Source organism: Paenibacillus sp. PastF-3, assembly GCF_029893135.1.
Taxonomy (GTDB): domain Bacteria; phylum Bacillota; class Bacilli; order Paenibacillales; family Paenibacillaceae; genus Paenibacillus_AQ; species Paenibacillus_AQ nitricinens.
This window is the reverse complement of record NZ_JARXWM010000001.1, coordinates 288,358-519,043: the sequence shown is the minus strand read 5'-3', so window position 1 is coordinate 519,043 and position 230,686 is coordinate 288,358. Positions and strand designations below refer to the sequence as shown.

Here is a 230,686-nt window from a genome sequence, read left to right as displayed (position 1 = left end):
GAATAGTGAGACCGATTAATCCGGAGATTGTCCCTTGTTTTTCCTGAGATACTTGGTCTGGAATAAGCGCTGTATAGGCTGCCATCCCTACATTGAAGAAAAATTGTGCGACTGCCCAGCTAATCATGATCTGCCAAGGCTCGTTGGCGAAACCAGTACATACCAGCGCTGTACAGCCAACTAGTGGACCAAGGATAATCCACGTGCGCCGCCGTCCGAACGAAAGATGGGTTCGGTCACTGAGTGCACCGCCAATCGGATTTCCGATAAGTGCAAAGATTGCGCCAATTCCTGCAACCAGTCCATAGGAAGAGGTGTAACCATTCGGATCCACTTCAATCATTTTAAAGGTCAGCAGCAAGGTGGCAGGTGTCATCAGTGCCAGCATCATCATGCCGTAACCAAGCAGAATACCAAAGGTCAATCTACGAAAAGGGGTGAGAACCTGCCCTTTAATCGATGCTCCAGTCATTGTAATTCCTCCTCATCCTTTTAGAAAACGTTTACAATTAGATTATAAAATAAACCACCTCTTACAGGAGAGGTAGTCAATTACACACTTTTAGGTTTATTTTTAATCTAAATGAAAGCGTTTCAAAAATCTTTATCAAAATGAAGCTTAAAAATTGACTCATTTTCTCAAAACAATGGAGTCAGCTCAATGAGTTCTACGCTATGAGGTTCCATTCTAATGACAACAGAAAGCTCTTCACCTACTTCAAGAAGCTGAATCTGTCTGCCTGGAATAGAGGCAGCTTTTAGATAAGCAGTGTCCTCTGCAGTCAGAACGGTTGGAGCCCCCATCTCTACCCACTTGTCAAAGCTGCTGCCATGTGCCCTGCTGATCGTATGGTTTACTTGCTTATATCTGCCAGATGGTAATCCAGTTAATGTGAGCTCAACTTTAAGAAGCCTCTCGTTTTTGAAGCCACTATAACGGCTAGTAGGTGTAATGAATGAAGTATCACCAAGCGCGTACAAATCATCAAAGTGACAGTAATTATAAGCCAGAATCTGATAACCGCCTCTACCAGCCGTCACGATATAACCCTCTTCGTGTGCGACTAGCCGATTCCCCAGCTTAGCGAGCATTTCATAGGCATGCATAGCTGCTTTTGGAATTCCATACTGAGTCATAAGTCCAAGCCCACCATGAAACATCCGGGATGAAGCCGCTGTTTCTTCAATATTGTCACTCAGTACCCAATATCCGAACCCACTGATGCTGTCGAGATTTTCGATGATATTCTTTACGATATATGCAGCTTTATATAATGTGTCATTGGTCAATTCACGATGAAATGCTGTTGAATTCCATTCGGTTAAATATAGCTCTAGTCCGCTAAGTCCTAACTCAGCGAGCAGCCCGATTTCACGCTCCAGTGATTCCTTCAAATAGTCAGGGTTTGGGGACACTTTGTTGAACCCCTCTACTGTCAGGGGAGACATTTCTTTTTCACTTGATAGTTCTTTTTGCCCCCAATTGTTACTAAGCAGATCATCCATGTCCTCATGCGGATAAAAATGTAACGGGATAAAATCAGGAAGACAACCCCGTTCTTTGCAGAATGCGAAAAACTGTTCACAAAACGCATTGGAGTTCAGCGTAATAATTCTACCAGGAGCACCAATCTGTAGGTTCAGAGAGATGACTTTGAGGGTGTCGAACGTTCGGGCATACAATTCGTTGTACGCTTCTTCCGTCGCAGGCCAGAACAATCCATATTCCGGTTCATTCCAGAATTCAAACCTCCAGCTTTCCACCTCTTCTAGACCGTACCGACTGAGACAATGGCGAATAAAGCGATCAACCAATTCACACCAACGGTCCATGGATTTAGGTGGACTCACGTAACTCTTTTCATAAAATACATGTTTACTGCTGTCTACTGCGAGATCAAAAGGCATAAAGCCCAGTTCTATAAAAGGTTTCAAGCCGATCGATAACAAAAAATCAAACAACTGATCTACAAAGCGAAAATTATAATGTGCCTGCCCTTCGTGATCCTCCCGGTACACCATCATTGAATCATCAAAAATTCCATGAAAACGTAAATAGCGAAACGGACACCGCTCTTGTACATATTTCAAATGAGCTTGTACATCACTTTGAAGTCCTTCATTTGCTTTACTGATTGTAATAATATTTTTCCAGCTATGCTGAATTTGCCGCTGAATCCTGTCTAACGAAATGCTCGCAGACAGCTGAACAACCGGATGCACGGGTTCAAGCTGGTGCGACTGACTACGCCGGAGGAATTGCCGAATAATGCCCAGTGCGCTGGATTGATTAAACGCTAAGTATCCGGAAGTAGAACCTTCCTGTTTCGAGTGAGTTTGCGGCCGATATTTTTTGCGATATTCATGTGGTGTGATATGATATCGGCTTTTGAATGCAGCGTAAAAAGATTTCGCGTTTGGAAAGCCCTGCTCAAGTGCCAGTTCAGCAAGGGAATGCTCTTGATCTCTTAAAAGGGCTTCTACGGTATTTTTTAAACGAATGCTGGTTAAGTACGTCTGGAAGTTGACCCCAATATTCTCGCTAAAAAATTTGGATAAATACGGCACCGACAAATACTCTCGTTCCGCGATTATCTGCAGCGACACCGGGTCTTTATAATGTTCATCTATATAAGTGATGATGCTCATCATTCGTTCCATATATTTTATATTCATCGCTTCGCCGGAATTTGGCAGCTTGAACTGTTTGACCAAAACAGAGAATAACCCAAGCATACGTGCTTCCATCTCCAGTTCATAGGCTTCCCCACCTTTGTATTTCAGCTGTACCATTTCAGCCATGAGCTGACGCATGTTATCTAAGCCATTTTGCTTCTCAGGACCGGCTTCTGCAGAATAACATTCAAAGCTGATCTTCTCCACATTGTGGATGTGCTGCTTAAGATAGGTTGTAGGGATTTGAAAGGTAGCGATGATATTCTCATCTAATCCGATAACCTCATGCACGTAACACTGGTTAATGAGTAGCATATCCCCTTCTTTAAGCCTATATTGACGGTTTCCGGTAGAAACCTCTAGATTACCAGACAGCACAAAAATCAGCTCCACACTCGTATGCCAATGATTCGGCACAAAGCTGACGCTATGTAAAGAAACATCAAACGGTAGTTTGCCTTCTGTCTCAAGCTGCTCATAGCTGGAATGGCTCACATAATCACTTCCTTGTTTACATTATCTTGTTGTAGCATACAATGTCGCGTTTCGGCGGTCAATTCGATGGTCTCTGGTCACCTCTCTAACAAAAAAACACTGATCCAAGTCAGTGTTTTTTCAACAGCCATATAAATATTTCTTTAAATCGCTCGTTTGAACTGGGTATTGTATAACTCGTAATAGGCGCCTTGCATTGCAAGAAGCTCCTCATGATTTCCTTGCTCAGCAATTCCTCCACCCTGGATCACGAGTATACGATCTGCGTCCTGAATCGTACTAAGCCTGTGGGCAATTACAAAGCTTGTTCGACCCTTCATCAAATTCTTCATTGCCTGTTGAATGTGCATTTCCGTACGTGTGTCTACGCTACTGGTTGCTTCATCAAGAATTAATATGGCAGGATCAGCTAAAATTGCGCGAGCGATTGTTAACAGTTGGCGCTGTCCATGACTAAGATTACTACCTTCTGCATTAAGAAGGGTCTCGTAATCATGCGGCAATCTTTTGATAAAAGCATCCGCATTGGCTAGCCGCGCAGCTTGCTCAATCTCTTGATCGGTCGCATCAAGTCGGCCAAACCGAATATTCTCACGAATGGTTCCCGAGAATACATGCGCATCTTGCAGCACCATCCCTAGCTGACTACGAAGTGAATTTTTATCTACCTCTTGGATGTCACGGCCATCAATCCGTATGGCACCTCCGTTCAAATCATAGAAACGACTCAGCAGGTTAACAATAGTTGTTTTACCTGCTCCTGTTGGACCAACAAGCGCAATTTTCTCCCCAGGTTTGGCTTCAAACGTAACTCCAGACAGAATCGGTGTATCCAATTTGTAAGCAAAGGAAACGTCCTGGAAAACAACCTCCCCTTTTAGCCTTGGCAGATTCTCACTTTCTTCATCCCCATATTCGGACGGCATCTCCAAAACTTCAAACACACGCTCCGCTCCGGCAATTGCAGATTGGATTAAATTGTACTGGTTAGCAAGATCAGAAATGGGTCTACCGAACTGTTTGGAATAGGTAAGGAAGCTAACGATTATACCTACTGTAGCCATGTTATGGAAGGCCATCCAGCCCCCAACCCCGGCTATGATCGCAAATCCAAGATTATTAATCATGTTCATCACGGGTCCCACTAGTCCAGATACGATTTGTGCCTTAATGCTGACCTTGTTCAGCTCTCCGCTGATTTTTCGGAATCGCTTAACTTCCGCTTCTTCTCTATTGTATTGTTTGACCACTTTTTGTCCGCTGATGGTTTCTTCGATAAACGCGCCCAGTTCACCTAAATGCCGCTGCTGATTTCGAAAATAAGTTCGGCTTAAACCTATAATTTTACGACTAGCCAGTAGTACGAGCGGAATTGTGATTAGTGAAACTACGGTCAAAGGAACGTTCAGCATGAACATTATAACGAGTGAACCGCTTAGCGTAATCAAACTATTTAACAACTGGGTTACACTCTGATTGAGTGTGCTGGATACGCTCTCTATATCGTTCGTTGCCCGGCTCATCAGCTCTCCATTAGCTCGTGTGTCAAAAAACTTAATAGGTAGCTGCTGATACTTGCTGAACAGATCACGACGCAGCTCAAATACGGTATTCTGTGAAACAGATGTCATGACGTATGCTTGCACCCAAGCAACTACACTACCTAACCCATAAATGCCAATAAGGAGAATACAAAACTGCACAAGACCATGATAATCATGCGGAATAACCGCAGTATCAATCGCTTTACCGATGAGATACGGTCCGATCAATGAAAGAAGTGCATTCAACACCGTAAATACATACACAATAATTAACCCGAACCGTTGGCGATTCAAGTAAGTCCAGATGCGTTTAAGCGTACTTGCTTGATTCTTGGCGCGGACGATTGGTACAGCGCCGCCGCGTCCGGGGCCTGATCCCGGTCCTGGACCGAATCCGCCTGGTCGATTGAAAGGAGTGGTGTTCATGCCGTTATTAGACTTTGACATAAGGCATCTCCTCCCCCTTTATCTGCGACTTCCAGATATCTCTGTATATTTCACTGCTGCTCATAAGTCCATCATGTGTACCTTGTACAGCGATTCGACCGTTTTCTAGAATTAAAATACGGTCCGCATCAATCACAGAGGTGACACGTTGAGCTATTAAAATATTTGTACTTCTATGTAGCCGTGTTTTTAACATTTGTCGAATTCGCGACTCTGTTGCCGCATCGAGGGCGCTAGTACTGTCGTCCATGATTAGGATTGTTGGCTGTATTAACAACGCCCTTGCAATCGAAAGCCGCTGCTTCTGCCCACCAGACAAGTTAATCCCTCTTTGACCAAGCACTGTATCATAGCCTTCTGGAAGTTCTATAATAAAAAGATGCGCTTCAGCGGCAATTGCTGCTTGTTCCACTTCTTCATCTGTAGCCTCCGGTCTGCCATAGCGGATATTATCCCGGACTGTTCCACTGAACAGAATAGCCTGCTGCATAACATAACCGATCCTGCGACGCAATTGTTTCAAAGAAATTTGCCGAGTGTCGGAACCATCAATCGTAATAGATCCAGAGGATACATCATAAAGACGAGGAATGAGGCTAACCAAGGTTGATTTACCAGCACCAGTGGCTCCAAGGATGGCTACGGTTTCACCTGGCTCAGCAGTGAAATTGATGCCATCTAACACAAGGTTCTCATCCGCAGGGTCATAGGCAAAGGAAACGTTGTCAAATACAATTCGACCGTTAGATATAGCATCTTTCTTAGCATCGGTTACTTCTGTAATCTCGCTGATTGTGGACAACACTTCATTCTCCCGATCTGCGGAGACTTTTGCACGCGAGAAGAATATGAGCATATTACTCAGCATTAACATGGACATCAATAGTTGGGTGATGTAGTTAATAAAGGCGATCAACTGACCTACCGGAAGCGTGCCATTCCAGCTCTGCGCCCCTCCAAACCAAAGGACAGCTACAATACTTGCATTGAGCACTAGCATCATGAGTGGCATATTTAATGACATCAGGCGTACCGCTTTTATCGCAGTCTCTGTGTAATCCTTGTTGGCTGTATTAAACCGTTTCTCTTCATGTTTGCCACGAACAAATGCTTTGACTACACGGATGCCCGATAAATTCTCCTGCAATACGGTATTGACTCCGTCTAATTTAGTTTGCATTTTCTCGAACAAAGGAAAAGAAAGTCGAATTAACCCATACAATATGGCAACCAGCAATGGCACGGCAACGACAAGAATGAGCGTCAACGTAGGACTAATCCGGATGGCCATCACCAAACTACCAATCAATAGCAATGGAGATCGGATATTCCGCAAAATCATCTGTACAAAGGTTTGTAGCTGCACCACATCATTTGTTAAACGAGTAATTAACGAACCTGTCTTCAATTGATCCAGATTCTTATTTGAGAATTTCTGAATATGTTCAAACAGATTGATCCGTAAATCATTACCGAAATTTTGAGAGGCGATACTTGAAAAAACGGTACAGCCCACCCCACCCAATAGACCGATCAATGCCACTCCAAGCATGATCAATCCAGTCGAATATATATGTGATACATCCTTCGTCATAATCCCATGATCCACAATGCTCGCCATTAATGTAGGTTGAAGCAAATCCATAGACACTTCGATCATCATCATAAGTGGTGCTAACACAGACCACACCCAATATGGCCTTAAGTAACTCTTAAGTTTCCACATTCCATCACCTTTTAAGATAAATATGTGATTTTTGATTTCATCGGTGTTCTTGGCTTAGCATTTGGAACTTCCTCTGGATATCCAATACCAAATAGTCCAATCACATCGTAATCTTGCGGAACACCTAGAATTTCACGATTATGAGGCAAAGCACCTAAAGAAGCCCAATAGGCACCAACCCCCACTTCATGTGCTGCTAATAAAAAGTTCTGTGCGAAACAAGCGGCAGCCATAACATTCTCGTCACGTTCAAACGCTGTTGCACCAGGTTTAGATAAGATAGCAAGAACGACAGGAGCGCTTCCAAAATTCGTCTTATGCTTTAATTTAGCTCTCGTATCAGGCCCGATAAATAGGAGTTCCCAAGGTTCATTCATACGATGGTTTGGAGCATAACTAGCTGCTTCCAGCCATTTCAATAAATCATCCTCATGAATGGAATCTGCCTTAAATTGCTTAATACTTCTACGCGTTTTAATAAGATCAATGGTTTTCATTTTCAGGATCAATCTCCTCTTTTTTAGTATCGCTAACCGTCTTCTCTTCAGTTGTTACTTCGTGAATCTGAAAAATATGAATAAACTCTTCAATGATCGCTTCTGTTGCCTTCAGTTCACCGCTAATCACTTGCTTGATCGAATCCAGCTCCGGTGTTTGCAGCTGCCGCTGTAAAGTGGCTCGATTCACATTAAGCTTTTCCAAAAATGCTAGAGCTCTGCCGCGACGAAAAGTTTGAGCACTTTTTGGGGGACCATCCATGGAATCCATCCCATGTCTGCCCATATGCTCACGATCTCTATGCTCTCCACGGTCTTTGTGTTCCCCATGTTCTCGATGGCCGCGTTTTCCGAAATGTCCATCACGCATATTAACCCCTCCTTTGTTGTATACATATGTATACGAATTGCCTATGTATACAAATGTATACGCACAAATGAAATCTGTCAAGTTATCATTTTTATTGGATTGATCCTCAAAGAAAAGACCGCACAAAGTGCGGTTAGCTGGCGAGAAACTATTTTTTTCAGACCAAGGATTCTTTGCTATGTAGCAACTAATGATCAACCTTCTTTAATAATTGCGGTTCCTTTGGATCTAGTTGCGTCCAGTCTGAAGCATCCCTGTCTGTGAAAATATAATCAGTTTCTGGATCATCAGCAAATCTAACATATACCTAGAACGAGCAGAGTAATAAATATTGTGGAGATAGCCATAAACTTTCTCATTCCAGAAATGCCTCCTTAGTAAGGATAAATTTTGGGACAGCTATGGCTATAAAAATCGAGCAAGATGAAATTCAAGATCATCCACGCTAAATGTAGGATGGCTGCGACGACGACAGGTAGCTCCACATCCCTAACTTCTTCAGCCCAGCTACCTCCTTGAAAAATACGATAGGAACCATATACTTGTTCATCATATAAATCCCAGCACCATTGCCAAACATTCCCTAACATATCATAAAGCCCCCATGCATTTGGTTCTTTCGTCCCTACGGCATGGAGTTGACCATCTGAATTTTCATTATACCAAGCAATTTTATTTAGCTCTCCGTATTGATAGCAAGTAGTTCCTGCTTTACAAGCATATTGCCACTCTGCTTCCGTTGGAAGTCGATAGCCACCCGATTCCCTTTCCCAAGTAATATGTTCAACATCATTGCTTATAACATAAGCTTCTTTCAATCCAGCCTTCTGGGAAAGTAGATTACAAAAGGAAATAGCATCTTCAACTCATTATGATGTACGAATCCAATAAAACTAATCAAGTATTGACAGGGTATAAAGAAACGAACTATAATCTAAACAATTCCTAGAAAAATACTATGAATTAAATAATATTCCAAGTATCTACTCATAATTGGTTTCCCAGAAGAAGGAGTGTAGACAAATGCCAAATGTTCAAACTTTCAAAGCAACCGCCCATTTACAAGATGGAGTTAAGGTTATTACTAAAGCAAGACAATTCGAGCTTGTCATCGACGAACCACAAAATCTTGGGGGTACCGATACAGGAATGAATCCTGTTGAAGCTTTACTTGCTTCTTTAGGGGCCTGCCAATCTATTGTGGCTCGAGTTTATGCCTCTAAATTTGAGGTAGAGCTTGAAGACTTCAGAGTAGATGTTGAAGGCGATTTGGATCTTGATGGATTTTTTAACCGATCTGAAGTACGGCCTGGCTACTCCGATATTCGCTATACATTCTACATAAAGACCCCATCGCCTGCCGAGAAGGTGAAAGCATTCGTACAATTTCTAGAGAGCAAATGCCCTGTGGGTGACACAATTGCCGCTCCGGTGAATCTCAAGCTGAATCGTATCGTGATTGAAAATTAATCAAACTATTGATTAGCTAACATAATTTATAGGGCTGTGAGGTTGCATAAGCAACTTTACAGTCCTTTTTCATTTCACCTTCTCTTCCATCATATAATACTAAAAATGAAGGACTGCGGAGGTACCTAAGGAATGAATCCTATACTGAGCACAGTAGATAATGAGATCGAGCGTTTAACGACTTTCCTGATTGATCAACAGATGCAAGATGGATCTTGGCATTTTTGTTTTGAGAATGGGATCGTTATCGATGCGTATATCATCATCCTCTTTCGGATATTGAATGTGCAGAATGAAGATCTGATCCGTGAGCTACATGATCGTATTCTTGCTGAGCAACAGTCGGCTGGATTCTGGCAATTGTATAGCGATGAAGAAGATGGAAACTTATCCACCTCGGTTGAAGCCTACTATGCCCTTCTCTACTCTGGGTACAGCAAGGTAACAGATGGGCCGATATTGCGCGCTAAGCATTATATTCAATCCAAAGGTGGGATTGGAAAAGTTACTAGCATCTTAACTAGAGTCATTCTTGCAGCTACAGGACAGAGCAAATGGCCTTTGGCTATTTCCTCGATCCCATTAGAGGTGCTATTGTTCCCATCCTACTTTCCTATTAACTATTTTGAGTTCTCCGGCTACTCTAGGGTACACCTCACTCCAATGCTCATTATGGCCGATCGGCGTTTCTCGATCTCAGCCGCTAATGCTCCTGATCTGTCTGATCTCATAGACACACGCATTGAAGAAGATGAACCCGCTTCCCGTGGATTTCAAGAGCTGCAGGACGGTTTGCAATCTGGCCTAAAAAGACTTCTTGGAAGTCCTCGTCATATTCACGAAGTCTCGCGAGCCAAAGCAGAGCAGTTCATGCTCCGGCGGATTGAATCCGACGGGACTCTATACAGTTACGCAACTAGTACAATTCTTATGGTATTTGCACTGCTAGCCCTCGATTATGATCAGCAGCATCCACTAATTAAGAATGCTATAGATGGGCTTACCGCCATGCAATGCCGCTCTGAAGACCAAACAACAATTCAAAACTCTCCGTCTACGATATGGGATACGGCTCTAATTGCCTATGCTTTGCAGGAGGCACAACTTCCCGATCATCATCTTACGATGAAACGTGCTACTTCATATCTGCTGACCAGACAACATGAAAAAACTGCAGATTGGAGCATTCATAATCCGAATACGGCTTCCGGGGGATGGGGATTCTCAGAATCTAATACAATAAATCCGGATGTGGATGATACGACCGCTGCTTTACGAGCCATTCGAAGTTTATCAATAACTCAGCCATCATATCTAGAATCATGGAATCGAGGACTGAACTGGGTCATATCGATGCAGAATAAAGACGGTGGCTGGCCAGCCTTTGAAAAAAACACCAATAAAGAAATGCTTACATGGCTCGCAATCGATGGCGCTAAATCTGCTGCTATTGATCCCTCGGAGGCAGATCTTACCGGGCGAACTTTGGAGTATCTCGGAAACTTTGCCGGACTTGATACGCGGAATGAATTCATCGAACGAGGTGTGAAATGGTTGATTCAGCATCAGGAGCGCGATGGCTCATGGTACGGAAGATGGGGTGTTTGTTATATTTATGGGACTTGGGCTGCTTTAACAGGAATGCGGGCCGTTGGTCTGCCTCCAGAACATGAAGCATTGCAAAAAGGAGCGAATTGGCTCCTTAGCATTCAAAACTCGGATGGGGGTTGGGGGGAATCTTGTCATAGTGATCGACTTTTGAAGTATGTGCCATTAGGTGAAAGTACGCCTTCCCAAACCTCCTGGGCGCTTGACGCACTCATCGCTGTTCAGCCAGAACCAACACCTGCAGTAAATCGAGGCATTGAAAAGCTTATCGCATCTATGCACGAAGACGATTGGAAGTGCTCCTATCCGACAGGCGCTGGTCTCCCCGGCAATTTCTATTCTAATTATCACAGTTATCGGTATATCTGGCCGTTACTCACACTAAGTCATTACAGAACGAAATACGGTCAAGAATAACACAGAGTTCTATGACTAGTGTTGATCTGCTCCACTTCTTAACTGCCTTATTATTGCTTGAATCATACCCATATGTAACCCTTCATGAAAAATCGTTCTAATCAACACCTGCTCAATAGTATACATCCCCATTTCAATCGGAGCGAACTCTTTCTCCAATCGATCTTGATACAACACCTAAATGACCTGTGGCTGTTGCTGTAAAATCCGAATGAGCTCAGAGAATGACGGTGTCTCATTCGTGAACAGAGAAGGACTTGTACCGTAACCAAACCATTCATAGAATCCTATTGAAACTGGGATATCTTCTTTGGTCAGTGTTTGTATCCTTAAATATTGATCTACATAGATATGACCTAATTCCACCGGATGGTATTATTAAAACCTTGAGGGATAACATCAGCCTCTCCCTCAGCTAGCTCAGCCACCATTTCTAGTAACTCAATCCGGTAAGTATTCAACTGTTCAAATAAAACTTCATGTCTTCTTTTCAAATAGGCCGGCCTCCTTTTTCTTTTTATAAAAGAATTAGATGAAAATCCAGAAATTCCTTCTAGGTAGGAATTAATACGATTCGTAAAAAACAGCAGAGCAATGATCCTCGGTTATAGGGGATTATGTTTTCTTTGAAAATTAACGGAATAGCGTAATTTAAATAATAGATGAACAGGCAGCGACACTCCGGTTATGGAGAATCACTGCCTGTTACTTTGAATTTGCGGCGGCTTACCGCAGGATATTACGAACAAGTGTTTTTTTGAAAACCTCGTTACATAGAATCTTTGATCTTCTCTTACTTCATTGCTTTAGTCAGCGTAATCGACCCATCTGCTTTTTGGAAATCAACATGCCAGCCAAGCAGTTCAGTAATAAAACGTAGTGGGACGGCGGTCCGGCCATCTTTTATAATCACTGGTGTACCAATTTCTTTTTTCACATTGTTAACCATCATATAATCTTTGCCGATCCAGAAAGTTAACGTATCATCCCCTGCTTTGACCGTTATCGTATCATTACTTGCATCCCAGCCTACTTGCGCTCCAATTCCTTCACTCAGATACCGAAGAGGGATAAACGTCCAGTTGTTCCACAGGAATGGAGTTGTATCCATTTGTGTGGTCTTATCATTGATGATCAGCTGCTTACTTCCAATCTTCATCCAGATTGTTGTCATGTTGTTAGAGGAAGCTGGTTGTGACGGAGTTACCTGGGAAGTGAACTTTTCTGGCATTTGTTGAACGATGGCATCAGCCAGTGCTGTGCCAATAACATACATTCTTTTATCGCCAGCAGCGAAAACATTATAGGCTTTCTCATAGTCGCCTTTAATGTAATTGTAGAAATAGTCCTGCACATCTTGTTCATGTGCTTTCAGTACTTGTGTTGCAGTCGCAGCAGGTAGATTATCACCCGTAGCCGTACCAAGGAAATTACCAAGCACAGTTGGGAAGTTTTGCAGAAGCTCCATTTTCACTTTTCCTTCTTGGGTCATGTCGTTGTTTTTCACGGCTATGCCCAAGTCAGCGCTGTTGCTGTATTGCGATGAGAAGATTTGTGTGAATTGATCGGCACCCGCTTGACCGTATAATGATTTAACAGCAGCGCTCATTTCATTCGCATTTTTTTCGAGCTGTTCTCTAACGGTTTCCGCGTCTGGCGCACCTTTATACTGCTCAAGTGTGGTCATAGATTGATAGAAGAAATGAATAGCTAACAGTTGATCGAGCACCGCTCTTAAATCATTTGCGGGCGTTACTACAACTGTATTGTCGAACTTTTCTGGGAATTGCTTCACGATGGCTCCGGCAAGTGCCGTGCCAATATCGGACATCCTCTTGAATCCAACAGTGAAATGTTCGTATGCAGCATCATAATCCCCTTTAATGTAGCTGTAGAAGAAATCTTGTACGTCCTTCTCATGAGCGCTCAACACTTGTGTTGCCGTAGCCGCTGGCAGATTACCAGCAGTTGCCGTACCTAGAAAATTACCTAGCTCAGTCGGAAACTCCTGTAACAAATCCTTTTTCACTTCTGCTTCTTGTGTGGCATTGCCATTCTTCACAGCTGATCCCAAATCGGCACTGTCATTATACTGAGAAGAAAATATTTCTGCGAATTGATCGGCACCCGCTTGACCGTAGATCGATTTCACAGCTGCCTTCATTTCATCCGCATTTTTTTCCAGCATATTCTTTGCTGTTTCTGCATCCATTACACCTTGATATTCTTTTAACGTGGTCAGCGCCTGGTATTCAAAATGAGTCGAGAGCAGCTGACTAAGAGTCGCTCTCAGATCTGAAGCTGGCGTTCTAACATTTGGATTTACTGCCCCATTATTCGCTGCCATCGCCATGGACGGAACCAGTAGTACTGTGACTATTGCTGTTGCAACAATTTTCTTCAACTTCATTCTTTTCCATCTCCCTTATTTGTTATGGTATGACCAAAGTATTATTGCTTTCATACAGTTACACGCCGGTCAGTAGGATCTGGATCACTATTTTAGAAAAATATTTTAAAAATAAAAAAAACGAATGCCCCGGATAGAAATCTCAGGACATTCGTTGTGAATCGTTTTCTTACATTTTAACCTTTAGATTTCCGCAGCTAGCACTATGTTTCCACGAGGTTCCTTACCGTTCGCGTCCGGCTCTTGCGTGATCGCAATGGTATCATAATCATCAGGTGAGAACGTATAATAAAGTGCTCCTGTTCCATCCCGAGTGTGAAATGTGCCCGCATTAACCGGTTTTCCACCTTTGAGCAGCCATACCTGAAAAGCTTCATCATCCTTCAGCTCAGGCAGCTTCTCCGCCTGCACAATCAGATGCGTTCCTTTGCTGTCGATCACAATCATCGCTGTCCCTTGGGCAACCAAATCCTTGACCGTTGGTTTTAATGACACCACATTATGGACTTGAAGACCGGTCGCGGGTTCATTACTTAACGCAAGTTGACCTCGCAGCTTCTCTACCTCAGCAAGCAGATTGCTTTTATCCTCATTTAGCACATTTAACCTTACAGCTAGTACACTTGTTGTGATTAAAAGAACGATAGAAGCCACGCTTAATATGGTGTATATTCTCCCTTTACGTTGACGAACGCTTCTCTCAGGTTCATGATTTACCACAAGGCCAGAGACTTCTGTTTCATTCGCTTCCTGTTTCGGCTCTATAGAGGATTGGATAACATGAGTAAGGATCCGGGATTTCATTCCCGTGGGAGGCTCAACCTCTTCTGTGGTAAGAGGAAAATAGTTCACAAGTTCCGTCATTTCAGCAGCCTCCTGTTGGCATTCAGGACAAAGCTTCAAATGCTCTTCAAAGGCTTCGCGTTCCTTTTTGTCCAATCCCCCTAGCACATACATGCTCAATTCCTCACACAGCTCCTTACGATCTGCGCTCATACTGTACCTCCTCCTTCCACAACTCGAATCGCCCTCGCAACGCTTTAAGCGCTAATCTTACTCTGCTCTTTACGGTTCCTAACGGAATTTTATGCTGATCGGCAACCTCCTGCTGTGTGTATCCCATATAATAAATCCATTCCAGCACTTGTTTTTGGTCCGATTGTAAACCCTCTATTTCTTTCTTCAGCTGCTGTCCTAGCAGATTATGTTCAACTGTGAGTTCGGTTGAATCCTCATTACTCCGGAGCCGCTCCCATACAACGTCTTCCACGGAATCTTCTGGTTGCCTCCCTTGCTTGCGAAGCCGGTCAATTGCCAAGTTGCGAGTAATTGCAAACATCCATGTACTTATTTTTCCTTTATTGCTCTCTATTTCGATTCGACTGGCCGCATTCCAAATCCGCACGAATAACTCTTGCACAATTTCTTCCGCTTCCATCGCATCTTTTACAATACGTAGTGCAAACGAATAAATAGGCCTCTCGTATCTATCATATAATTGCTCCAGTGCATCCGTGTCGCGATTGGCAATCTTCTGCAGCAATATCTCATCAGATAACGACTCCTGCAAGGTGGCTCCCCCTCTCATAAAATCTGCTTTTATCTAACACATCATAAAGGTATGTTCTAAATAGAGCAAGATGATTCGGTTCCTACTACAAAAGGTTTGGGTGAATGTAGAGGTTTAATGATTCATCACAAAAAAAGCCACATCAGATTTAATCTAATGTGACTCTCTATAAATAACGTTATTCCCTAATTATATCTCATTCAAGAAACAGGTGTAATCGTTGGAGGCTTCGCTGCTCTTTCCCAAGCATGGGTGACTTGCAATGTTGCTGCGTAGGTGATCAACGAAACGAATAGCGCTCCGGATAGTTCAAGGAACTGCCCCAGAGCCATTCGTTCCAGAATACCGTGAGCCGTCAACCCGCAGATCGTCATGACAATCCCTCCTGCACCCACCTTGAATACAATGCGAAAATCAAAATAAAATCCGATCGTTCCTGCCACAGACAAAAAATTCAACAGTGTCAGCAGCATGAGTCCCAGTCCGAACCCTATAGCAACCCCTTGGATTCCAATATTAGAACCGAGAACAAAGATCGTAATCACTTCAAAAACATTCGTAAGAATATGGTTCCACATGACGGTTGAGGCTTTCCCCAAACCAAGCAGAATCGCTTGCAATGGCGCTCCAAAATAATAAAGTAAAAACAAGGGTGCAATCAGCCTTAGCAGCTCACCCGCTTCTGGCGAATGATAGATCATAGTAGTTAATGGTACAGCCCATAAGTACAGGATGATTGTACATGGGAGACCTACAATAAGCGCCGATCGCATAGCCATATCCATCCGACTATGCATAAGCTTACTATTATTGCTCACACTCGCTTCGCTTATTGCCGGTATTAATGCAGTGGACAACGATTGTGTGAAGAAGCTGGGAAGAAACAACATCGGGAGAGCATATCCCGCCAGAAGTCCGAATTGCTTGGTCGCCATCTCAACACCTACACCAAACAGGACTAGACTTTTCGTAATCAGCAGTGGGAGAAACGCATGATAGAGGGAATGAATAAAACCGCTGCCTGTCATCGGTAAGCCGATGCGCAGCAGATCTCTCAACGTACTGTCTCCTTTGGGTGAAAGACTTGATGGAGGCGGTGGGGAGGTTTTGATCTTCCCTCGATTTGCCCATTTGAAGACAGAAAATAAATAGAGCAAACCAAAACCTTCGCCGATCACGGAAGCCGCCATAGCGCCCGCAGCTGCATAGACAATCCCATAAGGCAGCAAAACGTTGACAACACCGATAATGACAATGATTTGCGCCAAATTCTCAATAATATCCGAAAAGGCCAGCGGGTTCATGTTCTGTTTCCCACGAAAATAACCTTTCAGTACAGCTGACATCGCAATAATTGGAATGATCGGCGTTATAGCGACCATAGCATAATACGCCCGCTGATCGGCTAGAAAAACCGACGCGATCCATTTGGAACCCAATAGAGCCACTAAAGTTAGAATAATACTCAATGTACCCGTAATGCTTAAGGATACTGTGAGAATACGCTTCACTCGCGCTTCATCCTGCTTAACCTCAGCTTCTGAGACAAGCTTTGAAATCGCAACAGGAAGCCCCAGCTCTGTCAGCGTAATAAACAAGGGAAGCAGTGGATGAGCAATCATAAGCAGCCCTACCCCCTCGGCTCCCAAGAAACGTGCCAGCAAGACGCCATTTAAAAATCCGAGCCCTTTTGTAAAAAATGCCGACACGGTTAAAATGAACGTTCCACGAATAAAGCTTTGTTTACGCATCGCCATTTCTACGCATCTCCACCTATGGTTTGTCCTGTCCTACTTTCTAACTTATTCGAACAAAGGCTAGGACATGCAAACAAGTATTTGTAAAGTAATTTAAACTACAAGAAGCCCGCACATCATTGATGATGTACCGAGAAATTCTTTCCTCTTAACGGATTTGAGAGTCTTCCCACCTTTAACCGCGTGTTCAAAAATCACAAAAAATGCACGCCAACAGAATACAAAGGTCTTTACGGAAATCATTCACAGCATTAATGACGTGACCTACTCCTCAGAAGTGGTTACTAGCGGTTCCATGCAACAATAGGTACAACAAAAAAACCGCGAAAAATATCGCGGTTTTTAGAAATAAACGGTATTAACGATCTATCTAATAATAAAACACGTGATACCTAGTCGACTTTATTGAATTCAATCCAATCGATCTGCAAACCTGGTTTGATGAACTCTAATTTCATATCATAAAGACCTGCTTCAAGCTCAACTTTCACAAGCTTTTGTCTAATCCATTGACCTTCAGTACCATTCGTTTGAATGGTTGTCATCAATTGATCATTCACAGACACATTGCATGCACTTTGAGCCAGTTCAGGTTCGGTTGACATGATATGCACCAGGATACGGTATTGACCAGCCTGTTCTACTTTAAAGCTAGTCGATCCTTCTACGACAGGTTTAACCTGTGGATTTTGAGATAACGATTGAGCTTGTTGTCCAGAAAGTGAAGGATTAGCTTTGAAGGACTCCACTGTTTCTACGATTTCCTGTTTCCTAGAGAATACAGGTGCATTCATGATAAACTCACAAATGTTTTTAGCAGAACGTTGCAGCTCTCCACGGGTTAACGTACCATTTTCCAAGGACTCAATGGTGTTATCATTCCATCCGTTAATTTCCGCACCATAGTTAGGTACAACCATATAGAGGTCGTTTTGTGCACGAATCATCCAGTTTGTAAATTTACGATCTGCTGGTCCGCCATTAACGACATCATTCATGATCGCCCACCAGTCTGTCATTACAATCCCTTTAAAGCCCCACTCCCCGCGAAGGATTGTGGTGTTCAAATCATAATTAGAAGCCGCCCAATGTCCGTTAACTGGATTATAGGAAGTCATGATAGAATTCGAACCGCCCTGCTTCACCGCGATTTCAAAACCTTTTAAATAAATCTCACGAAGCGCACGTTCAGACACTACGGCGTTTACCTTACTGCGGTGCTTCTCCTGATTATTACAAGCGAAATGCTTCATCGTAGCGGTAGAGCCGCCTTTCAGAATACCGCGAGTACATGCAGCAGCAAACACTCCAGAGATCAACGGATCTTCTGAAAAATACTCAAAGTTACGCCCATTAAGCGGACTGCGTCGGATATTAAGGCCAGGTCCAAGCAAGGAATCAACGTTATTTCTTAACAATTCTTGTCCTTCCAGAACATAAAGCTCTTCGACCAAATCCGCATTCCATGTAGCTGCAAGAAGTGTTCCGATGGCAACTTGAGTCGCCTTAGCACCGCTATCCATACGAATCCCTGAAGGACCATCAGCTGTAGCTGCAACCGGAATTCCGAGATTAAATAAACTGTCACTTACGCCTCCAAATGCAGAGGCCGTTCCCGGTGTAACTAAAGGACTGCTCATGCCTTCGCCCCGTACAATTGCAGCCAAATCCTCATCGCTGAGCTGGGCAATAAAAGCTTCCATACTAACCTTCTGTTCATATACGTCTCTTAATTTATATCCTTTATTACCTGTTTGTGAGATCGTCTCTGGAAGATTAGTTTCAATTCGCTCAGCTAACGAAATCTTACGTTTAGGAACTTCAACATAAACAATTTCGTACGAACCGTCCGACTTCTGAGTGCCTGGCATCATTCTCGTGAAGCTTTCTGTAGGCGCAAGAGCTTCTTGCAGTTGCTCCACAACTTGAAGAGTTTCTACAACGTAGCCATCTTTACCCTCAACGCCGACTGCTACCACTTGTTTAACACTAGTTCCCACATACAAGCGGTATGTACCTTCTTCGAGAACATAGGCAGAAGCATGCCCTGTCACGCCTGCGTCATCATAAGATGCCATCGACTGAGCTGAGAAACTCACGGTAAGGCGCTGAGCTTCACCTGGTTCAAGGACTTTTGTCTTACCGAATGACACCAGAGCTTTAACTGGTTTACCGAGCTTACCTTGCGGAGCTTCATAATAGACCTGAACAACCTCTTTACCAGCAAAGGTAGTTCCTGTATTGGTAACGGTTACGCCGATTTCAATGTAAGACTCGCCTTCTTTGGTCATCAATTTAGCTTCTTCTGGCTCGATACTAAAAGTTGTATAAGATAAACCATAACCAAATTCAAATTGAACCTTATCTGGGCAAAATGTCTCGAAGTAACGATATCCTACATAGATATCTTCCTGATACAAGTTCATAAATTCGTTTCCGTAATTCTGTGTTGACGGGTAATCATTGATGGAATATGCGATTGTATCCGTCAGTTTACCACTAGGAGTTACCTCTCCAGACAGCACATCTGCAATCGCATTTCCGCCTTCCATACCACCCTGCCATGAATAAATCACAGTTGAAATCGGATATTTATAGCTTTCATCGTTCATCCAGTTCATATCAATAATGTTGGAAACATTCAGAACAACGATCGTTTGCTCAAAATATGTAGTTACTTGCTTCAGCATTGCCTTTTCATCATTCGTTAGTTGATAACTACCCGGAGCGTCGGCATTATCCTGATCTTCTCCTGCTGTACGTCCGATTACAATGACAGCCTTGTTGGATTTGTTTCTAGCCTCGGATACCAATACATCGTTCAAAGACATTTCCTTCTGATGCCAAGGTTCTGCAGCCCATGCGCCTCCACCGTTGTCAAATGGATTCTGCTCAATCCACTTTTCATAAACCGCTGCCAGTTCTTCGTTAACTGTAAAGTTCTTCTTAGTGCGAAGACCATCCAATAAATTGGTCGTATAAGTAACATGGACACTACCGCCGGAACCTGTACCACTTCGATAATAATTCACTTGGGATCTGCCAAAAATCGCAACATTATCGCCTGCGCCAAGCGGTAAAACCTGATTGTCATTCTTCAGCAGCACTGCACCTTCTGCGGCTACTGTCCGGCTAAATTCTGCAAAACCTTCTAATGGAATTCCCACATTCTGTGTGCTCAACTTATTTCCTCCTGTTGTTCAATTCTATAGGTTGTTTCTTGAAATCTTCATTCCTTTAATAACATGCTAACAATGCATCTATATCATTATAGTACATTGGAAAACTGGAATATATATAATAATTAACTTTATTAATATAATAATTTTAGTTTAGACCATTCACTAATTTAATAACGAGTAATTCACAAAGCAAAAATTAGTTGACTATATATCTCAAAGTCCAAAGTCCGTAAAAGGTTTAGTTAAAAATGCGCAAATGACGGTTGCTAATGTTTCGCAGTATTTACAGACACTACACAACGCAAAGCTAGTAAGTTTCAAGAAGCAAGGAAATTTTGTTTTTTATGAATTAGCTGACTCTTCGATAATTGATTTCATACGCACGTTGCATAGTTTATCTGAGAAACAATTAGTTCAAGTACAACTAATTCAAAAAGAATTTCAAAACAAGCATTTTCAGATGGATGGATTGTTTTTGATCGAATTGAAAAACCGTATGGATAATGGTGAAGTTTTGCTGCTGGATGTAAGACCGAAGGAAGAATATGATGAGGAACATATTCCAGGGGCTATATCTATTCCTATTGAAGAATTAAAAGAGAAGCTTGTATCCTTACCTTCAAATTGTGATGCAGTCGCTTATTGTAGAGGACCTTACTGTTTAATATCCGTGGAGGCAATCGAATTATTAACAACAAAAGGGGGTTAATGCTTTTCGCTTGGAACAAAGGTCCAAGATTAGAACGAATTCATACAGCTTCTATCAATAAAAAGAGCGTTATTATTAGAGCCACTGTAATGGTCTTAACACAAATTATTATGATCGCAATTATGACAATGACTGGTGGTGGCCTCCTTGCTTTATTCCTGATTCCGGTCGTTCTGTCGTCCCGAAATTTAAATAATAACAAAGGGTGATCTCAAGCACGCTGTGAGATCACCCTTTGTTAATTTAGTGGTCCTGCATTTTTGAATAGCGTTCATTTTATCCCAAAAGTGGGCTAACCGTAATTTGTTTTAGACTTATTTCACCACAGCCGCCCGTAATTTTGAGCGTATTGATGGCGCCCGGCAATAAATTCACGGTAATATTCGTATTTCTACTAAATTCCTGAGAACCACCTGTGGATAGGGCATTCAGGAGGGAATAATCCTTATCATTGACGTATAATCTCACTTTTGCCAAGCGTTCACGCGTATCATATTGAAGTTCAATAGACGCTCTTCCCCCTTCACCTCCATCTACATTATTGATGAGAACGTAAGAACCTTCTGTTTGTAAGTGGCTCACCACCTGCTGACCCGATGCCAGTGTCTGTATTTCTGCTCCTCCAAAAACGATTCCCTCGGCTGCTGGATACGTCTTAAGATAAGGATTTGCTTCCGGTGCAGCTCCAATCGAAGAGACGCCCTCTTTGGTCTGGATAACCGTCTTGATCGTACCGTCTTCGTTAAATTCTAGGTAATCTATACACACACTGCGCAGATTGCCTTCTCCAGAAATGGCTTGATTATGATAGAACAAATACCATTGCCCCTTGAACTCCACTACAGATCCATGCGTTGTTGAACAACCGGTCGGCTCCAGAAAGATTCCTCTGTACGTCCACGGACCTAGCGGATTCTCACTGGTTGCGTATCTCATTCGATTATTGTCTTCTAAGTTATCGGCATAGGTGAGGTAGTACAGATTCTTTCTTTTAAATACCCAGGCTGCTTCATGAAAATCTTCTAGTCCTTCCATTTCGGACATTCCATTCTTCAGAGACAACATATCCTCACTCAATTCCCCACCTAGACATACACTGCCCCCGCCGTAATACATATAGGCGCTATCCTCTTCGTCCACTAACACACATGGATCAATCAAGGCGAACCCGCCAAGCCCCGGAATATACCCCTGATCCGTAAAATCACTGGCTGGCTTCTTGCTGGTCGCTACTCCAATTTTCCACGAATCATTCCAATTCGAGTCGTTCGGATGGGGATAATAGAAATAGTAGGTTCCGTTCTTGTACGCACAGTCTGGAGCCCACATGAAACCGCCTTCAGGTCTGCCCCAAGAGACATCCTCCGAACTAAGAATTTCGCCTTCATCCAGCCAATTAACCATGTCCTGAGAGGAGAAAACATGATATCTGTCCATAAGATCACAACCTCTGGCTGGATCCATATCATGAGATGCGTAAATATAAATCTTGCCATCCTTCCAGACATGGGCTGATGGATCTGCTGTATAGATAGACGTAATTACAGGGTTCAAGGATGTTTTCTGATTCGTTTCGACATATAGTTCTTGCTTGTTGTAAGTCACGCCAAATACCTCCTGAAATTTGTTTTTTGATTGGATGTTACTCTAACTCTGTATTAGACCATGAGTATTTTGGTTGCCAAGACAGGAGCTGTTTAGCTAAAGCATTACTAACGATAGCCTCTCTATCTAGGAATGGCTTACGCAAATCTACGACTTCAGGGTAGAAGCTCTTCAGCAGCTCTTCCGTTGTCCGGTCACTTAATGTATCATCTCCAGTGATATTCAGATGAATGGCTCCATTAAGCTTCGCATCTAAAGCGGCCATACAAGCGCTAACTGCATCGCGAATATCAATATAACTCCATAAAATATGTTTGAATGTCTCCGGTTTGGCTAACGCTAAATGTCGATAATCTCCTGGGCCAGTGATCATTGAGAATCGGAGTGAGGTCACCTGCATACCATTTCTCCGGTGAAACATTTCGGAGGTCAGTTCGTTGACAACCTTGGAGAGACCATAACATTCCTGCGGGAGCTGGGGATGCTCTTCATCTACTGGAAAATAGTGCGGAGAGAATGGTTGTGGAGCCCAGGCAAACCCGTAAGAGGACTCACTAGAGCCCATAACTACTTTTCGAATACCCAAGAGTGAAGCCGCTTCCAGCACATGATATCCAGCCACCGTATTATTCGCATAAATATAAGCGTGTGGATAATGAATCGGAGCAGGTATAGCTGCCAAATGAACGATAGCGTCGACGCCTTCTAGCGATCCCACCACTTGCCCGAAATCATTTAGATCGACTTTAACCTGCTTACAACGGATTCGATCTGACAGATGATTATCTAATGACACGACATTATAATGCTGCTCTTGGAGCATCCCGATCACTTGAGAGCCGAGTTTGCCCCCTCCACCCGTAACTGCAATAGTGTTCATTTCAATATACCTCCTTTATCAGCTTTTTTTCTCTGAATCTAAGGGCGAACCAACGTTCCGTCCGCTTTGCGGTCCAGAGGATAAGGCCGATGATATGAACTAGAATTCCATTGTTCTCTGAGAAGAGATTTAGCCATCACTTCATCGATATCAATACCGAGTCCCGGTTTGTCAGAGGGGTACAGATACCCACGATGTCTGATGATATGACCTGGAAAAGCCTCTAACTCCTTCTCCTTGAAATGATTGATTTCCTGAATGCCGAAATTCCAGACTGCCATATCCAGATGCACTGCAGCGGCCTGGTTCACCGGATCATTCTCGCCACCTTCTTGCCAGGCTGTACGGACGCCGTAGATTTCACCCAGTGCAGCTATTTTACGACATGCGCTGATGCCACCTGCCTTGGAGACTCGTACCCGAATAAAATCAATCAGCTTCTCTTGCATAAGTCCTGTCCATTCCTGCGGATTCACGAACAACTCCCCTACCGCCTGCGGTGTGGCGCTCTGTTGTCGAAGCTGACGGTACCAGCCCATCTGCTCGGGTGCAAGTGCATCCTCTAAATAGAAAAGACTATATGGCTCTAAACGTTTTGAAAGTTGGATCGCATGGATAGGTGAAAGATGCTCATGAACATCATGCGTAAACTGAACCCCTGAACCAAATTCCACACGGAGCTTCTCGAACATGTCAGGAATGGTAGTCAGATAAGCATGCTCGTCAAATACAGGACCACTGCTCCAAGGATAGACTGGGAGGTTCGCTTCCTTTCCGCTAACAAAACCACCGCCTCCGTATCCTCCCATCTGGACGCGGATCACGGTGTATCCTTCTTCTATAAATTTATGAACCTCTTCCTTAAGCTCTGTGATATCGGCACCACCCGCATGGCCATAACAAGGCACCGCCGAACGACAGGCACCGCCCAGTAACTGATAGACTGGCAGCTTCGCTTCCTTGCCTTTGATATCCCACAAGGCCATATCAATGCCACCGGTAGCCGTGTTCATAATCGCACCATTTCTCCAATAGCCGCTCATATGCATGAGATGCCAAAGATCTTCAATATTTGCCGGGTCACGACCCACAAGTAGTGGTGCAAGCAGTTGTTCGACCACTTGAACTACAGCCTCGGGATTGTACAAATCTGATGCGGAACCAACTCCGTACAAACCGTCCTGATCCGTCGTTACTTTCACAATAGTCCAGCTTCCATCGTGTCTGGTGCGGATGCATTTTATTCCTGTTATTTTTGCCATGATTTCACCATCCCCTTATGTGTCGCTTCTATTTTAATGCAATCATCGACACTTCCAAACGGGGCGTTATTAAACTTTCCATCCCATTTCTATCCTCTTATTTAATTGTAGAATGGCAGAAAGCAAAAAGCGTCCCAGACTGTCGTTAAACAACAGCTCAGGACGCCTTTTTAATTATCAGAAGCTTTATAATTACTCGGCTTCCTTTGCTATGGCAAATACTGACTTCACTTTAAGTTATAAATCCGATACAGAAGGACTGCGGTTTCCGCACGGGTTAGCTTACCTGAAGGATTCAGATGACTACCACTTCCTTGTAACAAACCTGCCTCTACTAACATGTTCATACTGGTATGCGCGTAACCGGAAATGTGACTCTCATCTTTAAAGCTGCTCAGTTTGACTTCCCCTAGTGGTGTCAGGAGTAACTCTTTGAGTTTCAAAGCTCGAACAATGAAGACGGCTGCATCTTCCCGACTAATGATCGCATCTGGCATAAATCTTCCGGTACCGACTCCGGTTGCAATACCCAGCGCTTTAGCCGTTTCAACTGCCTCGGCATAGTAAGCACTTGGGTCCACATCACTGAACGGTGTTGCTTCTGAGACGCTTAGACCCAATGTATCCACAAGCAGCTTCACAAAGTCGGCCCGTTTTATAGGTGCTGCCGGTTGAAAGGCTGTGTTTGAAACCCCTTGTATAATCCCTTTAGCTGCTAATTGCTCTATAGCATCCTGTGCCCACGGTACATTCTCTAAATCTGTGAAGGATAGAGCATTGAACGATACCACATATTGCCCCAGATCCTGCACCTTAAAGACTACAGCACCCTCTTTATATTTTGCACCGGGTACAACCTTTGTCTTCATATCCTGAAGAATTTGTAAGATGCCTAGACTGGAAGATTTATTGACCTCGCTCGCTGGGAGGTTATAGGGAATCGCCAATGTAAGCAAAGAATTCTTATCACTCCAAGAAACGATTTTGCCACCTGAAACAATTGTAAGTTCTACTGCTGGAAGTTTACCCAAATTATCCTGAATGTCTTTACTCCATTTCATACGGTCTGCATTTCGCAGATAGAAAGTAACCGTCGAATCGAGATCTTTTCGGATAGATGCCAGTAAGTTGCCCGGCAGGTAAAGAGTACCTGTTGGCAGTACAAGCTCGAGTGTTTGCTCTGCAGTACCACTCGCTACGAATGTTGAAGGCAATTCAATACCATATCCTACAGCCCCATTAACTGCTGTTACCTGAACCGCTACCTGCTTTACTCCATTTTTATCAGTTCTTGCTTGTGCGAATGCTCTGGCAAGCTCTTCCGCTGTGACTACAGCGTTAGCACTTTTCGATAAGGGATCAAGAACTGGTAAGATCTTCACTTCAACAATACCATCGGCTCGTAGAGTGATTGATACGTTATTACTAGGCTTAGGGGTAGCGGATGGCACTGGTACTGGTGTTTCTGTGCCAGGTCCTGGTGTTGGCTTCACGGGATCTGGATCTGGATTTGGTTTACCCGGCACTCCGATAGCTGCCAATCTGGCAATCAAAGCCGTCTTCACCATTCCTGCAGGTAGCAGGCTTACAAAATTAGCAGCCGAATCTTGTCGTGTGGTATCCTTGTGAATCTCCGCTTGAGCAACCTGTGCCGTAGCAGACTGGATAAGTAAATCTGAATAATCACGATTCAACAGGATCAGTTCTCCATACAACGCAGCATCCTTACTAGAGCCAATCCCCTGATTGTACTCCATGAACCCCGAACGCCCTGCTCCATCGTTTTCATTGATCAATACCGTAAAACCAATTACATCTGAGGGTGAGAACGTATAACCAGCTTTGTGTAGTTCACTAAACGGAAGCGTCAGTTTATAAGTCGTCTGATGATTCGCCTCGTCACGAGTGATATCCGCCTGAACGTTATTCAGCGCTCCAGTCTGTACGCCCTCTGGTGCTCTCCATCTCCATTTGCTGACATTACCTTGGTTGTTCAAGGCAAAGCCTAATTCACTCACATTTTTACTGGATGAACCGTCCTTCTTGGACAGGTCTATACCAAGCTGTAAACTATCACCTTGCCAAATATCTCCGCCATTCCAGGTCTGTGCATGCACATCATCCTGAACTACAATAGTTGTGTACAAATTCTGTGCATCCCAATTTACATTGGCTTGTGCGCTGAGATCGTCTATGCCCTTCCATTGCCCGCCGACACTGGAATATTGGTCGATGCTCGACAATGTTATGGTCGGAGCAACCGCCGATTCCACTCCATGATGCTCGGCAAATGATTGCGCCAATCGGACAGAGGTTGTGTAAGTATAGCCATCATCCAGTGTAACGCGGTATTTCAGCGTATCACTCGACAAGTAAGGGAGCTCCATTTCCAAAGACTGCCCTAAAGCAATTTCTTTGAAGCGGACAGGTTTGAACCTGCCGGCATAAACGGAAGGCTGTAGCAACTCAATGCGCCCACTCAGCGCCAGTTCACTGGTCACATTAGTCACGGTTAGCACGTTTTTTGCTTTTTCCGGTTCGCCAGCATGAAATGGAGTTCTCTTAAGACTTAGTGCAACCGGAACCAGATTGGTGCCAAACACTTTATTTACGGCTTCGTTAACAAATTGCATGCCACCCTTAAAAATATTGTTCGTAATTACAAGTTTATCAATATCAGGTCCAGCATAAACATGCGTAGTACGTGGCTGCTGGAAGTAAGAATTATACAGCGTAGTATCACCACCTAGAGCATTAATCCCCCGCTCTCCGACAGTCGTGAAGTTCGCTTGTTGAATTCGAACCTTTCCAGCATGAACATCGATCGAACGAGTGGTGTCTCCCCACATAGAGGTGTTGAATAACGTCACTTTGGAATCGAAATCTTCGCCGATTACCACATAAACTTTATCAGAGGTGCTCATGGATACGAGCTCGGTATTGATTAGAGACAGTCCCGCAGGCCCAGCACTGTCAATCACCGCCCCTTTTTTACTTCCATCCGTTCCGTGACCGATAACAATTGCTTCAGGACCAAAGCTATTCTGCTCCTCGAAATGAATACCATACATAGAGCCGTACACAAATGTGTTAAAGATGGTTTCCTGCTTCACATGTCCGACACGAAATGCATCCAGATTATCCTTCTGATAGTTCCAGACTTTGTTGAAGTCAGCATCATTGGCCGGGTGATTCGGGTAATTGTTTCTTCCGTAATAATGCGGGTTGAATTGGACATTGCGAACCATGCCCCCCTCTGCTCCACCACCGATGTATATCCCTTCTTTTAGAGGAGAACCGGCAACATAATCAATATAATGTCCACTCGTATCATAGCTGCCAAAGTCGATGCCTTGATAGGAGTTGATCAAGGTAGTATTGATGGCGTACACGCCATGACCTTTCCCTTGGATCGTCCAAGAATAAGGCTTTACAGTGTTCCAATCCTGCTGGTCATAATATACTGACAAGCCTCTGACCCCGGAGGAAGCCTCCAATGTGATCAGTGGTGTTCCTTGCGGATCATTCTCCCCATAATTGGTGAACAGTACCGTTCCGCCACCAATCGTGTGGTGAGGCACATCCCAAGAACCCCGCAGCTCCACTCCACTTGGTATCGTAATTGCCGAATTCACGCGATAGATCCCAGCTGGTAAGTAAACCGTACCTCCTCCAGCTAGTTTCGCATCATTTAAAGCTTGCTGCAGAATCGACGAGACATCGTTTTGTCCGCTTTTATCTGCTCCATAAGGCTGATCTGTTATATTGTACATTTCCACAGTTGTAGGTTTCGGTTGTTGAGCCAAATCGAGAGAGGCTACTTCAGGCAACGTCTCCAGATTGTATTTCTCATCCCAATGAATATTCAATTGCGCGGCGTCGCTCTCATTTTGCACCTGCAGCTTACCTTGATACCCAGAATTGATTGCATTCAGTTCTGCTGCAGTTCCTTGTAACAAAACATGATGTGTTGGTTTGGCAAAAGTAGATTGACCAAGGATAAGTGAACCGGCCTTTGCTGTAATCGCGTATCCACCAGATTGGTCATCCCAATTCTCAAAACTGCTGTTCTCGAAAGAAAGTACACCTGTTCCATCGTTAAGAACTGCTTGATGGGGATTACCACCTACGGTTACTTTATTGAATTGAACGATAGATCGAAAGCCGGTTGTAGCGTGAATTGCTACCGGGTTCTCTCCCGCATCCGCCTTGAAGCTGCTATCAGAGATCAGCAAGCCATAATCATTGACACCTTCAATTTTGAGTGCGGTCTCACTGTTCTCAATATTGATTTTGTAGAGCTGCGCATTTGCAGTTTCTAGACTGTCGGTTCGAGTTGTCATGCGCAGACCTGTCTTGAAGCCGGACAAGAATACATCTGACATGTATTCCCAGTCGGAGCGTCCCATAACAATCCCTTCGGCATGAGCAACAAGATATTCTGTTAACGTATTCTTTTGAGGAGATCCCGCCAGTCCTGAACCAGACCAATAATCTGGAGCTAGACGAAGATGTTCTATGCGTCCGATATCCGTTGTGAAATCAAGGAAAACCCCTGTATTTAAAACAGTGCCATATACATTTTTAATATAATGAAGCTCATTCCAGATCGGTCCGATCTTGATACCCTTATAAGCGTTAACTAAGGTCACGTTCTGAATCGTTGCACTATCGCCCGAAAGCTGTTCAAACGTCCACGGATATCCTGACGGATTTATAGCTGATTGTTCCGGATACCAAACCGATAGGTTAGTTACTCCACTGGAAGGAGAAAGCTGAATGAAGCTAGGTGCTTCCTCTTCTCCCTTGCCGCCATAGGCGTCAAGAATGGTCCCCTTCACTTCCTTGTTAACATCATCGGGGCTTATCCAATCCCCGCGGAGCGTAACTCCAGTAGGAATGATTAGACTCCCATTCATCCTGTAATGTCCTTCCGGTGCAAAAACAACGCCACCTCCACGATTGCCTGCTGCATTCAGTGCATCTTGAAAGGCCTGCGTATCATCTTTTATCCCATCCCCTTTAGCGCCAAAATCCTTCACATTACTATCAGCAATAACGACATCCTGTGTTGTATAATTAGTAGAATATACTTTAGTCTGCGCATCTATTGCTGTTCTCAATGTTTTATTGACTGTCACTGAGGAGAGATAGAGCTCAGGATTATTGGCTGGAGCCCCTGCTCCACTTACACCAATTCGAAAGTCTGCACCATTCGTGCCATTCGCAAAGTACGCATCGTTTAACTTAAACGTATAGCTTTTCCAGCTATTCGTATTCTTGTAAGTGTACAATGGAGCATCTTTGAATGGGGCTGATTCCGCGTCATACTGCAGCACCATGCTTCCATTGCCGCGATCATAATAATCTACGGTAACGAATACATCTTGCGTTTTGTTCTGAAATAAATAGTCATCATTTACATTGAAATAGAAATAGAGAATATTTTGCCCCGGATCACTGGCACTCACGGACTGGTTGGTCTGCCAATAGTCTTTACCATCCAGAATTCCCGTTTGTAATCCCGAAGCAGGCCCATCACCGGGTAATGCCGCAATTCCGTCGGATACCACTTGATTTCCCAGCTTGATGCTAACGCCATTTCGTGAATCCGCTTTCAGCTTCTTTGTAACTGTGACCGCAGCAACCTTTAAATCTCGGTTTGAGGCTGCATCTATCCCTCCACCTTCAACACTAAGCCGCATATCCGTACCGTTAGTTCCATTTGCGAACCGGATATCTTTTAAGGTAAACGTTTTGCTCTTCCAGGTCTTGGAGTCGCCATACTGAAATACTTCTCCATCCTTGAACGCCGCAGTCTGTGCATCGTACTGCAGTAGGAACTTTCCATTGCCTTCATCATAATAATCAACGGTAACATCAACATCATAATCATCACTGTTGTACAAGAATTCATCAGCTACATCTAGATAGATGTAGCTAGTTGCCAGATCTTTTCCTGTCTCCCAATAAGTGACCCCAGAAACTGTTCCGGTCTTCAGACCAGCTGGCGAGTCCCCAGCTCTAGCAGTAATACCATTCTCCATAGGTATTTCTCCTAAGCTGATATGCACGGATTCGGATTCGGCCTTCGCTGAGTTTAGCGGAAATTGAATACAGGACACAAAGAGCAGAATCGCTAATATTCGGGATAGCTGTACGCTGAGCTTTGACCGGGATTGATGTATACGCAAGTAACGCACCTCCAAGGATTATTAGTTGTTCATTTCAAAAAAAGAGGAAGCCCGCCGATGAAGGCGGCTTCCCCTTTGCCCTAAACCTTATTTTTTGGCAGCAAGATAAGCGTCTATTTGTTTCTGAGTTTCGGTAATAATTTTATCTAGTCCGTTTTTCTTTTGAGTCTCCACATAATCGGCTACAGCTTTATTAACGTCTTTCACCATCCCGTATTCAATCGGTCTGCTGAGCTCATCGGTGGCTTGATCGCGTTTAGCTATTTCATTCTTCATAGCGTCTTCGGCAATAAACAATCCATCGATAGGCGAATTCACATTGTTAGGCTGATTAGCAAAATCGGCTTCCTTTACCCAGAAATCTTTAGCATAGGTTGTAGTTGGGCGCATGAATTGTGGTTTCCAGAATGCCCATTGTCCACCCCACTCCATGTAATTGCTCGTAGAAGACTGCATGCCTTCTGGATAATCCGCTGCTTCACCGTTCAGCTCATAGGTTTTGCCTTCGATACCATATTGCAACAAATCATACAGCGTCTGATCGGTCTCCACCATATCGAGGAAACGCAGAACCCGGTCTGGATGTTTGGAGTTCACATTGATGGCAACAACATTGGCGAGCGCTGTTCGGTTAACATATTTCTTGTCTGGATACATAAGTGACATTCCTTGTTTATAGTTGGCATCGGAAAAGCCTGGATCTGCGTAAGCCCATTCATGAGAGGTTACCGTAAAGAGCAATTTACCATTTCTCCATTGATCCTCCGCACCTTCTTTATCGATCATAGCGTCTCTGTTGATCAGTTTGTCGTCATACCATTTTTTCGCCAAAAGTGAAGCTTCGAGGAAGAACGGCTGTTGTTCAACAGATTGAATAGTAATTTTCGGATCACTCAGATAGAAGCCTAACCCATGGAAGTTGAGATCAACCCATTCATCGCGGATATAATACAAAGATAGTGGTGTAGTACGGGAAAGCTTCTCGTTCGGGTAAGCCTTTTTCAGCTCACGAAGCAGATTGTCGACATCTTCAATCGTTTGAATCGAATCCGGAGCGATGTTAATGCCAGCTTTTTCAGCCAGATCTGAACGCCAACCGGCAAATTTACGTTCATTCATTTTCATTGTCCATGGAAGTCCTACGATTTGTCCGTTAACCGTTGCAGCTCCTAATGTTCCTTGTTCTACATATTTCTTCTCAAGATTAGGCGCATATTTCGGGAGCAGATCATTTAAGGCCATGTAGGAGCCTTTCGCCGCCATTTGCTTATAGGAGAGCCAATCTCCATCAAAGTTCATATCCCAGTTGTCCCCGGATGCGGCCATGACTAGCATTTTTTCCTTAAAGTCTCCAAACGGAATGAAATTCACAGAGAACTTTACGTTTAGACCTTTGGATTTCACATAATCGCTGATCTTGGACCAAACCTCGTCTGTGGCTGCTTTTTTATCCCCACCAAAATAGAATTTGAGTGTAACCTCATCTTCACCTTTCGCGGTTTCTGTGTTAGTGCTAGTGTTGTTGTCTTTACTTTGATTTCCATCATTGGACGACGTATTTCCACCACTTGAGCTACATGCGGACATAATCAGTCCTAGCAATAGCGTTGCTATCAGGACGATCTGAAATCTACCCATGCGTTTGCGCATCCTAATCTCCCCTTATACCTTTAATTTATACTATACGACATTCGTCGACATAGTTAACCTTTAACTGCTCCAACCATAAGTCCTTTAACAAAATAACGCTGCAGAAATGGATACAAGAAAATGATAGGTCCGATAGTTATGACCGTCAGCGCCATTTTGATAGACTCGGAAGGAATCTGAGCAGAAATTCGCTGCATCGCAGCCGCATTTCCGGAGTTCTTCAAGAAATCGACATTGGAGATCAGTGTGCGTAGCAGCAATTGTAGTGGCTGAAGTTCCTGTTTATCTACGAACATTAACCCGAGGAACCAGTCGTTCCAATATCCGAGAGCTACGAACAGCCCAACGGTCGCTAGAACGGGTAGAGCAAGTGGCATGATCAGCCTGGAGTAGATTCGGAATTCACCCGCACCGTCCATTTTTGCCGATTCATGCAAATCCTCAGGAATGGAGAGCATAAAGTTTCGAATAAGAAACATGTTGAAGGCATTGCCCAGCGAAGGAAGAATAAGTGCCCATATCGTATCTTTCAAATGCAGATATCTGACAATGACGATATACCAAGGCACTAACCCCCCACTGAAGAGCATGGTGATGATGACAAAGATGGATAGAATATTCCTATATTTAAAAGAACGTCTTGCCATTACGTAAGCACCCATGCTAGTCAAGAAGAGTGACAAAGCAGTTCCGACAACAGTGACGAATGTGCTGACTCCGTACGCCTCAAAAATCCGATTGGAGCCAAGAAGCAAAATACGATAGGAATCAAACGTTATCGTCTTGGGCCAAATAGAATAGCCGTACTGCATAATATCTTTTTCTGTGCTCAGTGAGCCTGCGATGACCATGAGGAACGGAAACAGGCAGGCCAGACTGAATAGACCGATTACCAGAGCAATTAAAAACTGGCTGAGAGAAAATTTTCTTGCTAACATTGTGTCGGATGACCTCCTTAGAATTGAATGTGTCTATACTTCGGGACAACTGACCTTTAGAATATCGCTGAGTCTTTGTCTATCTTCCGTGCGGCATAGTTACTGCTAAGTACTAAGAAGAAAGCAACAAAGGACTGTAGGAAGCCCGCAGCGGAAGCCATTCCAATATCACCCGATTTCCGTAAGCTCCGATAGACGAAGGTGTCAATAACATCTGTGGTTGGGAAGAGCAGCGAAGCGTCTCCTACCATGGCATAGAACATCCCGAAATCTGCATTCATAATTCTTCCAACCGCCAGTAATGTCAGGATAATAATTGTTGGTCGCAGCATCGGAATACTAATGTATCTAATTTGCTGCCATCTCGACGCTCCATCAATGGAAGCAGCTTCATAATAGGAACTGTCAATAGAGGTTAACGCGGCCAAATAGATAATTGTGCCATAACCAGTGATTTTCCAGCGGGCAGCAATGGTTAAGATCGCCGGCCATAATTCATCCCGACTATAGAAGTCAATCGGTTGTAGATGTAGGTACTCCAGGAAGCGATTAATTGCTCCAGTCTCATAATTCATCAGATTATAAGCGAATACACCTACGACAATCCATGAGATAAAGAAAGGTAAAAAGGTTAAGGATTGCGTAATTCTTTTGAAATACTTATTGCGCATTTCATTCAGCAGTAGTGCAAACCCTACTTCAAATACGAGCCCTACTACTATGAAAAGAGCATTCAGGAGAATCGTGTTTCGAATGGCTCGAAAAGCCACCGGAGAAGAGAATACATAGTCAAAGTTGCTGAATAGCGGGTCCATCCAATCACTTCCGAAAATTCCTTTGGAGAAATCAAAATTTTTGAAGGCGATTACAAGACCAGCCAGCGGTAGATAGTTAAAGAGCAAGAACAGTACCCCGACGGGTAAGAACATGAGCAGCAAGGTGCGATTTTTGTACAGTTCCTTGAACACTCCGTTTAGTTTCATATCGATTTCCCTTTCGCTGTTTGGATAATTTAATTGTAAAAGAGTGGATATGCACTTACTATGAGTCAATCTTGCACTTTGTTGATTCATTTTTATCCTGATCACCGAGATACGTGATCAACAGTCTAAAAATAAAAGTAGCGATTCTCCGAGAAGGGAGAATCGCTACTTTATAAGATTTTAACGATTTAATAGGTCTAGCTACTCGATTAATGGGTATCATCTGTTTTGGACAGTTCTTCGCCTACCTTCATGGGATGGCGCAACAAAATACGGGTTCCCCCTTCTGTACCGATCTGAATCTGGAGCTTATACTCAGACCCAAAATACAGCTTCAAACGGTCATTCACATTTCTTAACCCTACACCTCGACGAGTTGTTGTATACATTTCCTCCTCCGCATCATCATGATCCAATTCATCAATGATACTCTGTGGAATGCCCTTTCCGTTATCTGCAATCTCGATGATCATATCTTCCTCTTCACGCCTAGCAGACACAATGATCTTCCCCTTCTCAAAGTCACTCCGCACACTATGTTGGATCGCATTCTCTACAAGTGGTTGTAGCAGCAAGCGAAGGAATGGAAAATCTAGCAAATCTTCATCTAAGGAATATAATATACGGATCGTTTTGCACATACGGCCCTGCTCGATGAGCACATAAGCTTTCACTTGCTCTATCTCACGCCGCAGTGAAGTGATCTCCTTCCCTTGATTCAAACTCAACCGCAGGAGATTCCCAAGTGCAGATACCATTTCACTAATATCGCTGCGCCCGTGGTTCTCTGCCTTCCAGCGAATTGATTCAAGTGTATTATAGAGAAAATGTGGGTTGATCTGATGGCTCAGAACCTGAAACTCCAGTGCCTTTTTCTTTCGCTCGGAACGCCAAGCTTCTTGGATCAATACATCAATTCGTTGAACAAGGCTGCCAACCCCTCGATATAACCAGCCTACTTCATCTCTTCTTGGCGAAGTTAACGCTTCTGTTTGGAAATTCCCCTCCTCCATTCTCCGCATCAGCCTTACCAGACGTGCGATAGGTTGAGTGAAATACACTGTAATGTAGAAGACAACGGCAAAACAGCAGATGAGATAAATAATCAAGAAGATGATCAGCAAACGAGTCATTTCGTCACTTGATCCAGACAGTTCTTTCAATAACGTCAGACTAACAATCGCCCAAGGCTCACTGTCCAAGCTGACATAAGTAGTAAGATACTTGTGCCCGTCAATCTTAAGCGTCTGTGAGCCCTGCGAGTTCTGTTGAAGATGGGAGACGAATGAATTCGAAGGGAATTGCTTGCCTGCCCATTCATTGGAGGAGGAGTCATAATAAATGGTGCCATCCCGATTCATCAGCAGCAGCTTCTGATTTTTCAATTGCTCGGTGGGTGAGAAATAACGCTTCAAATGATCCTCTGAAATTTCTGTCACGACCATACCTCTGGGCTTCCGATCAAAGAGACCTGTAAAGCGCTTGATATACCCTAATAAAGGACGACCATATTTGCCTTGCTGTGGCATAAATAATTCCCACATTGGACCTACAGTTCCTTGTGACCGTTTAAACCATTCCTCTGACGTAATATTCGCCGCTTCTCCCAATGTATTCATATAAGAAGGATAAAGCGAAGGATTTATCGGATAGACCCGCACTCGGAAGGCATCGATTTGTGGAGTAGCCTGATAGAGTACAGTAAGCAGATTAACAGTGAAGTCCTCTTCTTCAGCAGGATTAGCTGGTGGATCAATCAGTAGATCTTGTACTCGTTTGTTGCCGATTAGAGTATTGACCTGATCATTAAGTGTATTCAGATAAATCTCAAAATTGTTGGTTGCTTGCTGGAGATAGCTCAGTGAAATCTTCGTATTCGTGTTTGTGATACCCTCAATAGACTTGATATGTGCAAAGTAAGCGAAAATAAGAAACGGCACAATAATGATCATTAAAAATACCAATATTATACGGTTCCTTAACGATGCGCCCAAACGCAGAGTGAACCGATTCATAACATTTCCTCCTTCCAGGCATATCGACAATAATCCCCGCGAAAATTTGCAATTCACTCATTGTGGTAAAAAATGCATTTACTATAATTAGGCTGTAGCGTTCATCATCTAATGGAAAAGAGGAAACGTATTGACTGGAGCTAGCAAAACCGTTGTACATGTCATTTCTCACACTCACTGGGATAGGGAATGGTATATGCCCTATGAAGCCCATCACGTTAAGCTTATTGAAACTATAGATTCCTTGATCGACACATTTGAATCCGACCCGGATTTTAAAAGCTTCTATTTAGATGGACAAACCATTGTAGTGGAGGATTATTTGCAGGTTTATCCGGAGAAGCGTGAAATGATCCAAAAACTGTGCGATGATGGCAAGCTCTCCCTCGGGCCATGGTACATTCTTCAAGACGAATTCCTAACGAGCGGTGAAGCGAATGTTCGCAACCTGCAAATCGGACATCGTGATGCAAGGACATTCGGTCCCATCTCTAAGATCGGCTACTTCCCGGATTCTTTTGGCAATATGGGTCAAGCTGCGCAGATTCTTCAGCAAGCTGGTATCGATACGGCCGTCTTCGGCAGAGGGGTAAAAGCCACGGGTTTCAACAATCGTGTGGAAGAAACCTCTGACCAAGAATCTCCTTACTCTGAACTGATCTGGCAATCCCCTGATGGCTCCAAAGTGCTTGGTATTCTCTTTGCGAATTGGTACAACAACGGCATGGAAATTCCTGTAGATCCTGACACAGCTAAAAGCTACTGGAATCATCGTCTTGCACGTGCCAGACAATACGCCTCCACCCGGCACTTACTGCTCATGAACGGCTGTGATCACCAGCCCATCCAAACCGATCTTTCTGAAGCTTTACGGGTTGCGCGTGATTTATATCCAGACTGCGAATTCATTCATTCTAATTATGATGATTATGTAAAAGCCATTAAAGAGGAGCTTCCCGATGACTTAACCCTAACTACAGGAGAGCTTCGCGGGCAACATACAGATGGCTGGTACTCCCTAGTGAATACTGCTTCAGCGAGGATATACATCAAGCAGCTTAACCAACAGAACCAGACGTTGCTTGAAAAAATATCTGAGCCACTAGCCGCACTCGCACACGGATTAGGCAAACCTTATCCCCATGGTCTACTGCAATATGCCTGGAAGACTCTCATGCAGAACCATCCGCATGACAGCATTTGCGGCTGCAGCGTAGATGAGGTCTACCATGAGATGAAGACTCGGTTTGCAAAAAGCATGGAGGTCGGTTCAGCTCTCATAACTGACAGCACCAGATTCATTAGTGCTAAGGTCGACACCTCTATCTTCGCATCATTTGGAGAAGACGCCATTCCGTTCGTAGTTTATAATACTAGCGGCTATTCTAGCAGCAGTGTAGTGACCTTGGAAATTGAGTGGTCTCACCGTTTCTTCAATCAAAGTGAAGACCCATGTGCCATATTCAAGCAAGTCAGGGACAGAACGCATGGCGAGGGCTACCTGGTCAACTCCCAAGGTGATCGATTAGACTGCACTGTTGAAGATCTGGGAGTACGCTTCGGTTACGAGCTGCCAAAAGATAAATTCAGACAGCCTTATATGGCCCGTGCATTACGGCTAACCTTTGAGACAAAATCGCTTCCTGCCCTAGGACTGGCAACTTTTTCTTGGATTCCCACAAAGGATTCAGCGATACCAAAGACTTTATCAGGTACTATGATCACCGAAGACTTCACTATAGAGAATGAATATCTTCGAATCCGCGTGGCAGAAGATGGAAACTTCTCTATGTTCGATAAAACCAGTGAACAGCTATACAGCGGTCTGGGTGTATACGAGGATGTCGGTGACATAGGTAATGAATACATTTTCAAACAACCCGAAGGTGATGTGGCCATAACTACACGCGACATCCCTGCGGAGATTCACCTATCGGAGAATACCCCTTACAGAGCTGCTTTTGAAATCAGACATACCCTAGAAGTTCCGGTCTCAGCCGATGAACAGCTTCAGCAGGAAGTAGAAACCATGGTTGAGTTCCGGCAGCGGAAGTCAGTCCGGTCACAGCAGCTTGTCACTCTGAATATTGTGACCTGCATCAGTCTGGAGCGTGAAGGTCATTCCTTGCAAGTGCATACTCGTATCGACAATACTGCAAAGGATCATCGTCTCCGTGTTCTGCTACCATCTGGGGTTAAGGCCGCGCACCATTATGCCGATTCTGTCTTTGAAGTCGCCGAGCGCAAGACTGTACCTGCACCTGAATGGGAGAATCCAAGCAACTGCCAGCATATGCAGTCGTTTGTGGATGTACACGCTAATGAACGCGGCTTGACTGCAGCTGGTAAAGGTCTGAACGAGTATGAAGTGTTGCAGGATGAGATGGGTACTATAGCACTAACACTCCTTCGTTCGATAGGAGAGCTTGGCGACTGGGGCGTCTTCCATACTCCTGACGCTCAGTGCCTTGGCGTTAATGTAGCAGAGTGGAGCCTTATCCCGCATAGCGGAGGTGACAACCGCTTCGCGGCCTACCGTGAAGCCTACCGTTTTGCTGTTCCCGTCGCTACTGCTCAGACAGGGATTCATGAAGGAACACTTCCTCCTGTGCACAGTTTTCTTGCATGGGAAGGTAAAGAAATAGCTTTTTCCAGCTTAAAAATCAATTAAGATAATGGAGATCTAATGGCACGCTGGTACAATCTCGCTGACACACCCTCCGATCTAAGTATTCATTCCCATGTGAATGCCAATCTGTACCTCAGCAACATTCTGGAGGAGAAAACATCCGTCGTTCAGTCACAACCACTTCCGGTAAGTAAGGCAGGGATTGTAACCATAGGAATCACGACTTCTTAAGTCTTAACACTCGTAAATATCCAGGCAACCCGATTCTACTGAACCGAGTCGCCTGGATTCTTTATTCTTCAGCAATTCCAAGCTGTCTTCTGAAATCCTTAGGTGTGCAGCCTACCTGTTTCTTGAAAAGCTTTGAGAAATGCACCGGGTCTTTGTAGCCGACCTGATAGGAAATTTGATAAATTTTAAACTGCACATCGTATAGCATTTCTTTTGCCTTTTTAATACGAATATCTGTTAAGTATTCGAGAAAGGTCATATGCAGTTCTTTCTTAAATAACTTACTAAGCCAAACCGGAGTTACGTGAACCGCAGAAGCTACAATTTGCAGCGTTAGGCTTTCAGCATAATCACGGTGTAAAATCTTCTCAGCTTCGCTAACAATTTGGCTGGGTGTATGCGAAAGCTTTCGAAAGTCGGCAGCAATCTCATGCAGAAAGATCTCTGTTTGTTCACGAAGCGCCTGCAGAGTATCGTATTGCTCCAACAGCTCCCAAACTGCGATAGGATTATTTTTCCAACTCTTAAGAACGGTTCCCTCCGCTCCCCGCCGGAACACTTCGAACAGCCATTCGAAAATTTTCTGCTGGATATCCCTTAGTTGTGTAAGATGCCAAGACTGTATCATCTCTATGAAGTTATCCATCGCTTTTGTTATATCATCATCCGAACCATATCGAACCAAATCAAGCATTTCTTCCGGGTTCTGAAGTGACAAGTTATCACTCTCGCCGTCGTAAAATAGTCCTTGCTCAGTGAATAATCTGTTACCCCCATAAACCGCCTTTTGCTCCATTACACTTACAGCCTCAATATACATATGGTGCAAGTTTCTTGTATTGCCCGGTTTAGTCAGCATTCCTGCACTAGCAGTGATTTTGACAAAATCATTGATTCTTTGAATGAAGAGCTGTGCCATGCCCTGTGCGATATCCGAATGCTCCTGCGAAAGGCTCCCCAGCACAATAATCCAGCGGTTATAACGGTCCTTATAGAGAGCAGAAGGATGGGCGTATTCCTCTTCAAGCGTCTGATGTAACACATTACTAATCCCGAATAGAATCAGTTCCTTCTCATGCGGATTTTTATTCTCTATCGCTTTTAAATTATCAGCCTCAACGACAATCAACATCGTGGGCTCCTTTAGCATCCATTCAAGCTCCAATGTTTGAAGACGGTGGTATCTACGCATTTCAAGATTAGGGTCATAAACCTGCTCAATCATTTCCTTTAATAATTCCTCGCGCATTGTGGAGATGGCGAAGACCGCCTGATTCTTAAGCATTTGCCGGTTCCGATGATCCATCTCTTTTTTATTGATGTTCTCTATCGATTTATCTACCATTTTACCTAGTTCATCCAAATTAATTGGTTTCAAAATATAATCGCATACCCCTATTTTCATGGCCTGCTTGACCAGTTCAAAATCATCATAACCACTTACAATAATCTTCTCAGGCTTATACTCCTCTTCGGCAGATAAGGCGCTAAGGAATTCCAGACCAGACATGCGGTTCATCTTGATATCTGTAATAATCAGAGCGGGCCTGATCTCAAGTGCCGTACGTAAAGCCACATCACCATCATCCGCAACAAGAACCTCTGTAATATTGTAATTTCCCCAATGAAAGCGATTCCGTAATCCTTCACGAATCTCATATTCATCATCCACTATAAGTACACTAAGCATCTGATCTCCCTCCTGACTCACTTGGATATACAACAATTTCTTTTGGAAATTATAGTCTTTAGTTTCATAGTACTCGACACGAGTTAGGATTGCACGGAGGTAATCCATAACTTTTATAGGGGGATATTAACTTGCTTTTTTAAATGCGCAGCGTTTGTAAAATAATACAAAAAAGCCGACAGATAAACTCTATCGACTTCCCCTTCATTTCTTCATTTGTATTAAAGTTCAACGATCTTCGTAGCAACATTGTTGCAAAATTCCCGATCATGCTCCACAAAAACAAGAGTCGGCGTGTATTCAAGCAACAGTTCTTCAATTTGCATCCGTGAAATGACATCAATAAAATTAAGCGGTTCATCCCAAATGTACAAATGAGCTTTCTCACTAAGACTTTTGGCAATCAGTACTTTTTTCTTTTGACCACCGCTGTAAGTGGATATGTCTTTATCAAATTGGATTCTAGAAAAATCAAGCTTTCGTAGAATAGATTTAAACAGACTTTCATCGATTCCATTCTCTCTGGCATAATCCGTTAAATCCCCCTGAAGATTAGAAGTGTCTTGGGATACGTAAGAAATGGTAAGCTGATTATCCTTTATGAGAGTGCCTGTGAAATCTATATCCTCGTCACACATCAATTTGATGATACTTGATTTTCCTGAGCCGTTTTTACCCGAAAGCGCAATCCGCTCACCCTGCTCGATAGTGAAGCTTACATCTGAACATACCCTTTTTCCACCGTAAAAAATCGAAATATGGTCTAGCTCAGCAAGTTGACGTTTATGATAGGCAAGCTGTGTAATCTCTAAATTCTCAGAATTTTCGATATTTTTAAGAAGCTTAGACTTTTCATTGATCGCAGAATTTTGTCTTTGCTCAATGGCTTTAGAGCGTTTCATCATTTTAGCGGCCTTGTGTCCAATGTAGCCTTTATCTACCTTTGAGCCGGAATTTCTCGTTCCGTTTTTTGTTTTTTCCACTTCATGTGACCAGTTGCCTGTCCGTTTAGAAGAAGCAGACAAGCGTTTAATATCTCTTCTGAGTTTCTCGTCCTCTGCTAGCTCAAAGTTATCTTGTCTGACTTTATTATCCCACCAGCTTGAAAAATTTCCTTTTTGGATCTCAATATTAGTCTTATTTATGGATAAAATATGGTCTACACAATTATCAAGAAAAGATCTGTCGTGAGAGACCAGAATATATCCACTTTTCGTATTGAGATAATCACTGACCAGTTTTCTAGCCGTCATATCTAAATGATTGGTAGGTTCATCGATCAACAGGAAGCTATTTTCTTTAATGAAGAGAGTGGCTAACAGCACTTTCGTCTGCTCTCCGTTAGACAATGAGTCAAAGGGCCGATATAACACATCTTCAGACACCTTTAATAATGAAAGTTCACGCAGTAATTTCCAATGAACATATTCCGGGAAAATCCCGCAGATCACATCCAGAGTATTAAGCTCCTTGTTATCCACTTGAAAAGGGAAATATTCAAAACTGACATGCGCAGAGATATTTCCGCTGTATTCATATTTTCCTAGTAATAAACTCAAAAAGGTAGTCTTTCCTCTACCGTTTCTTCCGGTAAATCCTAATTTCCAATCCGTATCGATTTGAAAGTTAACATTCTCAAAGATGTTATCGTAGCTGCCTTCATAGGCAAAGGTTAGATTGGTAACATTTATTAATGACATATAAGTATCCTCCTGTATAAAAAAATAAAAGCCACCAGAAAGTTACTTTCTTGTGACTCAAATAAATACAGCAAATCTAGCCCCTAATGGAGTTAGATAAGGATATATTGTTCGAGTGAAAAGAAGTAGTAACTTTCTTGCATACAAAAAATAAAACAAACGAAATAAACCGTTTTTTTGTTTTATTCATCATGTGTCGCAAGAATAATTACTACACTATACTTTTCAACTCCGATCATTAATTTGTATCCATGTTATCATGCCGATTTGTTTTTTTCAACTTTCCGATCCTTAACGCATTAAGAAATTCATTCGTTAGGCGTTCGCTAATTCATCTGCCGAGGGGCCGTAAAGGCCCGGAACTGGTATATTTAGAAGTCGGAAATATACCCCAAGCTGTGCCCGGTGGTGAATCATGTGATTCAATCCGATGGTACGAAGCGCGACTGCCCGTGTCTGACGGCGGATAACCGCTGTGCCATTACGCAGTGTCCACTCCTCACCAAGTGTCTCTACATTGCTATCAGCTATTAATTTTTCGATCTCGTGAGCTCTCATGTCGAACTCTTGCAGAACTGCGGCTGGGCTCTCCAGCGCTTCTCGACGATATGATACAGATGCTAAATCAAACTCCGAGTGAAGAAGAATGGCTGATTGCCAGTTTAGCAGATTGACGAGATGTGTGGATAGCCCACCGAGACTCATTGACTTTTCGTGTGGTTTCCATGTCATATGCTCCTGCGTCAGCTTCTCCAGCATACGACGCGTACCTGCTAACTCCTGCAAGACATCCCCAATGATCAGATCTTTATCCATTCCTCTATCTCCTCTCAAAAATGAAGTACCCACTAAGTTTATCATAGAGCATCACCCTTGAGTTTTTCGACGATACCCTTCTTCAAGGATTTCTCGTAAGCCTTGAGTTCTTTTTTGAATGAATGTATTCCAAAATACTTTACCTTTATCAGCTAATTCTTCGTTAGTATAATTTCCTTCTTCAAACTTTCCCCAACAACCATCCTGTGTTAACTTTTCCCATCCTAAATAATCTGCATACATCCGGTTTTCTGAAGGGATATCTGAGCCCATTGAATTGATCTTAACCAACTCAGGACAGAGCCACATAGCAGTACAAACGGATAATAATCCTCCATGCATCTCATTTAAATTTTCTAAGCCTGCCGCTTCAACGGCCTCTTCCCATGCATTATGATTATTATGATTTGCGGTAATTAAAATAATCTGAGGGTACTTATAGTTGATTTGTTTAACAAATGCTCCCTCCCAATAGGATCCACCATGTCCTGTACATACCAAGAACTTTCTAAAGCCTTGTCTTATTAAATTACAAATAATTTCTTCTAACATGGTTGTTAAAATAATTGGACTTACTGTAACCGTTCCTTTGAAATTCGCATGTTCTTCAGAGGTATTGAACGGTAAAGTAGGTAACACGTAAGCATTTAATTCTCTCCCGTAAGCATCTGCATATAACTCTGCAATAAGCGTATCCAAATGCATAGGTAAACTGGGTCCAAATTGCTCCGTTGCCCCTACTGATAGAACAACTGTATCAATCCCACTATTAGATAATTCCAATGTTGTATTCTTAAAACTAAGCATAATAGCACTCCCTATAAAAGCTCGAATCTTGATATCCATCAGATTATACCATTTCCAAGACGTGGAAAATAACTATAAATAAACTATACCTGAAAACCTATATATTCTTGCAGAAGCATAAAAAAAACTCCCATAAATTGAACCTATTAGATCAAGGTTTCATGAAATGGAAGGATTATAAATGGCAGGCCTGATATGGAATTTTTAGAGAAAGTAGCGACTTCGCTGTCTCTGGTGCTTAGATACTCTCTACTAATTGCATGGTCGTTACACATGTATTATCACTCTTAAAAGTGGAAAGTGCGGCTTTCGCTTTTACACCATCCTGTTCAATCGTTACATTATATTTCTTATCGCGAGGTAACCAAAGATCAATGAAGCCGTTAGATTGAGACTGTATAGTTTGATCCACAATCACGTTGCCCTCAGTGTCCTCGACATATACATTAAACGCTTGTTCTGTTAATTCCCCTTGGCATCCAGTCAAGCTATGTGTTGCACACGGGTGTGTATTCTTAACATATGGTGCGATGGAAACAAAAAACTCATCTTTGGGCAAGTCATATTTGGTTGATTTATTGTTGCTGTCGGTCACAATGAGCTGCTCTGAAGTGATGGAAGCAGAGAGGTCTTTCATGCTGCTTGAGCTATATTGCTGCACCAATTGCTTAACGTTAGCTGTATCGGTTGCTGCAGGAGATTTATTATCGTTTCCCCCCATAAATAAAACTGCCCCTAAAACAACTACAACTACTGCACCAGAAGCTATCCAGATTTTTGTTCTCATTAATATTCAACCCCTTCTCTTCGATTCAATCATTCTCATAACACCAATAGTTCACATATGTTTCCTATTATATCATTATTACATTAACATGAGATCTGACAGAAGCCACGTTATAATAGTGAATTTTCACGAAACCTTTATCATTGATATTAACGATGCACAAAAAAGGCCTCTTCTGGTTATTCACCAAGAAGAGGCCTTTAATCTTGATATATTATTTAAGCTTGCAGACTATTTACTAAATCACGAATGACATCCGCTAACGGAGTGACAGGACGACTCAATACTTTCTCCAGATCGTCACTTACAATATCCAGCCATCCTTCACGAATACCACGCTGAATCGCAACAACAATTGGCAGTGCAGCTTCTGGTACACCGACCTCAGCCATAATTTTCGCATAAGCTTCGTCATCAACTTGCATCACTTTGATTTCTTTACCGATTACGTCACCTATAATCTTTGTCAACTCATCTTGTGTTAAAGGCTTGCCAGACAATTCATAGACCGTATTCTCATGTCCTTCCCCTGTCAGAACATTTGCGGCAGCTTCTGCATAATCGCCTCGTGCAGCCCAGCCAACCTTACCACTCCCAGCAGAAGTTACCCATGGAGCACCTGCTACTGCACCTTGAATCGATCCAACCTCATTTTCCATATACCAGTTGTTACGAAGGAAACTGAAAGGAATTCCTGTAGCTCGAATGGTTTCTTCAGTTACACGATGTACTTCAGCAAGGAACAGCTCGCTCTTCTCTGCATCTCCTACGCTTGTGTAGGCAATAAACCCAACCCCGGCTTTAACAGCTGCATTAACAGCTGCTTTATGTTGGCGAATCCGAGTCTCGTTATCCCCATCTGCAGAAACTATTAACAATCGATCCACACCGGCAAATGCTGTAGCCAGCGTCTCCGGCTGATCAAAGTCACCATGACGGACTTCCACTCCACGCGTTTTAAGATCACTTGCTTTATCTGGATTCCGAACACTAACTACAAGATCTCCAGCGGGTACAGTTTTAAGTAGAGATTCTATTACTAAGGATCCGAATTGACCTGTTGCTCCTGTTATAGCTATTTTCATTTAAATTTCCTCCTCAAATATGAATGATATGATTCCTCTTAATTAACACTAACCTGTAACTATTGTAGTTACATTCTAAAAGGATGTCAACTCCTTTATATTCCTGAACTTATCTCAACCTAATAAATACAAATAACCCTCGCGGTTTCCGGTTGGAATACAGCGAGGGCTTGAATGGAGAGATCAGCTCCATATTAACTTAATAACCGTTCCTTTACCTACATGACTCTCTACAGCAATCTGACCACCCATGCATTCGATCAATCCTTTGGAGATTGCCATACCGAGTCCAGAGCCGTTGGAGGTAGATGCTGTATCCGTTCCTCGATAATATCGCTCAAATAGCCGAATCATTGTTTCTTCATCCATTCCATCGCCGTCGTCAGCAAATTGAATGATAAATCCGCTGTCCGTCTGATGATGAATAAGCGAGACGGTTAACTTCGTATCCGGCGGGTTATGGAGCAACGCATTCGCAGTTAAATTGTTGACAACTCTTTCCAGCCAAGGTGTGTACAATTGAGCTTTAACTTCGGTTTGTGCAGGCAGAAATACAATTCGCTGTTTCCCATAGGCAGGATTAGCAGCAGCTTGTTCTAGAGCTTGTTGCATCCAAGTGTTCAATTCAACTTCCATGGTCTCCGGTGGTTTAATTCCTGTCTTTAAACGATAGGTCATCGCAAGATCACTGATCAACATGTCCATATGGGCCGATTTATCTAACATCGTTGTTGTAAACTTACGAACTTCCTCTTTCGACCAATCATATGACGGTTCGGCCAGTAAATGAGCATATCCTGTGATAGAGGATAATGGAGTTTTCAAATCATGGGTAACACCCGCGATCCATTCCTCTCGTAAGCTTTCCGTCTCCTCACGCAACACTTGATCTCTCTTCAAGGTTGCTGATAATTTCTCAATGGAATCCATCACATCAGCAAAAACACGATATCTTCGCCTCCATTTACCGATGGGTGTTCGACTGCGACGAAGTCCTTTACGATCCGTTGGTTCTGTATAAATGGCATTTCCAATGGAATCGAGCCATACGAGCATATGCAGCATTGGCGCACCAAAACGATGGGCTTGCCATAACGAGAGTAGTATAAACGCGATTAATAAAGCGATAAGCATAGCAACCGAGCCGATGATCACGACCTTAACCTCTTCAGGAACCCGCATTGTTTTTCCTGAATCTGCTCCCTTGATATTAGGTTCTCCGATGATCCAAGTACGACCTGACTCCTTATCAAAAGAAGATAGAACATGGTAGCCATATCGATCACTGTACATGGTTCTAAGCGCAAGCTCTTGAACGGAATACTCCGTGGGAATCATATTAGGTCTGTTATACGAAAGTAATTCCTTGCCTGATGAATCTATAAGCTGGACATAAGCTTGAGCAGATTTAATCTCTTTTTTTAGATCATCAGGAATTTCCGGCAACTCTTTCGCATCGACGGATGAATCTTCCTTTATTTTCTTTAATAAAGGATCTAATACATTAGGTGCACCATATACCAGTGTGTACTGTTTACCATTCTTTTCTTGAATCCATAAAGCGAGCTGATAAGGAAATGGCTGAGCCCCCATCCAGTAAGAAACTATTTCACCAGGACCATATTGTGTAGGTACATCTTTGGGTGTATTATAGGCACTCTCAACCTGCCCATCTTCATTAAGACTTTGAAGCCAGCCTTTATTTTTCTTCACTTGCTCCAGTAAGCTTGGGGAAAATTGAATACCGTTCTCATCAATCTTAGAAGATTCAACCAATTGCTCTAGACCCACATTAGCAAAATCACGCGTCAGACTGATATCAAGAAACCGCAGCAAGATCCAAGTTAGCGTCACAGCAGATATAGCGAGAACCACCACGCCAGTAATTGCAAGCTGAAGTACAAATTTTAACGTTAGTCGGCGTTTGATATTCATGGCATAGACAACCCTTGGCGTTCCACTTTAACCAGCTTGTAGCCAAGGCCTCTAACATTAACGATAAATTTCGGGTCAGACGGGTCTGCTTCTATACGTTCTCTAATGCGGTGAATATGCACCATGACCGTGTTATCGTCACTTAACGCTTCTTCCCCCCAAACCCTTTCATATAATTCGCTTTTACTGAAGATTTGATTGGGATGTTTACATAAGAACAAAAGCAGTTGAAATACAAGTGCCGGACAAGAGACCGACTCCCCCTCAACGAGTAGCTCTCCTGCTGTCTCATCGAGTTTAAACCTCCCATAATCGTAAACGGCCGCAGATTTATTGTGAACGGTCTCTGCTTTCTTTTCAGCACTGAAATGGGCGGGCGAGCTTAAATATCTCCGCAGTTGTGCTCTAATGCGAGCTACCACTTCAAGTGGATTAAAGGGTTTGGTGATATAATCATCGCCACCTATAGCAAATCCAGTCAGCTTATCAAAATCAGAGGTTCGAGCTGTAAGAAATAGGATGGGTGCGTCCGTCGTCTGCCGGATAAATGGACAGATTTCGATTCCGCTGCGTCCTGGCAACATCACATCCAATACAATCAAATCATATTTATGGGCTTCGCAGGCACTCAAAGCCTCTTCACCCGTCACCGCTGTATCAATATTTAGAAAACCTTCCTTGCGCAGCACTGTCTCCATAATCTCCAAAAGCGATTGCTCATCATCCACAAGTAAAATCGAAGCTTCATTCATTGTGTAATTCCCTTTCCAAATAACCGATGTTTTTATCATCATAGCATGATTTTTCTCGCGATCAATCGCACTTTCCTTAACGGAAGCTTAATTCGTGTTCGTAGATTTCCAAAAAAGTTAAGAACGAATTCATACAAAGTTTCAGAAGCGCTAAGACTGGGTTGCTACAATTTCACTATGGGAGGCGATAAACATAGATAAACGCGCTAAGAAAATTACAAATAAACCTGGGGTGTCAGCAAAAACAATCATGGCGATAGGATCACTTACCTTACTATTAACAGCATGTGGAGGAGGAAAAGGGGATATTAATAATGCAAAAATGGAGCAAACATCCAGTTCAGCCGTAACATCAAACGAAACCGTATTCCTGCCAGATGATCTTCCTAAGTTACTGCTTAAAGGGAACTATAAAGAAATGTACGCTCAATTTAGCCAGTCTTTGAAAGATGAAGTAAGTGAAACGGACTTAGCTGAGACTGCTAAGGAATTTACTAAGGATATCCAGTCACTGAATCAAGCTTCTGACATGCAGCTTAATGGATTTGATCGTCGCACATGGGTGAGCGATGCAGGCAATAAGGGACTTATCGGAATGTTTGATCCGGATGGAACCATTTCATTAATCCAGATTCAAGAGCTTACATCCTCCCCTGAAACCGATACAAAGCTTAGTAAGCATGAATACGCATTGCCCTTCCAAGGTGACTGGTATGTATTTTGGGGTGGAGAGAATGTCCTCGTAAATTATCATTATGAAGTAGAGATCCAGCGTTACGCCTATGATTTCATCCAAGCCAAGGATCACTATTCTTATAAAGGGGACCCGCTGAAAAACAAAAGCTATTATGCCTTTGGAAAAAATATTGTTGCACCAGCGGATGGTACAGTTGTATCGGTAGTGAATGATATTAAAGATAATGAACCCGTCGGTGTCATGAACCCTAATCAGGCAACCGGAAATAACGTGGTCATCGATCACGGTGGCGAATACAGCCATTTAGCCCATCTTAAGAAAGGATCGATTACAGTAAAGCCAGGCGATAAAGTCAAAAAAGGTGATGTCATTGGGCTAACAGGTAACTCAGGCAACACTAGTGAGCCCCATTTGCATTTTCAAATCTCTGACGGAGTGAATTTGTTCACCTCTCATTCTATCCCTGTTAGGTGGGAGAACGGATTGAAACCAATACAAGGTGAGACGATTGCCGCTACTGAATAGCGATCTTTCGTATAAGCCAATCGCTTCTGCGGCTTCTTGCACAGTTCTCATGCTTTCAGGCAGCTCAATAACTTGGTTAGCATGAACCAATAGAGACAACATTGCGGAGCCATTAAATTATAAAACCTCGTCAGCATTTTCCCTGACGAGGCATATTTTCACCAAGCTTATTATTCGGCCAACTTCTTTTTGATTTTTCTCCAGAAGCCGTCATTTCTCTGATTAACATGTTTCTCATTATAGATCAGCAGACTATAAGAGGACCACAGTGTAGATGTTCGAATAATTACATATGCGCCCATAGCGATCAAAATGACGCAAATTGGATAATAAGGGACTAAAACGCCTTCAGAGATCCCCTTTTTCTCCAGCAAAAAGCCCATTCCGCCTACCGCTAACATACCAGCACCCACAATGCTCATAGTTACATACCTACTCTTTAATCTATTCAAACGTTCCGTCAATTGTTTCACATAACCTTGATCCAACATCAGCGCCTCTTTATCCAGCACATGGTACCTTTCGTCGTTCTTCAATATGGCGGACACAAGAATAACAATACCCCCTGCCGCCAACAAAATGATAATAAGAAAGGAATAAATGACTGGTTCCTTTCTAAGCATGAAATACGGCAAAAAAACCATAATTAATAGGCACACGCCTGTCGCAATGCGATTGGATGACTTTTGCTGATGAATCAAATACCCTTCCGCCATCTCTTGACTGACATAGTACCCACGCTCTTCAACACCGCCCTTCACCTCGCCCTCCTTTAGCAAATAATCGATGGACACATCGAATAAGTTACCAATCATAAGCAGCTTTTCGGTTTCAGGGAACCCTTGTCCGTTTTCCCACTTGCTGACTGCCTGTCTAGACGTGCACAGCTTTTCAGCCAGCATTTCCTGGGAATAACCTTTTTCTTTTCTAAGTTGCAACAATTTTTCGCTAAAAGACATTGGCTTACTCTCCTTTGCTAAATATTACCTTTATTATAGAAAAACAATGGAGTAAAGACTATATGATTGAGGTTGCGTTTGCGCCACTTGCAGTTGCAATTGCGTAATTAGCTACAATACATAACATTAGGGCATTTTACAAATGTTAATAGATATATAATGACATCAATTAATGACTAAAATCAATCTACTTCTCTATAGAAAGGAAGGTTTAAATCTGATGTCTTTACTCCTTGGGTCACATGTATCCATGACTGGACCAAAGATGCTCCTTCGGGCTAGCGAAGAGGCATCATCTTATGGAGCGACCACCTTCCTGATATATACCGGAGCACCTCATAATACACGTCGCAAACCCATTGAAGCCTTGAATATTGAAGCTGGCCAAGCTCACATGAGCGCTAACGGCATTTCAAATATTGTGGTACATGCTCCGTTTATTGTGAACTTAGGGAATACGATATCGTCTCAGGTCTTCGAGCACAGTATAGAGTTTCTTCAATCCGAAATTATAAGAACGGAAGCTTTAGGCTCTACGCAAATTGTCCTACATCCCGGTTCCCATGTTGGTGCGGGTTCAGAGGCTGGAATCTCGCGGATCATAGAAGGCTTGAATGAAGTGTTAGCCGATAAACGAAATGTTCAGGTTTCATTAGAGACGATGGCGGGAAAAGGCAGCGAGTGCGGAGTTACTTTTGAGGAACTTGCAGCTATTATTGATGGAGTGACTCACAATGAGCGATTATCGATTTGTTTGGATACTTGCCATATCCACGACGCTGGTTATAATGTGAAGGAGGATTTTGATGGCATCTTAGATCAATTTGATCGCGTAATTGGAATAGAGCGCCTGAAGGTCATTCACGTAAATGATTCTAAGAATATTATGGGCTCGCGAAAAGACAGGCACGAAAATATTGGACACGGATATATTGGCCTTCGGGCATTACGATATGTAGTCCACCATCCTCAACTATCGACCATTCCCAAACTTCTAGAGACCCCCTCCATCGGTGAAAAGAAGTATGTCAACGCACCCTATAAGCATGAAATCTCATTGTTAAGAGGGGAGACTGATGAGCCGATAAAAAAATAAAAACCGCATACAAAATGCAGTTTTTATATCCTTATTTATTCTTCTATAGAATTATTCACAACAGATGTGGTTTCGTTCGCTTGAACCTTTTTTAGAGAGTTTTTCTTAGCGGTTAACTCTTTTGAAAGATCAGATTGTGTACGGTTTAAGTTCTTTACCTCATCGTTCAACTTTTTGATTCGCGACATTTTACTGCTCAAATCCGTGTGAGACTTACTAAATTTCATATCCTGTTCTAATTGATTAATTTTGAATTTTGATTTTTCTTTTTTGTTCTGCGTGTTTTTGATCTTGCTTTCAAGCTCCGTAATTTCTTGCTGTAATTTAGTGATCATTGGTTTATTAAAATTAATTGCCATTCTTACACCTCATATCATATTGTGTTGCTGAGAGATTATTCTACTATAAAAAGAACAAAAAAGCACACTCCTTAGAGTATGCTTCAAAGGTTCGTGCCCTTTTAAAAATAATCAGAGAAATATGGATGCTCTGGTCTAATCAGTCCTTCAAGTAAATGGATCGTGACTTCATCCGTCTGAATACGGCCGATTCGAGCCAGGTAGGTTGGCCGCTTATAGCCCATTAACATGGTTGTTAAGGTAGGAATATCAAGCGTAAGCGAAGGATTTAACCCTCCTTCTTGCAGGCTCCCCTTCCCTTCTCTATCTACGGATAACGTAAATGTCCCTCGATTCCATTCAAGCATCGGATCACTCAGATTAAAAACAAGCTCACAGTCCTTATCCTGTCGTTTAAAAGGATACTGTTCAATAAATAAACGAACATCCACAATTCGCGCCATAAAATAGGGAGCAATCGTCTCCTTGATATCCCCATCATCTAATAGGAATGACAACGGTTCACCTTTATAAATATCCCCTTTAACCAGCTTAATCATCGAAAAATGCGCACTAATAAAATTCCACAAACCCGTTCGAGCCTCTTCAACAATGTATACCATCTCTTTGATATAAAATATTTCTTCGGCGACCCAATATAACAAGTACCCCATGGGTTCATCGTTGTTATTGTAATAAATACCAACCGTCATATCATCCAAATCCCACCGCAGATATTCTTCCCATGCTAGCTCATTACGAATCATCGCCCCATGATGCTGTACGGCAAACTGATCATAAATCACTTTGATGTCTGGATGCTCAATGGTTACGCGTTCCACATTTCCTGGGACGTTCCTCATTTTTGGCAACTGGGTATCCGGTACTTCAAATGAGATTTTATCGGTAATGATTTCCCAGCCTTTTCTTCTATAATAAGGGATTGAATACGGAAAAAGATAAGATATCGATTGTTTACGATCCCGCATTTTAGTTAAAGCATGAAGCATTAGCTTATTCATTAGACCCAAATTGGCATATTCGGGATAGGTTCCAACACCCGTTAGCCCACCCATCTCATAGATATGCCCAAAAATATTCACCTGAAATGGGTATACAGCTAACTGAGAAATGAGCTTGTCTCCATCAAACCAACCTACAACATCAGCATACTTAAGAACTGGCAACTTTGCCTGAGTGATTTCACGGTTCTCCCAGCCAAAGATTTGCAGATCGCGATTGGTCACCTGAAATACATAACGTAGTAGATTATTAAATTGCTCTGCGTGCTTGGTTTCGACATTGGCTAATCTGATTCGATCTTGTAACTTACTGCGACTCACTGTTATTACCTCCGATAAATAGTCCACTTTTTCAGCTTAGAACACTAGCTTGATCACATTGACTCAACGCATAGTATTCTTTATATACGTTGAATCAATGCATATGGTGTCCATTATCTTGAGATTTCTTTATCCACACCCAGTGAGTTCTTTTGCAGTTTAGGGATCAAAGCATAAGCAAATGTGATGAATGGACTTAACCATAAGAAGGTTGCATAAGGTGCATATTCTATAACAGGTACACCCAGAGTCACTGCGAAGAAGGCGCCACTAACACCCCATGGAATCAATGGATTAACTAATGTTCCACAATCCTCTAGCGTCCGGGACAGTGTTCTCGCTGGAATGCCTCGGCGATTATATTCATCTTTGAACATTTGCCCCGGCAATAGGATCGAAAGATACTGTTCACCCGTCATGCCGTTTACCGCAATGGAGGATGCTCCGCTCATAAGAACAATGCTGCTTTTACGCTTAAGGGGTTGAATGAGTTTACGGAAAAAAGCCTCGATCACACCGCAATGCTGAATCAAACCACCTAAAGATAAGGCAATTAAGATTAAGGATACAGACCACATCATCGATTGCATCCCTCCGCGATTGACAATGGAAGCAACCATTTCATTCGCGATATTACTGTTATATCCGTTCTGCATCACACTAAACCAGACATCGATTTCTGTCTGCTGCTGAACGAAAGCCGTCACAAGAAGACCACTTATTATTCCGACAATTAACGTAGGCAGGATCGGCACCCGCTTGATCGAACAAGCAATGACAGCTATAGGAGATAGCAGCGTTAACCAATGAATATGGAAACCATCTTGTAAAGCAAGTTTAATGTCCGTAATCGAGGTTAAGTCGATTGAGTTGCCCTTTGGTGCGAACAAGAAAAAGATTGTAGTTATAACAAGCGCTGGTAACGTTGTGTAGACCATGTTACGAATATGTGTAAATAAAGGGATGCCGGCTACTGCGGGAGCAAAATTCGTGGTATCGGAAAGTGGCGACATTTTATCACCAAAACAAGCCCCACTGATAATCGCTCCAGCAGCCAAAGTTGGGGAAATCCCCGTAGTTACTGCAATACCCATTAAAGCAACACCGATCGTGCTTACTGTCGTAAATGAGCTTCCAGTGAACATCGAGACGATGATCGTGACATATAATGCGCTCACCGCAAAATAATTCGGATTAATATAATCCATACCATAATATAAAAGCGAAGGCACTGTCCCGCTCATCATCCATACCGCAATCAGAATTCCGATCAGCATGAGGATTAGAATTGGCATGATGGCCGTTTGTATCCCTTGAATAATGGCAGATTCGATCTTTTTCCAAGAGAACCCAAACATCCCTAATAAGACGGCCGTGCCTATTGTAGTTACGAGAAGCGGCAGATGCGGCTCCGCTTTCAATAGAAAGATGGATACAAATAGAAGTGCGAGAATAAAAATGATGATGATCATGCTTTTTGAGAAACTAAGCTGACGTTCCATGACAATAATGCTCCTTAACATTGTATTGGGATAATAATAATGATTAATTGCTTCCTCACTTTCAAGCTTTTTTGCTTTTTGGCATTGAAGCGCAGAGGTAATCTTAACGAAAAGAATGAGGACAGTCAATGTAAAGAACATACATTGAAGGAATTTCCATAAAAAGTTCATAAAAATATAAAAAAGTGCTGGCTATTATGCCAACACTTTTGACTTTTTTCTTAACCCAGCTTCCTACAATTTTAATTGCCTGAGCTACCATTACTATTAGAGTTTTTCGGTTCTGCTGAAATGTAAGTTAACGGATAGGACTGACCCCCTAGTAACATCCTATGACCCTGGAATTCATCATATAGATTGATACGAATGCTTCCTCCCCTTAATATTTTGTGGAAGTTACTATTAAATGAGGCTAAGTATGATTTATTCTTACCCATTGGCAAATCTGCCCCCAGTTCCAAAGTCTTTTCCATGGATTGTCCGTAAGGGTCAATGAGTTCTAAGACTAACTTATGTTCATAGTGACCTGCTTCAAAATCTTCTTTCTCGGATAAGCTATAGTTTACAACTACATCTAATGTGCCTTTCTCTTCAGTAATCGTCCCCGCTGCATTGGCAACCGATAAGTTGTAAGGGAATAGATCGACACTTGTTAGATTATTGTGTGGGATTACTGTATTAGGAGTAAGTGCTAATTTAACACTATTAATAAATCCAGTGGATGTCCCCCCTAAATCTGTAAGCTTGCCGTCAGCAATCCCTTCCCCAATATAAAGCATAAGATCGGATGTACTCACTCCTTGCGGAAGTTTACTCCAGATCGTAACCAAATTTTTACCATTTGGGCTTGTTGGAGTTATCGATTGGCTAACCACCGCCTTGAAAAATTGGTTATCAGGTGTCTTGTAATAAGCCACAAGCTGTGCCTGTTTCGACTGGCGCGGCTCTTCGTTAATCATTTCCAGTTCCGTATAGATCAAGTTAGAACTATTTTCATTATAAGTGGTTGTCCGGCGCTCGCTAACTTTTGCTTTTTTGCTTAACGAGTTCATTTGATGAGTTTCACCTACAGCAATTGTATGAATTACATTATTTAGCGAACTTGTATTCATAGAGAGAAACTTCGTAACTTCATCTCCTGAGGTGGCCTGCAGTACAATCTTTAGCTGATTGAAACTATAAGTATATGGAACTTTCGCTATCACATAGATCTCTGTTGCTTCATTAGGAGCAAGCGACGTTTGCGTATTTGTGGTCACGATCTGGGCTGAGCTGCTCTGATCACTCATTCCTGCTTTGACTATAGCTTTGAGAGAAGGTAACTGTACTGAGGTTAAGCCGGTGTTACGGATGCTTATATTAGTTACGATTTGATCCGTATCATCCCATGGTAACCGCTGATAGGAGACCAGCTTCACCATAAATTTTCCGTACCTGTTCTGGACCGTATACTCTTGACCCATCAGATTATTGTTCTCCAGAGAATAAGGGATGTTAAACTGCGCAGTTGGAAAAATAACCTTGTCATCAACAGAGGGCTCCGTCCATTGCAACTGCAGCTTACCTTGATTAAGTTCTAATGGCACGTCCGCATTAAGATTGATAATTTTCTCTTCAAGCGGTTTCAATGTTACATTTTCAAGTGCTTTTGAATCTACCGGAATACTAAATCCTTCAGCAGCTTTAACCGTAAGCTCGTATGCAGGTAGCGTGATAGCTTTATTTCCAAGATTCTTAAGACGGAACTCAAGATTCCATTTCGCGGAATCATTTTCCGAATATACAGAAGCACTCTTCAATTGCATTTCAACGGTGTTATTCTTAATAGAAATCTTCTTAACAGCATAATTAGCCACAGCCAAGTCAGAAGTTGTTACTGCAGGAAGCTTGAAAGATTTAACTGGAAGCATTATTTTCAAAGTTTCATCTTCTTGCGCGAATTGCAATATCATTTGTTCAGTCTTCATATAAGAAGGAACTTCCGTTAAATAGTAAACCGTCTTCTTCTCTTGAGACTGTACATTGAAACTGCCACTGACGTTCTCCAGCTTAAGATCGAACACCGAACCACCGGCCGATTTCAGGTATGCTTTATAAGCGGTGTCGCTGAGCACTTTTTTACCCAAATTCGTAAAACTAACGCCTACTCTCATATAGATTTTCCCATTCATCTTAAGCCTTTGCAGACTTTCTGCTCTGATGTTTACTAGCAGATTTTCCATAGTGATTTCCTTGCTCTGACCTTGAGGAACGACAGCTGAATAACTAGCTGGAATGGTAAATACACCTAGCTTTTTCTGATAATCCTGGCTACTGAAATCCCAAGTAAATAGGGTTACTTTAGTACCGTTTAATCGTGTGGACTTTCCAATATTCACGTAATACGTGACGATTTGGCTACTATTAGGAGGTATGATTTTTTTGGTGACCTCTCTCGTGATAGGTTTGCCTTGAATGACTGATCCACCATTTGTAGTAACCCTAGAGAAATAATCAACGTGAGCTACACTATTGCTGCTACCATTGCTATAACTAAGTGTATATATAAGTATATTACCGCTCGGTTGCTCTAAAATATCCATATCTATCAGCTTCACGTTGACATTACTTTTCAAAGCTATTGAACCAAGTTTGTCAAAAATGAATACCGCTGCGTCTGAAACTCCTGTCGATGCTGCGTATGTGCCGTTTGCAAGAGATTGGCTAAACATCATTGCACTGAGCAGAACTACAGCATATGACTTTAATCGTTTGTACATGAGTTCCCCCTCCCTTAAACCGTTACTCGTTCAAATACGTCGTCGCCCGGTTTTGAATCAGCTTGGCGACCTCATCGGCTGACTTCTGACCGCTGAAGAAGGCGGGCGATTCATCTCCGATCATTCGCACGACTTTTCCGTCAATCCGCGTGAAATACCCCGCAGACCGCATGAACTGTTCGTACTGGGCGAACTGCTCAGCGGAAACTTGCGGCTTTTTTCCGCTTGGAAGCTTATAGGTACCAGCGTTCACCTGCTTCTGAACGTCCCTAAGTTCGTTCTCGTTTACCGAGTCCAACATCGAGAATCCGTAATCTTCCCTTTCCTTCATCGATTGCACTTCCTCAGACAACAGGAATGAGATGAATATCCAAGCCTCATCCTTCACCGGAGAATTGTCCCTAATCGCAAGCTGAACGCTAGGGGCGAGCCTCGTACCCACCGTTCCGGCTTGCGGCTTCCCGATCAGCTTCGGATTCGCGAAATAATAGTGAATTTCATCGATCAAATTGCCTGGTGAACTCAACACGGTAGAGTAAAACAACTGGCGGCCGACTTCGGCCGGCTCGGCGGTCGCGATGCCGTCGTCGTACATCTTCTTGACCTGCTGCATGGCAGCGACGAATTTTGGGGAGTCGAAGGAAGCTTTTTTCCCCGAGACGTCCACAAAATTGGCATAGCCGTCGACGACGATTTCCCACAGTATCAAATCCGGCGGTTCGTTAGCCAAAGCGTAGCGTCGGTCCATGCCGCTTTCGCTCTCTTTACACATCAAGCCCTTCGCGACCTCGGCGAATTCGGCCCACGTCCACCGGCTGTCGTCGATACTCTCGTCGGCCAGTAGATTTCCGTCGCCAATAAACCCTCTCATGAAGTACCCGAGCGGTATGGCGTATAAGTTACCGTCCGTCTTGAATACTTCGAGCTTCGCTTGCAGGTCGACACCACTCAGCGACGTGTCTTGTTTCAACAACTCGTTCATATTTGCGATAAGCTTTTTGCTTGCATATGATTCGAACGGCAGCTCTGCCACTTCGAGAATGTCCGCTCCCTTGCCCGATAACAGCTCCGTATTCGTCGTTTTCGTATACTTCTCGTAATCTCCGGGCTTCCAGTCTTCTTCCGCTTTTTTCACGGCTTGAATTTGCAGGTCGATGTCCGGGTACTTCTCTTCGAATCTTTTTTCCGCCGCTTCAAAGAAGGAACTCGACTCCCGTACCGAAAAATTCACGACGGTTTTTCCTTCTGCCGAGACGGGTTTTCCCTGATCGTTCGTCCCGGACTCGCTTCCCGAATTACTACAGGCGGCCGTCGCAAGCATAGCCATCCCCATCGCCAACATCCCCAGCTTGTTACTCTTCATTTTGATCATTTGATTTTTTCCTCCTATTTTCTCGATTATATGATTTCTTATTGCAGTCGAACTCGGTTCCCGTCTTCAAGAGGTTCACTACTTTCCAGAATAATTGAATCCTCCACATAGAGGACATCTGATTGAATCATCGTTTCTTTTTCGTTCTTTTCACTGGAATGAATACGAACTTTCTTAGCGACAAAAACATTGCCTAATGCCCCCCGCTGCTCGTCAACTTTATAGACAAACAAACCTTCGCGATCCTCATGAATAGCTTCTTTGGATAGGAGTAATCCCTCTTGGAGTGATCGTTTCTCGAATTTGACCCGAGCCTGTTCACCCCCTTTAAGTTCTAGATCAACGACTTTGATTCTCAAAGCCTTTTGAGGAACGGTTTGTGTCTTCCCCGAATCATTACTAGAAGAGCTATCAATACGTGACTCTGAATTCACAATTTCTTCGATGGAGCCACTTATGGTCTGGGCTTCTTGTCCATGGCTCATATCGACATCGACCTCTACCTTTTCTCCAGCAGAAATCCCTAAACTAGATAAATGTGCAGAATCCATAATAATATCCAATCTGTAACCCTGACTGCTGTTCGATACAATAACTTCCGGTTCTCCCAATGAAGTTAATCCTTCAACGGCATTCAGTTTTGAAATTAATCCATCAAACGGAGAAAACAGTTGTTTTTCGCTTGTTAGACGATTTTTTAATCCGCTGATCTTATTTTCCTGGGCTAAGATATCTAACTTACCTTTTTCGATATCACGTCTTGCATTTCGAATTTTGAATTCATCCTCTTCCAGCGCGGACTGGATGTACTGGTCTTGTCTATTCTGTTGATCAATTTTCAGCTTTTCCAAATTAGTTATTTCATCTTTCAATTCTTGCTCAGCCGTTTTGCTCTCATAGATAATAAGCTTTTGTCCCTTTTCTACACGCTGACCTTCTTTCACAAGAATTTGTTGCACCTTCAGTCCGGTTGTATTCGAAAGCTTAGCTTCAGCGAGTGAATGCAATATCCCACTAGCTTCAATCGTAAGTAACAGATTACCCTTTGTTGGTTTTTCAGTTCTCACTTTCGGCAACGTCAAAGACTGTATGGTGTTACTGAATACTGTGAAAAACAATAACAAACCCATAAAAACCATGAAGACGACTTGAATATTTCGTTTACGTCTACGATCAGTCGGCTCTATACCTAACTCCATATCCCGTCATTCTCCTCCAATCAACCTTTGATACCAGACAATTGAATGCCTTCAATAAAATACGATTCCGCATACAAAAATAGCATCACCATTGGAGCCATGTATAGTATGGATGCAGCAAAAGCAATGCCCCGCTCTTCTTCATTGATCCTCGATAAAAATACTGACAAGGGCTGCTTAAACGGATCTTCTAGAAAGATTAGCGGCTGCTCCACCATATTCCAATAATCAACGAACAATAATATAACGAGTGCTGCCAGACCTGGCTTAATCATCGGAATAATAATCTTGTAAAAAATCAAAAAATGTCCTGCACCATCCATTTTGCTCGCTTCGATATACGCGTAAGGTATATCCAGCATGAATTGTCTGAGCATAAAAACACCAAACGCTGCGAAAATTCCTGGTAATATAATCGCATATGAACTATCTAATATGCCTAGCTTATCCGCCATAATATAGTTCGGTACCAGCGTTACTTGGAAAGGCATAAGCATCGTTAGGACATAGATAAGAAACAAAGGATCTCGCCCCCGGAATTTCAGCTTAGAGAAAGCATAGGCAGCGAGTGCTGCTACCAATGTTTGTCCTGCAATGATGGGTACAACCAAGAATACTGAGTTCCAGAACATCGTCAGATATTTAGGGTTGTCTAGGAAAACCTTAGCATACTGCTCCAAGGACACTTGATCCGGCAGTAATTTTAAATTCACAAAGATAGCTTCTCTCCCTTCAATTACTTCGTTCATCTGCCCGATAGATCCATAATTGATCTCAATTTCTTTCTCTGTCATAAGCGAATTTGTGAATGTGATCACAATCGGGAATAATAATATGATAGCAATAACAGCCATGACGAGTGTTAATGCCCCTTTTCGTAACACTTTGACAACTGGCACAACCTTTTCACCCCTATTCCATGAATTGTCGATGCCTCCGCTCAAATGCAAACAATCCCAACACGATCAATAAAATACAACCAAACATCAAAGTTGCCGCGGCAGTCAGCTTCTGTACATCGAGTGTCATGAACATATTGTTCATATAATGCTGCAGTATGTAAATGCTGTCATGCGGATAATCACCTGCGATCAAATACGTTTCACGAAACACTTTAAATGAATTTATGATCGACATGATGACCACAAAAAACATCGAAGAGGTTAGATAGACCAGTGTAATACTGCGAAACTGGCGTAAGGATCCGGCACCTTCAATTTGAGCCGTTTCATAATAATCCTTAGGAATTTGCTGCAATCCCGCTAAGAATAAAATCACGTTATAGCCTATGTTCTTCCATAAATAAACAACAATGATTACATTTCTAGCTGCATCCGTCTTCATCCAATCCACACGTTCGATACCGAAGTTGTTCAGCCAGGCGTTAAGCGAGCCATTCCAATCGAAAAGTATCTGCCAGATCAGAATGATAGAGACGACAGGTACGACAAGCGGCAACACGTATCCAGTCCTAAGCCAATTCCGAAAATATGTATTTTTATTCAATAACATCGCTAATCCTAACGAGAGTACAAGAATTAGCGGAACACTTATCGCGCTAAAATAAAATGTATTGGACGCTGCTTTACGGAAGGAATCGCTCTTTAATAACTCTCGGTAATTATCAAACCCTACAAAATGGCCCTCTATCGTGCTGTCCATAAAAGAATAGAATACGCCCATTACAAACGGTATAAGGTAAAACATCGCAAATCCGATACCGCTTGGTGCCAGGAACATCATTGCCGCTGAGATATCCTTACGGAGCCATTTCTTTATACTTGGGTTTATCATCCTTTCAGTAACCTCCTTCATGCACTTAGAATAAGAAAAACTTCTTAAAAACAAGTACGGTATATATTAAGTATTTCTTAAATTTCAAAGTGTGAAGTCTCTGTGATCACAAAAAAAACCGTTGATAGATTATCAACGGATGATTCATTGCTTCCTAATTCTTCGAGTATAACTCCACAGCCTGCGTATCCTTAATTGGATTTGAATATTTCTCTATCGTTATCGTTAATGGCTGAGGATAGTCCTTCGCTTCCGCGCCAAAATTATATCCAAACTCGTTCACGGCTGACCCATCCTTAGAAGTGGTATAGCTGCTGAAGCTGTTTGTGGAAGGTTCTCTATGATGCACCTTCCCTTTTGCATCAGTAAAAGTCTCAGCAAGTCTAGTAGAGCGTTCTAAATATTGAGCATTCTCAATATTACGTCTTAGGAGGATTTCTCCTTCCTCTACGTTATTCTCTGGAGTTGGCGTGACTAACTCAAGTCCAGTTCCGGGCGCTTGAATAAGCTGATACTTGTTTAGATCCACGACAATTTTCATCTGGTCCTTTTCGACTGCCGAAATCCCAAAAGTCTTCAACGACACTGAATCTGGCTGACTGCCCTTACTATGTTTGAACACTAACGTGAACTTGGAGTTGTCCGAATAGATTTCGGAATTGTCAGCGTTGATGGTATCCGGGTAATACAACTTATCAGTGATGTCCCCTTTTTTACTAATCAGCACAGGATTAATCAATTGGAAAATCTGTTTATCATTATTCTGATCATACTCCAGATCTACATAGGTGCTTAGCGGAGTATACTGAACTCCAGTGACTTTAATCTTTTGTCCATCCACGATCAGCGCTCCTTCTGTATTCAGAATCCGTTCTTGTGCTTTGAGCATGTCAGGATCAAGCTCGAAAGCAACATCAAGGCTAGTCCGATACTTATTACTACTGGATAGGAGTGCCTTATCTGAAGTTTCGGTAAGAATTATATTATAGTTTACTTTCTTTGGATATTTAATTGCTGGTGAAAGATTAGTGGAGTATATAAAATCCATAGACTGTCCAGGTTGAATTCGGCTTTCACTAGCGAGCATACTTAATGATGCACCTTTGTGAAGTGACGACTCCTTTATCCCTTCAAATTGAAGTCCAAAATCAGCGTGTATAACTACTTCGTCTGTATTGTTCTGAACACTGTATAGGACATACACCTTCCGTCCATCGGTAACGGCACCTGTCACATCTATTCGGTATCCCTTGTTTACCGCACTCTGACCTACAGGCATCACGAGATTCTGTTCAAGAGCACTGGCAAGTGCAGAATCTAATCTGGAGAATGTGCGATAAGCTTTGAAATCATTCGTAAGCTTAGTGCTAGCCGATTGTACTGAAGGTTGCAGCATTTCCTTATCCGGTAATCCGATTGTTGAATATGTAAATAGAAATGCAACTGCTGCAGCTGCAATCACGCCCATTCCTGTAGTATAGATCCGTCGCTTTTCTCGTTTTTTCCCCTCCGTAATTCCCTTTCTCATAGCGTTGTAGATTTTCATCTCCTGCATCGTTTCGACATTCTGTTGTACTTCATCAATGTTCTTACGAAGCATCCATTCTTCTTTTTCTGTCATTCCGTTCACCTCCAATATTACTATAGATAGCTCCGAAGCTGTTTGAGTCCCTCTCGCAGCCAAGTCTTAATGGTACCTTCTGGTCGTTTTAGCACTTTGGCAATTTCGATAGTGGTCATGTCATGATAATATTTAAGCGTTACGACATGCCGATACTTAGGCTTTATCCGATTCATCGCACGCTCTAGATCAATTCGATCATTACTTTTCATTTCCCGAGCCGCTTTCTCAATTATCTTTTCCGTAGGCACCACACGTTTTTTACGCCGAAGCTCATCCATACAGCAATTGATCGTTATTCGAATAAGCCAAGGTGTGAAGGACTGCTCATCCTTTAATTTTTTGCGTTTCATCCATGCTCTGCATGACGCTTCTTGGATCACTTCCAGCGTATCAGCCTCTGTTCGCAGATAACTATAGGCTATGGCATACATTTTTCGATGCTCCACATATAAACGACTAAAAAAAGCCTCTTCATCCATTTGCGCAAAATCTACCATTCTGATCTCATCCATTGTGTTTTCCACCTTCCACCACCCCCTCTGTCTTTATTCAGGAAGGAACATCCCCCTCATATCATATAAGTAAGACGGAGTTGACCGTAAAAACGATTGATTTTTTTCAAATTTATTTGTTATGTTGTAAAATAGTAACGTTATGTATATCCTTGAAAGCATTTTTGTGAAAGAAGGTGAATCGGTGCTAAAAGCTGACAGACAGGCATACATCCTGAAAAAAGTAGAGACGGAAGGCCGCGTTGTTGTCCAAGAATTAACACAAGAATTAAATGTAACCGAAGATACCATTCGAAAAGACTTACAAAGCCTGTCGAAGATGGGACTTCTCAAGCGAATTCATGGGGGAGCCCATAGCCTTATCAGCGACATGAAGGATTTCAATTCACGTGTAGAATTAAATAGCCAGACCAAAACGGAGTTAGCGAAACGAGCTTGCACTCTTATTGAGAATTCTAAGGTTATCTTTATTGATGGCGGATCTACGAATCTAAAAGTAGCTGAGAACATCACAGAGTTTTTTGATGGAAGAATTATTACCAATTCCCCTTCGATTGCGTTATCGCTGTGCCGGTTGTCAAAAGCAAGTGTAACCTTGTTAGGCGGCGATCTTGATAAAAAGAACCAAGTTTTATTCGGAGCCTCAACACTTAGAGCGATTCAGCAAATTCATTTGGATTTAACCATCCTTGGCGTATCCACGCTGGATTCCAAAGTGGGAATAACCGTTCCCTCTTATGAAGAATCCATTATTAAGAATCAACTTTTTGAACAGTCCTCTATGGTTATCGCTATAGCTACGAAAGAGAAGCTGGAGAAAATATCAACTTTTTTTGTAGCCAATGTATCCTCATTAGACTATTTAATCACTGAAAATACAGTAGATCGTAAGATTATTGATACCTATCAAAGACTTGGCGTTAACGTGGTTACAGTATAGACTATTCCTAATAATGCACAAAAAAAAGATGAACACCATTGAAGATTGTGCTCATCTTTTACAAATAACCAGAAACGTCACTCAGGTAAATTGTATTACCAGTCTTAACCGATTCTTCAACCGCCAGCATCGCTCGCAGGGTAGCCAACCCATCCTCAATCGTCGCCCCTACACCGGGCTTATGATGCAAAACAGAATCTGCGAAACCTTCAATCTGTAATCTATAAAAATGACCATCTGCTCCGAGCAGTCTGTGATAGCTGTTATCACTAGCTTTAAAAATTTCTACATCACTTGATTTTAGAGTCCAAGGATTATAAGTCTTGCCCATTACAGATCCAAACTCCCCATAAATTTGAAATCCTTCATGCCAATCCATCCGAACCGCAATGGTCAAATCCAATTGGGCTACAAAGCCACTTTCGAACTCCGCTGTAATAAACCAGCAATAAGCACCGAACTTTTGTGTATTCCACGCCTTAACACTTACAATATTCCCACCTAGATATCTTGCGGTATCTAACAAATGGCTTCCATGACCTAACATATAATAACGTTCCTTATTCGCTTTTGGATCTCCAGCCGGTCTCTTCATTTTGTTACCGGAGATGATTACTGGCTGAACATTCTCGGTGACCGTATATCGATAGGTGGAATCACAATACCAAGCTTTTAGGCCAATAATCTCACCCATTTCATGATCAACAAATTCTTTTGCAGCCACTATACCAGGGTCAAATCTCTTCATATTTCCCACTTGCACTCTGAGATCCGTACGATCCACAAGTTCTTTTAATTCCTCCGCTTCTTCGATCGATACACCCAAAGGTTTTTCTACCAAGACATGTTTCCCTGCTCGCACGGCTTGTTTTACAGCCTCCACATGAAATTGATCCGCTATTCCGATAACTACAGCATCAACGTTAGGGTCTGCCAGCATTTGCTCATAGTCCGTATAAACCTTATCCGGTTCATAGATAGCATTCATTCTTTGGAGTAAATATTCATCCACATCACAGATCGCATATAGATTAGCATTACGTGATCTTTTAATGGAATCAAAATGAGCCGCCTGAGAAATCTGACCACAGCCTAGCACCCCAATATTCAACAATTTCGTTTCCTTATTCATATATTTAGTCCCCCTATTCTACCTAAGGTAATTCAAAGCATGCATTACGTCATCTTCCTCTAACCCATGCATAATAACGGGCCCATCATAAGTCTTACTTAATTCATTCAGATATTCTCTTAAAGGCAAGTTCCCTTTCCCCACAGCTGCAAAAATGATCTTCTCTTCGGTGACTAAAGCATCTTTGCAATGGGCAATGGCTATGTAATCCTTCAGCGCGGTTAACGTTTTTTCGATTTTACCAAGGATATCTTTATGATCCTTTGGAGTTACAAGATTTGCCGCATCGTACAGAAGCTTAAGATAAGGTGTATCCAGATTTCTCAGTAGTCTTAAAGCATCCTCTGCCGTACTCACCACATTGGCTTGTTCAGGTTCAAATACTAAAGTCACTTGATTGGCTTCGGCAATTTCAAGCATCCAGGCAAGACTATCATGCAATAGTGACCATGCTCTCTCTGTATGATTCTCCGGATGAGGACTCCAAAAATCTTCTTGATTCAAACTTCCTGTAGAAATAGAAACAAACGGCACCGCTAATGCTGCTGCAGCTTCAACTACATTGTTAAAACATTGCTGGTTCTCGGCTTTCTTCCCTTCATTCAGCTCCAGCGCATTAAAAGTCCCTGAGATCACAGCAATGCTAACCCCACTGTTCATGTTAGCTTCTTTGATTTGAAGGATGATCTCCTGAGTAATTTCTTTAGGTAAGCTCGCCAACCCTACGTTAGCAAAATTGAATTGAACCGTACTCATCCCTTGGGCTTTGATTTTGTGTAAGGCGGTCTCCAGATCATCGTTCAAATATATTTTCGAGAAAATTCCCAGCTTCACAAGTTACACCTCCTTCACCCCTTCTTCAATCTATCATACACTCGAAAACAATTACAAACAATAAAAATCAATTAGTTTTATTAAATGAAAAATAACAAAAAAATTAAAAAAGTGCTGGCAATCAAGCCAACACTTCATAATCAATTATCGATTTCGATTAATCATATAATTCAATAAATGCTTTAGAAAAGCAATATTACGAGGAATCTCCTTCAATGCTTCCATGGCGAGACAGTAGTGCTCCCACATCTCTTTTCGCGCACCATCTGCCCCAAGGATCGATACAAATGTCGAATTGTTATTCTCCACATCCTGACCGATCGGCTTGCCTAATAAATGATGATCCCCTTCCAAATCAAGCAAATCATCTTTAATCTGAAAAGCAATTCCCGCATGGTAGGCAAATTTTTTCAGAGACTGAATTTCTGACCCCTGCACCTGAGCAAGAATGGCTGGCATCACTAGTGAAGCTTCAAAAGCAATTCCAGTCTTATAGAAACAAATCATATTTAATTGCTCTAGTGTCAGCGTTTGTCCCTTAGAATTCAAATCCATCGCCTGCCCCATACAAGTATCTCCTGCTTTTTGGGCTGAATATTGCATTAAGGCAAGCACAGCTTTTGCATCAAAAGAATGAAGTGACGCCTGTTCCTCGATCGACTTCTGAATCAAAAACAGACCGGTTAATTCCGCCGTGGAGCTATTGTACACTTCGTGCAGCGTTGCACGACCTCTTCGGGTTGAGGCATTATCCTGGGACGGAAGATCATCGAAGATTAGGGAAGCCGTATGCATATATTCCAAAGATCGAAGAAGCGGTACAATTGCCGATTCATCAAGACCATATTCGTTAACGCCCATGACCCATGTTAATATAGGCCTTATGCGCTTGCCATCTCCTTCTAGACTATAGTTAGCCGCATCAATAAGCAGTTCTTTCATGGCTGGTGTCTCGTCTGGCTTGAATATCAGCAATTGGTTATTGACTTGATCACGGACCTTTTGAATCGTTTCTCGAAACTCCACTTTTTCCTTCTTACTGTTTTTTAAATTCAAAAGCAACTGGTCCCGAAGTAGTTTATCGAAAAAATCCACATCGTCCGCTTTCTGCACCAACTGCTGTACAAGTCGATTAAATTCTGGTTGACCCGAAGCGAAGATCTCCATGATCTCTTTATACTTTTCAATACCTACACGTTCTTTACAGCGCTTGAGACCATTGATGGCTCGATCTAATATGACCTCACGGGTTTTAGGATCAGATTGATACACCGTGTGTATTAAATGGGAGATGACCGTCCAGTATAGTTCAAAAGGGTTGATCAGATCTGAACGTTGACCACGGTATTTTAAATAATATGTATAGGGAGTTACCGCTCCCATTTCCATATCATCAAACATATCCGCAAAATCATCCGCGAGCTGATTGTAAAGCCCATAGAAGAAAGTACGTTGATCAAATCCGTCATCGGTTGGAGCACTAATTACGGATCGGACAATTAAACGGGAAGAAGAGGATTTTAAAATAATGGGTATAAAAAGTTCTTCATTACTGTATTCAGGGTTAGATAGATTCTTCATACGATCCAACTCCTGGGAATGAAAAAACACAAAGGACTGCTCGAAGAATGTATTCTGCATTTCTGGCCGCTGATATCCCCTAATGTACTCAAAAGCCTCCTTGAGCTCCGAATGTACAAATCGAAGGAACGGTATATTCTCTCCGGACCATTCACCCAATTCCGGCACAACTCTATTAAGGATCGCCATGCGTATCATTTGAGAATATTGTTCTTTCTCAGGGTCGGTTAAGACACTGGAATCAAGAAGATCATCAATAAATGGATAAGTTAAGCCATACGAATAACCAAGCCTAATTGCTTCACCAATTCTTGCGGCACGCTCCACAGGCGATACTTTATCATCCATCTCTTCCATCACATGAAGAATTACTCCTATGATGATCTTTATCAATTTGCGCTGCGCTTGCTCAGGATTCATTTCCTTCGGAAGATGTGCTGACACCTGCTTAAGTTTGTCTATCACCCAAATCGTAGCAGTTTCAACGCCTTCCTTCTGAGCCCAACGATAAATCCCCGTAAAACTCATAAAATCTGACTGATCCCCCGAATTGGACGAACCCGGATGAATCATCTGATTTCTAATGTCGGCAACCATACGCTTAATTCGGATTTGTGTGTTCGGTGCATCCAAAGCTTGCCCCAGATCTCTCATATAAAGATAAGAAACGCTTCGATCCAAATAATCTTCCAATTTACCGGTTTGATTAAGCCATCCTAGATATCTATGGTAATCCTTTGAATCAGGTTTCCTTTTTCCTCTAGATAAAAAGGACAACCATGAACGACGATGAATGTGATTCTTCTTCCACAACCGAAAATCTTCAGTTAAGGTAGTCACGTAAGTTTTTTCTTTGAACTGTTCACGAAGAGATGTAAAATACTGAGCTGCCTTCCGCTCAGCGCTCGGGTATGCTGTATCCGCGTGATCTGTAAATTCTTCATTCATAGGTGATGACCTCAACTTCTCTTTTTGTTAACATGACCCATTAGGAAATCAGAATTTCTTCCTGAATGAAATGTTCATCAGTTAATACGGTCAAAACGCTCTTCGGTTACGAAAAAGAAGCCTGACTCATCAAGCTTCTTTCAATTTTTCTATACACAAATTATTCTATTTTGATTTATCTGTATTATGCTCCTTTACTTGGATGTCCAGCGATAGAGCTGCTCCTAATTCCTTTTGAACATAAGCTAGATCTGTGATCTGCTCAATATGATATATACCTCCCGGAAATGGTGAATCATACAGTAGCTTTGAGACTGCTGCAGTCACTTTTGCCGTAACGATGGATTGATTTTTCCCTTGCAGCAAAAGATCAGCAAACATGGGCTTCCCCTCACGATTTGTTCCACGAGCCTCAACCTTGATCGCGAACCGGTCACTACCTAAATGGAACCTCTCCATGGCGCGAACAATTGACCTATTCACCCCGCCTGTCTTCAGTAAACGAACGGCTTTTGTTATTTTAACTAATGCCAGTATTTTGGTAACAACGGCCGAATCTAGACAGAAACGTGTGGAGATGGACGATGCTTTGAGCGTTCGGGCAAGTGTCTGTTGATCTGAGAAGGGGAAACGATACGCATAATGGCTCTTTAAATTATCGCCAAAATGATACGATTTGCGGTCAGTGAAACTCTCCACCTCTACTAGACGATTATCCTGCTTCACTTCGAACGTTTCTCCTAAACTATTCACCGTCCATTCGATCGCTGCCTTCCCATGAGAATCACCAAGTCCGAGCATAATTGCGATTTCGATTTCTTCCGTTTGTTCTATCTGTCTTTCAGCTTCAAGTGCCATAAGATTGGTAATACCGGGTGCAAGCCCTACACTAAGAACAGCACTAGACCCATGTTGTCCAGCCAGCTCACGATATGCCTCAATTTGAGATAAAAACGGACCGCTCGCTGATACATCTACATAATGCGTTCCACTGCGAAAGCAAGCTTTTACAAAATCCGTATTCGTTTGATCCAAACACATAATAACTAGTTTCACTCGATCTAGTAAATGTGCAGGTAACGGCTTATTGATATCTAACTGCAACGGCTTAACTTTACCGTGTGTTGATTGACTGAACTGCTCTGCTTTTTCAAGACTTCTCCCGGCAGTGAATACTTTACCTGGGTACTTCTTCTCTAATATTTCACATATCGTACGCCCTACATGTCCATAACCACCAACGACAACAATATCTTCTTTATCCTGCATTTTATCACCGCATCCTATATAATAGAGTTAATTAATAATCATTCTCAATTATACGGATTTCGCTTCCGTTCACTATCCCACAAATGTGGGGGTTCGTTATACTACATTCATGACTAGAGGTCTACCCAATGAACACTAATAAACATTTCAGTCAAATAAAGAAACAAATCATTAAGCTAGGAATGGTTACTGATTCATCACATCACTACCGTACTTCCTTGCTGTCTCTTTTACGTGAAGCTGTTCCTTTTGATGCTGCTTGCTGTACTCATGTTGATCCACAGACATTGCTTTCTACGGGTGCAGTTACTGAAGATCATGTGGAGTCCATTCATCCCTACTTGTTCCAGAATGAATATGGGGAGGAGGATGTGAACAGCTATGAGCAGTTGGTTCATAGTAGAATTCTTGTCGCTACATTATACGAAGCAACCGAGCAGCAACCCGAGCGAAGCGCTAGATATCGAAAGGTTTTGAATCCAGCAGGTTTTGGGGATGAACTACGTGCAGTGCTAATTCTTGGAGAAGCATGTTGGGGGTATTTGACGTTGTACAGGAAAGCGGAGCAATCAAAGTTCTTACCAGAAGAATATGACTGGATCGCCTCGCTCATCCCTCTCATTGCCACCAGAATACGTGCTTTCAGTCTTGAGCTTCCTGAGCGGGATGAGACTTGGCTTGATAATCATTATGGTTCCGGCATTGCTGTTCTATCTGATCAACTTACTCTTCTCTCCTCCAATCCCGCAGCGGATCGCTGGTTAGATAAACTTCGATCATTGGAAAAGATCGATGCTCATATCCTGCCACGGCCAATCCGTGCGGTTAGCACGCAAGCGCTCAACAGCCCCTCCGAATCTACGGGAACTCCTAAGGTATGCATCCGTATGAATGAGGGGCCGTATTTAGTCATTCGGGCAAGCCGTCTTCACGCTTCCGACGGTCAGTTCCAGTGTGCTATTTCATTCGAACCCGCACGTCCAGCTGACATGCTTCCAATCATTGCTGAAGCATATCGTTTGACGGAACGCGAGCAGCAGCTATTACACGGTGTAATTCGCGGATTATCCACTAAAGAATTGGCTTCTGCTCTACATATTTCCGCATACACCGTTCAGGATCATTTAAAGTCTATTTTCAACAAGTCAGGAGTTAGTAGCCGTAGAGAACTTATTTGGTATTTGCATTCACGCTACAATATTATAGAAGCCTAGGCTGCTAAACTTTAGTCCAATGGCTGACTGACAAGCATATGATATAAACCATAGATACTACAGCTATTTAACACTTGAGATGAACATTATTTTTCAGAGAGCAAAATAAAAAAGTACCCTCTCTATCCGTTTAGATGAACGACCGGAGTGGGAACTTTTAAATGAAAACCTTATGCTCTGATCAAGTTACATAACGTTATTACTTCGTATCTATAGATATAGATAACGTCCCATTAGATTCAACTAAAGAAATTTTGGCGTTATCCGTCTGCCATACCTTACGAAAGTTTGTATCTTCGCCATCTTTTTCCGTATCTGTGGTGTTCTCTTCACTGTTAGTGGCAGGCTCTCCAAGCTGTTGCGTAATCTCTTCTGTTAATTCTTCCCTGCTAGCTTGTTCAAAATGAATAGTCTCTCCAATCACTTTTCCAGAGTCATCGTAGGAGACCTGAAGAGTTGCCTCGTGTTTCACAATCTTCTCATCATATTCCCGTGATATAAGGGTAGCCTTCGTACCTTCATTATTAGGTGCTCCTTCGCCGAGTAATTGGACAACTTCAGCATCCTCTTTTCCAATCAGTGTGGCTAATGAGTCAAGCTTATAGCTGCTCTCAGCTCCACTTGGTGCAGTAGTTGGAGGTGGAAGCTGAGATTTATCTGGTACTGGTTTTGAGCATGCACTAAGGGCAAAGGCCATAAGCAGTAACAAACAAGTTTGCTTTAATTTCTTCATGGGTTTCATTCCCTTCCTTGCTAGCTATTGATGTATTTTTCACAATTTATTCAACGATTATGTATGGATGGAGCAAATTCCACACAAAAAAAGACGATATCCCATGAAGTCAACTGACTTTGAGACACCGTCCTACATCATGAAACTATTCATTAAAGAGAAACTGAGGCTTGGCCGACCCAATTCACTAATTGAGCTATGTCCACGGTATCCCCTTTACGCAGTTTCAGTGTTTTTCTCTCCGGGGGGCCTTCAAATATCCCTTCTGGAAACACGAGCTCATTCGTATTAAAAATAACAAAGCTTACCGCATCTTTCGAAGTTGAGATCGCTGCTGCGTATTTACCATTTTTCAAAAAATGAGGCTTCTTATACTGAATTCGTTCCTGCACATCCGGAATGGCTTGATGAACCACCTCACGAAGAGTAGTGGATAACTCCACCTGCCATGCTTCTTTTAACCCTTCAATAAAATCGATGACTTCCTGATTCATTATTCATCTCTCCTTTATGTACATAACAGTTAAAATTTCAGCATGTTTTCTACTACTATTTATTTCTTGCTCATTAAGTCAAAACCCTTCTGCGTGATTGTTAATTTCCACTAGCTACAAAATAAGAAAAAAAGGGAAAAGTTCCGAAGAACTCTTCCCTCAGGCTATCATTAATGGATCGTTAGATTAAAACCACTCTGAATATAATTCAGGTTCGGGTTAGCAATATTCGTTGTTGTTAGGTTGTTAAACGTTGCTGAACCATTCCCTGTGTAGGTGTAGATGGCCGAACCCTGATGTGGCCCGGAAAAACGTGAAGTGGTAATTCCATCCAAGCCGGTACCATTAATATTGATGTTGTTGAATACGATATTCTCAAATCCACCACCATAACCGAACTGGATCGCATCGCGTTGTGTATTGATGATATCGATGTTGGTGAAGGTCACGTTCTTGATGGCATCATTTGAAGCTTCCAAATCAATAGCTCCACGCTCTCCACCATACAGATCTTTACTTGTACCACTTGTAATAATCGTAGTATCGGAGAAAACAATGCCCGCATTATTCTGGAAATGGTAGCCAGGGAACACGGTGTTCATCCGTATACCAGAACCACCTACAGTGTCAATGATGTAGTTGTGATCAGCCTTATGACCACCGCCTCCAAAGAATGCTATAGCTGCTGCACGCCAGTTATTCTCAATGGTGTTATACGAGAACGTATTATTCACACCTGCCGGAGCACCATTCGTATTACTGGTCCATACTGCAAGACCATCGTCACCATTATTACGTACATTGGTGTTTCGAACAATGGAATTGCTAGTGCCTTGGGAGTAGTTGATGCCATCGGCTAGATTGTTCCGAATCCGGCTGTTTTCAACCACAAGCCCACTGGCATAGATAGCAGGCGTATGTGCATAATCGCCTACCCACATACCACATTCAAAGTGTTCTACCCAGACATCATGGATGATTGAATTGGTTCCGAAGTTATCCATAAATCCTTTGTAAATCGCATTTTGCCCATACCGGGATCGCAAATTCGAATTCATATACACATTACTAAAATCTAGCTTGCCGCTAATACGGAGTGAAATACCGCCACCTGCCGCATTAGGGTTGGTAAACTGGATGTTCGTATGCCAGATACCAGCACCCGTAACCGTAAAGTTGTTGATCATATTGCTGGCAGAACCGATTTCCCACATGCTGCTAAGATTGAATGTTCCGGCAGGAATATACATGCTCTTCCCGCTAGCAACTGCTGCATTCACCGTTGCTTTAAAGGCTGCAAGATCGTCTTGACCATCATTAGGTACTGCACCATAATCTGTCACCGACACGGAGTTAGCCGGACGAGCGACTGCCGTAGGAACGGGTTCGATTTCGAGGAAATCAACACCATATTCCAGGCTATCACCATTGTTCTTCTGTATCCGTATGTTATCTCCAGGTTGCAGAGGGGTATCTAATTTCCAGTGTACTTCATCAAATCGGAAGAGTGGACGCCCAGCACTAGGAGCATCACCAGGCATATCGCCTGAGAAATACTGCCAGCTGTAATAGGATGTTAACGATACCGTTTTGACTTTTACTCCATTAACATATACGTCAAGTGAACCATTCAATCCCATACCATCCGATGAGTCAGGCATCGTAAATCTCATAGTCACACCCGCGCCGCCTTGCCCCTGTCTGACCGTCCATCCTATGTTCGATCCATTCGAAGGAAGGGCTACATAACGCTGACCAGACGCTTCTGAAGCAGTTAGGGCTTGATCAAACGTAGGTGCAGTTTTTAGTATAGCCCCCCCGCCGAGAGTAGCATCTTCAGTATCATACCGACTATAAGGCATGCTTGCACCACGTAAAGCATACACAACCAGATTAGTCGTGCTTACATTGTTTGCTTGCTTAGCTGTTACTTCATTCGCATCCACTTCCAAGGTAGTGGTTACAGTGTAATTGCCGTTGACAGCTGTCCATGTCCCTGGAATCGTGACGTTAATGGAAGCACCTGAAGCTAGGGTCCCGGTATAAGATCCATTAAAGGTTTGGATCGTGGAGCCTGCTGAGTTCTTAAGGGCTACTGTAATACCATGAGCACCGCTTGCAGATGCAATGGTCCCTTGATTCTTAAGATTTACATTAAAAGCTACTGTACTATTAGCAACTGGATTACTTGGGGTCCATGAAACTACACCCACTAAGTCAGAGCTGGATACTGGTGCGATAACAAGCGATGTGGGATTCGAATAGCTGTTATTCCCTTCGTTCTGCTCGAAAATCAATTTGCTCTCATCTACTTTAGCGCTCAGAGCATAGGTCGCTGCGGCTTTGGCTCCAGCATTTAATGTCATTGAGGCTGTTGTCGAAGCGCCTGCAGCTAGTAAACCTACTGGAGCAGAACCGACTAGCTCATTGTTTAAGTAGAAATTTACAGTTGTTGCTCCGGAGCTAGCATTTCCATTATTCTTAACCACTGCATTTAAAGTAATTGCACTTGTCTCGACCGGAGATGCAGGTGACCAAGACATTCCCGTTATCATTAGATCAGGATTTGCCCCAGGTGATCCGAATACTTGAAACTCCGCAATTTGCCCCGCTGGAGCGCCAGAGTTCGAAGTAATATTCAACTGCAGACGTTTAACCGTTGCCGTAACCGGTATAGTTACTGTATTGCCTGAAGCTGGATTAAATGTATACGATTGAGCCGATACCAAATTACCGAAGGTAGTCGTGTCTTGATTGTGACCGAGTACTTGAATCGTTTGCGTGCGAGTGCTCCAAGCAGAAGATGGATTCAGCTTCAATACGATTGACGTAATGTTGTGGTTCGCGCCTAAGTCGAGCGTAAGCGAGCTTGGATTGCTGCCACCTTCCCAGTACGTACTTGTGTCGTTATCATTCGCATTTGTTGCTACGAACGTTTGTGTACTGGAAGAAGCGTTAATCGTCTTGCCGACAGCAATATTACTCCCAGGAGCAGGTGTCGGTGTGACCGCCGGTGTTGGTGTCGGCGTTGCTGTTGGTGTGACTGTTGGCGTTGGTGTTGGCGTTGGCGTTGGTGTTGGCGTTGGTGTTGCCGACGGTGTTGGTGTGGCTGTCGGTGTCGGAGTAGGTGTTGCAGGAGGTGTTGTTGTCGTCGACGCTACTGTGATTTGGTCAAGATTAACGTTACCAGAATCACCAGCATCATATTTATATGCGATGGTGTTGTTACCCGCATTCAGATTAAGAACTTCCACTTTAGTGCTCCATGAATCCCAATTTGCCAGGTTAGATAGGGAGGTCTGACTAGTTTTGGTACCATTGACATAAATGCTGATTGTCTTTGCACTGCCACTTGCATTAGCGTATTTCAATGTCACCTCACGACTACCTGCTGCTGGCACGTTAACCGTGAATGTCGTTGTTGCACCTTGTGTCAAATATCCATCCACGAAGCCCGTACCGGAGTATCCGGCATGATCTGTGTTCACTTTAGCTCCTCCAGATAGTGAAGCAGATTCAGCTTCATAAGTGCCGGAAGGCGTTGGAGTTGGAGTAGGACCACTAGTGCCGTAAATCTCGAATTCGGACAGCTGCGCTGCCGGCCAGACGGTGTTGTTCGTTACATTCAGACGAACGTAACGCGTACTGGTTGAGGCAAAGTCGATTGTAACACTGTTACCTGCCACTGAGGGGTTAAATTCATAACTCGCAGACCCTACAATGTTAGTAAACGTTGAACCGTTGGTGCTACCTTGAACGGCCAGTGTTTGCGTCCGTGTCTCCCAACCCTCAGGGAGCTTAAGAACGATTTGATCAATATTCGTATTTGTCCCTAAATCGACCTGAATCCATTGCGGAAATGCATTATTTGTACTTTCCCAATACGTGCTTTGATTACTGTCTTTAACATTATCAGGACTATACGTTTGAGATTGACCGCTCGCTGTTACATTTTTGCCGAGTGCCAGGTTTGGTCCTCCGGAGGCAGAAACAAAATTAAACGGACCCGCAGCCAAGAATATACTTGAAATCAGCATGGATACTACTAGGGACCATACAACATACTTGTTACGCATTTTAATGTTAATCCTCCTCAAATATGTTAGATTCTCAGTAATACACGAACCTATCAGAGTGCCCGAATGATAGCGTTTACAAATAAAGTCATCTCAGAGCACATTAAACAGAACCACACCCTCCCTTCGCTTTCAGACACTTTCATTATAGAGAAGTGAGCCTACAGCTATAAGATGTAATTCTACGGAAAAGGTAAGTGATACCATTATCACAAAACTATGCGATTTACGGAATCTATGACATCGCAATTGGTTTCTTGATTCACTCAAAATCAAGAATGCGATATGTAAAAAATACTTATACTTAGGGCTACGAAAATCTGCCTTCGTCTACCGTATCGTCATAGAATTGGCTCTTTGTTTTACTATTCTTTTTAAACTTTCGGAAATGATAACCACATGAGCCGATTTCATTTTGTTTTTTCGTGAAAGATTCGCCAACTACATTAAAATCCTCAACATTACAGACGTTGTCATGATAGTAATCGCCTGCCCCTTTTTCAAAAAGTCTGAACCCGCTTTTTTGAGCGGTTCTGAATGAAGCTGGATTATCAAGCGCTACACTTGCGGTAATGTATTCCAGTGATAATGCTTCAAGTAAATAATCTGACGCTGCCGCGCCCGCTTCCGATGCATATCCCATTTTGGTGTATAGACTTTTCATATACCACCCCATATGCACTTCATAGGAGATCTTTGATGGGTGAACTGAGATGACACCGATTACGTCGCCAGAATATTTTAAGCATATAGCAAATAAATTGCCACGTTCAGGATGTTGATCATCGATAATAAGGCCTTTGTCTTTCACACTTTGAAAGAATGCTAACATTATTTTAATAAAATCAATCGATACGTCACCTTGAAAAAATGGGTGTTTCATGACCTGCTCGTCGTTTTTCATTTCAAATAGCGCCTCTGTATCTTGTTCTATAAGGTCGCGGAGAATCAGCCTTTTGGTTTCAATGTACATTTCATCACCTTTATTCATCATTATTCTGTATATAAATTTTCATCATGAACATCCGATTAATGCAAGTTAAATCATACTTAAAACAAAAATTAAATTAAATAAAAAGACTATCGACAAGTAGAATGTCGACAGCCTGAGCCTATTTTATCAGGCTACTTCTTTTTTTGCAGAAGGTGCATTTAATAAAACTACCCCTCCTACGATTAAAACGATTCCGGCAAACATAAGAATACCAAATGGATCTCCCCACACGACAATACCCACAATCGCAGTTAGAACAGTACCTACACCCGACCAAATCGCATAAGCTAAGCTTAACGGTAATTCTCTAAGACTTATGGATAAACTATAAAAAGCTATGACAAAGCCAATAATAACCCCGATAGAAGGCAGTAATTGCGTAAAGCCTTCAGACAGTTTCAACATAGTTGTCCCTACGACTTCGCTAGCAATTGCTATACTTAGAGCTATATATCCTACATTTTTTTTCATGCTGCACCCTCCAAATTCTAATGAGCCCCACCAGAGAGCTTCATAACAATTACGCCACCAATGATGAGTAGTAAACCTAATAATTTCTTACGGTTAAAGCTCTCTTTATAAATGAGTACGCCAATTAAGGCTGTCAAAGCTGTACCTACCCCTGACCAAATCGCATAAGCTGTCCCTAATGGAATGGTTTTAAGCGCTAAAGAAAGACTATAAAAAGCGAAACCCATTCCAAGGATGACTCCAATGGAAGGAAGTACCTTTTTAAATCCGTTAGATACTTTTAGCATGGAGCTACCAAATACCTCAAAGATGATCGCTGCTGCAAGCAATACATATGAATTCAAAGATAACCTCTCCTTACTCTGTCATATTTATTAATTTTCGAATGACTTTCTCGCGTAATTCATCATCCAACGCCCCTAATCCGAACATTTCAGAATACCATAAGCCATCTGCTGCCAACCTAACAATAGTAGAAACTACAGGATCAATGCCGTCGTTCTCTATGTTTTGTTGCCATTTGGCATATTGATTTTGAAATTTCTGAAGGATATCCGGATTTGTAAAAAGAGCAGCTGTAAGCGCTGTGCTTATCTCTCCGCCTTCCATACTATCTTCACTCATTACCTCCGTAAATGCTCGGCTCCACTTCCCTTTTTCAACCGTTGCATTCATAGCCCTGTCTTGCAGAGTGGTAAAAAAATCATTCGTTAACTCTTCCACCATCCCTGTTATCAAAGCTTCTTTATTGGGAAAATGGTGCAGTAATCCGCCTTTACTGACTCCAGCTTCTTTAGCCACAGCTTCAAGCGTAAGCTTCTCCACTCCGTTATTTTTCACAATCGTGGATGCAGCGATTAAAATAGTTTTACGTTTAGAATTACTGTTCACGTTGATCACCTCTGTTATTTACTATACCGTCTGGACGGTTTTGTGTCAAATTAAAAATAGCCTGATCATTCAGGCTTATTTCACAAGTATTAGATTAAATCTTTAATATACCAAGCATCACAGGCGAAATGCTCCGAGCCTGCTAAGGGGGCGGGTAAAAGCTTGAATCCATTTTTCGTATAAAAACGGTTAGCTCCATGCATGTTCTGTAATGTCTCTAAATAACATTTGCTATAATGAAGCTTAGCAAAATCCAGAGCCGTATGTAAGAGTTCGGAAGATATCCCACTACCTCTAACGGACTGAGATAGGTACATTTTTTGCAACTCACATATGTTCCCCTCATTCCCGAAAGGTGCAATTCCGCAGCCTCCTAATACTTCCCCGTCCTTTTCAACAATCCAATAAGCCCGATTCTCGCTTTGATTGTAATATTCATATAAATGACTTAAGCTGTCATCTTCCCACGCAAGCCCTGCTCTGTTCCCGCCAAACTCAATTAGGCAGTTCCTAATGATCTGTTCAATTGTGCGATTATCGTTCATATGTATGCGTCTGATGTTCATCTTTAAATTTCCTCCAAGCCGTTCTGATTCATTCGTGATTATACATTATTCTGATTCTAACACATTTAAAAGAAGATCCAATAATTCTGATGTTTGGACACCTTCCACATTGCTAAGTATAATAACTGCTGTTCCCTTAGAAATATCCCTATAGATAAACGATGAAAATCCATTGATCGCTCCGCCATGTGCGTAAATCAAGCCTTCTGCATCATTTATTCCCCATCCCTAAAGGCGACATGATATGATCCTCGATAAACTGACTATAAGATTGGCCACTTACATTTTCAATAACAGCCCCCAGTAGTATATATCCTGAATTACTATAAGCGAATTGGCTTCCGGGTTCGAATTCCAATGGTTTATTTAAGAATTTAGCGATATTCTCTGAGACACTTACCGGGATATCCATCGTGCTTATGAAATCTGGAAATGCTGTTAAGTTCGGAATTCCTGCGGTATGGGTTAATAATTGGTAGAGCGTAACATTTTCATAAGGATAATCTTCAATATACTTTTGAACTGAATCATTAATATTAAGTTTACCCATTTCTTGTAATTGCATGATCGCTGCAGCGGTAAATGCTTTTGTCAAAGAGCCGATTTGGAATACTGTATCTGGTCCGTTTAATTGCATGGTCTCTGAGTTGGCCATATTATATCCTTTTGCAATCTTAACCTTGTTATCCTCGACGAGTAATATAGAACCTGAGAACATATTTTCTTCCATAATTTTATCAACTTTTTGTTCAAAGCCTAAACTCTGCACCACAGGTTCTTCTTGAATCACTACCATATTTTCATCTGGATGAAGAATATAATAGGCTTTCTATTTCGGTTTTAGTGTTATTGTTTTCGGATATGTGAAGTTATGTTTTTTACATGCCTCTCAACAAACTAAAGACCAATGGTAAAAATAACGTGAGACCGGCTAGAATCGCCGCTCCAACCGCACCTCGGTAGTTTTTTTGCTTCCACAGTGTGGGGGTTAGGCTGCCAATGTAAATGCTTCCCCACAAAGAAATGATCCCGAGTATAACGATCTTCATGACTTGAATAATCATTTTACCATTTCATCTCCTTCCACAGCGGGACCCACTTGGTCACCATGTTTTGTCATCGTAAAGTCGATATCTACTTTGTATTTGGTATCCTTGATATGATCACGCCATTTATATCCATACCATTCCTGTAGTGTCGGAAAAGTTGCCCTTAATCGGTTACCAATATGAAAACAATCAACATTCCATTCATACAATGTTTTATCTAGAAGCTTTGAAGCCTGCTGGATCAGCTGCTCTTCCACCGCTTCCTCCAAAATTATTGTGTTTTTGGGTGTAGTGTAATCAACATTTGACATAGAACCTGATAACTCCCCCTCCATATGAGCAATAAATGTAACGTTAATCTGATCGTCTTTCCGCTTTAATTTAAGCTTCGTTTTTTTCTCCGCATTCATATTAAGGGTTACATTGTATTTAGAATCTAATGGATCGTGAAATTCCATGACTGTTTTTTCGAAATCACCACGTAGAATGTTAAGCAATTTCGTTTCCTGAGCGGTGAGATAACCTATCATTTTTTGACCTTTATACACGGCACTGCCAAAAAAATCGATAGGTGTTTCTCCAGTTCTATGAAGATCACCTGCATATATATCGCTAGCAATCGTTTGACGGTCTTTCGACTCTGGTGATGCCTCACCCATCTCATGGTTATTGGTATTTTTATCAACACTAGGATGTACTGCGGACAAAATCGTTGTGCCTCCAGTTCCTGGTTGCTCGATATCCATAATAAAATCGTGAAACCGTGAGTTCTTAGGTGTAATTGCTCCAATATTATGGGGGTCCATTTCTAACTCAAACCATAAATCAATATCGTTTTCCATCTTAGGTTTAATATTATTAATGTAAGTTTCTGCGCTCCCTCTTGCCGTAATTACATTGACGGTTCTGCGGAATTCTTCATTTCTTACTACCTCACCTAAAATGGGCATGATCCCTTGCCGAGTGACTCCATCTCCCAGAATAAAAGCTTTAGAATGAATCAAGGTTAATCTTCGCGCTATAAAGCTTTGGCTAGTAAGGAGGGCTGCGGAAAGACTAGCACCCTCTTCTGAAAAAATACTAACGATACGATTCTGCCCCGAAGGGCTGTTACCTCCACTATTCATGCCACCGTTCGATTTGGGCATCGCGAGTGCAAACGTATAGATGTAATCATTGTTAGGACCTGGATCAACGCCTATAGCCATAATAAAAGCCATATTTTCGGGATCGAGTCTATCCCAGCAGCCTGATAACATAGGAACAACTAGCAGAAGAAGAACGTACCTGTTTATGATCCGTTTAAATCCTCTCATGTCTTTTGTCTCCCCATTTTAGTTCTGACTAGACCGACAAACCAAGTGAGCAATGGTAAACCTATAGATAAGATTGAACCATACGTTCGCAAAATTTCACCGTCCCAAGCTACGGCAGCCATCTCGCTTCTAGGTAGTAAAGCAAAAGTATATACAAGGATAGCCAAAGGAAAAATTAATGGTTTAACCTTTGTCAATCGCAATATTTGAGACATTGTTGCTGCAGCACAATATAACCCTATGGCCAATTTAATGACCGCACAAATCAACCAAGCGATAAGAAATACACTTTCTAATCGTTGAATCCACCGACCAAAAATGATCAGACGGCTTACTTCATACATAGGAACGTTAAGTCTAATGGCCGTTGGGTACGGAAACACAAAGAGGTACACGACTGTGGTGCTGAAAAGTATGATCGAGGAGATTGCAATACACCACCAAGCTGCTTTACTACAATCCTTAGCTTTTCGCATTCTGGGGAGCAAAAAACCGAATACAAGCATTTCTGAAAACAAAGAGCTTTTTATGATGCCTAACTTTAGCACATGTGAACGCCCTGTTCCCCAGAAGGGAGACAACGCGTTTACTTCTGAATGCGTAAATAACCCACCTAATAGGATAAGCAGAACACTTCCGATGATTAACCCAATCGTGATCCAGCATAAACGTCCAACAGCCTCAATCCCGGAATGCGCAATGAAAGCAATGGGAATGAGCAATGAGATTTGAATAATGTTCATTGGCGTGTGAGGTAAAATATCAGAGGCCAATAGCTCCGAGAACTCACGCAGGACCAAAAACGTGATCATAAAGAAAAAGAAAAAATATATAAAATTCAAAAAAGTACCGATCCACGCGCCCCAAATCTCTTCCGTTGCTTCAATTAAGGTGGCACCTTGAGAAGCATTGTTAAGCACACCTTTGATGGCCCACCAAGTCAGAGGACAAAGCGCTGAAGCAATGAGAACAATAATCCAGGCAGCAGTACCCCCAAGTTCAGCAAGTGATCTTTGAAAGGGTAAGAATATTTTTGTAATTATAAATATGATCCCAATGGAAGCAGCTTCTTGAATCCCTATATGATTTTTTTTCATGAGTAAGCACCATCACCCTCTTGATCAGGTGTAGTGGGAACGTCCGTATTTTGAGCATCTGGTTGTTTAAGTCTCTTGCGAGGTCGCACTGATATCGGTCGCTTATTTTGTTTGTACATAGGACTACGTAATAGTGAATTTTCACCAGGATGATGAGGCGTAATCGGAGCAAAACTAGGCACACCAAAATGATTGGATGAAATCCAATCCGTCCACAAAATCATCGACAATAAAACAATCCCAATTAAGCCCATAAACGAAGCGCAGGCCAAAAAAACAAACCGGAGAATACGGGTTGTGAATTGCATGTTATAGTTAGGAATCGTATAGGATGCTAGAGCTGTAGCAGATGTAATGATTACCATGATGGGACTAACGATATTAGCTTGCACCGCCGCTTGTCCCAATATTAAGGCACCCACTATCCCGATCGTTGGACCAATAACGCTTGGAATCCGGACACCAGCTTCGCGAATCAATTCAAACATCGATTCTAACAGGAATGCTTCTGCTGCTACGGGAAGTGGGACAGATTCTCTTGTACTTGCAATCGCCAGAACTAGAGTTGTCGGAATCATCTCCTGATGATAATTTGCAACTGCAACAAATAGAGCAGGCAAATACATGGATAAAAAGAAACCCACCGTCCGAATAATTCTAAGAAAAGAACTATATTGCCAACGAAGATAACTGTCTTCAGCTGTCTGTAAGAACAAGGGAAACTGGCTGGGAACAATTAAAGCGAACGGTGAATTATTCACCATAATACACACATAACCATCTACAATTTGTGTAGTTGCCCGATCCGGCCGCTCTGTACTGAGCAGTCCTGGATAAATGGAGTTTGGTCGATCGTCGATCAGCTGTTCAATCATTCCACTATCACCGATATAATCGATTTTTATAGCAGCGATTCGTCTACGCACCTCGTTTACAAGCTCCTTGTTAGCAATTGATTTCAGATAAATAACCGAAATTTCTGTTCGTGAAATCGTCCCAACAACTCCTGTTTCGACCATTAGATCAGGAGTGTTAAGACGTCTACGAATCAGCGAAAGATTTGTGTGCAGATTTTCCGTAAAACCTACTTGCGATCCTAGAATTACATTTTCAGTTTTAGGGCTCTCCAAGCCTCTTTCTTCCCCACCCTTAACATCAATAGATACTGCTTCTTTTAAGCCATTTACGATTAACACCGCTGCACCGTTTAGTATCTCCTGTACAAGCTCCTCCAGAGATGAGATTGATCTTATTTGACCATTTCTAAGAATTTCATCCTTGAACATATCAGATTTAAGGGGGAGATCCTCTGGAAACTTGGCTGTTAACAATGGATTAATAACAGTTTCGTATAATAATTGGGCATTTACTTGATCATCCAGATAAACAACTGTCCCTTTTGTTAATTTGGAACCTAGCAGAAGGGAGCGTATAATCAGCCCCTTACTCTTAGGATAGGAGAATTTTGTTTTCAGCCAATCCACGTTCCTATCCATATCACAAGACATATTAAAATGGTTATTTTCTCCTCCAAGAGGTCTTTCTTGAGGCAAATTCACCTGAGTCTCTTTCGTTGACTTATTGTTTTGGTTATTGTTTGATGTGTCATCTACATCCCAATGGCCAAGTGAAAAAGAATCACGGGTGTGAGTATCCTGCGATATATCCGCTAGCACGTATTTTTTTAATTTACTCCAGCCATTCATCAATCTCATCTCCTACAGCGATTCTTCGATATGGATGAAAGTAGTATTTCTTCCAACCTGTTTAATTATGCGGTTTGAAATGCTGCCGGCAGCTAATTTACATTGTTTATCCATAAAAAAAAAAGCGATTCATTCATCTATAAAATCCCGATGAGAATCGCTTTTAACCTTATATATATACCTTCAATGCGCTACATTCTTCTTCCATTTCACGTTGAATATTAATAATTTGTTCCAGCCGGGCAACTCGATCCTGAAGCTTTAAGTAATCAGAGTCAGCACACATCTGAGTGGATAATAAAAAGTATTGTGGTACTTCCCAGACACTACGTAAAGCAGTGCTTAAACAATAACCATATCTTGCAAGGGATTCGTCCCCCTGCCATCCGCTTGCCTTTAATCCCTTGATATACGAATGGAATAAAGACTCTTTGAATTCCTCGTAACGATCGATAGGAATCACACCAAGACTCATATTTACGCCAAACATTTTACCAAGATCTTCCCCTAAGCCTGATAAGCTCATAAATTGCCAGTCTATCAAGACTAACTCTCCGGTTTGAGTTAGCAGCATATTCATTTGACTAAGATCCTGATGAGCTAATACTCGCGGCAAGCGATGGAGAGCATTCAAATTATTGTCTATCCGCTTCATGAAGCCTTGGAACCAAGCCCAAAGGCTTTGGTCGTTGTCTCTATATAAATGATGAATATATTCTTCAGGGTTAGGTGCATACATAATACTCGAAGTAGTCCAGGATCTAAGCCAACTTCTACATATCCATTGGTCATTAGGAGTGTTCTTTCCTGAAAGATAAGCTCCATTAAACCGGCCTAACCGTTCAGCGATAATATCAAACTGCTCCTTCGTATGTGCAAATTCCCCTTCAATTCGTTCCATCCATAACCATACAGTACCATCTACTTGCTCCTCAACAAGATAACACTTAGGAGCTTGGATTGAGCCCGGAAGCTCATCCAGAATCTTAGATTCAAAGACTAAGGCTTCTCGTCGCCAGTAATTGTGATGTGCTGGATCCTCTTTTTCTGCACTATCAGACTTAATGATTTTTAATATGATTGACCATGGAAGCTGCTCGTGATTAATTAATGCGATACCCTGAAGATGAAAGATACCCGCTGTTGTAAAGTTAGGTGTTTTATAATCTAAATCCTCGCATGTGAAATTAACTATTTCTACTTCTTGTTCTCCAAAAATTTGTTGAACACTGATGTTAAGCTGATCCATTTTATTCTCTAACACATAGCCCCTCCCATTATCCATAAAAAAGCCTATAAAGCGTAACTGATTCGTTAACACCTCATAGGCTTGTTCAATAAAGAATTGTCTTATTAGAATACTTTTGTTGTCCAGTCTTCGCAATTCCAGATATCCGTCACAATGTCTTGATAAAAATCTGGTTCGTGAGAGATCATGAGAATGCTTCCCTTATATGCTTTCAGCGCACGTTTCAGTTCATCTTTGGCATCGATATCCAAGTGGTTCGTCGGCTCATCCAATACGAGAATGTTGGTCTCACTGTTAATGAGTTTACAAAGACGCACTTTAGCTTTTTCTCCACCACTTAGAACAGCAATCTTACTTTCGATATGTTTCGTGGTCAGTCCACATTTGGCAAGGGCAGCACGTACTTCGAATTGTGACAGGGATGGGAATGTATCCCAAATCTCCTCGATACAAGTCTTGTAATTACCTTCCTTCATCTCTTGCTCAAAATAACCAATCTCCTGATGGTATCCACGTTCTACGGAACCGGATAATGCTTGGATTTCGCCTAAGATGCTGCGTAGCAAGGTGGTTTTACCAATCCCGTTCGCACCGACCAACGCAATCTTTTGTCCACGCTCCATTAATAAATTAAGCGGTCTGGACAACGGGGTGTCATATCCGATAACCAATTCTTTAGCTTCGAAAATCATCTTGCCCGCAGTTTTACCTTCTTTAAAGTTAAACTGTGGTTTTGGCTTCTCTTTTGCAATCTCGATGATCTCCATCTTGTCGAGCTTTTTCTGTCTGGACATTGCCATGTTACGAGTAGCCACGCTGGCTTTGTTACGCGCAACGAAGTCTTTCAGCTCTGCAATTTCTTGTTTCTGGCGGTTATAAGCAGATTCAAGCTGTTGTTTTCTCATTTCGTAGACCTGTTGAAATTGCTCATAATCACCCACATAACGGGTCAGCTTTTGATTTTCCATATGGTAGATCAGGTTGATAACGCTGTTTAAGAATGGCATATCATGTGAAATCAGAATAAATGCATTATCATACTCTTGAAGATAACGTCTCAGCCATTCAATATGCTGCTCATCCAGATAGTTCGTAGGCTCATCTAGAAGCAAAATATCTGGTTTTTCAAGCAACAGCTTCGCAAGCAAGATTTTGGTACGCTGACCACCACTAAGATCAGCTACGTCACGATCCAAACCAATATCTGTGATTCCTAGACCGCGCGCGGTTTCTTGTATCTTCGCATCGATCATGTAGAAATCTTGATTTGTAAGCGTATCTTGGATCGTACCAACTTCTTCAAGCAGCTTTTCCAACTCTTCAGGCGACACGTCACCCATTCTGCCGTACATATCATTCATCTCTTGCTCAAGATCAAAGAGGTATTGAAAAGCGCCTCTGAGTACATCTTGAATGGTCATGCCTTTGGTCAACACTGCATGCTGATCGAGGTAGCCAACACGCACCCGCTTGGACCATTCAACTTTACCTTCATCCGGTTGCAGCTTTCCTGTAACAATATTCATAAAAGTGGATTTACCTTCGCCGTTAGCGCCGAATAATCCGATATGCTCGCCTTTTAGAAGACGGAATGAAACATCCTTGAAGATCGCACGATCTCCAAAACCATGACTTAATCCTTCTACATTTAATATGCTCATTTATGGACACCTTTTTCTTATTTTTCTCGCTATATTATAAGCAGGATTACACAAAAACTCAATGGAGAAGCAAAAAAATATCATATTTTGGCCTATAATACGAAATATCTCAGGTAGTCTGTTCCTATCGTGTGATGGAGATATTGCAGTGGCGATTGCTCACTATCTTTTATATGATAGTATGCAGAGATACATTATGGAGTTGAATTGAGGTTCTAAGGAGAGACAACGATGAACAAACTTGTATTTTTTTTAGGGCCAGCTGGGGCAGGCAAAACGACATTAGCTAAAGCGATCGCTTCCCGGCGTAAAGTACCCTTCTTTGATATGGATATCCTCTTAAGACCAGCGGCAGATGCCATCATGACCTTTCACGGATTGGACCCGGCAGACAGAGACTCCGCCGACTACAAAAGATTATGCCGTGATTTAGGCTACCGGATTACGATGGACGCCGCACTAGACAATATTAGCCTAAATGTAGATGCATTTGTAGTTGGACCATTTACCAAAGAAGCTGCCAATCCTGACTGGATCTGCAGTGAGTTATCTCATATCGGACGTTCTCTGCAAGATGTTGAGGTCAAAGTTGTTTTGGTCGAACTAGCTGATGAGGAATTGTACCGGAAGCGGATTCATGATAGACAATCGCCATTAGATGAATGGAAGTTCCAGCATTGGGATGAATTTCGTAAAGCATTTGGAAACCGTAGTGTGAAGTGGCCGCTTCCAAGTTCCAATGTGAAGGTGGTCGATAATTCTAATCCAGACATAACGAAGACTGTGGCTGTGGTGGAGCATTTTATCTACGACTAGGAATGAATTAGCTCTTCAATAATCATTCGTTTACGAGCAAGCATAAACGGCTTCGGCGTCCTTATAAGGACAGTAGTGTTTAAGCGAGAAATATAAGGATAAATTATAGTGTACACTTATACTTTCTTATATTTGAATAAAGACCGGCAAAGAGAGAACTCTCCAGCCGGTCTTTTATTATTACTGAATATACTTCTGACTTACCAGATCCCCTGCTATGACTTCAGTTGGGATCACGAATTCAACAGAACCCATAGAACCTGGAGCTATATCATATTTATTAAACACAATCACAAGCTTGCCATCATCATTGATATAGAAGCTCTGATCTTTTGAAATAGAAGTAAACATATCAGTTGACACTTCATCCCCGTTCTCCGGGATCCAATACACAATATCGGGGTCAGCCTTCATTTGTGCAATCATCTGCTCTTTAATATTTTGGCTAATCCGCTCAATGTATTGCTCATCCTTAAATAACATTGGTAATGTAATAAGGATTTGGTTCACTTTGTCTATCGTATCAAAAGCAACTTCCTCAGAAGAAGAACCTGACGTTTCTACAACATATCTTCCAATGGAGAAAATACGATCATTGTCTGTTTTGACTTCATAATTCGTGTCCAGACCCAAATGACCTCCGCCCTGCTTCTTCAACTGTTCAATCTCAGATTGGAACTTTTCGTAGAGTGCCTTATTCTCGCTCAAATACTTCTGGTTTAATCCAAGCTCGAGATCCTTGTTCTCCATATTCGTAACGGCAGGAACTTTGATATTGGCATCGTAGCTATCCTCCGCTACTATATATTCTTTAATGGTTAGCACTTTAATGAGTCGATCGACACCTGGAATGGCAGATAATGCACTCGCCACGGTTATACTAGTGTTAATCGCAATCAAAAAGACAATAGCAGCAACACTCACACTGGCAAACCATTTATATTTCAACCGTTTTTTTCTTCTTTCTTTAAGTGATTGCTTCAGAGAGCGATTCACTATTAAATCTAATTGTTCTGGAATAGGAACCTCGCTATATTCCTTATGTAAATCTTTTAAATGGTCTACCATCTTACATAATCTCCTTTGAGGCTTCATCCTTCAGTTTCACCCGCAATAACTGAAGTGCCTGATACAGTCTTGTTTTTATCGTATTGTTGTTCTCGTTTAGAACTTCCGCCACTTCACTAATCTTCATATCTTCAAAGTATCTCAATACGATCACGCTTCGGTATTTCGCCGGCAGATCTTCAAGGGTTCTTTTCAAATCTATATCCGAGTAAACATCCTCTGCACCAGGACAATAGACATCTATCATCTCTGGCTCCATCGTCTGGACCTTTTTATTTCTGCGCAGAAAGTCTAGCGAAGTATTCACGACAATACGGTAAAACCAGCTTTTCACGGCATCAGGATTCTTCAACAACTCAAGATTATCCATCGCTTTATAAATGGAATCCTGAACAATATCAAGAGCATCCTCTTTGTTTTTGACATAGCTGTAGGCGAGTCTGTAGACATTCTCTTTGTTTTCGATGATACAATTGGTTAGTATTTTTTCGGTTTTCCTATTCAACTTCAACATTGTAGATTATCCTTCTCTGTTTGTTATCTAGTGTTGTAATAGGTGTAAGACGTTTAGCGAGTTCAAAAAGTTTGGAGAATTAATTATTTTTATTCACTATCCAAAGCTTTCGCGAGAAGTGAGGCGTAATACTTAGAACCCTCAGGCTTCAGATGCACGCCGTCTTCGTAGAAATAATCGTCTTTCCCTTCACTAGCAGAGTACCAGTCTACTACGGTCGTATTACTATATTCACTGGAAACTTTTGAAATGTTGTGATTCACATTATTTTCCCACTTCCTTGGGACACGTGTATTGACCAAAAGAATCTGCTCAGCATCACTTAGTGAATCCAGGAGATTACGTAACTGCTTTGAACTAAAAGATCCGTTAGTCCCCAGCTCAATGATCACCTTTTTACCTAACCGGCCTTGAGCTTTAAGCTGATCCACTACCTCCTGAGCTTTCGCCATCTGACGACCAATTTCGCCCTCGATGACAATGCCAGGTACTTTCTTTGAGAGGTATGGTGCTACGTCCAAAATGACAGAATCTCCAATGGCCGTAACGTCATTCCCAGCTTGACTCTTCACAGCCACAGGTTTTTTTTCTTCGGGAACAGTTTTGTTCACATCTGATTCAGGCTTAGACACTTCTTTATTAATAGTTCCCACTTTAGGATCAGGTTTGTTCACTTCAGGATCAGGTTTGTTCACTTCAGGTTCGGATGTAGCTGTTGTCATGGCTGGTAAGGATGGTTTATCAGTTTCACTCTTGTCTATCGTTTTGCGATCTATGGGATCATCCTTTATTCCCGAATCTTGTTGTTCTTGCTGTTGCAGCTGTTGTTGTTCATACTGCATATCTGCCGATTCGATCGCAGATGTATCCGATCCAGCATTTAACAAATAGCCTTTACATGCAATAGGGATAAGAATCACAGCAATAATAGCCATTAAGAAGCCTGGACGAAGACCACCCCGTCGTTTTACACTGATGTTCTTCCAAGTTTCCTTAAGTGAACCTCGACGAATAGGCTCCTCTACATACTTATATGATAATGCTGCTAGAAGAAAACTTACTCCTACCTGAACGATAATACGAAGTATGCCGCTTTCTTCAGTACTCACATTCGGACTGCTAAGGATAATAACTGGAAAATGCCATATGTACAAGCTATATGATCGCAACCCGATCCAACGCAAAGGTTTACAGCCTACGATCGATCCCAGGCGGCTAGCAGGATGAGCGAGTACAGCAATAACTACTGCAGCAATCAAAGAAATCACTAGAAACCCACCACGGTAAAGCAAATCATCAAACTCATTAACCTGATTAAAAAGGACTAACAATAGTATGAGTCCTAATCCCCCAACAATATCAAGCATACGCCGAGCCGGTTCTGAGACCTTATCATTAAGTTTCTGACTTGGCCAAGCAACTGCAAGTGCTGCTCCAATGAGAAGCGCAAATACGCGAGTATCCGTTCCATAATACACTCTACTTGGGTCTGTGCCCGGTACGTAGATCAATGCCATCGCTAAGGCCGAGACTGCAGCGCAAGCCATAATCCATGCAATAAGCTTACCTCGCCGACGAGCGATTTTCATCACGATGATGAGAGCTATTGGCCATAGAATATAAAACTGCCCTTCAATAGAAAGCGACCATAAATGTCCAATCGGAGATGGAGGGCCAAAGCTTTCAAAATAGGACATATTATGAAATATTAGCCACCAGTTGTTGAAGTAAAATAAGGAAGACATAAAGTCACCCTTGAGCCCATACAATCTTGATGGTTCTATAATTAAAAGCCATATGGCAACCACAAAAAGCATGACGACCATCGCAGGCAACAGCCTCCGCGCCCTACGAACCCAAAAGTCTAAAAGGTTCAGTCTTCGGTGCCGCTCCCACTGGGTAATGATTTGGTCAGTTATGAGATATCCTGAGATAACAAAAAATATTCCAACGCCGAGAAGTCCACCCTCAGCCCATTTCAGATTCAAATGATATGCGATTACAGCGAGTACTGATAAAGCCCTTAGACCATCAATTCCTGGCACATAACGCCTGCCGCCTACAGATTGTATAGAAGACTGGCTCCTCATATTATTTCTGAAAAGCTTCGTGTTGTCTTTCATTATGTTTCAGTCCTTACCGTCGATTTATCGTTCCATTAGTAAGACGCTGTAAACGCATGAAAAGTTCTGTAAACAAGTGAAAATGTTATTAATTTAAAAAAGATATCTGGCAGAGAAATCTGCCAGATATCTTTTCTATTAAATGCCTTGCACTTCAATCTGTAGAATATCTGTTACAAATTGGACAGGGACATACGTTTTATTGTCTTGAAGCACTGGAGCAGTGCCTAATGCTTTAGGAGCCATTTTTGCTATAAAATAAGAATCTTTGTTAATAGAAACACTCGTCCACTGTGCTCCCTTCATTAACTCAGATGTTTTGGTAGATGGATTCCACTTCAATTGAAAGTTTAATTGATTGGCTAAATCACGTAATGATAGCATCAGCACACCTTGCTTGTTAGTGAAATTGGGGATTTTTTTCAAATCAAGCTTAGCTGCGTCCGTGGAATTACTATTCAAGCTGAAACGAAACTCTGGTGATCCTACATATCCAGGTGCAATACTATATTTAGGGAAGACAACCACTAATTCACCTTTATCGATATAAAATGACTGCTCGACTGAAGTTCCTTTGTACTCTTCCAAAAAATACTTGTCAGTGTCTTTTTTAATCTCCGCAAGAATATCTGCATCGAGCTTCTCTTTGTAGTTAGCACCGAGCAGATCTGAAAGAGTAACCAGTTGTGCCTCAGCTACATTTCTCACATTATAAGTATCAATCCGCGGCATGCTGGTTCCACCTTCAGAGCCTTCAGTAATAACCGTCAAGGAAATAACACCTGCTGGATTACCTGTTCCATCTGACTTCAGTTCATAAGCGATATTAAGAGTGTAGGGATGGTAGTCTTTATTATCTGCTTGTGCTTTTTTACCCATTTCAGCGGCGTCATGCTCCCATTGTGCCAAATCCTTTTCAGCATGAGACAAAATAATATCATTCAGCTCATCTTGGTATTGCTTGTCCAGCATGCCTGTTAGTTGTGGCACTTTAATATCAGCAATTAGATATTTACTTGTTGTGCTAAGAACTTTTTCTTGGATCTTAACACCAGCAAGCGCTGGGGACGGAGATTGCACCATTGAAGAAACACTAGCTGCTACTGATGTGGATGCCATCACATGAACCGGTAAGGAAGCTAAGCTCACCCCCATAATTGCCGCACATCCAACTGCACTCATTTTAAATAGATTTTTTGTTGTTTTGTTCATATCTCGTCATCCTCCATCTCTATTTATAAGTGCCTTCCGATGACACTCATTAGCTAGGACGCAGGGGGACCTCTAAAAAGTTTGCTGATTTTCTAATTTAAATAAAATTTCTTCTACTTCTGTACCCTGAAACTCTACGTAAAAAGGCTGGACAGCATCATTTAGACAATACTCTAGCCGCAGTCTGAGGTTTTTCCATGTGAGCATATTCATTGCTTGTTCTATGGAGAAAAAGCCCACTTCCAAGCTTCGAAATATACTTTGGAGGTGTCATATCGGTTACCTCCGTCATTAAAGCTCTAAACAAGCTTTGTCATTTAAAGCATCGTGGATATTGCGGGCAAGCCACACTCTATTCTCCTCACGTTGTGACTCCGAAAACTCTTGAAATAACAATAGCACTAATTCCAGTCGACGCTTCTCAATAAAGAGCGGGAGCTCTTCTAGCCACTTATTGTCGAGCGCATACTCTCGATTATACCCCTTCATAAAGGACTTCAACATGGCTGCCGCAAGACCAGAAGTTCTACTCTGCTCTACTTCCAGTTTGCTCCAATCCCCAAAGATAGTCGAATAATAAACGGCAATGGCAATATCATGCACCATATAGTCGTATCCGCAATCATCAAAGTCAAACACGGTGATCTGCCCCTCATGCACAAAAAAATTACCCGGATGCAAATCACGGTGACATAGTCCATAACCTTCTCGATGCCGCGGCAACTGGTTAATCTGATCATTTATTTGAAGCAACTTTTCAAAAAGCTGCTGTTCAACAATACCAAAGTTAGCAAAGTCAAACTCTAGCTTACCCTGATGTGGTCTTGCCAGAACACTCTCCGGACGCTCGTATTGCAGAGCTAAAGCATGCATTCTTCCTGTTACCTCACCCCATTGCTCAAAAAGATTTGTTCCCCAATAGGGGTCGGAAGCATTAACATGACCACCAGGAGCTTTCTCCATTACACAGATCATAAATCTTTCCCCATCTTTGACTAGCGTTTGTACCAAACTACCATCCTGAAAGGGAATGGGGGGAGCCAGTTGCACTCCATGCTTTGCAAGATGATCCATAAAGTCAAGTTCAGAGATAACCATCTCCTGCTCCTGATGAGAATGATGAGTTACACGTAAAATAAATTCATGAGCATCTTTTGGAAAGCTATAAACAACATTTTCAAACCCACCAATATACTTTATCGTTGTCCAATCTACTTGAATCTGTTGTGCAGCTTGCTTAAGCATCTCTTCATCGAATTTCACCTGCCAGTTAGGCATTTAATCACCCTCCTACCTTCTAAAGAAAATACCATTTAAATGGAATGTATTACAAAGTTGTGTTTTATAAAGATATTTTAACACTTCACTACCCATAAAAGAACAATCAAAAAGGTAGGAGCAGCCTAGACCTTTAACAAAGTCTATGACTGTTCCTACCTTATTTTTTTCATTACTTATGGACTTAAATTTATTTTGGTTACTTTTTAGCCGAAAGCTCGTCTTCCGTTACCCATTTATGATTTTTCACTTTATCTCCACCCGTAGTCGGTGTGTAGTCAATCATATATACCGTAGTGTGTTCAGCCGCGTTAATTTGAGCGGTTGCACCTTTCATATCTTTCATATGGTCAGCTTCCATTACAACTTCTGAGCCGGATTCATAGGGTTTGTCGGCTGCTTTTTTGATTTCTTCATGAATAATCCACTTGTGGTTTGTAACTGGCATTCCACCTGTTGTAGGTCTGTAAGAAATCATATAGGCTGTAGTATCATAAGCTCCAACTATCGTTGCTGTTGCCCCTTTCATACCTTCCATATGATCCGTTTGGATAATCGCTTTACTTCCTATTTTAAAAGCAGGATGCTCTGCCACTTTCAAATTATCGGGTACTTCACTTGAACTAGAGTGTGCGGTATGTTCCATTTTTCTATCGTTTGAAGACATTTTATTGCCATAGCTATTGTCATTACCACATGCGCTTAGAGTAAGTGCAGCTGCGATTATGAATAGAAATATTTGCTTTTTCATATATAAAACCTCCGAAGTTGATGTGCCTCTGATTATTCATTTACCCATTTCATAAGATCACAAACCGAATGAAGTATTTTTAAAAATATAAAGTGATTATTAGATTACCAATAAATGAGTGTTGTCTCAGTTATTGAAGGTTATTTATAATGTTTTCTGAAAGGAGGCTACTACAATGAAGACTAAAATATTCACTTTGTTGCTTCTTTTGGGTCTGGTAAGCATGGCTACGATCGGTACGGCTAGTGCTGCTCCGGTATTAACCGTAGGGAATTCTTCTGGAGATGTGTGGGATCTTCAGTATCGGTTAAAAACTCTGGATTTCTATACTCAGCCTTTAGATGGTGTATATGGATCACAAACGAAGGCTGCCGTTGCTAAATTTCAAATGGCCTACGGATTAAATGCCGATGGAGTTACTGGTACAAAAACTTGGAATACTCTTAAAAAATATACGCTTAATATTGAGGAAATGGATATTCTGGCGAAAGTCATTTACAGTGAATCCCGCGGTGAGCCTTATAAAGGTCAAGTCGCAGTTGGCTCTGTAGTTATGAATCGCATACAATCAAGTCAATTCCCAGACAATATTAAAGACGTTGTATTTCAAAAAGGCGCATTTACAGCCGTATCTGACGGTCAATACTGGCTTACTCCAAACCGGACCGCCTATTTAGCTGCTCTTGATGCTGTCCGAGGTTGGGACCCAACAAACCATTCAATCTATTATTTCAATCCAGATACAGCTACTAGTGCATGGATCTGGACTCGTCCTCAGAACTTAAAAATTGGTAAGCATATATTTGCGAGTTAACGCTTCAAATAAATGTAATAGCCGGTCAACCACTACGGTTGACCGGCTATTTTTTACTATAAACGATTTTCTTAATACTATCCTTAGAAAGACAGTATTCACCTGAGAGCTGGTCGACGGTTGCACCAGCAGCAAACCTCAGGCAGATCTCAATATTTCTTGATTTCAAATATTTTCTACTCCGTGACTTCTCGCCCCATTTTATATGTAATTCTTCAGGCTTTGAAACGTAGACCATACCACCGTTTATAATCAATTTGATTAGCTTTATCCATTACAAAAATTAAAAATCATCTTTAATTCATCATCAAAAGACTTCTTACATGCTTCCTGAAAGCTATTACCAGTATATTCTTTTAGTGTCTTTCTCCAAAAATGCTGGGCTCTTCTATTTGTAGCTGTGGGATTGGTTTGCAGCTCCCATTTTCCAGTATGAAGATTAAAAACTTCCTTAGCCGCAAGTTCAGCGATTCCCTTACCACGGAAGGGCCTCAGGATAAAGAATTCGTTTAAATAAAATTCACAACCTGGTGGTGTATGAGGTGGTGTGGCTACTAATGCAAAGCCAGCAGGAATTCCATCTTCTTTTATTAAATAAGGATATAAAATCCCCGGCTTCTCCCACCATATGTCGAAGACTTTGTTCTGTTCATTCAGCGTTTGTGTTTCATTATCCTCGTATACCCCGTATTGATTAGGAAGGTTCCCCCATATCTCTGATAGATCGTGTAAGTATAGTGGGTATAGATTGTTAATCATAAACTTCGTTGTGCTATCAGTTAATGTTAGGGTGATGTTCATTTCCTTCTCCCCTTTCTATCGAATGCTTGAATATATTTTTGGAGATCGCTCTCTAATTTCACTTCTATACTCAGTATAATTACGACCACACTCCAGTAATATGCCATGTTCAATTAGAATTAAATTTTATATAAAGTCTATATCTTCTAAAATAAAAAGAGTTCACCTGAGTTTTACACTCAAATGAACTCCAATATCATTAACTGATGGTTAAGTAAGATCTACAATAACCTTGATCGTTTCTTTTGCTGCAATCGCTTTATCGAAGGCGGCTTGAATATCCTCTAATTTATAAGTCTGTGTCACCATAGTAGAGATATTCGTTTTCTTGTCGTTAATATGTTCAATTACCTTTACAATATCTTCATGTGTGTATCCACTAGCTCCAACTATGTTAACTTCTTTACTCATCACTTGAGCAAGGCTTATAGGTACTTCATTTTTATAAACGGCAATGATTGCAATTCTTACTTGTGGCTTTACAATCTGCATCACTTGTTCAAATAATATTGGAGCGCCCGCTGCGTCCACAAAAGCATCTACATTGGGTACACTAACACCGTATACGTTCACTTCGCCGAAGTGTTTGATTAAACCCTCTGCTAATGTTTCAGTCGACGTATTAAATGTTAATGCGCCTAATTCTTTTGCTTTATCCAAACGCCAGTTGTCAATATCCACTACGCAAACATCTTTAATGCCTTCACCAATTAATCCTGCAGCTGCAGATAAGCCAATAGGACCCGCACCTAGAACTACGATTTTTTCACCTAGTTTGGGCAGTACGCTAAAAGCGCCATGGAAGCCTACGCTCATGGGTTCCATTAATACAGCCTCTGTTGCCGAAACGGAATCATCAAATTCATAAAGATTATAATTTAGTGCTGCATCTTCAATTAAGACATATTGTGAAAAGGCTCCTACCTCCAACGAATAACGGCGACCTGCACGTTTTGCAGTAATTGGATTCACACCTACACGCATGCCAACTTTCAAATCGCTTTCCGCATCAGAACCTAATTCAACGATTTCACCAAACATTTCATGTCCAAACTCTGAGCCGAAACGAATACCCATTTCAGAGCCTGCTTTCACTATATTAATATCTGTACCACAAATTCCACCCGCTAAAATACGAATCAACGCATCTTTTGCTCCAACTTGAGGTATTGGACGCTCTTCTATCCCCACACTATTTTGACCGTGATAAATGCCGACTTTCATCATTCATTAACACTCCTTATTACTATCTATTACTTTCAATACTTTCATGGTAGTAGTTATTAAGGAGTTAAGCAATCTACAAAAATACTGAAAGCGTTAATAAAGCAACAGTTGATTCAAACAGATGTACTTGCCATAATTCAGTTGTCAGATGAGTGGCTCTGCGTAGTAAAAAAACTGGATAAATTGTTAATTTAACCCCTATAGTCACTAAAATCGATTATAATAAAATTTATGTTCAAGTCGATTACCTATCCTAAGTTAATAGGATAATCATACGAAAAAAAGGCATAGTGATGAATCGCCTATGCTATAAGGGTTATAGAGTTTTCAAATACACACTTATGTATAAGTGGAGGCGAACGATATGACGATAATGCCTGTTATAGTAATGATCTTTGTATTTGTACCTGCCATTGTACTCATGGTAAGCATGCCTTATTTATCAAGAGAGACGATTAGTTTTGGGGTCACCGTCAGCGCTGTACAATTCCACAGTGAGCCTCTGCGCCAGATGCGAAAGTCATATGCTAGGATTAGTGCTACCTTGCATCCCATCCTATTCATTATTTGTATCATCTGCCTACTATACGGTGATGAACATTCCAAGCAACAAAGTTGGATCACTGTCACTTACTCACTCGCCATGGTCGTAATCTCCCTAGTCATAAACATTAGCTATCGTTTCAAAATGAAAAGTTTACTACCTATGCTGCCTGCTGCTCCGGAACCATCGATCATGGCAGTGGACACTGGATTTCGGAAAAGAAACATTGGCTTGTCTAGTATTTGGTTCCTCATACATGTTTTAATTATTGTTGTTACTATTGTAACTGTGCTACGCAACTACGATCTGATTCCTGATCAGATTCCGATCCATTACAACAGTAGTTGGAACGTAGACGGCTATGCAGCTAAATCTTATAGTACTGTATTTATGCCTACGATAATGCAAGTGTTGATAACACTTTTGTTCATATTTGAGAATTGGAGTATTCGCAGAGTGAAGCAGCAGGTTCAACCCACTGATCCTAATCGTTCCATCAGACAAGACGTAACTTACCGCCGTACTTGGTCATATTTTATGATTACAGCAAGCTTCTTAATAGTTATCCTGTTTTCCGTCGTGCAACTAAACATGATATCTCTGCTTAATATGAATTTCGCTATCCCTATTATCCTAATCATAATAGCCCTTATCATCCTATACGCCTTCGCCTTAACGTTCTGGGCTGGTCAGGGCGAAAGCCGCTTGGAGCGATCTGCCGATCACTCCAATGTCAGACCTGTCCATGATGATGATGATAAATGGCGATTAGGTATGATTTATTTCAATCGCAAAGATCCAAACCTAATCGTCAAGAAAAGGCTCGGAGTCGGCTGGGGATTAAATTTCGGTCACCCAGTAAGCTGGCTGTTTTGGCTCGGAATTGTTGTACTGTTAGTTGTGGTGCGGTGAGAAGAAACGCTTGATAGCAAAACTTAAGAGGAATCAGGAATATTATGGAATACAAGATTACTTCGAGTGACTACTAAATCAAATGATAAGGATGATTGCTAATGAAAAGGTTTAGTCAATGTTTTATTCTTTGTACTATGGTTTTTGCTTTATTAATGCCATCCACTGTGTTTGCTGCTGATAAGAAATTACTCAATGAGGCAAGTATTACTTTGTCTAGCGATGTTATTCCTGTGGGTGGAACTACAAAAATAAAAGTTCGCTTACTAGCTGAAATGACCAGTCTTACATATGCAAAATTGACACCGGAAGTTTCTGATGAATCCATACTTACCGTTGAATTGGATGGATATTCCGAGGTTGGACTGAAGAAAGATATCCAATTACCGTTCTATCCAAGGTTGCTTACGAACAAAAGATGAAAACACCTCAAGAAGTGTTAGATTTCACAACCTATTCTAATCAGATAGGAGCTTTTACAGCAGCAAATAAAAAGATGGATGAAGGCGTGAAATATGAAGGACAGTTTGTAGACTGGATCGATAAATATCGGAAAAAGTATGGTATTTAAGATTGAATGATAATTAAATCCTAAAAATCCACGTCAGAGCTTCCTCTAACGTGGATTTTTAGGATTACAGCTATTTTTTTGTGTAAACAATCTTCTTAATACTGTCCCTTGATAGGCAATATTCATCCGAAAGCTGGTCAACCGTTGCTCCAACGGCAAACCTTAAACAAATCTCAATATTTCTAGATCTTAAGTATTTTCTGCTCCCTGACTTCTCGCCCCATTTTACATGTGCTTCTTCAGGCTTAGGGATATATACCAAACCACCGTTAATATACTTCTGAATTTCCTCTAATAATTCCTTTGGAAAAATCGTATCTGCATTTACATATTTCATAGTCACTCTGCTCCTTAAACTTTTTTTGAGTTTGAAGGTAGCAAAGTCTATTCTAAAAACAACCCTGCACAGTGCACTGGCGGTAAATCAATTTTTATTCGCTCTATACAAACAACCGCCGTTGTTTATAGTCTAGACTTTGCATAGAGCTTATCGCTAATTTTAATTTTCTCACTATTGTCCGCCCTCCTTTGTTTAATGTGTAATTACTTGTTCCAAAATACGTTCCGCTGTCTTCTCTCCATTTGCAATACAATCGGGAATACCCACACCATAATAAGAACATCCAGCAAGGATTACATTCGGATAATGATCTGCAATCTTCTTCTCTAAGGATACTACAATCTCATGATGGCGTTTGTGGTAATTTGGCATAACATCATGCCATTTGGTCACATCGTGGGTAACTGGTTGTCCAGTAATTCCAAGACTGGTCTGTATATCATTCAACGCCACCTTTAATAATTCCTCTTCTGAAAGCTTAATCAAGGACTCATAATGCGGTCCTGAGCTTTTATAAAAGAGTCTGACAAGCAGACGTTGTTGACCAGACGTGTGCTCCCACTTGCGACTTGTCCACGTACAAGCATTACAAAGAACATCGTCACTGTTGGCTGTTATGAACCCTGTACCGTTCGCTGGCAGTTGACTGTCAGGGATATCAAATCCTAGATACACACTAATCATAGAGCTGTTAAACAACTGTTTGAAATCTTCATTCAGCGCTTCGTCTTGAAGTAAATCTTGTGCAGTAGAATGCATCGTTCCTAGTACGGCAAAATCGCTGTCCAAGATTCGCCCATCGGCCAGTGTTACTCGGTACTGTTCTCCATCCTTTGCAATGCGCTCGGCCCGAATCCCTTTGATGATCTCTACATCGGACAGCTGTTCTTCCATAGCATCAATCAGAGCAGACACACCACCCTTAAAAGACATAAACTTCTTATCGCCTTTCCCCTGGAATTTAGCCTTATTCGCGGACAATCCCTGAATAATACTTCCATATTCATTTTTATAATCAATCAAATAGGGAAGGGTCGAGGCAATGGTAAGTTCACTCAATTTCCCGGAATATACACCTGATAGGACAGGTGATATTTGCTTCTCGACAAGTTCTTTTCCAAAGAAAGCTTCCAGAAAATCACCTACAGAATCGTTTTTCGTAAAACGATCATTCGGAGTATAGAAATCTTTAAGTGCTTCAACTTTACCTTCAGCAGAGATCAAATCTGTAGTAGCAAGCGATTCAATACTGAGAGGGATGCCAAAGACTGCATCTTTAGGTATTTGCTTCAGCTTACCTTCTGTGTAGATGTATGATATTCCTGTCGCGTTATATACAACCTCATCCTGAATGCCTAATTCTTCAACCAATGGGGCTACATTTGTCTTGCGAGTGACAATTGAATCAGCACCAGATTCCATGATGAAGTCCTCATGCTGAAGTGTTCTGATTTTTCCGCCTAGTCTATCGCTGGCTTCAACCAAAATGATTTTTACATCCAACTTATTATACTGTATAGATTTCTGTAGATAGTAAGCGGTAGACAATCCAGTAATCCCCCCGCCAATCACGACGACCGTTCTCAAGCGTTGACACCTGCCTCTAAAGTTATAATCTGTTAAATTCAATTGAATACATTATATCATAGGGATTTATATGTAATAACATACTGTTCGTGTCATATATGACACAAAATACCCCCAAAAATATATACCTTCAAATAAGTCTAAAAAAGCCGCGATGATCGCGGCTAAACTTTATATATTCTCCTGTTTTAAAGCATCAATAATATTTTCCTTCTTCACTTTTGAACTGGAGTACAGCATAGCTGAGCTAACGATGATAAATACAGCGACTATGACATACAAGATACTCATCCACGGAAGTGCGAATCCATAGGAGAAACTACTCATCATGGATCTATAGATCAAGTACATCACGACTATGCTAATCGGAAGCCCGTAAAGTAGTGATTTTATCCCATAGAAGATACTTTCATAATTAATCATTTTATTAAAACCGTTTGGCGTCATCCCTACAGACTTCAACATCGCAAACTCTCTTTTACGAAGTGATATGCTGGTTGATATCGTATTGAAAATATTCGCAATCGATATTAAGGTAATCAAAGCAATAAAACCATAGGTAAAAATAGACATTAACATGATCATCTGCTCACTATTTTGTCTATTTTGAAACACATTTTGAACATAGACATTCCGCTCTTTCATTTCCTCAATGGCCTGTTGTGTCGCTAACGGATCAGAGCTGTTCAGGTTTAGTCGGCTCTGTATATCGTTACTCATCGTATCATTTGTTAATTGATCGAAGACTTGGTCAGAGACAATGATGTTTAATCCACCAACTAGTGCTGAATGAACACCCATAGGACGTTTATCAGTTAATGCGACAATTTCTACTGGTGGTAATTTCGTCTCTTTCTCTGTGTTCCAATCCGTATAAATTAAATCAAGCTTCTGACCGATTTCCGAATGAAGAGCTTTGGTCTCAATAATCTTTTTGACGTTCTCATCCTCAAAGGTGACGGTATCATTCACAATAGCTGACATCTGATTGAGATTCGTTAATTGTTCATAACTTACACCGACGGATTCTGCATAGGTTCTCAAACTCTGTTCATTTAGGGCATGGATCTGAATGTAGTAAGGATATTTCCCATTCTTTAAAATACTGCTATCCTTCTCCACGATCTCTTGCAATTCTTTTGCCATATCTTTTTCATCAATCCATGAACTCAAGCTTAGTTCCCTGACCACATTATATTCCGTTATATTGGGTAAGGCAGATATCGATTTCGTCAGCCGATCTACTTTTTGAGCGTCCTCTGTCCCCATATAAACTTGAATATCATAGTTCAAACCATCCTGTGAGAGTTCTACCGACTTTTTCATATTTGTAGTGAATGATGATACGGTTAAAAATAGAACAATACTAATGACAAGGGAGAACACAGTTGCTTGATACCTGCGTTTATTTCTCTTTAAATTCTTCAAACCAATTTCCGCTTCAATTCCAAATAACTTGCGAACGAACTTAGATGTTTTCACCGCTTTACCAGAGAGCTTAACATCGGTTGTTTGTCTGATTGCATCAATCGCCGAAATCTTTGAAGCTTTTCTAGCTGGAAGAAAGGTGGATATAAAAATCGTCAGTATCGATACTATACAAGCGGTGAATAGGGACAGAGGGGTAACAACCATTGTTAATTTTTCAGTTATCCCTAGTACATCTTGAATCATCGTATTGATGAACATAAAAGTGATCCCGATTCCTGCAATTCCGCAAAGGATCCCAATAGGGATACTAATTAAACCGATGATCATTCCTTCAAAAAACACCGAATTCTTCTTCTGCCTCTTTGTAGCACCTACGCTGGAGAGCATTCCTAAATGACGTGCACGTTCCGAGACAGAAATCGCGAATGCATTATAGATTAAAGAAACAGAGCCAATGATAATCACAGTCATAACGATGACCGACAATGAAAGAAGTGCATTACGTAAGCCATCGTTATTCGTCACACCATAATAGCGCAGCAGACTATTATTATAAGAAATCGACTCTATTTTGTTTTCTTTTGCCAATTCCTCTGCATGTTTGTATATGGAGCTATCCACCTTGTTTAATACAACTGTCGCTGTAGCTTTTTCGGCTGCTCCAATCAAACTTTCATCCACATAACTTAGGGCAGTATAACCCGGAGACCATGTTGGTTCCCAAGTGGGTCGCTTTATCACTCCCACAATCGTGTAGTTCATTGGTTTTTTATGAATGATCTCTTCATTCAGGGTATCCTCTTCAGTCCGTAATCGTTCGTTCTGAGATAAGGGCTGACCACTATTTTCATCATCCCTAGTGACTCGCTCTCCGACATCGAGCGCTAAAGTTTCACCAATCTTGTAGGTTACTTTAGCATTTTTTGCAATTTCTTCAGAAATGACTACTTCATAGTTAGTTTTCGGGAGTCTTCCTTCCAGAAGTTTAATCGGAAATTGTTTAAAACCAGCTGCATTATATTCCTTGATATACCAATAGGGCTTGTTCTCATTCTGTCCCCCCACTAAAGGGGCATAGCCACGATCATTTGAGATGACAAGTGTTTTCGTTGCATCATCATCTTCTATCGCTTTGAGCTGAGCTTTAGTAACATTTCTATATTGGACATGCCATTCTCCATTAGTCGAGATACTCTGCTTCCTCATTAATTCCATAAATGAAAAACCAAGCGTTGCCACAGCCGTCACCATAGCCACAGAAATGATGACTCCAATGATGGTAACCATGGTTCTTCGCTTATTCTGCTTCAAATGTCTAAGTGTTAATTTATTTACGATATTCACGGACGAATCACCTCATCTTTAGCGATCCTTCCATCTTCAATGGTAATGACTCGATCTGCTTGCAGTGCAATCCGTTCATCATGAGTAATGACAATCAGCGTTTGATTATAGGTTTTATTAAACATTTTTAATAAATCTATAATTTCACCACTGTTCTTACTATCCAGATTACCCGTTGGCTCATCTGCCAGCATGATTGCGGGATTACTAATTAACGCTCTACCAATAGAGACCCGCTGTTGTTGCCCGCCTGAGAGCTGATTCGGAAGATGGTTTAAGCGATTTTCCAAATTCAACGCCTTTACAGTATCCGCAAATTGTTTCTTATCTACCTTGTGCTGATCAAGAAGTAAAGGGAGAGTGATGTTCTCTTCGACCGTTAGGACTGGTATAAGATTATAGAATTGATAAATCAGCCCAATTTGTCTGCGTCTAAAGATCGCCAGCTGTGTTTCATTCAATTCATATATATCCGTGTTATCTACGAATACTTTGCCGCTTGTCGGTCTATCCACTCCGCCTAATAAGTGCAGAATGGTCGATTTCCCGGAGCCAGATGGCCCGATAATCGCTACGAATTCCCCTTTTTTAATCGAAAAAGATACATCATCCAATGCCTTTACCGCTGTTTCGCCTTTTCCATATGTTTTAGACAGATGTTCAATCTTTAAAATGTCCATTGTTAGACCTCCATTTGTTGATGAGATCAGTATATCTGTCTACAATGACTATCCAGTGACTCTAAAGTGACATTCTAGTCACTAAGCCATATGTGCTAAAAGACTTGTTTATAAAATTTGATCTGAAATTGTGAACCCTTCCCCACTTCACTCTTCACATCGATCGTTCCGGTTTGTCCTGTGATAATGCTTTGTGCCAAGGCAAGTCCAATCCCTACACTATCTTCGCTTGCATTCTTACCTTTATAGAATCGTTTGAAGATATAGGGGATCTCTGCCTTTGGGATTCCTTTGCCGTTATCTGTAATGATAATTTCCGTAAACAGTGTATTTTCTGCAAAAGAAATCGAAATCTCTCCCCCAGCAGGTGTGTGCTCTACACAGTTTTTCAGAATATTAATGATCGCCTCAGTTGTCCAATTGAGATCGCCCGCAAATGTGGTGCTCTCATCTCCATCAATCAAGATGCGTTGTTCTTTAATATCCATTGGAATTAACATGGGCTCCAACGATTTTTGAACAAGCTTGGTCACCGCAACAAGATCTTTTTTAAAATGAATGGTTCCAGCATCGATCTTGGAGAACTTTAATAAAGAGGAGACTAGCCAACCAATTCGTTCGAGTTGGATCGTAATTTTCCGGGTAAACTCCATTCTCTTCTCAGTGTGCAGCTCAGGATCACTTAATAAATCTGCCATCACGGTCATGGAAGTAAGCGGGGTTTTGAGCTGATGAGAGATATCTGAAATCGCATTGGTGAGCTTCATTTTATCTTCTTGTAATTGCGCACTCTGCTCGGATAACATCAGCGTCACTTTATAAATGTCATTCTTCAGGATACTAAGCTCACCTTCCTGATTATCACGAACATCGAGCGAATAATTTCCACTGCTGATTTGACGTAGATATCCTGAGAGCTTTTCAATTTCACCATATCTCCAGCGGGTAAACAATACACTACAAGCTATAAGCAAAGCTGAAGTCCCAGCTGTGAGCCCTACCGCCTCTAACGATATAAATGTCGCCACCGCTGTAGCCACAAGACTGATCAAGCACATCGTAAACAATAACCATCTAAATTCTCTATTACGAAGCATCCTAATCACCTACCTTGTAACCCAACCCTCGAACTGTTTTGATCAGTGTTGGTTCTTGGGGGTTATCTTCTAACTTTTCCCTAAGTCTTTTTATGTAAACCGATAATGTATTGTCGTTCACGAATTCACCTGCCACATCCCAAATCCGTTCTAACAATTGATTTCTTGAGAGAACCTGACCAACATGGTTAGCAAAGATCAGTAATAATCGATATTCTAATGCGGTCAATAGCACTTCATCGCCGTTCTTATAAACCTTTCCTTCAAGCGTGTTAATCCGTATATTCTCTAATTCGATAATGGATTGGGTCTGAGCCTGCTTGTTATATCTCCTTAAGACGGATTTAATCCGCGATAGCAGCTCCCGAATCCGAAAAGGCTTGGTTATGTAATCATCTGCCCCCATATCGAGTCCCATCACCACGTTGACCTCATCATCAATCGCCGTTAAAAAAATTACCGGTATATCACTTTGCGCTTTCACGATCTTGCACAATTCATAACCGCTGCCATCTGGAAGTGAGAGGTCAAAGATGCATAAGGTGAGCTCTGATAACTGCTCTGATAACACCGCCTTGGCTGAGGAGGCGTCATAACATAGAAGGGTTTCAAAATGATCCTGCTGTAATGAATATTCAAGTCCTGATGCTATCGTTCTATCGTCCTCGACAAGAAAAATTTTCATGGATGATCATCCTAACCTTATAATATATTCAATCGTTCCATTCGTTCCGATGATCATTCTCTCATAATTATAGAGTTATACCAAATTACTATTCATATTAAAGTATTTACAACTCCACGGTAAATATAATAAAAACGTCTACTCCATGGAATAGACGTCTCTAAAAGGATTATATTGCAAAAGCACCACACTTATATTGATGTATCTGTTGAAACCCTAGCCGTAGTGCCAATTTTTTCGAAGCTTCATTATCAGTAGAACAATCCCAGTAAGGAATAAAGCCATTGGCAAGCACATCTTCAACTACTAGCGTTGCTAAATGTGCCCCTACTCCTTGTTTCTGATATTTAGGAAGGGTTTCAATTCCGATTGCGTGTGTATCCTGTGTAACAAAACTAGAATAACACACACCCATAACCTCAGATCCCTCAACAGCAGCATATCCGTAGCCTTTTTCGGCAAAGTCTTCTTTCGATGACCAGAATAAATCAATATTTTCATGTACAAATTCTATATTCTTTAGATCTGAGTTCTCCCAATCCAGCATTTTAAGATTTATAGTTCTAATCCCATTAGTCTGCGTCGCAGGCGGCTTGTGAAGTAACTTGAACACCATCTGTTCAAAAGGATATAGCTTCCTAGAAGGAAACATCAATTCCAGATTCCATTCATCATGTTGACCAGAAACTTCGAAATGTTCCATCCCCAGTTCCTTCATTCTAGGTACAATATGATCTGTTACATAACTGTCCAGTGCATGGATAAAGGCTTGATTGGTGTGATTACCGATAAGATAAAACCCTTCAATCCCCTGACTCCACACTAACGCACTCTTTGGTGCTGTAAGTTGATCGACAAAGATCCAACCTGGATTATTGCCTTCAATTAAAGAGAGAATTTCGGGATGGATATGCTCTCCTTGAAGTAGTGGCTTCACTTTATAATAATCCTCATGAGGTATTTCATGCATACAAACACTCCCCTTAATTTCCTTGCAGATGCTGTATACATAAGTATAAAGTAATCGTCCTTAATCGGTTGGTAAAATTAATTCATAACTGAAAATTACTGTCCATGCATAATTGTTTTCCTAGCCTTAATTAATATGAATGAAGGTCTCCTTCTTTCATTTATTAATTTGGGCATCTTCTCAAGACCCTCAAGGTTGGATTCAGGTTCAACAATTTCTTCAATAGCGAGTCCATTTTGGATCAAAGTATTAAGTAATGTTGAAAGCTTTCTATGGTATTTAATAACTCCATCGATTCCCCAAAACTGTGATCTGAGACCTTCTTCGCCATAATTATCAATAGGCCAATGAAGAATATTTTGATCGGGATCTTTAACCCACCCACTTTGGCTCTTATTCGATAGAACAACCGGATGCTCTGTTGAAAATACCAGGTGCCCATTGGGTTTAATCCAATCTGAAATCCTACTAATGAGGGTTTTATAATCCTCGACATAATGAAAAGCTAACGAACTTACTACCAAATCAAATTCATTGCTATTAAAATCGATTTCCGCCATAGAGCCCTGTACATAACGGATCTGAGATCGTTTCCCTGCCATAGCTAACATTTTCTCAGATATATCTACTCCTGTTACGTGTGAAGCATTGTTATCAATCATATAGTTTGCCATTTCACCAAAACCACAACCCAGGTCGAGAACATTCAAATCTTGTAGAGTTGGAAGCAAACCTCTTATTGCAGGTTGTTCAATAAAGTCATTGTATGTAATTCTTGATTCCCTTAAGTTCTTATACATTTGAAAAAACTCAGAGTTGTCATAAATGTTCTGTTGCATGATCCACCTCCACGATATTATTGATGATGTTTACGAAGCCGGTTGTAATATAGCCAAGTTCGACTAACATATGAGCCAAACATTAGAATTAAGATGGCGTACAAGATCAAATTCATGAGCTGCAGTCGATCCAAATTCGAGTAAGTCGATAATTTTATGTTTAATATTATGATATACACATATAAAATAGTGAGGGGTAAGAACATGGCTGTATACGTTAAAGCTATACGTCTAGCCAGTTTCAATTGATTTAACTTATCGCTATAAATTCGAGGTTTTACTTCGCCTGGCACATATTCTTGGCCCCATAAGACCCATTTCTGACTCCATGAACTCGAATGATACAGACATACCCAGCCAGAATCCGTGTGAATGTTGAAATAATTGGTATCAGCAGTATTTTGTAAGTCCGCACAATAACAGATCTTACGAGGCTTCCCTTTTTTAAAATAAAAGGCAGTTCCTGTTTTGCCAACTCTGTACAGATTATATCCCTTTTCTTCCATTTCCTCTAGCCACGCCTCAAGACGATCCGGCGCATACATCCATCCAAGCTTCCACTTCATAACAAGTTGACCTGAACTTTTCAGACGTTTCTCTTCATTCTTACTTAACCTGTCTTTCAGAAAGGATGTCCCTTGGCCATTTTTCTTGTTTGGTTGTATGAATTCCCCTGTTAATCTCTTGTTAGTCTTGTTTAATGTGATCAGCGAATATACGGTGAAAATACATAAGATCATGCTAAGTCCTAATGCAGTAGCAGGAATAAAACCATACGGTCCGTTAAAGACATTAAAATGGCCAAACTCGGAAACACTCATGGCTATTGCACTTATCAAAATTACATTGAGGAATGCAACCATTAAATAAATCAATATCCCCATAAAAATATACATGATCTTCTTGTTATGCTTTACGATCCCTTCTCGATCAGGAAATGTTCTTATTTGTTCTAAAGGCAGCCTGTTCATCGTCACAACCCATTTGCCGCTCTGTAACACCTTCGTCCATCCAAAATTTGATAATCCTTTTGAAAGGGACTGATTTGGAACTTTATCAAATACGATCTGATAGGTAGCTGCTTTCGGTTCGCCCTGCTCAAAGTAAAAATATCTAGTTAAACGGTTGAGTCGGATAAGTGCATAGCCTTTTTCCGCCATAGAAGCCAACCAGTCTTCGGTTTTCTGAACATCATAAGTCCAAAAGGGTCTACATACTTTGATGATCATCTACGTCACCTCCATATTTTATAGCATTCTCGTGTAGCTCTTTAAGTCTATTAATCTCCGTAGCAAGAATTAGCATCCCTATGTCTGTTCTTTCGTAAACCGTTTTTCTCTCTTCATCCGCAAAAACAGTAATCATCCCATCTTTTTGCATCTTCGTTAACGTGCCATATACTGTACCAGAGCCTAACAAAAGACGGGCTTTCGTAATTTTCTCCACATGCTTCACTATTCCATATCCATGTCGTGGCTCATCTAAGGATAAAAGAATATAGAATGCCGTTTCGGTCATGGGTACATATTTCTTCAATACTTTCTCAGGGTTCAACATGCCCAGCTCCCTTTATGAATACGTCGAATTTAAATATGTCTTAACGTGACTATATCACGACGTGACATAGTCTGCAATATTATTTCTCGAAAAATAAAAAAAGTGTGTAGAATCGCTTCATCAGCTATTCTACACACTCTACATTCAACTGCTCCAACCTGCCTAACGAATATCTTTTAGACGAATATTACTTCCTAACAAACTCGAATCACTACTTAATCGGAATGACGGGTAATTCTCATCTGCTTCAAGTCGCATCTGTTCATCAAATAAAGACTCCTGTTGCCGGTCAACCAAAAAAGTAAAAGGCTCTTTCTGCACTTGGATATCTGTGTGATGAGGTTCACTAATGATTTGAATTACGATTACGCCATTGCAACCACAGCCCTCTGTATCGAAGAATAATTTAAAATATCCTGGTCGTTCATCAAGGCTTTTTTCTAACTTTTCAATAGTTTGGGAGTTCAATTGTATGAACATAGGATGATCTACTCCTTATTTATAATTGAGCTATTACTTTCCCAAGTATAATTTCATTTACTTCCATCCTCGTGTGACTGCCATCACTTCTATTTTGACAGACATGCGACTGAGGGGAAGACTAAGCCGCCTTCTGCGTTTCCCGTTCGCCACCTAGCTTAAACACGAGAATACCTCCAACAATAACAATCACTCCGACCAACTGCTTCCAAGTAAAAGGAACCTTTTCAAGCCCTAACCAGCCTAGTGAATCCCAGAGCAGTGCAAACCCAAGCTGAGAGATTAATACGATCGAAATCGCATACGTTGGGCCGAGCCGTTTTGTACCTTGCACAAGGCATATTACTACCCCAACCCCGATCAAACCACTGATCCAATACCAAGGCTCCATATTTCTCAAAGTAAATATGCGGTTTCCTTCAACGATAAGACTCATGATAAATGAAGCTAGGAATCCCATCCCTAACACTAAAGTTGTCGTGGCCCAAGATCCAACCTTTTCATTAACTTTTGTATTAAATATATTTTGCAGACTCACGAATGATCCCGCGATAAGTGCTAATATCAAACCAATAATCATAACTTAACTCCTCCATTTATCGAGTTTGCACAAGGCCATTAGAATTTCAGTATCACTACGCCAACGATCATCACCCCGATGCCGATGAATTGCGGCAGTCTCATTTTTCTCTTTTCCATTCCAAACCAGCCTTTAATATCGATTAAGAACGTCAGACATAGCTGAGCAATCAATAACGAGGATATTGTAAACGTAACACCGATTTGCTGAATGGCCGTTACTTCACTGAAAATAATTACAGCTGCAAAAGCGCCGCCGATCAAATATAAGCGTTTTACTTGCTTAAATCCTCCCCATTTCCCATCTCTAACGAACAAAAGAATTAGGAAGGACATGATGAACCCTGTTAACTGTGTAATTGTCGCTGCCTGCCAAGTCCCGATATCCTGGCTAATTCGAGCATTTGATACGCCCTGTAGTGTAATACAAGCCCCCGCTAAAAACGCAAATATAATTCCTCTCATTTCTCTCTCTCCTCAACTTCGATCTCTTACATATTAAATAGCAATTCAAGGGTTTAAAAAAGGACATCTGTCCTTAATGAGAAGAAACGTTGCTATGGTCCAACGAACGAGCGTTACACGTAGAAATAAAAAGACCGTCTCAAGCCAACTTGCTGGCTTAAAACGGACTTCAAATACTATATATGGTTGATTATGAGAGCAAATTCTTCTCATGCAATTGATCAAAAATAATTTGGGTAACAACAGACACACGATCCCGATCCTTATAACTTAGCCAAGACAATTCCTCGATTTCGGACGCTGGCTTTAATGTCCCTTCATAATCCGCAATATAACAGGTCATTTTAACTATAACACCTTCTGCTTTACCATGAGCTTCTGCCTCAAACGTTCCAAAATAAGAGACCGTCTCTGTCTTGATCTGAACAGAAATCTCTTCCTCGATTTCGCGCACGAGTGTCTCTTCGTCTGTTTCTCCGGCTTCTCTTTTTCCTCCAGGTAAATAATACATATCTTTCCCTTTGGAACGCGCACATAAGACTTGTCCATTCTCGATATGAATCCAGGCGATTTTATCAATGATTGTAGTCATATTGTTCTCCCCATGCTTTTTTTTCAACAATTATATCATACAGCTGAACGTTTACATTTATGCAACGTCAGCTTTAGATTTTTGAACGCGAAGCTTAGATTGAGGTAGGTGATGAAGCAAATAGTATACAGCAACTGAGATAAGCGTCACGAACCCTGCAACTTCGTACATCATACGGTAATCTGTATAAGAAGCAACTACACCCATAATATAAGAACCCGCTCCATACCCCAAATCAAATAACAAGAAAAAGGTTCCATTTGCGCTTCCTCTACGTTCTTTATCGGCTAATTTTAGTGCAAGCGTCTGAAAGCATGGCATAAGTGCGCCATACCCAACCCCCATAATGATGCCTGAGAACATCAGCATGAATCCGGATTTAGCTTGACTTAAGCTAAGCAGACCTACAGCAAAGATCAGAATTCCGGGATAAATGAGAATATGTTCATTATATTTATCGAATACTTTACCGATTAGCGGTCGAAACAGCACAATCATAATCGCAAAGGCCACAAAAAAATAACCGGTAAGCTGTGATTGGTTAATTTCTTTTGTAAAAGAAGCGATAAAACCAGATAAAGAACTATAGGAGAACGCAAGCGTAAATCCGACAAGCGAGATGGGCAGTGCTTTGGGTTCAATGACATCACTCCAGCGAAGACCCTTTCGCATCTTCACAGGTTCCCTAATGGCCTCTTTAACCGTATCCTTCGCTTCTTTGGGCATACGAACGCCTAATGTGAATAACAGCGAAAGCGCAGCAATCACACATACACCTAACAGCAATACATGAATGTTCTCATCTTTCCATAGAAAAAGACCCAAAGCTGGTCCAATGACCATCGCAATGCTCATAAACATACTAAAATAACCGATGCCTTCACCCTGGCGTGAGTACGGGATTAGTGTGGAAGCTATTGTACTTGTCGCTGTCGAAGCAACCGCATAACTCATACCGTGAATGAAACGAATCACCAGAAACAATACAATTCCATTAGCTCCGAAGTATCCTATACAGGCGAGTAGGAATAAGACCAGCCCAATAACCGCCATTTTCTTTTTACCGAATTTATCAACCCATTGTCCTGAAAAAGGACGGATCAATACACCTCCGAGGACATAGATGGTAATGGCTAACCCCATTTGCTGCTGATTCCCGTGCAAGCTTTCCTTCACGTATAACGGGAATGCAGTCGCCAGAATGTAAAAGGTCAGAAACATAAAAAAACTACTCAAACAAACAACAATAAAATTCCGGGTCCAAATTTTCTCTCTAATCACAGCAGACTCTCTCCATCCTACCTATATCTTTTTATATGTTACAATAGTATAGGACCGAAAATTAATTAAGTAAAATACATATTATATGATGGATATATCACATTAGAGTTATGAATAAAGAGAGGTCAATGTTATGGAATTCCTTCAGCTTCAATATTTCCGTGTAGTTGCTCGTCTTGAGCACATGACTAATGCCGCCAAAGAATTAAATGTATCTCAACCCTCACTTAGCAATTCCATCCAACGTTTGGAGAAAAGCTTAGGTGTTCCCTTATTTGAACGCCAAGGCAGAAATTTAAAATTGAACGAATTCGGAAAAATATATCTTCGTCGTGTGGAGCAAGCATTTCTGGAACTGGATGAAGGTCAGCATCAGCTCACGGATATGGCCGGACTTGAACATGGAGTAATATCTATAGCAGTAACACTACCGTATGTATTGCCCACTTTACTAAAAGAGTTTCTTACCCTTCACCCGCACGTTCGGATCATTCAGCGTCAGCTTGGCTCAGCATTAGAAATGAGAAACGATCTGGAGAGTGCAGTGATTGATTTTTGTATATCTTCGACACCTGTTACCGGACCAGACATCGAATGGTTTACCTTAGCAGAAGAGGAATTATGTTTAAGTGTGCCGAAGAATCATCGTTTTGCCAATCGCGAAAGTATTTCTTTGATTGAAGCTGCAGGTGAGAATTTCATTTCTTTGTCTTCTAGATCTAATTTCCGTGAAATTACAGATGCATTTTGCCGTCAAGCTGGATTCGAACCACTAATTGCTTTCGAGCTCGAAGAAGTAAGTGCCGTTCAAACCTTAGTTGAGATGGGGCTGGGTATCACCTTTACTCTCCCTTTAGCCTTAAGCAGGAGAAGTAAAAACACAGAAATCGTTCAATTGAAAATAACCGATCCGTTTTGTCAGCGCACTTTTGGCATCGCCTGGAGCAGAAAACACTTTTTATCGCAAGCGGCTATACAATTCCAGAAATTTGTTGTGGATTTTTTTAGTAAACCTCATGAGTATAGTTAAGGAGAATATGCCATCTTATATCAACCGCAATCACATCTAATAAGCTACTTATACCAAGAGGATTGTAAAGCGTACATGTTTGCATAAATCCCATTGTGATGTACTAAGTCTTGATGATCTCCTACTTCAGCAATTTCTCCATGATACATAACATAGATCGTATCAACATTCTTCGCCCAACCCAAGCGATGTGAAATAAAAATAGCTGCTTTATCTTGGCAGATTTCTAATAATTTCGTATAGATCTCCATCTCGGCATTCGGGTCAATCGCAGAAGTAGGTTCATCGAATACTATAAGCTCCGCATCATTGTATAACGCGCGGGCAATCGCCAGCTTTTGCCATTGTCCACCTGATAGCTGCCTGCTTCCTTCTACTAATTGCCCCAAATTCACATCTAATCCGCCTAATTCATGGAGCAAATCTATCAGCTCACATTGTTCTAGAACCCTTAGTATTTTAGCATCATCTGAAGGTGTATTCGCATCGCCCAATAGGATATTTTCTCTTAGTGTCAGTTCAAACTTTACAGCATTCTGGAATACGACGGACACCTTTCCGTGAGGTTCTAAATGACCCTTCCAGCAAATCGTTCCGGAGCTTGGTCTATATTGAGCTAACAACATTTTAATCAACGTAGATTTCCCTGCTCCATTTTCACCGACGATGGCTATTTTCTCACCTGGCTTTATGGTCATATTGATGTTAGATAAGACATTCTTGTTCGATTTGGCGTATTTAAAATAGACATTTGAAACGCTAATTGGGAGCATAGCATCAGTTGAATTATTGATGTTATTTTTGCGAAAATCCCTGTTCTTATATGTAAGTACTTCATTTAAGTCATATAATTTGCTACTGCTGATGTAAAGCTTGCTTAATGGCCAGGTCAAACTCATAATCTTACCACCACTCGATAACAGCGCTAGAAATAACACCGAAATTGTTCCAATTGTAACTGTATTAGAATCCCCCATTTTGTTTAACAGGTACACTAGAACTACAAAGATAGCACTCGTCTGGACCATACCCACGACCATCCCTGTTTTGATCTCGAATTTTCTGGCGCTAAATCTTTTATTATGCTGCTTCTTCATAATCATTGCCCAGAGATTTGTAAAATAAGAGATGGAGTTATACATTCGCATTTCTCTAATCGCATTAGGGTCTTCCAAAGTGTTAGCAAGATAGTCACCCATTCTTCCATCAAAGGTGAGCTCTCTTCCTGTTCTTCTCACTTTAATTTCCGTAAATAATCGAATGGATAAGGTAGTCACGATCATTAGTGTTACTACGAATGTGACCAAGAAATAACCACTTGTCGCCGACAACCAGATGATGCTTATTAATCCTGAGATAATTCCTACACTCGATACCAAAAAACCTGTAATCCCCTCTAAATCTTCTCCAACTACCTTTTTAGCTCTTTGCAGTTTATTTCCAAACTCTTCATCATCAAAATCCTCAAAATCAACCCGGTTTGCAATATCTATCAATTCGGATTGAAAAGCTAGGGTTAGTTCCGCATTCATTCGATTCTTCATCATGTTGGTTATGCTTAATGAACAAGCTTGTACGCCATGAATCACAACAAACCATAGAATAGGGAGCAGGGTCATAACACCGCGAGCCACACCGTTGATGATATTCACTTGGACAGCGTAAGAATAAAAAGTTAATAATCCACTGATTATAGGGACTATGATAGTGATCGTTGAGGTCATCGGACTTTTTTTAACCATTCTCATGAGTATTATTACAAAATTAGATATGTCAGACTTCAGCATGAATCGCTCCTTTCTCATACATATAAAGAGGACTGGCGATTAAACATCTTTTTGTATTTACCATCCACCCTCATTAATTCATCATGTGTTCCACTTTCCACGATTTCTCCATGCTCAAACAGAAAAATTCTATCGACGAATTTGGACATATACAGCCGATGAGTCACAATTATGGAAGTCTGCTGTTCTCCTAATTTCATAAAAGTATCAAACGCCTGTTGTTCTGCATAAGGATCCAAGGCAGCAGTCGGCTCATCAAAAATCATTAGAGCACCGTCATTGAGATAGGCTCGCGCAATTGCAAGTCTTTGCCACTGCCCCCCAGATAAATCTATCCCTCCAAACTGAGGACCTACTAAGGAGTCCAACGCAACACCATAATGATCAGCCTCTGCTGTTCTCATCGCGGATAATAGTCTTGAATCGTCATGAATAGTAGCCATATTACCTAACGCAATGTTTTCTCTAATTGGTCTTTGTAACTTAATGAAATCCTGAAAAACAACTCTGGTATCCTGTGTCACATTATGCGCTAAGACTTCATGCGCACCTTTAAACCACTGGATGTTTCCAGCTGTTGCAGGATACAACCCTAAGATCAACTTAACAAGCGTAGATTTACCCGAGCCATTCTCACCTACAAAAGCAATTCGTTCACCTGGATGAATAGTCATGTTTATATTACTAAGGGTGTTATTGGCGTTGGTCGGATATCTAAAAAACAACTGGTGAACTTGGACCTTCATCGGATCCGTGTTTCTATTTGAGTTCACCTCCTGATCTCTAAGTACCTGCTCTTCCAAATCTAAATAAGACGTATAATCCTCGTACCGTAAACGACTCTTCACCAAATCAGCGTAAACTCTTGTGAATGCAGGAATAACGATGAATAATTGACTGGATATCTGAAGTAATAACACAAACAGTCCAGCGCTCTGTCCGCTACTTCCAATCGTGATCGCCAAAATGGCAATCGTTGTCCCATTTAATAAGATCATGATTAAGCTTTGGGAGAAGTTGAGGCTTTCAGAATAAATAACCTTACGGTGCATTTGTTTGAAGTTACTCTTAAAGCTCTCTTTCATTGAGGAAAACAAATAGGAGGACATTCTATACATTCTTACTTCTGGAATCGTATTTCTATTAACTAACAAATCAACTAAATAGTTGATCATACGTATAGAGGAGGTTTGATCCGCTGAAATGGACTCTACTTTCTGTGACATTCGCTTCATAAGATAAAGCTGTAGAATCTGCACCCCTAAAATAATCAAAGCCAGAATATAGAAGCCATAAACAGATAAGACAACCATTAACGCAACTAATGTTATTAGGTGAACTGTTACGCTAGTCCATTGGTCTAACAGATCAATCAAAGAAAGTCGTTTCGCTTTTTCTCTTTTAGTTTTTGTAGTGGGGTCTTCCAAAAGTGCCGTAGATAATTTAGAAGTCTTTTCCAAAATACTATGTTCCAGTTCATAGATACAAGTGGATGTTAAATTGGTGATAGAAATGGCTCGAAGAGAACTATTAAAGCCCGCGAGATATAACATTAGGATAAGCAAACTCACTAATAACAAAATATGTTGGTAGGCGTTAGGATTGAAGTTCTGAATGAGGTCGATCACATATTTCGTTGTGAACAATTCTGCAAAAAGGATTGGGGCACTCAGTAAGTTAGTGATAAAATATAAAAGTGAGTTTCTTCTGTCTTTCACATATAATAGTTTTACAACATAGAGAAAGTCAGGCAGGCAGCATCTCTCCTTATAAGTGTATTCCATTCTGTAAACACTTTCATTGTTTAGATGTGGAAACCGATTATAACGTTTAATGTTTATAATTGGAAGAGGTAATTTTCGAAATAACCAAATGAACAGGAGTGTACATTCATGAAACTTCAATTTAACTTATTCCCGGGCGGATTGCCCAAGGCGCTCACCATGAGCTATGATGACGGACAGAAACACGATATTCGCTTGGCGGAGATTTTTGATCAATATGGGATTAAAGGAACTTTTCATTTAAATAGCGCTATGATAAACGCACCCGGGTTCTTATCTTCTGCTGATGTTAAACATTCGCTCAAAAACCATGAAGTATCTGCCCATTCCGTTACCCATCCACATCTAGAGCGTCTACCTTTACCTATGGTAATCGATGAGCTGTTCGAAGATCGTAAGCGACTGGAGAAACTAGTAGATTATCCGGTACGAGGCATGTCCTATCCCTACGGTACATATTCTCAGGAAATCATTGCTCCTCTACAGTCTGTTGGGATTGAATATAGCCGAACTGTCCATTCTACCAAACAGTTTGATATGCCTTTGAATTTCATGGAGTGGCATCCAACATGTCATCATATAGAAGATCTGCATCACGTATGGGAGCGATTTACAATGGAAGGGCCATCCCAGAAATTGAGACTCTGTTATGTTTGGGGTCATAGTTATGAATTTGCACAGCAAAACAATTGGGAGCTTATCGAATCCTTTTGCCAACAAGCAGGTGGACATTCGGATATTTGGTACGCTACCAATATAGAGATTTTTGATTACGTTGCTGCGCTATATTCACTGAAAATGAGTGCTGACAAAACGGTCATCCGGAACAACTCGGCTATAGATGTCTGGGTATCCGTAAATGATCAACCTGTTCAGATTAAGGGTGGAAGTACGATGATGATGAAATAATTCAAAATACAAAAGAGAGCGATTTTAAACATCGCTCTCTTTTTACTTATTACATAAAAGTGATTGAAATTAATTTGTTTGAAGTGTAAATGTCACTGTTTTTGCTTTTTCCTCAAGGATTGGAGTATAGGTGAATGTCATTACATTCCCTTTGCGACTCTTCAACACTAACATTCTGGTCAATACATATGGATCTCTGCCATCATTTACTCTATCCCATTCTTTACGATCCTCACTGGTAATGAGTTGTTCGCTGAGATTGATGATTTTCCCACTGCTGCTATAAACCAAATATAAGTGTGTCGTATCTAATAAACGTATGAGCGCCACATCTTCCGCAGCATACTCCACTATGAAATCTCCAGTTGCTCCTGTTAACTTTTCCATCTCAAATAACTTGCCCAAACCGCCATCCTTAGAAATATATTGCATATTCTTCCCATCGGTCATATACAGCTGAGTGGAAGGCACTTGTGGTGCATGGATATAAGCCGAGTTGTTGTAATGATAGTCCATTTGCTTGAGAATAGTGCCCGCTTTGACCAATACTTGATAACTGCTATTGAAATCCGTGAACATGGCATAATGATTGTCCGTCAACTGGAGTAGGTCCGTACCATTGGCCATTTTTTTAATCTCAAAAGCGTAGTTGTACGCAGATTCCTTAAAAGGTAGTTGCCCAATAATTACTGGTTTTCCAGCTGACGTAGCACGGTAATACAAATTTCCGTTTTTCTGAGATATCCAATAGGATCTTCCATCTACAGAAGCAGAAACCAATTTAGCTTCATCTACAATTTGGATAACGCCATCCGTTTTATTAAGCCCCGCTTTACCTCCAAGTACACTGACCGCTGAGACCAATGGCACATACACCGTGCCTTTTATAATACGCGGGGATTTTGTTAAGGTCATTACCGCCCCGTTCACTTTTGACTTTACAGTACCGGCTGTGAAGATAACCTCACGTTCAGGACGAACAAGCTTGGCCGTTTGGGATGATTGATCCCAAGATAATGTATACCCCATAGCATCTGCGAGTGATTTCAGGGGCACAAAAGTTGTATTCTCCGTGATCACCTGTTTACTGCTGATTCCGATTTCTTTATAGTTGAATTGAATTTGCTTTTCTGCTTGGGCGGATACCGATCCATACCCCGTACTTAAAATCAAAACAGTCAAGATTCCTAACGTTACCTTCCATTTATTCATTTCTTTTCGTCTCCCTCGGCTCTATAATTATATGTAATTAGACGGTATATTTTGGAAAAAGTTTCTTGTTTTCGCTTTAGGCATAAAAAAGACCTGATCCACAGTAGTTTACCGTAGTCAGGTCTTCTGTCTTTTATAAAGCAATCTTAACTCCTAGCAAACTCATAAAACGCCAAAGCGTCTCCCCATGTCGGGAATCCAGCTTGTGCTAATTTATCACTGCCTCCACCTTTTCCATTGTAGGAACTGAGATGCTCTTTGAAAAAGGCTCCACAGGAGACCTTCGCGCTGCCATTCTGTGCAAATACAACTTTATTCTCTGCAGAAGTAGCCAACAATACCGGAACATCACTTTTTGCAGTCAGCTTATTCGCTAAGTTTTGTAAATCTTTCAGCGATTTATCCTCGAACACTTTAGCGATCTGCTTTCCTTCTTGTTGTGTTAAAAGTTCCAGTACGACATAATCATCATTTTTCTCTTTAAGAAGGTTATTTTCAGCCTGCAGCTGCTTTTGTTCATTCTCCCATTTTTCAATGCGATCGATGATTTCATCTTTTCCCGTCTTCAATTTGGAAGATAATGTTCCTAGAATGTGCTGTGTGTTATTAAATTCCGCTAGAGCACGGTATCCACATTTAAAATAAATCCGTGTATTCCCTTTTATTTTCTCTGTTTTCAGTAGCTTAATCATACCAATCTCACCTGTTGCAGATACATGTGTACCACCGCAAGCGTTATATTCAACATCTTTGATCTCTACAATCCGGATATTCTCCGTCACCGTTGGCTGTTTGACCAGTTTAAGCTGTGAAGCCTCATCCCCTGTTACAAAATAGCTAAGGATGTTATGGTTCTGGTAAATCTGCCGATTAACCTCCCACTCTATGGAATGAAGTTGTTTAGGCGACAGTTCTGGCGCTTCAATATCAATAGTGCAATAATCCTCACCCAAATGAAAGCTTAGAGTCATAAACTGGTACAAGTCGAGACAGGTGGCTGAGAGCAAGTGTTGTCCACTATGCTGCTGCATATGATCAAATCTTCTCTTCCAATCGATTTGACAAGTGACGGATAAATCATCAGGCAGACGTTCCAGCTTATGCAGGACAAGATCTTCCTCACTGATTACATCAAGTACCGGGATATCCCCAATAGTCCCTAAATCACAAGGTTGCCCACCGCCATGCGGATAAAAAGCCGTCTCCTCCAAAATAACATAGAGTCCATCTTCTCGTTCTATGGTTTCAGCGATACAAGTCTCCCAATCAGTAAGGTATGTAGAATTGTAGTATAGCTTGTTGGTCATATATGTATCCCTCTCTTTTATACGTTTTCAGCACATTAAGCTTATAGTATCATATCGGATTTCAAAGACAAACTGCACAATGAAAAACGCCTTACGGCGCTTTTGGAAGGAATTCACTCTTTTGTTCTACTTTCAGTTGTCTTCTACCTTGTACATCAGTAATCCTGATCTCTCATCCAAGAATTCCGCTATCATACTCTAGAACCATTACCCTTGTTCAAGGAAAATAATGCCCTAGACTGCTGCTTATTTATTAAAGTATCGTTTTTCGTCAGCTCAAAGACTTGTCTGAGATCGGAATAAAATGCTGCCAACGACGACACAAATTTCAAAATAGGTGGACTCCGCCTCTACCGGAAATTTTCTACCACTCATGCAGAAAAGCATTTAGCGTAGGGGCTCTCTGCCGAGCAAGCGCTTCACAGTGTCATTTGGACTTTCTGGCACCACCGTAGACATGGTTTGAATTTCCACAACGTGGTTCGCGAGCCAAGGACCCACCTGTGGGGGTATGGTTGGTTTAGTGCGAATGATATTGAACTGCTCTTATTAATCAGGACGAGTGGGATCAATTATGGAATAGTGATGATTATCTATGAAAGCAGTTCATCAATCAAGAGGGCTTATCATCCATTCATTCTCAATAGGTTTTCCAGTTTTCCGAATGGAATTAGATCTTCATCGTTCGCGGCCTGCCATTTCAGTAATTGAAAGGGTAAATCTCTCCAATTCAGAAGTTATTAATCTCTTTTCGATGAATCGTGCTTCATGACTGCTTCTTGAGCTTTAAGGACAATATCATCTACTTCGGAAAGCTGATGCTCAATAGAGGCTAGAGCCTTTAGTAAAAACGGAGAACTGATATTTTAAAGCGATTAATCCAGATCTCTAGCCCAGCTAACTAACTCTTCATCGTCAAAATTATATGGATATTCGTAAATATTAGAGTAATAGTACTCCGATTCTAATAAATCTCTAATTACATTGAAAACCTTATTGGTGGCATGAAATCCATTCCTGATGGGCGCGGTGAAAGCAAGCGAGCCATTATGAAATCCATCTAAAGAACCGGAAAGCTCTCGTTTGACTATAGACTCAGCTGTCTCTATCTTTTCTTTAACAAGCTCCTCTTTGTAAATTTGAATGCAGAAGTTTCCACCATGTTTTATTAATTCAAACTCTCCATTGGGATGGAGTTTTATTGTATCTCCTTTCGCAAGCCCTAGAGCCAGCCCAGGAGATGCACATAATTTGAATATTTTATCGCTTATGCATTCTGCAGGAAGCTCTTCAAAGACTGCTTCCTCTGAATTTATGCCGGCAAAAACATTAATTAAGGTTAATTTATGTTCCATACGAATACTCCTCAAAACTGTCTCTTTTAATGTATGAGATTTGAGATTACATCCTCCATGTATCCGCTATCGCTTGTAATTCAACGGGTCGATAATAAAGGAGGTACCTCTTTTTTTGAAAGGGATGACTTCAGGTATTCAAGAAATCATAGCAGGTACTAAAACGCCTCGTCAAGTGTTAGAAGCGGTAGACAAGAAAGCAGTTGAGTATAGTTTAATTCTTCTTGTGTTATTCGTAACTCTACTTTCCGCTGTACCAAACAATATACGCTATACGCATTTTACCAATAAAGCGAACGAACAAAATGCTTATTTTCGGATCGAGGCATTATATCGGTGAGTATATACTAACCATGTTATGCTTGCTGTTAATAATGCCGACGAAATCAGAGCTGTAAGAATACTATATGTTTGCCAAATAAGTATCGTTGGCCAATCTAATACACAGCACATTATACATAGGGCAATCGTAGCAATCAGCAAAATAGCTGTTACGATTTTTCGCTTTTTTGTCATTGGCTGCCGCTCATTCGTTTTCCTTCTATGTAATCCTAAGAGAAAGAACAGAACGGCCAATAAGCAAAGAATAATTGTGGTAGACGATAAAATGATGTCCAAAAGCTGTATGCCGCTTATTTCATATGACTGCGTTAGATTGCCGTCTAATATATCTTTAACTTTTAGTACCATGCTTCTATTGATATTTGCGCCGTTGGTCAGCAAGCAGACGGCTGTTCGTTCATTTGGCAGTATGATCACTTCGGTTCCAAAATTGGGATTGCCCCCTGGGTGCTCTATAATCGTTTGGTTGGCGTTTACCGACCAGCCCGCCGCATAATACATTTCGTTTACAGCCGGAACAGACATATCCCCCTGATGTGACTTTTCGATAACCGTATGGAATATTTCGGGTATGTCCTGCACAATACCCATCTGTATGCCCATCCAACGCGCCATATCTTTTGTACAAGAAATGATGTAGCCTGCGGGTTTATTCCCGGAATAATCCGGCGCGTTATATGGAGTTGTCATAAAAAAGGAGGAACGGTAGCCCTGTGCCATCTGTCCGGTGGCTTGAGCATCTTCTTTATAAACATACGTCTGGTGAAGACCTAACGGCTGAAATACCTGTTCCCTCATAAAGTCTTCATATCTTTGTCCCGACACAATCTCAATAACCAAACCCAATACGTCATAATTAACGGTCCCATAGCTATACTGTTCACCGGGAGGGAACGCCAACTCAGCATCTACCAGCATTTCCACAGTCTTTTGCAGCAAATCTGGTGTATTGCCTTGTGGAATATTTTGAGAATGCCTAACATTTGTTAGGCCGCTAGTATGGTGAAGAAAGTTATTGAGTGTAAGGCTTTGCATATCAACAGGTTCCCCTTGATACTTTAACGTAAACCAAGGTAAATATTTTTGGACAGTGTCAGTCATTGACAGTAGCCCTTGTTCCTCCAACAGCAGAATACCCATGCCGGTAAAGGCTTTACTGACCGAGGCCAACTCATATAGTGTATTTTCACTTGCAGACACCCCACTTTCACGGTCTGCATACCCGGAAGAAAAGTAGAACACTTCATCATCAGCAAGTATAGAGATTGACATTCCCGGCACACCTGATATACGACTGGCATCATCCAGCAACGCTTGTATTGCCCCGGATTGCGTATCTGACAACGACGCATAACTTTGTGTTGCGAATCCTGAGAATAATATAAGTATCGTTAATACAAAAACAATAGACTTTTTCATAAACTCTCCATTTCGAAAAAATTATGCGAGGATAATATAAACAACCCGCAGTACGCCTTATCTGCCTAATTCGTCGTTCCATTATACTTAATGCTAGACGTTCAATGATTAGTTTACTATTGTAAACTTCACAGACCCATGTATATATTTCTTGTTTCGCAAAAAAGGCCCCTCTGTCCCATCTTCCATATCCTTTATAGTATTTATTTGGTATAGGGGTTAAACCCTATTTATGATACGTTTTCCCGCGTTTGAACTTCAACTATCCTGCCCGTTTGCTGAATAAAGGCAGCCGATCACATTGACTGACCGGCTGCCTTATCGTGTTTATTGAGCTATCGTTACCCGTCAGATCAATAAGAAAGAAAAACAGTATCCTCCTAATGTGACAAGAAAAAGCTTTACTTTGATCGTTGATACAAGGATCAGAAGGTTCAGAAGTTCAACGAATTAACAAGCACAAGTAACGTCTTTTAAATTTCTTATAGCTATAGCATTCAGTCGAAGCGCTTCTACGATTGAATCTCTTACTGCTAATAATTCAAATCTTTCACGACTACCCATAGGTAATCTGCAAAGCAATGCTTCAATTCTTTTAAGACTTTCCTTCAGAACCACTCTTTGCTTACGCAAAGCATTCAAAGCTCTTTGAATTCTTCTCTTCTCTGCTGCAGTCATATACTACCACCTCTTTTCGATTGTGATAGTATAAGAGATGCGACAGAGCTTCTATCTGCTTGTACAATCCGGAAGGTAAATAATTGATTTCACTGCTTTTTGCTAGCTTCCATGATAGGAACGGACCAGTCTACATTGGTATACAACCGGTTGACTATTGTACGTATTAATTGAAGCCGATCAGGGATCTTTGTTAGTCCTTCGGCACGGAATTCAAAATATTTCTTTTGGTTATTTGATTGAGATTGAACAATTACAATATAACCATCCTTCCATCCAGAGCCTTTAATAGAAAATGCTCCTTGTTTAGTAAGTTTGTATTCCTTGTCGTCCGTTGTCTTGATTACCCATTCATCATTCATAAACTCATTTCTCATTCTTCCACTAAAATGTAATGCCCCTTCCTTCGCTGATACATTCGCATCAGGAGACGACTCCACCGTAAAATCATTTAACATCAGCTCATCCCCATCAAATGCAAAGGGTATTGGATGTTCTTTCAGTTTCGCTGGCTCAAATTGCACACTAGAACCATCCACCTCTGGAATAGAATACCCATCGAAAACAAAAGTATATGGCATATCCTGCGGTAAATATTTAAACATATAGCTCCAATGTATTTGTCCTGGTTTTTCTCCTGGGGTACTTGAGAAAGCCATCACACTGTCCTTATTTGGTAATTTCCTAGCATTTACACTATGAATCTCTTCCCCTTGCTCATCCTCGAAATGAAATTTCAGCCCTTGCTGCTTCCATAGTTCACCCGGAGAACGGTTTAGCGCCTCTTCACTCAACTCCGTATCAAATTCAAAACGGACACCTTGTACCATATGAGTTAATCTTTTCAAGGTCAATGTCAAACCATCCGGAGAAGTGTAGCTACCTGATAGTGGCATAGAGGACGTTTGTTTATTGGCTTCTGTCATATCCATTGAAAAATTGAAGTTCCAATCTCCTTTAAGAAGAGGGATGTTATTTCGTACATTTCCCAATTCAGTAATATGACCATCGACCGTAATTCGATCGGTTTGCAAAGGTTCAGAAAAATTAACAATCAAATAGTAAAAGTCATTGGTAAATCCAATATCAGATAACTTCCCTAAAATCCTCCCTTGATCATCTTTAATCGCAATACTGTTTCCTTCATTTAGGACTAACCTCTTTTTCTCATGCTTCCCATCAGGTCCGAACAACTGTAGAGCAACAATTACCCGCGTAGGATCTGCCACTGCTTCATCTATTTTGACCGTATAGCCTTTATCCTTCACCTTAATATTAGGATGTTCTACCAACCCAAATTCTTGTGCTCGTAAAAGGCCAATGTCCACATTATCTTTTACAAAAAGAGAACGTAACGTATCTGCCAGTGTGGGTACAGAATATAAAATCGCGGCACTTAGTACAACCAGTAATAATGCCGCACCCATGGTTAATCTCAGTAACCTCTTAAGCTTCGGGTTCTTTCGCTTCCTGTCAGGAACCTTTACTTTCTCTAGTTCAACAAATTCTATTGAAGCCATAACTTGAGCCGTGAAGGAATCTGGTAACTTCTCCTCAAACAAAGCTTGCGACCACTCCCCTTGTTCTTCCAATAGCGTATGATAGATTAAATTGCAATGCGCACAAGCAGCAACGTGGTCAGTGACCTCCAAAGACCGTAAGGTGGGTGTATTTAGGATGTATTGCTCGATCTCAAATGGACTTAAGCACTTCATCGCTCTTCACCTCCTGGTGTGTCATGATTTGCTTCAATCGCTGTTTTGCACGATAAAGATCATTTTGGATCTTACTTAAAGGAACCTCTAAGAGCGTACACATTTCTTCATAGCTTAAATCATTGGTGTAACGAAGCAGCAAAGTCGTACGATAATTAGGCGGTAGCTTCTGCATTAACTGATGCAGCTCTGTGCGATGCTCCGATCGAATGAATTCTTCTTCTGGATTATCTGAAAGAGAAGATTCAATAAGATCATCCGGCAAGCTCGCTGTAGGCCGGTCTTTTTTCCACATATCCTTTAGTAAATTAGTCGCGATCGTATACAACCAAGCCGCAAAGTTTTTATTCAAATCATGTGAGGCTAGCTTACGATAAGCTTTTATAAAAGTTTCCTGAGTGATGTCTTGCGCGTCTAGGTGATCAGCCCCCATTCCTCTCAAAAGGCCATAGATTTTATTCTTATATCGATTCACGAGGTATGAATAGTCTTCCTTATGGCCATCCAGAACGTTTAGGATCCATTGCCTTTCTTCCTTTTTTTCAACTTTCGGTACATGTCCTTTCACCTTAAAGCCTCCTTGAAGCACGATACTGTATAGACGATCCCTATCAGAAAAACTCTCACTTTTATCCAAAAAAAGTAGATCTTCAATTATATTGAAGACCTACCCTGTTATTTAACCATATCGTTTAAGTACTAACTATACGAATTGATCACCGCAGTACTGTAAATTTTTCTGGTTTCATCTCCTATGTTAAGCACACGATCAACCCACCCCTGGTAAAACTGTTCTTCATGAGAAACAAGAATCACAGTTCCACCAAATTGGATTAGAGCTATCTGTAAAGCATCTTTCGTTTCAGCATCTAAGTGATTGGTCGGCTCATCCATAATTAGAAAGTTATATTCTGAAAGCAGTAATAGGCACAACTTAACTTTAGATTGCTCCCCGCCGCTGAGTGTACGTATTGACTGTATTACAAGGTTATCTTTAACAACACACTGTGCTAGATAGCGACGTATCTCCTTTACAGTCAGTTTGGGATCATAAGCTGAAATCACCTGAATAGGGGTCATTTTATCGTCTTCCCAAGTTAGATCTTGTTCAAAATAACCCACTTTAATTTGTTCTGCGAACTGAAACCTACCGCTAATCCCTTGGATCTCTCCAACCAACGTCTTTAGCAATGTTGATTTCCCAATTCCGTTGAACCCGGTAATCACCAGCTTTTGACCACCGCGAATGGAGAACTTCAATTTAGGCAACAAAGGCTTATCGTAACCTACGACTAAGTGATCCACTTTAAGCGCCACTTGTGACATGCATGGAAGCTCCTTAAAGCGAATAGACGCTTTGGAGACAAATGTCGGAGCAGCGATTCGTTCCATCCTATCGAGCTGTTTCTGGCGGCCACGGGCAATTTTGGAATTAACACCTGCACCGTTTTTTCGAATGAATTGCTCAGTGGTTTCTATTTTTTTCTGCTGTGCATGATATTGCCGGATATGACTCTCTCGTAAATGTTCCTTCTGCTTCACAAAATCTGAGTATTTCCCGTGGTATTTTTTAATCGTTTCACCCTCAATGTCGAAAATACTAGTGGATATTTTATCGAGAAAGGCATAGTTATGAGATACCACAATGAACGCTTGATTGAATGCAATCAGATACTCAGCGAGCCAGTTAACATGTTCCTTATCCAGATAATTGGTTGGTTCATCGAGCAATAGCACATCAGGTTGTTGAAGTAAAAGCTTGGCCAGTATAACTTTCGTCCGTTGGCCCCCACTTAATTGCTCGATGGGACGGTCAATTCCAATTGCGTTAATCCCAAGACCCGTAACCAGCTTACTGACGTTGCTCTCCATCGAATAATAGTCTAGCGCTTCTAAGCGTTCCTGGTAGTCTGCTGCCTTTTGTAATAACGTTTCGTCGCCAGTTACAGCGCACGTTTCATAAAGCTCATTCATTTTTCGTTCTAGCTCATATAATTCTGAGAAAGCCTGTCTTAAATAATTATGAACCGTACGGTTTCCGTCCATGACAGCGTATTGATCGAGATGACCGATTGTAATATTGGGCTGCCACTTTATCACTCCATCATCCGGGATCACTTCGCCCGTCAAAATGCTAATTAACGTACTCTTCCCCGTTCCGTTCTGCCCAACAACGCCTACATGCTCACCCTTGTACAGTTCCAAAGAAACATTCTTGTATAGAACCTTATCTCCAAAGGCATGTGATAAATTAGAAACCTCAAGTAAACTCATTTTCTGTTCCTCTTTTCTGGAATTAATTAAGAACGCAAAAAAGCAGAAGACATTGCACCTTTAGGTGCAAGCCTTCTGCTTGTCAGTACACGATTGAACGGCACAAACATACAAATGTCAGTGTAGAAACTGAGCACTATAACACAAAAGGCTGTAGACGAAAATTGTCTACAGCCTCTTAATCATTAACACCGGAAGATAGCATAACCAAATAAGCATGAAATTTCACACTATATTAGACCACTATCCTTCGATGATATAAAAGCATTACGCTTTTGATTAAGCTCCGGACAACGTTTCATCGTTTGTATCCGTTTGTTCGGAGCAGCCTCTTGTACATAACTTTTCAGTTTCTACATGAATCATGTTAAACCATCCCTTCGTTTGGTAACAGTTTAAAACGCATGCCGTTACTTGTCAACTTAGCGCGGGAAATCATACTTGATTTTGGTCTCTAACAGTTGAATAACTTTTTTTGCTTTATCTATCGCTTCTTCTAGAGAATAAATTAAACGATCCGTTACCGTGACAATATCTTCGAACTCTCCAGGCGTATCTAGTATTTCTTTGATGCTTAGTTCCTTTGATTGTTCAGCTGTATTTATTAGTCGAAGAATAGCATTCATTGAATAGTGCGCTGCTCGCAATGTACGAATAATCTTCATTCTGTTTAATTCTCGTTCAGTATAAATGCGATAACCATTCGGTAGTCTAGGAACCGTTAATAAACCATTTCTTTCCCAGTTGCGTAGGATCTCAGGCGATAAATTCAATAACTGAGTGACTTCACTCCGAGTATAGGTTTGATTAGACGATGATTCCTTGCCACTGAGCCACTGTTCAACCAATTGAATCGCTTCTAAAGCTAATTGATATTCTTGTTTAAGATGAGCCAAATAGACATGAGCAAGTTTAAAAGCCAGCTTGAAATCGCTTTTACCACTGCCTTCTGCAATTGCACGTGCTTTTGCTCGACTATGACCTTGAATAATCTCACAATGAAAAGCTGTTCTTGCTACTTGAAGCTGAAATAAATGGAGCTCTGAAAATACTCGATATCCATTCTCTGCACGAGGAACTGGAGAAATATACTTCCACTCTTCATAAATGCGAACGGTATTCGGATGTACGTTAACAAGATTCGCGATTTCTTTGGTGCTATACATCCGTGTCCCACCTTCACTTCCATTTAAAGAATTTGATAGCGCCGCCTATACCAATCAATATACATAAACCAAGAATTATAATGCTAATGAATAAGTGCTGAATAGGTTCTCCAATTGAAACTTGTTTTAGTAAATGAATGCCATGTGAAAGTGGTAAAATATCCATTACCCATTGAAAAAATCGTGGCATAATCTCATACGGAATCGTCGCACCCGAAAATAGAAGCATTGTGAAGTAGGCAACTGAGCTCCATAAATTTGCAGACTTTTGATCAGGAACGACACTGCCGATAAGAATCCCAATACTGTACATCGCACACACTACAAATGCATATGTGAGGAGAAAGACTGTCCATGAACCGCCCATTTCATAATCAAATAATAAAGTATATACAGCAGTTACGCCAATAAACGAAACAAGTGCTGAAGATAACTGAATAATAACTTGTGCAAATAAAATGTGTAAAGGGGACACGGGTGTTACTTGGAATCTTTTTAAAATCCCCCGGTGGCGATAGTCAGCAATGGTAAGGGGTACACCCATCACTCCTGTCGCAAGTACCCCTATACAAATGACAGCAGGGTAGGAGATTTCAAACATGGATGTTCCGCTGGCTGGCACTTCTTTACTCATGACATATCCAAAAAGAGTCGCCAATATGATCGGGAGTATGATCCCGAATATAAGTATATCCATGCCTTTCCAAACAAGCTTACCCTCTATTTTTAGTAGTGTCCAAAATAATTTCATTCCCATTCCTCCTCACCTGAAAAATATAAATAAGCATCCTCTAACGTTACTTGTCCACTAAGCTTTATAATTTCTTGAACAGAACCAGACGCGACTGTTTTCCCATCTCTTAAAATGATTAAATGATCGCAGAGAGCTTCTACTTCGTCCATGTAATGAGAGGTGAGTACAATCGATAGTCCTTTTTCTTTCATAGCTAAAAGCTGTTTCCACAGCAATTTACGCGCCTTAGTATCAAGACCCGTTGTTAATTCATCTAAAAAGACGAGCTGAGGATTGGGCAAGAGGGCCAACAAAACGGCTAACCGCTGCTTTTCACCACCAGAAAGCGACTTCACAACCTGCTTTTTCTTTTCATGTAATCCAAAGGTATGGAGTAAGGGATCGATAGCTTGTGGTTTTTTGTACAAAGCACGCCATTGAATACAAGCTTCTTCAAGGGTTAGGCGATCTTGAAAATTCGTATCTTGAAATTGCACCCCAACTTTTTGAAATACTTCCTTTCGTTCTGTGATCGGTGATTTCCGAAGTAATACAAGCTCTTGGAATTCGCTTTTTTCAATGCCTAGAATTGCAGCAATACTCGAAGACTTCCCAGCACCATTCGCTCCTAGTAAACCAATTACTTCTCCTACACCTAAATGAAAGCTTAAATCCTGGACAGCCATTTTATCTCCGTATCGTACAGAGAGATCTTTTACGGATAAAACCATATTCCCACCTCATTTCAGATATTAGGTTTACACTATATCAAATGAAGTAAAGGCTGGTGTTTTATTGGAGGGTTTGTTTTTTGAAACAAAAAAGAGGAGGTCAGCTCGTATTACGAACTAACCATCCTCTGTCAGGTGCTTATATTTTCAAAAATCCAACAAATTTATTTTCTTTTTTTAACATTACTTATTCTAGTCCCTTGAGGAACTGAAATGAACTGGCTCTTCGATACACCAATAAGCTGTGAAGTATAAATACTACTATGTCCGGAGAATAAATAACTCACCACACAAGCGATGAACATGTATACAGCACCCTCTGAACCAAATAGCTCAATACCCATTAAAAAGCAAGCGATAGGCGTACTGGTAGCTCCACAGAAGACAGCAATGAATCCGAGAGCAGCCAGAAACGGTCCATATACATGTAAAATTCCAGCCAAAGCATTGCCTAATGTGGCTCCAATCGCAAATAGCGGAGTAACTTCACCACCTTGAAATCCTGTTCCTAAGGTAAAAGCGGTAAAGATCAGCTTCCATAAAAAAGCAAACGGCGAGACATCTCCCTCAAAAGAATCCTTGATTAATGGAATTCCAAGGCCTAAGTAATCACGGGACCCTATAAGGAAAACTAAGGCAATGATAATCAAACCACCCAGTGCACCCTTTATCATTGGATTGCTTATCATGGCGGTAAAGGTTCTTTTTAGAAAATGAGTCAGTTCACTGAAAAGCATACTCACGAGACCAAAAATCACAGAGGCCAATACCACTTTTAGAATAATCAATAAATTTAAGGCTGGAAATTCATTCACTACATAGTGAGTATGATGAACGCCCCACAATCGAGTGGTGACCAGATCACCAACAAAGCTAGCCACAAAACATGGAAGTAATGCCTGTTGGCTAATAAGTCCAATGGTTACTACCTCTAGACCAAATAAGGTTCCAGCCAGCGGTGTTCCGAAAATAGAACCAAAGCCTCCGCTAATCCCGCACATTAACAGTATTTTACGATCCAACGGGCTGATTTTGATTAATTTTCCAAACCACTCCGCGAGGCTTCCTCCCATTTGTACAGCTGTTCCCTCCCGTCCGGCAGATCCACCGAATAAGTGAGTGACCAGTGTTCCTAACAATACTAAGGGTGCCATGCGTAAAGGAATGGTCTCTGTCCCATCCTGAATTTGTTCTATAATAAGGTTATTTCCTTTAGCGCTGTTTTTTCCGTAACGCATATATAAGAAACTAACAAATACTCCCCCAAGAGGCAGCAAATAAAGTAGCCACGGATGCTCTAAACGTACATCTGTTACATAGTCTAAGCTTTTCAGAAAGAAAGCCGAGGCAGTTCCTGATAAGAGTCCAACCACACTTCCGAGTACAATCCATTTGATAAATGTACTCCAAAGTGCAAAATGACTCCTTTTCTTCACGAATTCATGCCATGGTGCAGACCATTGATTCATAACAGCAACTCCTAAAGTCAGTATAAATGAGTCTCTACAACAAAACAGACTCCTACCAGTGAAGCACACTCTGGTAGGAGTCATTAGTCTGAAGAGACGGTTGTGGCGAACTCCATCGCCTTGTTATATGTTATTCTTAGTCCTCAGAATCTACGTTATGATACACTTGTTGAACATCTTCTAAATCTTCTAAGGCATCAATCAATTTCTCGAATTGAGCTTGTGCATCTTCAGGAAGTGTTACATAGTTCTGTGGTAGCATGTTAAGCTCAGCAACAGTAAACTCAGTGATTCCTGCATTTCTGAATACTTCTTGTACAGCATGGAACTGATCAGGTTCAGCGTACACGATAACCGCCTCATCCTCTTCTAGAACATCACGTACATCAAGTTCTGCATCGAACATCATCTCAATCACTTCATCGGCAGTTTTACCTTCTACACCGATAACAGCCGTTGAATCAAACATGTAGGCTACAGATCCGCTGACACCCATATTCCCGCCATTCTTACTGAATGTAGAACGGATCAAAGGCGCTGTACGGTTAACGTTATTCGTAAGTGCATCGACGATGATCATCGAACCGTTAGGTCCAAATCCTTCGTAACGAAGCTCCTCATAGTTCTCATCACCGCTGCCTTTGGCTTTATCCATCGCGCGGTCAATAATGGCTTTTGGTACATTGTAAGTTTTTGCACGTTCTAAAACAACCTTTAAGGCCCGGTTTGCTTCTGGATCGGGTTCACCTTTCTTGGCTGCTACATAAATCTCAACACCAAACTTTGCATAGACGCGACTTGTGTTGGCGTCTTTGGAGGCTTTCTTTTCCTTAATATTATTCCACTTACGACCCATATTGTTCCCGCTCTCTTTCAACATGAATTAAAAACAATTGTTACTTATTATACCCTTGATTAATAGCTCTAGTAAAGTGCGCTGGTAGGTTAATCCTCTAAGCTGACACAATACACGCATAAAAAAGGCCCCTAAATCAAACAGGAGCCTTCTAAAAACTTATTTTATTTATAACCAAACCTCTTGGGCTGTTTCAATTACGAGACGTATTTTATCCCACTGTTCTTCTTCGGTTAGGATATTTCCTTCCTCGGTGGAAGCAAACCCACATTGAGGACTTAAGCAAAGCTTCTCAATATCTACATATTGTGCCGCTTCTTCAATACGTGCTTTGAGCTGCTCTTTGCTCTCAAGACCACCATGTTTCGTAGTTACTAGTCCCAATACCACAAATTGATCTTTAATAAAACGCAAGGGTTCAAAATCGCCCGCCCGCTCATTATCATACTCCAAGAAGAAAGCATCCACTTTAGTATTCGAAAAAAGCTCTTCGGCCACAGGCTCATAACCACCAGCTGCGAACCATGTGGAGCGGAAATTACCTCGGCATACGTGAAGCGCGATCGTCATATCATCTGGACAACTGGCAATGCTCTCGTTAATCAGCCTAACGTAATCCTTAGCCAATTGATCTGGATCTGTACCTCTACTTCGTAAATGGGCCCTATGTCTGCCACTACACAGCGTTCCCCAAGTTGTATCGTCTAACTGGAGGTAACGGCAGCCAGCATCATAGAACGCTTGGATTGCAGTTCGGTAAACAGCAATAATATCTTGGAATAGGGTTTCTTGATCCGGGTAAACTTCATTCCCGTTAAAATCCTCCACAAAGTGAAATAAAGCGGGTGAAGGGATCGTCATTTTCGGAATTCGGTCTCCGGCCATTTGTTTCAAAGCGATAAATTGGTCGATCATTGGATGATCTTCAAAGGCAATTCGGTCCACGATTCGAAAAGATTCCGCGCGCTGAGCGGCTTCCGCTCTTCCTTGATTTAAGTTAATCTTCTCAGTTCCTTTAATCCCTACAAAGAAATCGAGATGCCACCAGGAACGGCGAAATTCCCCGTCTGTGACCGCCAATAAACCCACTTCTTTTTGCAGTTCCAGTAGTTTGGCGATTTCAATATTCTCTATTTCATGAAGCAGACTGCCCGTGATTTCACCATTGTCATATTGGAGGCGGGCCGCTTTAATCTCATCCGTTCGTAAGAAGCTGCCAACGATATCGTATCGAAAGGGTGGAGCATTTCTCTGGGTGCCAATTACGGGTCTAATCATACCGATCCTCCTACTGCTATAGTAAAAAATGATTTAGATCAAAATAACTTCCAGAAACCAGGTCATTCAAAATCTCGATATACTTAGATGCCATTACACTCGGTCTGCGATCTTTATGCGCTATCCAGCCAACCGTAAATACTTCATTGCTCTCAAAAGGAATCGTCTTCAGTCCATCACCATTTAGATCGGATGCCAGAATTCCTGTGCCTACCGTATAGCAATCCGTACCCATTAATAAATTGGTCAGTGTCGCCCGGTCATTCACCTTAATATTCTTCTCAATTTGTGAAAAGCTTAACATTTCCTCTGAGAAGTGCAGTGAATTGTTCTCACCCTGTTCAAAAGTGATATAAGGGAACGGCACAATATCATCCTGAGTAATAACTTCCTTACGAGCCAGCGGATGTCCGGTTCGAACATAAAGATGCGGATCGGTATTAAAAAGTGGTGTGAATTTCAGATTGCCATCACTAAACAGTTTATTCATATGCTTATAGTTACTCTCGTTAATATAAAGAATTCCTAAATCACTGCGCAAGGTACGTACATCTTCGATAATCTCGTAGGTTTGCGTCTCTCTCAAGCTAAAGTTGTATTCTGAGACGTCATTGTGCTTCATGAGATTTACAAAGGCGTCAACCACAAAGGCGTAGTGCTGCGTAGAGATGGAAAAATAGATCGGACTACGCTTTTTCCCCGTATAACGATTCTCCATAAGCTCCGTCTGTTCAATAATTTGGCGGGCATAACCCAAGAATTCCATTCCCTCAACGGAAATACTGATTCCACGGTTAGTCCGCTCAAAAATCGTTATCCCCAGTTCACTTTCTAACTCTTTAATGGCATTGGACAGGCTCGGTTGAGAAACAAAGAGCTTCTTTGCCGCCTCATTCATGGAGCCACTATTTGCAATTTCGATAGCGTAGCGGAGTTGTTGCAACGTCACTCCTATTCCCCCTGTTCCAGACCTGTTAGTTCTGTATTCTGTTCTTGCTAGGTGATATCGTAGCATATTTTCATATGGCAATCCAAGATAATCCTTATCTTATTTACGTATTAAGAGTGCTTTAGCGTGTACGCTTCTTAGCAGCATCAATTTTGGAGGGGTCAAGTCCCTTCCAAATATTCGGCATATCGACTTGCTCAGGGTGCTCAAATACAAGAAAAGCCGTAGGTAAATATCGTTCCCCATATTGAGAAGATGGCTTGTTCATAATCTCGTTGTCTTTTACCAGAACGGTAGAAGAACCTCCATCCAAGTTTGCCGCAATCACAGCCCCATGCTTAAGAAGGATTTGTTGCACATCGTATAGATTTGCCCCAATACTATAAGTAGGTTGTCTTCCATCAATAACAACAAATATAATCGCTCCGTCAGCACGCTGACCCATCGCTGTTCGAGGAGCAATACCCCAGCCTTCTGCCGCGTTCTTAATTAATCCTTTTCCATTGACGATCAGACGAGGGCTAAAAGTAACCGCCTCCTGAACACCCATATTGTTAATCTCATCTAAAGTATAATTTCCAGCAACCATCTTCCCTTGTTTATCAAGACCTACGATTTGCGTGGATTTCTTGCCACCGAGACCGTTGTAATATAACTTACCTTGTGAAATCACAATACCGATAGGTTTAAAGCCGTTACCTTTCCAGTTGGGGTCAGCGAATCCACCACCGTTAACTCCAGCGATAGCACCTGTGCGCTTCACCATACTGGTTACTTTCTCACCTGACCCTACTTTATCCGGAATTCCCAAACGGACTTTAGTAGGATCATTAACGATCATGACATATCCTGAATATCCAGTACCTGAGACATTTTCTATCTCGACCAGTGGTTTCTCTTTTACTTCAGGTTCAGAAGTAATGGTATGTGTATCCTTTTCGACCCCCATCTCTTCAAATTGGGCGCTATATTCAGTCACTCTGTTCTTTAATCCGTCCTCACCAATAATATATTTAGCCATGTAGCGGTGCTGCGTTGTAATCAGTGTATCAGCGATTGAATAGCGCAGATTTTTAGCCGAAGGTGCAAAGTAAAACCAACCGCCTCCAGCAATCAACAAAATTAAGCAGAATAAAAACACTTTGGATAGTGTTCGGAAGAAGCTCCGTTTCTTACGTTTTTTTGATGGCTTCTTTTTGCGTACGGTGGAACGTTGAGGTAATGATGAAGTGCTCACTTCTTTTTCCTCCCTGACTATTTCGGAATTTGAAAATAAATGTCTAACTTTATCATAGACGATAATTTCCATGAAAAGTTTCTGTTATAGGAATAATTTTCCTTTAAAAAACAAAACAAGCAGATTTCCAATAACTTGGAAATCCGCTCATCCTCAACCTTTTTAGTGTCTTCCCGCTCCGCCACCACTGCTGGCGCTACCTCCGCCACCTGATGAGCCACCGCCGCCGGAAGAGCCTCCTCCACCTGATGAGCCTCTATCATCATTAGAGTAACTGCTGCTGGAAGAACTTGAAGAATGTCTCCCTGCGCCTCCGCCACTGCTGGAACCTCCTCCACCACGGTTCTCGTTGCTTGAGGAATAACGTCCTGCTCCCCCACCTCTAGTAGATCCGCCTCCGCCACTGTTTCCCCAGAAGCTTGACTGTGAGTTATTGGATGGTGTGTTTCTATGATTATGATGGTGATTATTATAACGTCTGTGCCAACGTCTACCATAACCGTAATCCGCTTGACCGTACCAAATCCCATACCGACGAATATTTCTTGGGCTATACGGATTAAATGGCAAACCGTACATTTCAATATATTTATTGCGTCGTGAAAAACCATATCCGAACAGTATGAGCGGAGCAAATATCAATAAGTAAATTAGAAGACCTTTGCCTACACTAACACTAGTCTCCTTTGATGAAGTGGTTGTTGAGGAAGAATTGGCGGCTGTAGTACCTCCACTATTTCCCGTCGCTCCAACGGATTGATCCGCTCTAGCCAATAAGAAGCTGTACAAAGCATTAGAAGTTGCCGTAGCTCCCGTTCCGTAATCTTTTTTCACAAATTGGGGCTCAAGTACAGTATCCAAAATATTGCTGATTGCATCATTAGTTAGAACCTTGTCGATGTCCTTCCCTTGCAGAACATGATAGTTGTCTCCACCTATGTCTAGCACGAGCATAACATCCTTAGGGCCAGCAGCAACGGAGGCAAACTTCATGTAGGTATAATCCTGAAGTGTTTTATCTCCTGCATTCTTTACAGTAACCACATAAATTCCGCTGCCAGTTGTAGTTTTATATCTGTTGCTAGATTCGTTCAAATAATCCTTTGTTACTTTTTTGAGTACACCGGCATTATCGGATACATAGTTTTTGGTGCCGACATTCTCCACCCAGGTCCCACCCATGGCTTGGATAAAAGCGCCATAAGTTTTACGTGCACCGTTACTATAAGTTTTAGCTGCAAAATCCGGTTCAAGATATTGAGAGAGAATATCTTTAATCTTACTGTTAGGCAACGTGTCCTCAATACCCTTACCTTGTACCGCCCAGTAGTCATCATCTTTTATAGAAAGCAGTAGCAAAAGCCCGTTATTCTTATCCGCAGAGCCTACGCCCCAGCTATTGAATAGCGAAGTTGCATACTCTTCCATCGAAACTCCATTTGTAGAATCGACTGTCACAACTACGACTTGAGCGCCCGTATCCTGATGTAATCGAATCCCATAGTTCACCATGTAATTCTCAGCTTTCTCGTCGATCACATTTGCAAAATCATTCACATAAAATGACCCGGTATGCTTAGGTACAGCTGTCTTGGCTGAAGTTAAAACCGGAAGAAGCAAAACACTTAACATCAGGGTGGCAAGTGTGGTAAGAAGCATTTTTCTGAAAATTCTGTAGTTCATATGTACCTCCTGCTCTATCATAATCTCTTTTATTTATCGGTTACGCATGGCTTAAGCAATAGTTCCATTTTATTCTATTCAATAAACCACACAGTAATATGTTATATTAAGCCCCGGCCGCCTGATTCACATAAAAAAATTAGCGCTTTCAGATTTAGATATAGCTATAATAATAAAAATAATAATCATCAGGTTAATCAATATGCTTATGAAAACTCTGATAATTTATTTTGATCTCTACGAAAAACTAATCGATTTAACTGAAACCCTCATGATATTCCCTCACCAATTAAATTAATAGGCAACAATATTAAAGGAAAAAGGGCTATTACATAGAGTAATTCCCAAAGCAGCGCTCCAACAATAAATGAGAGAATTACAAGACCAATATGTATCAACGGCCACATTAAAATGATTGTACTGAACACGGATGTCCCTTCAATTAAAAACCCAAGCATTATTCCAACACTAATCAACAAACAAATAAAACTCAAAGAGGACCCTACGGGTACAGCCGCGTGGCTCAATAACTTTCCATCGAATTGATCAAATACTTCAGTACCATATATAATTTACTTCTCAATTCAGCTAAACGATATGTACTTATTTCACTATCATGAAATCTTTCTCTCCCTCATGAATAGGCAGATCGCTCATCGTCACTTTTTTTACTGATGCCCGTTTCAATGATTGCATGCAATCAACTAAAAAAGAGATTTGCTGCTCTTCTCCTTGTACCTCTACCTCTACACTTCCGTCGTTTAAATTTTTTACCCTACCCGTTAATCTCATTCTTACTGCAATCGTATATATTTCTAACCGAAATCCCACATTTTGAACTCTACCTGAGAAAATCACTTGTTTTCTAACGACAGGGCTTGAAGGAAAATCCAGTAACTGAATACGATTGGCATGCCAAATCACATAATTATTTCTAACTTTTTTGAACACATTCACACGTTTCATACTCCTTTTTTAGAACTTCTACGATTTATGCTATATTGTACCATAGCCATTGGGAAAATAAGGGGCTGAATTGATCACTCTTCAATCACTAAATACACAAAAAGACTCAGCATTCCGCTGAGCCTCCAAATTTGTATCAACTTCAAGTCATAGGTTGGTTCAAGCTATTCATTAAAATCAAACAGAGTAGTTGTTAAGTAACGTTCACCCGTATCCGGCAAAATCACCACAATCGTCTTCCCTTTATTTTCTGGACGTTTAGCAATTTCTGTGGCTGTGTATACCGCGGCACCAGAAGAGATCCCTACAAGCAATCCCTCGGTTTTGGCAATTTCACGCGCTACATTAAATGCGTCTTTATTCTTCACCTGAAAAATCTCATCAACAACCTCTTTATTGTAAATCTCCGGAATGAAGTTAGCCCCAATCCCCTGAATCCCATGCGCACTAGGCTTGCCCCCAGATAGGACTGGTGAATCAAATGGCTCGATTGCGACAATATGCACCGAAGGATTCTTAGCCTTCAAAGCTTCCCCAACCCCTGATACGGTGCCGCCAGAACCAACACCCGCAATAAAAATATCAACATTCCCATCCGTATCCCGCCATATTTCCTCTGCAGTTGTTGTTCTATGAATTTCAGGGTTAGCTGGATTGCTGAATTGTTGTGGAATGTATGCATGTGGGGTTTCAGCAGCCAATTCCTCCGCCTTTCTCAAAGCACCGCTCATCCCTTCAGCTCCAGGTGTTAATACAAGCTTAGCACCAAGTGCAGCCATTACCTTACGGCGTTCAATACTAAACGTATCCGGAAGAACGATAATCAGCGAGTAGCCAAGACTGGTCGCTGCCATGGCAAGGCCGATGCCGGTATTGCCACTTGTTGGCTCAATAATTACAGAATCTTTATGAATTAAACCTTTATCTTCAGCATCTTTGATCATCGCATAACCTATACGATCCTTAACGCTACCTCCAGGATTAAAAGACTCTAGCTTGGCAAGAATTTTCGCTTCAACATTCTGAGATTTACTATATTTCGAAATTTCCAATAACGGTGTGTTGCCAATCAAATCAGTTATGCTTTTGTATATATTAGCCATAATATTCTCCTCATTTCTTATTACCCCATCAGCTTACTTTGTATTAAGTCTAACAGGGTTTAGAGTATATTATCAACTTGTTGTATTCCGTCTAACAGAAACGCTGGACTCTCGCACGATTAAACGCGGATCAAGCTGCACCCTCTGATACTCTCCAGTAATATTATCCTGTATCCGTTGTAAAAGAAGCTGCGTAGCTAATCGAGCCACTTCATTCCCCATGATAGAAACGGAACTAATTTGAGGCGTTGTGATGGTTGTCCAAGAGTTATTATCTACCCCAACCACAGCTACATCTTCTGGAACACACACACCCAGTTCTTTAAAACGGTTTACAATCCCTATAGCGACCATATCATTTACAGCATATATTGCATCTGGCATATGGGTCAGGCTGTAGAAATAATCTGCGGCTTGTACCCCCGTTTGAAGGGAGAAATCCTCTCCAAAATAAACCAAAGCAACATCCACTTGATTCAAAGCCTGCTGATAAGCAAGATATCGATCCTCAATGAGATCTTTCTGAGCACCCGCATAAGCAATTCTAGTTCGACCAATACTATTTAGATGCTCCATGATTAGCTGACCTTCAAAACGTGACAGGCTAACGATATCTGCTTTCACATTCTCCGTAATACGCTTACCGTAGTTAATGATGGAGACCGGAACACTAGATTTATTAATTAGCTCTACCATCGTCTTTGGATAAGCAAGAGGCATGATAATGAGTCCATCGACATGTAATTTCTTGATCTCACGAATCGTTTCGAGCTCTGTCCGCGGATTTCCGGAAGTATTAATCTGAATGACTCGATAACCGTCCTGTTTAGCGGCTTGCTCCACGGACCAGGCGATATCTGGAATGATAGCATTTCGAATATCAGGAACAGCCAAGGCAATTTGCTTCGTTTGGCGAATCTTTAGGCTTTGTGCAGAGGTGTTTGGGGTAAATCCCATCTCCTCGATCACTTGAAGAACCAATGCCTTTGTCTTGGAACTGATTCCCTCGGAATTATTTATTGCTCTGGAGACAGTAGCAATCCCTACTCCCGCTTTTTTTGCTACATCCTCTATGGTTACTTTGTTTTTATTAGCCAAGTTGATAGTCCCCTCATTTTCGGAATCGTTTCCGTTATCATTGCTATTATTAAATCTGCCCGTCTCCTTTAAGCCGTTTTTCCAATATATTTATTATAACATACATGTGCTTATAAAAGCACTTGTAGCAAGTACAATACAGTCTATATATGCCTGATATCGCTGAGTTTAGGTGAAAACTTTCACTAATTTTCGATATTAATATTTTAGTATTTAAATTTGACAATATGAAAATTATGTGACATATTTGATTCGGAAACGTTTCCTCTTTTCCGGAATAAACACACTATTTATTATCAATTTATGAATCTAGGAGATGAATGATATGCAAGCATTAAGATGGCATAACGTCAAAGATCTACGTTTAGAAACGATTGATGAACCCGCTGCGCTTGAAGGAAAAGTGAAAATTAAAGTGGAATGGTGCGGAATTTGTGGCAGTGATCTTCACGAATATGTTGCCGGTCCAATTTTCATTCCTGAAGGCACGCCTCATCCCCTCACAGGCGAAAAAGCTCCAATCGTGATGGGCCATGAATTTTCCGGACAAATCGTTGAAGTAGGCCAAGGGGTTAGCAAGTTTAATGTTGGTGATCGAGTCGTCGTCGAACCTGTATATGCATGTGGAGAATGTGTGGCGTGCAGACAAGGCAAATACAATCTTTGCGAGAAAATGGGCTTCCTAGGTCTCGCCGGTGGTGGCGGTGGATTCTCAGAATACGTTGCAGCAGACCAACATATGGTCCACAAAATTCCTGACAGCTTATCCTATGAGCAAGGTGCTCTGGTAGAACCTTCTGCAGTGGCTCTGCATGCTGTTCGTTCCAGTCAATTGAAGGTTGGAGATAAAGCTGTAGTATTCGGTGCGGGTCCAATCGGTTTGCTTGTAATTGAAGCTTTGAAAGCATCTGGCGCGGCTGAGATCTATGTTGTAGAGCTTTCTGAGGAACGTAAGAGTAAGGCTGAGGAGCTTGGGGGTATCGTAATCGATCCTAAGCAATATGATGTGGTTGAGGAAATTCAAAAACGTACAGATGGTGGCGTGGATGTTGCTTTTGAAGTCACAGGTGTCCCTCCCGTTCTAACACAAGCTATCAATTCCACTAAATTAAGTGGTCAAATTATGATCGTTAGTATTTTCGAGAAAGATGCTACGATTACACCTAACAACATCGTACTTAAAGAACGTAATTTAACGGGTATTATCGGATACCGTGATGTATTCCCAGCAGTAATTAGCCTGATGGAACAAGGTTACTTCCCTGCGGACAAATTAGTGACTAAAAGAATCAAATTGAACGAAGTGATTGAACATGGGTTCGAGGCGCTTTTAAAAGAAAAAAATCAAGTGAAGATTCTTGTAAGCCCTAAACAATAACCATAAGCAGCCAAGTGGCTGATCTATAGAAGAAGAGTCCTTCTCAATATGAGAGGGACTCTTTGCTTCTTTTATCAAATCACGCGTACTTCTCATTTAATAAATAGTGCAGATTCTCTTTGACCGATGGCCATTCTTTATCCAAAATACTAAAGACAACATTATCATGAATCGAACCGTCAGATCTGATTCTATGTTGGCGCAGAACCCCTTCTCTTACAGCCCCTAATCGTTCTACTGCTCTTTGCGACCTCAAGTTAGTCTTCACCACTGTAAATTCTACACGTATGAGCCTTAGGTCTTCAAAGCAATAGTGAAGCAGTAATGACTTAGCCTCGGTGTTCACACTAGTTCTCCAATATTCAGGCGAGATCCAAGTACATCCGATTTCAGCATTACGATGAACCAAATCCGGATGCATGATTCGAGTGGTACCGACGATTTGTCCAGTAGCTTTATCAATGATGACGAATGGAATTTGCGATTCATTGTTTTGATTTGCAAATGCGGTTGTGATTAAATCCTGCACCTGCTCGTCCGACGTTATTTTTCGCCAGGTAAATTCCCAGATGTTTGGATTTCTTAATACTCTCGCTAGCCCTTCTACATGGCTGTCATCCATTGGAACCAGCTTGACTGTGTTGCCCTCCAAAATTGAATTACGAGGTTGGATCATTTCGCACACCGCTCTCTTAATGATATATGTTGGATGATAGCCGCAATTTCTTCTACTCGATAAGCGATATGATCTACTCCAGCATGCTCTAGTTCTCCTTTAGGACCGTAGCCAAACGTCACACCGATAGATTCTACTCCACAACCAATAGCTCCGATGATATCATGTTCGCGGTCTCCAATCATCACAGCTTCTTCTGGAAGAATGGCATTCTGATCGAGGACGTACTGTATCACATCTTTCTTTTTAGAACGGGTGCCGTCTAGATTACTACCACCAATATGATCAAAATAATGATCTAGTTTGTAACGCTCAAGAATTTGTTCTGCAAAAACAGTAGGCTTAGAGGTAGCTACATACAACGAATATCCGTTATTCTTAAGACCTTCCAGCAATTGCGGTATACCATCAATCACCCTATTCTCATACAGTCCAACGACGCTGTAACGCTCACGGTAGAAGATAACCGCTTGACGCGCTTGTTCCTCTGAGAACTGATGTAGCTCAATAAAAGAATCGTAAAGAGGTGGGCCTATATAAGGAAGAAGCATATCTAAATGCTCGATTTGAATATCAAATTTGTTTAATGCGTATTCGACGCTTTTTGTAATCCCTTCTTTAGGGTCCGTTAATGTCCCATCCAAATCAAATAAAATACTTCGTAGTCCTCTTCCCACGCTGTCTTGCTCCCCTCGATTGTAATTAATGGATGTATTTATAATACATTCGTTTCTACATACTTTCCACATACTTCTTTAATACGATCAGTGCGAAAGTTATTTTTATATATCGGAGGAGTATTTTATGAATATGACCCATTATATGTCTTTGCTAGCAGATAATCAGCCTTGGAACTTGATTTTATTCATGGCGATCCCTGTGATTTTTGCTGAGACGATCACCGTTACAGAGTTTATTATCTTGTTCACCAAAAATCTAAAGAGCTCTTTACGAACCTTTAACAAAATCTGTAGCATTCTGGCTGGGTTGTACTTCACAGGCGTATTCCTCTACTTGTTTCCTACCGCATTCATCCCTTTGACAGTGAATGGTGAGTGGCACACATGGGTTGACGTAGTAGCCGTAGGCTTCTATTTGAGCGGAGTGCTTTTCTTATTACCGCTAGCTTTGTTAGATCTTGGTCTGATCGCTCGTAAACGAACAGATGAACAGAAAATGAAGCTTCATTTTATATTCATCAGTGGATTCTTGATTGTAGCGCATATCGCGATGATCTTCGGGATGATCAATCCGGAAATTGTAGGCAGCATGGGTGGAATGGGCGACATGACGCACTAACTAAGGGTATAAAACATAAAAAAGCAGATCAAGGTTTAGCCCTTGGTCTGCTTTTCTAATGTGAAGCGAAGGTTATCCCGCACTCTGAACAGAAATCACACTACGCTTCTTGCGCAATAAAAACATAAGTGGTAATCCAAGCAACACGATGATTGAGCCGACTACGAATACATCATTCACACCCATGGTAAACGATAATAATCTTATCGTATCTGCATTATCTGCACCTGAATTGATCAATTCTTTAGAGTGCAGTATGGATCTTGTGGACAAAATAGAAGTGAACACCGCAATCCCAAGTGAGCTTAACACATTCCGAACCCAGTTGTTGATCGATGTGGCATGACCTGACCATTCGACTGGAATTTCCTCCATAGACGCAGTGCTGCTCGGGACGTTAGCTAATCCAATCCCTAAATTGCGAACGACCATCGCCCACATCACAAAGCTGTAAGAAACGTTCGTATGCAGCCGGCTCATCATGAATAAACCGATGAAAATAAATAAAATACCAGCAGAAATTAACTTCACAGGTCCGAACTTCGGATACAGCTTACCCACAATTGGGCTTAACAATGCAAGGAGGATCGAAGATGGTAATAAGATAAGCCCGGTCTTTAGTGTTGTTGCTCCTTCTACCGTCTGTAAGAACAATGGTGTTAAATAGGTTCCAGCATACATCGCTATCGTCACCAGACTATAGATACTTAGCATGGCAGTAAAGCGGCGATTTCGGAAGACACGTAAATTCAGCAACGGTACTTCCGTCTTGAGCTCGTGCAAGACAAAGTAAACTAGAAGAGCTATCCCCACAAGTATTAATAAAATAGTCTTCCATGAACCCCATCCCCAGCTGTTACCTTGGCTAAATGCGGTTAGCAATGATAAACTCCCCAGTACAACGGTAAGGAATCCGGGAATATCAAATGACTTCGGAACATTCATTCGATAGTAAGGAATTAACGTTACGGTCAGAATAATAGCAATGATCCCAATGGGAATGTTAATTAAAAATAACCAGTGCCAGCTTGCATACTGAAGTAACCATCCGCTAAATGTCGGCCCTATAGCTGGGGCAACCATCGCGGACAGTGACCACAAGCTCACGGCAAAAGGTCTGCGTTCAGCTGGAATCACTTGGAATATAATCGTCATCGTACAGGCCATAATCAGCCCGCTGCAAGAGCCTTGAAGCATCCGAAATACAATCAAAGTTGTAGGATTCCAGGCTATTGCACAGAGTAAGGAGAATATGGTGAATCCCGTCAAGGCGAATAAATAAAGTCGCTTATAGCTGAATCTGCCTCCAAGATAACCGGCAAGCGGTGCAGTTACACCCGTAGCTAGCATAAAACCTGTGACCATCCATTGCATAGTGTTCAGGCTCGAATGGAAATGATTCATTAAAAGAGGAACAGCAATGTTGATAGTTGTTGTACTTAAAACAGAGACGAAATTTCCGAAGAATATGGCAATCATTATAGGCCAAAAGAGAATTTTACTTTCTTGTTTAACGTCCACGCTAACCCTCCTATATCTTTTCATATGTCTACTTTTACATATATCAATTAACTTAAATAATGTTATAATTGTATGGATAATATGTCAATCTTGACATATCCCCAAAATTCACAATATAAACGGATTTATAATAACTGGAGGGTATCAGAGTAATGAATACACTGTCTTACGGACTTCTAGCTTTACTTACTGCTAACCCGTTGTCTGGATATGAATTAACTCAGAATATCAAACCGTTATGGCGGGCCGGACATAGTCAAATCTACCCTCTTCTAATGAGCATGGAGCAGCAAGGATACATTTCATATCAGCTTATTGAGCAATCCGATAAGCCGGACAAGAAGGAGTACTCCATTACAGAGGCAGGACTAGAGCAATTACGTAATTGGGTGGAAACCCCAGCTGAACCTCCAGTTCTACGGGACGAGCTACATTTTAAGCTGTATAGTTTATGGCTCTCCAAACCAGAGGAAGCAAAGGCCCTTCTGCAGCAACGTGCGGCGTTTTGTAAAAGCGAGCTAGAACGTTACAAGATCTTGCTGAAAGCCAACGATGTCTTACGTGATGAACGAAGGGAGACTCGTGAGTTAAAAGCTTCGACTTTTGGACGTTATTTACTCATCCGTAAACGAGTGCTTGATATGGAGAGTTCTATACAATTTTGTGAGTGGGCACTTGAAGAGCTTGAGCCAGCAAAATAGTTTAGTAGATTGCACATAAAAAGAGACTTCGCGTAAATACGCGAAGTCTTTTTCGGCTCTTACTTTTCGACGAATGGTAATCTAGGCAGCTGCACCTCGCAACGAGTTCCAATGCCAGGCTGACTTGTAATTCGAATCTTACCGCCGTGTAATTCCACAAGCTTTTTAACAATGGATAGTCCAAGTCCTGTTCCACCATATTGCCTGGATCGTGATTTCTCAACTCTGTAGAATCGTTCAAAGACATAGGGTAGTTCTACCTCAGGAATACCTATACCGGTATCTTCCACAATAAATAAAACGGAGTCCCCATCGACATCCTCATCTACATGGACAGTAATCTCACCTGCATCCGTATAGCGGATCGCATTCTCCAGAAGATTCATCATAATCTGTTCCATACGCTTTTCATCTCCACGAACCCTACACGAATCTCCATGATACGTAATATTCAGCAGAAGTCCCTTTTCTTTAGCCTTCAATTCCACTCTTCGTACCGCTTGTTCTGTCATGTACTTAAGATCTATCCAGTCCAGCGTAAGTGTGATTTTACCTTCTTCCATCTTTGCCAGTTCAAATAAATCTTCTACCAGATGCTCAAGCCGATGCGCTTCCTGGTGGATAATATCCAAATACAGATCTCGTTCCCCTTCGGTCTCATAAAGTCCATCCTTTACAACCTTGGTATACCCCTTCAAATAAGTGATGGGTGTTCGTAGTTCATGAGAAATGTTGGCTAAGAATTCCTGACGCGTATCCCTGTATCTTTGCAGATCTACAGCAAGGTCGTTAATAGCTCCTGCCAAAAACCCGATTTCATCGTTACTCCGTATGGAAAGTCTCGTTTCCAATTCACCGGCAGCAATTTTTCTAGTCGCCTTCTGCATCTTGATCAGCGGCCTGGATAACAATAAACTAATGATTCCCGTGATCCCTAGTGCCAATATAAAGGCCCCAATTCCTGCGAGCAACAGCAGATTACGGATAGAAGCCAAGGATTGCTTCATGTTCTCTGTAGAGGACATTACATATAGTGCAGACTGGATAGTTTGACCATTTGAAATTGGTTTTCCAGTGATGAAATATCTGTGTCCGGTAGGATCTGTATACTCAAAATTCACACTTTTTCCGGCAAATATCCGACTAATATCCGAAGCATTGATGAATGAACGATCTGCGCGGTCATGAACACCCGAATGGAGAATGACACTACCGTCTTTTGAAATATTAAATATACTCACGTCCGAAAATTCTGCAAAAGCACTCATCATCTGCTCGTTTGAACTATCCGGTGATTCAGCCATTCCGATAAAATGCGAGGTTAACTCCTCAGTTTCTTTTTGCATCTCGTTATAATAAAAGCTGGTAAACATTCGGTCTATCGTTATCCCAAGAATTAGCAAAACAACTAAAAAAACAGACATAATAACCGACCCGAGCTTCAGTCCGATCATATTATTCTTCATAGATGATTACCTGGGATCTCAAATTTATAACCTAACCCCCATACCGTTTGAACAGGATTATAAGAGAGACCCGCCTTATGTAATTTCTCGCGGATATTCTTAATATGCGTGTCGATGACACGGTTCTCACCCTCATAATCGTTGCCCCATAAACGCTCCACTAGTTCTTCTCTCGTAAAGACACGGTGCGTATTTTGCGCCAAGGCCGTTAGCAGATCAAATTCCTTGAGTGTAAATTCAACCGCTGTATCCAGAATATACACCTCACGAGCATCCGGGTAAATCGCTAGCTCAGGGTAGCTCAGAACCTTTTTCTGAGGTTGTTGGGTCGATGTAAGCATTGAACGCCGTACCAAAGAATAAATTCTTGCCACTAATTCCTCTGACTCGAACGGTTTGGTGAGATAATCATCCGCTCCTATGCCGAGACCACGAACCTTGTCCTTAGTTTCCGAACGAGCTGTCAGCATTAGAACGGGGACAGAGCTTACCTCTCTAACGGTTTTACAGACTTGCCAGCCATCCATATCTGGCATCATCACATCCAGCAGGATTAGATCAAAGTTATGTTGTTTCAGCAAAGTGAGTGCCTCATGCCCCGTTGACGCTTCTCTAGTCGTTATTCCTTCTTTTGTTAAATAAATCCGAATTAAATTTCGCATATTCCATTCATCATCAACGATCAGTACCTGGAGCTTATTCAAGTCATTCACCCTCTTCATTGCCTAGTGACTGGAATGGGAATTGCCGCCTGCAGCCGGAGAGATTTCCAGCATATCATCGATTTCGCTTTGGGCACTCTCTTTGATGGTATTGATGTCCCCTGTTAACCAAGTATGGTTATAAGGACCTTCTGCTGGCGAATCTTGAAATTTAGGTTGAAGGGTCATCATATATTCCATCACGGAATCTGGCAACCCGTCTTTTTCAGTAAAGATAAGCGGTGCATGTTTCCCTAAATGAGAAAAAGGTGCAGCGGCGATCGCCAGCATCGTTGAGTCGGTAGTCAACAAAGACAAATTATGGCCAGGCGTCGTTATGCCCCAGCCGAAACCGTTGCTGGCGTCCTTAAAAGTAGCAAAAGCAATGGCATTCTCATAAATGTCTTTTCCAGCTATACGGGTTACTGTGCCGAATTCCTGTAATTGCTTTTCTACTGCTGTAGATACAACTTTTTCAGGTCCTAAGATATAAATCGTAGCCGAACCTCCACGCTCTTTCAAAGCATTAACCGTAGGGCCTGGAATTTCATCTTTTGTTACATAGAGAAGCGGCTCTGGCATATGGGCGATCCAATTCACTGCAGGCAGTGTGTACTCAGGACTATCCATAGAACCTACAATGACTGCCTTTGGAAGTTCACCGGAAGCTTTTGCATAATAAGTATCAATGGCTTGTGCTATAGCTGCCGGCTCGTCCCCTTCAATTCGGTCTACTTTCAGATCCAGTGTCTTTAATTGTTCTTCGACATTGGAAGCCATGGGTCCGACGAGCACTACTTGTACACCATTATTACCTTCTGCGCCTAAAGGATTCAATCGCTTAAGCTCTGCTATCGTTGCCTCAGGAACACCCTCTTTAGTTGTAAAAAGAATAGGGCCATTATTCGGATGATGGATCAAATCCGCACTAACTGCGGCAATCTGCCAATGGCTTACATCCGTTAATACTACACTTGAAGGTCTGTTGTTCTTCGTCTGTGCAGTCCAAAGGGTTTGTGAAACAATAATTGCTGCCTCAGTAGGGTCAGATGTATTTATACGAGTCGTGTTTTTTGTTGCGATCCACGGTTGATCCACTGACGATATAGAAGCTTTCTTATCTGATCCAGATGGGGAGTTATTGCTCGATTGACAGCCAGCTAACACTGCACTTAAAAGCAATGTAACAGCAACTATGGGTATGATTTTTTTCATCCTAAACCCTCCATTTTGAATTTCTCGCTTGATTTAGAGTAGTTTAGTCTATAAATGTGTAGAAAGTATGTAGAATTTAAAATATATAAAATTTGTATATGATGCAAAAAGAGCACCTGTAAGCCACGAAAGACTTAGGATGCTCCATGCTCTTTTTCTTTAGAAATTCCGTTTCTACGATTACCAGTGTTTCGCGATAAAGGTATCCCGTCCGGATTGCTCACGATCCTCTTTATAATGCTTGGGATTCTTGTGATGATAGTCCTGATGATATTCTTCCGCCCGATAAAAGGTTGGCGCTGGAAGGATTTCCGTCACGACAGGACCTGAGAATCTGCCACTCACAGCAACCTGCTCCTTCGTGGCAAGGGCTGCTAAACGTTGTTCTTCATTATAGTAAAAGATGGCTGTCCGGTATTGTGTCCCTCTATCCTGAAATTGTCCATCGTCATCCGTGGGATCAATCTGAGGCCAATATAATTCAAGCAGCTTCTCGTATGAAAAAAGCGCTGGATCAAACGTAATTTGTACCACCTCGTAATGTCCTGTTGTTCCTGTTTTGACTTCTTCGTACGTTGGGTTCTCGGTTAGTCCTCCAGCATATCCCGATACAATCCCTTGGATACCTGGTAACTCCTCGAACGGTGTAACCATGCACCAAAAGCAACCACCTGCAAACATTGCTTGTTCCATATGTTCAAGTCTCTCCCTATCCATCATCATCTAGTAAATAACATATGCTATGACGATAATGCTTCTAGGTTATAATGTCAAAGGAAATCATTCTTTTACATTCGAATTCGATGCTTTAAGGCGTTATAATATAACAAACAACGGAATTAGAAAGGAACACCCTATGAATAAAAATCGCTTGGGCCAGTCTGATTTATATGTAAGTGAAGTAGGACTCGGATGCATGTCCTTAGGTACGGATGAGGCAAAAGCCATTTCCATCGTCCATGAAGCGCTCGATCAAGGCATTAACTTTTTAGATACAGCCGATCTGTATGATGAGGGTCGTAATGAAGAGATCATTGGTAAGGCGATTCGCCACCGCCGCGGTGAGGTGATATTGAGCACAAAAGTGGGTAACCGCAGAATTCCAGGTCAAGAAGGCTGGAGCTGGGATCCATCAAAATCCTATATTAAATCCGCAGTCAAAGACAGCCTAAGACGCCTCCAAACGGATTATATCGATCTGTATCAGCTGCATGGCGGAACAATTGATGATCCGATGGATGAGACTATTGAAGCCTTTGAAGAACTTAAGCAAGAGGGGCTAATCCGATATTATGGGATCTCTTCTATTCGACCTAATGTGATTAGAGAATATGTAAAAAAATCAAATATAGTCAGTGTAATGAGTCAATACAGCATTTTAGATCGACGTCCTGAGGAAGAAATTCTCCCTCTGCTGGCCGAGCATGGGATCAGTCTTATTGCCCGGGGTCCTTTGGCGGGTGGCATCCTTTCGGAGAATGGCCGCAGCAAGGCAGAGAAGAAGTACTTAGATTACAGTAGTGAGGAGCTTCTGAAGTTGCATAATCAGCTTGTGCAGGAAACGAGTCACTCACGCCCCCTAGCACAAACGGCGCTTCATTATCCGCTTGGTCATCCGTCTGTGGCGGTTATTATCCCTGGAGCGAGTAGTATGGAGCAATTGAAGAATAATGTAACGGCTGCTAAGTCAGCCCCACTGTCTTCAGAGGAAATCGAAATGATCCGCGGGTTGAGTAAAGCGAACCGCTACACACTACATCTGTAAGGTAATCAGTCATTTATAAAATTTAGAGCGCCAGTTAAGAAACTGACGCTCTTTTTTATTTTCTTTTACCGATGTATAACAAGTGTGATGAGATGCCCAAGATTGAAGGATCATTTGCTTTGTATATGAGAAAGTTAATCAAGCTCTCTTCCCCCTCTTGGTGAGTCCAATACTGTTGCTGCTCTGCAGATAACATGGCTGCAATGCTTGATGAACCAATTAAATCTATCGACTCAAATCCATTCCTTTCCATGAAAGGCTGAATCTCATCAATGTTAAAATAATAAGCACCTGTAAACCGGCCCTTGTCACTATGATTAAAGATTCCACTCTCATAGAATTCATTGATGGTGTTCATATTATCGTTCGGTTTCCATTGCTGCGGGGATTGTAACGAATTAATGGTCATTCTCATTCGACTTTGAAAAGCCACAAATACTAAGCCATCTTGCTTGGTCACGCGATGCAACTCTTTTACTGCTAAAATTCGTTCCTCTTCCTTCTGCAAATGATACAAAGGACCAAGCATCAATGAAACATCATAATTCTCATTAGGTATTCCTTCTAAATCTATAGCATTTAAGTTATAAAACCCGTCAAATTGCTCAGTTAATTCTAGTTCAGCTGCCTTTTTCGTTGCTACTTCAACTAATTTAGGTGTGATATCTGAAAGGGTTACTGTATATCCGAGCTTAGCCAGTTCCATTGCGTATTTACCGGGTCCTGCGCCATTATCCAGCACCTTCCCAGCTGATGGCATATATTTCTTGATATAATGGAGATTAATTATGAACTCTAAAGGTTCTCTATCCAGCCTGCCCCACTCGTCAAAGCTAGAGTAATAATCAATAATATTGCTCATCTTCATAACACCTGCTTTCTTTTGAGATATATTATCTTCGATACGTCCAAATTTTTCTATAGTTCTTTCTTACATTTTATCATTAAAAAGTTTATCGACGGTTTATTGATCATGTCCTTGTGGGGCTCGTCAATTTCAGAGAACTCAACTAGTCCATAGGTTTCAAACTCTTGTGTAATGGATTCAGCCTCATAAAAAAATATTTTTACGCCATAATCTGTCTCGTAATAATTTTTATCCAATAGAGTACCTTTTCCAAACATAGGCGCTTTTTTCGAAACTGTTGTAAAAATCATATAACCACCTGGCTTTAACTGGTTGTAGCAATCCTTAATGAACTTTTCTCTTTCATTTTTATTCAACAAATGAATAAGGCCATGGCAAAATATTCCTTCATAGAGGTTATTATCATAAGGCATGTCATTCACTGAACCATGAAAAATGCTAATATCAAGTCCATTTTCTCTCGCCAAATCAATCGCTGTTTGAGAAATCTCAATACCCGTTACATTTATCCCACTCTCAATAAAAACCTTTGCATTTCTGCCATATCCAATCCCTGGTACCAATATGTCTTTAACATTCCTCTCAAGGAAAAAGTCCTTAGTGGCGATCGCAGAGTCTGTAGGTTCAAATCCCCACATTGTTTGTTTTTCTATAAAGCTTGATTCCCAGAATTCCGTCATATTTCATTCCCCTTTATATTAAAGTCATTACGGATTTATATTATCTTTAATTGTTTCCAAAAAAGAACGGATCTTTACTCCGTCTTCATTGTTTTCGCCAAATCTGCAATTTTCTTGTTCTCCAAGTACTGCTCCATCTGTCTTTCAGCGTCAATCACAACCTGTTGAATCAAGCACTCGCTACCGTGATCCAGGCTACATTCGAACAAAGATGCAGTCCCTTCGATCGCATGGATAATATCCAGAAAAGAGATCTCTTCGGACTTCCGTCGGAGACGATACCCACCGTTTGCACCGGGTGCAGATTGAATCAATCCAGCCTTGACTAGCTTGGTCATCATTTTGGACAGATAGGTTTGCGAAACACCCAGCTTCTCAGCAAGTAATTGAACGCCTACAGGCTTATCGGACGCCGCCGTCACCAGATAAAGCATTGCATGAAGCGCATAGTCTGTCGCTTGGGAATATTTCATTCAGCACCTCCATTAACGACTTTGAAAATCCATAATAACTCTAATCGTTAAAAAAGACAAGCATATCAATGTGCACCATCGGCTTTTTAAGCTGCATTTGAAAGATATTCAAATCTATTTCATTTCCTTTACAACTGGTTCCGATGTTGAAATAATATCAACGACATGGTCAATACAACAGATCCCATAGTGCTTATATGGTTTTGGAAAATCCTTTGATGCGAATATTCTATTAGAAATAAAATCAAGATACCTTGATTTCTTATAAATCCTAAATGTATTTCCGTCAAATTCCTCGTAATCATCCCAAGAAGTAAAGAATTCATTTTTAATCGAATATGCAATATAGGAGTGAAAATCAACTTGTATTATGGGAGAGTTTTTCTCACCATCCATAAGTGGCTCAGCTATATCACTAACTTTGCTTTTACAAAAAGATAACCTTAGTTGATTTACCTCTGGCTCTATTAGACCAAAGAAAAATACATCCTGCAATTCTTTCAAATCTGTATATTCCATCTCATCTCCTCCTCAACACTAATTTGTTCTTACTCCATGTACTACTATTTCCTTTGAAGCCAATACTCTACTCTTTCGCTTTACGGTTAGCTTTAACATGTTTAAGCTGAGCAACTATAATGACACTAATAATGACCAGAAGGAACCATGAACTGATCTTACTAACACTAACCACATGCCATACCTGATTCTGATCAGGATATTTCCAAGCATTAAAGAATGTAGCGATATTCTCAGCTAACCAGATAAAGAAACCTACTAAGAAAAAAGCCAGTGTCAAGGGCATCCGATAAGTAGTGTTTCGTACCCGATAAATGATCCAAGTTTTCCAAAAAACAATGAGTACAAGCCCCTTTAGCCACCAGCGAAAATCAGGAATGAAGTGATGCGTGAAAAAGTTAAGATAGATAGCTGCTCCGAGCGATCCCGCAGCAGCAAGTCCCGGCCAACCCGTCATATCCATTTTCAGTCTACGCCAAATTTGACACATATAGCTCGCGACGCTCGCATACATAAACCCGCTATACAGTGGCACTCCAAACACCTTGGTTAGCCCGGGTTCAGGGTATGACCATGACCCCATTCTTATCTTATAAATTTCCAGAAGCAAACCTATAATGTGAAATACACAGATGACTTTAATTTCATCTAGCGTCTCTAATCCAGTACGGTACATAAGATATTGAACGATAAGCAATATAATAAGAATGGCATCATATCGGTATATGTAAGGCAGATCTATTAAGTTAGAAAGAGCTAAAGTCCCAAAGATCGCAATAGGAAATATGCAACTCATCGCCTGATGATAGCCAAAATGCAAAAGCTGCGTTATTGATTTCAAATGATTCTCTCTCCTTTCCAGGCAATGCTGATCTTTTTAATCTGCGGAGTCGATTACTCATTACGATTTAAGCATCTTCGTCCATTAGGTATTCTAAAATATCTCCAGGCTGACATTCTAAAGCTTTACAAATCGCATCAAACGTCGATAAACGAATCGCTTTTGCTTTTCCATTTTTCAATATAGAAAGATTGGCCATTGTTATTCCAACCCTTTCTGTAAGCTCTGTAACGCTCATTTTTCTTTTAGCTAACATCACGTCAATATTCACAATAATCGCCATTACATTCACCTCAGACTGTTAAGTCATTTTCTGATTTTATTTCTATGGCATTTTTCAAGAGCTTTTGAAGAACAGCAGCAAAGACCGCAATCACAATTGGAGCACAAGTCATGACAAGTCCGAGTACAATTAGACCTGGTGCATCAGCTTCCTGTGCCATTTCGTAAATAAGTGGCATACCCGCCGCATATAAGATACTGATGATGATTGCACAGTAAATTATATTTTTTAAAGCCTTAATAGATAGTTCAGAGAACGCTTTGTTCTTGTCAATGTAGCTTAGAAGTCTTAATGCCTGATATAAAGCTACGAAATAGGCTATCACCGTTACATAAACTCCTATAAGAAGGGGATAAACTAAATATACGGGATAATCTCCAGCTGCCTTATTAGGAATCGTAGGTAACCAAAAAATACACAAAGCAAGAACCGGGAGTCCAATAAGAATTACAACTATCTTCAAAAAGAGTGTTTCTCGTTTCATAAACTGCACCTCACAAAGTTAATATTCTGGATTCAATCTAGCACATAATATATCGTTTTACAATATATTTTAATTGTATTACAATTATTTTTTATCTTTAATATATCACCCCCTTTTATTTCCCACCTCCAATCATTGCACATCAAAAAGGCCCCCTCCTCATAAAGATTGAGAAAAGAGCCCTGCCTCTACCGTTCATTTATTTCTTAAGTCTCCTCGTCACTTTTGTATTCTAAAATATCGCCAGGCTGACAATCCAAAGCCTTGCAGATCGCCTCTAATGTTGATAATCGAACCGCTTTCGCCTTTCCATTTTTCAATATAGACAGGTTAGCCATTGTTATTCCAACCCGCTCCGAAAGCTCGGTCACGCTCATTTTTCTTTTAGCCAGCATCACGTCAATATTAATAATAATCGCCATTGTTTTCTCCTCAGACTGTTAAGTCATTTTCTGATTTTATATCAATAGCTTCCTTCAAAAGCTTTTGGAGCACTGCAGCAAACACTGCAATCACCATGGAAGCAAAAATCACAACCATCCCAATGACAAAGAACCCCGGGGCATCATCTCTCTCCGCGACGAGATAGAAAAGCGGCAATCCTACTACATAAATTCCACTGATTAAGATTGCACAGTTCCTGATGTTTTTTAATATCTTTACAGATAATTCTGAGAACGCATTGTTGTTGTCAATATACCCTAACAGTTTAAATGCTTGATATAATGCAAAATAAAAAGGTATCGCCGATGCATACAAAACAATGTACAAGAGATATTTAATATAGGTTTGATCGGGATATAATTCTGCCGCATAATTCGAAATCGCAGGCACAAAAATTATACACAAGGCAAGAACTGGAAGCCCAATAAGAACAACAGCGATCCTTAAAAAAAGCGTTGATCCAAGTTTCATAAAACACACCTCACAAAGTTATTTTCAAAATTGAATCTAACATATAGTTTATCGTTTTACAATATATTTTAATCGAAATATAGTGTTTAATGACTGTTTTATATTTCACGACTAAAAGGCCGAGGAAATTGACTATTAGAAGTCATTAGCTCGGCCTTTGTCCTTTTTATATCTCTTTCTGTTTCTTTATGTCTCTTTATATCTAATTTTCTATTCTAAAAATTATGCTAGAACTGACCGAGATCGATAAAATTCAAATCCATGTTAGCTTCATCTTCAGCCTGATTTGCGGCCTCTGTTGATATTGCTTTTCCTTCGTACTCAAGGTTACCGCTTGTCAAATTAAATACATATAGACGATTACCTTTGAAATTCTTATAACCTATAATATAGAGATGGTCTTGTTTAAAAGCATAGGTAATGTTTTCACTTAAATCTATATTTGTATTCTTCAGAGTAGTCTCATATTCTTTACTCACAAGATCGTAAGAAATAACTGTGAATCCTATATTTTCCTTACTCGATACAGCTTTTTGCAGGAAATAAATTTTCTGTCCATAGGCATTCATAATATTATTCAATAACATTTCATGCCCTTGGAATGCGAGCGGCGAGATTTGTCCTGTCTTAACATCCACTTGATATACCTTTCTATGATTATCTCTACTAATCCTTAAAATCCATTGCTCAGTGTGCTCCAGATTTTGATTGGCTAACCATGCGTATTGAGTATCCCCGTCTGCTGCTACAGATTTACCGCCTGGTAACGCGAGCGGCTCATTCTTAATCTCTTTTGTTGTTAAATTGACACGGAGGATCTGCGGTTCAGATACATAACCTTTGGCACTGTGATTCATAAACACCATAGCAACAAGCTGCTGATCAATAAGCTGTACATTTTGTACATACATATCTGAAATATCACGATCTACATTGATATCGGATGTGATTTCAAACGTATTGTTCTTCTGCTTGTTGAGTACAGAAATACTAAGCTTTGCATTTCTCTTCGCTGATGAATCATTTGATCGTTTCGTATCTACTGTCGCATTAACATAAGCAAGCATTTCCTCATTCTCATAGAAACCAGATGTGTTTGTCTTACCGCGCATGAACTGACGATGCTCTTCAATCCACTGATCCAATTGCGTTTTCATTGGTCTTCGATTTAAGCTTTGGCTTGTCGCAGACTTTTCATCTGGATAATCTGTACCTTTTGTAGTGATATAAGCTCGTTTGATACCAAAAACACTATCCTTACTCATGTAATTTCCGTATACTGCTATACCTTCAACGAGGGAAGCATCCCCTTGAACCGTCGTCAGCTTATAAATAGGTGGTGTCTCTTGTGAAGCCTGTACATAATACGTCCCGATTGTAACAACCGTGAACACTACAAGAACAGCGGTAAGCATATATTTTCTCATTCCTTAACCTCCATACCCCTTCTATTATACCGATATTTTCTTACGCAATAGATACAAGCTGTACCAAAGCGAACCTCCAACAATGATCACTATTAGTCCGAGACAAACGCCTATAATTTCTCTTGGATAGAAGTAGCTATCGTATCTGCTATAACCCATGCGATAGGGTATTGAGGCCAATCCAGCCAGAATCGCTAAGTATAGTACGATAAAGCCCATCCCTTTCAGTCTGTAGCTTCGCTCCATTAGAATCGCTGTGAACAAGACGATCAAGCCCGTAATGCCCAGTCCATAGTATAGTAAAAACTCAGAAAAGTAGGGCGGAACCAGAACTTTAAGTATAGTAGGATACTTCAAATAATCAAATATCGAGATGTTCCGATATAATTCAGCAGGAAGGATCGACTGTGCTATCAAACGCTCCAGTGGAACAAGGATAATTTGCAGGGCGACAAGTCCAAATGCGAATAGCAAGATCGTAACCAGTTTGGCAAAATATAAATTCGCCCGATTGGATGGCAACGTGAGCAGACGATATACTACCGTATTTTTACCTCTCCAGTCACGGTACCAGATGAAGCAGCTATATATTAGCAACACTGTTATGCTCAAAAATATGGGTCCGAAATATAGCAATCCATTATAGCGAGCATACATCATACTGTTTAGCTGAATATATCCTTTCACATTGTGATATTGCTCAAGCGTCCATTGATTCACTCTTATTGTTTCATTGGCAGAATCAAGCCAATGATTAGCACCAATGGTGACGGCTACAAGTTGCAAGGCGACTGTCAGCACCATGAGTCCAATATATATTTTGGCAAATCGGTTCATTTCAAAATTCAATAGCTTCACAAAAGCTCTCATTTCATGTACACCTCTCTCATTACGTCCGTAATGGACTTACCTTCCTGCTCGCGAACTTCTTCACAGTAGAATTCACGTTCTACCTTCCCATATTGCAGTAAGACTACTTTATCAATTAAATGCTCAATATCGTTAATTTCATGAGTTGTGATAATCACACCACGATTCTCTATCAATTCGCTCGTGAATACATCAGTTATTTGCTCGCGGCTGAACATATCAATCCCCGAGAACGGTTCGTCCATTAGGATGTAATCACATTCCAAGGCAAGTCCGAGCAACAAATTTAACTTCGCAGCCATCCCCTTAGACAATGAGGATACGCGATCTGAAGAGCTCAGTTGGAAGAACTTAAGCATTTCCTCTGCACGTTCAGCGTTCCAATTCCGATAAAAGTCAGCCATAAAGCTCAAGCAGTCAGCAATTCGCATATTGGAGGGCATCGTTAACGAATCTGGAATGAAGGTGATTTTCTCATACATCGCAGGGGTTAGTGACGCATTATCGATTAAGACTTCACCTTTGTATGGTGTCAGTCCCATGATGGACTTCAGCACCGTTGACTTCCCGGCACCATTGATTCCGATCAGGCAGGTAATCTCTCCCTTGGCAGCTGTGAAGCTAACGCCATTTAGGACCTTCTTGAATCCATAATTCTTCACCATCTGATTCACTTGGATCATCTTGTGTCACCACCCTCTGGAGATAACTTTCGCTCCGATGTATATTTTGTCTTTATGATCTCTACCAGTTCTTCAACTGGAATTTGAATATTCTGAATGGAACCGATGAATATATCCACTGCACTTTCGATTAATTCAGCACGAATCGAGCTTAGGATCTGCTGATCCTGTGTAATTCGGCTCGGGGAATTTCCTTCTGTTACGATCAAACCCTGTTCCTCCATTTCCTTATACGCCTTCTGCGCCGTGTTCGCATTAATCTTCATTACGGATGCCAGTTCACGCCGTGAAGGAATCTTATCTCCTGCTCCGATTTGCCCTGTAGCAATCTGTTCTTTAAAGTAACGGACAACTTGAATATATACCGGCTCTCGAATATTAAAGCTGACACCTGATTTTTGTTCTTTTGTCATACAACCAACTCCATATACTAAGTGTGTGTACTAAGTGGTTCATACATCTTATTTATGTACTATACGTGTAATACACTTTTCTGTCAATCGTTCAGATTTGAGCATAGGCTTCTAAGATTATCGTTCTTAGCCATTGTATTTTGTGCAACAGAACTTATTTAAATCGAGCTGAATGATACTTCTGTTGTATTTTGTACAATCGATCCAATGAAAATTGCCCATTATAGCACATTTCCCGTAGTTTGATTGCACAAAGTACAGTATATGGTAGTTAATGAGCGAGAATAGTGATTTCTATTGTACAATCTGCAATGGGAACGTAAAGTTGAGTTGTATCCACTAGTTTAAGTATTGATAATTCCATAAACCGCAAAAAAAGCTGCCGTGTGGCAGCTTTTTGCTTAAAAAGTATAGCATCTCAGAAAAGATATCGAGGGTAATAAACAATTATAATTAAACATGCGGGTGATGGCGGACTTTTATCCCCATCTCTCTAATTTTAAAAAACGATAGTTATTTCTTATGTAGTTAAATCCTGAATAGATAGTTATGACTAGTGAAAAATAGATTAGGATTTGATCGATAGGTATATTCGTAATAAAAGCGAATGGATGATTGTCTAACATAACAGCAGTAATTGCAATCACTTGAGACACCATTTTAATTTTTCCGTATCGATCAGCTTGCAACACTATTTTCTGAGAGACAGCGACAAGCCTAATCCCTGTAATGATCACTTCCCTTGCTACTATAATTAATGCTACCCATGCGTATAATCTATGCTGACTGACTAGCAAGACCAACGCAGCAGATATGAGCAACTTATCCGCTAATGGATCAAGTAACTTTCCAAGGTTCGTAACCTGATTATACTTTCTAGCAATATACCCATCTAGTTTGTCAGTGGCAGAAGCCAGTAAAAAAACAATGGCTGCATAATAAATCCCCTCTGGCCAATCAGGATATTTTGTGAAAATCACTATAAAGATAGGGATTAATAATATTCTGGCGATTGTTACTTTATTTGCAAGATTCATAATTCCCTCCTGAATTCATTTTCAAGAATATAGCCTTCTTTGGAATTTTTTATAACGATATCAAAGTTTCGATGAAATGGATGCATGAATAACTCATATTGAATTCTACGGTCTTCATGAGATTTTCTTAAATATTTGATGTCTGTTCCTCTTTCAGAGACATCACGTATACTCCTTCTCATCAATTCAGTGTCTCCATCCGTATATAAGTAAACCTTCAGATCAAATAAATTTGGGTCTGCAAAAGCAACGCTCATGCCCTCTACAATATTCACTCTGTTTTGTGAAGCTATCATTGTACTCTTTACATAATTCGTGTCTATTGTATAAAAATCTAAACCATCACACATCATTCGGATGTCTCTCTCTAGAGCAGATATATTATGAGCAGAAGGATGACAAGCTGTCATTTTATTACTATGACGTTCATTGTTATATTCATAATCGATTATTGTGTACTTTCTAAGATGAGAGCCGATAATATAGGGATCAGTATTCATATAATTCACATTCTCATGACCCAGAAGCTTTAAAAGATTATGGGCAAAAGTTGTCTTTCCAGATGCACCATGACCCGAAATCCCAATAGTAACTCTTTTTTCCTCACTGCTTATCAAAATGGCTATTTCATTTAATATTTTATCCATAGTTTCCTCCATCTTGTCCTTATATGTATGCTCTTCTATTCTAGAGGCTTGTTATACCAAAAATAATCTTAAACGCGTTATAACTTTTCTTACTTTTTTTAAAACCTTCCTTTAAGTCTAAGATTACTACAGTTTTGCCAATCCAAATCCTGAGATATAACGAACGGAAGCTTACCGGTTTCACAATTCCTTTTTCTTCAAATTCACTTCCATCCTCTAACTCCGTTTCAGTTCTAATAAACCATGTATTGCCGAGACCAAATTCAATATATTTCAGAATCTATCTCCCCCCATGAAAGAGTAGGCCTTACGCCCATTCATATTATCATACTAATTAGGATTAATATGGTAAATAACAATATTATCAAACTACCTTATCTGATAAAAGAACAGGCTGCCGAATAATTGTGGCAGCCTGTTGTGATTGTGTTATGATGTTATTTCCCTTAGATAAAACTCATATAATTGATCAATCGATGAACTTGAAAAGATAGATGTAGCTTGTTCGATTTTCTCACGTTTCCAATCGAACCAACGCATTTCCTTTAACTTTTCGATTTCACGATCTGCAAATCGTTTCCTAATCTCTTTAGCAGGGTTGCCACCAACTATTGTATATGGTGCAACATCTTTTACAACAACCGAACCTGCCGCAACAATAGCACCTTCACCTATTTTCACACCTGGCATTATCATTGCATTCATCCCAATCCAAGCATCACTTTCTATGATCGTATCCCCTTTGGGTTCATAAGAGGTTTCAATCTGGTCTAAAAAGGGATACACGGTAATCCATTCAGGATGATGATTGTGATTTCCACCCATTAAAATAATTACACCACTTGCAATACAAACATAATTTCCTATAATCAATTTATCTAAATGCCACCCAAAATCTTCGATCGGGTTAAATAACTTTCTTGACGGTTCATCTCCCCAAAGATATCTGACGCACCCGTCTTCAAAAGGATGACTATCGTAATAACCAGAGTAATACGAGTAATCCCCTACCTCAATCATTGGGTTGGTGACAATATCCTTCAAATACTTCGTTTCTGACCAGTGGTTAAACAATTGCTGTTTCATTCTTTCCCCTCGCTTCTAAGTAATTTATAGCATTTATACTTAGAAGCTTGATACAGTAGCGACATTCTTAAACCGTTTCAAATGACGAACCATCGTCCTCATCCTTTTCCTAATTGATGGGGCCATTGTAACAAACGAATGATTTGTTCGTCAAATCCCCTACGATCTAACAGAACTTTTATTTTTCTACCTTACTGACAATCTTGTTCTGAAGTCATTTTCATACGTAATGTACTGAACATCTTCATATCCATTTGCAATCGCATTATGGTACAGCGCTTCAAGCTTTCCTTGGTCTTTACAATAAACTGTAGCATATTCACAATCAACGACTAAAAGTACAAGCTGGCAATCACTATTTAAGAACTCCTCATAGGTCTGAACATCAGTTACGTCCTTCTCTTGCGGAAAAGCCTTGAAGTTCGCAAAGATGATATAGTATTCGTTATTCTCCAAAAGTTCTTTCAGAACTCAACAAAAAACCTATGAATTAAATCCATAGGCTTTCTCGAAGAAAATCTCTGTCAATTATCAGACTTTCGAGCGATTGATCATTTTTTAACTATTCACTCGCTCTTTTCCACCTAGACCCAAAGTAGTTGCCGTTAATGTGTGCACTTCATGCAAAAGCTCTGGATTGTCCAGTAGTGACAGGCCATAAGAAGGAATCATTTCTTTTATTTTCGGTTCCCACTCTTTTATATGCTGAGGGAAACATTTATTAAGTACTTCAAGCATCACGTGAACAGCCGTAGAAGCACCTGGGGAAGCCCCAAGCAATGCTGCAATCGAACCATCTGCGGCGCTAATAACCTCTGTACCGAATTGAAGAATACCTTTGCCGTCCTCTGTATCTTTGATTACCTGCACGCGTTGGCCTGCTACGACTAGATCCCAATCCTCTATTTTGGCATTCGGGATAAACTCTCGTAATTCCTCCATGCGTTTTTCCTTCGATAACAACACTTGCTCGATTAGGTATTTGGTCAAAGACATGTTTTTTGCACCTGCAGACAACATCGTTAGGAGATTATCCGGTTTTACGGAAGTGATCAAATCAAACATTGAACCGGTTTTTAAAAATTTTGGTGAGAAACCAGCAAACGGTCCAAATAGCAACGATTTTTTGTTGTCAATAAATCTAGTGTCCAGATGCGGAACAGACATTGGAGGTGCTCCAACCTTAGCTTTACCGTATACTTTTGCATGATGCTGGGCTATAACTTCTGGTTTATTACACACCATAAATATTCCACTTACCGGGAATCCACCAATATGCTTCCCTTCAGGAATACCTGATTTTTGCAGGATATGCAAGCTTCCTCCCCCGCCACCAACAAAGACAAATTTTGCAGTATGATGTTCAATAGTACCGCTGTCGTTCTTCACTCTCAAGTCCCATGACCCATCGCTTGTACGTTTGATTCCATCCACACAATGTTTATAATGGAGTTCTACATTTTTACTCTTTAAGTGATCAAATAATATACGCGTTAAAGCACCAAAGTTAACATCTGTGCCAGAGTCTATTTTTGTTGCTGCTATAGGTTCATTCGATGGACGATTTTGTATAATAAGCGGTATCCATTCCATTAATTTGCTAGAGTCATCGGAAAATTCCATACCTTGAAACAATGGATTTTTTGAGAGCGCTTCAAATCTTCTCTTCAAAAAAGCTACATTCTTCTCCCCTAGTACCAAACTCATATGGGGCAAGGGCATAATAAAGTCCTGCGGATTATGTATCAGCTTACGATTTACCAAATAAGACCAAAATTGCATTGAAAGTTGAAACTGTTCATTAATTTGGATGGCTTTACTTATATCCACAGTTCCGTCGGATTTTTCGACAGTGTAGTTAAGCTCGCAGAGCGCCGCATGTCCAGTTCCTGCATTATTCCATTCATTAGAGCTTTCCTCACCTGCATTTTCGAGCTTTTCAAACACTTTAATCTTCCAATCCGGCACTAATTCTTTTAAAAGTGTTCCTAAAGTCGCACTCATGATTCCAGCACCAATTAAAATGACGTCTGTTTCAGTTGCACTTTTGCCCATTATTACCATCCTTATCCCCTGAATTTTGCAGAAAGGATGTGGGCGCTCCTTCTTAGGCGTCACACCTTTTCTGTCTCAATTATACCCTTATCCGAGTGTATTACAATTATTTATAAATTTAATATCTACTATTATATGAAAAAAATAAATTATTTAAAAGCTTGCAAAAAAGAGAGAAATAAGTCCTCTACGGTAAGGAACTTAAGCTACAGCCATAAACCCGCTTCATGCAAGGATTAATAACACCTAAGCATTATTAATAAAATAAATAAACATGCTGCCCGCCGCAGCAAGATCAACGATTACCCATAAGAAGCTTTTTCGAATTAACATGAGTAAAGCCGCAATTAAGCTAACGAAACAAGCAATGAGCATAATAAAAAAGGTGGTGAATAATCCGCCAGAAAGAAACATCAGTACGTATAATATGACAAAGGTAAAAACAATAGTCTGCACAATGGAAATTAGCTTGGTGTTCGTTCTAATGTTCTGTAATATTTTCTCCATATTGTATGCGCCCTCCAGATATCTTGCTGTATATAACCTATACTTACTTTAGATTATTCCACTAAGGAGAATTAATCAAATCTATCCTCGGCAAGTCGTAGTCTTCTTAGTGTTTAACCCAATGCGGGAAGTCCCTAAACACGAAAAAGCTGCTTCATTTGTAGATAAATCTACATATGAACAGCCTTCGCTATATTTATGACTTATTTGTTCCTCTGCGATGAGCTATAAATATGCTTCACCAGTTCCAGCGCTTTTATCCCCTCAGGACCATCCAGCCAAAACTTTGATCCACTGAAAATGTGATCATAGAAGTCCTCGATTAGTCTCTTATGCCCAGTCCCCCAATACGATTTGCCTTCCGTAGGACTGAATATAGGCTCACAAACCAAGGTTTCCTTCCCATCTTTCCAAAGATACAAATGCTCTCGACGGAGGTTAAGAGTCCCCTCTTCAAAAACTAGCTCCAACTCCACGGGAGTGTTCTCGAGATAGGTATTTGTGCCATAAAATAGCCCGCGAACATTATTGGCGAAGTCAATACAAGCATGGGCAGTATCTTCTACTTCAATGACGCCATCCAGCACATCTGTGGTAATACTGCCTTTCACGGATTTAATTTCACCCCCATACCACTGAAGTAAATCCAAGGTATGAATAGTCTGATTAATTAGAACACCTCCGCCTTCCGTGGACCATCGTCCCCTCCAATTGCTATCTTTGTAGTAACTTTCATTTCGATGCCAGGTTACGACACCTTTCATACAAAGCAGTTTCCCTAATGCGCCAGAATCAATCGTCTTCTTCATATAAATGGAAGCATCATTATAACGGTTCTGGAACACCACACCAAGCTGGCCGGAGCTCTCTTCCGCTGCTTCCAGCATACGCTTGGCTGAAGGAAGATCGACGGCGATTGGCTTTTCTGTTAACACATGCTTCCCTGCACGTAATAGCTCTACAGCCATTTCTGCATGCAGATAATGAGGTGTACAGAGATGTACAACATCAATACGATTATCATTTAGTATTTCTCTATAATCATCTGTGGCATCGCAGGCATATTCTTTTCCTGCTCGTGTAGCTTTATCAGCATCAATATCTACAACTGTAAGTAGGTTCACCTCTTTTATAGCTGATATTACTTTAGCATGGAGAGGAGATATCGCCCCGCAGCCAATAATCGCTACTCCAAGTTTGTTCACCTTTACCACCTCCATTCATTATTCCATTCGCTATTTAAGTTGATTAGGGGTTAGATTCATCGCCTGGGCTTGAGCCTTCAAACATAGTTCAGCAGCTTTGAAGACATGTGCTTGAGTCATGGCCAGCTCCGTCCGGTTCAGACAATCGAGGATAAGCTCACCAAAGAACGGAAATCCAACCTTTCCAGCTACATGCTCGTAATGCTCCCCTTCCCCGTTCACCCAGTACACATGATCCGGTGTATTTGAACGACCAATATCAGTATATTTGCGCAGTTCAATGTAGCCTTCCGTTCCCATAATCATGGTGCGCCCATCTCCCCAGGTTCCGAGCCCGTCAGGCGTAAACCAATCTACACGGAAGTATTGGGTTGAACCATTGTCCCCAACAAGCGTAACATCACCAAAATCCTCCAATTCAGGGTAGGATGGATGATTATAATTTGCTACCTTACTGTGAACAACTGTAGCATCCTGACACTCTGTATAATACAAAAATTGTTCTATTTGATGACTGCCGATATCACACAGGATGCCGCCATATTTCTCCCGCTCAAAGAACCATTCCGGCCGACTAGAAGCATTTAATCGATGCGGACCTAATCCAATGACTTGAAGAACACGACCAATAGCCCCTTGACGGATCAACCGGCCTGCATAGATTGCGCTTTCAACATGAAGACGCTCACTATAGTAAACCATGTACTTCCGATTGGTTGCTGCGACCAAAGCTCTAGCAGCATCCAGCTGTTCTAGTGTTGTAAAAGGGGTTTTATCCGTAAAATAATCCTTTCCATGAACCATAACCTTATTTCCTAAAGGGCCTCGTTCTGAAGGAATAGCTGCCGCTGCAACTAAGCGAACCTCTGGATCTTCCAATATATCATCCATAGTCTCAGCAGCCCTAACTCCAGGATATTTGGCTATGAATGCTCTAACTTTCTCTTCATCCGGATCATATACCCATTTCAGCTCAGCACCAGCCTCAACGAGACCATTACACATCCCATAAATATGACCGTGATCTAGGGCAATAGCTGCGATGATGAATTCACCCGGCATCACTACGGGTTTAGCTTCATATGTGGGTGCATAGGTCATCCCATCTATTCTATTCATCAGAATCCTCCTAATGGCTTCTTATCGATTCTATAATAGGCTAATAAGATAGCGCAGACTCACCTCTAAGCTCTCAAAAGGATCACGTCTACAAACATCCTGCTCCACAACGTACCATTCAACACCCGTCTCACGACAAGTAGTAATGATTTCCGCATAGTTCATGTTTCCTTCGCCTATTTCAGCAAAAACCTGTTTCCTATCAACTATCGCCATATCCTTTAAATGCACAACCTGCATTCTGCCTTCAACTTTACGTATCCATTCTTCCGGACTCGCGCCACCTGCCTGCACCCAATATAAATCAAGTATGAAACCAACTGATGGATCAGTCTCATTAAGCAGTACTTCCATTCCAGTAAAACCTTCAAAGCATTCAAATTCAAAATCATGGTTATGATAAACAAATTGCAGATCATGTTGTTCTTTTAGAGTTATTGCAATTTCAGATATCAATTTCGCGAATTCCCGGTAGCTTTCAAGCCCCGTACGAAATTCTTCCGGTAAACTTCCAAGTCCAATATATTTGCAATTCCACAGCTTATGCTCTGCGGCCAGCGCATCCAGATCATTCAATAACCGATCCCAGGACACATGGGTCGCACATATCGTCAGCCCTGATTCATCCGCATATTGTTTAACAAGCTTCGGATCGATTGGTCCAATTGCTGAAATCTGAATGCTCTCATAACCCATTGCCGATACCTTTTGAAAAGTTGATCTTAAATCCTCCGCAGTTTGAGTATAGTCACGTAACGTGTACATTTGAGCCGCAATCGTCGAACGTTTCATAGGATTTAACCTCTCTCCTTCGATTTAATGAGTTCCTTTAACATTCAATGTTTTAGTTTCTGAGGCTTCCTTTTGGAAAGTCGAATTTTTTACTTTGTCCATCAGCTTTTCGTAGAATAAATCCGAATCCATCGGAAGCTCCACCCAATTGTCCGTCCAAGCCGATAAATACATGGCATTTGAAAGGGTAAGCCCCTTAATCCCTTCCTCCCCGGGAGCAAGTAAAACCTCATCATGCAAAATGGCATTCGTAAAGTTCCGTAGAATCCCTTTATGCTGCTCCCCTCCGCCATCTTGTACAGGTATCTCACATTTCCAACATTCCGGACTACCGAAACCTCCCGTAAACTCTGCGTTGAACTGCGGCTCCGGTGTACGTAAACGCCAAAAGGTTAGCTTCCCGTCCTCCACTACGATTTTCCCATTATCGCCATTGATTTCAAAACGATTAGTTCCCGGTGCCTCTCCAGTTGTAGTAATAAACAGACCTGTAGCGCCATTCTCGTATTCCACATAAGCGGTTACATCATCTTCAACCTCAATGTTGCGATATTTTCCAAAGTGGCAAAATGCTCTTATCCGCTTCGGCATCATGCCTGTCGTCCATTGCCATAAATCTAGCTGATGAGGATCTTGATTAAGCAATACCCCGCCACCTTCACCCGCCCATGTCGCCCGCCAGCCACCAGAGTTATAGTAGTTCTGCGATCTATACCAGTCGGTAATAATCCAATTCGTCCGGCGAATATCACCTAACTCACCAGACTGAATAAGATCTCTCAGCTTCTGATACAAAGGATTCGTACGCTGATTGTACATGATTCCAAATTTGCGGTCAGACTGTGCTGCAGCATCGTTCATCTGTTGAACAGCTTTCGTATAAACACCTGCAGGCTTCTCCACTAGTACATGATAACCATACTGAAAAGCTTCGATTGCAAGTGTAGGGTGATCATAATGCGGAGTACAGATTAATACCGCATCCATGATACGTGACTCGAATAATTCCTTCGGCGTAGAATATTTCCTAACATTCTCAGGTAATTGCTCTTCAGCCCATTTCAAACGTTCTTCTCTTATATCACATACGGCTGTAAGCTCAGCCCCCTTAATCTCACTCAGAAGACTTTGCGCATGTGCGGTTCCCATATTTCCAATACCAATAATCCCATAACGAACTGTACCCATCTCTGATCACTTCCTTATTAATGGTTATGGTTAGAGGATATACTTTATTTAAGGACATGAACATGATCGAAATTAAGAACTATTTGTATTTAAGTAAGATGTTTTAGTTAAATGAAACCGTTATAATGAGGATATAAAAGCTTTAAAGGAGTTAAATGATGAACAATTCAGGGAACTTATCAGGACGTCTCCTGCAGAATCTCAAGGTTACTGTGACCCATGCCCAACTTAGTAATAGATATCCCGGATGGAACCGCACGCTGGAAACCCCCGCTTTTAATCGGCTATATTTTATTGATGGGGGTGAGGGGAAAGTAATTATAAACGGGATTACCTACTATCCGAAGCCAGGTCAGCTAATGATCATGCCTGCGGGGAGCACACAAACTACCGAAACTTCTATCGATGATCCATATATCCGTTATTACTGCCACTTTGATGCTGACATTGGAGAATGGCCTTTATTCCATGCGGAGAAAAAATTATACATCTGTGATTCGCCTAATCCAGATTCAATAAGGGCAATTTTCGTGGAGATGATCGAACAATTTCAAAAGGACGATGTCTTATCTATCCTTCGCACACAGGCTTGTTTGCTTAATCTCATTGCCACTTGTCTTGAATCGAGCGACAGTAGTCATACAGACTTTATGACGCAATTCATACACACCGGAGACCATGGTAAGCTGGCTCATGTGCTCCATTACATCGATAATTGTCTAAATAAGCCCATAGAGATTGATGAACTAGCAGAGCTTGTCCACCTGCACCCGAACTATTTTATACCTTATTTCAAAAGATTCATGGGGGTAACTCCCATGGCCTATGTTCAATTGAAACGTATGGAGCACGCTAAAAGACAGCTTTCTTACACAGATTACAGCATTTCAGATATTGCGGAACAAGTCGGCATGGAATTGGCTCATTTCTCTAAATATTTCAAAAAGGCGATGGGTCTCTCCCCATCCGCTTATCGAAATAGTACGAAGTAATTTACATAGAGATGTTCCTCTGAATGAGATGAACTATAATAAAAAAACAGCATGAAACAACATTATATTAAGGTGGCGGATGATCATACATATTAGGACAGCTTCATTTAGCGATACACAAGATATTGCAAAACTATCCAGTGAGCTCGGATATCCTTTAAATATCGAACAGCTAGCAGATAGACTTCAAGATATCAGAAATCGTAAAGATCATGCTATTTATGTAGCTGAGTCGGATAGCCAATTAATCGGATGGATTCACGCCAATGTGCGAATGTTAATTGAATCTCCACCCTTTGTTGAAATTTGTGGTTTGGTGGTCGATGGGCAGTATCGTGGAGAAGGGATCGGCAGACAACTTGTTGAAACCTGTGAACGCTGGGCAGCACAAATTGGAGTGAACAAATTAAGAGTGCGTACCAACCAGACTAGAGAAGATGCGGTACGTTTCTATACACGTATTGGATTTTCGCAGAAGAAAGCTCAGTTCGTGCTTGATAAGGAATTTTAAATACATTCGGGACTTTTAGTGAGGGAATTCTATGATTGTGGATACATTACGGGTTTTCGTTACAGTTGCTGAGCAAAGTCATTTTTCTAAAGCAGGAGAATTACTGAATCTATCTCAACCCGGTGTCAGTCTACATATCCGGAATCTTGAGAATGAACTAGGCGCAAAGCTTCTACACCGATCTCCGAAACAAGTAAAATTAACCGAAGCAGGTACAATACTTTATAATCACGCCAAACAAATATTGGCCCACTTCGAAGAAGCTCATCAGGAAATACAAATGCTTCAGGATGAGGTTACTGGCAGTATACATATTGGTGCCAGCTTTACGATTGGAGAGTATATACTACCCTCAAGACTTGCGGAATTCGCAAATCAATACCCACAAGTCAAGCTTCAGGTGACGATAGGTAATACTGAAGAAATTATTGGTGGGGTTAGAGCCAATGAATTGGATATTGGGTTTATCGAAGGAGAAGCCCATGAAAATGATCTGATCGTCACTCCTTACATGAAGGACGAGATGATTATCGTCTCCCCTGCCAACCATCCTTTGTCAAAAATAGTCTCTGTGGAACATGGAGTGCTACAAAATCAGGTTTGGGTTTTACGTGAGCTCGGCTCTGGAACGCGTGCATTCAGTGATCATTTCATTCAAAAAGAAGAGATTTCTGTCAAAAGATCCTATGTCTTCAACAGTAGTCAAGGGGTTAAGGAAGCCGTTGCCTCTGGTTTGGGAATTGCGATGCTCTCCAGATGGATTGTGCGCAAAGAATTAGCAAGTGGTGAAATCTGTGAGCTCCCCATCAGACATCATCATCTTGAAAGACAATTCTCGATTATTCGCCATAAAGAAAGCTCCTCCTCCATGGCTACCCATGTCTTTATTCAAAAACTACTTGTCTCTAGGAAAGATAAGTAATCAAGTAAATCTTATAACTATGCCGGTCAATCTCCTAAGGATTGTCCGGCATTTTGTAATTTATTCGATTCATTACCTCTCTAATCATTGCCGGAGATAATCTGAACGCAGCTCATGCCCGAATTCTATTAGAACTGGCACTGTCATTCAGCAGTGATTTCAACACGATTAAAGGCTGGTTTGACACCTATGGCTCAGGTCAAGTCACCATAGCTGACAAATAAGAACAAACCCTTGTTCACACACAAAAAAACGATTCATGCCATAAATAGCATGAATCGTTTTTTCACTAATTTTTGCTTAACTCATGTTCAACCAAATGTCCATCTTCCAGATGTAGCACCCGATCACACCATTCGAGCATCCGTTCATCATGAGTGACCATTACGGCAGCTTTACCCTCATTCTTAACTTCGTCAGCAATCATTTGCACAACTTCTCTACCTCGTTTGAAATCTAAGCTTGCTGTTGGTTCATCTGCAAACAAGATTGCAGGTTTATTCATCCAAGCTCTTGCGATAGCTACACGTTGCTTCTCTCCGCCTGATAGTTGCTCAGGATAATGGTTTCGACGTTTCCAGATATCCAGACGCTTCATCAAATCAGCTGCCCGTTCCTTAGCTTCTTTAGAACTCATCTTCCCCTGTTTAGCTACAAAGAGAAGCTGCTCTTCTACCTTCAAGTAAGGCAATAGCTGTGCGCTTTGGAACATAAAGCCTATTTTTTCTAATCGTAGCTCAGTCAGCTCACTTTTACTTTTATCTGTAAGTGATTCTCCGTCGATGAAAATTTCACCACTGGTTGGCGTAAGAAGCGCACCCGCCGCTGATAGGAACGTACTCTTCCCTGTTCCAGATGGTCCAAGGACAGCAACGAATTCTCCTTCATTGACTATAAGATTCAAATTGTTCAGAACAGATACTGTTGTATCGCCGTCTCCGTAGGTCTTGGTTACTTGCTTCATCAATAATTTCGCACTCATGCTCCAGCCCTCCCAATTGCTTCTAATGCATCTACTTTTGCCACTTTAGCGACAGAAATAAGTGATCCTAAAAGAGACATCCCCACGAACAAGCCGCTGGTTAATAGAATCGTAGAAGGTTCCAGTTGGAACGGCATAGTGTCTGGTAGTACCTGATTCATTCCAAAGGTTAGCAGCAAGCTAATACTAAGACTTGCAATGGCCAAAATCATAACTTGCCCTACTACGCTCCAAGCCAAGTAAGACATTTTTGTACCCATGGCTTTCAGAATGCCAAACTGGCTTGTTTTCTGAATTGTAATGACATAGAAGAACACAGCCAGAACAAACCCAGCGATTACGAACAGAAAGGCAATCATCATAAGCAGGGAACCTTGTTCTGATGAATAACCCGGAATATTAGAGATCGCTACTTTTTGTGTAATAACTTCCACATTTTTTGAACTAGCAGAGATCTTATCCACTTGCCCTGCGTTTGCATTGAGCGCAATGACATTAAAAGGCACTCCTGATGTAGCCTCACTACCTTGATTAACGCCTTGTCTCATTTCCTGCCAATCTTTATTGTTAATATAGACTACTGGGGTATGGCTGTATGAGCTATTCTCAACATATCCTGTAACTTTAAATTCCTTCCCGGTTGCCTGATCTTGGATCGTACTGCCAATCTTAATACCCGACTGTTCCAAGTCACGATCAACGATGACACTTCCCTGCATATCATTCGTAATCTTGTCACCTTCAATCACTTTTGGAGCCAGTAAACCGTTCATATCGACTGCGAAAAAAGTCACATCTGCTTTAGCATCCGCATCGTTCGTAGTCACTGTACTCATCTGTAGAGCGAGTGAAGAAGCGTTATTATCTCCTACTACTGCTCGAACACTACCCAGCTCCGTATCCGTTAACTGAGAACGTCTAAACGTCTGATCCGCATCCTTCTGCACCACATAATAGTTCGCCGGCATATTCTCTATTGCTGAGATATTAGCATACGCTAATCCTCTGGCCAGGCCCGTTACGAAAAGCACAAGAAAGGAAACCAATAACATGATTACCATTATTAACAGGTATCTGGCTTTAGAATGTCGCATTTCCCTTAAGGCTAGAAACATATTACCACTCCTTCTAATCTGTATAGTCACAGTTTAGAAGATGAAAATGAACGGAGTATGAATAACGAGTTACAAAAGCGGAAGAGTTACAGTAAAGGTCGTACCTTTGCCAATTGTACTGGATACCTCTATGGTTCCGTTATGTGTCTCTACAATTTTTTGCGTAATCGCTAGTCCAAGACCGCTACTATGCGTTTCTCGTGTACGTGCCCGGTCGACTTTATAAAAACGGTCAAAGATGAGCGGTAAATCTTCTGCAGGAATGCCTTCTCCAGTATCCGAAAAGGTTACTACACAATTCCCTTCGTCTAGCTTTGCGGAAATCATAATGGACCCCTCAGCAGGTGTATATTTGATAGCATTAGTAATGAGGTTCATCCACACCTGATACAATAGATTAGAATCACCATGTACGCTAATGTCCGTAAGAATTAAACGAACCGCTAATTGCTTCTCTGTTAATCTCCACTCCATGATTTGTACAACCTGCCGCAGCTGTGCACGCAAATCTATCGGTTTCTTCTGCAGGGAATCCGGATCATAATCGAGGGAAGATAACGTTAGCAGCTGTTTACTAAGCATCGATAGACGATGGCTTTCTTGATCAATGATATTGAGGTACTCTATCCGTTCATCCTCTGGTAATGTAGCATCTTTAAGGGTTTGGGCAAATCCTTGGATAGAAGTTAATGGTGATTCGATTTCATGCGATACATTCGCAACAAACTCTTGACGGGCACGATTGGTCCGTTCCAGCTCACGACTCATAATCATAAAGTGTGAGGCTAACTGGCCAATCTCATCCCGGCGCCACGTATTTAATTTAATATCATATCTGCCTTTTGAAATCCGTTTAGTCGCCGTTGTCAAACGAGTGATGGGTCTGACCACATGCAGTACGCTGATCATGACGAATCCTAGACTGAATAACACGGTAAAACCGATAATCACAGCAAAAAACACGCGTAGTTCACCGAACTGAACCTCTGCATCCGGCCGCATGAATAACGCAAATGTCTCATGATTGACTTCAATAGGAACGCCTATCGTATTGCGTAATTGATTATCAAAAAAACCTGTAATAAATGCGCTGTCAGGAAACTCAGCAACACCGTGATACACTTGTCCATTCAGGACCTTCTCTAATTGTTGCGGATCTAAATCCTCTTTCCGAAATGGCTTGCCGTAAAACCGGGATTGACCTTCTGCATCAGTTAAATAGATCTTATATCCCAGTACAGCTACACTTCGCAGGTAATCCTCCATAGATTCCGGGTGAGATTCTGCAAACTGCTGGATTTCAATGGCCATCCCCGTAAGCTTCGCATCGTTCTGCGATTTAATCTGAGCTTGGTAATAAATATTAGACACCAAGAAGCCAAGAAGGCTGCTCACCACAATGGCGGAGCAAAAGAGAATGCACATTCTCACATACAAAGACTTCACGAGCTCACCATCTCCAATTTATATCCAATTCCCCGTACCGTCCGAATCACAAAGTCATTCTGATAATCCACAAATCGTTGACGCAATCGCTTGATATGTACATCCACCGTGCGTTCATCACCTTCATAATCCATTCCCCATACTAGCTCAATCAACTCACTGCGTGAATACAATCTTCCAGGATATTGGGCCAGTTGTGCGAGCAGTTCAAATTCCTTTACCGGTAACAATAGTACTTCATCACCATCAGTGATCTCATAATTTTTACGATCGATAACAAGTGAATTCAAGCGAATCCGATCATCTGAAGCGATGGAATAACGCCGAAATAAAGCTTTGATCCGAAACAACAATTCTTCCGGCTCAAAAGGTTTCGTTACATAATCATCTGTCCCCCGCAAATAGCCTTGTTCTTTATCACTTAGCTGTTGACGGGCTGTTAACAAAATGATCGGTATATCATACGTTTCTCTTATATGCTGGCATAGCTCTAGCCCATCTACGTATGGCATCATCACATCCACAATGGCTAAATCCGCAATGCTTTCTTTCAGTTTATGTATCGCGTCCCGGCCATCGCTGGCCTCCATTACTTGATAACCTTCTCTGGTCAATACATGCTTTAATAATGTACGAATATTACTATCATCATCTGCTACTAAAATCTTTTTCATCGTTTACACTCCCTGAATAACGGATGAACCCATAGTATCAACTTTAAAGGGTTAGAACAACTAAAGAACCGAAAGAGACCATTTTGGGCCATTGTACATATACTACTCTAACACTAACTTAACAGGAGGTTATTAAGAAATGTATTGGACACCCTTTTCTCAGAACAGATCTGAATTCAAACCTATATGGTCAACCTCTCTTCCACAAGCATTAAATTTAATTCAAGAAGCTGTGCAAGGTGAACGAAATGATGAGCTTTTCTATGATGAAATTATCCAACTAGCCCCGAACGCCGAGCAAGCCTCCATTATCACCTCCATACGAGATGACGAACGGGGGCACAACTTCATGTTCCGGGGGATGTTCAAAGAAATTACCGGGCAAGATATCACAGGGATTAGTAGTGAACAATATCAACGGATCAGTTCCTATGAAGAAGGATTAGAAAAAGCACTCCAAGGTGAACTGGCTGCAGTCGAAAAGTATCGCAAAATATGGTTTGGTCTGCCTGTTGGAATATATCGCGATACTGTATATGGGATTATATTAGATGAATTAAAACATGCCAGTAAATATAATTATTTACTTACTTTAGATCGAACCACTATATAGTAGAATTAGTCAGGATCATTATTTAAACCTGAAGAAAAGTGAAAAGACTTTCCTTCAAAGGGGTAACAGGCCGTCCCATTAGTCTCTCCATATCTTTTGAAGTAGAAGCTGTATCTATTTTCCCGAGGAATGAATAAATCCAGTGCTGAATGCTTGAATCCTGCCGATGAACGATTCTTTTTCCTGTCAGCTCGGATAATACCTCCGCAAGTTCGCTGAAGTCCCAAGCGTGTAGTGCAGCCAATCGCCAAAGCGAATCTCAACTCCTTTTCCCAAAAGATCATTTGCTTTCTCCCGATCACGAACACATGCGATAATCTGACCTGCTGGAACAAACTGAAGAAGAAGGTCTATAATCAAACTTCCTAATTGACCTGTAGCCCCAGTAACCATCATTGACATAACACTCCAACCTTTCTGTTGCATGTTTTCGAGACCACAACATTATTATTTATATCTAGCCATTGCTAAGCTTTTCTAATAAAATGATGAGTTGCCGAAGCTCTTGTTCATCCAGACCCTGCATACGTTCAGCGACCACTTGACGATTTCCGGGAAGATGCTCTAAAAGTAATCGCTGTCCTTCGCCCGTGATCGAAATCACGCTTTTTCTACCATCCTGGGTATGAGTCCAGCGGGTAATCCAACCCTCTTTCTCTAGGGGTATCAGCAACAGACTAATATTACCTTTGGTAACCCCAATATTGTGAGCCAATGTAGAAGGTGAAATCGTTCCGCCCTGTTTGGATATTTCTACTAGGATACGAATTCTTTCAGCATTTAATCCTTTTGATTGCCAATATTTATCTGAGACAGAAACTAAGCTTGCAGTAGTTTCACTAAATTGAAAAATGCCTGAGTATGCAAAGGCTGATTCAATACGAACGGTTGTAAATGATCCATCAAAAAAAGAAACTGCCCATCTCGCAGAAAAATCCTACGGATAAGGCAGTCTCATACCAATTAAGTTCTATGTTAGATTAACACCGTTTTTGTAGACACGGCTTCTTCACTGTACTGCTTAGTCCCTTCTAATACAACTTCAAGCTTGATAATCTCCGAACGGCTGGCTAAACGGATTGGAGGTCCCCAAGTCCCATAGCCAGAGGAGACAACGACATGCAATTTATCCTTTCGGAGGTAACCCCAGTCCAGTTCGAACAACCGCTTGGTGATCCAGTGATTAGGAGCAATCTGTCCACGGTGCGTATGCCCTGAGAGCAAAATATCTACTCCTTCCTGGGCAGCGACATCAAATCCGGTAGGCTGATGATCCATCATGATCACAGGACGTGTTAGATCAAGGCCATTCAATAAGGAGTTTACGCTTAATCTGCCTCCGGCTTCCATCGTCTCGGCAGTCTTATCTTTTCTACCTACAATATACGATCCCGCCACTTCTTCAACTTCATCCTGTAGAACTTTAATACCTATGCTTCTCATTAAGTCTGTATATTCCTTAATCGAACCACCGTAATATTCGTGATTGCCCAGTACCGCGTAGACACCATGGCGCGCTTTTAATTGCTTCAGCTGTTCACTCATACGATTGCGAATAAAAGGCTCAATACTATCGTCAAGTACATCCCCAGCCAGCAAAATCACATCAGGCTTCATAGCGTTCATTTGGGCAACCATTTTTTTGAGATGCCGATTGCCGACGATATTTCCTAAATGCAGATCGGATGCAACCGCGATGGTAAGTGGTGTGCTAGTTCCGATGGATTTATCAATGGGAATAGGATGTGTACGAACCACTGTACTCCAAGCGTTGATCGAACCCCAGACTAGAAAAACAACCAATAATATTAGCAATGTACCACCCGCTTCTGAGATGTAGCGCGTTCGATCGACACCCATCCACCCCAGCAGCACATATAACAGATCAGCTAATGGCAACATGATAATAGCGAATTCCATGCAAGCTAGATAATACGACCCAATCACTTTAAAGAATCTGGCTAACGGCTTCACTATTGTAGGCCACGGTATCATTCCAATGACATACGCAAAGGCAACAAGCAGGAATAATGTCCAGAACAGAACAGCGGAAGCACCTGAGAACCATTCATGGACAAGCAGCCAACCGTGATACCCAATGTAAAAATTAACAAGGCCCAGAATAAGCAGCATAGCAAACCCTGAAGCTAACATTCGTAATGTTTTCATCGTTCCACTCCCCTTTACGGTACTAACTCTATACGTCTTATCTCAAATCATAACACAAACCGTTAACCCAGTATAAATTACGGTGCTGACTTCGGAAAACGTATCAAATACGAAATACAATTCTTTATCACATTCCCCGTAAAAAAAAGAAAATGCCCGTCGGCATCTTCGTTGGAGGAGGTATACTGTTATACAGCTCTTTCACGCGTAGCCATACATTCACCAATTAGCTTATCGCATTTATTAATGTGATTCAGAAGCCAATCGGTCAAGGTACGGTTAAGCTTAATTGTTGAGAGAACGGAAACTCCCTTGGTTTTAATGGTTTCTTCTAATTCAAGAACGGCTTTTACAAAATTAGCATGCGTCTTACGATGTTCGGCCAATTCAGGAAAATCGATCTCTTCCATCAATTGCTCTTCATTGCTAAAATGCTCGATGGTATATTCCTTCAAGAATTTCAGCGTTTCTTCGATCTTCTCTTTCCCCTGCTGCTTACTGCAAGCATCAAAAAATTCATTCAATTTCGAAAGCAACAGTCTGTGCTGACAGTCTATTTTCTCAACACCGATATCATAAGAATCCTTCCATTCAATCACAAAATCACCATTCCATTTCCTGAAATTAACATATCGATAAATACAATTAATTCTCCACCTTTCCGCTCAAAAGATCTATTAATAAAATCACAGAGAAAATCCCATATCCATCCAGAGAAAAATCACACTACGTGTTTGCCTCTACTTCAGTCCCGGTTCTATGTGTACAAGCACAGTTGACACTTGGTGCCTATCTTTCAATTGTTCTTCAATTTCTTCCGTAATATCATGACTCTGCACCACACTAAGCTCGGAATCTACTAATACAGTTGTATCTACTAGCACGTTATTCCCGTGGATGCGAGCTTTGATATCTTTTATAGATTGCACACCTTCAATTTCAGCGACGGTTTCTTTCATGAGTTCAAGCTCTTCGGCATCAAAACCATCCGTTAAGTCATGTGTAGCTTTACTAAAGATATCCCATGCCGTCTTACAGATAATCAGGCCAACAATAATCGCTGTAAGCGGATCAAGCCATGGAATTCCAAATCCAGAAGCTACAATCCCGACAAAAGCACCTATGCTAACTAAAGCATCTGATCGATTATCTAGTGCTACAGCTCGCATAGCGTTACTATTAATTGAACGGGCCAGTCTAATGTTATACCTATATACGCCCATCATTATCACAGCACAAAAAACTGCGGTCCAGGCTGCTATAAGATCTGGACTTTCCAGTTCGGGTTGTATAAATTTGTTCACGCCCTGGTACAGTACCTGAAGTCCTACGACAATCATAATAAATGAAGCAATTAAGGATGCTACGGTCTCCGCTCTGAAATGCCCATAGCTATGATTGGAATCCGGCGGTCTCCTGGAGATCTTAAGGCCGATTAGTATGGCGATAGAAGCGATAATATCCGTACTGTTGTTCAGTCCATCTGCAAGTAGCGCTTGAGATCCCGCGACTGTACCAATAAACAGTTTTATAGCGGATAGGAATATGTAGGTAACTATGCTTAGCCATGCTCCTTTTTCACCTTGTTTGATGTCGTTGTAATTTTCCAAAAAAAAGAACCCCCAAAGAATAGTATTGTTCTATACTACACTCCGAGATTCGGGTGGGTCTAGAGAAACAGTGTTGCTAAGAGGCGTAATAGTTCCCTCCGTCAAATAGAGTTGCTAGGTCATAACTGTTTTGCGGAGTGTAACATAGTTTGCCTTAGTTCAACTTTAATTCCATTCTTATGAATAGTAACTTTTTGCCATTTATAATGTCTAATTATAGTAATCACTATTTTGAGGAGCGTGAAACGATGATTCAGTCTTTGCACAAGACTATGATTAAAGCTTTAGCTGTTACATGCATTGCATCCCCAATAGCTTACAACGGATCATTATCCGTCATTTCCGCAGAACAAGCCGTCATAAGTACAAGCTATCCTTATTACAATGAAGTCAAAGCACCCACTCTTACTCCTGTATGGTCGTTTTCGACCGCTATCTTAAAAGAAGATCGGATTACTGAGCAGAACGTTACAGCCCTTGCCGAGAATGGGAAAGTTTTTGCCTTGCAGCGGAATGAAAAACTAGTCGCATTGAATGCTATAACAGGTAAAAAAATGTGGGAATTCGGAAGTGCATTAGCTCCATTGTTCACTTACAGTAATGGATATATCTACGGACTGACCCAAAGTGGCTCTCTGTATGCTGTTAATGAAGCTGGTAAAAAAGCATGGTCGGCTTCATTATCACTACCTAAAGCCACAAGTATCCAACGGTTAGGCTCCACCATTTATGTAACACAAGAGAGTCAACTTGCAGCGGTCGATGCTGTCAGTGGGAAGATCAAATGGAAGGCTGTCGAGGAGAGCAATAACTTTACAGGCTTATCAGAACTTATGGAAACCGATGGGGTTGTTATTCGAAGTTATCTCTCTCAGGGAGCCTTAACAACTGCCGCTCTTGCCGCTTATGACAGTCTGACAGGCAAAAAACTATGGGACCAGACCCGACAATGGTGGCCACTAGCAGTAAAGGATGGCCTTCTCTACTCCATGACCAATACGTTAATGCTTGATGATAACCCTGTAAATCGTAATGTAAAAGTTTCTGTATTCAACGTAAAAACGGGTGAACTTAAAGGAGAACGTTTATATAAATGGACAGATACCGACAATAAAGATGGAGTGTTCGCATTTGGTGGTGTAAACGGGACTGCGTTCTTGGACGGAAATGACTTCTATATTTTTCAGGGCAGCAAGCTTGTGAAATATAATTTTTGGAATTACTCAGCGGAAGGTAAACCTGTTCAAACCTGGACCTCTATGGCTAAAGAGAAGGATTATCCACTTCACCAAGTTCATCAACAAAGAATGTTATATTCCAATTATGATACGGGTACGCTATCCGCACTTAAACTTGGAAATGGGCAGGCTGTAGTGCTCAATAATGGGGAGAATCCTGTCGTTCAGACGGATCTTTTTGGAAACGTGGTGTATAGTGGACAATCAGATGGCCTATTTCACGCTTATGATCTGTTGACTTTGAAGCCTATTTTTACCGTGAATACAGGATCTCGTAACTTTACTCCTTCGCTTAAAACCGGAGGCATGCTGATGATTCGAACGGATAATAAGCTGCTTGCCATTAAACTACCTTCAGCCATAAAATAAAAAAGCCTGATTTCTCAGGCTTTCAGATCTTCAATACCTTCACTTACTCAGCAGGTGCTGTAAAAGTACGTGCAGCAAACTCAGCATCTAGCATGTAGAAGGCGTTGCTATCTTTATCAATTCGTTTCAGTTTACTAATGATGTTGCTAAAGAGTGCTTCCTCTTCTACTTGCTCGTCAATGAACCATTTCAAGAAATAGATCGTTGCATGCTCACGCTCATCCAGCGCCAAGTCAGCCAAATGATAGAACCGTTTTGTGTTTTGTTGTTCATGCGCAAAAGCATGTTCAAAAGCATCCAGCATCGAACTGTACTCGTTCTTCGGTTCAGGTAGAGCTTCAAGTGTTGCCCGATTATCGCGATCATTAAGAAACTTATAGATTTTCATGGCATGGAATCTTTCTTCTTCAGCTTGAATCAGGAAAAAGTTTGCGAATCCATCCAGACTTTCACCGGAACAATAAGCAGCCATAGCTAGATAAACATGAGCGGAATAAAACTCGAAATTCATCTGTTCATTAAGTGCGTTCACTAATCCATCTTTCATCTTTCCGTCACCTCATAATTCAATTTTTTATATGTAAAGATTTAAGTTCATCTTATCACCGAGTATCTAAGTCAGCAAGGATTCATCCTTCTGACATCTAAATAAGCAACGAAGGGACGTCTTTTTTAATGAACAGATTCACTCGCAATACCCTAAAACTGAAATTCTCTGGAACCCTCTTATTGACTTCAGCTATGTTATCTATGGTTCTGTTAACTAGCTGCTCCAATAGCAGTAACAGTTCTCAAGCTGTCGCTACAAATGCGCCGACTGCTGAATCTACACCTACGCCAGTTACCAGTTCCACAGCAGCTCCCTCCTCAGAGAGTGATCCAATTGCTGTTCAGGTTTCCAGTATGAGCCTTGAAGAGAAAATTGGACAAATGCTCCTTGTTGGTATCGATGGAACCGTTCTAGATGATCAAGCAAAAAGGATGATTGCCGAAGACAAAGTCGGTGGAATCATCCTTTATAAGAACAATATTCAAGACCTGAAGAGTATGGTCAGCCTCATTAATTCCATGAAAGAGAGTAACAGAGGCAACCCTGCCCCTTTATTTATGAGTATCGATCAGGAGGGCGGAAAAGTCAGCCGGATGCCTAAGGAGTATGCTTCTTTCCCCTCTAATGGAAAGGTCGGTACCCGTAAGGATGCTAATGCTGCCGAAATGATGGGCAAGCTGCTCGCTAGAGAAGTATTGTCAGCAGGATTTAATATGAACTTCGCTCCCGTCCTTGATATCAATAGCAATCCAAATAATCCTGTAATTGGTGATCGTTCCTTCGGTAGCTCCGCTGAACTAGTCAGTACGCTAGGGATTGCCGAAATGAAAGGCATGGAGAGTGAAGGTGTAGTGCCTGTTGTCAAACATTTCCCTGGTCACGGAGATACTTCCGTCGACTCCCACCTTGAGCTGCCGATTGTGAATAAGAGCGCTGAAGAACTCGCTAAGTTAGAATGGCTCCCTTTTCAAGCTGCGATAAAAGAGGTAACAGATGCCGTTATGGTCGCTCATATTTTGTATCCGAAACTTGATCCCGATAAACCCGCATCTTTATCAAGTAAAATCATTGGTGAGCTACTTCGTGATGATATGAAATATCAAGGACTCGTAATCACAGATGACCTAACTATGGGAGCGATCATGAAGAATTATGACCTTACCACAGCTGCGGTAGATACTATAAATGCAGGCAGTGATATCTTACTTATCGCTCACGGCTATGATAATGAGAAGCGGGTATTAGAATCGCTTCTGGACCATGTAAAAAAAGGCAAGGTACAGGAATCACGGATTGATGAGAGCGTCTATCGGATTTTAGCCTTGAAAGCTAAATATAATCTATCCGATGAGCCAGTTCCGGTTCCTGACCTTACCGAGCTAAATAAAAATATTAAATCTTGGCGACTCACGATTGAGAAATAGGCTTAGGTCTATTCCAATCTATTGAAGCACAACAACATCTCCAACCTTTAACCCTGAGACGGCCTCTGTTTTGTCAGCCGTCTCCATGCCCACTTTGATATCTCTTCGTTCATATTCCCCATTGCCTTTATCCACCATCACGTAGGAGAGATCCCCTTCATGCATGACTGCGATGCTGGATACAACGATGGCATTTTCCTTGCGAACCGTCTCGATTTCTCCGCTCAAACTTAGTCCACCAATTAAACGCTCGTTAGGTTGCAGTGAGATTACCACTTCAAATTGCGGAACCGAAGTAGCAGTAGTATTTTGACCCGAAGCAGTCTTAGCAAATTTAGATACCTTAGTCACTTCTCCAGACAGCTTTAAATCTTTTAAAGCTGTCATTTTAACATCGACCTTCATTCCCGTCTTAATACGGAAGACATCTTGTTCACCTACAAGCGCTATGAATTCAAGCTTGTTCATATCTACAATTTTGCCGATGTATTGATTATCTGTTACCGTTTGCGGAATTTCACTCGCACTGTCAAATAGAAAAACACCTGTTGCAGGAGCATGGTAGAGGGCTGTATTTAGCTTAGCCTTCTTTTCTTTTAATTCACGAGCCTGAATTTCAGCATTTACTTGGTTAAGCTCATTCCCTAGTCTTGCTGATTCTTGGGCTGCAAGTGCCTTTATACGTTCAGCTTCTGTTGCACCAAGGGCTGCATTCTCCTCGTCCTGCTGACTAACAAATTCATTTAGTTCCGCTTCTAGCTGTGCCTTACGAATGGTCGCCTCTTGAGTAGCAATTTCATTCTTTAGGGCTTCCTGATCGAGGGTAAACAGTAAATCCCCCTTCTTAACTTGAACACCATTCTCAACCTTCCATTTGGTTACCTTTGAAGCATATGGTGCATATACAAGCGTTTCCTGCTCATATTGTGAATTCCCTTTGACCTGAACAGAGTTGGTGATGGTTTCCTGTGTCACTTCAAAAGTTATCGCCTGTGGGGGTTCAACAGGTTCTAGCTGTGCCTCGGGTTTATACATCTTGGTGTATACAAAATAACCTGCTGCAATAATGATCAATACCAATACAATCCACTTGATTCTCCTCTTCATCACTTCTGCTTCCTTTCAACTAAAAAAATAGCTAATCCCGTTTTATCGCCGTGAGCGCATTTGTTCTGGATGCGCTGATCGCCGGATAGATTCCCGATAGTACGCCTGTCATTACCGCAAATGCGATCCCTATTGGAAGGGTCATCAGAGGAATAGTGATTACTAAGGGCTCACCCATCCCCATTCCTCCTGTGGAACCAATCAGCTTATTTATGCCAAACACAATCAAGTACGAAAAGCCTATACCGAGCAGCCCACCAAGCATACCGAGCAATGCCGCCTCTGTAATGAACATATTTCTGATTTGCCCCATATTGGCGCCTAGCACCTTCATAATACCGATCTGGCGACGACGCTGATGGGTGGACATGGTCATCGCAACAATGATCGAGATCGAAGCAATAATTAAAATGAATATACCAATACCAAGCGCTGCTTTTTTGAACATACTGAAAGTAGACGCCATCGCCTCTTTTTGATACAAATTCGTACTTGTATTTAGTGTGAGTTTCTGGATAAGCTTCTCCACTTGCACAATATTGTCAGTATTGTCGACCTTTACAATGGCTGAGTTATAAACACCCTTCTGCCCAACGGTTCCATTCATTAGTTTCAGTTGTTCTACTAGCCGCTCACCCGTCTCTAACGACACGTACATCTTCTTGTCGTACATCGCCATATCAGGGTTCCCCCCAGTATCCAATATCCCAACAATTTGAATGGGTGAGCTGACTAAGGACTGTCCACTTTGAGAAGCAGGGTCATATGATTGTAATTGAACCTGTTGTTTGTACATATCCGACGGAAGCATGCTTAAACTGTTGTATTGTTCCATAATTTTATTATTATACGGATCTGAATTCAGCTGTTCAAAAAGACGTTGCCGAGTCTCGACATCTATCAACCCTACAGTTGCTCCATAGTTTAGCACTGCCATTCCAATCAAATCAGATGGACCACCTTGCTTGAACTTCTTGTCGTATTTCGTTAGCAACCGAAGGTCCGTTCCGATAAGCTGTACATCTGTAATTTTATTATCGATAGTAGTCATTTGTATGTAGCCAAGCTCTTGAAAAGGTGCTGCTGCGGTAACATGCCGCAGGCTTTGGACAATTTCCAGTTTCTGAGCCGTCAGCCTGCCGGGATCGAGCTTTGCATCAGAAGCAGAAGCTCCACCCCCTCCCCCTTGTGAAGGGATGCCGCTGTTCGGAGTCACCGTTATTTCATCCATTTTGAAATTCCGGTTAATTTCCCGCTCCGTATAGCTTTGTGCGGAATCTCCTATACTTAAAGCAACAATAATAGCAGCACAGCCAATCGATATACCTGCCATACAAAGACCTGTGACAACTTTCCGTCGTTTGACTTGTTCCCAAGCCAAACGTGAAATATCACTAATCCTCAATGCGTTCCCCCCCTTCGAGTTCTGTATCCGAAGAAGTTGGTTTCTCAGTAATCATATATCCGTCCTGAAGCGTGAAAATCCGTTGCATTTGTTCAGCAACTTTGAGCTCATGTGTTACTACGATGAAGGTGGTCTTCATCTTCTTGTTCAGGTTAAGCAGGATATTGATAATTTCCTCTTCTGTCTTTGAGTCCAGATTTCCGGTCGGTTCATCTGCGAAAATAACGGACGGTTCTGTGATCAAGGAACGTGCAATACTGACCCGCTGCTGCTGTCCGCCAGACAACTGTGAAGGGAACAGGTCGGCTTTATCCGGAATGCCGACCCCTTCCAGCAAGGCCAGAGCTTTTTGCTTACGTATTGATGGTGAAACGGATTGGAACACAAGCGGCAACTCAACATTTTCCCGGACAGTCAAGCTAGTAATCAGCTCATAAGCTTGAAAGATAAACCCGATATGCTTCCTACGAAATTCAGATAGCTTGTTTTCGCTCATCTTCACAATATCTTGGTCAGCAATGTAAATGTGGCCTTCCGTAGGCTTCATCAGACCTGCCATCAGGTTGAGCATGGTTGACTTACCGGAACCCGAGCTCCCCAGTAATGCAACCATCTCCCCCTTTTTCACAGAAAAATCTATTTGATGAAGGACTGCCGTCGTTTCATTACCATTCTTAAAAGAATGCGTTACATTTTCCACTCGCAACATTGGAGCTGCTCCTTCTCGTACATTAATAGATATGAATTCTTACTTCTCAGTTACTGATCTATCGATCTTTATGCTATATGCCTGGCTGGCTAACTCGATCCGTTCTCCTTGGAACTCATCATACAGTGTGATTCTGTAGGCGCCACCTGACAAGTTTTTATACATATTATTGGTAAAGGTTGCAGTATACGAGTTGTTATTTCCTTCGAGAAGCTCAGTCCCGATGTTCAAGCTTCGTTCCTGTGATAGACCATATGGATCTGTCATTTTGAGCACCAGCTTATGGGTGAAGGTTCCCATGTCATAGGTACTGTCACGAAGAAGGTTATAATTCATAACGATATCTATTGTGTTACTACCTTGCATAGATCGCCCTTCCGAACTTAGAACAGACATCGTGTACGGATATAGCGCAACCTTCGTCAAGTTATTCTCCGGTGGAGTAGAAACTGGATTTAGACTCAATGAAGCAATGTTAATGAACCCAGTTGGTTCCTGCCCAGGTTCAGACAGCTTATTTCCAGTAATCCCTGGACCTAGATACATACTAACGTCTGATGGAATAACGGATTTAGGCAATTTTGCCCAGTACGTAATTAATTGCTTACCACCCGGTGTAGCTGAAGTATCTGGCTGATTCACTGTTGCTTCGAATAGCTGGCCATCTCCCGTTTTAAAGTAACCCTGAAGGCGAGCCATTTTGCTTTGTCTTTTTTCCTCACTGCTAAGCAGTAGTTCTGTATATACGATATTAGAATTGAGACCTTCATAAATAATGGTTTTGTTCTCTTGAACACTAGCGTTTTTGCCTTTACCGGTAATTGCATAACTTCCCCCACGTTCAATAGTCGCTACAGCATTCATCGTACTGTTCGTGCTAAGCGATAGGAACGAGCTCTTCTCTTCTTTTACCGTTGTAAAGAGGTTCACTTTTAATTTATCGAACTCTTGCGTATAAGGGATTTTGGCAAATACATAGATCTCCGCATTTTTTCCAGGCGCAATGATCGAGGTTTCCTTGTCCATAAACAGTTCTGTTGAAGAAGATACATCGTCATTGTCTACCTGGACAGATCCTTTTAATTCTGGAAGCGTTAATGCCACCGATTGGGAATTCTTAATATTTATTCTTGCAACAACGATATCATCATCTTTCCAAGGAAAACGCTGTAATGACAGCAAGTTATAAGTGAAAGAGCCATATTCATTCGATGCGCTATACTCTACGCCTTGTTGAATCTCAGGTCGTAGCGTATAGGAAATTGTGTAGTAAGCAACGGGTACTGTCAGCTTGGCTGTATTTCCCGTACTTACATTATTCCCTTCAGATCCAGTTCCCTCACCTGCACTGCCCGAATCTGGATTAGCTGGAGCTGAAACAGCCTCTATCATTTGCAATTGCAGCGAACTCTGCTCAACCTCAAGCGGAATTTGTGCGGTAAGCGGAATGATTTTTTCCTCCAAAGGCTTTATAGTTAAGCCGCTTAATCCCTTCGCATTGATCGGAAAGGCTGTCCCTGTTGAAGATTTAACGGCAAGCTCATAAGTTGGCAGCGTAACTGTCGTCTTCCCTACATTTTTCACTCGAAGCTGGAAGGTCCAAATCCCTTTATTATTCTCAGCGTATACGTTTGCGTTGTTTAACTGAGTTTCTATCGGATTATTATTAATGGTGATTTTCTTGGTCACACCTTTACCTACCACCAAGTTAGGTGTTGTAGCTGCTGGCAGCTTGTACGAAGATTTAGCGATCTCTAGCTTCAGTGCTTCATCTTTTTGCGTAAATTGCAGCTTCATATTGTCCGTCTTCATATAAGGAGGAATCTCGGCAAGATAATAGATAATCTTCTTCTCCTGCGGCTGAATCTTGTAACTAATCTGAGAACGATCAAGTGCTAATTCATACGAACTGCCACCTGCAGAGAGTAAATAAGCCGCATAACCCGGATCACTGAGTACCTTGCTGCCCTTATTAGTCAGGCTTATTCCCACCTTGGCATAAACTTTCCCATTATATTTATAGAGCTCCAAGGACTCACTTTTGGCGATGACAGGAATGTCATTCATTGTGGTGCTAACATTTTTTCCATTTACGGCAGTTGGGGAATAATTAGCTGGCACAGTAAAACTTCCTGCATGTTTTAAATAACCTTTGGTTTTGGAATCCCATACATACATGGGAATCTTAATCCCTTTTAAAGAATTGGTCTTGCCTATGTTGACGTAATATGTAACCCGCAAGCTTTCTTTAGCACCAATCTTCTTCTTAGCCGCGTCAGCGCTCAGAGGGTTACCTGGAATAACAGACCCCCCTGGCGTCGTCACTCTCGAAAAATAGTACATTAGGTTTGCGTTTTTACTGCTCCCATTCGAATAATTCAGGGTATAGGTTAAAATATTCCCACCAGGTTGTGACCAAACATTGACATCTTCTAATGTAGCTTTGATATTTGCACCTAAAGAAATGGAACCCAGATTGCTAGGGGGTGTTACTGTCGCCGCAGCTACAGCTGGATTGGTACGAACATCATTAGCGGATGCCGCTGAAGCTGTATGGCCAGTCAGTTGACTGATGACAAAGGTACTTAATAGTAAAACAACATATGTACTGCTATGCTTTCTCATTTACTTCCCTCCACGAGTATTTTGCTAGAATTATTATAGTAGTAACTGCAAATCCAATTGTATCCATGTTGTAACACTTTTGAAGCGTTTGTAACCTATTTGTTCCTATTTGCACGAATTTGAAGAATATTCTATTCTATAATTTCATTTCATCTTTCAATGCAGCCACATCATCCGCAGAAGGGTTTTCTTCTCCATATCTAACTTTTTCATATAATTCAATTAATGAATTCGACGTATTAACCGTACGTTCTTCGGCCTTATGTTTAACCTTGTTAAGAGCAGTCCATTTTATAATATCGTCTTCTGTTTCCTTCGGCGTAAGATAACTCTTAACTTCATAACCATGATCGTGCTTCAAATGAAGCCAACGCCGATATAACCAACGAACACGTTCCGTTTCACTATTCATCTGCTCCCAGCGGTCTTTTCGATGTCTTGGTGTAAGGCGAGTACTCCAGAAATCCTTAAGACCTTGAAGCGTTTGTTCCCATGTAAATACACTTTTTTCCTCATCAAGATAAGTTGTATTGTCCTTTGGAGTATGCTCTCTGCGCAGCATGGATAACAAGGCATCCATGGCTCTCTTTAATTTCCCGCCGGCATTTCTATACAACCACCGAAGTCCATAATAAGCTGCAACGACCAATAACACTGCTCCAGCAACATATAAAGCAACATCTAATATAGCAGCTAGTAGACCAGGCTTTTCATCTCCAACAAAAGGTAGTTCCGGACTCGCTTGAGGCTGTTCTACGGGCGGAGGTAGCGGCTCACTTGACCCTGAGAATAAATTACTAATCCATCCGAAGAACGAACGTACCATATTCCATAGCAGTGTCCCTATAGCTCTTCCGACTCCCGCCGCTAACACTGCCGCAACAATTCCTATTCCAATGACATAAATACGATTATACCTTTGTAATCCTTTTGGCAAAGCTTTGCCCTCTTGAGAAAGCGTACTATATTGTAAATAACTACTATTATAAATAAATAATGTGAGCAATAGACACAAACTACCGCACCAGGTCAGGAGTGTAACACTCTCCTCCAAATCGGTAATTCTCCCAAAGACAATGGTCGCAACAAAATAGATTACAATACCTATCCAATACTTCTTACTGGATTGTTCTCTAGAGTCAGCAATCATACCGAGAAAAGCGCATATAAAACCTGCGACACCTAAAGGCAGACTCTCGATAGACAGACTTCCTGCTGACAAAGCCCCAACCACCGTCCCAAGGATTAGAGCTGACAGCAGCTGCTTCCATCTAACACTACATTGTTTTCGTAGCAGAATACCTACTAATGATATTAGTGGTATGGCGGTCAGCCACATAGGTTCAACTTGCTTGGGTAGTACATAAACCTGAAACAGAATCCATACAGGTAAAACTAATAATAGTTCTAGGATGGAGAATATCCAGAGTTTGACCGTATTCCATACGTAACCAGATAACGGAAGTTTCATGCGCTCTCTCCTCCCTGTTCCGGAATATCCAGCCATTCTACACCATTGCCCAACACCAATAAGAGGTCAGCAGCCTCTTGTAATTGTGCTCCTCTATGACAGCTAATGATCAGAAAGTCTGTATCACTTATTCCACTCTCGGCCTGCATGGCTAGCAATCGACTCATAGGAAGCGTTCTGTCTAGCTCCAGTTTCGCTAACAGCTCTAGCAAGTCTTCCAGCTCAGCCATAGATTCTGCTTCAACAGGATCTCTTTCGCCCCCGTTATCCAATCTGCCGTTACAGATAAATCCCGTCTCAATTCCATGGCGCATGGCGTATTCGGCGATAGTGGCTGCATACCGTATCCCTTGCTCGATACGTTCAACATCTGTTACCGCTCTCCACATGGAATCACTGTCCTCTATATTCAAACAAATGACGAGCCTGGAATCCGCAGTGTAATCTTTCTTATGCACCTGCATAGTCCCTGTGCGCGCTGTTGCCTTCCAGTTTATAAGCCCCATAGAATCTCCTGAGCTATACTCGCGAATACCTGCAGTCAGGAAAGGATCTTGTACGATCCATCTTTTCACTGGAAGTTCACCCAGCCAGCTATGTATCGGAAGCGGAAGATCGTCTAAATTCAACAAATTAGGATAAACTAATAACTCTAATTGGAGAGGATACGTTTTATTTTTCCGGATCAATCCAAAGGGATCTCCAGTGGTCATGGTGACCGATTCCAAACGGTATATCCCGCGCCGCTCGCAAGTTACTTGATGCCGCCGTTTAATATGACGGTAAGATTTAAGAAAGAACAAGCTGATATGATTCTGGTAGATTTCACCCGTGCTAATGCCGAGATTATCCTGACTTCCAAATGCCAAGCCTCTGGCAATACTAGATTCCAGTCGAAGCCAAGGTAAGGGCAGGAGCTTTGCATTCACGATCTCCTCAATCATCTCAAGGTTATCCCCTTCATAAGCGACTTTCGTCGAGAAATACCGAGTGTAACTAAGCGCTTTCAGACCATTCCGTTCATAGATCACGGCAAGTAGGAACAGGAGCGCTATTGTAATAAAAATGAACCAAGGCAACGCCATAGCTCATTCCACCTTTCCGCCTCTTAAGGACGCAACAAGTTCTGTTGGCACTTCTACCTCACGAAGCACTTGTATCACAATTTCTGCGGCCTGACCCTCTTTTGAACCTAATCCACGATGAAGCAGTAGACGATGTGCAAGCACCGGAACAGCTACGGCTTTAATATCATCTGGTGTAACGTAAGATCTACCTTGAATTAGAGCATATCCTTGAGATGATCTGAGCAATGCTCCGCTTGCACGTGGGCTCGCCCCTAGTTTTACTGCCGAAGATTTACGAGTAGCTTCCGTAATCCGAACGATATAGGCTAGCAAATCATCACTAATACTCACGGAAGCGGCCAAATGCTGTGCAGCTTGAATATCTTGAGCGCTAGCCACAGCAAAAGTCTCTTCAAGCGGATTATTCTCACGGAAACGCTGTAAAATATGAATCCCTTCGTCAAATGAAGGATAACCCGTAGTAATCCGCATCAGAAATCTATCTAATTGAGCTTCGGGCAACGGAAAAGTGCCCTGGTTATCAATCGGATTCTGAGTAGCAATAACGAGAAAAGGTGCATCAAGACCATGAGTCACACCATCAATCGTGATTTGCCGCTCCTCCATACATTCCAGCAGACTGGATTGTGTTCTTGGTGTTGCACGGTTAATTTCATCAGCCAATAAAATATTCGCAAATACTGGACCTGGTCTAAACTGAAATTCACCTGTCTTTTGATTATAAAAATTAATCCCGCTTAAATCTGAAGGCAGCAAATCTGGTGTAAATTGTATACGCTTAAATGAACAATCTAAAGATTTTGCAAGGACTTTGGCTAGCAAGGTTTTACCAGTACCCGGAACATCTTCCAGCAGAACATGGCCATTCGCAAGTAATGCGGTTAGTAGCAGATCTACTCCATCCTCTTTTCCAACAATGACTCTAGCTAGATTGGTTCTAATAGATTTGATGAGTTCGGTAACTTCTTGAAGATTCATGTAAATGCACCATCCAATCCGAGGAAATTATTGTAATAATTTCTTTCATCATAACAGAAAGTGTATCCAATATATAATTCACAAGAAAAGGCCCTGCCAATTAAAAAGGCAGCACCTAGATTTCCCTCTCTGTTTTCATTTACCTCGCAGGTTTATTCCGATATCGAAAGTAAGCCGTGATGGCATAATAGATCGGGATGCTTTCAACAATTAGCCAAATGACAACAATAGCATAACTATTATAGTGTTTATAATAACTGCCTATGTGTCGTGAATATAAAAAAGCTATCGATATTGAAGCTATTGTTAAGAAGGGAATGTACATTTTTCTAGCTTTTGTATTAAACAAGCCCGATACACATCTAGAGGCTACGTAGATAAGAAAAGAGCTGTGAATGAACATAGAAGATGACCATATTCCAATTAAGAGCGGATCCGAATTACCTAGCAAATTATCTTGTTTGGAGCTACGCACCAATTCAAGGAAAGGATATTGCAGTTGCTGACCCAAATGTGGACCAAAACTCATCATCGTCAGTGACCAACCAATTAAGACAGTGACTAGGACAAATACCCCCGTTAATACTAATCTTTTGAGCATCTTCGCCTCAAGCTTTAGATCGGGCACAACAAACAAGAGGACAATCCATTCTCCAAACCATGACATGACTACAATAGAGTCTTTCAGGGCAATCCCGGGATCATGATAATGAATGAAGGCTGGCAGCATATTGAAGTCCGCATTCGGTAGAAATAAATTAAATAAAATGATCATCGTGATGAAAAAAACAAGAAAAAGACCATCCGCCATATACGCTATCGTTGTAAAGCCTAAACTTGCCGTATACATAATCACTAGCCCAATTACACATTGAATAAACAGAGGCGGAGTTCCTCTCAAATAATTAGAACCAAAGAATAACACAAAGTTCTCAATATCATAAGATGCATAATAAACACACCAGCTTAAGAGCAATAGAAGCATGAACTTGTGTGGCCATTTACCTATGATCTCTTTTCCAAAGCTAACCCACGCTTGATTAGGGCGCAACATACCGACGTAAAAAGTAAACCACAATAAGATCAACCCTAATAATGACCCCACTATTAATGCAATCCAGCCTTGATAGGATGAAGTAGCAATTAGAGTCGGAATCAAAAAAATAGTGGTTTGAGAGCTGAAGAAAATAATGAAAAAACGGAACAGCTGCCATTTCGATGTTCGCATAACTTCTCCCTCTAAACGTCTTATTTTGCTGTTCCAAAATCCACAATGCTAAAATCTGTCTTCACCTTAATATCAGCCTCTTGAGCGTAATAATTATCCCAGCGCTCTCTAACTTGCTTCCATTGCTTTGGATCGTTCCATTCCAGTAACAATCCGAGCTGTAGAATATCGGCACCTGCTTTTTGGGTATTACGAATAGCTTCGGTAAGATGATCAGAGACTTTCTCTTTAAGCTTTGCAATGATAATTTGGCCGAGTTCCTCTGCATCCCTATTCTTAGGGTCCCTTAAATAAATAACACTAGCTTTCCCCTTTAAATTCACTGTAAACACAGGACCATTATCCGTTTGATTTACCTTCTTTGATGATTTCGTGCTTACAAATATAACACTTGCGCCACCATTGCCCTCATCCCAATCGACGGAGTAAACTGCCAGCTTAAGACTGCCTGCCGCCCAAGCTAAGGCCCTTCCCTCTTTAAGCTTAAGAACTCCTTTCATCTTATCTTTTTGAAAAAGCATTGCCCCTTGGATTCCTGCCCAATACTCCGGTTTTCCATCCTTAGATGCTGCTTCTTCTTTTTTACCAAAGGAAAGATTGTTTATAGCAAAACCAACACCTGATGCTTCTGCAAACAAGCAATCCTTAACCGTAGTAGAAAACAAATATCTCTCTGATCCAAAGTTCTTTAGTACATCCGAAGGCAATTGCTCGTAAATAGGTGCTAGTGTACTCATTTCTTTGGCACTTCCGGGGCTAGCCATAACATACGCACCCAGAGGAAGACTAGGTTCTCTTTCAATCCATAGCAATAGTTCACTTATGCCTTGTTCAGCAAAGGTTTTCCCTAAGACAATTACTTTTAATTGAGCAAGACTAAGTTTACGTGTTAAATCTTTTTGAATTAACAACATAGCATCTGCAATCGTTCCTGAGGTCTTAGAAACTGTAGAATAAGTTTTCCCGTCTCCTCCTCCGCCACTTGAAGGTTGTCCAGCTGCGTTAAGCCGATTGGGCAAGGGTGAGTTAATCGTAATTTCAATAGTACCTTGTTCTTTGCCTTCATCAATAAACATTCCGTATACAAATGTTAGTTCATCCAATTCTACCTTTGACGACCAGCAGCCTGTTATATTTAGGAGCAAGATTAGAATCACTCCTATCTTCAGGATTCTCATTTCTCTTTCTGTCTCCTTTTATTCCTATCTGTATAGAGGTTGCTGCGTTTCGTCATAAAGTTCGAGGGAAAGCGGGCTAATGTATCCTTCCAGTCCTGTAACACAAATGGGGCAACGGGTTGCAAATATGGAGCACCTAACGGCCTTAAATTAGCTAAATGTCCATAAATCAAAAAAGCTGTAATATATACCCCGAGCAGCCCCATGGTTCCACCCATAATCAGTAACGGGAAACGAAGTAGTCGGAAAGTCAGACCAAGCTCATAATGGGGGATGATATAAGTGGCAATTCCAGTAATAGAAACAACAATAACCATTGGTGCAGATACAATTCCTGCTTGGACCGCAGCCTGACCAATAACGATACCCCCAATAATTGAAACCGTCTGCCCAACAGGCTTTGGAATTCTAGTCCCAGCCTCTCTAAGCGCTTCAAAGGTTAGCTCCATAATTAAAGCCTCGGTAAGCGCTGAGAATGGAATGTTCTCTCTCGCTGAAGCAATGGTAATTAACAGATTCGGTGGAATGATTTGAGGATGAAAGGTTGTAATCGCTACATAAAGTGATGGAAGAATCATGGATATGATTGAGAACATAAATCGAACAATACGAATCCAGCTTGCCGCATAAAAGTTTTGGTAATAATCCTCAGAGGATTGCAGCATTGTAAAAAGGGATGTCGGTGCAATCATCGCGGTTGGTGTTCCGTCTTGTAAGATTCCGACCCGACCTTCCATCAGCGAAGCCGCTACTGAGTCAGGGCGTTCTGTATATTGAAATACCGGAAAAGGGGTGAAGTTTCCCTTTCTCAAATGTTCCGATAGGTAACTAATACCCAGTATCCCGTCAATATCTATTTCATCGAGTTTCTGTTTAATCTCAGCTAGAACTTCTTTTTTGTAAAGTCCTTCAATATAGACCACATACACATCAGTTTTTGTATATTTCCCAATTGAATAATGCATGGTTTTTAGATCCGGATGTTTAATTTTATGTCGAATCAAAGAGAGATTCGTTTCAATATCTTCAATGAAAGCCTCTTGGGGACCAATCACTACAAGTTCGTTTTGTGATTCGGTCACTGATCTTTTTTGATATTGGGTAATTTCAAAATAATAAACATAAGGAAGGTCCTCTATATAAAGCACTACTTTCCCTGCAACGATCAAATCTACAATCTTTTGTAGGTCATACATCTTAAAATAGGAGACGGGAAAAACAACGCCTTGATCTAACCTTTCTAAGAAGTCAGGCCATTCTAACTTTACATTGGCTTCTGCGATTAGCGGTAATGCAATACTTTCATGAAGTGTCTTAGAATCGATGATGGAGGGTAAATAGATCAACTGACAGGTATGCCCATGAACAGAAATGTTCTGATACACCATATCACTGCTTCCCACCAGTTGATCTTTAATGGTCTCTAAAATTCCTGACATTGGCTGTATACCTCCTTTTTTTGCGTTGTATCAATCTGGCTTAGTTTGCCAATGGTTTACCAGGTTTATACTTTCTACTCCATTTAGCTGCAGACAAAGAAAGAACCGGAATGAATAACCGGTTCTTTCGTGTTTTTGTATGAGGTTTGTTAGCGCCCATCAACTTTGGATTAAAGGCTTTAGCACTTTCAAAGATGCTTGCAATTGCTCTGAGCACTGTTCATACATTTTTTTTGCTTTTTCATTATCTGTCGACAAACTGAACATTTCCAGATCCGCTTCACATTTTTTGAGCAAAGCATATAATTGTGGTTTATCTTGTGGCTGTGGAACTTTAAAGTTATCAGCATACAAATCGACCGTCAGCTCACCGTAAGAATCAACTTGCCCGAGAAATACATTCTCGACGGTTAGCCCCATTTTCTCAAGCGCTCCATCAAGCCAGCTGCGTGTCAGATTTAAGGTGTCTAGCGGTTTATCTAATACTTTCCCATCCATGATGACAGCTTGTGATTCTTTCTGTGGGGCTACCCTCACGCCCAGATCCTTTGCCGATAGCGGGAGATACTCCTTCTTAAGCAGAATATTTATCGCTCCGTCAGACTCCATAATCGCAAACTCAACTTCAGATATGTTGAATACATCTTTAGCACGAAGTTTCGCTAATAATTCATCTGTAGTCAAGAGTTCCTTTTTCATATTATCTTCGAGTATTTTACCGTCCTTAATAAGTACAGTAGCCTTAAAATCAATAAAATCTCTTGCTTTCTTACTCTTGGTCTGAACAAATTCAATACCAAGCGAACAGGCCACCCAAACCACAAGTGCAATCAGGCCCAAATGCCAATACTTATCCGTGTCCATAGAAATGTAGGCGGCCAAGCTACCGATGGTTATTCCCGTAATGTACTCAAAGAACGAAAGCTGTGAAACTTGTCTCTTTCCCAACAATTTCGTTAATAAGAAAAGGACTACCACAGCAAAGAGTGTTCGAACTACAACCTCCAACCACTCCGGCATTACAAATACCCTCCTTTTAAATCAACCCTTGTTTATTAACACTCATTATTTGTTAAATACGGTTTATTCAATCCTAAATTAGACTACTTTTTTATGGAAATCGGGTTACTTGAAAAGTTTGTATTTTTTTCCTGCATAACTAAAGTGGGGGTTGAGGACAATAGGAAACGTCATGCTAAAAACTTTAAACAGAGGAGAGAAACCTAATGACAGTAGCCTCACAAGTAAAAACATGTTTATCTTCTTTAAAAGGTGCACAAGCGAGCCTTGAGCAATTTGCACTTGAAACACAAAACGAAAGTGCAAAAACGTTATTTACAAATGCAGCTGAGCAAACGCAGCAAATCGTAACACAGGTAGAGAATCGGGTAACCGAATTAGAGTCTGAAGAACCTCAATACAAAGGCTTCTAAATTTATCACATGAACAATCAAGGGGTCTAAAAGCTAGCACTAGCTAGCTTTAGACCCCTTTCTCTATAACACAACACCAATGCGCCTTACTTTCTTTTTTTAGCAGGAATCAAGATCTGAACTGAAGTGCCAATTCCGACACGACTAAAAATAGTTACGCCATACTCAGGCCCATATTGCAGTTTAATCCGTTGATCCACATTACGGACGCCATAACCGGTGTTCGTATGACCCTTCGAATCGAATATTTGATCAATCCGTTCCTGTCTGATGCCTATACCATCGTCAATGATTCGGAAGAGAATACTATCGCCTTCCTTACGTCCTACTATCCGCAAATGAATGTGATCGCCGCACCAAGCATGTTTTAGCACGTTCTCGATAAAAGGTTGTAGAATCAGTTTAATAGTCTCGTAAGGCCAGATCTCTGTATCAAAATCAAACATAACCTCCAAGCGGTCACCATATTTAATTTTCTGGATTTCTAAATAGGCGTTGGCTTGCTCAATTTCGGTTGGAACCGGAATCATCGTACGGCCTTCATTTAGTGTTAAACGATAAAACTTCGCTAACTCCAGTACCATCTTCTGCAGCTTCTCATTTTGACCAAACTTGGCTAATTGAATAATAGACGACAAAGTATTGTACAGGAAATGTGGGTTGATTTGCGATTGTAGGATTTCAAGCTCCGCTTCTTTCTTCTGGAGCTGCGTCAGATATACCTCTTTAATCAACATATCAATATTCTCACCCATATCATTCAGCGCAGTTGCTATCTGAGAGAATTCATCCTTCCCCCGATATTTTATACGCTTGTGAAGATCACCTTCCCGATAAGCATTAAGTACATAAACGAACTTATTAATCCGAATCGAAAAATAACGGGATATAAATATGCCTACAAAGCTAAAAACCACACAGCATATGAGACACATTAAAATAATAAACAAACGTACCTTCATTGCATCCTTTTCAAGGATTGCAATTGGAACAAGCGCGATTAATTGCCATGCTTGGTTAGCAACCATAATCGTTTCTTTAATCGTAAGGTAATCCTTATTTAGTTCGGCTTCATTAGTATAGTTCTCCGGTAGTTCACCCGATTGATACATCGTTCTTCCAAACTCATTTTTTATAATTAAATTACTTCCTTTTCCTATCTTCGTATAACTGACACTGTCAAATAGATCTGGAATTCTTACATTAATCCGCAGGAATCCTATCTCTTTAGGCTTAAGAGGTTCGTATGTATCAATTAGTCTACGGAGCAACGAGATGCGGTTATTCTCTACATCGCTCTCGATCTGCCACCATTTCATAGTTTCTGCGTACTTTTCAGTTGGAAAATCATAGTACCAGGATTTACCTTCAATTCGTTTCATGTGGTAGAGATGATAAAAGCTACTATTATCCAAATAGCCCTCAAGTGAATTCGAATAGATCTCAGGGATCGATTCATTCTTTAAGAATAGCGACATTCCTATCTTCACACCTGTAGATTGAATAGCTACGTCAAGCTTCGGCAGCACCTTCTTAGACATCCGATCGTAATTTTCCCAGCCTTCCTCATAACTTCGAAGATTTCGATAAAAATCAAAATCACTGTATAATTGCGTTGATATTCGAGTAACTTCGTCCATTTTATAATCAATATTGTCACGTATCTGCAATAACGTCCCTTTAATATTCGTATTGATATGTTCGCGTAATGAATCATTATACATGGAATGAGAGACGAACCCTATCAAGGATATAGGAATAATAATAAAAAACATATACGTCAGCATTAACTTATACCCAATCGGCACATATTTATGTCTTCTTCGCATTTTCATAGAACATTATCCCCCATCACTTGTCGCGCTTACGATACTCCATAGGTGTCATACCATAAGCCTCTTTGAACTGTCTGCTGAAATAAGGGAGATACCGATAGCCTACCTTGCTAGCGATTTCATAGATTTTGCATGTCGGATCTTTTAAAAGCTTGCCTGCTTGATCCATTCGAAGCTGTGTAAGTACTTCGCTGAACGTTTTCCCAGTTTCCTCTTTGAATAGGTAACCCAAATAGTTAGGGGAGAAAGAGAACTGCTGCGCAATATCTTTAAGCGTAAAGTTATCGCTCATTCTGTCCTGCATCGTTTGGATGATTTCTCTAATCAATTTATGGTTCACTGAATCTGATTTACTACGCAGGTACTCTGAGATCTCAAACGTTTTGAGTACGAGCCATGAGCGAATATCGCTGATCGTATCGAATTGGTGTAAAACATCTAAACTATGTATCTCCATACCTAAAATTTCAAATAAATCCTCACTAACATCCTTTAACTGCTGATCCAGCTTCCAAATGATATACATGGCCAGATTATGAATCGTGAATTTGGATCTTAAACTACTTACAGAGCGGAATAACTTGTCTATCTCATCATAAATAAGAACTAACTCATACTCTTTCACCGCTTTAAACAGCGTATCCATACGGGTATCTAACATACGGGCATCGATCATCCCCGGTTCGCTGCTAACGGTTTCATACATAATTAGATTGCCCTTGCCAATAAACATTTTCCCGTCCACAGCTTCCATAGCTTGTCGATAGGAGATATGAATCTGTTCCATAGAAAATGTTGGTTTGCCTACACCTACAGTCATTGTGACTGGAAACTTCGCTCGAATCGAGGCGTAAATATCCGCAGTAAACTTTTCCATTTCCTGCTCGTTAATCAATAATGCAATCCGATAGGCCGATACCTTGTAACAATGTGGCATTCCGTGCTTCTGACCTATTCTATTCACTTCATAAAGGAAGTCCTTGGCCATTTGATGTTTAGATAGATTATCCTGTCCTTGAAGCCAGTTGAAGTAGTCAAGCTCCAAGACAGCTACACGAACAGGCCAATTCAGCTTATCCAAACCGTATGACTTCACAAGCGACAACATTCCGGCCTGGCTACCCTCTTCCCATTCTCCTTCGAATAAGCGGATTAACAAATCATTTTTGGCCATTGGAATCATATGCTGATAGGCTTCTTCAACATCACGGCGCTTACGTTCATCGTCTAAATCCTGCCTTACTTTCTGAAGTGCAGCAATGAGTTCACTATCATCCATGGGCTTAAGGACGTAACTATACGCCTTTAGTGACAAAGCTTGCTTAACATAACTGAAATCTTGGTAACCGCTTACAAATATCACGCGTATATCCTTTTTTTTCTCTATGGCAATTCGGGCCAGCTCAAGACCCGACATATTCGGCATATTCACATCACTTACGATAATATCAATCACATGCTGGTCTAAAATATCGCACGCGGTAAACGCGTTATTTGCAGCCTCCACAACTTCCATACCAAGCTCATTCCAAGGAATAAATTGTCTCATACCTTCTAGATCCAACATCTCATCGTCTACTAATAATACGTTGTACATCAACAAGTCCCCCTTTGAAATGCATTAATCAATCCTGTAAATTCTACCATTACTCTTTCCCAGTATACCATTCATAAATTTGTCTAACAGTCTATAAACAATGAGTCATCAGAATACAACGTAAAAACGAAGGCTTGCCTATTAGCAAACCTTCGCATTACTAATTATTATTTTCCTAAAGCTTTCTTGTTTTCTGTCCATACTTTTGTAACATAATCAAGGAATTTCTCATAGCCAACCTTCATGGAATCATCATGAGCTTTGTCAAGAATGGCTAATGCTTCTGCATCGGTCTTCGCATACATTGATTTCGCTCTAGCAGTTAGCCAGATATCTCTTACGCTTTGTCTGATAATGCCTTCTTCACTGTCTGGAGCCGGATCCCAGTTTAGGAACTCTGTAAAATCGCCTTGTGAAGCCCACGTTACTTCCATCTGCCAGCGGTTACTAAAGTCGATCTTGTCAGCTGGAAGGGTTTGCAACATCATTTTCTTCGTATTATCCAAGAAAACCGTGTTTCCTACCCAAACCAAGTCACCAGCCTTGCCACTGATTTCAGATAATGCTTCTGGCTCATTCAGATATTTTTCTTTATTGAATTTAGGAGTAAGTCCATCTGCTTCAAATCCATCCCAGTATGCGTCTGGTCCGGGAGGGCCCCAGTTAAGCACCATAGAACCTTCTGCACCTGTCATCCAATCAAGCATTGCGAATACAGCTTCTGGATTTTTAGCGTTTTTAGTGATTGTAGCAACGTTCCAGCCTAACTGATTGTACGTTCCCGGAGTGATTTTACTTTGATCCAAGCCCGGTTTGTAGATTGGTTTAATAAACATATAACCCTCTTCCGGATTTTTCTTCTTCATCTCTTCATCAGCAGTAGCGAGCAATTTCATCGGATCGAATGTCGCAATCACAGCGAACTTGCCATTCATCGCTTTCTCTCTAATTTGGTCTTCTGTTTGGGTGTTCGCATCCTGTGTCATAAGCTTCTCACGCATTAATTTAGCACCAAAGACAACGGACTCACGGAACCCTTCATCTTTGTAAATGGAAGCCATTTTGTCGCCATCAGGTACAGCGTATATTCTAGTATACGAAAGGTTATTCTCTTTAAAAGAGGAGAACAACTGATCAATACCGTTACCATCTTTAGCTAAGCCAGTCTCAAACGGAATAACATCTGGGAACTTCGCTTTAACAGCATTTAAGTAAGCATACAAATCATCCGTAGTCTCTAGCTTTGGAGAACCAAGTTCTTTGTATATTTTCTTATTGATTGCATAACCGGCATTGCCGTTTGGCTGTGTTGTATAGTAATTCGGCAGCTGATAGATTTTCCCATCAGGAGAACGAAGCAATTCCAAATGTCCAGCTGTTAAGTACTTTTTAAAGTTTGGATATTTATCAATATATTCATCCAAAGGAACTAGCATATCTGCTTGACGAAGACGCTCTACGTCAGCACCTTTCTCCGTCCACACAATATCCGGTAGCTCGTTACCAACGATCATCGTTTGCAGCTTTTGAGCATTATTTCCACCAGAACTAATTCCAGTGACATTGATTTTCAAATTATCTAAAATCCATTTAGAAGCAGCATCTTTGCCCCATTTCGGCATTTGATACCAGCCGTAGTTTCCGTAGAATGATACTTCAAGCGGTTCTTTCCCTAACTCATACAAATCAGCCGCTGGAGCTTCAGTCGCTGTGTTAACCGCTGTTCCTCCTTCTTTCGCTGGTTCAGCAGTTGCAGCTGGAGCACTTGAATTGTTGCCACTACACCCCGCCACCACTGTCGACAATAGCAAGGTAGACAACGTTCCGAGAAGCATCTTTCTCTTAGTCTTCAATGTATTTTCCCCTTTCAATTTGTAATCTATGTTCAAAGCAATACGCTCTAAACCCCATCTCATTCTATCATCCTACTCTTTCAATGATCCGACTAAGACCCCTTTAACGAAGAATCTTTGCAGGAATGGGTATACACATACAATCGGAATGGTTGCAACCATGATCGTAGCCATCGTTAATGACTTCGACGTTATTTTCTTGGCTGAGTTAATATGAGCAATGGAACTTGCATCTACATTAGACAGCTGTTCAGAAGCAATATTAGAGAACAATATCTGTCTCAAGATGGTCTGAATCGGCATTAACTCTTCTTTCGTAATGTAAATACTCGCTACGAACCACTCATTCCAGTGATTGACTGCTGTGAACAATGATAATGTTGCGATGACAGGCCCTGACAAGGGAAGTACGATTCGGAGAAAAGTTCCCCAGTATCCGCAGCCATCAATCTTTGCTGACTCCTCTAAACCTTGCGGAAGACCTTGGAAGAAGGTCCGGAATATGATCATATTCCATACGCTGACAAGCGCAGGAATAATAAACACCCAAAATGAGTTGAAGAGGCCTAAACTTCTGATAAGCATGTATGACGGAATGAGTCCCCCACCGAAATACATTGTAATGATACACATAATCATGTAGTATTTGCGACCCATTAGTTCGCGCTTCGACATCCCATAAGCAAATATCGAAGTAGCCAATATCGCTGTTACTGTACCAATTACCGTCCGCAATGTTGCAATGACGAATCCACCCATTAAACGAGAATCTTCAAATACGATCTTATAATTCTCAAGCGTGAACTCACGGACCCAGAAAGTAATTCCGCCTTTGGAAGTATCCATCCCCTCATTAAAAGAAATCACAAGTGAATTCCAAAATGGATAAAACGCGGAGAAAGCCAGTAAGGTCAAGAATACATATATGAATCCAATAAACAATCGGTCTCCTATGTTAGTACGTTTCATAATTCAGTCCCCCTATATTGAGTAATTCATTACCACAAGCTGTTTCCCGCTCTTCTGGCAATGAAATTTGCAAAGGTAAGTAATGTCACACTGATAACGGCCTTGAATAATCCGATAGCAGTCGCATAGGAGTACCTGAAGTTATCTATACCGACACGTACAACATATACATCAACTGAATCTGATACCTCTCGTAGAGCCGGATTGGAAGCAAGGATCAAAATATCTTCAAATCCTGCATTCACCAGATTACCGATAGCCAGAATCATAAAGATGATCACAACTGGCATAATGGAAGGCAATGTTATCAAATATATTTGTTTAAAACGGCTCGCACCATCCATCGAAGCAGCTTCGTATAAGTGCGGATCAATACCAGCAATGGCAGCTAAGTAAACGATTGAGGCAAATCCAATTTCCTTCCATACATTGGTTGTAACTAAAATTCCCCAGAAATATTCGGTCATAGAAAGGAAATTAATCGGTTCATCAATAAATCTCAATTTCTCAAGCAGCATATTTATACTGCCATTATCTACGGATAGCATCGAAGTAACCATCGAGCCGATAACCACCCAAGATAAGAAGTGAGGCAAGTATGTAACGGTCTGAATTACTCGTTTAAAAAACATCTTACGAACTTCATTCAGCATTAACGCCAGAATAATTGGTGCGGGAAATCCAAAACAAAACTTCAGTAAACTAATGATGATTGTATTTTTCATAACCACTTCAAATTCAGGTGCATTAAAGAAGTAAGTAAAGTGCTTTAATCCAACCCAATCACTGCTAATAAAGCTATTCCCTAACTTGTAATCCTGGAAAGCAATTAGAATACCGTACATGGGGATATAAGCAAAAATAAAAACTAATACGAGTGCTGGCAATACCATAAGCTGTAGATCTATTTGCTTAAAAAAGCGTCTTATCCCGCTGGTCTTATGCTTGCCGAGATCCGGTCTTGATGTCTTGTCTGGTGCGACGCTTGCGTTCGCCATATGTAAGTCCTCCTAAACCTAGATTCATATAAATAAAGCATCTTTCATGGCTTTCTCTCTTTTTGCAGCCTTGGCTCTCCTCTACTCTCCCTCCGTTGATTTGCTATCTTATGAATTAATCTTAATATCTAAGCGCTTTCAAAGGTATATGACAAAACAACTATTATTGATACTTTGACACTTTCTTGAAATAGCTCGTCCAATTTAATAAAAGCATAATTAATAAAAGCCCTATGCAGATATCTCTGCATAGGGCTCTTCCATCAATTCGTTAGAGCATTCAATATGTTATCACTTATTTTGTCTGTAAGTACCCTTTGGATCTTTCCATCATCCAGATAAACTATAGAAGGTACTGAATCTATTCCCAGCTTGGCAGCAAGTCCGGGTGATTTATATACGTCAACCTTTGTGACCCTGGTCTCAGTATGGGATTGTTCAAACGCTTCAATGCGCGGTAATAGCTCCCGACATGAAGGATCAGTTGCATTCCATAAATAGACAACGGATGGTTTTCCTTGATTTAGAATTTGATGCTCGTAAGTCTCACATTCAGAGATGTACTTCTCTGCACCATACCCTGCAATGGCACCATCACCGACAGCTGTAGCCACTTGCTTAAGGAACTTATCACACACATCCCCTGCTGCGAATACACCAGGTATATTCGTTTCCATTTTTTCATTGACAAGTACATATCCATTTCGATTCAACTCGACTACACCTGAAAAAATTTCTGTGTTCGGTGTATAGCCAATAAATAAGAAACATGAATCGACCTTTATATTTTGCAAATCATTCGATTTTAGATTTTTTAAGACAACGGAACTCAAGCGCTCTTCGCCCTCGAAAGAACTTACTACCGTATTCCACATGAATTCCATTTTAGGGTTTTCTAGTGCCTGCGTTTTGGCAATTTCATTACAATCCATTTTGCCAAGATCATGAATGACAGAAACGATCACTTTATCTGCAAACTTAGTCAGAAACATCCCTTCCTCAATAGCTGCATCACCACTGCCAACGACCATAACTGTCTTCCCTGTATTTGCCGCAGCGTCACAGGTTGCACAGAAAGAAATCCCTTTATCATATAAGAACTTATCTTCATTAGCAGCTCCAGTAATTCTTGGCTTGCCACCACTAGCAATGATTATGACCTTGCACTCATAACGAACCCGAAAGGTCTCCACTACCTTAATATCTTCCGCTACCGAAACAGATTTTACATCTGTCATTTTAAAATCCACACCAAATTTCTTAGCTTGTTTATGAAATAATCCCATAAGGTCTGTACCGGTCGTACCTTCAGGAAAACCAGGATAATTTTCTATTTCATTAGTATAAGTGGCAAGACCACCTACCAGTGATTTTTCCAAGAGAAGAGTCTTTAATTTTGCTCGTCCACAATAGATTCCCGCTGTTAATCCAGCAGCCCCGCCACCGATAATAACGACATCATACTTTTCAGTCTTCTTTTCCATTTCTTTTGTCCCTCCTGTGAGTCTGTTCCTTAATAAAATAGGCTGACTCTCGTCAGCACTATAAGCTCAGCCTATTTCACTTTTCACATAAAGAATTTGGCTAATAATTTACTGCCTATAAATGCACCTACCAGCAAGAACAATCCAAAAATCCAACCTGAAAGCGATAATGAAGCTATAGCCGTAAACAATGCACCAATATTACATCCATTAGCCAGTCTAGCTCCGTACCCCATAAGCAAACCACCAAGAGCCGCTGCTACAACCTGCTTTTTGGACTTAATTTTCTTCAGCTTGAATTCGGAAGCAAACAAAGTTGCTGCTAAAGCACCTAATATAATCCCTACATTTCGAATGGAACCACCATCATTCAAAAATCCGGAAGATAATGTTTTTTGAGCTTTCTCAGTACTAAAGTACGCCCAGTTATCTACATTTCCTCCTACCAGGCGATACGCCCAAGCTCCCCAGTCTGCAAAAGCACTTGTTACTCCCCATCCTTTAGAGAAAACAGCCAGATGTGCTGTAGCGAACACAGCGAGAAGTACAGCTCCAGTTACATAAGTAAACGGTTCTTTGAGCAATTGCTTGTAAAAGCGGTTAGACGATATCTTCAACCAGAATTCATTCACCGTTTCATTCACCGTCCTTTCCTACTCAGCGATCCTATTTTACCTTCTCAATAACAACTTCCCACTCGCCATCATCGACCTCTTCGATTTCCACATGATGTCCCTGTTTTCTCGCCCATTCTGGTACGTTTTTCATTGCGCAGCTATGATCAATAGCAACAACAAGAACGTCTCCAACATTTAGTTCAGTCATCTTCTTTTCTGTTCTCATTAACGGAACCGGACAAGCTTCTCCCATGCAATCAAGTGTAAATTCAGACATTTAAAAAACCACCTTTATATTTTTTTGAATTACTATTAGTGAAAATATTCACGTAATAACTTAAACTAATCTGCGCTTCCCATCTTTTTCTCTTGCCATTTAACTGCAGCGATGTACAACAGAAGAATTATCAGGAACTGAACAACCAGTGCTCCAAGCCAACCGAATACATCAGGCAAAAATACAGTTGGTGCATCCTTTATAACGTTAGCTCTCCACCACCCCATATCATGTGATCCCCAAAGTGAACCAATGACAAAGAATACAAGCGACAGCATCTGCATCGTGAACCCTTCACCTACACGCATCAATGTACCCGAAGCGCAACCACCTGCAATAACCATGCCAATTCCGAATAATACAGCGCCAATGATCAAAGCCAAGCTGATCTGACCCACATTATCCATCCCAGGAATCGGCTTACCTTCCAGAAACGCTGGGTACTTAATCGCTGTAAATCCGATGGTTGCAAGGGAAAAAGCAATCAGAACCGCTCTTGTAACTGATGTGCTGCCTGTAATACAGGGATCTCTTAGTGATGCAGTAAAGCAGAAACGTGATCTTTGCAAAATAACGCCAAACGAAATACCGAAAAGCAGGTAGACAACCATTTTATCGTGGGAATGGTCTAGGAAAAAACCAAACCCAATAATGAGAGCTGTGACCAGCAACGCGATGGGCAACTGACTCTTTTTAGGTTTTCTTGGAGCTCTGGTTCGGGTTGATCTCGTTTCGGGACTTACGGTTTGCCCCATAGTCTAACACCTCCATCGTTTTTATGTAATTGACTATGTGAAAATAGTAACACACTTATTTGAGCTGTAGTTATCGGCTTTCTTTATGCTGTATAAGTGTTACTAATGGCACAGATGAAGCGCAATCAAGTATGCTATAGTGTGCACTAACAGCGGACAACAGGAGGAATAAGTATGAATATGGAAACGCTTAAATTCTTTTTAGATATTGCAACGTTAAAGAGCATTTCTAAAGCCGCTCAGAAATCTCATATCACCCAATCCGCACTTAGTCAGCAGTTGAAATCCTGGGAGAGTACCTTAGGGTCTGAGCTTTTTGTGCGAAGCAACAAAGGGGCCAGCCTAACAGAAGCAGGAATTATTGTAGAGAAATATGCGGGGCAAATCATCAAATTGTATGATGATATGGTCACAGAGATCAATCATTTACAGCCAACACAACATGAGCTGTCTATTTATGCGATTCCAGAAGTCTGTAATTATGCCCTGCCATGTACCTTATATGAGGTAAAAAAACATTTTCCCAATTGCCATATTACTCTAAACGAAGGGGCATCGTCACTAGTAGAAGAACGTTTGCTTCTTGAAGAAGGTGATATCGGGTTTATTTCCGGTCCCTCTCCAAAATCAGAATTAAGCTCACATATGGTATTTTCTGATCAAGTTATGTTGGTGGCAAGCCATACGACCGTTTGTCCTGATAAAATCACACTGAATGAGCTCCCCAATTATCCTTTAATCTGGTCCTCACAGCTTCACTGTGTGCAAAGGGCTTTGAATACCGTGTCAGTGGGCGAGCTTAAATTAAATATACTATTTAATCTAGACTCTCTTGAGGCGGTAAAGCTTGCTGCCATTAGAGGGCATGGTCTCGCCTTTCTCCCTTATATGTCCATAAAAAAAGAGTTGTATAGTAAACAACTCAAGATCATTCCTATTGATCAGTTCCAGGTCAATAACGATGTCTACATGATAAAGAAACAAAATCAGCGCTGTGACAACGATACGAAACAATTAGTTCGATATATTGAAAAGACTTTAGTAGATACTTTGTGTTGAGCTTAAGCCTCAATCGTAATTTCCCATACTCCATTAAACACTTCTTGAATGGAACAGTTTAAATTTGAACCACGACAGTAATCCGTGATAGAAACTTTCGCGCAGCTATGATCAGTGACTAGCATTACCTTTTCACCCTTCTGAATAGCTTTTTGATGTTTTTTTAACATGAGTACAGGTACTGGACAGATTTCACCCAAACAATCAATTTCTATCATGATGCTGCCTCCATTCCATAGATCATTAAAACTCTAGTAATGACCCAGCATAATCTTCTTCACAAAAGGGGGTAATGCAAGGCTGTTTAATTGTTTAATTTCTATCCACTCTGCCCCATCAGAATCTATTCCGTCCCCATCGGTCTTAAGCTCAAAGCTCACATCTGGCAAGGAAACATTATAAATGATGCCTATATGGTGTAACTCTTCTAACTGGGTATCATTGTATGGATAAACTAACGTATAGGAAATGGAATCATGAAGCAATCCTTTTAAACTTGTAATTCCGGTCTCTTCCCAAAACTCCCTCTTAAGGGTCTCATAAGGTTCCTCTCCAAACTCTATAGATCCACCTGGAAAGTCCCACTTTCCCGTATGAGGGCCTCTTGCTTTCTTAATTAGTAATACTTTATCGTTCTTCACTAAGACTCCATACACTCCAAGCTGAGTATATTTTATCATTTCCATAAATCCACCTCCCCCACAAACACCGCAGTTCCAGAAATAAAAACATCCATTCTATCAGAATCTAATCGATACACTTCTACATTTACTTTCCCATCTCTACCGATTTCTTGTCCTTGTTCTACATCAAATTGGATCGAGTCCATATGCGGATCAATATATTTCAAATAATAAGCCCCCATAACTCCCGATGCTGTACCTGTTACTGGATCCTCGACGGTTCCCGAAAAAGGCGATGAGAAATGTCTAGCGTGCATTAAAGCGTGCGGATCAAGCGTTTGGAGTGAGAATGGGTGTACAGATGCTTTTGGAAGCTGCGTTAAAATGTCTGGAAACAATGAATTTATCGGCTTCATTTTATTAAAGCTATCTATACTCTTAATTGGGACTAATAGAGTCCATGCGCCAGTACTGCCATAAACAATAGGTTTACCTTCTTCTAATTCATCCACATGTAATCCTAAGGCGTGCGCAAGCTTAACCCTATCACCGTCAAATTCAATAAACTCCGGTTGATCTTGCTTCATTTTTATTAGTAAGTGATTATTGTTGTCCATACTGAATTGGATGGGTAGCACACCCACATTTGTTTCGATCTTTACCGAGCTAACCTCTCCAAGGATACCCTTTGTTTTCAAAGCAAATAAAGATGCCATTGTAGCATGTCCACAAAGATTGATCTCATGGCCAGGAGTATAATATTTAAGCCTTAAATCAGCTACATCTGATGAGATTACAAAAACTGTTTCGTTAAAACCGACTTTATGAGCTATTGATTGCATTTCACTTTCGCTTAAATGATCAGCTTCTAACACTACTCCCGCAGGATTCCCTTTGTTCGGATAAGGAGAAAAAGCATCATAATGAAGGACTTTGACATTGTTCACTGATCTGTCTCCTTTATGTAGATTGAATATAGACTGACTAAGTGAGAAACTCTGCTGTGAAAATCTCTATTTCGCTTAAAACTTCTTGGCGGTTAGATATCGCTTTACATATATAAAAACGGTCTTTATTGTGCTCATGAAACTGTTTAATTTCATTAGGCTGCTGATCGAAGAATTGTTTATGAAGAGCTTCACAATCAATTTCAGGATGAGTATCATGAAGTTCCTTGAGTTCAAAAGCAATGACATCTTTTTTACACTGGATTATTTCACAGACCACATCTTTTGCGTATATACCGTGAGTTAATAAGATTCTCAATGCCGAAAGGTCATTGGCTTTTTCCTGTGAAATCTTAATTAATTCTGCTTGTATCTGTACGACTTGTATCGTATTCCAATGATTAATTAATACTTCAAAAATCCAGTACACCCATTCTTGATCTTCGCTGTGTTGATTTAGTACATCTTTAACATATGGAATCATCGGATCCCCTATTTCAAGTAAAAAATCAGCTATTTCCCCCGCGCCTGGCCAATTCCTATCTTGTATCCATTCAAGTAAACCCGGCAATATGCTTTTCACACGTGGATATCCTAAACGTATGACTGTTTCAGCCGCTCCATCCCAATATTCTTTTGAAATAGGCTGTAATAATAAATGAAGATCTTCATCCCTTATGTATTGTAACTTCTTCATTGCTTCTTCCTTTTCATCTTCGGGCGTGCCCCAGGATAACTTTTTGATTACATTAGATACATTTTCCATTACATCCACCTTCTCGTCATCATTTCGTCATCACTGCAAGCTTCATGGATAACCTATTTGGAAGCGCAGCATTTCCCATCTGGTTCAAATCCCCTACCATAAATAAATCTTTAACCGTTTATAAAAGGCAAAAGACCCTGTCACCCAAAGGCATACGGATAACTCTAAACCTTTGATTTCTTTCGTTTCATTATCCATATTATTAATAACACAATAATTAAAGACCCTAGTATAGAAATCCAGATCGTTTTACTTTCCAATTGACCATTGGCATATTGACCTTTATTAATGGCTTTGACAAATTCAGCTTCGTGGGTCTTAATGGCAATGATTTCTTTTGGATCAATATTCTTAATTGAATAATATGGTGTGCCCTTAGGGTAAGTATTTGAAAAGTTGCCGCTATACGTTCCTTCGTGGTCTGAATATCGTTTTACTTGCCCTATCTTAGCCCAGTCCGCGTTCATAGAGCGCATTGGCATTAAAGCAACAATGGTTAAAATTACAATAACGAACTTCTTCATTACAACCTCCTCTATCTACGAGATTCAATTGCTTTATAGAGTTCATTAATGCTCCACCTTTATTTAATCCTTCAATAAGTTCTGCTATACCTGATTTTCCTACGACCCCAAACCATCTAGCAACTTCTAAATAGGCGATCTCATCAAAACATGGAGTTCTACGATAATGCCAAAAAGCCCCCTTCAGATTTCTCATTTTAGACGGAGGCTTGAGTTTAATCTTCATTCTTATTGGTGTTAGAGTGTGAAATAATCTTTTTCCATTTACGAATCTTCGAACGAAAAGTCTTAAACGGTGCTACTGAATTAATATGAATCCATTTGACCATCGGCCATCTTGGATTGTTTCCTGTCCATTTCCGCACACCTTGCGTAAAGAGCTCTTCATCACTTAAAGAATCAATCCAGTTCTGCCATTGTTGTTCTGTCTCTTTCAATAAAGATCTTAATTCGGCTAATGAGTTAATGGCATAGGTATGATAAAACGATTGATATAATCCGCCAAGTTGATTCCATTTATAATCCGGTGAAGGCATAATGACAGTTAACCCTGCTTTTTCATCCCTATCCCATTTCATCACTAGGTTTAGCCATCCCAATTGATAGGCAAGAATTTCTGCGGGAGTACGGTCGACTCCTTCCATACGAGTATCTTTTTGAGCATTTTCAATGCCCTCAAATTCAAGATCGAGAGATAAATAGGCAGTATGTATAGCATTTTTCAATGCCTCTTTAGATGGGTAGTCGTGTGTAGACATCATAACTCTCCTTTATGAACCATCACTAAATCACTTTATAAAGGTATTTTTTACACGCTCTGATTTAATAAAATACGCAATCCAAATTGCACTCGTCATCACAGGTCTAATAATATTCCGGAGTGACTTTCCAGTTTCAAGTTCTCTTACAAGAGGAATTTGTATAAGAAGTACGTAATCAATGATTCCGACTAAGGGTACCAGCACATAAAAAATAATTAATAATCGAGGTAATATCGATTTCTTCCCATAGAAATTAATTAGTATGTATACACTGAAAAGCAATATAGCTAGAGTTAATACTATTTCAAAAACAACGGTAGCTCCCCATAAAGGATGATAAAATTCTGATTCGTTTGATGTTAAAGCAGTCCAGACTTCAGTATCAAACATCATAGAAGTATTCTGGAAAAACTGCATGATCTGAATGACAATCGTCCCATAAAGACCAATCTGAACAAGGATTAGCCATCCCCCAAGTCCTGACACTCCTAAAGGTTTGTAATTTTTTTTCTCTTCGATTATATTTGTTTCCACGACAACGCTCCCTATTTTTACATCTAATGGATTATCAAAGGTTTCCTTATAAAGTTATATTCTCACCCACAACAATACACTTACTGTCACTACCATGCCCGATCTCGTTCGTCTTCACGATAGGAATCCCGCTGATCTCCTTCAAATACGTTTCAACGATTGAAAATTCATTATAGCTCTCAAGCTCAGTAAACGACCCAAGAATCACTCCAGCACATTTTTCAAAAGTTCTAACTTGCTGAAGCTGAGCAAATAAGGAGACGATTTTGTTAGCTCTACCACTTAAACTCTCTAAGAATAAAATCCTGTTCGAAGGGTCTGGAAAATAACTTGTTCCTGCCAGCTTCAAGAAACATCGAATATTCCCGCCAATTACAATCCCACTCATCTGGTTCCCACGGACCCAATGAAAGTCGAAATCGTAAAGATCGTTATGTCCTTCGAAAAATGTGCGATAAAAAGCAGCTTGCTGCTCCACCCCATCAGAAGATACGAGATTCATCAACTGATAATGATAGGATCTTGAATTACTTTGCGTATATAATGCGTTTAAAATGACTGACAAATCACTCATTCCGAAAAAAGGCTTTGGATGTAATCGAATAATATTGTAGTCTATATACTCCAAGATCTGGTTCGCAGAATCCCCACCTGAAATATCAAAAATTGCATTGATTTCCTCATTTTCAAATAGACGATTCAGCTCCCATGCTCTTTCCTTAGGGCTCCCACTGAAATAACTATCTCTTCTAAACAAGGTGTTGGACATTACAACCTCTAGCCCAAACGAATTCATAATTCTAATTAATTTTTCTACTTTAGGCAGGTTCTCTACTCTCACACCATCAGAACAAGCGATAAGTCCCACTTTATTCCCTCGAGTGAGCTTTAAAGCTATACTCATCTCAGTTCTTCCTCTCATTTCTAATATAACCGGTTCTCATAGCTATCCTTTAATGACTTGGATACATCCTCTTGAGAGAGCCCCAGTTTTTTTGCATGCTCTGCTATGATTACCGAGGGTTTAGGCAGCATTTCTTTCAATGGCCAATACGTATTGTCCCATAGATGTGATCTCTTAAAAGCTTTAGCACAATGCATATAACATTCTTCCACTTCAACAGCAATGCCCAATCTTGGTAGTTTCCCTTGAGCCTCCATATGAACCAATATTTCAGGATCTTTAATAATCCTTGCATGCCCATTTATTCTTAAGGTCTCTTCCAGTCCGGGAATAATAAAAATCAAGCCTACTTTAGGGTTGGAGATGATGTTACGCAAAGAATCAAAACGCCGATTACCAGGGCGCTCAGGAATTACTAAATGTTTGTCATTTAACACATATACAAAACCTGCAGCATCCCCACGTGGAGATACATCACAATAGCCAGAAGAATCACTTGTTGCTATAAAGAGTATTGGTGATTTGGAAATATAATCTCGGCAATGGTGATCGATGAAGGTTATACTCTTGTTATTTACCAATTCACTGGGATATCCATACATTGATCTTAATTCTTCTTCAGAGTCTATAACTTCTTTGAAAATATTATGGTGCATCTTTCTCCCTCCTACTTTCGCAGTTTAAAAACCAAAAAATCGCTGCAGCGAAAATCCTCCTCAAATGACGGATACTTCTCAATCATTTCAGCAGATGGCTTCGGCTCAATCATTTCTTCGATGTGAAAACCAGCCCGCACAATCGTATTTACATAACTGGATAACGTCCTATGAAAAAACAGAAACTTTTCCTCTTGATCTATAGGGAAGTTTTGATTATAAGTGCCCTCGAAGAAATAATTATCCACTTTCCAATACAGCTTTTCTCCGGTATCCGACTTCACCCATCCGCTGCCTGGGGTTACAAAGCAAGGGTGTAGAATTGAGAATATAAATGTCCCACCATCCACTAACAATCGGTTCATTTCATGAATCGCCATCTCATAATCGGATAAATCATGAAGCACCATATTGGAAACGATGAGATCAAAGCTCTTATTTTGGAGAAAGCTAAGCTCTTCACAATTGCCATGTCTAAAAGTAATCTTTAAGTCTTCCGGTGATTTACTCGTAGCCAGCTGAATCATGTTCTGCGAATAATCAACGCCAGTTACTGAAGCCCCTGCTTTAGCAATCATTCTGCTTAAATACCCTTCACCGCAACCTGCATCTAACACCTTCTTATTTTCAACTGAACCCATGAGCCTGAATAAGGTTGGATTCAAGAAAATTTCTCGATGGATATCCCCAGTTTCACCATACGAAGATGAGATCAGTTCTGCGTATTTATCCCATCTTTTTATAGCATCTGTACTGCTCAGTTCACTTTTCATTTGATCACCTCTAAATTTCTGAAATAATCCATTTTACTATCGATAAATCCATTGTCAAAGTCAGCTTGACCAATTAATTCACCTTCATCAAAACATAAAGCAAACAACCAAAGCTGTCTAAGCGCAACGAACATAGGAACAGCACTAATATCATTGTCACTGAGGTCTCTTAAACTTTTATATCCATTTAAAAATGCTGCCCATAACCGTTCTACTTCATCTTTATCATGGCCACTATGAATCTCTCTTGCCAATCTAAACTCGGCGATATCATAGGCTCTCCATCCGTAACCACAAATATCGAAATCATAATGTGTTAGCTTACCCTCGTCAGTGAAAGCCACATTCGTATTCCCATGCAAATCACCATGGCAGATACCCCAGTCTAAACCCGCTTCCAGATTCTTTTCCAACTCCGCTTTTAATCGCATTACTAGGTCATACAAGAATTGATAATCCTCTTGTCGATGTTTCATATATTGTTTGATCGTATGAAGAGGTTTCTCAATTAAATGTTCAAAATCTAGTGTGCCCCTCACATGTTCACTCTTAAAATTATCTGTAGCTTTGTGGATTTGTGCAACTGCCTGACCAAATAAGTAACTGTCTTCTACAGCATGAATAGGCTTTTCATTTCCTTCAGCATAACTAAACATAACGCCATACTTCACACCCTCAGGCACCAGAATTTCATTAATCATGATCCCATCTTTTCGAGGAATAGGAATGGAGACGTTTACACCTTTTTCTTGCAAATCGTGCAATAACTCTAATTCAAAATCAATCTCCGATTTACTCCGTCTATCCGCTCGATAAACACGAAAGATGTATTTTTCCAATACCGTCTCTAAGATGTATGTATCGTTCATGCCTCTAAGAAAATACTGCAGCTGTACTGGTTCTGGAATTTCATAATGTTCTTTAATATGTAATAATAATGCATCTGTTGCTAACAGTGAGTATGTAATAGGAAAAAAATTCAAGTATATCCCATCCCTTTAGGTATTTGATAGTAACACTTACACAATACCATATATAGGTAGTTGAATCATTTCCTTCTTATATTGACGAAACCAATGTATGGTAATATAAGTATAATAATACAGAATTAAATACATGGGGGTGCTCGAATGCGTAAATCACCGTTGATATTGAGTATAATTTTATTATCCCTAACGTTAATTATGGGCTGTAGCTCAGAAGTGGATGATGCCACTAAAGCCGCTGAGAAGTACAAAAATGTGGAATATACCGTTAAGGTTAAAGAGGATTTATTTTCCGAAGAATCCATTCTAGCGCGAAATGAAGAAATGAAACCCTATTTTACGGAATACTATACTGAAAAAGCGATTGGGAGCCGAATCACAACTATCCCTTACAATATCGCTAATAAACAAAAGCTTTCTTTAAAACCAGATCACCTAAAGTTCACCCTTTCCGAACAAAAGAAAGATATTGTTGAGTTAAAATATACTTGTGATCTGGTTTTGTTGGATAAGGATGACAAAGAAAGTAAACGTGTCCCTTTAGAGGGAATACTGACTATGTTTGATGTGGATGGTCAATGGTTAGTGCAAGGAGATCGTTTTGACTCAGAGGCTTTAATGAAATTGATTTATGACTAAACCTTCTTATTTTGAAAAAAAGAGGGTGTCCCAAGGTTCCTTTTTTTATGATTTTAGAAGATTTGTAGAAACTTTACCCGCTTAAATAGCGGAGAGAACGGACTGATTGTGGAAAAGCGTCAGCGGTCGCCTTGGTCTCCGGATTTTCACCGCGCTTAGGGGAATGAAAAAAATTTGGAGAGCACAGCGATTGGAACAACGATCCGTTCGCGAATATAGATATTACCCCGATTTTTAGGGAGGAATTCCCTGATTCCATTCATTTAGAGCAATTATCGGCTATTTTCAGGGAGGTTTTCCCTAATTACTCCAAAAAAAAAGAAGCTGCCCCATAAGTAGAGTAGCTTCACTACTTTTGAGACAGCCTCCTTTGAATTACATTAACTTTTTGCTCATCCGATAATTAACTAACAGAACCCCTCTTCGCTCTACACTTTGTTTCATCATAAGCTGGTATCCATGTCGTTCAAAAAAGGGCTTAGCTGTAATACTTGCTTCAGTATCCATTTCGTGAAGACCCAGTTCTCTCGCCTTCTGTTCAAGCTTGTGCAGGAGAGCAGAGGCTATGCCTTGGCTTTGGTAATCTTTATGGACATAAAGACGATCTAAGTGTCCTTCCACCGTCATATCCGAAAAACCAACGATACATTCGTTAATTTCAGCTACATAAGTAATGTTGTGACCTAATGAAGCACTCCAAGTCTTAAGCTTGTGTGCTCTTTCCTCATTAGGAGCCCAAGCGTCAAGCTGTTCCTGTGAATAGTGTCGTTTATTTACGGAATGAACCGTCGCATAGAACAATGAGATAAGCTGACTAATATCTGATTCTTGATAAACCCTAATTTCCACTATGAGTTCTCCTTGCTGTCATGGCTACAACCCCACTACATCTTTAAGCTCCAAAAGAGAACTAATCATATAGTTAGGCTTGAGGTCTTTAGGAATCTCTATATTTTGACGATTGTAATAGCAGAAGTCAATGTCAGAATTCACAGCACCATGGTAATCATCCTGTAAAGAATCACCAACGAACAGCACTTCATGATTGCTTAGCTGGAGATCTTTTAAAGACATTTCAAAAATCTGTTTATCAGGTTTTCGGATGCCCACTTCATCGGAGATCATAATGGATTTGAATATTTCATAAATCTTACCAGCTTGCAGTCTTTTTCTTTGTGCCTCACTGATCCCATTGGTGATGATTCCCAGCGCATATTTATCTTTAAAAGAGGTTAAGATCTGTTCCGCTCCTTCTTCAAAATAACAGGAATTGCAAAAATAATTCCAATAAGTATCTGACAGTTTACTGTGCAGAAGTTCTTCCTGTTTAAGCGTGTCTCTAAAAGAATATCTCAATACCTCTCCTATGGTCTTCACCTCACCACCACCCACATAGTTCATCCAATGGCGAAAATTATGACCTGAGAACTCTCCATAAAATAAAGACCACGCATCAGTATCTTCAACAAAGAGATTATGATCGGTACAGGTTCTTTTCATTGCTTCAATTTCACAAGTACTATAATTTATTAAAGTATTATCTAGATCAAATATAATGGCTTTGTACATAATATCCTCCCGAATAATGTTCTTATCTATCATAACATGAACATTAGCGTTTGGATAAAATTAACAAAGGGTTTCTCACAGCTCTGCGGTATTCATGAACTCCACCAGATTAATTTTTCGGCCTGTTTTAGCACTTTCCAGCGCTCCGAATACCATTGCCATACTATTACGATTATCTCGACAATTCGTCTCTGCAGGACGTCCCTCTGCTAGCGACAGGAACATTTCCTCCAGACAGCCGTGATGGAAGGTCTTGTTCATCGTAATCACTTCGCCATTTACACGTTCAACGTCGCGAATAAATTTATCGCTCTGGTCTCCTGTTGCGACTACTTCTGCATATGGCAAATCATGCCCATCCCAAATCGCAGTTCCTTTTTCCCCATTAATCCGCCAAGCTGCTTCCCATGAGGTAGAGGCACCTTCCGCACACCAAGACCCCTGATAAGTAAATATGGAACCATCCGACATCTCAAAAATACATACTGCTGATGCATTTCCCTCATACCATGAACCAGGAGGATTAAATTCCTGACAGTAAACAGATACAGGATTCGCACCACTAATGAAACGGGCCTGATCAAAGGTATGAATCGCCATGTCCAGCAGCAGCGGACTTGCCATGACCTCACGGAAACCTCCGAAATGAGCGCCGAGGAAAAAGCTTGCACCGATAAATCCGGTTCTTCCAATCGTACCTGATTCGATGATTGTTCTTAAAGAACGAATACGAGGATCGTAACGGCGGTTCTGCATCACGGCATGAGCATTTCCGGTTCGCTCCGAGATCTCAACGATCTTATTACATTCCTCCATCGTCTCAGCTAAAGGTTTCTCACTAAACACATTACAACCCAGCTCTAATGCAGTGCTAGAAATATTAAAATGACTTCCTGGAACGGTTACATCAAAAACTAGATTTGCATCGGTCTCCTGGATCGCCAGTTTAATGTCAGTAAACGTCAGACAGGGAATTTCATGTTTCGCGGCCATCGCTTGAGCTGACTCCAGCCGTATATCTACAAGGGCAACAATTTGAATATCGGAACGTGATAAAGCGTATTCAATCCAGGCGTTAGCCATTCCTCCACAACCTGCAACCGCTACACGGTACTGTGCTGTCATCATTCTCCCCCTCAACGGTTAAAGTGGATTAGGTACAAAGCTACCACCCCGGCATTGTTTTAAATAGTTCAAAGCATGAACTTGTCCCATCATCTCCAGCTCATCCCGATAAACTGGATCATGCCAGCCTTCAATATCAATGGTGCCTTTATAACCTGCCTGACGCAAAATAGAAATGATATCCGTCCAGTTCGTATCTCCAAAGCCCGGAGTACGATGCCATACATAAGGCTTAGGGCCGTGGATTCCATACTCTTTTACGATATCCCATGCGATTGTGGCATCCTTGCCATGTACATGAAAGATCTTATCTGTCCATTTACGTAGCTGTGGTATCGGATCAATCAACTGCACCATCTGATGACATGGCTCCCATTCGAGTCCAATATTGTCAGCAGGTACAGCGTTGAACATCTTCTCCCAAGATAATGGATTGTGAGCAATATTCCAGTCACCTGATTCCCAGTCTCCACCCATTGAACAGTTCTCAAAGGCGATTCTCAAACCGCGATCCGCTGCTCTTTTGGACAACTCTCCAAATACCTCAGTAAACTTCGGAATGGATTCATCAATGGACACCCCTGGCAACCTTCCCGTAAAACCTGATACCATATCCGTTCCGAACAAATGAGCATGATCAATCAGTCGCTCCCAGCTCGCTAGTACATCGGAATTATCACCCGCATTCGTCAATGGATTGCCGAAGATCCCAACGGTGGAGATCACGAAGTCATGTTCTGCTGCAAGCTCTTGCACACGCTTTCCAGTTTCCACAAGATCTGTTTCCCCTGTAGTTTGCCAGAAGGTTAAGCTAAAAGATTCAAATCCATGTCCTACAATTTGCGGGATCACTCTGACAGCATCTCCACCACCCACTAATGTTCCAATTCGCATTGTATCCTTCATCTTGTGACCACTCCAATATTGGTTTATAGTAAGTTCTATAATCCGAGTATAACCTGCTTTTGTGCTTAAAACTCTTATTATCTTGTGTTTATATAGTCGTATCTTGTGGGAGTTGAGTGAATTATGAGCTATCCCAATGATCTTAAAGAATACCCTCAATTAGAAGGAAGCAACTATCCGTTTAGATTGTTTTTTAATGAATGCAGATATGCAAAAGCCGGCCAGAACATTCTGTTTCTTCATTGGCATGAGCATTTCGAAATCATCATGATGCAGGAAGGCAGTGCCATCTTTCACATAGACAGTAAGCCGTACGAGCTACATCCCGGAGAGGTATTATTCGTTCCTTCTGGGGGATTACATGTTGGGTACAGTCTGCGGGAAGATCATGTTCGTTTTATATCCATCGTATTTCATCGTTCTTTATTTAAGGATTGGAAGCAAGATCCACAGCACGAGCAATTCGTAGCTCCCTATTTAGAGCACCGATATCAACTTCCGGTTAAACCTGCGGCGCTTGTTCCAACCTGCTCCACTTACTACTCCTTGCTGGACACCATCGTAGATGAAGTGTATCAGAAAGGTCCTGCTTTTCAATTAATCATCAAAAATCAACTGCATCTGCTTTTTGTTTTGCTTTCCCGTACCTTTTTGCCTGAGCAGGCTGCTAGTAACACGAATGAACGTCATTCCTTCAACCGCGAGCGTTTCAAGCCACTGCTGGAGTACATGGAGAACCACTTTGATGAGAAAATGACCATTGAGAGCGCCGCCAAATCTGTAAATCTAAATCCGTATCATTTCTGCAAAACCTTTAAGAAGCTAACGGGTCGGACCTTCATCGATTATGTCAATCTGTGCCGAGTAAATGAAGCGGAACGGCTGCTACTAGAGACCGATTTCACAGTGACGGAGATTGCTGGAAAAGTGGGCTGCGATAATCCTAATTATTTTACCAAGCTGTTTAAGCAATATAAAGGGATTACCCCTTCAGGGGTTCGAAAATAGGAGATTCGATCTCTATACACGAAGAATAGCACCGTTTGCCCTACCAAACGGTGCTGGCTATAGGATTATTCCTTAGCAGCAAGTTCCATCCGCCGCACACTTGCTTGCGCAGGAAAGGAATCAGCCACCATACCAGTACTCCATAGCTTAATCTGCTGCCCTACTTTCAAATCCTTAAAATGGATCGATTCCCCAGCTTCGTTAAACATTTCAGATTTCTCATTAAATGAGAACCAGTAAGAGGGCTCTTCGTTTCCAGGCTCCAGAATCAGAATCCGCTTCGCCTGTTTGGTATCGATATCTACGATTTGACCTATTATATGTGGTTCGCCTAGCTCTGAAATGTCGTAGGTCAACATATCCGGAGCGATCCATTTTTCTATCTCAAGTATGGCAGTGTCAGCATAATCAGATGGAATTGTGATCGTTACTTTATTACCAATCGTATCCACACTGGAACCGTATAGATTAAGCTTCTGGTAGAGTTCTTGTTTATGCAAAAGCTCCTGTGCAGCTAATAACTCTTGCATCGAATATTTAACATCATGGAGCTCATAAGTACCTGCCGCGAAAGTCTGAGCAAACCGCTGCTCAATCTGCGAGTTCAAACCCACTATATTGATATGAACCTTATTATCCTGTAGATAGATATCTCCGTTAGGAATCTTCTGAGCAGATAGGAAAGCTTTAACCGCTTCAGGATCTTCTATTCCATCGCTCGCAGTACCCAAGATATCTGGAGTTGCAGTAATTGCAGCAGTTGGAGCCGGCTCCTTGTTCGATTGTTGATCTTCTGAACAACTACTTATGAACAGGATAGCAGCAGAAATCCATATCCAGCCGCTAATCTTGATCCGCATCCTTTTCACTCCCTCACTCTTTATTTTCTCAAACGGAGATTGGAAGTGATAGGTTGCAGTAATAGAATGATTTCTCTAATCCAGTGTATAAGGAGCGAGCCCAATCGGAAGCGCTTCAGGACGAGTGCAGGTACTCTCCATTTCGTAGAATGAATGACCATCTGAAGAATCATGGAACGCCCACATCGCTTCTAGTACATGATAAGCCAATTCTCCACTAGCGCGGTGCTGTCTTCCCGTCCGAATGGCATAAGCTATATCCGCTGGACCAATTCCACGAGTATTTTGATCATATCCAGATAACAGTGGTTGCTCCGTCCATTCATTCTCACCCATAAGCCGGTATTTCACCGGACCTCCAAAATTATTAGGATCCGGCACTTGAATCGTTCCAAGTGTTCCATAGATTTCTATATGCGGCAGGTTACTTCCGCCAAAGATATCAAAGCTAGTAATCAGCGTTGCTATGGCTCCATTCTCAAATCTTAATGTTCCAGCTACATGGGTCGGTATTTGCACAGGAATTTTATTCCCCAATTTCTTCTCACTTGTAATCGTGCGTTCTTCCAGCGCTTTTCCAGTCATTCCGCTAACCGTACGAATAGGTCCGAGCAACTGCACCAATGCTGTCAAATAGTACGGCCCCATATCGAACATGGGTCCTCCACCTGCGGCATAATAAAATTCAGGATCTGGATGCCAATGCTCATGTCCACGGCCCATCATAAAGGATGTAGCTGCAACAGGTTCGCCAATTACGCCCTCCTCGATCAGCTTCAATACGGTCTGAATGCCCGATCCGAAGAAGGTTTCCGGTGCGCTGCCCACAAGCACGCCTTGTTCACGAGCAGCAGACAGAACTTGACGTCCTTCTTCTCTCGTCACAGCCAGCGGCTTCTCAACGTACACATGTTTACCCGCTTCAATGGCTTTCAGGCATACCTCCGCATGAACAGCTGGAATCGTCAGGTTAATTACAATCTCTATCTCCGGATCATTCAGTAACTGCTCTGTGGTATAAACGTTAGGAATATTGTATTGATCCGCTTGTTCCTGTGCTCTAGCCAAATCTAAATCAGCACACGCAACTAGATCCAAGATCTCGAACTTTTGACAATTCTCCATATAGATACTACTGATTTTACCGCAGCCAATAATTCCGACTTTGACTTTATCCATTCGTTGATCGCTCCCACTGTTTATTGACTGTCTGCCATTCCGCTATAGCTGGTACTTACCGTTGAAAGATTGGATTGTGTAAGGGCTTTGCCTTCAGCCGCCCATAGCAGTCCTCTACGCATCATTTCCTTTACCTGTTGCATAGCTACAATATCCGCATGATGACCAAGAGAATTATAATAAACTCTGCCGAGCCCCCAACGTTTTGTCCAAGCTACCGGCATATCTACAGCTTTATTGTACGAATGAGGACCTTCTACAACTGGGAAACGAGTCGTTGCTAGTATTTCTACAGCTGGATCTACATGGAGATAATATTGCTCCGAACACACGCTGAAATCTTCTAATCCTTCTACCAATGGACTTGAGCTTTGACGAATCTCGACAGTATAGTTCACACCGTCATTGCCAGGATGAGCTACCCATTGCCCTCCCGTCATAAACTGCCAATCTACATTATTTCGGAAAGAATCACACATCCCACCATGGCAACCTGCAAGCCCTGTCCCTTGCTGCACAGCAGCCGAGACATTGTCCACCAGCTTCTGATCGATTGTACCCATCGTCCATACCGGAACGATCAAATCTAATCCAAGAAGCTTATCCGCATCGGCAAAAGCCTCAAGCGTGTTCGATACCTCCACTTCAAACTGTTCCTCTTGCAATACCTTAGCGAAGATATCAGCGACCTGTTCAGGCTCATGACCCTCCCAACCGCCCCATACAATCAATGCTTTTCTCATCTTCAGCACGCCTCCTTATGATAGATTACATCTCAGATAAATCGACCCAGCGGCGCTCATCAATAGAGCGTTCTACAGCTTCCAGCACAGCTTGACATTTCACCCCATCATGGAAGTTAGGAACAGGCTGACGTCCTTCTTCAATCGCGTTGGAAAGCTCCAACATCTCGTGAATAAAGGTATGTTCAAACCCAATCGTATGACCCGGCGGCCACCAAGCCTCTGCATATTCATGCGCAGGATCTGTAGCCAGCACGCGCCGAAAACCCTGTACATCCTCAGCGTCTGAAGTCAAATAGACTTCTAATTCATTCATCCGCTCGAAGTCGAATTTCACACTGCCAAGACTTCCGTTGATTTCAAAGGAATTGGTAGAGCGATGACCTGCTGCGAATCTGGTTGCTTCAAAGCTACCCATGGCACCGTTTTCAAAACGGGCTAAAAACAATGTGGCATCGTCAACGGTAACCTTACCCTTTGGGGCATCCTTATCACCTTTGGCGCTTAATCCGGTCATTTCAGCGGCGAGTGGGCGCTCTTTTATAAAGGTCTCACTCATGCCGATTACTTCCTTCACGTCACCCACTAAGAAGTGTGCCAAATCAATTAAATGCGCACCTAGATCTCCATGTGACCCTGAACCTGCAATCTCCTTCTGCAATCTCCAAACTAACGGGAATTCCGGATCTATAATCCAATCTTGCAGAAACCAAGCCCGAAAATGATAGATCTCCCCCAGCCTCCCGCTCTCTACAAGCTTCTTAGCCAGTCTAACCGCAGGTGAAAAGCGATAATTAAAACCAACCATATGTGTAACCCCTGCATCTTCAGCGGCTTGCAGCATCTCACGGGAATCCGCCAAGGTCAACGCGAGTGGTTTTTCACAAAAAATATGTTTACCAGCTTTGGCTGCTGCCAGAGCAATCTCCTTATGTGCGTTACTTGGAGCATTTATATCAATAAGATCGACATCCTTACGGGCGATCAATTCCTTCCAATCCGTTACACAATCCGCCCAACCTAACTGAGCGGCAGCTTCCTCAAGCGCTTCAGGATTCCGTCCACAAATCACAGACATTTCAGGTTTAAGCGCTTTCGGGAAAAACATTGGCAAACTGCGATAAGCATTACTATGCGCTTTACCCATAAATTTGTAACCGATCATTCCAATGCGAAGCTGTTTCATCTTATTCCTCCTTAGGATTCATAATTATGGATGAAGCTCGAATAAC

At 41.3% G+C, this 230,686-nt stretch carries 215 protein-coding genes, 5 pseudogenes and 1 riboswitch (2 of these 221 running past the window's edge); of the genes and pseudogenes, 33 read left to right on the top strand and 187 right to left on the bottom strand.

The window, feature by feature from the left end; all coding sequences use genetic code 11:
* The 7 genes and pseudogenes from M2444_RS02505 to M2444_RS02475 all read right to left on the bottom strand — a co-directional run.
* Positions 1 to 472: the 5' end (the start) of an MFS transporter gene (locus M2444_RS02505; protein WP_280786165.1), read on the bottom strand. 842 nt of this gene lie to the left of the window's left edge; only the first 472 of its 1,314 coding nucleotides appear in the window; the start codon lies at positions 470 to 472; its stop codon lies beyond the left edge, outside the window.
* Positions 473 to 639: 167 nt separating this feature from the next.
* Positions 640 to 3,171: a GH39 family glycosyl hydrolase gene (locus M2444_RS02500; RefSeq protein ID WP_094874923.1), complete on the bottom strand. Its 2,532-nt coding sequence runs from the start codon at positions 3,169 to 3,171 to the stop codon at positions 640 to 642.
* Between the two features lie 143 nt (positions 3,172 to 3,314).
* The gene (locus M2444_RS02495) at positions 3,315 to 5,162 is read right to left on the bottom strand and encodes an ABC transporter ATP-binding protein (protein ID WP_280786164.1); all 1,848 of its coding nucleotides are present in this window, start codon (positions 5,160 to 5,162) and stop codon (positions 3,315 to 3,317) included.
* Positions 5,149 to 6,888 (bottom strand): ABC transporter ATP-binding protein, encoded by a 1,740-nt coding sequence (locus M2444_RS02490; RefSeq protein ID WP_280786163.1) that lies wholly within the window; start codon positions 6,886 to 6,888, stop codon positions 5,149 to 5,151. The genes M2444_RS02495 and M2444_RS02490 overlap by 14 nt, the downstream gene beginning before the upstream one ends.
* 11 nt (positions 6,889 to 6,899) lie before the next feature.
* Positions 6,900 to 7,385, bottom strand: a complete 486-nt coding sequence (locus tag M2444_RS02485; protein ID WP_094868742.1) for a nitroreductase family protein — start codon at positions 7,383 to 7,385, stop codon at positions 6,900 to 6,902.
* Positions 7,372 to 7,755 carry a hypothetical protein gene (locus tag M2444_RS02480; protein ID WP_280786162.1) on the bottom strand — a complete coding sequence of 128 codons (384 nt, stop codon included), beginning with the start codon at positions 7,753 to 7,755 and terminating at the stop codon, positions 7,372 to 7,374. The genes M2444_RS02485 and M2444_RS02480 overlap by 14 nt, the downstream gene beginning before the upstream one ends.
* Before the next feature lie 405 nt (positions 7,756 to 8,160).
* Positions 8,161 to 8,615, bottom strand: a pseudogene (locus M2444_RS02475) (formylglycine-generating enzyme family protein); the annotation flags it as partial.
* 163 nt (positions 8,616 to 8,778) lie between these two features.
* Here M2444_RS02475 and M2444_RS02470 point away from each other — a divergent pair.
* Positions 8,779 to 9,225, top strand: coding sequence for an OsmC family protein (locus tag M2444_RS02470; RefSeq protein WP_280786161.1), 447 nt, complete (start codon positions 8,779 to 8,781; stop codon positions 9,223 to 9,225).
* Between the two features lie 132 nt (positions 9,226 to 9,357).
* Positions 9,358 to 11,250 (top strand): squalene--hopene cyclase, encoded by a 1,893-nt coding sequence (gene shc / locus M2444_RS02465; protein WP_280786160.1) that lies wholly within the window; start codon positions 9,358 to 9,360, stop codon positions 11,248 to 11,250.
* A gap of 356 nt (positions 11,251 to 11,606) precedes the next feature.
* Here the strand turns inward: shc and M2444_RS33450 are convergent, their stop codons facing one another.
* The 6 genes from M2444_RS33450 to M2444_RS02435 form a co-directional block, all read right to left on the bottom strand.
* Entirely contained in the window at positions 11,607 to 11,744 is a 138-nt protein-coding gene (locus tag M2444_RS33450; protein ID WP_348536903.1) for a hypothetical protein, read from the bottom strand.
* Positions 11,745 to 12,043: 299 nt separating this feature from the next.
* A complete protein-coding gene (locus M2444_RS02455) occupies positions 12,044 to 13,660 on the bottom strand; it encodes a copper amine oxidase N-terminal domain-containing protein (RefSeq protein ID WP_280786159.1) in 1,617 nt (538 codons plus the stop codon).
* A gap of 183 nt (positions 13,661 to 13,843) precedes the next feature.
* Complete coding sequence (locus M2444_RS02450; RefSeq protein ID WP_094874917.1) at positions 13,844 to 14,656, bottom strand: anti-sigma factor; 813 nt, start codon at positions 14,654 to 14,656, stop codon at positions 13,844 to 13,846.
* Positions 14,640 to 15,230: an RNA polymerase sigma factor gene (locus M2444_RS02445; RefSeq protein WP_179283543.1), complete on the bottom strand. Its 591-nt coding sequence runs from the start codon at positions 15,228 to 15,230 to the stop codon at positions 14,640 to 14,642. The genes M2444_RS02450 and M2444_RS02445 overlap by 17 nt, the downstream gene beginning before the upstream one ends.
* 200 nt (positions 15,231 to 15,430) lie before the next feature.
* Positions 15,431 to 16,987, bottom strand: coding sequence for a stage V sporulation protein B (spoVB, locus tag M2444_RS02440; RefSeq protein ID WP_094874915.1), 1,557 nt, complete (start codon positions 16,985 to 16,987; stop codon positions 15,431 to 15,433).
* Between the two features lie 392 nt (positions 16,988 to 17,379).
* A complete protein-coding gene (locus M2444_RS02435; protein WP_280786158.1) occupies positions 17,380 to 20,169 on the bottom strand; it encodes a glycoside hydrolase family 3 C-terminal domain-containing protein in 2,790 nt (929 codons plus the stop codon).
* Between the two features lie 208 nt (positions 20,170 to 20,377).
* Between M2444_RS02435 and M2444_RS33525 the strand changes: the two are divergent.
* From M2444_RS33525 to M2444_RS02420, 3 genes and pseudogenes are all read left to right on the top strand, one after another.
* A pseudogene (locus M2444_RS33525) lies at positions 20,378 to 20,425 on the top strand (hypothetical protein); the annotation flags it as partial.
* The gene (locus M2444_RS33520; RefSeq protein ID WP_481857448.1) at positions 20,426 to 20,878 is read left to right on the top strand and encodes an ArsR/SmtB family transcription factor; all 453 of its coding nucleotides are present in this window, start codon (positions 20,426 to 20,428) and stop codon (positions 20,876 to 20,878) included.
* A 41-nt stretch (positions 20,879 to 20,919) separates the two neighbouring features.
* Positions 20,920 to 21,012, top strand: a pseudogene (locus tag M2444_RS02420) (hypothetical protein); the annotation flags it as partial.
* A gap of 142 nt (positions 21,013 to 21,154) precedes the next feature.
* On the opposite strand, the gene M2444_RS02415 reads toward M2444_RS02420, so the two are convergent.
* The 8 genes from M2444_RS02415 to M2444_RS02380 all read right to left on the bottom strand — a co-directional run bounded on the left by M2444_RS02415 (position 21,155) and on the right by M2444_RS02380 (position 36,405).
* Positions 21,155 to 22,483, bottom strand: coding sequence for a family 43 glycosylhydrolase (locus M2444_RS02415; protein WP_280786157.1), 1,329 nt, complete (start codon positions 22,481 to 22,483; stop codon positions 21,155 to 21,157).
* Between the two features lie 37 nt (positions 22,484 to 22,520).
* Positions 22,521 to 23,363, bottom strand: a complete 843-nt coding sequence (locus M2444_RS02410; protein WP_280786156.1) for an NAD-dependent epimerase/dehydratase family protein — start codon at positions 23,361 to 23,363, stop codon at positions 22,521 to 22,523.
* Between the two features lie 38 nt (positions 23,364 to 23,401).
* Entirely contained in the window at positions 23,402 to 24,625 is a 1,224-nt protein-coding gene (locus tag M2444_RS02405) for an enolase C-terminal domain-like protein (protein ID WP_280786155.1), read from the bottom strand.
* 227 nt (positions 24,626 to 24,852) lie between these two features.
* On the bottom strand, positions 24,853 to 30,819 hold the full coding sequence (locus tag M2444_RS02400; protein ID WP_280786154.1) for an S-layer homology domain-containing protein: 5,967 nt from the start codon (positions 30,817 to 30,819) through the stop codon (positions 24,853 to 24,855).
* Between the two features lie 87 nt (positions 30,820 to 30,906).
* Positions 30,907 to 32,469 (bottom strand): extracellular solute-binding protein, encoded by a 1,563-nt coding sequence (locus M2444_RS02395; protein WP_280786153.1) that lies wholly within the window; start codon positions 32,467 to 32,469, stop codon positions 30,907 to 30,909.
* A 53-nt stretch (positions 32,470 to 32,522) separates the two neighbouring features.
* Positions 32,523 to 33,407 (bottom strand): carbohydrate ABC transporter permease, encoded by an 885-nt coding sequence (locus M2444_RS02390; protein WP_094868719.1) that lies wholly within the window; start codon positions 33,405 to 33,407, stop codon positions 32,523 to 32,525.
* Positions 33,408 to 33,463: 56 nt separating this feature from the next.
* A complete protein-coding gene (locus M2444_RS02385; protein WP_094868718.1) occupies positions 33,464 to 34,390 on the bottom strand; it encodes an ABC transporter permease in 927 nt (308 codons plus the stop codon).
* Between the two features lie 209 nt (positions 34,391 to 34,599).
* Positions 34,600 to 36,405 carry a cache domain-containing sensor histidine kinase gene (locus M2444_RS02380; RefSeq protein WP_280786152.1) on the bottom strand — a complete coding sequence of 602 codons (1,806 nt, stop codon included), beginning with the start codon at positions 36,403 to 36,405 and terminating at the stop codon, positions 34,600 to 34,602.
* Between the two features lie 130 nt (positions 36,406 to 36,535).
* Between M2444_RS02380 and M2444_RS02375 the strand changes: the two genes are divergently transcribed.
* Both M2444_RS02375 and M2444_RS02370 read left to right on the top strand, forming a co-directional pair.
* Positions 36,536 to 39,076 (top strand): alpha-mannosidase, encoded by a 2,541-nt coding sequence (locus M2444_RS02375; protein ID WP_280786151.1) that lies wholly within the window; start codon positions 36,536 to 36,538, stop codon positions 39,074 to 39,076.
* A 12-nt stretch (positions 39,077 to 39,088) separates the two neighbouring features.
* Positions 39,089 to 39,265: pseudogene (locus M2444_RS02370) on the top strand (hypothetical protein); the annotation flags it as partial.
* 61 nt (positions 39,266 to 39,326) lie between these two features.
* On the opposite strand, the gene M2444_RS02365 reads toward M2444_RS02370, so the two are convergent.
* The 8 genes from M2444_RS02365 to M2444_RS02330 form a co-directional block, all read right to left on the bottom strand.
* Positions 39,327 to 40,955, bottom strand: coding sequence for a response regulator transcription factor (locus tag M2444_RS02365; protein ID WP_280786149.1), 1,629 nt, complete (start codon positions 40,953 to 40,955; stop codon positions 39,327 to 39,329).
* A 221-nt stretch (positions 40,956 to 41,176) separates the two neighbouring features.
* The gene (locus M2444_RS02360; RefSeq protein ID WP_094868715.1) at positions 41,177 to 42,655 is read right to left on the bottom strand and encodes an Lsa family ABC-F type ribosomal protection protein; all 1,479 of its coding nucleotides are present in this window, start codon (positions 42,653 to 42,655) and stop codon (positions 41,177 to 41,179) included.
* Between the two features lie 315 nt (positions 42,656 to 42,970).
* On the bottom strand, positions 42,971 to 43,471 hold the full coding sequence (locus tag M2444_RS02355) for a DinB family protein (protein ID WP_094868714.1): 501 nt from the start codon (positions 43,469 to 43,471) through the stop codon (positions 42,971 to 42,973).
* Between the two features lie 51 nt (positions 43,472 to 43,522).
* On the bottom strand, positions 43,523 to 44,278 hold the full coding sequence (locus M2444_RS02350) for a creatininase family protein (RefSeq protein WP_280786148.1): 756 nt from the start codon (positions 44,276 to 44,278) through the stop codon (positions 43,523 to 43,525).
* Between the two features lie 238 nt (positions 44,279 to 44,516).
* Positions 44,517 to 45,065, bottom strand: coding sequence for a CueP family metal-binding protein (locus M2444_RS02345; RefSeq protein WP_280786147.1), 549 nt, complete (start codon positions 45,063 to 45,065; stop codon positions 44,517 to 44,519).
* A gap of 218 nt (positions 45,066 to 45,283) precedes the next feature.
* Positions 45,284 to 46,150 (bottom strand): SDR family oxidoreductase, encoded by an 867-nt coding sequence (locus M2444_RS02340; protein ID WP_280786146.1) that lies wholly within the window; start codon positions 46,148 to 46,150, stop codon positions 45,284 to 45,286.
* Between the two features lie 183 nt (positions 46,151 to 46,333).
* A complete protein-coding gene (locus M2444_RS02335) occupies positions 46,334 to 48,085 on the bottom strand; it encodes a sensor histidine kinase (RefSeq protein ID WP_094874901.1) in 1,752 nt (583 codons plus the stop codon).
* The gene (locus M2444_RS02330; protein ID WP_280786145.1) at positions 48,082 to 48,837 is read right to left on the bottom strand and encodes a response regulator transcription factor; all 756 of its coding nucleotides are present in this window, start codon (positions 48,835 to 48,837) and stop codon (positions 48,082 to 48,084) included. Before M2444_RS02330 ends, M2444_RS02335 begins: the two co-directional genes overlap by 4 nt.
* A 250-nt stretch (positions 48,838 to 49,087) precedes the next feature.
* Here M2444_RS02330 and M2444_RS02325 point away from each other — a divergent pair, with 250 nt between their 5' ends.
* Positions 49,088 to 50,059, top strand: a complete 972-nt coding sequence (locus tag M2444_RS02325; RefSeq protein WP_280786144.1) for a M23 family metallopeptidase — start codon at positions 49,088 to 49,090, stop codon at positions 50,057 to 50,059.
* A gap of 170 nt (positions 50,060 to 50,229) precedes the next feature.
* Here the strand turns inward: M2444_RS02325 and M2444_RS02320 are convergent, their stop codons facing one another.
* Entirely contained in the window at positions 50,230 to 51,018 is a 789-nt protein-coding gene (locus M2444_RS02320) for a helix-turn-helix domain-containing protein (protein ID WP_280786143.1), read from the bottom strand.
* Between the two features lie 220 nt (positions 51,019 to 51,238).
* On the opposite strand from M2444_RS02320, the gene M2444_RS02315 reads away from it, so the two are divergent.
* Positions 51,239 to 52,114, top strand: a complete 876-nt coding sequence (locus tag M2444_RS02315; RefSeq protein WP_280786142.1) for a deoxyribonuclease IV — start codon at positions 51,239 to 51,241, stop codon at positions 52,112 to 52,114.
* Between the two features lie 35 nt (positions 52,115 to 52,149).
* Here M2444_RS02315 and M2444_RS02310 read toward each other — a convergent pair whose 3' ends face one another.
* The 10 genes from M2444_RS02310 to M2444_RS02265 form a co-directional block, all read right to left on the bottom strand.
* On the bottom strand, positions 52,150 to 52,473 hold the full coding sequence (locus M2444_RS02310) for a hypothetical protein (protein ID WP_094868705.1): 324 nt from the start codon (positions 52,471 to 52,473) through the stop codon (positions 52,150 to 52,152).
* A gap of 101 nt (positions 52,474 to 52,574) precedes the next feature.
* Positions 52,575 to 53,795 carry a GNAT family N-acetyltransferase gene (locus M2444_RS02305; RefSeq protein WP_094868704.1) on the bottom strand — a complete coding sequence of 407 codons (1,221 nt, stop codon included), beginning with the start codon at positions 53,793 to 53,795 and terminating at the stop codon, positions 52,575 to 52,577.
* A 113-nt stretch (positions 53,796 to 53,908) separates the two neighbouring features.
* Positions 53,909 to 55,297, bottom strand: coding sequence for a Na+/H+ antiporter NhaC (gene nhaC / locus M2444_RS02300; protein ID WP_348536901.1), 1,389 nt, complete (start codon positions 55,295 to 55,297; stop codon positions 53,909 to 53,911).
* Between the two features lie 242 nt (positions 55,298 to 55,539).
* Positions 55,540 to 58,056 carry a hypothetical protein gene (locus tag M2444_RS02295; protein ID WP_280786140.1) on the bottom strand — a complete coding sequence of 839 codons (2,517 nt, stop codon included), beginning with the start codon at positions 58,054 to 58,056 and terminating at the stop codon, positions 55,540 to 55,542.
* Positions 58,057 to 58,078: 22 nt separating this feature from the next.
* Positions 58,079 to 59,428 (bottom strand): ABC transporter substrate-binding protein, encoded by a 1,350-nt coding sequence (locus M2444_RS02290; RefSeq protein ID WP_280786139.1) that lies wholly within the window; start codon positions 59,426 to 59,428, stop codon positions 58,079 to 58,081.
* A gap of 38 nt (positions 59,429 to 59,466) precedes the next feature.
* A complete protein-coding gene (locus M2444_RS02285) occupies positions 59,467 to 60,627 on the bottom strand; it encodes an efflux RND transporter periplasmic adaptor subunit (RefSeq protein ID WP_280786138.1) in 1,161 nt (386 codons plus the stop codon).
* A 20-nt stretch (positions 60,628 to 60,647) separates the two neighbouring features.
* On the bottom strand, positions 60,648 to 61,481 hold the full coding sequence (locus M2444_RS02280) for a carbohydrate ABC transporter permease (RefSeq protein WP_179281498.1): 834 nt from the start codon (positions 61,479 to 61,481) through the stop codon (positions 60,648 to 60,650).
* 58 nt (positions 61,482 to 61,539) lie between these two features.
* Positions 61,540 to 62,421, bottom strand: coding sequence for a carbohydrate ABC transporter permease (locus M2444_RS02275; protein ID WP_179283542.1), 882 nt, complete (start codon positions 62,419 to 62,421; stop codon positions 61,540 to 61,542).
* A 154-nt stretch (positions 62,422 to 62,575) separates the two neighbouring features.
* The gene (locus M2444_RS02270; protein ID WP_280786137.1) at positions 62,576 to 64,042 is read right to left on the bottom strand and encodes a DUF4179 domain-containing protein; all 1,467 of its coding nucleotides are present in this window, start codon (positions 64,040 to 64,042) and stop codon (positions 62,576 to 62,578) included.
* Positions 64,043 to 64,062: 20 nt separating this feature from the next.
* Positions 64,063 to 64,557, bottom strand: coding sequence for an RNA polymerase sigma factor (locus M2444_RS02265; RefSeq protein ID WP_094868698.1), 495 nt, complete (start codon positions 64,555 to 64,557; stop codon positions 64,063 to 64,065).
* A gap of 184 nt (positions 64,558 to 64,741) precedes the next feature.
* Between M2444_RS02265 and M2444_RS02260 the strand changes: the two genes are divergently transcribed.
* Entirely contained in the window at positions 64,742 to 65,497 is a 756-nt protein-coding gene (locus tag M2444_RS02260; protein WP_094874891.1) for a DeoR/GlpR family DNA-binding transcription regulator, read from the top strand.
* Between the two features lie 58 nt (positions 65,498 to 65,555).
* Here the strand turns inward: M2444_RS02260 and M2444_RS02255 are convergent, their stop codons facing one another.
* The 4 genes from M2444_RS02255 to M2444_RS02240 form a co-directional block, all read right to left on the bottom strand.
* On the bottom strand, positions 65,556 to 66,629 hold the full coding sequence (locus M2444_RS02255; RefSeq protein WP_280786136.1) for a Gfo/Idh/MocA family protein: 1,074 nt from the start codon (positions 66,627 to 66,629) through the stop codon (positions 65,556 to 65,558).
* An 18-nt stretch (positions 66,630 to 66,647) separates the two neighbouring features.
* The gene (locus M2444_RS02250) at positions 66,648 to 67,463 is read right to left on the bottom strand and encodes a sugar phosphate isomerase/epimerase family protein (RefSeq protein WP_280786135.1); all 816 of its coding nucleotides are present in this window, start codon (positions 67,461 to 67,463) and stop codon (positions 66,648 to 66,650) included.
* A 144-nt stretch (positions 67,464 to 67,607) separates the two neighbouring features.
* Positions 67,608 to 69,992 carry a polyprenyl synthetase family protein gene (locus M2444_RS02245; protein ID WP_280786134.1) on the bottom strand — a complete coding sequence of 795 codons (2,385 nt, stop codon included), beginning with the start codon at positions 69,990 to 69,992 and terminating at the stop codon, positions 67,608 to 67,610.
* A 165-nt stretch (positions 69,993 to 70,157) separates the two neighbouring features.
* Positions 70,158 to 71,261, bottom strand: a complete 1,104-nt coding sequence (locus M2444_RS02240) for a saccharopine dehydrogenase family protein (RefSeq protein WP_094874887.1) — start codon at positions 71,259 to 71,261, stop codon at positions 70,158 to 70,160.
* A gap of 128 nt (positions 71,262 to 71,389) precedes the next feature.
* On the opposite strand from M2444_RS02240, the gene M2444_RS02235 reads away from it, so the two are divergent.
* Positions 71,390 to 72,475 carry a helix-turn-helix transcriptional regulator gene (locus M2444_RS02235; RefSeq protein ID WP_280786133.1) on the top strand — a complete coding sequence of 362 codons (1,086 nt, stop codon included), beginning with the start codon at positions 71,390 to 71,392 and terminating at the stop codon, positions 72,473 to 72,475.
* 199 nt (positions 72,476 to 72,674) lie between these two features.
* On the opposite strand, the gene M2444_RS02230 is transcribed toward M2444_RS02235, so the two are convergent.
* The 15 genes from M2444_RS02230 to M2444_RS02160 all read right to left on the bottom strand — a co-directional run bounded on the left by M2444_RS02230 (position 72,675) and on the right by M2444_RS02160 (position 88,778).
* Positions 72,675 to 73,208 (bottom strand): hypothetical protein, encoded by a 534-nt coding sequence (locus tag M2444_RS02230; protein WP_280786132.1) that lies wholly within the window; start codon positions 73,206 to 73,208, stop codon positions 72,675 to 72,677.
* A gap of 152 nt (positions 73,209 to 73,360) precedes the next feature.
* A complete protein-coding gene (locus tag M2444_RS02225) occupies positions 73,361 to 73,702 on the bottom strand; it encodes a DUF1801 domain-containing protein (protein ID WP_280786131.1) in 342 nt (113 codons plus the stop codon).
* 170 nt (positions 73,703 to 73,872) lie between these two features.
* On the bottom strand, positions 73,873 to 77,778 hold the full coding sequence (locus tag M2444_RS02220) for a discoidin domain-containing protein (RefSeq protein WP_280786130.1): 3,906 nt from the start codon (positions 77,776 to 77,778) through the stop codon (positions 73,873 to 73,875).
* A gap of 310 nt (positions 77,779 to 78,088) precedes the next feature.
* The gene (locus tag M2444_RS02215) at positions 78,089 to 78,751 is read right to left on the bottom strand and encodes a GNAT family N-acetyltransferase (RefSeq protein ID WP_179281493.1); all 663 of its coding nucleotides are present in this window, start codon (positions 78,749 to 78,751) and stop codon (positions 78,089 to 78,091) included.
* A gap of 147 nt (positions 78,752 to 78,898) precedes the next feature.
* Positions 78,899 to 79,243 (bottom strand): DMT family transporter, encoded by a 345-nt coding sequence (locus M2444_RS02210; protein WP_094868687.1) that lies wholly within the window; start codon positions 79,241 to 79,243, stop codon positions 78,899 to 78,901.
* Between the two features lie 17 nt (positions 79,244 to 79,260).
* Positions 79,261 to 79,587 carry a DMT family transporter gene (locus M2444_RS02205; protein WP_094868686.1) on the bottom strand — a complete coding sequence of 109 codons (327 nt, stop codon included), beginning with the start codon at positions 79,585 to 79,587 and terminating at the stop codon, positions 79,261 to 79,263.
* Positions 79,588 to 79,600: 13 nt separating this feature from the next.
* Positions 79,601 to 80,134 carry a TetR/AcrR family transcriptional regulator gene (locus M2444_RS02200; RefSeq protein WP_094868685.1) on the bottom strand — a complete coding sequence of 178 codons (534 nt, stop codon included), beginning with the start codon at positions 80,132 to 80,134 and terminating at the stop codon, positions 79,601 to 79,603.
* Between the two features lie 89 nt (positions 80,135 to 80,223).
* On the bottom strand, positions 80,224 to 80,700 hold the full coding sequence (locus M2444_RS02195) for a GNAT family N-acetyltransferase (protein ID WP_094868684.1): 477 nt from the start codon (positions 80,698 to 80,700) through the stop codon (positions 80,224 to 80,226).
* A 211-nt stretch (positions 80,701 to 80,911) separates the two neighbouring features.
* Complete coding sequence (locus M2444_RS02190; RefSeq protein ID WP_280786129.1) at positions 80,912 to 81,490, bottom strand: serine hydrolase domain-containing protein; 579 nt, start codon at positions 81,488 to 81,490, stop codon at positions 80,912 to 80,914.
* A gap of 88 nt (positions 81,491 to 81,578) precedes the next feature.
* Complete coding sequence (locus M2444_RS02185) at positions 81,579 to 81,764, bottom strand: hypothetical protein (protein ID WP_094868682.1); 186 nt, start codon at positions 81,762 to 81,764, stop codon at positions 81,579 to 81,581.
* Positions 81,761 to 83,065 carry a Ger(x)C family spore germination protein gene (locus M2444_RS02180; RefSeq protein WP_280786128.1) on the bottom strand — a complete coding sequence of 435 codons (1,305 nt, stop codon included), beginning with the start codon at positions 83,063 to 83,065 and terminating at the stop codon, positions 81,761 to 81,763. Before M2444_RS02180 ends, M2444_RS02185 begins: the two co-directional genes overlap by 4 nt.
* Positions 83,062 to 84,162: a GerAB/ArcD/ProY family transporter gene (locus tag M2444_RS02175; RefSeq protein WP_280786127.1), complete on the bottom strand. Its 1,101-nt coding sequence runs from the start codon at positions 84,160 to 84,162 to the stop codon at positions 83,062 to 83,064. The genes M2444_RS02180 and M2444_RS02175 overlap by 4 nt, the downstream gene beginning before the upstream one ends.
* On the bottom strand, positions 84,159 to 85,868 hold the full coding sequence (locus M2444_RS02170; RefSeq protein ID WP_280786126.1) for a spore germination protein: 1,710 nt from the start codon (positions 85,866 to 85,868) through the stop codon (positions 84,159 to 84,161). The genes M2444_RS02175 and M2444_RS02170 overlap by 4 nt, the downstream gene beginning before the upstream one ends.
* Before the next feature lie 169 nt (positions 85,869 to 86,037).
* The gene (locus M2444_RS02165; protein ID WP_280786125.1) at positions 86,038 to 87,132 is read right to left on the bottom strand and encodes a phosphotransferase; all 1,095 of its coding nucleotides are present in this window, start codon (positions 87,130 to 87,132) and stop codon (positions 86,038 to 86,040) included.
* Between the two features lie 89 nt (positions 87,133 to 87,221).
* Entirely contained in the window at positions 87,222 to 88,778 is a 1,557-nt protein-coding gene (locus M2444_RS02160) for an ABC-F family ATP-binding cassette domain-containing protein (RefSeq protein WP_042188035.1), read from the bottom strand.
* Positions 88,779 to 89,009: 231 nt separating this feature from the next.
* Here M2444_RS02160 and M2444_RS02155 point away from each other — a divergent pair, with 231 nt between their 5' ends.
* Positions 89,010 to 89,594 (top strand): P-loop nucleotide/nucleoside kinase family protein, encoded by a 585-nt coding sequence (locus tag M2444_RS02155; protein ID WP_280786124.1) that lies wholly within the window; start codon positions 89,010 to 89,012, stop codon positions 89,592 to 89,594.
* Between the two features lie 180 nt (positions 89,595 to 89,774).
* On the opposite strand, the gene rsiV is transcribed toward M2444_RS02155, so the two are convergent.
* The 6 genes from rsiV to M2444_RS02125 form a co-directional block, all read right to left on the bottom strand.
* Positions 89,775 to 90,662 (bottom strand): anti-sigma-V factor RsiV, encoded by an 888-nt coding sequence (gene rsiV, locus M2444_RS02150; protein WP_280786123.1) that lies wholly within the window; start codon positions 90,660 to 90,662, stop codon positions 89,775 to 89,777.
* 1 nt (position 90,663) lies between these two features.
* Positions 90,664 to 91,176 carry an RNA polymerase sigma factor gene (locus M2444_RS02145; protein ID WP_094874874.1) on the bottom strand — a complete coding sequence of 171 codons (513 nt, stop codon included), beginning with the start codon at positions 91,174 to 91,176 and terminating at the stop codon, positions 90,664 to 90,666.
* A gap of 89 nt (positions 91,177 to 91,265) precedes the next feature.
* On the bottom strand, positions 91,266 to 93,221 hold the full coding sequence (locus tag M2444_RS02140; protein WP_348536900.1) for an acyltransferase family protein: 1,956 nt from the start codon (positions 93,219 to 93,221) through the stop codon (positions 91,266 to 91,268).
* Between the two features lie 216 nt (positions 93,222 to 93,437).
* The gene (locus M2444_RS02135) at positions 93,438 to 94,511 is read right to left on the bottom strand and encodes a stalk domain-containing protein (RefSeq protein ID WP_280786122.1); all 1,074 of its coding nucleotides are present in this window, start codon (positions 94,509 to 94,511) and stop codon (positions 93,438 to 93,440) included.
* 291 nt (positions 94,512 to 94,802) lie between these two features.
* Positions 94,803 to 95,789: a phosphotransferase enzyme family protein gene (locus M2444_RS02130; protein ID WP_094874872.1), complete on the bottom strand. Its 987-nt coding sequence runs from the start codon at positions 95,787 to 95,789 to the stop codon at positions 94,803 to 94,805.
* Between the two features lie 199 nt (positions 95,790 to 95,988).
* Positions 95,989 to 96,540 (bottom strand): YdhK family protein, encoded by a 552-nt coding sequence (locus M2444_RS02125; RefSeq protein WP_280786121.1) that lies wholly within the window; start codon positions 96,538 to 96,540, stop codon positions 95,989 to 95,991.
* Positions 96,541 to 96,715: 175 nt separating this feature from the next.
* Between M2444_RS02125 and sleB the strand changes: the two genes are divergently transcribed.
* A complete protein-coding gene (gene sleB / locus M2444_RS02120) occupies positions 96,716 to 97,354 on the top strand; it encodes a spore cortex-lytic enzyme (protein WP_481857446.1) in 639 nt (212 codons plus the stop codon).
* A gap of 46 nt (positions 97,355 to 97,400) precedes the next feature.
* On the opposite strand, the gene M2444_RS02115 is transcribed toward sleB, so the two are convergent.
* From M2444_RS02115 to M2444_RS02105, 3 genes are all read right to left on the bottom strand, one after another.
* A complete protein-coding gene (locus M2444_RS02115) occupies positions 97,401 to 97,592 on the bottom strand; it encodes a hypothetical protein (RefSeq protein WP_348536907.1) in 192 nt (63 codons plus the stop codon).
* A gap of 29 nt (positions 97,593 to 97,621) precedes the next feature.
* On the bottom strand, positions 97,622 to 98,155 hold the full coding sequence (locus tag M2444_RS02110) for a GNAT family N-acetyltransferase (protein ID WP_280786120.1): 534 nt from the start codon (positions 98,153 to 98,155) through the stop codon (positions 97,622 to 97,624).
* A gap of 210 nt (positions 98,156 to 98,365) precedes the next feature.
* A complete protein-coding gene (locus M2444_RS02105; protein WP_280786119.1) occupies positions 98,366 to 99,382 on the bottom strand; it encodes a zinc-dependent alcohol dehydrogenase in 1,017 nt (338 codons plus the stop codon).
* Positions 99,383 to 99,746: 364 nt separating this feature from the next.
* Between M2444_RS02105 and M2444_RS02100 the strand changes: the two genes are divergently transcribed.
* The 3 genes from M2444_RS02100 (at position 99,747) to M2444_RS02090 (ending at position 101,409) form a co-directional block, all read left to right on the top strand.
* Positions 99,747 to 100,838: a DUF1648 domain-containing protein gene (locus tag M2444_RS02100; protein WP_280786118.1), complete on the top strand. Its 1,092-nt coding sequence runs from the start codon at positions 99,747 to 99,749 to the stop codon at positions 100,836 to 100,838.
* Between the two features lie 101 nt (positions 100,839 to 100,939).
* Positions 100,940 to 101,260 (top strand): hypothetical protein, encoded by a 321-nt coding sequence (locus tag M2444_RS02095; protein WP_094874867.1) that lies wholly within the window; start codon positions 100,940 to 100,942, stop codon positions 101,258 to 101,260.
* Positions 101,257 to 101,409 (top strand): hypothetical protein, encoded by a 153-nt coding sequence (locus tag M2444_RS02090; RefSeq protein WP_280786117.1) that lies wholly within the window; start codon positions 101,257 to 101,259, stop codon positions 101,407 to 101,409. The genes M2444_RS02095 and M2444_RS02090 overlap by 4 nt, the downstream gene beginning before the upstream one ends.
* 70 nt (positions 101,410 to 101,479) lie before the next feature.
* On the opposite strand, the gene M2444_RS02085 is transcribed toward M2444_RS02090, so the two are convergent.
* The 15 genes from M2444_RS02085 to M2444_RS02015 all read right to left on the bottom strand — a co-directional run bounded on the left by M2444_RS02085 (position 101,480) and on the right by M2444_RS02015 (position 115,336).
* A complete protein-coding gene (locus M2444_RS02085) occupies positions 101,480 to 101,746 on the bottom strand; it encodes a CD3324 family protein (RefSeq protein WP_042127555.1) in 267 nt (88 codons plus the stop codon).
* Between the two features lie 195 nt (positions 101,747 to 101,941).
* Entirely contained in the window at positions 101,942 to 103,336 is a 1,395-nt protein-coding gene (locus tag M2444_RS02080; protein ID WP_280786116.1) for a protoporphyrinogen oxidase, read from the bottom strand.
* A 171-nt stretch (positions 103,337 to 103,507) separates the two neighbouring features.
* On the bottom strand, positions 103,508 to 106,111 hold the full coding sequence (locus M2444_RS02075) for an ABC transporter permease (protein ID WP_280786115.1): 2,604 nt from the start codon (positions 106,109 to 106,111) through the stop codon (positions 103,508 to 103,510).
* Positions 106,108 to 106,791 (bottom strand): ABC transporter ATP-binding protein, encoded by a 684-nt coding sequence (locus M2444_RS02070; protein ID WP_042127549.1) that lies wholly within the window; start codon positions 106,789 to 106,791, stop codon positions 106,108 to 106,110. Before M2444_RS02070 ends, M2444_RS02075 begins: the two co-directional genes overlap by 4 nt.
* A gap of 95 nt (positions 106,792 to 106,886) precedes the next feature.
* Positions 106,887 to 107,888: a sensor histidine kinase gene (locus M2444_RS02065; RefSeq protein ID WP_280786114.1), complete on the bottom strand. Its 1,002-nt coding sequence runs from the start codon at positions 107,886 to 107,888 to the stop codon at positions 106,887 to 106,889.
* 1 nt (position 107,889) lies between these two features.
* Complete coding sequence (locus M2444_RS02060; protein ID WP_094874279.1) at positions 107,890 to 108,573, bottom strand: response regulator transcription factor; 684 nt, start codon at positions 108,571 to 108,573, stop codon at positions 107,890 to 107,892.
* Positions 108,574 to 108,742: 169 nt separating this feature from the next.
* The gene (locus M2444_RS02055) at positions 108,743 to 109,543 is read right to left on the bottom strand and encodes a GNAT family N-acetyltransferase (protein WP_094874278.1); all 801 of its coding nucleotides are present in this window, start codon (positions 109,541 to 109,543) and stop codon (positions 108,743 to 108,745) included.
* Positions 109,544 to 109,638: 95 nt separating this feature from the next.
* Positions 109,639 to 110,382 (bottom strand): class I SAM-dependent methyltransferase, encoded by a 744-nt coding sequence (locus tag M2444_RS02050; RefSeq protein ID WP_280786113.1) that lies wholly within the window; start codon positions 110,380 to 110,382, stop codon positions 109,639 to 109,641.
* A gap of 17 nt (positions 110,383 to 110,399) precedes the next feature.
* Positions 110,400 to 111,611 (bottom strand): DUF2812 domain-containing protein, encoded by a 1,212-nt coding sequence (locus M2444_RS02045; RefSeq protein ID WP_280786112.1) that lies wholly within the window; start codon positions 111,609 to 111,611, stop codon positions 110,400 to 110,402.
* Positions 111,592 to 111,939, bottom strand: a complete 348-nt coding sequence (locus M2444_RS02040; RefSeq protein ID WP_373455801.1) for a PadR family transcriptional regulator — start codon at positions 111,937 to 111,939, stop codon at positions 111,592 to 111,594. Before M2444_RS02040 ends, M2444_RS02045 begins: the two co-directional genes overlap by 20 nt.
* Before the next feature lie 162 nt (positions 111,940 to 112,101).
* Complete coding sequence (locus tag M2444_RS02035) at positions 112,102 to 112,419, bottom strand: iron-sulfur cluster biosynthesis family protein (protein ID WP_094874860.1); 318 nt, start codon at positions 112,417 to 112,419, stop codon at positions 112,102 to 112,104.
* 121 nt (positions 112,420 to 112,540) lie between these two features.
* Positions 112,541 to 112,999: a DMT family transporter gene (locus M2444_RS02030; RefSeq protein ID WP_094874273.1), complete on the bottom strand. Its 459-nt coding sequence runs from the start codon at positions 112,997 to 112,999 to the stop codon at positions 112,541 to 112,543.
* A 38-nt stretch (positions 113,000 to 113,037) separates the two neighbouring features.
* On the bottom strand, positions 113,038 to 113,463 hold the full coding sequence (locus M2444_RS02025) for a DMT family transporter (RefSeq protein ID WP_280786111.1): 426 nt from the start codon (positions 113,461 to 113,463) through the stop codon (positions 113,038 to 113,040).
* A gap of 190 nt (positions 113,464 to 113,653) precedes the next feature.
* A complete protein-coding gene (locus M2444_RS02020; protein WP_094874859.1) occupies positions 113,654 to 114,055 on the bottom strand; it encodes an NUDIX hydrolase in 402 nt (133 codons plus the stop codon).
* Between the two features lie 57 nt (positions 114,056 to 114,112).
* Positions 114,113 to 115,336, bottom strand: coding sequence for an MFS transporter (locus M2444_RS02015; protein ID WP_094874270.1), 1,224 nt, complete (start codon positions 115,334 to 115,336; stop codon positions 114,113 to 114,115).
* 133 nt (positions 115,337 to 115,469) lie between these two features.
* On the opposite strand from M2444_RS02015, the gene M2444_RS02010 reads away from it, so the two are divergent.
* The gene (locus M2444_RS02010; protein WP_094874858.1) at positions 115,470 to 116,366 is read left to right on the top strand and encodes a LysR family transcriptional regulator; all 897 of its coding nucleotides are present in this window, start codon (positions 115,470 to 115,472) and stop codon (positions 116,364 to 116,366) included.
* A 44-nt stretch (positions 116,367 to 116,410) separates the two neighbouring features.
* On the opposite strand, the gene M2444_RS02005 is transcribed toward M2444_RS02010, so the two are convergent.
* Together M2444_RS02005 and M2444_RS02000 are read right to left on the bottom strand one after the other, a co-directional pair.
* A complete protein-coding gene (locus tag M2444_RS02005) occupies positions 116,411 to 118,153 on the bottom strand; it encodes an ATP-binding cassette domain-containing protein (RefSeq protein WP_280786110.1) in 1,743 nt (580 codons plus the stop codon).
* Positions 118,154 to 118,167: 14 nt separating this feature from the next.
* Entirely contained in the window at positions 118,168 to 119,613 is a 1,446-nt protein-coding gene (locus M2444_RS02000) for an ATP-binding cassette domain-containing protein (RefSeq protein WP_280786109.1), read from the bottom strand.
* 432 nt (positions 119,614 to 120,045) lie between these two features.
* Here M2444_RS02000 and M2444_RS01995 point away from each other — a divergent pair, with 432 nt between their 5' ends.
* Positions 120,046 to 120,846 (top strand): polysaccharide deacetylase family protein, encoded by an 801-nt coding sequence (locus tag M2444_RS01995; protein WP_280786108.1) that lies wholly within the window; start codon positions 120,046 to 120,048, stop codon positions 120,844 to 120,846.
* Positions 120,847 to 120,915: 69 nt separating this feature from the next.
* On the opposite strand, the gene M2444_RS01990 is transcribed toward M2444_RS01995, so the two are convergent.
* From M2444_RS01990 to M2444_RS01975, 3 genes are all read right to left on the bottom strand, one after another.
* Positions 120,916 to 122,058, bottom strand: coding sequence for a copper amine oxidase N-terminal domain-containing protein (locus tag M2444_RS01990; protein ID WP_280786107.1), 1,143 nt, complete (start codon positions 122,056 to 122,058; stop codon positions 120,916 to 120,918).
* A 146-nt stretch (positions 122,059 to 122,204) separates the two neighbouring features.
* Complete coding sequence (locus tag M2444_RS01985; RefSeq protein WP_280786106.1) at positions 122,205 to 123,365, bottom strand: alanyl-tRNA editing protein; 1,161 nt, start codon at positions 123,363 to 123,365, stop codon at positions 122,205 to 122,207.
* Between the two features lie 875 nt (positions 123,366 to 124,240).
* The gene (locus tag M2444_RS01975; protein WP_094874831.1) at positions 124,241 to 124,720 is read right to left on the bottom strand and encodes a DUF4265 domain-containing protein; all 480 of its coding nucleotides are present in this window, start codon (positions 124,718 to 124,720) and stop codon (positions 124,241 to 124,243) included.
* Between the two features lie 115 nt (positions 124,721 to 124,835).
* Between M2444_RS01975 and M2444_RS01970 the strand changes: the two genes are divergently transcribed.
* On the top strand, positions 124,836 to 125,060 hold the full coding sequence (locus tag M2444_RS01970; RefSeq protein WP_280786105.1) for a hypothetical protein: 225 nt from the start codon (positions 124,836 to 124,838) through the stop codon (positions 125,058 to 125,060).
* Here M2444_RS01970 and M2444_RS01965 read toward each other — a convergent pair.
* The 17 genes from M2444_RS01965 to M2444_RS01885 form a co-directional block, all read right to left on the bottom strand.
* Positions 125,030 to 126,481, bottom strand: a complete 1,452-nt coding sequence (locus M2444_RS01965) for a serine hydrolase domain-containing protein (protein WP_280786104.1) — start codon at positions 126,479 to 126,481, stop codon at positions 125,030 to 125,032. The genes M2444_RS01970 and M2444_RS01965 overlap by 31 nt on opposite strands.
* 450 nt (positions 126,482 to 126,931) lie before the next feature.
* On the bottom strand, positions 126,932 to 127,159 hold the full coding sequence (locus M2444_RS01960) for a hypothetical protein (protein ID WP_094869890.1): 228 nt from the start codon (positions 127,157 to 127,159) through the stop codon (positions 126,932 to 126,934).
* Between the two features lie 89 nt (positions 127,160 to 127,248).
* Complete coding sequence (locus M2444_RS01955; protein WP_280786103.1) at positions 127,249 to 128,874, bottom strand: DUF4179 domain-containing protein; 1,626 nt, start codon at positions 128,872 to 128,874, stop codon at positions 127,249 to 127,251.
* Positions 128,852 to 129,442 carry an RNA polymerase sigma factor gene (locus M2444_RS01950; RefSeq protein ID WP_280786102.1) on the bottom strand — a complete coding sequence of 197 codons (591 nt, stop codon included), beginning with the start codon at positions 129,440 to 129,442 and terminating at the stop codon, positions 128,852 to 128,854. The genes M2444_RS01955 and M2444_RS01950 overlap by 23 nt, the downstream gene beginning before the upstream one ends.
* 131 nt (positions 129,443 to 129,573) lie before the next feature.
* Positions 129,574 to 131,148, bottom strand: a complete 1,575-nt coding sequence (locus M2444_RS01945) for an ABC-F family ATP-binding cassette domain-containing protein (protein WP_280786101.1) — start codon at positions 131,146 to 131,148, stop codon at positions 129,574 to 129,576.
* Positions 131,149 to 131,570: 422 nt separating this feature from the next.
* Positions 131,571 to 132,314 (bottom strand): MerR family transcriptional regulator, encoded by a 744-nt coding sequence (locus M2444_RS01940; protein ID WP_280786100.1) that lies wholly within the window; start codon positions 132,312 to 132,314, stop codon positions 131,571 to 131,573.
* Positions 132,315 to 132,327: 13 nt separating this feature from the next.
* Positions 132,328 to 133,065, bottom strand: coding sequence for an ABC transporter permease (locus tag M2444_RS01935; protein WP_094876116.1), 738 nt, complete (start codon positions 133,063 to 133,065; stop codon positions 132,328 to 132,330).
* The gene (locus tag M2444_RS01930; RefSeq protein ID WP_094876115.1) at positions 133,062 to 133,778 is read right to left on the bottom strand and encodes an ABC transporter ATP-binding protein; all 717 of its coding nucleotides are present in this window, start codon (positions 133,776 to 133,778) and stop codon (positions 133,062 to 133,064) included. Before M2444_RS01930 ends, M2444_RS01935 begins: the two co-directional genes overlap by 4 nt.
* 164 nt (positions 133,779 to 133,942) lie before the next feature.
* The gene (locus M2444_RS01925) at positions 133,943 to 135,247 is read right to left on the bottom strand and encodes a voltage-gated chloride channel family protein (RefSeq protein ID WP_280786099.1); all 1,305 of its coding nucleotides are present in this window, start codon (positions 135,245 to 135,247) and stop codon (positions 133,943 to 133,945) included.
* Between the two features lie 67 nt (positions 135,248 to 135,314).
* Positions 135,315 to 135,376, bottom strand: a riboswitch (Fluoride riboswitch).
* A gap of 7 nt (positions 135,377 to 135,383) precedes the next feature.
* Positions 135,384 to 136,103 (bottom strand): YebC/PmpR family DNA-binding transcriptional regulator, encoded by a 720-nt coding sequence (locus M2444_RS01920; RefSeq protein WP_042187963.1) that lies wholly within the window; start codon positions 136,101 to 136,103, stop codon positions 135,384 to 135,386.
* Positions 136,104 to 136,271: 168 nt separating this feature from the next.
* Positions 136,272 to 137,381, bottom strand: a complete 1,110-nt coding sequence (locus M2444_RS01915) for a 5-methyltetrahydropteroyltriglutamate--homocysteine S-methyltransferase (RefSeq protein ID WP_094876113.1) — start codon at positions 137,379 to 137,381, stop codon at positions 136,272 to 136,274.
* Positions 137,382 to 137,397: 16 nt separating this feature from the next.
* Positions 137,398 to 138,330, bottom strand: coding sequence for a LysR family transcriptional regulator (locus tag M2444_RS01910; RefSeq protein ID WP_076204126.1), 933 nt, complete (start codon positions 138,328 to 138,330; stop codon positions 137,398 to 137,400).
* 121 nt (positions 138,331 to 138,451) lie between these two features.
* A complete protein-coding gene (locus tag M2444_RS01905; protein ID WP_280786098.1) occupies positions 138,452 to 139,567 on the bottom strand; it encodes a phosphodiester glycosidase family protein in 1,116 nt (371 codons plus the stop codon).
* A gap of 162 nt (positions 139,568 to 139,729) precedes the next feature.
* On the bottom strand, positions 139,730 to 141,250 hold the full coding sequence (locus tag M2444_RS01900) for a TPM domain-containing protein (protein WP_280786097.1): 1,521 nt from the start codon (positions 141,248 to 141,250) through the stop codon (positions 139,730 to 139,732).
* A 603-nt stretch (positions 141,251 to 141,853) separates the two neighbouring features.
* Complete coding sequence (locus tag M2444_RS01895) at positions 141,854 to 142,216, bottom strand: acylphosphatase (protein WP_256990388.1); 363 nt, start codon at positions 142,214 to 142,216, stop codon at positions 141,854 to 141,856.
* 164 nt (positions 142,217 to 142,380) lie between these two features.
* Complete coding sequence (gene cysK / locus M2444_RS01890) at positions 142,381 to 143,319, bottom strand: cysteine synthase A (RefSeq protein ID WP_280786096.1); 939 nt, start codon at positions 143,317 to 143,319, stop codon at positions 142,381 to 142,383.
* Positions 143,320 to 143,391: 72 nt separating this feature from the next.
* Positions 143,392 to 144,417, bottom strand: a complete 1,026-nt coding sequence (locus M2444_RS01885; RefSeq protein WP_280786095.1) for a LacI family DNA-binding transcriptional regulator — start codon at positions 144,415 to 144,417, stop codon at positions 143,392 to 143,394.
* 325 nt (positions 144,418 to 144,742) lie between these two features.
* Between M2444_RS01885 and M2444_RS01880 the strand changes: the two genes are divergently transcribed.
* Complete coding sequence (locus M2444_RS01880) at positions 144,743 to 145,795, top strand: 2,3-butanediol dehydrogenase (protein WP_094876107.1); 1,053 nt, start codon at positions 144,743 to 144,745, stop codon at positions 145,793 to 145,795.
* Between the two features lie 79 nt (positions 145,796 to 145,874).
* Here the strand turns inward: M2444_RS01880 and M2444_RS01875 are convergent, their stop codons facing one another.
* Both M2444_RS01875 and M2444_RS01870 read right to left on the bottom strand, forming a co-directional pair.
* Positions 145,875 to 146,471: a GNAT family N-acetyltransferase gene (locus tag M2444_RS01875; RefSeq protein WP_094869871.1), complete on the bottom strand. Its 597-nt coding sequence runs from the start codon at positions 146,469 to 146,471 to the stop codon at positions 145,875 to 145,877.
* Positions 146,468 to 147,148: an HAD family hydrolase gene (locus M2444_RS01870; RefSeq protein WP_280786094.1), complete on the bottom strand. Its 681-nt coding sequence runs from the start codon at positions 147,146 to 147,148 to the stop codon at positions 146,468 to 146,470. The genes M2444_RS01875 and M2444_RS01870 overlap by 4 nt, the downstream gene beginning before the upstream one ends.
* Before the next feature lie 127 nt (positions 147,149 to 147,275).
* Here M2444_RS01870 and M2444_RS01865 point away from each other — a divergent pair, with 127 nt between their 5' ends.
* Positions 147,276 to 147,770 carry a DUF6803 family protein gene (locus M2444_RS01865; protein WP_094876105.1) on the top strand — a complete coding sequence of 165 codons (495 nt, stop codon included), beginning with the start codon at positions 147,276 to 147,278 and terminating at the stop codon, positions 147,768 to 147,770.
* A 72-nt stretch (positions 147,771 to 147,842) separates the two neighbouring features.
* Here M2444_RS01865 and M2444_RS01860 read toward each other — a convergent pair whose 3' ends face one another.
* Positions 147,843 to 149,291 (bottom strand): MDR family MFS transporter, encoded by a 1,449-nt coding sequence (locus tag M2444_RS01860; RefSeq protein ID WP_280786093.1) that lies wholly within the window; start codon positions 149,289 to 149,291, stop codon positions 147,843 to 147,845.
* Positions 149,292 to 149,443: 152 nt separating this feature from the next.
* On the opposite strand from M2444_RS01860, the gene M2444_RS01855 reads away from it, so the two are divergent.
* On the top strand, positions 149,444 to 149,992 hold the full coding sequence (locus tag M2444_RS01855; protein WP_280786092.1) for a PadR family transcriptional regulator: 549 nt from the start codon (positions 149,444 to 149,446) through the stop codon (positions 149,990 to 149,992).
* A 59-nt stretch (positions 149,993 to 150,051) separates the two neighbouring features.
* On the opposite strand, the gene M2444_RS01850 is transcribed toward M2444_RS01855, so the two are convergent.
* The 4 genes from M2444_RS01850 to msrA all read right to left on the bottom strand — a co-directional run bounded on the left by M2444_RS01850 (position 150,052) and on the right by msrA (position 154,067).
* Positions 150,052 to 151,458 carry a sensor histidine kinase gene (locus M2444_RS01850; protein WP_280786091.1) on the bottom strand — a complete coding sequence of 469 codons (1,407 nt, stop codon included), beginning with the start codon at positions 151,456 to 151,458 and terminating at the stop codon, positions 150,052 to 150,054.
* A complete protein-coding gene (locus tag M2444_RS01845) occupies positions 151,455 to 152,162 on the bottom strand; it encodes a response regulator transcription factor (protein WP_280786090.1) in 708 nt (235 codons plus the stop codon). Before M2444_RS01845 ends, M2444_RS01850 begins: the two co-directional genes overlap by 4 nt.
* 21 nt (positions 152,163 to 152,183) lie before the next feature.
* Positions 152,184 to 153,374, bottom strand: coding sequence for a cell wall-binding repeat-containing protein (locus tag M2444_RS01840; protein ID WP_280786089.1), 1,191 nt, complete (start codon positions 153,372 to 153,374; stop codon positions 152,184 to 152,186).
* Positions 153,375 to 153,554: 180 nt separating this feature from the next.
* The gene (gene msrA, locus M2444_RS01835; protein ID WP_094876100.1) at positions 153,555 to 154,067 is read right to left on the bottom strand and encodes a peptide-methionine (S)-S-oxide reductase MsrA; all 513 of its coding nucleotides are present in this window, start codon (positions 154,065 to 154,067) and stop codon (positions 153,555 to 153,557) included.
* A 163-nt stretch (positions 154,068 to 154,230) separates the two neighbouring features.
* Between msrA and M2444_RS01830 the strand changes: the two genes are divergently transcribed.
* Positions 154,231 to 155,139 carry an aldo/keto reductase gene (locus M2444_RS01830; protein ID WP_094876099.1) on the top strand — a complete coding sequence of 303 codons (909 nt, stop codon included), beginning with the start codon at positions 154,231 to 154,233 and terminating at the stop codon, positions 155,137 to 155,139.
* 55 nt (positions 155,140 to 155,194) lie between these two features.
* Here the strand turns inward: M2444_RS01830 and M2444_RS01825 are convergent, their stop codons facing one another.
* From M2444_RS01825 to M2444_RS01710, 24 genes are all read right to left on the bottom strand, one after another.
* Positions 155,195 to 156,001 (bottom strand): class I SAM-dependent methyltransferase, encoded by an 807-nt coding sequence (locus M2444_RS01825; RefSeq protein ID WP_280786088.1) that lies wholly within the window; start codon positions 155,999 to 156,001, stop codon positions 155,195 to 155,197.
* Positions 156,002 to 156,057: 56 nt separating this feature from the next.
* Positions 156,058 to 156,687, bottom strand: a complete 630-nt coding sequence (locus M2444_RS01820; protein ID WP_094869861.1) for a class I SAM-dependent methyltransferase — start codon at positions 156,685 to 156,687, stop codon at positions 156,058 to 156,060.
* Between the two features lie 74 nt (positions 156,688 to 156,761).
* On the bottom strand, positions 156,762 to 157,160 hold the full coding sequence (locus M2444_RS01815; RefSeq protein WP_042127470.1) for an RrF2 family transcriptional regulator: 399 nt from the start codon (positions 157,158 to 157,160) through the stop codon (positions 156,762 to 156,764).
* 114 nt (positions 157,161 to 157,274) lie between these two features.
* The gene (locus M2444_RS01810) at positions 157,275 to 157,679 is read right to left on the bottom strand and encodes a hypothetical protein (RefSeq protein ID WP_094869860.1); all 405 of its coding nucleotides are present in this window, start codon (positions 157,677 to 157,679) and stop codon (positions 157,275 to 157,277) included.
* 67 nt (positions 157,680 to 157,746) lie between these two features.
* Positions 157,747 to 158,520, bottom strand: coding sequence for a DUF817 domain-containing protein (locus M2444_RS01805; protein ID WP_280786087.1), 774 nt, complete (start codon positions 158,518 to 158,520; stop codon positions 157,747 to 157,749).
* Positions 158,521 to 158,587: 67 nt separating this feature from the next.
* Positions 158,588 to 158,803 (bottom strand): helix-turn-helix domain-containing protein, encoded by a 216-nt coding sequence (locus M2444_RS01800; protein WP_042187934.1) that lies wholly within the window; start codon positions 158,801 to 158,803, stop codon positions 158,588 to 158,590.
* Positions 158,804 to 158,813: 10 nt separating this feature from the next.
* Complete coding sequence (locus tag M2444_RS01795) at positions 158,814 to 159,287, bottom strand: DUF2975 domain-containing protein (protein WP_280786086.1); 474 nt, start codon at positions 159,285 to 159,287, stop codon at positions 158,814 to 158,816.
* 206 nt (positions 159,288 to 159,493) lie between these two features.
* On the bottom strand, positions 159,494 to 159,709 hold the full coding sequence (locus M2444_RS01790; RefSeq protein WP_042127458.1) for a helix-turn-helix domain-containing protein: 216 nt from the start codon (positions 159,707 to 159,709) through the stop codon (positions 159,494 to 159,496).
* A gap of 10 nt (positions 159,710 to 159,719) precedes the next feature.
* Entirely contained in the window at positions 159,720 to 160,202 is a 483-nt protein-coding gene (locus M2444_RS01785) for a DUF2975 domain-containing protein (RefSeq protein WP_280786085.1), read from the bottom strand.
* A 227-nt stretch (positions 160,203 to 160,429) separates the two neighbouring features.
* The gene (locus tag M2444_RS01780) at positions 160,430 to 161,629 is read right to left on the bottom strand and encodes a hypothetical protein (protein ID WP_280786084.1); all 1,200 of its coding nucleotides are present in this window, start codon (positions 161,627 to 161,629) and stop codon (positions 160,430 to 160,432) included.
* A gap of 24 nt (positions 161,630 to 161,653) precedes the next feature.
* A complete protein-coding gene (locus M2444_RS01775; protein WP_280786083.1) occupies positions 161,654 to 162,499 on the bottom strand; it encodes a hypothetical protein in 846 nt (281 codons plus the stop codon).
* Complete coding sequence (locus tag M2444_RS01770; protein ID WP_094869854.1) at positions 162,496 to 163,182, bottom strand: ATP-binding cassette domain-containing protein; 687 nt, start codon at positions 163,180 to 163,182, stop codon at positions 162,496 to 162,498. The genes M2444_RS01775 and M2444_RS01770 overlap by 4 nt, the downstream gene beginning before the upstream one ends.
* Complete coding sequence (locus tag M2444_RS01765; protein WP_094869853.1) at positions 163,179 to 163,595, bottom strand: GntR family transcriptional regulator; 417 nt, start codon at positions 163,593 to 163,595, stop codon at positions 163,179 to 163,181. Before M2444_RS01765 ends, M2444_RS01770 begins: the two co-directional genes overlap by 4 nt.
* Positions 163,596 to 164,074: 479 nt before the next feature.
* Positions 164,075 to 164,632 (bottom strand): CDP-diacylglycerol--glycerol-3-phosphate 3-phosphatidyltransferase, encoded by a 558-nt coding sequence (gene pgsA / locus M2444_RS01760; RefSeq protein ID WP_280786082.1) that lies wholly within the window; start codon positions 164,630 to 164,632, stop codon positions 164,075 to 164,077.
* Positions 164,629 to 165,279: a uridine kinase family protein gene (locus M2444_RS01755; protein ID WP_280786081.1), complete on the bottom strand. Its 651-nt coding sequence runs from the start codon at positions 165,277 to 165,279 to the stop codon at positions 164,629 to 164,631. Before M2444_RS01755 ends, pgsA begins: the two co-directional genes overlap by 4 nt.
* Before the next feature lie 40 nt (positions 165,280 to 165,319).
* On the bottom strand, positions 165,320 to 165,556 hold the full coding sequence (locus M2444_RS01750; RefSeq protein WP_280786332.1) for a DUF3977 family protein: 237 nt from the start codon (positions 165,554 to 165,556) through the stop codon (positions 165,320 to 165,322).
* Positions 165,557 to 165,708: 152 nt separating this feature from the next.
* On the bottom strand, positions 165,709 to 166,365 hold the full coding sequence (locus M2444_RS01745; protein ID WP_094869849.1) for a CatB-related O-acetyltransferase: 657 nt from the start codon (positions 166,363 to 166,365) through the stop codon (positions 165,709 to 165,711).
* Between the two features lie 186 nt (positions 166,366 to 166,551).
* Positions 166,552 to 166,821, bottom strand: a complete 270-nt coding sequence (locus tag M2444_RS01740; protein WP_280786080.1) for a DUF2691 family protein — start codon at positions 166,819 to 166,821, stop codon at positions 166,552 to 166,554.
* A gap of 102 nt (positions 166,822 to 166,923) precedes the next feature.
* A complete protein-coding gene (locus M2444_RS01735) occupies positions 166,924 to 168,420 on the bottom strand; it encodes a malate:quinone oxidoreductase (protein ID WP_094869847.1) in 1,497 nt (498 codons plus the stop codon).
* Between the two features lie 246 nt (positions 168,421 to 168,666).
* Entirely contained in the window at positions 168,667 to 168,927 is a 261-nt protein-coding gene (locus M2444_RS01730) for a hypothetical protein (protein WP_280786079.1), read from the bottom strand.
* A 203-nt stretch (positions 168,928 to 169,130) separates the two neighbouring features.
* Positions 169,131 to 170,132, bottom strand: a complete 1,002-nt coding sequence (locus M2444_RS01725; RefSeq protein WP_280786078.1) for a Gfo/Idh/MocA family protein — start codon at positions 170,130 to 170,132, stop codon at positions 169,131 to 169,133.
* Positions 170,133 to 170,162: 30 nt separating this feature from the next.
* Positions 170,163 to 171,251, bottom strand: coding sequence for a Gfo/Idh/MocA family protein (locus M2444_RS01720; protein WP_280786077.1), 1,089 nt, complete (start codon positions 171,249 to 171,251; stop codon positions 170,163 to 170,165).
* Between the two features lie 30 nt (positions 171,252 to 171,281).
* Complete coding sequence (locus tag M2444_RS01715; protein WP_280786076.1) at positions 171,282 to 172,043, bottom strand: sugar phosphate isomerase/epimerase family protein; 762 nt, start codon at positions 172,041 to 172,043, stop codon at positions 171,282 to 171,284.
* 24 nt (positions 172,044 to 172,067) lie between these two features.
* Positions 172,068 to 173,231, bottom strand: a complete 1,164-nt coding sequence (locus M2444_RS01710) for a Gfo/Idh/MocA family protein (protein ID WP_280786075.1) — start codon at positions 173,229 to 173,231, stop codon at positions 172,068 to 172,070.
* Between the two features lie 155 nt (positions 173,232 to 173,386).
* Between M2444_RS01710 and M2444_RS01705 the strand changes: the two genes are divergently transcribed.
* The 3 genes from M2444_RS01705 (at position 173,387) to M2444_RS01695 (ending at position 175,656) form a co-directional block, all read left to right on the top strand.
* Entirely contained in the window at positions 173,387 to 174,223 is an 837-nt protein-coding gene (locus tag M2444_RS01705; RefSeq protein ID WP_348536899.1) for a helix-turn-helix domain-containing protein, read from the top strand.
* A gap of 79 nt (positions 174,224 to 174,302) precedes the next feature.
* A complete protein-coding gene (locus tag M2444_RS01700) occupies positions 174,303 to 174,734 on the top strand; it encodes a GNAT family N-acetyltransferase (RefSeq protein WP_280786074.1) in 432 nt (143 codons plus the stop codon).
* A gap of 31 nt (positions 174,735 to 174,765) precedes the next feature.
* Positions 174,766 to 175,656, top strand: coding sequence for a LysR family transcriptional regulator (locus M2444_RS01695; RefSeq protein ID WP_094876084.1), 891 nt, complete (start codon positions 174,766 to 174,768; stop codon positions 175,654 to 175,656).
* Between the two features lie 289 nt (positions 175,657 to 175,945).
* Here M2444_RS01695 and M2444_RS01690 read toward each other — a convergent pair whose 3' ends face one another.
* The 4 genes from M2444_RS01690 to M2444_RS01675 form a co-directional block, all read right to left on the bottom strand.
* Positions 175,946 to 176,638 carry an ABC transporter ATP-binding protein gene (locus tag M2444_RS01690; protein WP_094869838.1) on the bottom strand — a complete coding sequence of 231 codons (693 nt, stop codon included), beginning with the start codon at positions 176,636 to 176,638 and terminating at the stop codon, positions 175,946 to 175,948.
* Complete coding sequence (locus M2444_RS01685; RefSeq protein ID WP_094869837.1) at positions 176,635 to 177,753, bottom strand: ABC transporter permease; 1,119 nt, start codon at positions 177,751 to 177,753, stop codon at positions 176,635 to 176,637. Before M2444_RS01685 ends, M2444_RS01690 begins: the two co-directional genes overlap by 4 nt.
* A gap of 69 nt (positions 177,754 to 177,822) precedes the next feature.
* The gene (locus M2444_RS01680) at positions 177,823 to 179,199 is read right to left on the bottom strand and encodes a sensor histidine kinase (protein ID WP_280786073.1); all 1,377 of its coding nucleotides are present in this window, start codon (positions 179,197 to 179,199) and stop codon (positions 177,823 to 177,825) included.
* Complete coding sequence (locus M2444_RS01675; RefSeq protein ID WP_094876081.1) at positions 179,196 to 179,873, bottom strand: response regulator transcription factor; 678 nt, start codon at positions 179,871 to 179,873, stop codon at positions 179,196 to 179,198. The genes M2444_RS01680 and M2444_RS01675 overlap by 4 nt, the downstream gene beginning before the upstream one ends.
* A 139-nt stretch (positions 179,874 to 180,012) precedes the next feature.
* Between M2444_RS01675 and M2444_RS01670 the strand changes: the two genes are divergently transcribed.
* Entirely contained in the window at positions 180,013 to 180,486 is a 474-nt protein-coding gene (locus M2444_RS01670; protein WP_094876080.1) for a ferritin-like domain-containing protein, read from the top strand.
* Positions 180,487 to 180,672: 186 nt separating this feature from the next.
* Here the strand turns inward: M2444_RS01670 and M2444_RS01665 are convergent, their stop codons facing one another.
* From M2444_RS01665 to M2444_RS01640, 6 genes and pseudogenes are all read right to left on the bottom strand, one after another.
* Positions 180,673 to 180,882, bottom strand: a complete 210-nt coding sequence (locus M2444_RS01665; RefSeq protein WP_348536898.1) for an SDR family oxidoreductase — start codon at positions 180,880 to 180,882, stop codon at positions 180,673 to 180,675.
* A gap of 61 nt (positions 180,883 to 180,943) precedes the next feature.
* Positions 180,944 to 181,090: a hypothetical protein gene (locus M2444_RS01660; RefSeq protein ID WP_280786072.1), complete on the bottom strand. Its 147-nt coding sequence runs from the start codon at positions 181,088 to 181,090 to the stop codon at positions 180,944 to 180,946.
* A gap of 63 nt (positions 181,091 to 181,153) precedes the next feature.
* Positions 181,154 to 181,216: pseudogene (locus M2444_RS01655) on the bottom strand (hypothetical protein); the annotation flags it as partial.
* Between the two features lie 245 nt (positions 181,217 to 181,461).
* Complete coding sequence (locus M2444_RS01650) at positions 181,462 to 182,655, bottom strand: metallophosphoesterase (protein ID WP_280786071.1); 1,194 nt, start codon at positions 182,653 to 182,655, stop codon at positions 181,462 to 181,464.
* Between the two features lie 188 nt (positions 182,656 to 182,843).
* Positions 182,844 to 183,254: a bacteriohemerythrin gene (locus tag M2444_RS01645; protein ID WP_280786070.1), complete on the bottom strand. Its 411-nt coding sequence runs from the start codon at positions 183,252 to 183,254 to the stop codon at positions 182,844 to 182,846.
* Positions 183,255 to 183,395: 141 nt separating this feature from the next.
* Positions 183,396 to 184,265: a cation diffusion facilitator family transporter gene (locus M2444_RS01640; protein WP_094876076.1), complete on the bottom strand. Its 870-nt coding sequence runs from the start codon at positions 184,263 to 184,265 to the stop codon at positions 183,396 to 183,398.
* A 248-nt stretch (positions 184,266 to 184,513) separates the two neighbouring features.
* Between M2444_RS01640 and M2444_RS01635 the strand changes: the two genes are divergently transcribed.
* Entirely contained in the window at positions 184,514 to 185,872 is a 1,359-nt protein-coding gene (locus M2444_RS01635) for an outer membrane protein assembly factor BamB family protein (RefSeq protein WP_280786069.1), read from the top strand.
* A 43-nt stretch (positions 185,873 to 185,915) separates the two neighbouring features.
* Here the strand turns inward: M2444_RS01635 and M2444_RS01630 are convergent, their stop codons facing one another.
* A complete protein-coding gene (locus tag M2444_RS01630) occupies positions 185,916 to 186,419 on the bottom strand; it encodes a ferritin (RefSeq protein WP_042127399.1) in 504 nt (167 codons plus the stop codon).
* Between the two features lie 128 nt (positions 186,420 to 186,547).
* Between M2444_RS01630 and nagZ the strand changes: the two genes are divergently transcribed.
* Positions 186,548 to 187,846, top strand: coding sequence for a beta-N-acetylhexosaminidase (gene nagZ / locus M2444_RS01625; protein ID WP_280786068.1), 1,299 nt, complete (start codon positions 186,548 to 186,550; stop codon positions 187,844 to 187,846).
* Between the two features lie 18 nt (positions 187,847 to 187,864).
* Here nagZ and M2444_RS01620 read toward each other — a convergent pair whose 3' ends face one another.
* The 11 genes from M2444_RS01620 to M2444_RS01570 form a co-directional block, all read right to left on the bottom strand.
* Positions 187,865 to 188,953: an efflux RND transporter periplasmic adaptor subunit gene (locus M2444_RS01620; protein WP_094876073.1), complete on the bottom strand. Its 1,089-nt coding sequence runs from the start codon at positions 188,951 to 188,953 to the stop codon at positions 187,865 to 187,867.
* A 31-nt stretch (positions 188,954 to 188,984) separates the two neighbouring features.
* On the bottom strand, positions 188,985 to 190,358 hold the full coding sequence (locus M2444_RS01615) for an ABC transporter permease (protein WP_280786067.1): 1,374 nt from the start codon (positions 190,356 to 190,358) through the stop codon (positions 188,985 to 188,987).
* A complete protein-coding gene (locus M2444_RS01610; RefSeq protein ID WP_094869825.1) occupies positions 190,348 to 191,067 on the bottom strand; it encodes an ABC transporter ATP-binding protein in 720 nt (239 codons plus the stop codon). Before M2444_RS01610 ends, M2444_RS01615 begins: the two co-directional genes overlap by 11 nt.
* 39 nt (positions 191,068 to 191,106) lie before the next feature.
* A complete protein-coding gene (locus M2444_RS01605; protein WP_280786066.1) occupies positions 191,107 to 193,692 on the bottom strand; it encodes a hypothetical protein in 2,586 nt (861 codons plus the stop codon).
* 136 nt (positions 193,693 to 193,828) lie between these two features.
* Positions 193,829 to 195,163, bottom strand: a complete 1,335-nt coding sequence (locus M2444_RS01600) for a hypothetical protein (protein WP_280786065.1) — start codon at positions 195,161 to 195,163, stop codon at positions 193,829 to 193,831.
* Positions 195,160 to 196,248 carry a DUF58 domain-containing protein gene (locus M2444_RS01595; RefSeq protein ID WP_280786064.1) on the bottom strand — a complete coding sequence of 363 codons (1,089 nt, stop codon included), beginning with the start codon at positions 196,246 to 196,248 and terminating at the stop codon, positions 195,160 to 195,162. Before M2444_RS01595 ends, M2444_RS01600 begins: the two co-directional genes overlap by 4 nt.
* A gap of 3 nt (positions 196,249 to 196,251) precedes the next feature.
* Positions 196,252 to 197,229: an AAA family ATPase gene (locus tag M2444_RS01590; protein WP_280786063.1), complete on the bottom strand. Its 978-nt coding sequence runs from the start codon at positions 197,227 to 197,229 to the stop codon at positions 196,252 to 196,254.
* Between the two features lie 139 nt (positions 197,230 to 197,368).
* Positions 197,369 to 198,457: a GerAB/ArcD/ProY family transporter gene (locus M2444_RS01585; protein ID WP_094876068.1), complete on the bottom strand. Its 1,089-nt coding sequence runs from the start codon at positions 198,455 to 198,457 to the stop codon at positions 197,369 to 197,371.
* Between the two features lie 20 nt (positions 198,458 to 198,477).
* Entirely contained in the window at positions 198,478 to 199,635 is a 1,158-nt protein-coding gene (locus M2444_RS01580) for a Ger(x)C family spore germination protein (protein ID WP_094876067.1), read from the bottom strand.
* Positions 199,632 to 201,074 (bottom strand): spore germination protein, encoded by a 1,443-nt coding sequence (locus M2444_RS01575; protein ID WP_280786062.1) that lies wholly within the window; start codon positions 201,072 to 201,074, stop codon positions 199,632 to 199,634. The genes M2444_RS01580 and M2444_RS01575 overlap by 4 nt, the downstream gene beginning before the upstream one ends.
* Positions 201,075 to 201,233: 159 nt before the next feature.
* Positions 201,234 to 202,094 carry a DUF421 domain-containing protein gene (locus tag M2444_RS01570; protein WP_094876065.1) on the bottom strand — a complete coding sequence of 287 codons (861 nt, stop codon included), beginning with the start codon at positions 202,092 to 202,094 and terminating at the stop codon, positions 201,234 to 201,236.
* Positions 202,095 to 202,300: 206 nt separating this feature from the next.
* On the opposite strand from M2444_RS01570, the gene M2444_RS01565 reads away from it, so the two are divergent.
* Positions 202,301 to 202,507, top strand: coding sequence for a DUF1657 domain-containing protein (locus M2444_RS01565; protein ID WP_036678243.1), 207 nt, complete (start codon positions 202,301 to 202,303; stop codon positions 202,505 to 202,507).
* 86 nt (positions 202,508 to 202,593) lie between these two features.
* On the opposite strand, the gene M2444_RS01560 is transcribed toward M2444_RS01565, so the two are convergent.
* The 9 genes from M2444_RS01560 to M2444_RS01520 form a co-directional block, all read right to left on the bottom strand.
* Positions 202,594 to 204,342, bottom strand: coding sequence for a sensor histidine kinase (locus M2444_RS01560; protein ID WP_094876064.1), 1,749 nt, complete (start codon positions 204,340 to 204,342; stop codon positions 202,594 to 202,596).
* Positions 204,343 to 204,358: 16 nt separating this feature from the next.
* The gene (locus M2444_RS01555; protein WP_280786061.1) at positions 204,359 to 205,939 is read right to left on the bottom strand and encodes a response regulator transcription factor; all 1,581 of its coding nucleotides are present in this window, start codon (positions 205,937 to 205,939) and stop codon (positions 204,359 to 204,361) included.
* Positions 205,940 to 206,106: 167 nt separating this feature from the next.
* A complete protein-coding gene (locus M2444_RS01550) occupies positions 206,107 to 207,792 on the bottom strand; it encodes an extracellular solute-binding protein (RefSeq protein ID WP_094869893.1) in 1,686 nt (561 codons plus the stop codon).
* Positions 207,793 to 207,864: 72 nt separating this feature from the next.
* Entirely contained in the window at positions 207,865 to 208,761 is an 897-nt protein-coding gene (locus tag M2444_RS01545; RefSeq protein WP_042127373.1) for a carbohydrate ABC transporter permease, read from the bottom strand.
* A 29-nt stretch (positions 208,762 to 208,790) separates the two neighbouring features.
* On the bottom strand, positions 208,791 to 209,759 hold the full coding sequence (locus M2444_RS01540; RefSeq protein WP_094869814.1) for an ABC transporter permease: 969 nt from the start codon (positions 209,757 to 209,759) through the stop codon (positions 208,791 to 208,793).
* Positions 209,760 to 210,022: 263 nt separating this feature from the next.
* Positions 210,023 to 211,243 carry an FAD-dependent oxidoreductase gene (locus tag M2444_RS01535; RefSeq protein WP_280786060.1) on the bottom strand — a complete coding sequence of 407 codons (1,221 nt, stop codon included), beginning with the start codon at positions 211,241 to 211,243 and terminating at the stop codon, positions 210,023 to 210,025.
* Between the two features lie 83 nt (positions 211,244 to 211,326).
* On the bottom strand, positions 211,327 to 211,887 hold the full coding sequence (locus M2444_RS01530) for a YeeE/YedE thiosulfate transporter family protein (RefSeq protein ID WP_280786059.1): 561 nt from the start codon (positions 211,885 to 211,887) through the stop codon (positions 211,327 to 211,329).
* A 22-nt stretch (positions 211,888 to 211,909) separates the two neighbouring features.
* Entirely contained in the window at positions 211,910 to 212,137 is a 228-nt protein-coding gene (locus M2444_RS01525; protein WP_094869812.1) for a sulfurtransferase TusA family protein, read from the bottom strand.
* 65 nt (positions 212,138 to 212,202) lie between these two features.
* Positions 212,203 to 212,892, bottom strand: coding sequence for a YeeE/YedE thiosulfate transporter family protein (locus M2444_RS01520; RefSeq protein WP_042187846.1), 690 nt, complete (start codon positions 212,890 to 212,892; stop codon positions 212,203 to 212,205).
* Positions 212,893 to 213,066: 174 nt separating this feature from the next.
* Here M2444_RS01520 and M2444_RS01515 point away from each other — a divergent pair, with 174 nt between their 5' ends.
* Positions 213,067 to 213,951 (top strand): LysR family transcriptional regulator, encoded by an 885-nt coding sequence (locus tag M2444_RS01515; RefSeq protein WP_280786058.1) that lies wholly within the window; start codon positions 213,067 to 213,069, stop codon positions 213,949 to 213,951.
* Between the two features lie 2 nt (positions 213,952 to 213,953).
* Here the strand turns inward: M2444_RS01515 and M2444_RS01510 are convergent, their stop codons facing one another.
* The 11 genes from M2444_RS01510 to M2444_RS01460 form a co-directional block, all read right to left on the bottom strand.
* Positions 213,954 to 214,169: a sulfurtransferase TusA family protein gene (locus M2444_RS01510; protein WP_094869810.1), complete on the bottom strand. Its 216-nt coding sequence runs from the start codon at positions 214,167 to 214,169 to the stop codon at positions 213,954 to 213,956.
* Between the two features lie 33 nt (positions 214,170 to 214,202).
* Positions 214,203 to 214,637: an NUDIX hydrolase gene (locus M2444_RS01505; RefSeq protein ID WP_280786057.1), complete on the bottom strand. Its 435-nt coding sequence runs from the start codon at positions 214,635 to 214,637 to the stop codon at positions 214,203 to 214,205.
* A complete protein-coding gene (locus tag M2444_RS01500) occupies positions 214,628 to 215,521 on the bottom strand; it encodes a PhzF family phenazine biosynthesis isomerase (RefSeq protein ID WP_280786056.1) in 894 nt (297 codons plus the stop codon). Before M2444_RS01500 ends, M2444_RS01505 begins: the two co-directional genes overlap by 10 nt.
* A 37-nt stretch (positions 215,522 to 215,558) precedes the next feature.
* Positions 215,559 to 216,287, bottom strand: a complete 729-nt coding sequence (locus tag M2444_RS01495) for a DUF5071 domain-containing protein (protein WP_280786055.1) — start codon at positions 216,285 to 216,287, stop codon at positions 215,559 to 215,561.
* Positions 216,288 to 216,451: 164 nt separating this feature from the next.
* Positions 216,452 to 216,811 carry an LPXTG cell wall anchor domain-containing protein gene (locus M2444_RS01490; RefSeq protein WP_280786054.1) on the bottom strand — a complete coding sequence of 120 codons (360 nt, stop codon included), beginning with the start codon at positions 216,809 to 216,811 and terminating at the stop codon, positions 216,452 to 216,454.
* A gap of 215 nt (positions 216,812 to 217,026) precedes the next feature.
* Positions 217,027 to 217,569, bottom strand: coding sequence for a ClbS/DfsB family four-helix bundle protein (locus M2444_RS01485; RefSeq protein ID WP_094876057.1), 543 nt, complete (start codon positions 217,567 to 217,569; stop codon positions 217,027 to 217,029).
* A gap of 30 nt (positions 217,570 to 217,599) precedes the next feature.
* Positions 217,600 to 218,106: a DUF2569 domain-containing protein gene (locus tag M2444_RS01480; RefSeq protein ID WP_280786053.1), complete on the bottom strand. Its 507-nt coding sequence runs from the start codon at positions 218,104 to 218,106 to the stop codon at positions 217,600 to 217,602.
* Between the two features lie 46 nt (positions 218,107 to 218,152).
* Complete coding sequence (locus M2444_RS01475) at positions 218,153 to 219,010, bottom strand: S66 family peptidase (protein WP_280786052.1); 858 nt, start codon at positions 219,008 to 219,010, stop codon at positions 218,153 to 218,155.
* A 20-nt stretch (positions 219,011 to 219,030) separates the two neighbouring features.
* On the bottom strand, positions 219,031 to 219,666 hold the full coding sequence (locus M2444_RS01470) for a pyridoxamine 5'-phosphate oxidase family protein (RefSeq protein ID WP_280786051.1): 636 nt from the start codon (positions 219,664 to 219,666) through the stop codon (positions 219,031 to 219,033).
* Between the two features lie 11 nt (positions 219,667 to 219,677).
* Complete coding sequence (locus tag M2444_RS01465) at positions 219,678 to 220,439, bottom strand: class I SAM-dependent methyltransferase (protein WP_280786050.1); 762 nt, start codon at positions 220,437 to 220,439, stop codon at positions 219,678 to 219,680.
* On the bottom strand, positions 220,436 to 221,422 hold the full coding sequence (locus tag M2444_RS01460) for a phosphotransferase (RefSeq protein ID WP_280786049.1): 987 nt from the start codon (positions 221,420 to 221,422) through the stop codon (positions 220,436 to 220,438). The genes M2444_RS01465 and M2444_RS01460 overlap by 4 nt, the downstream gene beginning before the upstream one ends.
* Positions 221,423 to 221,569: 147 nt before the next feature.
* On the opposite strand from M2444_RS01460, the gene M2444_RS01455 reads away from it, so the two are divergent.
* Positions 221,570 to 222,064, top strand: coding sequence for a hypothetical protein (locus M2444_RS01455; RefSeq protein ID WP_280786048.1), 495 nt, complete (start codon positions 221,570 to 221,572; stop codon positions 222,062 to 222,064).
* A 375-nt stretch (positions 222,065 to 222,439) separates the two neighbouring features.
* On the opposite strand, the gene M2444_RS01450 is transcribed toward M2444_RS01455, so the two are convergent.
* The 4 genes from M2444_RS01450 to M2444_RS01435 all read right to left on the bottom strand — a co-directional run bounded on the left by M2444_RS01450 (position 222,440) and on the right by M2444_RS01435 (position 225,664).
* Positions 222,440 to 222,913: a GNAT family N-acetyltransferase gene (locus M2444_RS01450; protein WP_094874180.1), complete on the bottom strand. Its 474-nt coding sequence runs from the start codon at positions 222,911 to 222,913 to the stop codon at positions 222,440 to 222,442.
* 24 nt (positions 222,914 to 222,937) lie between these two features.
* Entirely contained in the window at positions 222,938 to 223,633 is a 696-nt protein-coding gene (locus tag M2444_RS01445; protein ID WP_280786047.1) for an HAD family hydrolase, read from the bottom strand.
* A 75-nt stretch (positions 223,634 to 223,708) separates the two neighbouring features.
* Positions 223,709 to 224,758 carry a Gfo/Idh/MocA family protein gene (locus tag M2444_RS01440; RefSeq protein WP_280786330.1) on the bottom strand — a complete coding sequence of 350 codons (1,050 nt, stop codon included), beginning with the start codon at positions 224,756 to 224,758 and terminating at the stop codon, positions 223,709 to 223,711.
* Positions 224,759 to 224,776: 18 nt separating this feature from the next.
* Positions 224,777 to 225,664, bottom strand: a complete 888-nt coding sequence (locus tag M2444_RS01435; RefSeq protein WP_280786046.1) for a sugar phosphate isomerase/epimerase family protein — start codon at positions 225,662 to 225,664, stop codon at positions 224,777 to 224,779.
* A 123-nt stretch (positions 225,665 to 225,787) separates the two neighbouring features.
* Here M2444_RS01435 and M2444_RS01430 point away from each other — a divergent pair, with 123 nt between their 5' ends.
* Positions 225,788 to 226,672 carry a helix-turn-helix domain-containing protein gene (locus tag M2444_RS01430; RefSeq protein ID WP_280786045.1) on the top strand — a complete coding sequence of 295 codons (885 nt, stop codon included), beginning with the start codon at positions 225,788 to 225,790 and terminating at the stop codon, positions 226,670 to 226,672.
* A 65-nt stretch (positions 226,673 to 226,737) separates the two neighbouring features.
* Here M2444_RS01430 and M2444_RS01425 read toward each other — a convergent pair whose 3' ends face one another.
* The 5 genes from M2444_RS01425 to M2444_RS01405 all read right to left on the bottom strand — a co-directional run.
* Entirely contained in the window at positions 226,738 to 227,532 is a 795-nt protein-coding gene (locus M2444_RS01425; protein ID WP_280786044.1) for a DUF3221 domain-containing protein, read from the bottom strand.
* 75 nt (positions 227,533 to 227,607) lie between these two features.
* Positions 227,608 to 228,711: a Gfo/Idh/MocA family protein gene (locus tag M2444_RS01420; RefSeq protein WP_280786043.1), complete on the bottom strand. Its 1,104-nt coding sequence runs from the start codon at positions 228,709 to 228,711 to the stop codon at positions 227,608 to 227,610.
* A gap of 20 nt (positions 228,712 to 228,731) precedes the next feature.
* On the bottom strand, positions 228,732 to 229,454 hold the full coding sequence (locus tag M2444_RS01415; protein ID WP_280786042.1) for a ThuA domain-containing protein: 723 nt from the start codon (positions 229,452 to 229,454) through the stop codon (positions 228,732 to 228,734).
* Between the two features lie 25 nt (positions 229,455 to 229,479).
* Positions 229,480 to 230,640 carry a Gfo/Idh/MocA family protein gene (locus M2444_RS01410; protein WP_094874172.1) on the bottom strand — a complete coding sequence of 387 codons (1,161 nt, stop codon included), beginning with the start codon at positions 230,638 to 230,640 and terminating at the stop codon, positions 229,480 to 229,482.
* Position 230,641: 1 nt separating this feature from the next.
* On the bottom strand, positions 230,642 to 230,686 hold the end of the coding sequence (locus M2444_RS01405; RefSeq protein WP_179281747.1) for a LacI family DNA-binding transcriptional regulator. Its footprint extends 1,065 nt past the window's final position; 45 of the gene's 1,110 nt are visible here — the last part of the coding sequence; its start codon lies off the right edge, out of view; it ends in the stop codon at positions 230,642 to 230,644.

Coding starts and splice junctions, on each gene's coding strand:
- M2444_RS02495 (WP_280786164.1), bottom strand. CDS start 5,162: ATGTCAAAGTCTAATAACGGCATGAACACCACTCCTTTCAATCGACCA.
- M2444_RS02490 (WP_280786163.1), bottom strand. CDS start 6,888: ATGTGGAAACTTAAGAGTTACTTAAGGCCATATTGGGTGTGGTCTGTG.
- M2444_RS02485 (WP_094868742.1), bottom strand. CDS start 7,385: ATGAAAACCATTGATCTTATTAAAACGCGTAGAAGTATTAAGCAATTT.
- M2444_RS02480 (WP_280786162.1), bottom strand. CDS start 7,755: ATGCGTGATGGACATTTCGGAAAACGCGGCCATCGAGAACATGGGGAA.
- M2444_RS02470 (WP_280786161.1), top strand. CDS start 8,779: ATGCCAAATGTTCAAACTTTCAAAGCAACCGCCCATTTACAAGATGGA.
- shc (WP_280786160.1), top strand. CDS start 9,358: ATGAATCCTATACTGAGCACAGTAGATAATGAGATCGAGCGTTTAACG.
- M2444_RS02455 (WP_280786159.1), bottom strand. CDS start 13,660: ATGAAGTTGAAGAAAATTGTTGCAACAGCAATAGTCACAGTACTACTG.
- M2444_RS02450 (WP_094874917.1), bottom strand. CDS start 14,656: ATGAGCGCAGATCGTAAGGAGCTGTGTGAGGAATTGAGCATGTATGTG.
- spoVB (WP_094874915.1), bottom strand. CDS start 16,987: ATGGCGATGCGTAAACAAAGCTTTATTCGTGGAACGTTCATTTTAACC.
- M2444_RS33520 (WP_481857448.1), top strand. CDS start 20,426: ATGACGGTTGCTAATGTTTCGCAGTATTTACAGACACTACACAACGCA.
- M2444_RS02410 (WP_280786156.1), bottom strand. CDS start 23,363: ATGAACACTATTGCAGTTACGGGTGGAGGGGGCAAACTCGGCTCTCAA.
- M2444_RS02405 (WP_280786155.1), bottom strand. CDS start 24,625: ATGGCAAAAATAACAGGAATAAAATGCATCCGCACCAGACACGATGGA.
- M2444_RS02395 (WP_280786153.1), bottom strand. CDS start 32,469: ATGCGCAAACGCATGGGTAGATTTCAGATCGTCCTGATAGCAACGCTA.
- M2444_RS02390 (WP_094868719.1), bottom strand. CDS start 33,407: ATGTTAGCAAGAAAATTTTCTCTCAGCCAGTTTTTAATTGCTCTGGTA.
- M2444_RS02385 (WP_094868718.1), bottom strand. CDS start 34,390: ATGAAACTAAACGGAGTGTTCAAGGAACTGTACAAAAATCGCACCTTG.
- M2444_RS02380 (WP_280786152.1), bottom strand. CDS start 36,405: ATGAATCGGTTCACTCTGCGTTTGGGCGCATCGTTAAGGAACCGTATA.
- M2444_RS02365 (WP_280786149.1), bottom strand. CDS start 40,955: ATGCTTAGTGTACTTATAGTGGATGATGAATATGAGATTCGTGAAGGA.
- M2444_RS02360 (WP_094868715.1), bottom strand. CDS start 42,655: ATGTCATTAATAAATGTTACCAATCTAACCTTTGCCTATGAAGGCAGC.
- M2444_RS02355 (WP_094868714.1), bottom strand. CDS start 43,471: ATGGATAAAGATCTGATCATTGGGGATGTCTTGCAGGAGTTAGCAGGT.
- M2444_RS02350 (WP_280786148.1), bottom strand. CDS start 44,278: ATGCTTAGTTTTAAGAATACAACATTGGAATTATCTAATAGTGGGATT.
- M2444_RS02345 (WP_280786147.1), bottom strand. CDS start 45,065: ATGAGAACAAAAATCTGGATAGCTTCTGGTGCAGTAGTTGTAGTTGTT.
- M2444_RS02340 (WP_280786146.1), bottom strand. CDS start 46,150: ATGAAAATAGCTATAACAGGAGCAACAGGTCAATTCGGATCCTTAGTA.
- M2444_RS02335 (WP_094874901.1), bottom strand. CDS start 48,085: ATGAATATCAAACGCCGACTAACGTTAAAATTTGTACTTCAGCTTGCA.
- M2444_RS02330 (WP_280786145.1), bottom strand. CDS start 48,837: ATGAATGAAGCTTCGATTTTACTTGTGGATGATGAGCAATCGCTTTTG.
- M2444_RS02325 (WP_280786144.1), top strand. CDS start 49,088: ATGGCGATAGGATCACTTACCTTACTATTAACAGCATGTGGAGGAGGA.
- M2444_RS02320 (WP_280786143.1), bottom strand. CDS start 51,018: ATGTCTTTTAGCGAAAAATTGTTGCAACTTAGAAAAGAAAAAGGTTAT.
- M2444_RS02315 (WP_280786142.1), top strand. CDS start 51,239: ATGTCTTTACTCCTTGGGTCACATGTATCCATGACTGGACCAAAGATG.
- M2444_RS02310 (WP_094868705.1), bottom strand. CDS start 52,473: ATGGCAATTAATTTTAATAAACCAATGATCACTAAATTACAGCAAGAA.
- nhaC (WP_348536901.1), bottom strand. CDS start 55,297: ATGGAACGTCAGCTTAGTTTCTCAAAAAGCATGATCATCATCATTTTT.
- M2444_RS02295 (WP_280786140.1), bottom strand. CDS start 58,056: ATGTACAAACGATTAAAGTCATATGCTGTAGTTCTGCTCAGTGCAATG.
- M2444_RS02290 (WP_280786139.1), bottom strand. CDS start 59,428: ATGATCAAAATGAAGAGTAACAAGCTGGGGATGTTGGCGATGGGGATG.
- M2444_RS02285 (WP_280786138.1), bottom strand. CDS start 60,627: ATGGAGTTAGGTATAGAGCCGACTGATCGTAGACGTAAACGAAATATT.
- M2444_RS02280 (WP_179281498.1), bottom strand. CDS start 61,481: ATGGCTGTTATTGCTATCATATTATTATTCCCGATTGTGATCACATTC.
- M2444_RS02275 (WP_179283542.1), bottom strand. CDS start 62,421: ATGATAAACCCAAGTATAAAGAAATGGCTCCGTAAGGATATCTCAGCG.
- M2444_RS02270 (WP_280786137.1), bottom strand. CDS start 64,042: ATGACAGAAAAAGAAGAATGGATGCTTCGTAAGAACATTGATGAAGTA.
- M2444_RS02265 (WP_094868698.1), bottom strand. CDS start 64,557: ATGGATGAGATCAGAATGGTAGATTTTGCGCAAATGGATGAAGAGGCT.
- M2444_RS02255 (WP_280786136.1), bottom strand. CDS start 66,629: ATGAATAAGGAAACGAAATTGTTGAATATTGGGGTGCTAGGCTGTGGT.
- M2444_RS02245 (WP_280786134.1), bottom strand. CDS start 69,992: ATGAATGAAGAATTTACAGATCACGCGGATACAGCATACCCGAGCGCT.
- M2444_RS02240 (WP_094874887.1), bottom strand. CDS start 71,261: ATGCAGGATAAAGAAGATATTGTTGTCGTTGGTGGTTATGGACATGTA.
- M2444_RS02235 (WP_280786133.1), top strand. CDS start 71,390: ATGAACACTAATAAACATTTCAGTCAAATAAAGAAACAAATCATTAAG.
- M2444_RS02230 (WP_280786132.1), bottom strand. CDS start 73,208: ATGAAGAAATTAAAGCAAACTTGTTTGTTACTGCTTATGGCCTTTGCC.
- M2444_RS02225 (WP_280786131.1), bottom strand. CDS start 73,702: ATGAATCAGGAAGTCATCGATTTTATTGAAGGGTTAAAAGAAGCATGG.
- M2444_RS02220 (WP_280786130.1), bottom strand. CDS start 77,778: ATGCGTAACAAGTATGTTGTATGGTCCCTAGTAGTATCCATGCTGATT.
- M2444_RS02215 (WP_179281493.1), bottom strand. CDS start 78,751: ATGTACATTGAAACCAAAAGGCTGATTCTCCGCGACCTTATAGAACAA.
- M2444_RS02210 (WP_094868687.1), bottom strand. CDS start 79,243: ATGAAAAAAAATGTAGGATATATAGCTCTAAGTATAGCAATTGCTAGC.
- M2444_RS02195 (WP_094868684.1), bottom strand. CDS start 80,700: ATGAACATCAGACGCATACATATGAACGATAATCGCACAATTGAACAG.
- M2444_RS02185 (WP_094868682.1), bottom strand. CDS start 81,764: ATGATTATTCAAGTCATGAAGATCGTTATACTCGGGATCATTTCTTTG.
- M2444_RS02180 (WP_280786128.1), bottom strand. CDS start 83,065: ATGAGAGGATTTAAACGGATCATAAACAGGTACGTTCTTCTTCTGCTA.
- M2444_RS02175 (WP_280786127.1), bottom strand. CDS start 84,162: ATGAAAAAAAATCATATAGGGATTCAAGAAGCTGCTTCCATTGGGATC.
- M2444_RS02170 (WP_280786126.1), bottom strand. CDS start 85,868: ATGAATGGCTGGAGTAAATTAAAAAAATACGTGCTAGCGGATATATCG.
- M2444_RS02160 (WP_042188035.1), bottom strand. CDS start 88,778: ATGAGCATATTAAATGTAGAAGGATTAAGTCATGGTTTTGGAGATCGT.
- M2444_RS02155 (WP_280786124.1), top strand. CDS start 89,010: ATGAACAAACTTGTATTTTTTTTAGGGCCAGCTGGGGCAGGCAAAACG.
- rsiV (WP_280786123.1), bottom strand. CDS start 90,662: ATGGTAGACCATTTAAAAGATTTACATAAGGAATATAGCGAGGTTCCT.
- M2444_RS02145 (WP_094874874.1), bottom strand. CDS start 91,176: ATGTTGAAGTTGAATAGGAAAACCGAAAAAATACTAACCAATTGTATC.
- M2444_RS02135 (WP_280786122.1), bottom strand. CDS start 94,511: ATGAACAAAACAACAAAAAATCTATTTAAAATGAGTGCAGTTGGATGT.
- M2444_RS02130 (WP_094874872.1), bottom strand. CDS start 95,789: ATGCCTAACTGGCAGGTGAAATTCGATGAAGAGATGCTTAAGCAAGCT.
- M2444_RS02125 (WP_280786121.1), bottom strand. CDS start 96,540: ATGAAAAAGCAAATATTTCTATTCATAATCGCAGCTGCACTTACTCTA.
- sleB (WP_481857446.1), top strand. CDS start 96,716: ATGAAGACTAAAATATTCACTTTGTTGCTTCTTTTGGGTCTGGTAAGC.
- M2444_RS02115 (WP_348536907.1), bottom strand. CDS start 97,592: ATGGTCTACGTTTCAAAGCCTGAAGAATTACATATAAAATGGGGCGAG.
- M2444_RS02110 (WP_280786120.1), bottom strand. CDS start 98,155: ATGAACATCACCCTAACATTAACTGATAGCACAACGAAGTTTATGATT.
- M2444_RS02105 (WP_280786119.1), bottom strand. CDS start 99,382: ATGATGAAAGTCGGCATTTATCACGGTCAAAATAGTGTGGGGATAGAA.
- M2444_RS02100 (WP_280786118.1), top strand. CDS start 99,747: ATGACGATAATGCCTGTTATAGTAATGATCTTTGTATTTGTACCTGCC.
- M2444_RS02095 (WP_094874867.1), top strand. CDS start 100,940: ATGAAAAGGTTTAGTCAATGTTTTATTCTTTGTACTATGGTTTTTGCT.
- M2444_RS02090 (WP_280786117.1), top strand. CDS start 101,257: ATGAAAACACCTCAAGAAGTGTTAGATTTCACAACCTATTCTAATCAG.
- M2444_RS02085 (WP_042127555.1), bottom strand. CDS start 101,746: ATGAAATATGTAAATGCAGATACGATTTTTCCAAAGGAATTATTAGAG.
- M2444_RS02070 (WP_042127549.1), bottom strand. CDS start 106,791: ATGGACATTTTAAAGATTGAACATCTGTCTAAAACATATGGAAAAGGC.
- M2444_RS02065 (WP_280786114.1), bottom strand. CDS start 107,888: ATGCTTCGTAATAGAGAATTTAGATGGTTATTGTTTACGATGTGCTTG.
- M2444_RS02060 (WP_094874279.1), bottom strand. CDS start 108,573: ATGAAAATTTTTCTTGTCGAGGACGATAGAACGATAGCATCAGGACTT.
- M2444_RS02055 (WP_094874278.1), bottom strand. CDS start 109,543: ATGCATGAAATACCTCATGAGGATTATTATAAAGTGAAGCCACTACTT.
- M2444_RS02050 (WP_280786113.1), bottom strand. CDS start 110,382: ATGCAACAGAACATTTATGACAACTCTGAGTTTTTTCAAATGTATAAG.
- M2444_RS02045 (WP_280786112.1), bottom strand. CDS start 111,611: ATGATCATCAAAGTATGTAGACCCTTTTGGACTTATGATGTTCAGAAA.
- M2444_RS02040 (WP_373455801.1), bottom strand. CDS start 111,939: ATGTTGAACCCTGAGAAAGTATTGAAGAAATATGTACCCATGACCGAA.
- M2444_RS02035 (WP_094874860.1), bottom strand. CDS start 112,419: ATGTTCATACAATTGAACTCCCAAACTATTGAAAAGTTAGAAAAAAGC.
- M2444_RS02030 (WP_094874273.1), bottom strand. CDS start 112,999: ATGATTATTGGTTTGATATTAGCACTTATCGCGGGATCATTCGTGAGT.
- M2444_RS02025 (WP_280786111.1), bottom strand. CDS start 113,463: ATGAGAGGAATTATATTTGCGTTTTTAGCGGGGGCTTGTATTACACTA.
- M2444_RS02020 (WP_094874859.1), bottom strand. CDS start 114,055: ATGACTACAATCATTGATAAAATCGCCTGGATTCATATCGAGAATGGA.
- M2444_RS02010 (WP_094874858.1), top strand. CDS start 115,470: ATGGAATTCCTTCAGCTTCAATATTTCCGTGTAGTTGCTCGTCTTGAG.
- M2444_RS02005 (WP_280786110.1), bottom strand. CDS start 118,153: ATGCTGAAGTCTGACATATCTAATTTTGTAATAATACTCATGAGAATG.
- M2444_RS01995 (WP_280786108.1), top strand. CDS start 120,046: ATGAAACTTCAATTTAACTTATTCCCGGGCGGATTGCCCAAGGCGCTC.
- M2444_RS01990 (WP_280786107.1), bottom strand. CDS start 122,058: ATGAATAAATGGAAGGTAACGTTAGGAATCTTGACTGTTTTGATTTTA.
- M2444_RS01985 (WP_280786106.1), bottom strand. CDS start 123,365: ATGACCAACAAGCTATACTACAATTCTACATACCTTACTGATTGGGAG.
- M2444_RS01975 (WP_094874831.1), bottom strand. CDS start 124,720: ATGGAACATAAATTAACCTTAATTAATGTTTTTGCCGGCATAAATTCA.
- M2444_RS01965 (WP_280786104.1), bottom strand. CDS start 126,481: ATGAAAAAGTCTATTGTTTTTGTATTAACGATACTTATATTATTCTCA.
- M2444_RS01960 (WP_094869890.1), bottom strand. CDS start 127,159: ATGACTGCAGCAGAGAAGAGAAGAATTCAAAGAGCTTTGAATGCTTTG.
- M2444_RS01955 (WP_280786103.1), bottom strand. CDS start 128,874: ATGAAGTGCTTAAGTCCATTTGAGATCGAGCAATACATCCTAAATACA.
- M2444_RS01945 (WP_280786101.1), bottom strand. CDS start 131,148: ATGAGTTTACTTGAGGTTTCTAATTTATCACATGCCTTTGGAGATAAG.
- M2444_RS01940 (WP_280786100.1), bottom strand. CDS start 132,314: ATGTATAGCACCAAAGAAATCGCGAATCTTGTTAACGTACATCCGAAT.
- M2444_RS01935 (WP_094876116.1), bottom strand. CDS start 133,065: ATGAAATTATTTTGGACACTACTAAAAATAGAGGGTAAGCTTGTTTGG.
- M2444_RS01930 (WP_094876115.1), bottom strand. CDS start 133,778: ATGGTTTTATCCGTAAAAGATCTCTCTGTACGATACGGAGATAAAATG.
- M2444_RS01925 (WP_280786099.1), bottom strand. CDS start 135,247: ATGAATCAATGGTCTGCACCATGGCATGAATTCGTGAAGAAAAGGAGT.
- M2444_RS01920 (WP_042187963.1), bottom strand. CDS start 136,103: ATGGGTCGTAAGTGGAATAATATTAAGGAAAAGAAAGCCTCCAAAGAC.
- M2444_RS01915 (WP_094876113.1), bottom strand. CDS start 137,381: ATGATTAGACCCGTAATTGGCACCCAGAGAAATGCTCCACCCTTTCGA.
- M2444_RS01900 (WP_280786097.1), bottom strand. CDS start 141,250: ATGAACTACAGAATTTTCAGAAAAATGCTTCTTACCACACTTGCCACC.
- M2444_RS01895 (WP_256990388.1), bottom strand. CDS start 142,216: ATGAAACGTGTGAATGTGTTCAAAAAAGTTAGAAATAATTATGTGATT.
- cysK (WP_280786096.1), bottom strand. CDS start 143,319: ATGGCTAATATATACAAAAGCATAACTGATTTGATTGGCAACACACCG.
- M2444_RS01880 (WP_094876107.1), top strand. CDS start 144,743: ATGCAAGCATTAAGATGGCATAACGTCAAAGATCTACGTTTAGAAACG.
- M2444_RS01875 (WP_094869871.1), bottom strand. CDS start 146,471: ATGATCCAACCTCGTAATTCAATTTTGGAGGGCAACACAGTCAAGCTG.
- M2444_RS01865 (WP_094876105.1), top strand. CDS start 147,276: ATGAATATGACCCATTATATGTCTTTGCTAGCAGATAATCAGCCTTGG.
- M2444_RS01855 (WP_280786092.1), top strand. CDS start 149,444: ATGAATACACTGTCTTACGGACTTCTAGCTTTACTTACTGCTAACCCG.
- M2444_RS01850 (WP_280786091.1), bottom strand. CDS start 151,458: ATGAAGAATAATATGATCGGACTGAAGCTCGGGTCGGTTATTATGTCT.
- M2444_RS01840 (WP_280786089.1), bottom strand. CDS start 153,374: ATGAAAAAAATCATACCCATAGTTGCTGTTACATTGCTTTTAAGTGCA.
- msrA (WP_094876100.1), bottom strand. CDS start 154,067: ATGGAACAAGCAATGTTTGCAGGTGGTTGCTTTTGGTGCATGGTTACA.
- M2444_RS01830 (WP_094876099.1), top strand. CDS start 154,231: ATGAATAAAAATCGCTTGGGCCAGTCTGATTTATATGTAAGTGAAGTA.
- M2444_RS01825 (WP_280786088.1), bottom strand. CDS start 156,001: ATGAGCAATATTATTGATTATTACTCTAGCTTTGACGAGTGGGGCAGG.
- M2444_RS01820 (WP_094869861.1), bottom strand. CDS start 156,687: ATGACGGAATTCTGGGAATCAAGCTTTATAGAAAAACAAACAATGTGG.
- M2444_RS01815 (WP_042127470.1), bottom strand. CDS start 157,160: ATGAAATATTCCCAAGCGACAGACTATGCGCTTCATGCAATGCTTTAT.
- M2444_RS01810 (WP_094869860.1), bottom strand. CDS start 157,679: ATGGAATATACAGATTTGAAAGAATTGCAGGATGTATTTTTCTTTGGT.
- M2444_RS01800 (WP_042187934.1), bottom strand. CDS start 158,803: ATGGCGATTATTGTGAATATTGACGTGATGTTAGCTAAAAGAAAAATG.
- M2444_RS01795 (WP_280786086.1), bottom strand. CDS start 159,287: ATGAAACGAGAAACACTCTTTTTGAAGATAGTTGTAATTCTTATTGGA.
- M2444_RS01790 (WP_042127458.1), bottom strand. CDS start 159,709: ATGGCGATTATTATTAATATTGACGTGATGCTGGCTAAAAGAAAAATG.
- M2444_RS01785 (WP_280786085.1), bottom strand. CDS start 160,202: ATGAAACTTGGATCAACGCTTTTTTTAAGGATCGCTGTTGTTCTTATT.
- M2444_RS01780 (WP_280786084.1), bottom strand. CDS start 161,629: ATGAGAAAATATATGCTTACCGCTGTTCTTGTAGTGTTCACGGTTGTT.
- M2444_RS01775 (WP_280786083.1), bottom strand. CDS start 162,499: ATGAGAGCTTTTGTGAAGCTATTGAATTTTGAAATGAACCGATTTGCC.
- M2444_RS01770 (WP_094869854.1), bottom strand. CDS start 163,182: ATGATCCAAGTGAATCAGATGGTGAAGAATTATGGATTCAAGAAGGTC.
- M2444_RS01765 (WP_094869853.1), bottom strand. CDS start 163,595: ATGACAAAAGAACAAAAATCAGGTGTCAGCTTTAATATTCGAGAGCCG.
- pgsA (WP_280786082.1), bottom strand. CDS start 164,632: ATGAATCTTGCAAATAAAGTAACAATCGCCAGAATATTATTAATCCCT.
- M2444_RS01755 (WP_280786081.1), bottom strand. CDS start 165,279: ATGGATAAAATATTAAATGAAATAGCCATTTTGATAAGCAGTGAGGAA.
- M2444_RS01745 (WP_094869849.1), bottom strand. CDS start 166,365: ATGAAACAGCAATTGTTTAACCACTGGTCAGAAACGAAGTATTTGAAG.
- M2444_RS01735 (WP_094869847.1), bottom strand. CDS start 168,420: ATGGGCAAAAGTGCAACTGAAACAGACGTCATTTTAATTGGTGCTGGA.
- M2444_RS01730 (WP_280786079.1), bottom strand. CDS start 168,927: ATGGAGAAAATATTACAGAACATTAGAACGAACACCAAGCTAATTTCC.
- M2444_RS01720 (WP_280786077.1), bottom strand. CDS start 171,251: ATGAATAGAATAGATGGGATGACCTATGCACCCACATATGAAGCTAAA.
- M2444_RS01715 (WP_280786076.1), bottom strand. CDS start 172,043: ATGAAACGTTCGACGATTGCGGCTCAAATGTACACGTTACGTGACTAT.
- M2444_RS01710 (WP_280786075.1), bottom strand. CDS start 173,231: ATGGGTACAGTTCGTTATGGGATTATTGGTATTGGAAATATGGGAACC.
- M2444_RS01705 (WP_348536899.1), top strand. CDS start 173,387: ATGATGAACAATTCAGGGAACTTATCAGGACGTCTCCTGCAGAATCTC.
- M2444_RS01700 (WP_280786074.1), top strand. CDS start 174,303: ATGATCATACATATTAGGACAGCTTCATTTAGCGATACACAAGATATT.
- M2444_RS01695 (WP_094876084.1), top strand. CDS start 174,766: ATGATTGTGGATACATTACGGGTTTTCGTTACAGTTGCTGAGCAAAGT.
- M2444_RS01690 (WP_094869838.1), bottom strand. CDS start 176,638: ATGAGTGCGAAATTATTGATGAAGCAAGTAACCAAGACCTACGGAGAC.
- M2444_RS01685 (WP_094869837.1), bottom strand. CDS start 177,753: ATGTTTCTAGCCTTAAGGGAAATGCGACATTCTAAAGCCAGATACCTG.
- M2444_RS01675 (WP_094876081.1), bottom strand. CDS start 179,873: ATGAAAAAGATTTTAGTAGCAGATGATGATAGTAATATTCGTACATTA.
- M2444_RS01670 (WP_094876080.1), top strand. CDS start 180,013: ATGTATTGGACACCCTTTTCTCAGAACAGATCTGAATTCAAACCTATA.
- M2444_RS01665 (WP_348536898.1), bottom strand. CDS start 180,882: ATGATGGTTACTGGGGCTACAGGTCAATTAGGAAGTTTGATTATAGAC.
- M2444_RS01650 (WP_280786071.1), bottom strand. CDS start 182,655: ATGAAAACATTACGAATGTTAGCTTCAGGGTTTGCTATGCTGCTTATT.
- M2444_RS01635 (WP_280786069.1), top strand. CDS start 184,514: ATGATTCAGTCTTTGCACAAGACTATGATTAAAGCTTTAGCTGTTACA.
- M2444_RS01630 (WP_042127399.1), bottom strand. CDS start 186,419: ATGAAAGATGGATTAGTGAACGCACTTAATGAACAGATGAATTTCGAG.
- nagZ (WP_280786068.1), top strand. CDS start 186,548: ATGAACAGATTCACTCGCAATACCCTAAAACTGAAATTCTCTGGAACC.
- M2444_RS01620 (WP_094876073.1), bottom strand. CDS start 188,953: ATGAAGAGGAGAATCAAGTGGATTGTATTGGTATTGATCATTATTGCA.
- M2444_RS01610 (WP_094869825.1), bottom strand. CDS start 191,067: ATGTTGCGAGTGGAAAATGTAACGCATTCTTTTAAGAATGGTAATGAA.
- M2444_RS01605 (WP_280786066.1), bottom strand. CDS start 193,692: ATGAGAAAGCATAGCAGTACATATGTTGTTTTACTATTAAGTACCTTT.
- M2444_RS01600 (WP_280786065.1), bottom strand. CDS start 195,163: ATGAAACTTCCGTTATCTGGTTACGTATGGAATACGGTCAAACTCTGG.
- M2444_RS01595 (WP_280786064.1), bottom strand. CDS start 196,248: ATGGCGTTGCCTTGGTTCATTTTTATTACAATAGCGCTCCTGTTCCTA.
- M2444_RS01590 (WP_280786063.1), bottom strand. CDS start 197,229: ATGAATCTTCAAGAAGTTACCGAACTCATCAAATCTATTAGAACCAAT.
- M2444_RS01585 (WP_094876068.1), bottom strand. CDS start 198,457: ATGCGAACATCGAAATGGCAGCTGTTCCGTTTTTTCATTATTTTCTTC.
- M2444_RS01580 (WP_094876067.1), bottom strand. CDS start 199,635: ATGAGAATCCTGAAGATAGGAGTGATTCTAATCTTGCTCCTAAATATA.
- M2444_RS01575 (WP_280786062.1), bottom strand. CDS start 201,074: ATGTCAGGAATTTTAGAGACCATTAAAGATCAACTGGTGGGAAGCAGT.
- M2444_RS01570 (WP_094876065.1), bottom strand. CDS start 202,094: ATGCCGGAGTGGTTGGAGGTTGTAGTTCGAACACTCTTTGCTGTGGTA.
- M2444_RS01565 (WP_036678243.1), top strand. CDS start 202,301: ATGACAGTAGCCTCACAAGTAAAAACATGTTTATCTTCTTTAAAAGGT.
- M2444_RS01560 (WP_094876064.1), bottom strand. CDS start 204,342: ATGAAAATGCGAAGAAGACATAAATATGTGCCGATTGGGTATAAGTTA.
- M2444_RS01555 (WP_280786061.1), bottom strand. CDS start 205,939: ATGTACAACGTATTATTAGTAGACGATGAGATGTTGGATCTAGAAGGT.
- M2444_RS01545 (WP_042127373.1), bottom strand. CDS start 208,761: ATGAAACGTACTAACATAGGAGACCGATTGTTTATTGGATTCATATAT.
- M2444_RS01540 (WP_094869814.1), bottom strand. CDS start 209,759: ATGGCGAACGCAAGCGTCGCACCAGACAAGACATCAAGACCGGATCTC.
- M2444_RS01535 (WP_280786060.1), bottom strand. CDS start 211,243: ATGGAAAAGAAGACTGAAAAGTATGATGTCGTTATTATCGGTGGCGGG.
- M2444_RS01525 (WP_094869812.1), bottom strand. CDS start 212,137: ATGTCTGAATTTACACTTGATTGCATGGGAGAAGCTTGTCCGGTTCCG.
- M2444_RS01520 (WP_042187846.1), bottom strand. CDS start 212,892: ATGGGGCAAACCGTAAGTCCCGAAACGAGATCAACCCGAACCAGAGCT.
- M2444_RS01515 (WP_280786058.1), top strand. CDS start 213,067: ATGAATATGGAAACGCTTAAATTCTTTTTAGATATTGCAACGTTAAAG.
- M2444_RS01510 (WP_094869810.1), bottom strand. CDS start 214,169: ATGATAGAAATTGATTGTTTGGGTGAAATCTGTCCAGTACCTGTACTC.
- M2444_RS01505 (WP_280786057.1), bottom strand. CDS start 214,637: ATGGAAATGATAAAATATACTCAGCTTGGAGTGTATGGAGTCTTAGTG.
- M2444_RS01495 (WP_280786055.1), bottom strand. CDS start 216,287: ATGGAAAATGTATCTAATGTAATCAAAAAGTTATCCTGGGGCACGCCC.
- M2444_RS01490 (WP_280786054.1), bottom strand. CDS start 216,811: ATGAAGAAGTTCGTTATTGTAATTTTAACCATTGTTGCTTTAATGCCA.
- M2444_RS01485 (WP_094876057.1), bottom strand. CDS start 217,569: ATGTCTACACACGACTACCCATCTAAAGAGGCATTGAAAAATGCTATA.
- M2444_RS01475 (WP_280786052.1), bottom strand. CDS start 219,010: ATGAGTATAGCTTTAAAGCTCACTCGAGGGAATAAAGTGGGACTTATC.
- M2444_RS01470 (WP_280786051.1), bottom strand. CDS start 219,666: ATGCACCATAATATTTTCAAAGAAGTTATAGACTCTGAAGAAGAATTA.
- M2444_RS01465 (WP_280786050.1), bottom strand. CDS start 220,439: ATGAAAAGTGAACTGAGCAGTACAGATGCTATAAAAAGATGGGATAAA.
- M2444_RS01455 (WP_280786048.1), top strand. CDS start 221,570: ATGCGTAAATCACCGTTGATATTGAGTATAATTTTATTATCCCTAACG.
- M2444_RS01445 (WP_280786047.1), bottom strand. CDS start 223,633: ATGTACAAAGCCATTATATTTGATCTAGATAATACTTTAATAAATTAT.
- M2444_RS01440 (WP_280786330.1), bottom strand. CDS start 224,758: ATGACAGCACAGTACCGTGTAGCGGTTGCAGGTTGTGGAGGAATGGCT.
- M2444_RS01435 (WP_280786046.1), bottom strand. CDS start 225,664: ATGAAGGATACAATGCGAATTGGAACATTAGTGGGTGGTGGAGATGCT.
- M2444_RS01430 (WP_280786045.1), top strand. CDS start 225,788: ATGAGCTATCCCAATGATCTTAAAGAATACCCTCAATTAGAAGGAAGC.
- M2444_RS01425 (WP_280786044.1), bottom strand. CDS start 227,532: ATGCGGATCAAGATTAGCGGCTGGATATGGATTTCTGCTGCTATCCTG.
- M2444_RS01420 (WP_280786043.1), bottom strand. CDS start 228,711: ATGGATAAAGTCAAAGTCGGAATTATTGGCTGCGGTAAAATCAGTAGT.
- M2444_RS01415 (WP_280786042.1), bottom strand. CDS start 229,454: ATGAGAAAAGCATTGATTGTATGGGGCGGTTGGGAGGGTCATGAGCCT.
- M2444_RS01410 (WP_094874172.1), bottom strand. CDS start 230,640: ATGAAACAGCTTCGCATTGGAATGATCGGTTACAAATTTATGGGTAAA.